At 72.7% G+C, this 224,844-nt stretch carries 204 protein-coding genes and 1 pseudogene (2 of these 205 only partly in view); 117 read left to right on the top strand and 88 right to left on the bottom strand.

The features are described 5' to 3' along the window. Nucleotides 1-1,225 carry the 5' portion of an ABC transporter substrate-binding protein gene (locus tag CP976_RS41115; RefSeq protein ID WP_150484927.1) on the bottom strand. It extends 92 nt beyond the left edge of the window, so the window shows 1,225 of its 1,317 coding nt (coding positions 1-1,225); the start codon lies at nucleotides 1,223-1,225; its stop codon lies off the left edge, out of view. Between the two features lie 244 nt (nucleotides 1,226-1,469). Between CP976_RS41115 and CP976_RS41110 the strand changes: the two genes are divergently transcribed. Then, nucleotides 1,470-2,498 carry a LacI family DNA-binding transcriptional regulator gene (locus CP976_RS41110; RefSeq protein WP_150484926.1) on the top strand — a complete coding sequence of 343 codons (1,029 nt, stop codon included), beginning with the start codon at nucleotides 1,470-1,472 and terminating at the stop codon, nucleotides 2,496-2,498. 12 nt (nucleotides 2,499-2,510) lie between these two features. On the opposite strand, the gene CP976_RS41105 is transcribed toward CP976_RS41110, so the two are convergent. The 3 genes from CP976_RS41105 to CP976_RS41095 all read right to left on the bottom strand — a co-directional run bounded on the left by CP976_RS41105 (nucleotide 2,511) and on the right by CP976_RS41095 (nucleotide 6,989). Continuing rightward, nucleotides 2,511-3,752: a glycosyltransferase gene (locus tag CP976_RS41105; RefSeq protein WP_150484925.1), complete on the bottom strand. Its 1,242-nt coding sequence runs from the start codon at nucleotides 3,750-3,752 to the stop codon at nucleotides 2,511-2,513. Nucleotides 3,753-3,869: 117 nt separating this feature from the next. Then, the gene (locus CP976_RS41100) at nucleotides 3,870-5,354 is read right to left on the bottom strand and encodes a HEAT repeat domain-containing protein (protein ID WP_150484924.1); all 1,485 of its coding nucleotides are present in this window, start codon (nucleotides 5,352-5,354) and stop codon (nucleotides 3,870-3,872) included. Nucleotides 5,355-5,447: 93 nt separating this feature from the next. Next, entirely contained in the window at nucleotides 5,448-6,989 is a 1,542-nt protein-coding gene (locus tag CP976_RS41095) for a cytochrome P450 (RefSeq protein ID WP_150484923.1), read from the bottom strand. A 150-nt stretch (nucleotides 6,990-7,139) separates the two neighbouring features. On the opposite strand from CP976_RS41095, the gene CP976_RS41090 reads away from it, so the two are divergent. Continuing rightward, nucleotides 7,140-8,003: an LLM class flavin-dependent oxidoreductase gene (locus tag CP976_RS41090; protein ID WP_150484922.1), complete on the top strand. Its 864-nt coding sequence runs from the start codon at nucleotides 7,140-7,142 to the stop codon at nucleotides 8,001-8,003. A 19-nt stretch (nucleotides 8,004-8,022) separates the two neighbouring features. On the opposite strand, the gene CP976_RS41085 is transcribed toward CP976_RS41090, so the two are convergent. The 3 genes from CP976_RS41085 to CP976_RS41075 all read right to left on the bottom strand — a co-directional run bounded on the left by CP976_RS41085 (nucleotide 8,023) and on the right by CP976_RS41075 (nucleotide 11,110). Continuing rightward, nucleotides 8,023-9,162: an NADAR family protein gene (locus CP976_RS41085; RefSeq protein WP_150484921.1), complete on the bottom strand. Its 1,140-nt coding sequence runs from the start codon at nucleotides 9,160-9,162 to the stop codon at nucleotides 8,023-8,025. 184 nt (nucleotides 9,163-9,346) lie between these two features. Beyond that, nucleotides 9,347-10,357, bottom strand: coding sequence for a trypsin-like serine peptidase (locus CP976_RS41080; RefSeq protein ID WP_150484920.1), 1,011 nt, complete (start codon nucleotides 10,355-10,357; stop codon nucleotides 9,347-9,349). A 270-nt stretch (nucleotides 10,358-10,627) separates the two neighbouring features. Beyond that, nucleotides 10,628-11,110 carry an SRPBCC family protein gene (locus CP976_RS41075; protein ID WP_150484919.1) on the bottom strand — a complete coding sequence of 161 codons (483 nt, stop codon included), beginning with the start codon at nucleotides 11,108-11,110 and terminating at the stop codon, nucleotides 10,628-10,630. 213 nt (nucleotides 11,111-11,323) lie between these two features. Here CP976_RS41075 and CP976_RS41070 point away from each other — a divergent pair, with 213 nt between their 5' ends. Continuing rightward, nucleotides 11,324-11,716 carry a hypothetical protein gene (locus CP976_RS41070; RefSeq protein ID WP_150485724.1) on the top strand — a complete coding sequence of 131 codons (393 nt, stop codon included), beginning with the start codon at nucleotides 11,324-11,326 and terminating at the stop codon, nucleotides 11,714-11,716. Between the two features lie 43 nt (nucleotides 11,717-11,759). On the opposite strand, the gene CP976_RS41065 is transcribed toward CP976_RS41070, so the two are convergent. Then, complete coding sequence (locus CP976_RS41065) at nucleotides 11,760-12,389, bottom strand: flavin reductase family protein (protein WP_150484918.1); 630 nt, start codon at nucleotides 12,387-12,389, stop codon at nucleotides 11,760-11,762. A gap of 66 nt (nucleotides 12,390-12,455) precedes the next feature. Between CP976_RS41065 and CP976_RS41060 the strand changes: the two genes are divergently transcribed. Continuing rightward, complete coding sequence (locus tag CP976_RS41060; protein ID WP_373304889.1) at nucleotides 12,456-13,181, top strand: ArsR/SmtB family transcription factor; 726 nt, start codon at nucleotides 12,456-12,458, stop codon at nucleotides 13,179-13,181. A gap of 31 nt (nucleotides 13,182-13,212) precedes the next feature. Here the strand turns inward: CP976_RS41060 and CP976_RS41055 are convergent, their stop codons facing one another. The 3 genes from CP976_RS41055 to CP976_RS41045 form a co-directional block, all read right to left on the bottom strand. Beyond that, on the bottom strand, nucleotides 13,213-13,500 hold the full coding sequence (locus CP976_RS41055; protein WP_150484916.1) for a zinc-ribbon domain-containing protein: 288 nt from the start codon (nucleotides 13,498-13,500) through the stop codon (nucleotides 13,213-13,215). Between the two features lie 223 nt (nucleotides 13,501-13,723). Then, nucleotides 13,724-15,364 (bottom strand): phosphoglucomutase (alpha-D-glucose-1,6-bisphosphate-dependent), encoded by a 1,641-nt coding sequence (gene pgm / locus CP976_RS41050; protein WP_150484915.1) that lies wholly within the window; start codon nucleotides 15,362-15,364, stop codon nucleotides 13,724-13,726. 274 nt (nucleotides 15,365-15,638) lie between these two features. Continuing rightward, nucleotides 15,639-16,067, bottom strand: a complete 429-nt coding sequence (locus CP976_RS41045) for a hypothetical protein (RefSeq protein WP_150484914.1) — start codon at nucleotides 16,065-16,067, stop codon at nucleotides 15,639-15,641. 138 nt (nucleotides 16,068-16,205) lie between these two features. Between CP976_RS41045 and CP976_RS43150 the strand changes: the two genes are divergently transcribed. Both CP976_RS43150 and CP976_RS41040 read left to right on the top strand, forming a co-directional pair. Beyond that, nucleotides 16,206-16,352 (top strand): hypothetical protein, encoded by a 147-nt coding sequence (locus tag CP976_RS43150; RefSeq protein WP_167537512.1) that lies wholly within the window; start codon nucleotides 16,206-16,208, stop codon nucleotides 16,350-16,352. Nucleotides 16,353-16,478: 126 nt separating this feature from the next. Further along, on the top strand, nucleotides 16,479-17,351 hold the full coding sequence (locus tag CP976_RS41040) for an SCO4651 family lipoprotein (RefSeq protein WP_150484913.1): 873 nt from the start codon (nucleotides 16,479-16,481) through the stop codon (nucleotides 17,349-17,351). A gap of 7 nt (nucleotides 17,352-17,358) precedes the next feature. Here CP976_RS41040 and CP976_RS41035 read toward each other — a convergent pair whose 3' ends face one another. Next, on the bottom strand, nucleotides 17,359-18,309 hold the full coding sequence (locus tag CP976_RS41035) for a TIGR01777 family oxidoreductase (protein ID WP_150484912.1): 951 nt from the start codon (nucleotides 18,307-18,309) through the stop codon (nucleotides 17,359-17,361). 114 nt (nucleotides 18,310-18,423) lie between these two features. Between CP976_RS41035 and CP976_RS41030 the strand changes: the two genes are divergently transcribed. Further along, entirely contained in the window at nucleotides 18,424-18,753 is a 330-nt protein-coding gene (locus CP976_RS41030) for an antibiotic biosynthesis monooxygenase family protein (RefSeq protein ID WP_150484911.1), read from the top strand. Nucleotides 18,754-18,769: 16 nt separating this feature from the next. Here CP976_RS41030 and CP976_RS41025 read toward each other — a convergent pair whose 3' ends face one another. Together CP976_RS41025 and CP976_RS41020 are read right to left on the bottom strand one after the other, a co-directional pair. After that, the gene (locus CP976_RS41025) at nucleotides 18,770-19,498 is read right to left on the bottom strand and encodes a response regulator transcription factor (protein ID WP_167537511.1); all 729 of its coding nucleotides are present in this window, start codon (nucleotides 19,496-19,498) and stop codon (nucleotides 18,770-18,772) included. Continuing rightward, nucleotides 19,495-20,838, bottom strand: coding sequence for a sensor histidine kinase (locus tag CP976_RS41020; RefSeq protein ID WP_150484910.1), 1,344 nt, complete (start codon nucleotides 20,836-20,838; stop codon nucleotides 19,495-19,497). Before CP976_RS41020 ends, CP976_RS41025 begins: the two co-directional genes overlap by 4 nt. Before the next feature lie 221 nt (nucleotides 20,839-21,059). Here CP976_RS41020 and CP976_RS41015 point away from each other — a divergent pair, with 221 nt between their 5' ends. Continuing rightward, the gene (locus tag CP976_RS41015; protein ID WP_150484909.1) at nucleotides 21,060-22,304 is read left to right on the top strand and encodes a serine hydrolase domain-containing protein; all 1,245 of its coding nucleotides are present in this window, start codon (nucleotides 21,060-21,062) and stop codon (nucleotides 22,302-22,304) included. Between the two features lie 47 nt (nucleotides 22,305-22,351). Here CP976_RS41015 and CP976_RS41010 read toward each other — a convergent pair whose 3' ends face one another. Further along, nucleotides 22,352-23,704, bottom strand: a complete 1,353-nt coding sequence (locus CP976_RS41010; protein WP_150484908.1) for a diacylglycerol/lipid kinase family protein — start codon at nucleotides 23,702-23,704, stop codon at nucleotides 22,352-22,354. A 321-nt stretch (nucleotides 23,705-24,025) separates the two neighbouring features. Here CP976_RS41010 and CP976_RS41005 point away from each other — a divergent pair, with 321 nt between their 5' ends. The 4 genes from CP976_RS41005 to CP976_RS40985 all read left to right on the top strand — a co-directional run bounded on the left by CP976_RS41005 (nucleotide 24,026) and on the right by CP976_RS40985 (nucleotide 28,214). After that, complete coding sequence (locus tag CP976_RS41005) at nucleotides 24,026-24,532, top strand: SRPBCC family protein (RefSeq protein WP_150484907.1); 507 nt, start codon at nucleotides 24,026-24,028, stop codon at nucleotides 24,530-24,532. Continuing rightward, nucleotides 24,532-25,599 carry an LLM class flavin-dependent oxidoreductase gene (locus tag CP976_RS41000; RefSeq protein WP_150484906.1) on the top strand — a complete coding sequence of 356 codons (1,068 nt, stop codon included), beginning with the start codon at nucleotides 24,532-24,534 and terminating at the stop codon, nucleotides 25,597-25,599. Before CP976_RS41005 ends, CP976_RS41000 begins: the two co-directional genes overlap by 1 nt. 78 nt (nucleotides 25,600-25,677) lie before the next feature. Beyond that, the gene (locus tag CP976_RS40995) at nucleotides 25,678-26,358 is read left to right on the top strand and encodes a hypothetical protein (RefSeq protein WP_229875945.1); all 681 of its coding nucleotides are present in this window, start codon (nucleotides 25,678-25,680) and stop codon (nucleotides 26,356-26,358) included. 752 nt (nucleotides 26,359-27,110) lie between these two features. After that, complete coding sequence (locus CP976_RS40985; protein ID WP_150485722.1) at nucleotides 27,111-28,214, top strand: GNAT family N-acetyltransferase; 1,104 nt, start codon at nucleotides 27,111-27,113, stop codon at nucleotides 28,212-28,214. Nucleotides 28,215-28,262: 48 nt separating this feature from the next. On the opposite strand, the gene CP976_RS40980 is transcribed toward CP976_RS40985, so the two are convergent. Further along, nucleotides 28,263-28,850 carry an AMIN-like domain-containing (lipo)protein gene (locus CP976_RS40980; protein WP_150484902.1) on the bottom strand — a complete coding sequence of 196 codons (588 nt, stop codon included), beginning with the start codon at nucleotides 28,848-28,850 and terminating at the stop codon, nucleotides 28,263-28,265. Nucleotides 28,851-28,998: 148 nt separating this feature from the next. Between CP976_RS40980 and CP976_RS40975 the strand changes: the two genes are divergently transcribed. Both CP976_RS40975 and CP976_RS40970 read left to right on the top strand, forming a co-directional pair. After that, entirely contained in the window at nucleotides 28,999-31,572 is a 2,574-nt protein-coding gene (locus CP976_RS40975) for a SpoIIE family protein phosphatase (RefSeq protein WP_150484901.1), read from the top strand. A 169-nt stretch (nucleotides 31,573-31,741) separates the two neighbouring features. Further along, on the top strand, nucleotides 31,742-32,407 hold the full coding sequence (locus CP976_RS40970; protein WP_229876021.1) for a GAF and ANTAR domain-containing protein: 666 nt from the start codon (nucleotides 31,742-31,744) through the stop codon (nucleotides 32,405-32,407). Nucleotides 32,408-32,430: 23 nt separating this feature from the next. Here the strand turns inward: CP976_RS40970 and CP976_RS40965 are convergent, their stop codons facing one another. Then, on the bottom strand, nucleotides 32,431-34,566 hold the full coding sequence (locus CP976_RS40965; protein ID WP_150484900.1) for a SpoIIE family protein phosphatase: 2,136 nt from the start codon (nucleotides 34,564-34,566) through the stop codon (nucleotides 32,431-32,433). 233 nt (nucleotides 34,567-34,799) lie between these two features. Between CP976_RS40965 and CP976_RS40960 the strand changes: the two genes are divergently transcribed. Further along, a complete protein-coding gene (locus CP976_RS40960) occupies nucleotides 34,800-35,528 on the top strand; it encodes an ankyrin repeat domain-containing protein (RefSeq protein ID WP_167537510.1) in 729 nt (242 codons plus the stop codon). Between the two features lie 13 nt (nucleotides 35,529-35,541). Here the strand turns inward: CP976_RS40960 and CP976_RS43145 are convergent, their stop codons facing one another. Next, nucleotides 35,542-35,715, bottom strand: coding sequence for a hypothetical protein (locus tag CP976_RS43145; RefSeq protein WP_167537509.1), 174 nt, complete (start codon nucleotides 35,713-35,715; stop codon nucleotides 35,542-35,544). Nucleotides 35,716-35,941: 226 nt separating this feature from the next. Between CP976_RS43145 and CP976_RS40955 the strand changes: the two genes are divergently transcribed. The 3 genes from CP976_RS40955 to CP976_RS40945 all read left to right on the top strand — a co-directional run bounded on the left by CP976_RS40955 (nucleotide 35,942) and on the right by CP976_RS40945 (nucleotide 40,139). Further along, nucleotides 35,942-36,763, top strand: a complete 822-nt coding sequence (locus tag CP976_RS40955) for a chitosanase (RefSeq protein ID WP_190146962.1) — start codon at nucleotides 35,942-35,944, stop codon at nucleotides 36,761-36,763. 89 nt (nucleotides 36,764-36,852) lie between these two features. After that, nucleotides 36,853-37,842 (top strand): DMT family transporter, encoded by a 990-nt coding sequence (locus tag CP976_RS40950; protein ID WP_150484897.1) that lies wholly within the window; start codon nucleotides 36,853-36,855, stop codon nucleotides 37,840-37,842. Nucleotides 37,843-37,901: 59 nt separating this feature from the next. Next, the gene (locus tag CP976_RS40945; protein ID WP_150484896.1) at nucleotides 37,902-40,139 is read left to right on the top strand and encodes an MMPL family transporter; all 2,238 of its coding nucleotides are present in this window, start codon (nucleotides 37,902-37,904) and stop codon (nucleotides 40,137-40,139) included. Between the two features lie 10 nt (nucleotides 40,140-40,149). On the opposite strand, the gene CP976_RS40940 is transcribed toward CP976_RS40945, so the two are convergent. From CP976_RS40940 to CP976_RS40930, 3 genes are all read right to left on the bottom strand, one after another. Further along, nucleotides 40,150-40,899 (bottom strand): sulfite exporter TauE/SafE family protein, encoded by a 750-nt coding sequence (locus CP976_RS40940; protein ID WP_373304892.1) that lies wholly within the window; start codon nucleotides 40,897-40,899, stop codon nucleotides 40,150-40,152. Nucleotides 40,900-41,094: 195 nt separating this feature from the next. Next, a complete protein-coding gene (locus CP976_RS40935) occupies nucleotides 41,095-43,137 on the bottom strand; it encodes a DUF1996 domain-containing protein (RefSeq protein WP_150484894.1) in 2,043 nt (680 codons plus the stop codon). Between the two features lie 252 nt (nucleotides 43,138-43,389). Then, nucleotides 43,390-44,076: a lytic polysaccharide monooxygenase auxiliary activity family 9 protein gene (locus CP976_RS40930; protein ID WP_150484893.1), complete on the bottom strand. Its 687-nt coding sequence runs from the start codon at nucleotides 44,074-44,076 to the stop codon at nucleotides 43,390-43,392. A 295-nt stretch (nucleotides 44,077-44,371) separates the two neighbouring features. Between CP976_RS40930 and CP976_RS40925 the strand changes: the two genes are divergently transcribed. Beyond that, on the top strand, nucleotides 44,372-45,166 hold the full coding sequence (locus CP976_RS40925; protein ID WP_150484892.1) for a DUF1868 domain-containing protein: 795 nt from the start codon (nucleotides 44,372-44,374) through the stop codon (nucleotides 45,164-45,166). 21 nt (nucleotides 45,167-45,187) lie between these two features. Here CP976_RS40925 and CP976_RS40920 read toward each other — a convergent pair whose 3' ends face one another. Further along, a complete protein-coding gene (locus CP976_RS40920) occupies nucleotides 45,188-46,363 on the bottom strand; it encodes a PP2C family protein-serine/threonine phosphatase (protein WP_150484891.1) in 1,176 nt (391 codons plus the stop codon). Between the two features lie 203 nt (nucleotides 46,364-46,566). Between CP976_RS40920 and CP976_RS40915 the strand changes: the two genes are divergently transcribed. Together CP976_RS40915 and CP976_RS44130 are read left to right on the top strand one after the other, a co-directional pair. Beyond that, nucleotides 46,567-47,040, top strand: coding sequence for an ATP-binding protein (locus tag CP976_RS40915; RefSeq protein ID WP_150484890.1), 474 nt, complete (start codon nucleotides 46,567-46,569; stop codon nucleotides 47,038-47,040). Between the two features lie 440 nt (nucleotides 47,041-47,480). Continuing rightward, nucleotides 47,481-47,618 (top strand): annotated as a pseudogene (locus CP976_RS44130) (IS5/IS1182 family transposase); the annotation flags it as partial. Nucleotides 47,619-47,646: 28 nt separating this feature from the next. On the opposite strand, the gene CP976_RS40910 reads toward CP976_RS44130, so the two are convergent. Beyond that, on the bottom strand, nucleotides 47,647-48,279 hold the full coding sequence (locus tag CP976_RS40910) for a GNAT family N-acetyltransferase (RefSeq protein WP_150484889.1): 633 nt from the start codon (nucleotides 48,277-48,279) through the stop codon (nucleotides 47,647-47,649). A gap of 98 nt (nucleotides 48,280-48,377) precedes the next feature. On the opposite strand from CP976_RS40910, the gene CP976_RS44125 reads away from it, so the two are divergent. Further along, complete coding sequence (locus tag CP976_RS44125) at nucleotides 48,378-48,920, top strand: hypothetical protein (protein ID WP_150484888.1); 543 nt, start codon at nucleotides 48,378-48,380, stop codon at nucleotides 48,918-48,920. Nucleotides 48,921-48,990: 70 nt separating this feature from the next. Further along, entirely contained in the window at nucleotides 48,991-50,115 is a 1,125-nt protein-coding gene (locus tag CP976_RS40900) for a YihY/virulence factor BrkB family protein (protein WP_373304891.1), read from the top strand. 5 nt (nucleotides 50,116-50,120) lie between these two features. Here CP976_RS40900 and CP976_RS40895 read toward each other — a convergent pair whose 3' ends face one another. Further along, nucleotides 50,121-50,573 carry a flavodoxin family protein gene (locus CP976_RS40895; protein ID WP_150484886.1) on the bottom strand — a complete coding sequence of 151 codons (453 nt, stop codon included), beginning with the start codon at nucleotides 50,571-50,573 and terminating at the stop codon, nucleotides 50,121-50,123. 96 nt (nucleotides 50,574-50,669) lie between these two features. On the opposite strand from CP976_RS40895, the gene CP976_RS40890 reads away from it, so the two are divergent. Next, complete coding sequence (locus CP976_RS40890) at nucleotides 50,670-51,119, top strand: SRPBCC family protein (protein WP_150484885.1); 450 nt, start codon at nucleotides 50,670-50,672, stop codon at nucleotides 51,117-51,119. 79 nt (nucleotides 51,120-51,198) lie between these two features. Here CP976_RS40890 and CP976_RS40885 read toward each other — a convergent pair whose 3' ends face one another. Beyond that, entirely contained in the window at nucleotides 51,199-55,539 is a 4,341-nt protein-coding gene (locus CP976_RS40885; RefSeq protein ID WP_150484884.1) for a cation-translocating P-type ATPase, read from the bottom strand. A 15-nt stretch (nucleotides 55,540-55,554) separates the two neighbouring features. Beyond that, the gene (locus tag CP976_RS43140) at nucleotides 55,555-56,139 is read right to left on the bottom strand and encodes a hypothetical protein (RefSeq protein ID WP_167537508.1); all 585 of its coding nucleotides are present in this window, start codon (nucleotides 56,137-56,139) and stop codon (nucleotides 55,555-55,557) included. Nucleotides 56,140-56,638: 499 nt separating this feature from the next. On the opposite strand from CP976_RS43140, the gene CP976_RS40880 reads away from it, so the two are divergent. The 5 genes from CP976_RS40880 to CP976_RS40860 all read left to right on the top strand — a co-directional run bounded on the left by CP976_RS40880 (nucleotide 56,639) and on the right by CP976_RS40860 (nucleotide 61,786). Then, nucleotides 56,639-57,316: a nucleotidyltransferase family protein gene (locus tag CP976_RS40880; RefSeq protein ID WP_150484883.1), complete on the top strand. Its 678-nt coding sequence runs from the start codon at nucleotides 56,639-56,641 to the stop codon at nucleotides 57,314-57,316. 16 nt (nucleotides 57,317-57,332) lie between these two features. Further along, on the top strand, nucleotides 57,333-57,620 hold the full coding sequence (locus CP976_RS40875; protein WP_086848408.1) for a BON domain-containing protein: 288 nt from the start codon (nucleotides 57,333-57,335) through the stop codon (nucleotides 57,618-57,620). After that, nucleotides 57,617-58,381, top strand: coding sequence for a metallophosphoesterase family protein (locus CP976_RS40870; RefSeq protein WP_150484882.1), 765 nt, complete (start codon nucleotides 57,617-57,619; stop codon nucleotides 58,379-58,381). Before CP976_RS40875 ends, CP976_RS40870 begins: the two co-directional genes overlap by 4 nt. Before the next feature lie 226 nt (nucleotides 58,382-58,607). Continuing rightward, nucleotides 58,608-60,272, top strand: coding sequence for an alkaline phosphatase D family protein (locus CP976_RS40865; protein WP_150484881.1), 1,665 nt, complete (start codon nucleotides 58,608-58,610; stop codon nucleotides 60,270-60,272). A 146-nt stretch (nucleotides 60,273-60,418) separates the two neighbouring features. Then, the gene (locus tag CP976_RS40860; protein WP_150484880.1) at nucleotides 60,419-61,786 is read left to right on the top strand and encodes a carbohydrate-binding protein; all 1,368 of its coding nucleotides are present in this window, start codon (nucleotides 60,419-60,421) and stop codon (nucleotides 61,784-61,786) included. 61 nt (nucleotides 61,787-61,847) lie between these two features. Here CP976_RS40860 and CP976_RS40855 read toward each other — a convergent pair whose 3' ends face one another. From CP976_RS40855 to CP976_RS40830, 6 genes are all read right to left on the bottom strand, one after another. Beyond that, nucleotides 61,848-62,870, bottom strand: a complete 1,023-nt coding sequence (locus CP976_RS40855; RefSeq protein WP_150484879.1) for a serine hydrolase domain-containing protein — start codon at nucleotides 62,868-62,870, stop codon at nucleotides 61,848-61,850. A 383-nt stretch (nucleotides 62,871-63,253) separates the two neighbouring features. Further along, entirely contained in the window at nucleotides 63,254-64,171 is a 918-nt protein-coding gene (locus tag CP976_RS40850) for a DUF6895 family protein (RefSeq protein ID WP_150484878.1), read from the bottom strand. Beyond that, entirely contained in the window at nucleotides 64,168-65,130 is a 963-nt protein-coding gene (locus CP976_RS40845) for a DUF6895 family protein (RefSeq protein WP_150484877.1), read from the bottom strand. The genes CP976_RS40850 and CP976_RS40845 overlap by 4 nt, the downstream gene beginning before the upstream one ends. Beyond that, the gene (locus CP976_RS40840) at nucleotides 65,127-65,822 is read right to left on the bottom strand and encodes a hypothetical protein (RefSeq protein WP_150484876.1); all 696 of its coding nucleotides are present in this window, start codon (nucleotides 65,820-65,822) and stop codon (nucleotides 65,127-65,129) included. The genes CP976_RS40845 and CP976_RS40840 overlap by 4 nt, the downstream gene beginning before the upstream one ends. Before the next feature lie 20 nt (nucleotides 65,823-65,842). Continuing rightward, nucleotides 65,843-66,031, bottom strand: a complete 189-nt coding sequence (locus CP976_RS40835; RefSeq protein ID WP_086561653.1) for a hypothetical protein — start codon at nucleotides 66,029-66,031, stop codon at nucleotides 65,843-65,845. Between the two features lie 252 nt (nucleotides 66,032-66,283). Continuing rightward, complete coding sequence (locus tag CP976_RS40830) at nucleotides 66,284-67,747, bottom strand: aminotransferase class I/II-fold pyridoxal phosphate-dependent enzyme (RefSeq protein WP_150484875.1); 1,464 nt, start codon at nucleotides 67,745-67,747, stop codon at nucleotides 66,284-66,286. Between the two features lie 559 nt (nucleotides 67,748-68,306). On the opposite strand from CP976_RS40830, the gene CP976_RS40825 reads away from it, so the two are divergent. The 4 genes from CP976_RS40825 to CP976_RS40810 all read left to right on the top strand — a co-directional run bounded on the left by CP976_RS40825 (nucleotide 68,307) and on the right by CP976_RS40810 (nucleotide 72,389). Then, nucleotides 68,307-69,491 (top strand): amidohydrolase, encoded by a 1,185-nt coding sequence (locus tag CP976_RS40825; protein WP_150484874.1) that lies wholly within the window; start codon nucleotides 68,307-68,309, stop codon nucleotides 69,489-69,491. A gap of 63 nt (nucleotides 69,492-69,554) precedes the next feature. After that, complete coding sequence (locus tag CP976_RS40820) at nucleotides 69,555-70,088, top strand: DoxX family protein (protein WP_150484873.1); 534 nt, start codon at nucleotides 69,555-69,557, stop codon at nucleotides 70,086-70,088. Nucleotides 70,089-70,166: 78 nt separating this feature from the next. Next, nucleotides 70,167-70,730 carry a hemerythrin domain-containing protein gene (locus CP976_RS40815; protein ID WP_086844803.1) on the top strand — a complete coding sequence of 188 codons (564 nt, stop codon included), beginning with the start codon at nucleotides 70,167-70,169 and terminating at the stop codon, nucleotides 70,728-70,730. A gap of 372 nt (nucleotides 70,731-71,102) precedes the next feature. Beyond that, nucleotides 71,103-72,389, top strand: coding sequence for an MFS transporter (locus tag CP976_RS40810; protein ID WP_268250152.1), 1,287 nt, complete (start codon nucleotides 71,103-71,105; stop codon nucleotides 72,387-72,389). A gap of 554 nt (nucleotides 72,390-72,943) precedes the next feature. Here the strand turns inward: CP976_RS40810 and rfaE2 are convergent. The 10 genes from rfaE2 to CP976_RS40760 form a co-directional block, all read right to left on the bottom strand. Beyond that, a complete protein-coding gene (gene rfaE2, locus CP976_RS40805; protein WP_150484871.1) occupies nucleotides 72,944-74,350 on the bottom strand; it encodes a D-glycero-beta-D-manno-heptose 1-phosphate adenylyltransferase in 1,407 nt (468 codons plus the stop codon). Continuing rightward, a complete protein-coding gene (locus tag CP976_RS40800; RefSeq protein ID WP_150484870.1) occupies nucleotides 74,347-74,982 on the bottom strand; it encodes a D-sedoheptulose-7-phosphate isomerase in 636 nt (211 codons plus the stop codon). The genes rfaE2 and CP976_RS40800 overlap by 4 nt, the downstream gene beginning before the upstream one ends. Before the next feature lie 99 nt (nucleotides 74,983-75,081). Beyond that, a complete protein-coding gene (locus tag CP976_RS40795) occupies nucleotides 75,082-76,359 on the bottom strand; it encodes a glycosyltransferase (RefSeq protein WP_190146961.1) in 1,278 nt (425 codons plus the stop codon). After that, complete coding sequence (locus CP976_RS40790; protein WP_150484869.1) at nucleotides 76,356-77,321, bottom strand: glycosyltransferase; 966 nt, start codon at nucleotides 77,319-77,321, stop codon at nucleotides 76,356-76,358. Before CP976_RS40790 ends, CP976_RS40795 begins: the two co-directional genes overlap by 4 nt. Continuing rightward, the gene (locus CP976_RS40785) at nucleotides 77,318-78,391 is read right to left on the bottom strand and encodes a glycosyltransferase family 9 protein (RefSeq protein WP_167537507.1); all 1,074 of its coding nucleotides are present in this window, start codon (nucleotides 78,389-78,391) and stop codon (nucleotides 77,318-77,320) included. The genes CP976_RS40790 and CP976_RS40785 overlap by 4 nt, the downstream gene beginning before the upstream one ends. Continuing rightward, the gene (locus tag CP976_RS40780) at nucleotides 78,388-79,158 is read right to left on the bottom strand and encodes a D-glycero-alpha-D-manno-heptose-1,7-bisphosphate 7-phosphatase (protein ID WP_150484867.1); all 771 of its coding nucleotides are present in this window, start codon (nucleotides 79,156-79,158) and stop codon (nucleotides 78,388-78,390) included. The genes CP976_RS40785 and CP976_RS40780 overlap by 4 nt, the downstream gene beginning before the upstream one ends. Then, entirely contained in the window at nucleotides 79,155-80,228 is a 1,074-nt protein-coding gene (locus CP976_RS40775; protein ID WP_150484866.1) for a glycosyltransferase family 2 protein, read from the bottom strand. Before CP976_RS40775 ends, CP976_RS40780 begins: the two co-directional genes overlap by 4 nt. Further along, entirely contained in the window at nucleotides 80,225-81,889 is a 1,665-nt protein-coding gene (locus CP976_RS40770; protein ID WP_150484865.1) for a carbamoyltransferase family protein, read from the bottom strand. The genes CP976_RS40775 and CP976_RS40770 overlap by 4 nt, the downstream gene beginning before the upstream one ends. A 75-nt stretch (nucleotides 81,890-81,964) precedes the next feature. After that, nucleotides 81,965-82,936, bottom strand: coding sequence for an NAD-dependent epimerase/dehydratase family protein (locus CP976_RS40765; RefSeq protein ID WP_150484864.1), 972 nt, complete (start codon nucleotides 82,934-82,936; stop codon nucleotides 81,965-81,967). A 339-nt stretch (nucleotides 82,937-83,275) separates the two neighbouring features. After that, the gene (locus CP976_RS40760) at nucleotides 83,276-83,803 is read right to left on the bottom strand and encodes a hypothetical protein (RefSeq protein WP_150484863.1); all 528 of its coding nucleotides are present in this window, start codon (nucleotides 83,801-83,803) and stop codon (nucleotides 83,276-83,278) included. Nucleotides 83,804-84,076: 273 nt separating this feature from the next. Between CP976_RS40760 and CP976_RS40755 the strand changes: the two genes are divergently transcribed. Then, the gene (locus CP976_RS40755; RefSeq protein ID WP_150484862.1) at nucleotides 84,077-84,610 is read left to right on the top strand and encodes a hypothetical protein; all 534 of its coding nucleotides are present in this window, start codon (nucleotides 84,077-84,079) and stop codon (nucleotides 84,608-84,610) included. 29 nt (nucleotides 84,611-84,639) lie between these two features. Here CP976_RS40755 and CP976_RS40750 read toward each other — a convergent pair whose 3' ends face one another. Further along, nucleotides 84,640-84,963, bottom strand: coding sequence for a hypothetical protein (locus CP976_RS40750; protein WP_150484861.1), 324 nt, complete (start codon nucleotides 84,961-84,963; stop codon nucleotides 84,640-84,642). A gap of 75 nt (nucleotides 84,964-85,038) precedes the next feature. On the opposite strand from CP976_RS40750, the gene CP976_RS40745 reads away from it, so the two are divergent. Beyond that, the gene (locus CP976_RS40745; RefSeq protein WP_150484860.1) at nucleotides 85,039-85,404 is read left to right on the top strand and encodes a hypothetical protein; all 366 of its coding nucleotides are present in this window, start codon (nucleotides 85,039-85,041) and stop codon (nucleotides 85,402-85,404) included. A gap of 71 nt (nucleotides 85,405-85,475) precedes the next feature. Next, on the top strand, nucleotides 85,476-86,330 hold the full coding sequence (locus tag CP976_RS40740) for a fructosamine kinase family protein (RefSeq protein WP_150484859.1): 855 nt from the start codon (nucleotides 85,476-85,478) through the stop codon (nucleotides 86,328-86,330). Between the two features lie 4 nt (nucleotides 86,331-86,334). Here CP976_RS40740 and CP976_RS40735 read toward each other — a convergent pair whose 3' ends face one another. Both CP976_RS40735 and CP976_RS40730 read right to left on the bottom strand, forming a co-directional pair. Continuing rightward, nucleotides 86,335-87,993 (bottom strand): catalase, encoded by a 1,659-nt coding sequence (locus CP976_RS40735; protein ID WP_150484858.1) that lies wholly within the window; start codon nucleotides 87,991-87,993, stop codon nucleotides 86,335-86,337. Between the two features lie 241 nt (nucleotides 87,994-88,234). Then, a complete protein-coding gene (locus CP976_RS40730; protein WP_208838956.1) occupies nucleotides 88,235-89,509 on the bottom strand; it encodes a hypothetical protein in 1,275 nt (424 codons plus the stop codon). Between the two features lie 96 nt (nucleotides 89,510-89,605). Here CP976_RS40730 and CP976_RS40725 point away from each other — a divergent pair, with 96 nt between their 5' ends. Further along, nucleotides 89,606-90,220: a hypothetical protein gene (locus tag CP976_RS40725; RefSeq protein WP_150484856.1), complete on the top strand. Its 615-nt coding sequence runs from the start codon at nucleotides 89,606-89,608 to the stop codon at nucleotides 90,218-90,220. 79 nt (nucleotides 90,221-90,299) lie between these two features. Here CP976_RS40725 and CP976_RS40720 read toward each other — a convergent pair whose 3' ends face one another. After that, nucleotides 90,300-90,536: a hypothetical protein gene (locus CP976_RS40720; RefSeq protein WP_150484855.1), complete on the bottom strand. Its 237-nt coding sequence runs from the start codon at nucleotides 90,534-90,536 to the stop codon at nucleotides 90,300-90,302. Between the two features lie 346 nt (nucleotides 90,537-90,882). On the opposite strand from CP976_RS40720, the gene CP976_RS40715 reads away from it, so the two are divergent. The 6 genes from CP976_RS40715 to CP976_RS40690 are packed head-to-tail and all read left to right on the top strand — an operon-like array spanning nucleotide 90,883 to nucleotide 96,360. Further along, nucleotides 90,883-92,529 carry an ATP-binding protein gene (locus CP976_RS40715; protein ID WP_150484854.1) on the top strand — a complete coding sequence of 549 codons (1,647 nt, stop codon included), beginning with the start codon at nucleotides 90,883-90,885 and terminating at the stop codon, nucleotides 92,527-92,529. Further along, nucleotides 92,526-92,948: a roadblock/LC7 domain-containing protein gene (locus tag CP976_RS40710; RefSeq protein WP_150484853.1), complete on the top strand. Its 423-nt coding sequence runs from the start codon at nucleotides 92,526-92,528 to the stop codon at nucleotides 92,946-92,948. Before CP976_RS40715 ends, CP976_RS40710 begins: the two co-directional genes overlap by 4 nt. Then, complete coding sequence (locus tag CP976_RS40705) at nucleotides 92,945-93,307, top strand: DUF742 domain-containing protein (protein WP_150484852.1); 363 nt, start codon at nucleotides 92,945-92,947, stop codon at nucleotides 93,305-93,307. Before CP976_RS40710 ends, CP976_RS40705 begins: the two co-directional genes overlap by 4 nt. Further along, a complete protein-coding gene (locus tag CP976_RS40700; RefSeq protein ID WP_150484851.1) occupies nucleotides 93,279-93,902 on the top strand; it encodes a GTP-binding protein in 624 nt (207 codons plus the stop codon). The genes CP976_RS40705 and CP976_RS40700 overlap by 29 nt, the downstream gene beginning before the upstream one ends. Continuing rightward, entirely contained in the window at nucleotides 93,899-95,137 is a 1,239-nt protein-coding gene (locus CP976_RS40695; protein WP_150484850.1) for a cytochrome P450 family protein, read from the top strand. Before CP976_RS40700 ends, CP976_RS40695 begins: the two co-directional genes overlap by 4 nt. After that, a complete protein-coding gene (locus CP976_RS40690) occupies nucleotides 95,134-96,360 on the top strand; it encodes a cytochrome P450 family protein (protein WP_150484849.1) in 1,227 nt (408 codons plus the stop codon). Before CP976_RS40695 ends, CP976_RS40690 begins: the two co-directional genes overlap by 4 nt. 230 nt (nucleotides 96,361-96,590) lie before the next feature. On the opposite strand, the gene CP976_RS40685 is transcribed toward CP976_RS40690, so the two are convergent. Continuing rightward, nucleotides 96,591-98,084: a helix-turn-helix domain-containing protein gene (locus CP976_RS40685; protein WP_150484848.1), complete on the bottom strand. Its 1,494-nt coding sequence runs from the start codon at nucleotides 98,082-98,084 to the stop codon at nucleotides 96,591-96,593. A gap of 166 nt (nucleotides 98,085-98,250) precedes the next feature. Here CP976_RS40685 and CP976_RS40680 point away from each other — a divergent pair, with 166 nt between their 5' ends. The 5 genes from CP976_RS40680 (at nucleotide 98,251) to CP976_RS40660 (ending at nucleotide 103,431) form a co-directional block, all read left to right on the top strand. Continuing rightward, on the top strand, nucleotides 98,251-98,871 hold the full coding sequence (locus tag CP976_RS40680; RefSeq protein ID WP_059416624.1) for an L-threonylcarbamoyladenylate synthase: 621 nt from the start codon (nucleotides 98,251-98,253) through the stop codon (nucleotides 98,869-98,871). A 151-nt stretch (nucleotides 98,872-99,022) separates the two neighbouring features. Then, nucleotides 99,023-99,778 carry a dienelactone hydrolase family protein gene (locus tag CP976_RS40675; RefSeq protein ID WP_150484847.1) on the top strand — a complete coding sequence of 252 codons (756 nt, stop codon included), beginning with the start codon at nucleotides 99,023-99,025 and terminating at the stop codon, nucleotides 99,776-99,778. Nucleotides 99,779-99,899: 121 nt separating this feature from the next. Continuing rightward, a complete protein-coding gene (locus tag CP976_RS40670; protein WP_150484846.1) occupies nucleotides 99,900-100,757 on the top strand; it encodes an MHYT domain-containing protein in 858 nt (285 codons plus the stop codon). Between the two features lie 46 nt (nucleotides 100,758-100,803). Further along, nucleotides 100,804-102,309: a metallophosphoesterase family protein gene (locus CP976_RS40665; protein WP_150484845.1), complete on the top strand. Its 1,506-nt coding sequence runs from the start codon at nucleotides 100,804-100,806 to the stop codon at nucleotides 102,307-102,309. A 93-nt stretch (nucleotides 102,310-102,402) separates the two neighbouring features. Beyond that, entirely contained in the window at nucleotides 102,403-103,431 is a 1,029-nt protein-coding gene (locus CP976_RS40660) for an LLM class flavin-dependent oxidoreductase (protein WP_150484844.1), read from the top strand. A gap of 330 nt (nucleotides 103,432-103,761) precedes the next feature. Here CP976_RS40660 and CP976_RS40655 read toward each other — a convergent pair whose 3' ends face one another. Both CP976_RS40655 and CP976_RS40650 read right to left on the bottom strand, forming a co-directional pair. Beyond that, on the bottom strand, nucleotides 103,762-104,736 hold the full coding sequence (locus tag CP976_RS40655) for a TauD/TfdA dioxygenase family protein (protein WP_150484843.1): 975 nt from the start codon (nucleotides 104,734-104,736) through the stop codon (nucleotides 103,762-103,764). A 94-nt stretch (nucleotides 104,737-104,830) separates the two neighbouring features. Beyond that, entirely contained in the window at nucleotides 104,831-106,375 is a 1,545-nt protein-coding gene (locus CP976_RS40650; RefSeq protein WP_150484842.1) for a glycoside hydrolase family 32 protein, read from the bottom strand. Nucleotides 106,376-106,531: 156 nt separating this feature from the next. On the opposite strand from CP976_RS40650, the gene CP976_RS40645 reads away from it, so the two are divergent. The 4 genes from CP976_RS40645 to CP976_RS40630 are packed head-to-tail and all read left to right on the top strand — an operon-like array spanning nucleotide 106,532 to nucleotide 111,139. Further along, nucleotides 106,532-107,941, top strand: coding sequence for an extracellular solute-binding protein (locus CP976_RS40645; RefSeq protein ID WP_150484841.1), 1,410 nt, complete (start codon nucleotides 106,532-106,534; stop codon nucleotides 107,939-107,941). Continuing rightward, the gene (locus CP976_RS40640; protein WP_150484840.1) at nucleotides 107,938-108,894 is read left to right on the top strand and encodes a carbohydrate ABC transporter permease; all 957 of its coding nucleotides are present in this window, start codon (nucleotides 107,938-107,940) and stop codon (nucleotides 108,892-108,894) included. The genes CP976_RS40645 and CP976_RS40640 overlap by 4 nt, the downstream gene beginning before the upstream one ends. 14 nt (nucleotides 108,895-108,908) lie before the next feature. Continuing rightward, a complete protein-coding gene (locus CP976_RS40635) occupies nucleotides 108,909-109,763 on the top strand; it encodes a carbohydrate ABC transporter permease (RefSeq protein WP_150484839.1) in 855 nt (284 codons plus the stop codon). Continuing rightward, nucleotides 109,760-111,139, top strand: coding sequence for a glycoside hydrolase family 32 protein (locus CP976_RS40630; RefSeq protein WP_150484838.1), 1,380 nt, complete (start codon nucleotides 109,760-109,762; stop codon nucleotides 111,137-111,139). The genes CP976_RS40635 and CP976_RS40630 overlap by 4 nt, the downstream gene beginning before the upstream one ends. Here the strand turns inward: CP976_RS40630 and CP976_RS40625 are convergent. Further along, entirely contained in the window at nucleotides 111,102-112,166 is a 1,065-nt protein-coding gene (locus CP976_RS40625) for a LacI family DNA-binding transcriptional regulator (protein ID WP_150485719.1), read from the bottom strand. The two genes, CP976_RS40630 and CP976_RS40625, sit on opposite strands and share 38 nt — an antisense overlap. A gap of 124 nt (nucleotides 112,167-112,290) precedes the next feature. Here CP976_RS40625 and CP976_RS40620 point away from each other — a divergent pair, with 124 nt between their 5' ends. The 3 genes from CP976_RS40620 to ligD (CP976_RS40610) are packed head-to-tail and all read left to right on the top strand — an operon-like array spanning nucleotide 112,291 to nucleotide 114,810. Next, nucleotides 112,291-113,121 carry an aldo/keto reductase gene (locus tag CP976_RS40620; RefSeq protein WP_150484837.1) on the top strand — a complete coding sequence of 277 codons (831 nt, stop codon included), beginning with the start codon at nucleotides 112,291-112,293 and terminating at the stop codon, nucleotides 113,119-113,121. Nucleotides 113,122-113,159: 38 nt separating this feature from the next. Continuing rightward, the gene (locus CP976_RS40615; protein WP_150484836.1) at nucleotides 113,160-113,771 is read left to right on the top strand and encodes a DNA polymerase ligase N-terminal domain-containing protein; all 612 of its coding nucleotides are present in this window, start codon (nucleotides 113,160-113,162) and stop codon (nucleotides 113,769-113,771) included. Between the two features lie 7 nt (nucleotides 113,772-113,778). Next, complete coding sequence (gene ligD / locus CP976_RS40610) at nucleotides 113,779-114,810, top strand: non-homologous end-joining DNA ligase (protein ID WP_150484835.1); 1,032 nt, start codon at nucleotides 113,779-113,781, stop codon at nucleotides 114,808-114,810. Between the two features lie 15 nt (nucleotides 114,811-114,825). Here ligD (CP976_RS40610) and CP976_RS40605 read toward each other — a convergent pair whose 3' ends face one another. The 4 genes from CP976_RS40605 to CP976_RS40590 all read right to left on the bottom strand — a co-directional run bounded on the left by CP976_RS40605 (nucleotide 114,826) and on the right by CP976_RS40590 (nucleotide 118,897). Further along, the gene (locus CP976_RS40605; protein WP_150484834.1) at nucleotides 114,826-117,168 is read right to left on the bottom strand and encodes a SpoIIE family protein phosphatase; all 2,343 of its coding nucleotides are present in this window, start codon (nucleotides 117,166-117,168) and stop codon (nucleotides 114,826-114,828) included. 61 nt (nucleotides 117,169-117,229) lie between these two features. After that, on the bottom strand, nucleotides 117,230-117,697 hold the full coding sequence (locus CP976_RS40600; protein ID WP_150484833.1) for a peroxiredoxin: 468 nt from the start codon (nucleotides 117,695-117,697) through the stop codon (nucleotides 117,230-117,232). After that, entirely contained in the window at nucleotides 117,694-118,074 is a 381-nt protein-coding gene (locus tag CP976_RS40595) for a DoxX family protein (RefSeq protein WP_150484832.1), read from the bottom strand. Before CP976_RS40595 ends, CP976_RS40600 begins: the two co-directional genes overlap by 4 nt. 76 nt (nucleotides 118,075-118,150) lie before the next feature. Further along, nucleotides 118,151-118,897, bottom strand: a complete 747-nt coding sequence (locus tag CP976_RS40590) for an AraC family transcriptional regulator (protein WP_150484831.1) — start codon at nucleotides 118,895-118,897, stop codon at nucleotides 118,151-118,153. A 54-nt stretch (nucleotides 118,898-118,951) separates the two neighbouring features. Here CP976_RS40590 and CP976_RS40585 point away from each other — a divergent pair, with 54 nt between their 5' ends. After that, the gene (locus CP976_RS40585; protein ID WP_150484830.1) at nucleotides 118,952-120,145 is read left to right on the top strand and encodes an MFS transporter; all 1,194 of its coding nucleotides are present in this window, start codon (nucleotides 118,952-118,954) and stop codon (nucleotides 120,143-120,145) included. 9 nt (nucleotides 120,146-120,154) lie between these two features. Here the strand turns inward: CP976_RS40585 and CP976_RS40580 are convergent, their stop codons facing one another. After that, on the bottom strand, nucleotides 120,155-120,670 hold the full coding sequence (locus tag CP976_RS40580) for a MarR family winged helix-turn-helix transcriptional regulator (RefSeq protein WP_150484829.1): 516 nt from the start codon (nucleotides 120,668-120,670) through the stop codon (nucleotides 120,155-120,157). 172 nt (nucleotides 120,671-120,842) lie between these two features. Between CP976_RS40580 and ligD (CP976_RS40575) the strand changes: the two genes are divergently transcribed. The 4 genes from ligD (CP976_RS40575) (at nucleotide 120,843) to hemC (ending at nucleotide 124,862) form a co-directional block, all read left to right on the top strand. After that, complete coding sequence (gene ligD / locus CP976_RS40575; protein WP_150485718.1) at nucleotides 120,843-121,823, top strand: non-homologous end-joining DNA ligase; 981 nt, start codon at nucleotides 120,843-120,845, stop codon at nucleotides 121,821-121,823. A gap of 139 nt (nucleotides 121,824-121,962) precedes the next feature. Continuing rightward, on the top strand, nucleotides 121,963-122,736 hold the full coding sequence (locus CP976_RS40570) for an NPP1 family protein (RefSeq protein ID WP_150484828.1): 774 nt from the start codon (nucleotides 121,963-121,965) through the stop codon (nucleotides 122,734-122,736). A 99-nt stretch (nucleotides 122,737-122,835) separates the two neighbouring features. Further along, entirely contained in the window at nucleotides 122,836-123,858 is a 1,023-nt protein-coding gene (locus tag CP976_RS40565; protein ID WP_150484827.1) for a questin oxidase family protein, read from the top strand. A 68-nt stretch (nucleotides 123,859-123,926) separates the two neighbouring features. Then, on the top strand, nucleotides 123,927-124,862 hold the full coding sequence (gene hemC / locus CP976_RS40560; protein ID WP_150484826.1) for a hydroxymethylbilane synthase: 936 nt from the start codon (nucleotides 123,927-123,929) through the stop codon (nucleotides 124,860-124,862). 24 nt (nucleotides 124,863-124,886) lie between these two features. On the opposite strand, the gene CP976_RS40555 is transcribed toward hemC, so the two are convergent. Together CP976_RS40555 and CP976_RS44120 are read right to left on the bottom strand one after the other, a co-directional pair. Beyond that, nucleotides 124,887-125,399: a hypothetical protein gene (locus tag CP976_RS40555; protein ID WP_150484825.1), complete on the bottom strand. Its 513-nt coding sequence runs from the start codon at nucleotides 125,397-125,399 to the stop codon at nucleotides 124,887-124,889. Nucleotides 125,400-125,590: 191 nt separating this feature from the next. Beyond that, entirely contained in the window at nucleotides 125,591-126,454 is an 864-nt protein-coding gene (locus CP976_RS44120) for an ABC transporter permease (protein ID WP_229875932.1), read from the bottom strand. A 338-nt stretch (nucleotides 126,455-126,792) separates the two neighbouring features. Between CP976_RS44120 and CP976_RS40535 the strand changes: the two genes are divergently transcribed. Beyond that, nucleotides 126,793-127,584 carry an RNA polymerase sigma factor SigF gene (locus CP976_RS40535; RefSeq protein WP_150484824.1) on the top strand — a complete coding sequence of 264 codons (792 nt, stop codon included), beginning with the start codon at nucleotides 126,793-126,795 and terminating at the stop codon, nucleotides 127,582-127,584. A gap of 33 nt (nucleotides 127,585-127,617) precedes the next feature. On the opposite strand, the gene CP976_RS40530 is transcribed toward CP976_RS40535, so the two are convergent. Then, nucleotides 127,618-127,938 carry an ANTAR domain-containing protein gene (locus tag CP976_RS40530; protein ID WP_190146960.1) on the bottom strand — a complete coding sequence of 107 codons (321 nt, stop codon included), beginning with the start codon at nucleotides 127,936-127,938 and terminating at the stop codon, nucleotides 127,618-127,620. A 252-nt stretch (nucleotides 127,939-128,190) separates the two neighbouring features. Between CP976_RS40530 and CP976_RS40525 the strand changes: the two genes are divergently transcribed. Continuing rightward, the gene (locus CP976_RS40525; RefSeq protein ID WP_086855090.1) at nucleotides 128,191-128,994 is read left to right on the top strand and encodes a VOC family protein; all 804 of its coding nucleotides are present in this window, start codon (nucleotides 128,191-128,193) and stop codon (nucleotides 128,992-128,994) included. A gap of 584 nt (nucleotides 128,995-129,578) precedes the next feature. On the opposite strand, the gene glgX is transcribed toward CP976_RS40525, so the two are convergent. Next, nucleotides 129,579-131,735, bottom strand: a complete 2,157-nt coding sequence (gene glgX, locus CP976_RS40520; RefSeq protein ID WP_150484822.1) for a glycogen debranching protein GlgX — start codon at nucleotides 131,733-131,735, stop codon at nucleotides 129,579-129,581. Further along, complete coding sequence (locus CP976_RS40515) at nucleotides 131,732-132,244, bottom strand: pep a2 (RefSeq protein WP_150484821.1); 513 nt, start codon at nucleotides 132,242-132,244, stop codon at nucleotides 131,732-131,734. The genes glgX and CP976_RS40515 overlap by 4 nt, the downstream gene beginning before the upstream one ends. 363 nt (nucleotides 132,245-132,607) lie before the next feature. On the opposite strand from CP976_RS40515, the gene CP976_RS40510 reads away from it, so the two are divergent. From CP976_RS40510 to CP976_RS40485, 6 genes are all read left to right on the top strand, one after another. Beyond that, nucleotides 132,608-132,955, top strand: a complete 348-nt coding sequence (locus CP976_RS40510) for a DUF5133 domain-containing protein (RefSeq protein ID WP_150484820.1) — start codon at nucleotides 132,608-132,610, stop codon at nucleotides 132,953-132,955. A gap of 71 nt (nucleotides 132,956-133,026) precedes the next feature. Beyond that, nucleotides 133,027-135,024 carry an alpha-1,4-glucan--maltose-1-phosphate maltosyltransferase gene (locus CP976_RS40505; RefSeq protein WP_150484819.1) on the top strand — a complete coding sequence of 666 codons (1,998 nt, stop codon included), beginning with the start codon at nucleotides 133,027-133,029 and terminating at the stop codon, nucleotides 135,022-135,024. After that, entirely contained in the window at nucleotides 135,021-136,739 is a 1,719-nt protein-coding gene (gene treS / locus CP976_RS40500; RefSeq protein WP_150484818.1) for a maltose alpha-D-glucosyltransferase, read from the top strand. The genes CP976_RS40505 and treS overlap by 4 nt, the downstream gene beginning before the upstream one ends. A gap of 28 nt (nucleotides 136,740-136,767) precedes the next feature. Further along, complete coding sequence (locus CP976_RS40495) at nucleotides 136,768-138,138, top strand: maltokinase N-terminal cap-like domain-containing protein (RefSeq protein ID WP_150484817.1); 1,371 nt, start codon at nucleotides 136,768-136,770, stop codon at nucleotides 138,136-138,138. 3 nt (nucleotides 138,139-138,141) lie between these two features. Next, complete coding sequence (glgB, locus tag CP976_RS40490; protein WP_150484816.1) at nucleotides 138,142-140,349, top strand: 1,4-alpha-glucan branching protein GlgB; 2,208 nt, start codon at nucleotides 138,142-138,144, stop codon at nucleotides 140,347-140,349. Between the two features lie 111 nt (nucleotides 140,350-140,460). After that, nucleotides 140,461-141,549 carry a glutamate--cysteine ligase 2 gene (locus tag CP976_RS40485; protein ID WP_086849157.1) on the top strand — a complete coding sequence of 363 codons (1,089 nt, stop codon included), beginning with the start codon at nucleotides 140,461-140,463 and terminating at the stop codon, nucleotides 141,547-141,549. Between the two features lie 43 nt (nucleotides 141,550-141,592). Here CP976_RS40485 and CP976_RS40480 read toward each other — a convergent pair whose 3' ends face one another. Further along, on the bottom strand, nucleotides 141,593-141,826 hold the full coding sequence (locus CP976_RS40480; protein ID WP_086849159.1) for a DUF6480 family protein: 234 nt from the start codon (nucleotides 141,824-141,826) through the stop codon (nucleotides 141,593-141,595). A 151-nt stretch (nucleotides 141,827-141,977) separates the two neighbouring features. Here CP976_RS40480 and CP976_RS40475 point away from each other — a divergent pair, with 151 nt between their 5' ends. Both CP976_RS40475 and CP976_RS40470 read left to right on the top strand, forming a co-directional pair. Next, nucleotides 141,978-143,876 carry an AMP-dependent synthetase/ligase gene (locus CP976_RS40475; RefSeq protein WP_150484815.1) on the top strand — a complete coding sequence of 633 codons (1,899 nt, stop codon included), beginning with the start codon at nucleotides 141,978-141,980 and terminating at the stop codon, nucleotides 143,874-143,876. A gap of 116 nt (nucleotides 143,877-143,992) precedes the next feature. Continuing rightward, entirely contained in the window at nucleotides 143,993-144,427 is a 435-nt protein-coding gene (locus CP976_RS40470) for an ATP-binding protein (protein WP_010033269.1), read from the top strand. 51 nt (nucleotides 144,428-144,478) lie between these two features. On the opposite strand, the gene CP976_RS40465 is transcribed toward CP976_RS40470, so the two are convergent. Continuing rightward, on the bottom strand, nucleotides 144,479-144,850 hold the full coding sequence (locus CP976_RS40465) for a PRC-barrel domain containing protein (protein WP_150484814.1): 372 nt from the start codon (nucleotides 144,848-144,850) through the stop codon (nucleotides 144,479-144,481). Nucleotides 144,851-145,189: 339 nt separating this feature from the next. Here CP976_RS40465 and CP976_RS40460 point away from each other — a divergent pair, with 339 nt between their 5' ends. The 8 genes from CP976_RS40460 (at nucleotide 145,190) to CP976_RS40420 (ending at nucleotide 154,651) form a co-directional block, all read left to right on the top strand. Further along, a complete protein-coding gene (locus CP976_RS40460; RefSeq protein WP_150484813.1) occupies nucleotides 145,190-145,591 on the top strand; it encodes an STAS domain-containing protein in 402 nt (133 codons plus the stop codon). 249 nt (nucleotides 145,592-145,840) lie between these two features. Beyond that, nucleotides 145,841-146,728 (top strand): STAS domain-containing protein, encoded by an 888-nt coding sequence (locus CP976_RS40455; RefSeq protein ID WP_086849168.1) that lies wholly within the window; start codon nucleotides 145,841-145,843, stop codon nucleotides 146,726-146,728. Then, a complete protein-coding gene (locus tag CP976_RS40450) occupies nucleotides 146,725-147,144 on the top strand; it encodes an STAS domain-containing protein (protein WP_150484812.1) in 420 nt (139 codons plus the stop codon). Before CP976_RS40455 ends, CP976_RS40450 begins: the two co-directional genes overlap by 4 nt. Next, the gene (locus CP976_RS40445) at nucleotides 147,144-147,584 is read left to right on the top strand and encodes an anti-sigma regulatory factor (protein ID WP_150484811.1); all 441 of its coding nucleotides are present in this window, start codon (nucleotides 147,144-147,146) and stop codon (nucleotides 147,582-147,584) included. The genes CP976_RS40450 and CP976_RS40445 overlap by 1 nt, the downstream gene beginning before the upstream one ends. Beyond that, the gene (locus tag CP976_RS40435; RefSeq protein ID WP_229876320.1) at nucleotides 147,584-149,008 is read left to right on the top strand and encodes an ATP-binding SpoIIE family protein phosphatase; all 1,425 of its coding nucleotides are present in this window, start codon (nucleotides 147,584-147,586) and stop codon (nucleotides 149,006-149,008) included. Before CP976_RS40445 ends, CP976_RS40435 begins: the two co-directional genes overlap by 1 nt. Then, entirely contained in the window at nucleotides 149,005-150,735 is a 1,731-nt protein-coding gene (locus CP976_RS40430) for a PP2C family protein-serine/threonine phosphatase (RefSeq protein WP_150484810.1), read from the top strand. Before CP976_RS40435 ends, CP976_RS40430 begins: the two co-directional genes overlap by 4 nt. Before the next feature lie 217 nt (nucleotides 150,736-150,952). Continuing rightward, on the top strand, nucleotides 150,953-152,326 hold the full coding sequence (locus tag CP976_RS40425; RefSeq protein ID WP_086849178.1) for an NAD(P)/FAD-dependent oxidoreductase: 1,374 nt from the start codon (nucleotides 150,953-150,955) through the stop codon (nucleotides 152,324-152,326). An 84-nt stretch (nucleotides 152,327-152,410) separates the two neighbouring features. Then, nucleotides 152,411-154,651 carry an FUSC family protein gene (locus CP976_RS40420; RefSeq protein ID WP_150484809.1) on the top strand — a complete coding sequence of 747 codons (2,241 nt, stop codon included), beginning with the start codon at nucleotides 152,411-152,413 and terminating at the stop codon, nucleotides 154,649-154,651. Nucleotides 154,652-154,666: 15 nt separating this feature from the next. Here CP976_RS40420 and CP976_RS40415 read toward each other — a convergent pair whose 3' ends face one another. The 6 genes from CP976_RS40415 to CP976_RS40390 form a co-directional block, all read right to left on the bottom strand. After that, nucleotides 154,667-155,101, bottom strand: a complete 435-nt coding sequence (locus CP976_RS40415; protein WP_086602370.1) for a hypothetical protein — start codon at nucleotides 155,099-155,101, stop codon at nucleotides 154,667-154,669. 28 nt (nucleotides 155,102-155,129) lie between these two features. Next, entirely contained in the window at nucleotides 155,130-155,969 is an 840-nt protein-coding gene (locus tag CP976_RS40410; protein WP_150484808.1) for a DUF1206 domain-containing protein, read from the bottom strand. Nucleotides 155,970-156,073: 104 nt separating this feature from the next. Beyond that, nucleotides 156,074-156,931 (bottom strand): ANTAR domain-containing protein, encoded by an 858-nt coding sequence (locus CP976_RS40405; RefSeq protein WP_150484807.1) that lies wholly within the window; start codon nucleotides 156,929-156,931, stop codon nucleotides 156,074-156,076. Between the two features lie 112 nt (nucleotides 156,932-157,043). Beyond that, entirely contained in the window at nucleotides 157,044-157,310 is a 267-nt protein-coding gene (locus tag CP976_RS40400) for a DUF5133 domain-containing protein (RefSeq protein ID WP_150484806.1), read from the bottom strand. A 29-nt stretch (nucleotides 157,311-157,339) separates the two neighbouring features. After that, the gene (locus CP976_RS40395) at nucleotides 157,340-158,194 is read right to left on the bottom strand and encodes a SigB/SigF/SigG family RNA polymerase sigma factor (RefSeq protein WP_150484805.1); all 855 of its coding nucleotides are present in this window, start codon (nucleotides 158,192-158,194) and stop codon (nucleotides 157,340-157,342) included. Nucleotides 158,195-158,400: 206 nt separating this feature from the next. Beyond that, entirely contained in the window at nucleotides 158,401-158,835 is a 435-nt protein-coding gene (locus tag CP976_RS40390) for an ATP-binding protein (protein WP_150484804.1), read from the bottom strand. A 336-nt stretch (nucleotides 158,836-159,171) separates the two neighbouring features. Here CP976_RS40390 and CP976_RS40385 point away from each other — a divergent pair, with 336 nt between their 5' ends. From CP976_RS40385 to CP976_RS40375, 3 genes are all read left to right on the top strand, one after another. Further along, nucleotides 159,172-159,393, top strand: a complete 222-nt coding sequence (locus CP976_RS40385; RefSeq protein ID WP_150484803.1) for a hypothetical protein — start codon at nucleotides 159,172-159,174, stop codon at nucleotides 159,391-159,393. A 69-nt stretch (nucleotides 159,394-159,462) separates the two neighbouring features. Next, nucleotides 159,463-160,941, top strand: a complete 1,479-nt coding sequence (locus tag CP976_RS40380; protein ID WP_150484802.1) for an aminotransferase class I/II-fold pyridoxal phosphate-dependent enzyme — start codon at nucleotides 159,463-159,465, stop codon at nucleotides 160,939-160,941. 257 nt (nucleotides 160,942-161,198) lie between these two features. Then, on the top strand, nucleotides 161,199-161,654 hold the full coding sequence (locus CP976_RS40375; protein WP_150484801.1) for a cyclic nucleotide-binding domain-containing protein: 456 nt from the start codon (nucleotides 161,199-161,201) through the stop codon (nucleotides 161,652-161,654). Between the two features lie 4 nt (nucleotides 161,655-161,658). Here the strand turns inward: CP976_RS40375 and CP976_RS40370 are convergent, their stop codons facing one another. Together CP976_RS40370 and CP976_RS40365 are read right to left on the bottom strand one after the other, a co-directional pair. Next, a complete protein-coding gene (locus tag CP976_RS40370; protein WP_150484800.1) occupies nucleotides 161,659-162,936 on the bottom strand; it encodes an MFS transporter in 1,278 nt (425 codons plus the stop codon). Between the two features lie 81 nt (nucleotides 162,937-163,017). After that, the gene (locus CP976_RS40365) at nucleotides 163,018-163,635 is read right to left on the bottom strand and encodes a LysE/ArgO family amino acid transporter (protein WP_150484799.1); all 618 of its coding nucleotides are present in this window, start codon (nucleotides 163,633-163,635) and stop codon (nucleotides 163,018-163,020) included. Between the two features lie 69 nt (nucleotides 163,636-163,704). Here CP976_RS40365 and CP976_RS40360 point away from each other — a divergent pair, with 69 nt between their 5' ends. Further along, nucleotides 163,705-164,604 carry a LysR family transcriptional regulator ArgP gene (locus CP976_RS40360; protein WP_150485716.1) on the top strand — a complete coding sequence of 300 codons (900 nt, stop codon included), beginning with the start codon at nucleotides 163,705-163,707 and terminating at the stop codon, nucleotides 164,602-164,604. 38 nt (nucleotides 164,605-164,642) lie between these two features. On the opposite strand, the gene CP976_RS40355 is transcribed toward CP976_RS40360, so the two are convergent. Further along, the gene (locus CP976_RS40355; protein ID WP_150484798.1) at nucleotides 164,643-165,350 is read right to left on the bottom strand and encodes a TetR/AcrR family transcriptional regulator; all 708 of its coding nucleotides are present in this window, start codon (nucleotides 165,348-165,350) and stop codon (nucleotides 164,643-164,645) included. 113 nt (nucleotides 165,351-165,463) lie between these two features. On the opposite strand from CP976_RS40355, the gene CP976_RS40350 reads away from it, so the two are divergent. Beyond that, entirely contained in the window at nucleotides 165,464-166,681 is a 1,218-nt protein-coding gene (locus CP976_RS40350) for a saccharopine dehydrogenase family protein (RefSeq protein ID WP_150484797.1), read from the top strand. Between the two features lie 101 nt (nucleotides 166,682-166,782). Next, nucleotides 166,783-167,034: a WhiB family transcriptional regulator gene (locus tag CP976_RS40345; protein WP_020282223.1), complete on the top strand. Its 252-nt coding sequence runs from the start codon at nucleotides 166,783-166,785 to the stop codon at nucleotides 167,032-167,034. Between the two features lie 57 nt (nucleotides 167,035-167,091). Here CP976_RS40345 and CP976_RS40340 read toward each other — a convergent pair whose 3' ends face one another. Then, entirely contained in the window at nucleotides 167,092-167,535 is a 444-nt protein-coding gene (locus tag CP976_RS40340) for a DUF6098 family protein (RefSeq protein WP_150484796.1), read from the bottom strand. 150 nt (nucleotides 167,536-167,685) lie between these two features. Here CP976_RS40340 and CP976_RS40335 point away from each other — a divergent pair, with 150 nt between their 5' ends. Next, a complete protein-coding gene (locus CP976_RS40335; RefSeq protein ID WP_150484795.1) occupies nucleotides 167,686-168,036 on the top strand; it encodes a DUF488 domain-containing protein in 351 nt (116 codons plus the stop codon). 23 nt (nucleotides 168,037-168,059) lie between these two features. On the opposite strand, the gene CP976_RS40330 is transcribed toward CP976_RS40335, so the two are convergent. Both CP976_RS40330 and CP976_RS40325 read right to left on the bottom strand, forming a co-directional pair. Continuing rightward, a complete protein-coding gene (locus CP976_RS40330) occupies nucleotides 168,060-169,733 on the bottom strand; it encodes an FAD-binding dehydrogenase (RefSeq protein WP_150484794.1) in 1,674 nt (557 codons plus the stop codon). A 16-nt stretch (nucleotides 169,734-169,749) separates the two neighbouring features. Further along, on the bottom strand, nucleotides 169,750-170,388 hold the full coding sequence (locus CP976_RS40325; protein WP_150484793.1) for a TetR/AcrR family transcriptional regulator: 639 nt from the start codon (nucleotides 170,386-170,388) through the stop codon (nucleotides 169,750-169,752). A 103-nt stretch (nucleotides 170,389-170,491) separates the two neighbouring features. On the opposite strand from CP976_RS40325, the gene CP976_RS40320 reads away from it, so the two are divergent. The 3 genes from CP976_RS40320 (at nucleotide 170,492) to CP976_RS40310 (ending at nucleotide 173,243) form a co-directional block, all read left to right on the top strand. Continuing rightward, nucleotides 170,492-171,115, top strand: a complete 624-nt coding sequence (locus CP976_RS40320) for an alpha-ketoglutarate-dependent dioxygenase AlkB family protein (RefSeq protein ID WP_150484792.1) — start codon at nucleotides 170,492-170,494, stop codon at nucleotides 171,113-171,115. 110 nt (nucleotides 171,116-171,225) lie between these two features. After that, complete coding sequence (locus CP976_RS40315) at nucleotides 171,226-171,969, top strand: MBL fold metallo-hydrolase (RefSeq protein ID WP_150484791.1); 744 nt, start codon at nucleotides 171,226-171,228, stop codon at nucleotides 171,967-171,969. A gap of 41 nt (nucleotides 171,970-172,010) precedes the next feature. Continuing rightward, nucleotides 172,011-173,243, top strand: a complete 1,233-nt coding sequence (locus CP976_RS40310) for a DUF4032 domain-containing protein (protein WP_150484790.1) — start codon at nucleotides 172,011-172,013, stop codon at nucleotides 173,241-173,243. A gap of 13 nt (nucleotides 173,244-173,256) precedes the next feature. Here CP976_RS40310 and CP976_RS40305 read toward each other — a convergent pair whose 3' ends face one another. Continuing rightward, nucleotides 173,257-174,138, bottom strand: coding sequence for a universal stress protein (locus CP976_RS40305; protein ID WP_150484789.1), 882 nt, complete (start codon nucleotides 174,136-174,138; stop codon nucleotides 173,257-173,259). Nucleotides 174,139-174,215: 77 nt separating this feature from the next. Here CP976_RS40305 and CP976_RS40300 point away from each other — a divergent pair, with 77 nt between their 5' ends. The 5 genes from CP976_RS40300 to CP976_RS40275 all read left to right on the top strand — a co-directional run bounded on the left by CP976_RS40300 (nucleotide 174,216) and on the right by CP976_RS40275 (nucleotide 181,370). Then, nucleotides 174,216-174,569: a VOC family protein gene (locus CP976_RS40300; protein WP_150484788.1), complete on the top strand. Its 354-nt coding sequence runs from the start codon at nucleotides 174,216-174,218 to the stop codon at nucleotides 174,567-174,569. 106 nt (nucleotides 174,570-174,675) lie between these two features. Beyond that, nucleotides 174,676-176,352, top strand: coding sequence for an NAD(P)/FAD-dependent oxidoreductase (locus tag CP976_RS40295; RefSeq protein WP_150484787.1), 1,677 nt, complete (start codon nucleotides 174,676-174,678; stop codon nucleotides 176,350-176,352). Further along, on the top strand, nucleotides 176,349-177,794 hold the full coding sequence (locus tag CP976_RS40290; RefSeq protein WP_150484786.1) for an ATP-binding protein: 1,446 nt from the start codon (nucleotides 176,349-176,351) through the stop codon (nucleotides 177,792-177,794). The genes CP976_RS40295 and CP976_RS40290 overlap by 4 nt, the downstream gene beginning before the upstream one ends. Further along, complete coding sequence (locus CP976_RS40285) at nucleotides 177,791-178,144, top strand: UBP-type zinc finger domain-containing protein (protein WP_150484785.1); 354 nt, start codon at nucleotides 177,791-177,793, stop codon at nucleotides 178,142-178,144. The genes CP976_RS40290 and CP976_RS40285 overlap by 4 nt, the downstream gene beginning before the upstream one ends. Before the next feature lie 292 nt (nucleotides 178,145-178,436). Then, nucleotides 178,437-181,370, top strand: coding sequence for a helix-turn-helix transcriptional regulator (locus CP976_RS40275; RefSeq protein ID WP_150484784.1), 2,934 nt, complete (start codon nucleotides 178,437-178,439; stop codon nucleotides 181,368-181,370). A 45-nt stretch (nucleotides 181,371-181,415) separates the two neighbouring features. On the opposite strand, the gene CP976_RS40270 is transcribed toward CP976_RS40275, so the two are convergent. Further along, nucleotides 181,416-182,660: an SGNH/GDSL hydrolase family protein gene (locus tag CP976_RS40270; RefSeq protein ID WP_150484783.1), complete on the bottom strand. Its 1,245-nt coding sequence runs from the start codon at nucleotides 182,658-182,660 to the stop codon at nucleotides 181,416-181,418. A 291-nt stretch (nucleotides 182,661-182,951) separates the two neighbouring features. Between CP976_RS40270 and CP976_RS40265 the strand changes: the two genes are divergently transcribed. Then, entirely contained in the window at nucleotides 182,952-184,406 is a 1,455-nt protein-coding gene (locus CP976_RS40265) for a CAP domain-containing protein (RefSeq protein WP_150484782.1), read from the top strand. A 75-nt stretch (nucleotides 184,407-184,481) separates the two neighbouring features. Next, nucleotides 184,482-185,159, top strand: coding sequence for an AIM24 family protein (locus CP976_RS40260; RefSeq protein ID WP_150484781.1), 678 nt, complete (start codon nucleotides 184,482-184,484; stop codon nucleotides 185,157-185,159). Between the two features lie 106 nt (nucleotides 185,160-185,265). On the opposite strand, the gene CP976_RS40255 is transcribed toward CP976_RS40260, so the two are convergent. Together CP976_RS40255 and CP976_RS40250 are read right to left on the bottom strand one after the other, a co-directional pair. Beyond that, on the bottom strand, nucleotides 185,266-185,748 hold the full coding sequence (locus tag CP976_RS40255) for a hypothetical protein (RefSeq protein ID WP_150484780.1): 483 nt from the start codon (nucleotides 185,746-185,748) through the stop codon (nucleotides 185,266-185,268). Nucleotides 185,749-185,821: 73 nt separating this feature from the next. After that, the gene (locus CP976_RS40250; protein WP_150484779.1) at nucleotides 185,822-186,727 is read right to left on the bottom strand and encodes a hypothetical protein; all 906 of its coding nucleotides are present in this window, start codon (nucleotides 186,725-186,727) and stop codon (nucleotides 185,822-185,824) included. A 345-nt stretch (nucleotides 186,728-187,072) separates the two neighbouring features. On the opposite strand from CP976_RS40250, the gene CP976_RS40245 reads away from it, so the two are divergent. The 3 genes from CP976_RS40245 (at nucleotide 187,073) to CP976_RS40235 (ending at nucleotide 191,342) form a co-directional block, all read left to right on the top strand. Then, the gene (locus tag CP976_RS40245; RefSeq protein ID WP_150484778.1) at nucleotides 187,073-188,143 is read left to right on the top strand and encodes a tetratricopeptide repeat protein; all 1,071 of its coding nucleotides are present in this window, start codon (nucleotides 187,073-187,075) and stop codon (nucleotides 188,141-188,143) included. Nucleotides 188,144-188,349: 206 nt separating this feature from the next. Then, nucleotides 188,350-189,333: a polyprenyl synthetase family protein gene (locus tag CP976_RS40240; RefSeq protein WP_150485715.1), complete on the top strand. Its 984-nt coding sequence runs from the start codon at nucleotides 188,350-188,352 to the stop codon at nucleotides 189,331-189,333. Between the two features lie 350 nt (nucleotides 189,334-189,683). Continuing rightward, the gene (locus CP976_RS40235) at nucleotides 189,684-191,342 is read left to right on the top strand and encodes a serine/threonine protein kinase (RefSeq protein ID WP_150484777.1); all 1,659 of its coding nucleotides are present in this window, start codon (nucleotides 189,684-189,686) and stop codon (nucleotides 191,340-191,342) included. Here CP976_RS40235 and CP976_RS40230 read toward each other — a convergent pair. Then, the gene (locus CP976_RS40230; protein WP_150484776.1) at nucleotides 191,334-192,767 is read right to left on the bottom strand and encodes a serine hydrolase domain-containing protein; all 1,434 of its coding nucleotides are present in this window, start codon (nucleotides 192,765-192,767) and stop codon (nucleotides 191,334-191,336) included. The two genes, CP976_RS40235 and CP976_RS40230, sit on opposite strands and share 9 nt — an antisense overlap. A 73-nt stretch (nucleotides 192,768-192,840) precedes the next feature. On the opposite strand from CP976_RS40230, the gene CP976_RS40225 reads away from it, so the two are divergent. From CP976_RS40225 to CP976_RS40215, 3 genes are all read left to right on the top strand, one after another. Then, complete coding sequence (locus CP976_RS40225; RefSeq protein WP_150484775.1) at nucleotides 192,841-193,812, top strand: LLM class F420-dependent oxidoreductase; 972 nt, start codon at nucleotides 192,841-192,843, stop codon at nucleotides 193,810-193,812. 95 nt (nucleotides 193,813-193,907) lie between these two features. Further along, nucleotides 193,908-194,939, top strand: a complete 1,032-nt coding sequence (locus tag CP976_RS40220) for a hypothetical protein (protein WP_150484774.1) — start codon at nucleotides 193,908-193,910, stop codon at nucleotides 194,937-194,939. Nucleotides 194,940-195,004: 65 nt separating this feature from the next. Further along, nucleotides 195,005-195,430: an SsgA family sporulation/cell division regulator gene (locus tag CP976_RS40215; RefSeq protein WP_150484773.1), complete on the top strand. Its 426-nt coding sequence runs from the start codon at nucleotides 195,005-195,007 to the stop codon at nucleotides 195,428-195,430. 87 nt (nucleotides 195,431-195,517) lie between these two features. On the opposite strand, the gene CP976_RS40210 is transcribed toward CP976_RS40215, so the two are convergent. Further along, nucleotides 195,518-196,015, bottom strand: coding sequence for a DUF6328 family protein (locus CP976_RS40210; protein WP_150484772.1), 498 nt, complete (start codon nucleotides 196,013-196,015; stop codon nucleotides 195,518-195,520). Between the two features lie 145 nt (nucleotides 196,016-196,160). Between CP976_RS40210 and CP976_RS40205 the strand changes: the two genes are divergently transcribed. Continuing rightward, complete coding sequence (locus CP976_RS40205; RefSeq protein ID WP_150484771.1) at nucleotides 196,161-196,508, top strand: hypothetical protein; 348 nt, start codon at nucleotides 196,161-196,163, stop codon at nucleotides 196,506-196,508. 44 nt (nucleotides 196,509-196,552) lie between these two features. Here the strand turns inward: CP976_RS40205 and CP976_RS40200 are convergent, their stop codons facing one another. Beyond that, nucleotides 196,553-197,536, bottom strand: coding sequence for an aldo/keto reductase (locus CP976_RS40200; RefSeq protein ID WP_150484770.1), 984 nt, complete (start codon nucleotides 197,534-197,536; stop codon nucleotides 196,553-196,555). 138 nt (nucleotides 197,537-197,674) lie between these two features. Between CP976_RS40200 and CP976_RS40195 the strand changes: the two genes are divergently transcribed. From CP976_RS40195 to CP976_RS40170, 6 genes are all read left to right on the top strand, one after another. Then, the gene (locus CP976_RS40195) at nucleotides 197,675-199,414 is read left to right on the top strand and encodes a cholesterol oxidase substrate-binding domain-containing protein (protein ID WP_229876324.1); all 1,740 of its coding nucleotides are present in this window, start codon (nucleotides 197,675-197,677) and stop codon (nucleotides 199,412-199,414) included. Between the two features lie 349 nt (nucleotides 199,415-199,763). Beyond that, on the top strand, nucleotides 199,764-200,129 hold the full coding sequence (gene melC1 / locus CP976_RS40190) for an apotyrosinase chaperone MelC1 (protein ID WP_150484769.1): 366 nt from the start codon (nucleotides 199,764-199,766) through the stop codon (nucleotides 200,127-200,129). Nucleotides 200,130-200,161: 32 nt separating this feature from the next. Next, a complete protein-coding gene (gene melC2, locus CP976_RS40185; protein WP_150484768.1) occupies nucleotides 200,162-200,983 on the top strand; it encodes a tyrosinase MelC2 in 822 nt (273 codons plus the stop codon). 57 nt (nucleotides 200,984-201,040) lie between these two features. After that, nucleotides 201,041-202,612 carry a hypothetical protein gene (locus tag CP976_RS40180; protein ID WP_150484767.1) on the top strand — a complete coding sequence of 524 codons (1,572 nt, stop codon included), beginning with the start codon at nucleotides 201,041-201,043 and terminating at the stop codon, nucleotides 202,610-202,612. Between the two features lie 52 nt (nucleotides 202,613-202,664). Continuing rightward, nucleotides 202,665-206,396, top strand: coding sequence for an nSTAND1 domain-containing NTPase (locus CP976_RS40175; protein WP_150484766.1), 3,732 nt, complete (start codon nucleotides 202,665-202,667; stop codon nucleotides 206,394-206,396). Between the two features lie 195 nt (nucleotides 206,397-206,591). Continuing rightward, a complete protein-coding gene (locus CP976_RS40170; RefSeq protein WP_150484765.1) occupies nucleotides 206,592-208,022 on the top strand; it encodes a polysaccharide deacetylase family protein in 1,431 nt (476 codons plus the stop codon). A 42-nt stretch (nucleotides 208,023-208,064) separates the two neighbouring features. On the opposite strand, the gene CP976_RS40165 is transcribed toward CP976_RS40170, so the two are convergent. Further along, complete coding sequence (locus CP976_RS40165; RefSeq protein ID WP_150484764.1) at nucleotides 208,065-208,547, bottom strand: ester cyclase; 483 nt, start codon at nucleotides 208,545-208,547, stop codon at nucleotides 208,065-208,067. A 75-nt stretch (nucleotides 208,548-208,622) separates the two neighbouring features. Between CP976_RS40165 and CP976_RS40160 the strand changes: the two genes are divergently transcribed. The 5 genes from CP976_RS40160 (at nucleotide 208,623) to CP976_RS40140 (ending at nucleotide 215,965) form a co-directional block, all read left to right on the top strand. Further along, complete coding sequence (locus CP976_RS40160; RefSeq protein ID WP_150484763.1) at nucleotides 208,623-209,093, top strand: MarR family winged helix-turn-helix transcriptional regulator; 471 nt, start codon at nucleotides 208,623-208,625, stop codon at nucleotides 209,091-209,093. Nucleotides 209,094-209,272: 179 nt separating this feature from the next. Continuing rightward, the gene (grpE, locus tag CP976_RS40155) at nucleotides 209,273-209,815 is read left to right on the top strand and encodes a nucleotide exchange factor GrpE (protein ID WP_150484762.1); all 543 of its coding nucleotides are present in this window, start codon (nucleotides 209,273-209,275) and stop codon (nucleotides 209,813-209,815) included. Between the two features lie 243 nt (nucleotides 209,816-210,058). After that, nucleotides 210,059-211,045, top strand: a complete 987-nt coding sequence (locus CP976_RS40150; protein ID WP_150484761.1) for a hypothetical protein — start codon at nucleotides 210,059-210,061, stop codon at nucleotides 211,043-211,045. A 121-nt stretch (nucleotides 211,046-211,166) separates the two neighbouring features. Then, nucleotides 211,167-213,023, top strand: a complete 1,857-nt coding sequence (locus CP976_RS40145) for an HSP90 family protein (RefSeq protein WP_150484760.1) — start codon at nucleotides 211,167-211,169, stop codon at nucleotides 213,021-213,023. Nucleotides 213,024-213,025: 2 nt separating this feature from the next. Then, a complete protein-coding gene (locus CP976_RS40140; RefSeq protein ID WP_150484759.1) occupies nucleotides 213,026-215,965 on the top strand; it encodes a hypothetical protein in 2,940 nt (979 codons plus the stop codon). A 312-nt stretch (nucleotides 215,966-216,277) separates the two neighbouring features. On the opposite strand, the gene CP976_RS40130 is transcribed toward CP976_RS40140, so the two are convergent. Continuing rightward, a complete protein-coding gene (locus tag CP976_RS40130; RefSeq protein ID WP_190147020.1) occupies nucleotides 216,278-216,631 on the bottom strand; it encodes a hypothetical protein in 354 nt (117 codons plus the stop codon). Nucleotides 216,632-216,805: 174 nt separating this feature from the next. Between CP976_RS40130 and CP976_RS40125 the strand changes: the two genes are divergently transcribed. After that, on the top strand, nucleotides 216,806-217,813 hold the full coding sequence (locus tag CP976_RS40125) for a phosphotransferase enzyme family protein (protein ID WP_373304921.1): 1,008 nt from the start codon (nucleotides 216,806-216,808) through the stop codon (nucleotides 217,811-217,813). A 16-nt stretch (nucleotides 217,814-217,829) separates the two neighbouring features. On the opposite strand, the gene CP976_RS40120 is transcribed toward CP976_RS40125, so the two are convergent. The 5 genes from CP976_RS40120 to CP976_RS40100 form a co-directional block, all read right to left on the bottom strand. Next, a complete protein-coding gene (locus CP976_RS40120) occupies nucleotides 217,830-218,699 on the bottom strand; it encodes an alpha/beta fold hydrolase (RefSeq protein WP_150484757.1) in 870 nt (289 codons plus the stop codon). A gap of 77 nt (nucleotides 218,700-218,776) precedes the next feature. After that, a complete protein-coding gene (gene tpg, locus CP976_RS40115; protein ID WP_150484756.1) occupies nucleotides 218,777-219,331 on the bottom strand; it encodes a telomere-protecting terminal protein Tpg in 555 nt (184 codons plus the stop codon). Between the two features lie 12 nt (nucleotides 219,332-219,343). Beyond that, the gene (tap, locus tag CP976_RS40110) at nucleotides 219,344-221,587 is read right to left on the bottom strand and encodes a telomere-associated protein Tap (protein WP_150484755.1); all 2,244 of its coding nucleotides are present in this window, start codon (nucleotides 221,585-221,587) and stop codon (nucleotides 219,344-219,346) included. 22 nt (nucleotides 221,588-221,609) lie between these two features. Beyond that, complete coding sequence (locus tag CP976_RS40105; protein WP_229876369.1) at nucleotides 221,610-222,200, bottom strand: P-loop NTPase family protein; 591 nt, start codon at nucleotides 222,198-222,200, stop codon at nucleotides 221,610-221,612. A gap of 47 nt (nucleotides 222,201-222,247) precedes the next feature. After that, the gene (locus CP976_RS40100) at nucleotides 222,248-222,847 is read right to left on the bottom strand and encodes a DUF998 domain-containing protein (RefSeq protein ID WP_150484754.1); all 600 of its coding nucleotides are present in this window, start codon (nucleotides 222,845-222,847) and stop codon (nucleotides 222,248-222,250) included. Nucleotides 222,848-222,998: 151 nt separating this feature from the next. Between CP976_RS40100 and CP976_RS40095 the strand changes: the two genes are divergently transcribed. The 3 genes in view from CP976_RS40095 to CP976_RS40085 are tightly spaced (at most 27 nt apart) and all read left to right on the top strand, a layout consistent with a single transcriptional unit that may run on beyond the window. Continuing rightward, nucleotides 222,999-223,997: an inorganic phosphate transporter gene (locus CP976_RS40095; RefSeq protein WP_150484753.1), complete on the top strand. Its 999-nt coding sequence runs from the start codon at nucleotides 222,999-223,001 to the stop codon at nucleotides 223,995-223,997. Nucleotides 223,998-224,016: 19 nt separating this feature from the next. After that, nucleotides 224,017-224,646, top strand: coding sequence for a hypothetical protein (locus CP976_RS40090; RefSeq protein ID WP_229876326.1), 630 nt, complete (start codon nucleotides 224,017-224,019; stop codon nucleotides 224,644-224,646). 27 nt (nucleotides 224,647-224,673) lie between these two features. Continuing rightward, on the top strand, nucleotides 224,674-224,844 hold the start of the coding sequence (locus tag CP976_RS40085) for a DUF817 domain-containing protein (RefSeq protein WP_190147021.1). It continues 615 nt past the right edge of the window; the window shows 171 of its 786 coding nt (coding positions 1-171); the start codon lies at nucleotides 224,674-224,676; its stop codon lies beyond the right edge, outside the window.

The following is a 224,844-nucleotide window of genomic DNA, read 5'->3' as shown; positions in this document are numbered from 1 at the left end:
GCCCGTTGGGGTCGTTGAAGGTCTGTCCGAACTTCAGGGCGTACGGAGTGCGGCCGTGGGCGACGAGTTCATTGATGGTGACCAGCCGCGGGTCGGCCTTCGAGTGCTTGTTGGACGCGAGGTCGGTGCGGGCCACCACATCCTTGTGCGCGGCGACCACATCGACCTGGGCCTTGTCGCCCAGGGACCAGGCGAGGAAGTTCCAGGCCTGGTCGGCCGATTCACTCGTGGCGGAGATGCCGATGGCGTCGCCGCCGACGAAGGTGGACTTGCCGCCGTCGGGTCCGGGGATGGGCGCGACACCGAGGTCCAGGTCCTCGGGCATGAGCCCGAGCGTGGTCGACGGCATGGGCATCACGCCGACCTTGCCCTTGGGGAAGACGCCGGTCCAGGTCGTGCCCGTCTCGTCGCGCGCGCCGGGGGCGACGATGTCGTCCCGCACCCAGCCGCGGTACGTGTCGTAGACCTTCTTCGCGGCGCCGGAGGCGAGGTTCGCCTCGGTGCCCTCCTCGTTCAGGACGTCCTCGCCGGCGGCCCAGACGGACGGCCACCAGGTGAAGACGCCGCAGCCGCCGCAGTTGCCGCCGAAGAAGGTGCCGTCGACGCCGCCGCCCAGCGCGTCCACGGCCCGGGCCTGCCGGTCCCACTCGCGCAGGGTGGCGGGCGGCTTCTCGGGATCGAGCTCGGCCTTCCGGTAGAGGTCCTTGTTGTAGAAGAGCACCGACAGGTCGAGGGTGTGCGGGACCACGTACTTCTTGTCCTCGTACGTGCCGGCCTTGATGTGCGACTGGGCGAGGTGCTCGGCGAAGGGCAGGGCGTCGACGCGCTCGGTCAGGTCGGCGAAGAGGCCGCTGGAGGTGTAGTTGGGCACGAACACGACGTCGGAGGCGAACAGGTCGGGCAGGTCCTTGGATCCGGCTGCCGCGCCGACCTTGGCCTGGTAGTCGTCGGTGGGGACGACCGTCAGCTCGATCTTGTTCTTGTGGCTCGCGTTGTACGCCGCGACCAGGGCCTCGCTCTGCGGCCGGGTCGCCGCACGCGTCCACATCGTCAGCTTCGTGCCGTCGTCGACACCCTTGGCATCCGCCGCTCCCCCTCCTCCCCCGCCGCCCGAGCCGCCGTCCCCCGACCCGCAGGCCGTCACCAGGCTCGCGGCGGCGAGCAGCGCGGTGATGCCGGTGACTAGGCGGCGCAGGTGTCCACGTGGTCCGGCCGTGCTCCCCATGGTCGATCCCCTCGTGTCGCGGCGGACCGTGCGCGGGCCTGCCGGTCGGGACGATGGCTGTGGTGGCACTGAACTGAGCGGCGAAAAGAAACAGAAAAGGCTTTCTGAGACGCTAGAACTCGACTCACCGCCCGTCAATCCCCCTGTAGCAGACGGCTCTTGGCCAATCACCGAAACCACTGAGAGCCGCTCGACCGAAACCCGTCGCGTAGTGTGTGACGCGAGACGAGACAGGAGAACTCTCATGGCAGAGGCCACCCGCCCCGCTCGTTCGCAGCCCGCCACGCTCAGCGATGTCGCCCGGCTGGCGGGCGTGTCGATCGCCACGGCGTCCAAGGCTCTCAACGGCCGCAGCCAGGTACGGGCGGAGACCAGGGAACGGGTCATCGAGGCGGCCGAGCGGCTGGCGTTCCGGCCCAACCAGGTGGCCCGGGGCCTGCTGGCCGGGCGGACGGGCACGGTGGGGCTGCTCACCAGCGACCTGGAGGGCCGGTTCGGGATCCCGATACTGATGGGTGCCGAGGACGCCTTCGGAGCGGGCGAGGTCGCGGTGTTCCTGTGTGACGCCCGGGGGGACGCGATCCGCGAGCAGCACCATGTCCGCGCGTTGCTGGGCCGCCGGGTCGACGGCCTCATCGTGGTCGGCAGCCGGACCGATCCGCGTCCGTCCCTGGGACGCGAGCTGCCCGTCCCCGTCGTCTACGCGTACGCGCCGTCGGAGGATCCGGAGGACCTGTCCATCGTCCCGGACAGCGTCGGCGCGGGCCGCATCGCGATCGACCATCTGCTGGCCTGCGGCCGTACTCGCATCGCGCACATCACCGGCGACCCCGGCTACGGCGCGGCGCGGGAGCGGGCCGAGGGCGCCCGGGCCGCGCTCGCCGACGCCGGCCTGGCGCTGGTCGGCGAGCCGCGGTTCGGGGCGTGGTCGGAGGGCTGGGGCCGGGCGGCCACGGCGATGCTGCTCGACCGGCACCCGGACGTGGACGCTGTGCTGTGCGGCAGCGACCAGATCGCCCGGGGCGTCATGGACGTGTTGCGCGAGCGCGGCCACCGGGTGCCGGAGGACGTGGCGGTGATGGGCTTCGACAACTGGCGTGTCCTGACGTCGGCGTCCCGACCGCCGCTGACCAGTGTCGACATGAACCTCGAACAGGTCGGTCGCGCGGCGGCGCACGCCCTGTTCACGGCGATCGCCGGCACGCGGCGGTCGGGAATCGAGACCCTGCCCTGCCGGGTGGTGATCAGGGGGTCGACGGTGCCGCTGTCGTGAGCCGGTCGCCGGTCACGGCGCGAGGCGGTCGAGCGCGGCCAGCACCGGTGCCACGCCGTCCTCCTGGGCCAGTCGGCGTGCCAGGGCCTGGGCGCGGTGGCGGTAGGCGGGGTCGCTCGTGGCGCGGCGCAGGGCGGGGGCGAGGACTTCGGCGGTGAGGCGGCGCAGCGGGACGGCGCGGGGTGCGGTGCCCAGCGCGACGAGACGGGACGCCCAGAAGCCGCCGTCGAACTGCACGGGCACCGGCACGGTGGGGACTCCCGCACGCAGCACGGCGGCGGTGGTGCCCGCCCCGGCGTGGTGGACCACGGCGGCCGTCCGGGGGAACAGCGACGCGTGCGGCACGTCGCCGACCGTGATCACGTCGTCGGCGTCGGCGGCGAGGCCCGCCCACCCCTGCTGGATCACGCCGCGCAGCCCCGCCGCACGCAGGGCGCGCACGATCTCGCCGCTGAGGTGTTCCGGGTCGGGCACGGTGGCGCTGCCCAGCCCGACGAAGACCGGGGCGGGCCCGGCGGCGAGGAACTCCTCCAGCTCCCCGGGCAGTGGGCGGGTGTCGTACGGCCACCAGTACCCGGCGATCTCCAGTCCGGGCCGCCAGTCCCGGGGGCGGAGCACCACCAGTTCGCTGAAGCCGTGCAGCACGGGCCACCGTGCCCGCTCATGGCTACGGCGGAGCACGGACGCGCCAGGCAGGGTCATCCCGTGCCGGGTGCGCAGCCGGCGCATGGCCTGCGTGAAGACCCGGTCGACGGCGGCGGTGACGGCCACTCCGCCCAGGCGGTTGCCCACGGGACCGAGCGAGCGGCCGCCGAGCATGGGCGCGCCGAACTCGCTTGTCGGATGCTGGGGTTGGAGGAACAGTCCCAGGCTGGGCAGGGTCAGGCCCGCGGCGATGGCGCGGCCCAACGGAGCCACGGCACCGGCGGCCAGGACGGCGTCCGCGCCGCGGGCCGCCTGTACCAGGGCGTCGGTCATCGCCTCGGCCGCGGACCGTGCCATCGACACCGCGCGCAGCAGCTTGCCGAGCCCTGTGGTGCTGGCGTGCAGGCTGCGGCCGCTGTCGGAGCGCGAGATGGCGTACGGATCGACCGGGGCCGGGCAGAACCGCACTCCGGAACCGGCGGTCAGCGGCTCGAACAGGCCGTGCGTGACGAGCGTGACCTCGTGCCCGCTTCGCGCCAGCCCCGCGCCCAGCCCGGTGTAGGGCGCGACGTCGCCGCGCGATCCCGCCGTCATGATCACCACGCGCATGGGTCCCAGTGTGGCCCGGCCGGGCGGGCGACACGCGGTGTACGGCGGCCGGTGTCCGGGAATCGCCGGTGCGGGTGATGCCTGTGTGTGAGCGAAGGGGCTTGTGTGCCGGAGGAGTCAGTCGGTGTCCAGTGCTTCGAGCAGGCCGGCGGCGGCGTGGCGCAGCCGATGGGAGGCGTCGGTGGTGAGGGCGGTCAGTCGGCTGTGGGCTTCCTCGCTTCCGGGTGGCAGCGTGCCGGTCGCCGCGACCCGGCGTCCGAGACCGAGCACGGCCTCGTAGCGGACCGGCTCATGCGGGTCGTCCAGGCCACGCAGGAAGCGCCGTACGTCGTCGTGGGTGTGCTCGTCGGTCTCGTCGTCCCCGTCGAGCAGCGACAGGGCGGCGGCCCGGACCTCGCCGGAGGCCGCGCCGTCCGCGAGGCGGCGTACGGCGGGCAGGGCCTGGGTGAGGCCGTCGAGGGCGTTGCGTCCGCGCCAGATGTGGGGTCCGCCGGCAGCGAGGCGGGCGACCAGGGCCCGGGCCACGGGGCGGCGTTCCCATGGGCGGAGCCCGTTCCAGACGAGTTCTCCGAGACCGTCGATCGCGCCGGCGCGCACCTCGTCGTCGGGGTCGTCCAGCAGGGGCAGCAGCAGCCAGACGGCGTCCCATCCTCCGCCGGCCCCGACGGCCGTGGCCGCGGCGGCCCGGGGGCGGGGGTGGACCGTGCGGTCGGCCATGACCGTGCGCAGGTGTGCGGCGGCCATCGACGGGGCCGCTTCCGCCAAGGCGCGTGCGGCCGGTGCTCCGGCTTCGGGATCGCGCAGCCACCGCACCGCCGGTACGGTCACCCGCTCGTCGCCCAGGCCTCCGAGGCAGCGCAGCAGGTACGCGGCCACCCCGGGATCCCGCTCGGTCCGCAGCGCCGCGGCCAGCGCGTCCCGCACCTCCGGCCGTGTCACGTCGAACAACCTCCGGGCCACGGCTTTCCGTACCTCGGCGGAAGGATCGCCCAGTCCCGTGAGCAGGGAGTCCAGGAGCTGCTCGGTGCAGCGGTCCGGCAGCAGGTCCAGGGCACGCACGCGGGCGGCACCCGGGCCCCGGCGGGCGGTGCGGATCACCTCCGCCCGTACTGCCGCGTCGTCCCCGAACCGGTGCACCAGACTCCGGGCCCGCCCCCACACGGTGAAGTCCGGGTCACCGAGCAGCCCGACGAGGGCCGTGACGTCCCCGGGTACGCCCAGGGCCCCCAAGCCGTCCAGGGCGTTGATCCGCAGGTGGTGGTCCGGGTCGGACAGCAGCCGTGCGAAGGACTGTGTGACCGCCGGTCCTCGGAGTCCCAGTCGGATGGCGGCGACCGAAGCCCTGCGCCGTACGCGGGGGTCCGCGTCCTCCATCAGCGGGACCAGCGCCTCGCCGCCCGCCTCGGGGTCCCCGAGCCGGCCGAGGGCCAGGGCGGCGGCCGCGCGCACGGTGGGCGCGGGGTCGCCGGCCGCCTCGGTGAGGACGCGGACGTACCCGGCCCCGCCCGTCCTCCCGAGCCCCTTCACCGCAGCCGCGCGCCGCTCCGGGTCGGGCGCCTCCGACTCGCGCAGGAGGAAAGCGATCTGATGGTCCGCCCCCATGGCCACCTCCGGGAAGGAAGACCTCCGAGCCGGGAGAAGGTTGCCCGGTGACCGGGGCGGGACCGGTTCCGGTCCCGCCGCCGCCCGGTGGCGTCAACTGCCGGACGGTGTGGGCCCGGTGTCCGGGCCGGCTTCCGGCACGATCACCGCCTGGGACGGGCTCTCGCTCGTCGGCTGCGTCGGTGCCGCCTTCCGGCGGAACTCCATGGTCAGGCGGTCCGGCTTGACCGTGACCACGGCCTGGGGCCGCGGCGCCGGGGAGGTGAGTTCGAAGGACTGCCAGGTCCGCAGGACGGTCGCCAGGATGATCTGGAGTTCGGCCCAGGCGAAGTTCTCGCCGATGCACTTGCGGCGGCCGTCGCCGAAGGCGAGGAACGAACCGCGGGTGGCCGACACGTTCTCGGGTGTCCAGCGGTCCGGGTCGAAGGCGTCGGGGTCGGCGAACACGTCGGGGTCGTGCTGGTGGAGGTAGGGGCTCCAGACCACGTCGGCGCCCCGGGGCACGAGGTGGCCGCCCAGGTCGATGTCACGAGTGGCGGTCCGGGTCACCAGCCAGGCCGGCCCGTACTTGCGGATGGCCTCCTGCAACACCCGGCGGGCGTACGGGAGGTGTTCGAGGTCGCCGTAGCGCAAGGGGCGGTCCCCGCAGACCTTGGCGAGTTCCTCGCGCAGTCGCCGCTCGATCCGCGGATGGCGGGAGATCTCGTAGAGCGTCCAGGCCAGCGTGGTTCCGGTGGTCTCGATCGCTCCGGTCAGCAGGGTGATGGCCTCGTCCTGGAGCTGCTGACGGGTCAGCGGGTCCTCGGCGGTCAGCAGAGTGTCGAAGAGGCCGGTCTGCTCCTCGGGGGCCGCCGCGTGCGGGCATCCAGCGGCGTTCGAGGCCGTTTCGGCGTCAGCAGCCGCTTCGGCACCGGGGGCCGTTACGGCGTCGGAGTCCGCTTCGGCGCCGGAGGAAGAGCGGGCTGCCCGGCTCGCACGGTGGTCGATGGCCTGGTCGATGAGGGCGCGCAGGCGGGCCACGCGCTGCGCGTGTGCCCGGTTGGCGGGCAGCGGCAGCCTGGTCACCCAGGGCGGGAGGATGGTCTGCCGGATCGTGCCCTTCATGATCTCCGGCATCAGCGCCGTGAACTCGCCCTCCAGGTGTTCGGGCAGGTCCGCGCCGAACAGGGCGACGAGGAAGGCCGCGAGCGTGACCTCGTTCATGTCCTCGTACACGTCGCGCGGCCGCGCCTCGGACCAAGCGCCGACCATCGCCGCGACCTGCTCGATCATGGCGTCGCCGCGGCCGGCGATGTGCGACTTGTTGAACATGGGCTGCATCAGACGCCGGTTGCGCAGATGGGCGTCGCCGTCCGCGATCGTGGCGAGCCCGTCGCCGAAGAAGACACGCAGAGCGTCGATGATCTTCCCGCCCTTGGCGTAGTGCGCGGCGTCGGTCACCAGGACCTTGCGAGTGAGGGCGGGATCGGTGACGACGTAGGCCGGGGTGGGGCCTATCCGGATGCGCACCACGGGTCCGTGCTCGCGCAGGGAGCTGATGAACGGCAGGGGACGGCGGGCGAGTTGGAGGCCGTGGCCGATCAGGGGGAGGCTTCCGGGGGCGGTGCGGGTGGGGGACGTCGCGGGAGCGTTCATGGCCGGTTTCACTCCTTGTGGGGGCGACAAACGATCGATGCATGCCCACGGCGTGGTGGTGGAACTCCCTGGCTCGGTGATCAGTGCGTCACATCCGGTTCGCGGAACAGCGGGTGGGTAGGCGCTCCCCCTCGCATTGCGGAGGTGGAGATGGACATCGGTATAGGCCTTCCCAACACGGTTCCGGGGACCGAGGGTTCGGTTCTCGTGGAGTGGGCCCGGCGGGCCGAGGAGGCGGGATTCAGTACGCTCGGGACGATCGGGCGGCTGGTCTACCCGGGGTACGAGGAGCTGGTCGCGCTGAGTGCGGCCGCCGCGGTCACCAGCCGGATCCGGCTGACGACGAGTGTGCTGCTGGGGCCGCTGTACACGAACAGCGCGCTGCTGGCGAAGCAGGCGGCCTCGGTCGACCGGCTCTCCGGGGGGCGATTCGTGCTCGGTGTGGGCCTGGGCGGGCGTGACGACGACTTCGCCGCGAGTGGTCTGCCCACCGAGGGCAGGGGGCGCCGGCTGGAGGAACAGCTGACGGAGATGAAACGCGTCTGGTCGGGCGAGGAGCGGGGGTTCGCCGGTGCGATCGGGCCGGCACCTGTGCGCGAGGGTGGTCCCGAAGTCGTCCTGGGCGGGTCGACGCCGGCCAGTTTCCGGCGGGTGGCCCGGCTGGCCGACGGCTGGATCATGGGCGGTGGCACGCCGGAGATGTTCGCGGAGGCGTCGGCCGGCGTCGATGCCGCGTGGAAGGAGGCGGGGCGTACCGGATCGCCGCGCAAGCTGGCGCTGGTGTACTTCGCGCTCGGCCCGGACGCCCGGGCGCTCGCGGACGGCTATCTCCAGGACTACTACGGCTTCCTCGGCGACGCCGCCGCGCAGGTCGCGGCGAGTGCCGCGGTGAGCGCGGAGATGGTGATGTCGTACGCCGACTCGTTCGCCGCGGCCGGCTGTGACGAGCTCATCTTCGTGCCCGCGGCGTCGGGACTCGAACAGGTGGGGCTGCTCGCCGAGGCGACCGCCTGAACGGCCGGCGCCCCGCCACTCACCCCTCGGTGGCGGCCGGTTCCGGGAGCGCGATTCCGGCCTGCTCTGCGCGGAGTTCGGAACGGACGAGTTCCAGGAGGCGGCCCGTCCAGTTCCGGCCGCGGCCGCCGTTGTCGCCCCAGAAGCCGGAGTCGGAGTCGTCGTAGACGAGTGTCGCGTCGTGCGTGTCCAGGAGGATCCGGGCGAGGGCCGGGTGCCTGGTGTACTTGGCCCTCAGCAGCGCGGTCATGACGGCGGTCCGGGCCTGTTCCCAACCGTCGCGCCGGGAAGCGCCTGCCGCGATGTCCCGGGCGGCGTACACGGTGTTCGCCTCCCTGATGGCGGCCCGGGCGTCGGGGTCCGTGGTGGACAGGGCCCAGTACGCGTGGGCGACGGAGGGGTAGGTGACGCCGTCGGCCGGGACGGGCGCGGGGAAGTCATTGCGCAGTGCAGTCGTGCCAGGGTCGTCCGGGACTGTGCGGAAATGGCTCTGGTACAGGTGGATGGCGGGGGCGAACGGTGTCGCGGGCCCGTCTGCCGGAACTCGGGCGGGCCGTTGCGCGATCCACCTCGCCCGCTCCTCGAAGTAGGCGATCGCGTCGTCGTATTCCTCCTGCGTGACCGGTTCGCCCGGGGCGCCGTCCAGGTGCTCGCCGGGTCCGGTCACCAGGACCTGGAGCGGCCAGTCCTTGCGGTCCATGTCGCCGAGCGCGTAGTGGCGTTGGGTCTCGGGAATGCCCAGGTAGGCGGCGCGGGCGGCGGTCCGGTTCTCCTCGGTCCGGTCGGCGAGGAACGCGTCGACGGCGGCCAGGCAGCGGTCCGTGGAGTCCGGGCGTCCATTGAGCTGGTCGATGGTGTCCCGGACCTCGGCCAGCAGCAGCTCGGGCGTGAGCCAGGTGCGCGGCTCGCTGAACCGCCACGCGGCCAGATCATGGGCGGACACCCTTGCGCCGTCCGGGAGTTCGGTGGCGACCCAGCCGCAGCGCAGCTTCTCCGCGAACTCCTCAAGGGTGACCAGGCCCCAGCAGTCGATCAGCCCGTCCGCGTAGATGAACAGGTCGGTCAGGAAGTAGTCGCCGTTGCGGATGAAGGCGTGTCGCCAGGTCCCGGGGACGCGGACGCCGTCCGCCGTGCGGTAGGTGATGCGGTTGCCGATCATCCCGGCATTCTGTCGGAACCGCTGGTCGGCGCAACGTGTTTGCCGCCTGGCGGCGACGCCCGGAGCCCTTCGCGGTGACGCCGAGGGTTCTTCGCTGCGACGCCGAGGGTTCTTCGCGGTGACGCCGGGAGCCGGGTCCTCCCCCACCGTCCGGAGGAGGGCCCGGCTCCCGGCCGCCGGTGGCTCAGGACGACTGGGCGCTCTGGTACAGGTTCTGTGCGTCCGCGCCGAAGTACGGGCCGTACATGGCGTTGGGCAGGAAGTTGTACTTGAAGCTGTTCACCGAGGACTGCAGCCCGGTCCCGGTGGCCGCGTTGAACTGGGTGAACCACGGGCCGCCGCTGGAGCCGCCGGTCATGTTGCAGGTCAGACCGTGGTCGCTGGAGAGCAGGAAGTCGCGGTAGGTGGTGCCGCTGCAGTAGATGAACTTCTCGCCGTCGTAGGGAGCGGCCGCCGGGAAGCCGAAGGCGTACATGGCCTTGCTGTAGCCGGTGTTGAAGGCCAGGCCCTGGCCGCCGACGACGTCGGTCAGCTTCTTGCCGTCCAGCGGGGCGACCACGGCGGCGCCGATGTCGTAGTTGATGTCCTCACTGGCCGTCCACTGCGGCGTGGAGAGGATCTTGGAGGCGGTCCAGGTGCCGTACGGGCGCTGCCCGTCGTGGTAGCCGGGCACGAACACCCAGTTGGTGTGCCAGGCGCCCTCCATCTTCACGCAGTGGCCCGCGGTGATCACGGTGCTCTTGTTGGCGCTGGTGACGGCGTTGCCGGAGCAGGAGGCGGTGCGCCCCTGGAAGGTGAAGAACACCCGCCCGGCGGTCTTGGTCACCGCTCCGCCCCCGCTCCAGGGCCCGCCGCCGTTGGGTATCGCCAGCAGACCGGCGTCGGAGGCGGGCGTGCTGGGTGCCACGACGGTCGCCTTGCCCTTGCGTATGTCCGATGTCCGCATGTCGGAGCGGTCGACGGACAGGACGTCGAGCGGGGTGGCGGCGCGCATCCGCTGGGGGGTCCAGAAGTCGAGGGCGCGTTCCTGCGCCGAAGGCGCCACCGTTCCCGGGTCGGGCGCGGCGCTCGCCGGTGCGGCGGTGACGCCGGTCGCCAGCAGTGCGGCGACGCCGGCGAGTGCGCCGAGGACGGTGCGACGAACGCGGCGGGTGCCGCTGCCGGAGGAGCGAAGGCTGCGAGGTGTGCCTGTCACGCGGTCTCCTTCTGCTGTGGGGGCCGGGTGGTGGGGCATCCACCCGGTCAGGCAGTGGTGTCGCTGCGAACCAGAGGGCAGCGTGCCACCAGGAGACTGATATGGACAGGTGCATGTCACCGAGATGACCGAAACACCACACATTCCCCGCGTCGGGGACACGGGCGCGTCAGGAACACGGGCTCGGGGAGAAGGGGCGGGCACAAAAGAACCCGGCCTCCACCGGGTCTGTGGTGGAGGCCGGGGCCGGAAGAGCCGGCGCCCTGGGTGTCAGAGGGGCGTGGGGCCGGCGTCGCCGCCCGGCTGGATGCGTCCGCGCCAGGCGCCGGACTCGCCGCCGCGCTTCTCGATGTACTGCTTGAAGCGCCTCATGTCGCCCTTGATCTGGCGGTCGATCGTGCCGAGCATGTCCCCGGCCTTCTCCACGGCCCCGCTGGGCTCGACCTCCATCACGAGCTCCACCCGGGTATGGGTGTCGTCCAGGCGCTGGAAGCGGACAGTGCCCTTCTGATGGGTGTCTCCGCTGGTCGTGCGCCAGGTGACCCGCTCGTCGGGCAGTTGGTCGACGATCTCGGTGTCGAACTCGCGCCGTACTCCGGCGACCTTGGTGGTCCAGTGGTTGTGACGGTCGTCCAGCTGCCTTACCTCCTCGACGCCCTCCATGAAGTTCGGGAACTCCTCGAACTGCGTCCACTGGTTGTAGGCAGTGTGGATGGGGACGTCGACTTCCACGGCTTCCTTGACGGTGCTCATCTGTCTGCCTCCGTTTTCCTGATCGACTGCTGGAGGCCCGTCGGCCCACACAGAGGTCCGGGCCCGGGGCGGGACGAGTACCCGGGATCTTGCGGTTGCCACACGGTTCGTGCCGTCCGGGAAAGGAAACGGAACCGGCCCGGCCGCCGATCGAACACGGATACGATCCCCGGCGTGCGTCTCCCACTCCCCCGCTCGGCCTCCGGCTGGACGATGGCTGTCTTCGGTGTGCTCGCCGCCGCCCTCGGCGCGGTGGGTTTGGTCTCACCGGCCACGCAGTTGTCGCTGCTGGGGCTGGCCGCCCCGGGCGAGCGTGCTGGCGGGGACTTCACGCCCGCGTTCCTGACGGCGTCGTCCATGGCGGCGCTCAACATGGGCGTGTACTACGTGCTGGCGGCGCTGGCCGACTGGCGGGCCTTCTTCCGGTGGACCGTTCCGTTCCGGCTGCTCACCTGCACGGTCTTCACCGCCGCGGCACTCAGCGGGAGAGCGCCGGGCGTCTTCGTCGGTGTCGGCCTGTGGGAGGGCGCCGGGGCGGTCGCCACGGGTGCGGCGTTGCTGCTGGAACGGCGCCGCCGGACGGACGGGCCGGCGCCCGCACCGTGACCGGACGGGACGGGACCCGCTGTTCGGTCACGGCGCGGGCGGGTCAGGCGGCGGAGGTGGTGGCCTTGGCCGTCTCGGAGCGGAAGCCGTGACCGAGCTCGCGGGTCAGGCCGTGGTAGTGGCGGAAGTTGTAGATGAGCGGGCTCCAGACGGCCGGGTCGATGTGGTGGGTGCCGGGTACGACGACGTGTTCGGCGGCGTGGACGCGCAGCACCTCGCACTCGACGCTGAGGAAGAGGCCCGCTCCGCCGGGTGTCAGCGCGCGTGCCCGGGCCTCCAGCTGGAGCGCGCACTCGGCCACGCGCGGCGGCTTCACGAGGTCGGCGGCCGCCGGAGTGAGCCCGGCCGCGGCGAACTTGTCGGGCTCGTAGCGGTACAGCGCCCGCTTGGCCTCCGGCACGGGGTGGGCCCCGGTGAGCGGTGCGAGGCGTTCCACGTGCTCCCACAGCTCCGGCGAGGCGATGTTGATCACGAGCTCAGGGCGCTCGGCGAGGTTGCGCACGGTCCTGCTCTCGCTGCCGATGCCCAGGACGACGTGCTGTCCCAGAGCCCAAGCGGAGGAGATCGGGGCGAGATTGCAGGAGCCGTCGTCGTTCTCGGTGGTCAGCAGCACGACGGGCGTGCCGAAGTAGAGGACGCTGGGCTGGATCACACGGTGGGTGTCGGTCGTCATGGCTCAGGACGCTACGGGCGGGACGTTTCGATGCGCGTCGAAGTGTCGGCCGGGGACAATCGGTCGGTGACCAGCCCCGACGTCCATGCCGAAGAACCGGATCTCGCCTCGCTGGCGGCGCTGCTCGCCGATCGCACGCGCGCCGCGATCTGTCTCGCCCTGCTCGACGGCCGGGCCTGGACGGCATCCGAGGTGGCCCGCCTCGCCGGTGTCGCGCCGTCCACGGCCACGAGCCATCTGAACCGGCTGGTGGACGGTGGTCTGCTGGCTCAGGAGCGCCGGGGCCGGCACCGTCACGTGCGCCTGGCGGACCCCGGCATCGCGGAGATGATCGAGGCGCTGGCGGCCAGGGCGCCCCGCCGGCTGGTCCCGGTCCGTTCGCTCACCGCTGCCCGCCGACACCGCGCCGTCGGATTCGCCCGCGTCTGCTACGACCATCTCGGCGGCTCTTTCGCCGTGGCGATGACCGATGCCATGACCGCTCGTGGGCTGTTGTCCTGGGAGTCCGGCCCGGCCCTCACCGCGTCCGGCGCGGCATGGCTGACGGACCTCGGGATCGCGGACGAGGCGGTGGGGGCGGCGGGCCGTCCGCATGTGCGTACCTGCCTGGACTGGACGGAGCGGCGCCCTCATCTGGCAGGCGCGGTGGCCGCAGCGGTGTTCCACCGCGCGCTGGAGGCGTCCTGGCTCGTGCACGGCGACGGCTCCCGCGTCGTGCGGCTGACGGATCAGGGGCGCGACGCCTTCCGACGGCACCTGGGCCTGGCGGACGAGGTGCTCACGACCGGCTGAGCACCTCCCCGCCCCGGGACGGCCGGCCGGCTCAGAACCGGTGCTGCTGCTGCGGCTGCCCGTACGCCTGGCCGCCGTCGCCGCTCGTGCTCTGGGCCTGCAACTGCTCCGCCTGTTCCTTGGTCACCTTCTGTTCCGCACCGCAGAAGGTGCACTGCGTGAGGTACTTCGTCGAGATCGGGAACAGCGGCACGAAGAACAGCGTGAACTTCGTGACGCGCTTCCTGAGCGTGTGCGCGGCGGGGTTGCCGCACTGACCGCAGACCAGCGTCAGTATCGCCAGCTGGTACAGATACCCCTTGGTGCCGAAGATGATCACGTGACGGTCCTTCCCGGGTCGGATCTTCCCCCAGTGTCCTGTATCGCGTTCCACCCCGGCGAACCGGTACCCGCGGGAGATGTGCCCTCGCTCGTGCGGGAGCCCGGCGGGGCGTGGTCCAGTCGGGTGAGAGCGTGCCGGGTGCCTCCCGGTGCGCCGATACCAGCTGAAGCCGTCCGGCCCGGGCCACCGTGAGGTGGCCCGGGCCGTGGCGTGCCGGTGTTCAGCTGGAAAGCGCCGTCAGCACCACGGTCTTGGCCTCCTCCTGGACCTGGCGGAGGTGGTCGGGGCCGCGGAAGGACTCGGCGTAGATCTTGTAGACGTCCTCGGTGCCCGAGGGGCGGGCCGCGAACCAGGCGTTGTCGGTGGTCACCTTGATGCCGCCGATGGGTGCGCCGTTACCGGGGGCCTCGGTGAGCACCGCGGTGACGGCGTCCCCGGCCAGGGTGTCCGCGCTGACCTGTGCCGGGGAGAGCTTGGCGAGCAGGGCCTTCTCCTCTCGGGACGCCGGGGCGTCGATCCGGGCGTACGCCGGTTCGCCGAAGCGGGCGGTCAGCGCGGCGTAGTGCTCCGACGGGGTCTTGCCGGTGACCGCCGTGATCTCGGAGGCGAGCAGCGCCAGGATGATGCCGTCCTTGTCGGTGGTCCACACGGAGCCGTCCCGGCGCAGGAAGGAGGCCCCGGCCGACTCCTCCCCGCCGAAGCCGATGGTGCCGTCGACCAGCCCGTCCACGAACCACTTGAATCCGACGGGCACCTCGGCCAGTTCGCGGCCGAGGTCGGCGGCGACCCGGTCGATCATGGCGGAGGACACCAGGGTCTTGCCGACACCGGCGGCGGCGGGCCAGCGGTCGCGGTGGGCGTACAGGTAGGAGATGGCGACGGCGAGGTAGTGGTTGGGGTTCATCAGGCCCGCGTCCGGGGTGACGATGCCGTGCCGGTCGGCGTCGGCGTCGTTGCCGGTGGCGACGTCGAAGCGGTCGCGCTGCTCGATGAGCGAGGCCATCGCGTACGGCGACGAGCAGTCCATCCGGATCTTGCCGTCCCAGTCCAGCGTCATGAACCGCCAGGTGGGGTCGGTGTGCGGGTTGACCACGGTGAGGTCGAGGCGGTGCTGTTCGGCGATCCGGCCCCAGTAGGCGACGGACGCCCCGCCCAGCGGGTCCGCCCCGATGCGCACCCCGGCCGCGCGGATGGCGTCCAGGTCGAGCACGCCGGGCAGGTCGGTGACGTAGGTGCCCAGGAAGTCGTAGCGGCCGGTGGTGGCCGCGGCGAGGGCCCGGGCGTGGGGGATGCGCCGGACGTCCTTGAGGCCGCCGCGGATGATCTCGTTCGCCCGGTCCTGGATCCAGGAGGTCGCGTCGGATGCGGCCGGGCCGCCGCTGGGCGGGTTGTACTTGAACCCCCCGTCGGCGGGCGGATTGTGGGACGGGGTGACCACGACGCCGTCCGCGAGGCCGGTGGTACGGCCGCGGTTGTGGGTGAGGATGGCGTGCGAGACGGCCGGGGTCGGCGTGTAGCCGTCCGCGTCGTCGATCAGCACCGTCACCTCGTTGGCGGCGAACACCTCGAGCGCGGTGACCCGCGCGGGCTCCGACAGGGCGTGGGTGTCGGCACCCAGGAACAGCGGGCCGTCGATGCCCTGGGCCGCGCGGTACTCGCAGATGGCCTGGCTGGTCGCGGCGATGTGGTCGTCGTTGAACGCGCCGGCCAGTGAGGTCCCGCGGTGTCCGGAGGTCCCGAACGTGACGCGCTGCCCCGGGTCGTCCAGGTCGGGGTGGAGCGCGTAGTACGCGGTGACCAGCCGAGCGACATCGACGAGATCTTCGGGACCGGCCGGACTGCCCGCTCGCTCGTGCTGCATGGGCCCGCTCCTCCACATGGATGTGATCCTTCGCTTGCGGTCTCATCCTTCCTCGTCACAGCCGTGACGCGCGAGAGGGGCACCACTGTGAGGGCCGGATGTGTGCCAAGCCACGCGGTGGACCGTCGGACCGCGCCACGCACCACAAGGAGGCGGCGCCGCTCACCACAAGGAGGCGGCGCGGCATGCCACCGGAACGCCCGGTGATGCGCCGCGCCGCCTTCCGGCCCTGTGGCGTCCTGCCGAGGGGATGCCCGTAAAGTCCCGCCTCGGGTCAGATCCGTCCGCCGGTGAGCCGGGTGAGCGGGCCATGCGTCTGGCGTCCCGCGCGGCGTCCCACGGCGTACGACGCGGCGCTCAGGGCGGTCAGGCCGGCCCCGACGCCCGCGGCGACGGCCTTGCGGTGGGCGATCACCGTCCAGGCCGTCTTCGCCGTGGCGGCGACCTGACCGGAGGCCGCGACGACGGCCTGACGGCCCGCCTCGACACTCCTGGCCGCGGTCTGCACGGCCGCCGTCGTCGTCTCCGCGGAGCGTTCGGCGCCTGCCTTGACGGCTGACGCCGCGTCATCGGCCTTGGCCGACGCGCGCTTCGCGGCCTGGGCCGTTGGCGCGGTCGCCTTGTCCGCGGCGCCCCGGGCCTTGGACTCCGTGGTCCGTATGGTGGTCGGCTTCTGATTCGTGCGCTTGTTCTCTTCAGTCATGGACTGCGACTTGCCTCTGACTCCGGCGGCAAACACGTTCGGTCGCGCACCGTCCGGGCGCGCGGAGGGCTGAGCCCCTCGTCGGAGGGGTAAGCGAGCTACAAGCAAGACGACGTCAGAACACGAAGGAAGTGCATCATGGCCGGCATCCTGAATCGCATCAAGCAGTTCGCCCGGAGCCCGCAGGGGCGGCAGGCCGTCGAGCAGGCACGGCGGGCCGCCGCCGATCCGCGCAAGCGGGCCCAGGCCCAGCGGCTGCTGGGCAAGCTCCGCGGGCGCCGCTGACCGGGCCCTCCCCGACCGGACCGGCCGGGGAGGGAATCCTCCCGGAAACCAACTCTTCGGGCACGCAAGTGTGTTCATGCCCGGCATGGGCACTTGTGTCGCATCACACTGAGAGGAGCTGGTTCGATGGACACGGCAGGCAACGGCCGGAAGGTCTGCGCGTTATGCGTCGCCGGTGTGCTGGCCGGCACGGTGCTGGTCGGCTGCGGCGACGAGGACGGCACGGGTGACGGCGCACGGGGTTCCTCGGCGCAGGGCAACACACAGGAGCAGGGCACGCAGGCGGTGCGCTCCGCCTACGACAGGACGGCCGAGGAGGACACCGCCAAGGTGAGGCTGCGGGTGCAGACCTCGGCCCAGGGCGCCTCGGAGTCCGCGAACGGCCAGGGCGCCGTGGACCTGGACGACGGCGACAGCGTCATGACGCTCACGGTGCAGGGGCAGCGGATCGAGCAGCGGGTGGTCGATCAGGTGCTGTACCAGAAGATGCCCAGGGGGCAGGCGCCGGGCGGCAAACCCTGGATCAAGATCGACCTGGGGAAGGTCTCCGCACAGCAGGGCACGGGCGACCGGTCCATGAGCGATCCGGCGCAGTCCGCGGCGTACGCGAAGGCGATCACCGACAAGGACGTGACCAAGAAGGGCACGGCCACGATCGACGGCGTCGAGACCACGCACTACCGCGTCTCGGTCGACGTCGCCGAGCTGCCCAACGGCGACGCGCTGCGGCAGCAGGTCGGCCCGACGCTGCCGATGGACGTGTGGCTCGACGAAGAGGGCCGCATGCGCCGTCAGCAGGTCGACATGACCCTCAAGTCCGCACCGGGGTCGACGCAACGGTCCTCAACCGATGCCTCGCCGTCGGCCCAGCGGGTGACGGTGCGCACGGTCATGGACTTCACCGACTTCGGCACCGAGGTGGAAGCGGACGCGCCCCCGGCCGGACAGGTCACCGACATGACCGGCAAGGCCCTGGAGCAGGGCAAGAAGCAGGGCTGACCCGCGCTCATCCCACGCCGCGGCTGCGGAACCGCCGTACGAGGTCGTCCGCGGCCGCCGCCCAGTCGGGGTGCCCGAACGTGAAGCCCGCGTCCAGGAGGCGGCCGGGGACGACGCGGCGGCTCTTGAGCAGCAGTTCGGTGTCCGAGCGCAGGACGAAGGCGCCGGCCTCGGCCATCAAGCGCGTCGCGGGCAGGCCCACCGGGACACCCCACGCCGTACGCAAGGCGCGCATGAAGTCGCGGTGCGGCAGGGGCGCGGGAGCGGCGAGATTGACCGGGCCCGCGATGTCGTCCCGGGCGACCAGGAACTCGACCGCCCGGACGAAGTCCTGTTCGTGGATCCACGACACATACTGCGCGCCGCCGGCGACAGGGCCGCCGAGGCCCAGGCGGGCCAGCCGCAGCAGGACGTCGAAGACGCCGCCGCGGTCCGGGCTCATGACCATGGCGGCACGCAGAGCCACCTTCCTGGTGTGCGGGGTGCCGGCCGTCCCCTGCTCCCGCTCCCAGGCCTTGGCGATGTCGACGCTGTAGGCCCAGTAGCCGGGGGCGCCGGGTTCGGTGCCGCCGATCACGCCGGTGGCCTCGTCGTTGGGCGCGTCGAAGCGGTGGGCGTAGACGGTCGCGGTGCTCATCTGGAGCCAGACCCGGGGCGGCCGCGCGGCTGCGGCGATCGCCTCGCCCACGACCCGGGCGGAGTGGACCCGTGAGTCCATCATCTCGCGGAGGTTGGCGGGGGTGTAGCGGCAGTTGACGCTCCGGCCGGCCAGGTTGACCACGACATCGCTGCCGTCGATCTCCCCCGCCCACGGGCCCAGGGTCGCGCCGTCCCAGTGCACGTCGCCCTGCTGCCGTGGCCGCCTGCTGAGCACCACGACGTCATGTCCGGCCGCGCTCAGCGCGCGCTTCAGGACCGTGCCGACCTGCCCGGTCCCGCCGGGTATCACGATCTTCATGTCACTCCCCCTCGACGTGTGAGAGTGACCCTAGCCCACATTTGAACGTGTTCAAAACTTCTGCCGGCGTAGGACTTAGCCTGCGCAGATGCACCATCGGGCAAGATGGGGGCCATGAGCGTAGTCAAGATCAATGTGCTGACCGTGCCCGCCGAGCAGCGGGAGACTCTGGAGAAGCGGTTCGCTTCCCGCGCGCACACCGTGGAGAGCTCGGACGGCTTCGAGTGGTTCGAGCTCCTGCGCCCGGTGGAGGGCACCGACACCTACCTCGTCTACACCCGGTGGCGCGACGAGGCGTCGTTCCAGGCCTGGATGGAAGGACCGATGAAGGCCGCGCACCAGGGCGGCGGCGAGGGCGGCGAGCGCCCCAAGCCCGCGGCGAGCGACTCGACGCTCTGGTCGTTCGAGGTGGTGCAGCAGGCGGGGCCGAAGGGCGCCTCGTGATGCGAAGGAGAACGCCTTAGTCGTCGCCTTGTTCCGTCGCCGGTTCGGCCGCGAGCACCAGGATCGCGATCTGCACCCGGTTCTCCAGTCCGAGCCTGGTCAAGATGCGGTTGACGGTGCTCTTCACGCCGGCTTCGCTGAGGCCGAGCGACCCGGCGATCCGCGCGTTCGAGAGCCCGCGGGCGACCAGTTCCGCGACGTCCCGTTCGCGCCGGGTGAGCGCCGCCAGCGGGTCGCCCGGGCCGCCGGGCGGCCCGTCGGCCGGTGACGGGCGGGGCCGCACGCCGGACAGCAGTGGCGGCGGCAGGTCGGAGAACGCCCGGATCAGCCGCCGCGTGACCGTCGGCGCGAGCATCGCCTCGCCCGCCGCGACCACTCCGATCGCCTCGGCCAGCAGCTCCGGCGTGGTGTTCTTCAGCAGGAACCCGCTGGCCCCGGCGCGCAGCGCGGCGTGCACGTACTCGTCCAGGTCGAACGTCGTCAACACCAGCACGCGCGGTCGCGGCCCGGGGTGCGGCCAGCCCCGGAGGATCCGCGCGGTCGCCTCCACCCCGGTCATGCCCGGCATCCGTACGTCCATCAGCACGACGTCCGGGCGGAGTTCGTACGCCGCCTCGACGGCCCGCGCGCCGTCCGCCGCCTCGCCCACCACCTCAACGTCCGTACGCCGCCGCAGCATCATCCGCAGCGCCGTCCTGACCAGCTCCTGGTCGTCCACGGTCAGCACCCGCACCGGCGGCGTCATCGGCCCTCCTCCGGCGCGTACGCGCCGTCGGTGAGCACGTACGGGCTGCCGTCCCGCGGCCGGAACGTGGCCACGACCCGCCAGCCGCCGTCCGGGACGGGTTCCGCGCGGAGCGTGCCGCCGAACAGCGCGGCGCGCTCGCGCATGCCGATCAGCCCGAGCCCGGAGCCGGGCATCGGGCGGCGGTCCGGGGCGGGCACGGCGTTCTCCACCGTGACGGTCAACCCGCCGTCCCGGCAGGCCAGTCCGACGCTTACGGGCACGGCACCGGCGTGCTTGCGCACGTTCGACAGCGCCTCCTGCACGACGCGGTACGCCGAGACCTGCACGGCGGGCGGCAGCTCCGCGACCGGCCCGGTCACCGTGAGCGTGACCGGGCAGCCCGCCGCCTCCGACTCCCCGGTCAGCCGGTCCAGGTGGCGCAGCGACGGCTGCGGGAGCGGCGCGGCGCCACTCTCCGGCGGCGGGTCCGCGAGCAACCGGACCAGGCCGCGCATCTCGTCCAGCGCGGTGTCCGCCGCCTCGCTGATCGCCGCCACCCCCTGACCGGCGGCGCGCGAGTCGTCCGGCAGAACGACGGTGACCGCGCGTGCCTGCAAGGCGATCGCGCTGACGTGGTGGGCCACGAGGTCGTGCAGATCGCGGGCGATCCGGGCGCGTTCGGCGGCCACCGCGCGCCGGGCGCTGACCCGCTGTTCGGCACGGAGCCGTTCGGCCAGGTCGCGCAGGCGCGCGGCGTCCGCGTACAGCCGGCGCCGTGACGCGCCCAGCAGCCATACGGCGGCGGCCATCGCGGCGGCCACCAGGTAGTCGGCGGGGCCGAGCGGGATGGCGGTGTCGGCCGAGGAGATCACGTTCAGCCGGCCGTCGACCCACTCCGGGACGAACAGCGTCGTGATGAGCGCGACGGGAGCCAGGAGGCTGCGCGGCGCGGGCGTGTGCCGTGCCACCGAGTAGCAGGCCAGGAACACGGACTGGGCGTTGTCGCCGAAGGGGTCGAGCAGTTCCCCCGTCAGATAGCAGACCGCTGTGGCGGCCAGCACGAGCCCCGGACGCGAACGCCGCCACACCAGCGGCAGGCCCGCCCCGACGAGCGGTGCCATGACGGCGGCGGTCGGGCCTGCGCCGTCGGGCAACGGCAGGCGCAGCCGGAGCAGCACGGCGATGCCGGTGAGGGCGGCGGCGACGAGCACGTCCGCGGGGCGCCCGGCGAGCCTGCGGCGCAGCGTGGCGGCGGACGCCCGTACGGAACCGGCCGACACCCGTGAGGAACCGCGCGGCGCCAGTGAGGACCGTACGGACCGGTCCGTTCCGTGTCGCCGCCACGAACCCCCCGTCATGCCAACCCCGTCCCTGTCCCCGTCCCCGGTCCCCGCTCGCCGAGCGGTCTTCACCCCCGCGGCCCTGCCGGCATCGTATGACCGGCGATCACAGGAGACGCAGGGCACGGAACGAAAGTTGCCCCGCCCGCCCCTCCCGGCGGACGACGCCCGCCCAAGGGCCTCGCTCCTAGCGTCGGTGGTGCTTTCCGCACACAGCGTCCGTACCTCTGGAGGATCCCGTGTCACCCAACCCGTCCCGACGGCCTTCCCGGTCGCGCCGCCGACACCTCACGCCGGCGATCGCCGCCGCCCTCGTCATGGCGGTCGCCGTGCCGACGGCCGTCACCGACGCCGTCGCGGGGGTGAACGACGACGCTTCCGCCTCCGCCGCCGCGCGGCACACGCCGTTCCAGCGGGATGCCGACGCCGTACGCGACACCGGCGCCATCGGCGTGCAGGCCCGGGTGAGCGGCGGCCGGCATGGTCCCGCCACCGTGACGAGCGGCACCGCCGACATCCGTACGGGCCGCCCGGTGCCCGACGGCGGCTACTTCCGGATCGCCAGCAACACCAAGACCTTCGTGGCCGCCGTCGTCCTCCAACTCGTCGGCGAGCGGAAGGTGGCGCTGGAGGACACCGTCGAGAAGTGGCTGCCGGGCGTGGTGCGCGGCAACGGCAACGACGGCCGGAAGATCACTGTCCGCCAGCTCCTCCAGCACACCAGCGGCATCCACGACGACTACCCCGCCATCGAGACGGCGAAGAAGTACTACGAGGTCCGCTTCCGCCCGTTCACCCCCGAGCAGCTGGTCGAACGGGCCATGCGGCACCGCCCGGACTTCCGGCCCGGCGAGGGCTGGGGCTACTCGAACGTCGGCTACATCCTGCTCGGCATGGTCATCGAGAAGGCCACCGGCCACACCTGGCACGACCAGGTACGGCAACGGCTGCTGAAGCCGCTCGGGCTGCGGCACACGTACTACCCGGGCGGCTCGCCCGCCGTCCGGAAGCCGCACGCTCGCGGCTACCAGCGGTTCGGCACGAAGCCGAAGCTCGTCGACGTGACCCTGTACGAGGACCCCAACGCGTCCGGCGGCCTCATCGGCACCACGGCCGATCTGAACCGCTTCTTCCGCGACCTCCTCGGCGGCAAGGTCCTCAAGCCCGCGCAGCTCAGGGAGATGAAGCGCACGGTCCCGTTGAACGACGAGTTCCAGGTGCCGTACCCGGGCGCGCGGTACGGGCTCGGGCTGATGAGGACCGGACTGCCGTGCGGCGGCTGGTCCTGGGGCCACGGCGGGGACGAGATCGGCTACATGAGCCGGAACGCGGTGAGCGACGACGGCCGGGTCGCCGTCACCGCCTCGATGTCCACCGGGTGGGCCACCTCCGTCGAGGACGTGCTGCGGCAGCACCGGGCGGGTGTGCGGCTGGTCGCGAACGCGTTGTGCCGGGAAGGGGGGCAGGCCGTACGGCCCAGGTGACGGGGCCCGGTGCTACCTCCCCGGGGGACGGCGGCCGGGGCTGGTGCTCAGGGTCGCCAGGAGCGTGACGGTGCGGCGGTACGGCCCACCGCCGCCGCCAGCTTGCGGAGTCGGCGCCAGTCCAGGCGGGGCGGCGCCTCGGGGACCCCGGGGCGGTTGCGGGGCACCCGGACGCGCAGGGCACGGCGGGCGATGCGGCAGTGGACGGGGGAGGGCAGGGTGAGGGCCTCGCCGTCGAGGCCGACCTCCAGGTGCGGTGCGTCGGCTTCGACGACCACGTGCTGGGCGGTGAGCACCGTGAGCCCCTCCGGGCGCGGGGCCAGCAGGAGTTCGGCCGCTTCCACGGCACTGTCGACGCGGACGGCGAGCACGCCCAGCTTCCCGGAGTCGAGCCGTTCGCGCCGGCCGAAGCCGAACGGGTCGTCCATGCGGTACGGGTTGTTGCTCACCAGCACGGCCTGAGGGTCGGCGATGGTGGTGCCGTCGGCGCCGGCCGTCAGCCGCGGGCCGCTCTGCCGGGTGAGCAGTTCGGGCAGCCGCTCCAGCGCCGCGCCCACCTTGTCCTCGCGATAGCCCGGGCTCTGGACGACGGCCCCGTACGCGCCGAACGACGCGTTGTTGACGAAGGGGCGGTCGTCGGCGAAGCCGAGGTCGACGCGGAGTTCCACCCCGTCGGTGAGGGCGTCGAGGCACGTGGACGGGTCGTCGCGGTCCAGGCCCAGGTCCATGGCGAAGTGGTTGCGCGTGCCTGCCGAGATGACGAGGAACGGCAGGCCGTGTTCCGCCGCGACGGCGGCGACCAGTGCCTGCGTGCCGTCACCGCCCGCGACGCCGAGCAGGTCGGCTCCCTCGGCCACGGCGGCCTTGGCCAAGGCGGTGACGTCCTGGTGCTGGTCCGGGTCGAGGAGGACGACCCGGGCACCCAGCGCCTCGGCCTTCTCCTTGATGCCGAACTTCCCGACCTTGCCGCCGCCGGAACGGGGGTTGAGCAGCAGGAAGGGGCGCTTCGGCGGTGGCGTGCGGTATTCCTTGACCCGTACCGGCCGCAGGCCCGTGCTGCGCAGGGCGTAGCGGCCGCTCCAGACCGCGAGGCACCACAGCAGCAGGGACGCGAAGACCACCCAGAGCAGATTCGCGACGGCGAAGAGGGTGATGACGGCGACGGGGGCGACGACGGCCAGCGCGGCCGCCGCCGTGCGGGCCGGTCCCCGGCGGGACAGGACCCACCAGACCGCGGCCGCGGTCAGGGCGAGCCCAGCCAGGCCGGCCGCGAGCAGCAGCAGTCCGTTCAGACCGCCGGTCACGAGGGGCAGCGACGCCGCCAGCGCCACCGAGGCCAGGGCTCCCCTGGCCGCCCATCTCTGCCGGCGGTGATTCCGCTCGATCATCGCCGATCCCATGTGGTTCCTCCGCTCGAAGGCGCGGGCGGACCTTCCGGACCGCGCCCGGCCGTGAAACATCGTGCCCGCCGACGGATCGGCATGGCTACCGCCATCCCTGATGGCTCCCCCGCCGTGAGTCATGTCAGACGTGACGATCTTCCGGGGTGGAGCCATCGGTAGCGTACGCGGCCCCGTGAGCGCGGTTCCGCGCACCGGGGCACGTCGGCGCACACCCGCGCCGCCGCTGCCGGCCGCGGACCCGCACTCCCCCTTGACCCAGTGAGTCTTATTACGCAACTCTGCTGGCACAGTCCCTGTCGACGAGGAGGCCGGCACGCGATGGAGTGGACGGGCGCGTACTACGCGGACAGACCGACGGTCGAGGTGACGACCTGGATCGCCGCTCCGCCGGAGCGGGTGTGGGCGCTGGTGTCGGACGTGACGCGGATGCCCGAGATGAGCGAGGAGGTGCAGTCGGTGCGGTGGGTCGACGGGTCCGCCGGTCCCGCGGTCGGGGCCCGGTTCGTCGGGCGGAACAGGCACGAGGCGTTCGGCGAGTGGGAGACGACCTCCACGGTCGTCGCGTACGAGCCGGGGCGGGTGTTCTCCTGGGCGGTCGGGGATCCGGACGAGCCCAGTGCCGTCTGGCGGTTCGGCCTCGCGCCCAGGAACGGCGGGACCGAGCTGTCGCAGTGGATGCGGATGGGGCCCGGGCGCTCCGGGCTCTCCTTCGCGATCGACGCCATGCCGGAGAAGGAGCAGAAGATCGTGTTCGTGAGGTTGCGGGAGTTCGAGCGCGGCATGACCGCCGCGCTGGAGCACGTCCGGCAGTGGGCGGAGGGGTGATGCGGACGGCGACGACCGTCGAGGCGTCGGGCCTCGGCTCCTGGTCCCGGCAGGCCGACTTCGTCGTCGAGGCCGAGAGACTGGGGCTCGACGTCTGCTGGGTGGCCGAGGCGTGGGGATCCGACGCCCCGTCCGCCCTGGGCTTCTACGCGGCCCGTACGGAACGGATGCTGCTGGGCTCCGCCGTCATGCAAGTCGGGACGCGCACGCCGGTGGCTCTCGCGCAGACGGCGATCACTCTGTCCAATCTCTCCGGCGGACGTTTCCTGCTCGGCCTCGGTCCCTCGGGTCCGCAGGTGATGGAGGGCCTGCACGGGGTGCCGTTCGCCCGTCCCCTGGCGCGTATGCGCGAGACGGTGGAGATCGTGCGGCAGGTGCTCGCGGGCGGCAAGATCTCCTACTCGGGCTCGGAGTTCAGGATTCCGCTGCCCGGCGGAGAGGCGGTGCCGATGCGCCTGTCCCTGCGGGCCGAGCACGCCGTGCCCGTCTATCTGGCCGCGCTGTCGCCCGCCATGCTGCGGCTGACCGGCCAGGTCGCCGACGGCTGGCTCGGCACCAGTTTCGTACCGGAGGGCGCGGCGGACGCCTACTTCGCTCCGCTGGACGAGGGGCTGGCCGCCGCCGGTCGCAGCCGCACCGGCTTCGACGTCTGCCAAGGGGCCGAGGTCGCCTTCGCCCGGGACGAGGAGGCGCTGGGCGCCATGGTCGCGGGCCGCAAGAAGGAACTCGCCTTCAGCCTGGGCGGCATGGGCTCCGCGTCGGCCAACTTCTACAACCGGGCCTACAGCCGGCAGGGCTGGGCCGAGGTCGCGGCGGAGGTACGGGAGCGCTGGCAGGCGGGCGACCGGGACGGTGCGGCCGGTCTGGTCACCGACGAGATGGTGCTGGCCACCACGCTCATCGGCACGGAGGAGATGGTGCGGCGGCGGCTGCGCGTCTGGCGGGACGCCGGGGTGGACACGGTCCGTCTCTACCCGGCCGGGGAGACCTTCGAGGACCGGCTCGACACCCTTGGCCGGGCGATCGAGTTGGTCCGTGAAACCGACGAGATCGGCGGCGCGGCCTGAACCCGGCGGCGGGTAAGCTCCGGTGCTGATCACCGGACGAACGACCAACGGGGGGACTCCGTGCGGGCCAGGGCCACCGTGACGACGACCGCACTCGCATGCCTGCTGGCGGGCGCCGCACTGACCGGGTGCGGCTCCGGCGGCACCGGCGAGGAGAAGTCCGCCGGCGACATCCTCGACGAGGCCAACGCGACGATGCGGAAGCTGAACTCCGTCACGGTCGACATCACCAACCGCACGACGAGCGGCGGTTCGGTCACCAACCGCCTCGTGACCGACCTCGACAGCCGGTGCAGATCCAGGACCACGTGGTCCGGGGGCAGCGCCCTGGAGCAGATCCGGCTCGGCGAGACCGACTACGTCCGGCCGAACCGGGCCTACTTGCAGAAGTGGAAGAACTACCCGGGCCTCACCGACGAGCAGAAGCTGTGGGTGAAGACGCCGGTGGACCCGGCCGGCGCCGGACGCGACGGTCTCGCCTCCTGCGAACGGCCCTTCGACTCGTTCGGCACGGCGCGCAAGGGCGGCTCCGCCCGCGTCGAGGGCACGGAGGCCGTCAAGTTGGTGGTGACCGACAAGGCGGACAAGGCGGGGACGTACACCTTCTACGTGGCGGCCGAGGGCAAGCCGTACCTGCTCAGGACGGTCTACAAGAGCGCCGCACAGCACACCACCACCTCCTTCAGCGCCTTCGACGAACCACTCGACATCCGGGCGCCGAAGGCGGGCGAGGTGCTGAGCGTGCCGGGCGGCAACTGACCCGCCGTCACGGGAGAGCGAGCGTCTGCCGACAGCGCTTTCCGTTGGAATTCGGCAGCAATTGGCCGAGCGGGGCGAATCGGCTCACAAGGGCTTGACGGGGCGGGATGTGCTCGGCCTACTGGAAGGCGCAGCGGGCCGTGTCGGGGGTCTGGTCCGGCGCCGGCCCGGCGGGCCGAACAGCTCCGTCCTCCCCCACCGATACGCGGGTCAGGGGTCTGATGGTGCGGCGAGGATGGGCAGCGGCGATGGGCCTGGTGGCGTGCCTGCTGTTGCTGCATCTCGTCGTCCCGGGGCTGGCGCGGGGCGGGCACCCGGCGGAGGCCGCGGCCACGGCGGCGGTGGATGCGGTAGATGCCGCGGATGCGCTGGAGCCGGGCGCGACTTCGGGCACCGAGGCCGAAGGAACCGGGGGCGAGAGGGCCGGGGCCGAAAGGGCCGGGGAGCCCTGCCCCTGCGGGGAGGAGCCGTCGGTCCGGCAGCCGGTGGCGCGGACGCCGAGGGCGGCGGGAGCGGCCCGGGCCGGTGCCGTGGTGGGCGGCGCGCCCCTGGTGGACCGGGGTGGTGCGGACGTCCGGGCTGCGGGAACGGCCCGGCGCCCGGGGACGGTCGCGCCCACCCCGAACGCCGTTGAGTTACAGACGTTTCGCTGCTGAGTGACGGCGGTACCGACAGGGCCTGCGCCGTGCGGCCCGAGTACTGCCTGGTGCCGGTACGCGGTGATGTGCAGGCCTTCGTGTGTCCCCATGCCGATGACACAGGAGGCGGAGTTGCCCGGAAAGCGTGTTCTGATTCTGAAGCCGGACGAACTGAGCCCGACCGACCAGAAGATGTGGCGGGAGATACGGACGGAGTCCGGAGCCCCGGCGAATCCTTTTCTCGACCCGGCGTTCACCACGGCGGTGGGGCGGGTCAGGCCCGCGGCCAGAGTGGCGGTGCTGCAGGACGACGGCTCCCCGGTCGGGTTCTTCCCGTACGAGAGGGGGCCGTTGGGGCAGGGCCGGGCCATCGGGCTCGGCGTGTCCGACAGTCAGGGTGCCGTGTTACGCCCCGGGATCCGGGTCGACGCCCGCAGGTTACTGCGGTCCTGCGCGCTGTCGTCCTGGGAGTTCGACAACCTCGAAGCCGGCCAGGGGGCCTTCGCGCCGCACGCGGTCGAGGAGCTCGCGTCCCCGGTCGTCGACATCGGCGAGGGGTTCGAGCGGTACGCCGAGCGGCTGCGCGCGAAGTCGCCGAGCTTCCTCAGACAGACCCTGGCCAAGGAGCGCAGGCTGGCCCGGCAGGTCGGCGAGGTGCGGTTCGCGTACGACGCCCGGGACCCGGATGCCTTGCGGGCGCTGATGGAATGGAAGTCGGCACAGTACCGGCGGACCGGCCGGCGCGACCGGTTCGCGCAGGAGTGGATCACGCGCCTGGTGCGGTTGCTCGGGGAGAGCGAGGAACCGGAGTGCCGTGGCGTGCTGTCCGTGCTGTACGCGGCGGACCGGCCCGTGGCCGCGCACTTCGGTCTGCGCTCGCGCACGGTGCTGTCCTGGTGGTTCCCGGCGTACGACCGCGACTACGCCAAGTACTCCCCCGGCCTCGTGCTCCAGCTGAAGATGCTTCAGGCCGCGGCGGCCGACGGCGTCGAGACGGTCGACCTGGGGAGCGGTCCGGCCCGCTACAAGGAGTCGCTCAAGACTCGTGACCTGCGGGTGTACGAGGGGGTGGTGGTACGGCCGGTGCCGGGTGGGGCCGTCCACTGGCTGGGCCGGGAGCCCGCGCGAGCCGCCCGTCGCTTCGTCCGCAACCGGCCCCGCCTGGCCGGCGCGGCGGCGCGGGCACTGGAGGAGGTGGGGCGGCTGCGCGGTCGCTGAGACCGGACAGCCCGGGCGCCCGGCTCCGGGGAACCGGGCGCACCGCGATCACCTCGTGGCGGTCCAGCTGTGGGCGACGTCCACGATGACGCGGCCGTCGAGCTGCAACACCCGGAAGGGCAGCCGGGCGCGGACGCCGAGCCCGATCTGGGTCTCGCCCTCGAAGCTGCCGGCGAACCGGGTGTCCCGGAAGGTGCGGTAGCCGGTGAGGTCCACGCCCGGCAGCGGGCGCGCCACCCGGCCGGGATACGTGGCGGCGCCGGTCTCCGGGTCGTAGGCGGGCGCGGCCACCCGTACCTCGAGGACCGCTCCGCCGGCCACGGGTACGTGCCGGCCCGATCCGTCCTGGTGGAGCTGGTCGACGTAGCGGACGGAGTAGCCGACGTCGCTGCCCGCGCCGGGCACGTCGACGACCATCCGGTCGAAGCAGGCGTGACGGCCGGTCCGGATGTCCTTCACCGGCGCGATGGTGCCACTGGTGTCGGTCTTGGGGAGGCTCCCCCAGCCGGTCGGGCAGGCCGTGGCCTGGGTGGCGGCCTGGGCGGCGACGGGTGCGGCACCGGCCGGGACCGCCGCCACGCCCACCGTGGCGCCCACGAGCGCGAGAGTCGCGCATGCTGTTCTGATTCGTACCATTTCGGCCCCCGAGGCTCGCTTGTTGCTGGTATCGGGTGAGACGACCGATGGGACCGAAAGGTTGCACCCGCCGCGCCGGACCGCCGACCATGGCACATCCTGGTGGGGAGCGATGGGGTCCGGTGCGTCCGTACCGGGAGGACGCGAGATGGATGAGTCAGCCGCCGTACCGGACGGGCCGCGGTCACCCGGGGGCCGGAGCCGGGGCGGTGGTGACGGCCGGGTCCGGACCGGGGACACCGGCCGGATCGAGGATGCCCTGACCGCTCCGCTCATCGAGGCCGTACGGGACCTCGGAGGCTACGGCGGGCTGGTCTACCTGCGTTCCCGCGACCGACGTTCGCTCGTGCTGGCGCTGGTGACCGGGGTGCCCCGGTCGCTCCTCAGAACGTGGTGGCGGGTGCCGGTGGGCGGTGCGCTGCCCATGGCCGAGGCCTACCGGCGCGACGAGACCCTGTGGCTGCCGGACGAGCGCGCCACCATGGTGCGCTTCCCGCACTTCACCGCCGGGCTGCCGTACTCCTTCGGCTCGGCCTACCGGCCCGTCCGGGCCGCCGGCGAGGTCGTGGGTGTCCTGGTCGTGCTGCGTTCGGCCGCCCGGTCGCCGCTGGACACCGACGCGGTCGAGCCGGCGCTGCGCCCCGCCGGGCAGGTCATGGAGGAGCGTCTCACCCGCCTCACCGCCGTCGCGCCGGGCACGGGCTCCGCCGCGTACCGGATCGAGTACGACGACGAACCGATCGGCGTGCGGCTGCCCACGCCCGCCGTCCAGCCCGTCCGGGTCGGGCTCATCGACTGGGACCTGGACACCGACCGGTGCACGGCGGACGACGAGGCCCTCGCTCTCCTGGGCATCGGCCGGGCGGACTTCGGCGGCACGATGGCGGACATCGAGGCCCGCGTCAGCCCCGACGACCTGCACGAACTGCGGGCGAGCCGGCACGACGCGCTCACGCTCGGCCGGGTCAGATGCCGTCACTTCCGGGTGCGGGACGACTCCGCGGGCGACGAGGAGGCCGGCTACCGGCCCGTCGAGCTGTGGGGGCATCTCGTGCGCGGCGGCACGGGTTCCGACCGGATCCTGGTGGGGGCCCTCGTCGACGCGGGCAGCGGGTTCACCGCGGCCGAGGCCGCCGAGCGGCTGCCCGACGGTCTCTTCTCGCTGGACCAGGACGGCCGTCTGACGTACGCCAACCGCCGCTGCGAGGAACTGCTGGGCGGCGGCCGGGAGGCGCTCCTGGGCCGCTATCCGTGGGAGGTGATCACCTGGCTCCGGGATCCCGCGTACGAGGACCGCTACCGGGCGGCGATGCTGTCGCAGGAGCAGGTGTCGTTCCTCGTGCGGCATCCCGCCGGGAAGTGGCTGAGCTTCGTGCTGTACCCGGACGTGCACGGGCTGACGGGCCGGGTCCATCCGACCGGCCCGCCCACCGGGGCCGAGGCGGGGCGCGAGGCCGGGTCCGCCGCCGGCGCCGTGCCGCAGGCCGCGGCCGCGGCGCCGCCGCCCGGGCCGGTGGCCGCGGCGCGTGCCGGGGCGCTCTACCACGTGGTGCAGATGGCGAGCGTGCTCACCCAGGCGGTCACCGTCGAGGACGTCTGCCGGGCCGTGTCCGAGCAGCTGCTGCCCGCGTTCGGCGTCCGGGAGCTCGCCCTGTACACGGTCCGCGAGGGCCGGATGTACCTGCTGTGGGAGTCGGGCTACCCGGAGGGGTTCCTCGCGCCGTTCGAGGGTGTCACCCTCGACACGCAGCTTCCCGGGGTGCACGCGCTGACCACGCGCCTGCCGCTCTTCTTCGAGTCGCCCGAGGACCTCTCCCTCGCCTACCCGGGCATCACCCTGGACCGTATGAGCGCCTGGTCGTTCCTGCCGCTGATCGCCTCCGGGCATCCCGTCGGCTCGTGCATCCTCGGCTGGGACACCCCGCACCGGTTCACCGCCGACGAGCGTTCCGCGCTCACCGCGCTGAGCGGTCTGGCCGCGCAGGCGCTGGAGCGGGCGCGGCTCTACGACGCCGAGTCCGCCGTCGCCCGCGGTCTCCAGGAGGGGCTGCTGCCGCACCGGCTGCCCGCCGTCGAGGGGCTGCGCACCACCGGCCGCTATCTGCCCGGCACCCAGGGCATGGCCATCGGCGGGGACTGGTACGACGTGATCACCACGGGGCGCGGGGTGGCCCTGGTCATCGGGGACGTCGAGGGCCACAGCGTGGGCGCCGCGGCGGTGATGGGCCAGCTGCGCAGTGCCGTGCACGCCTTCGCGGCGAGCGAGCGGCCGCCGCAGGAGGTCATCACGCACACCAACCGGCACCTGGCCGAGCTGGAGGCGGACGTCTGCGCCACCTGCTGCTACATCGAGCTGGACCCGCGTACGGGGCGGGCCTTCGCCGTACGGGCCGGGCATCCCCCGCCGCTGCTGCGCCACCCCGACGGGCACGCCGAGACGCTGGACCTCGTGGGCGGCGTGATGCTGGGCGTGCAGACGGACGCGGTCTACCCCGTCACGGCGCTCACGCTGGCTCCCGGCAGCGTCCTCGCCCTGTACACCGACGGGCTCGTGGAGCAGCCCGGCAGCGACATCGAGACCGGCATCGAGGAGGTCCGCCGCTGCCTTGCCGACACTCCGGCGGACTCGGTGGACCATCTCGCCGACCAGCTGGTGCGGACGGCACGCCGCGCCCGGGAGCGGCCGGACGACGTGGCGCTGCTGCTGACGGCGTATCGCTGAGCGAGCCGGCTGCCGGCCGACCACGCGCGGCCCCGGTTTCTCGCACGTCCCCGTCTCACAGGTCCGCCGTCTCGCGCGATCGGCGTAGACAGGGTGGTGCGGGGTACGGTGGGCGAGACCGGTGAGCGAGGCGGTGGTGGCGGTGGAATGGCAGCAGTACGCCGAGCAGATGGCGATGCTCGCCCGGGATCTGGTGGCGCAGGATTCGGTGCAGGCGACGCTGGACGAGATCTCGGCATCCGCTGTGAAGCTGGTCGAGGGCTGTGACGCGGCCGGGATCCTGGCGGTGTCCAAGGGCCGGGCCGTGACGCTCTCCGTGTGCGGTGACATGGTCGAGGAGTCCGACCGGTTGCAGGGCGAGCTGGGCGAGGGACCGTGCTTCGACGCGGCCCGGCGCGTGGACGGCGAGCGGCTGTTCCGCATCGCCGACATGACGAAGCCGCAGCCGTCCTGGCCGCGGTTCTCACAAGCTGCCCGCGACCTCGGGATCGGCAGCATGACCGGTGTGCTGCTCTACACCGGCCAGGAGGACTTCGGCGCGCTCAACCTCTACTCGCGCCGGCCGGGGGCCTTCGGCAAGGACATCGAGGCCGCGGGCTGGCTGCTCGCCTCCCACGCCGCCGTCGCGCTGGCCACCGCCCGCACCGTCGACCAGCTGGAGCACGCCCTGGAGACCCGGCATGCCATCGGGGAGGCCATGGGGATCCTCATGGAACGCCACCGGATGAGCGAGGACGAGGCCTTCGACGTGTTGCGGCGTATCTCTCAGCACCACAACGTCAAGCTGCGCGACGTCGCCCGGCACGTCCGCGTCGAAATCCCCGGCCAGGCCTGACCGGAGCGGCCGGGGTGTCGGCCTCAGGCCGGGCCGCCGTCGGGCCGGGCGGTGCGCAGGAGGAGCACCGTGATGTCGTCGGCGTGCTGTCCGGTGGGGGTCGTGTGGCGGACGAGCCTGTCGATGAGCCGTTCCAGGTCGTGGCCGTCGCCGGTGCCGAGCCGGCCGGCCAGGTCGGAGGTGGCCCGGGTCGCGTCGGTGCCGGGGAGCTCGACGAGTCCGTCGGTGTACAGGGCGAGGGTGCTGCCGGGGAGCAGGGGCGTGGTGGTGACCGGGTAGTGGGCGCCGGTATCGATGCCGAGCAGCGGGCCGGGTTCGACGTCGAGGACGCCTGCGGCGGCGTGGGCGGGGCGCAGCAGCGGGGGCACGTGGCCCGCGCTGGCGAAGGCCGCCTGGTGGCGTGCCAGGTCGAGGTGGGCGTAGAGGCAGGAGACGAGCAGTTCGGAGTCGAGGTCGGCCAGCAGCCGGTTGGTGCGGGCGAGGACCTGGCCGGGTGCGGCGCCCGCGGTGGCGTGGGCGTGGATGGCGGTGCGGACCTGGCCCATGAGGGCGGCGGCGGCGACGCTGTGGCCTTCCACGTCGCCGATGACGGCGGCCGCGGTCGTGTCGTCCAGGCGCAGGACGTCGAAGAAGTCGCCGCCGACCTCGACGCCGTGGCCGGCGGGCAGATAGCGGGCCGCGACGTCGAGGCCGGGCAGGCGCGGCAGGGCCCGGGGCAGCAGGGCGCGTTGCAGTTCGTGGACGAGTCGCTGCTTGGCGTCGTAGAGGCGGGCGCGGTCCAGGGCCTGGGCGATCAGGCCGGACAGTGAGGTGAGGACGGCGCGTTCGTCGGCGGTGAAGGCGTGCGGGCGGTCGTAGGACAGGATGCAGCAGCCGACCGGCCGGCCGGAGATGATCAGAGGGAGGAACGCCCAGGCCTGTTTGCCGCTGATCTGGGGGGCCCGGGGGTAGTTGCCGGCCATCTCGGCCGGGTCGGCGAAGAAGGCGGGGGCACCACTGGCGAGGACCTGGCCGGCGGGAGTGAGGCCGGTGTCGAGTGACAGGGTGTCGAGGCGCTCCATGACGTCGGCCGGGTAGCCGTGGTAGCCGATGATCTTCAGACGGCCGGCCTCGGCGGCGGACAGCACCAGGCCCTGGGCGCCGAAGGCGGGCAGGATCTGCTGGGCGATCAGCGTCACGAGGTCGCGGACGGTCACCGTCTCGGTGAGCGCGGCGGCGAGGTGCACGAGTTGGTAGAGCCGTCCCGTCGGCGCGGCCGCGGGGGGCCGTGCGGCGACGGGCGGCGGCGGGTCCTCGGTCTGCTCCCCTCCCGGGACGACGCGGACGCTGATGCCGCTGGTGTCGGGGTAGAGCTGGAAGGTCAGCCACTGGTCCGGCGGGCGGAGCACGGTGAAGGACACGGGGGCTCGGCTGACGACCGCCGTGCGGTAGTGGTCCTCGTGGACGGGGTCGTCCAGCCAGGCCAGGGACTGCCAGGGGCGGGTGCCCAGCAGCCGGTCGGCGCGGCGGCCGAGCAGGCGGGCGGCGGTGGCCGTGGCGAAGGTGATGCGGCCCTCCAGGTCGAGGGCGAGGGCGCCCTCGGGGAGGCGTTCGAGGTAGTCGGCGGCGGCCAGGCCGGTCTGCACGGGGTGGTGCGCGGCGTCGACGGGGACGACGCGCGGCTGCTCGGGCAGGGTGGGGGGCCGGGAGGCTTCGTCCAGCAGGCGGGCCACGCGGCGGGCGCTGGAGGTGATGTGGCCGTGTTCGCGGGGCGTGATCCTGCGGGGCCGCATGGCCGGCCACATCAGCACGATGCCGCCCCAGCAGCGCCGTACGCCGCTCAGCGGGACCGCGGCCAGGGCGAACGGGTAGGGCAGGACGGCGGCGGCCCGCGGGTAGCGGCGGGCCATCTCGTCCTGGCTGCCGACGCAGATCAGTGCGTCGTCGCGGATCGCGTCGGCGACCGGGACGGGTGCCGTCAGCGGCAGGCGCTGCCACGGGGCGCTGAACGCCACCGGCAGACCGCACAGCGCCACCAGGCGCAGCACCGGCTCCGCCTCCTCGATCAGGTAGAGGCCGCCGATCGAGGCGCCGGTGCCGCGCACGGTGTCGGCCAGGACCGCCCCCAGGGCGTCGTCCAGCGATCCGGCGCCCCCGGGCGGCTCGTTGCTCCCGGGCATGGTGTCCTCCCGCTCTTACCCGGACGCTACGCCTCACGGGGCGTGGGGGCACGTCATCGGGCCGGGCCGCGGAAGGACGCATGGTGCCGGAGGGCATGGCCGGGCGTTGTGCCGGAGGGCATGGCCGGGCGTTGTGCCCAATGGCATGGCCGGGCGTTGTGCCCAATGGCATGGCCGGGGCGGGTGCCGGGCTGGCAGAATCGGAGCCCTCGACGGCGACCGGGAGGCCGGCCTTGCAGACGCTCACATCGCAGGATCCACTGGCCGTCGCCGTCACCGAAGCGATCCGGGGCGGCGATCTGCCCGGGCTCCGGCGCCTGCTGGCCGAGCATCCCGGGCTGGCCACCGTCCGCGTCACCGAGCACGGCGAGGACGGCAAGGGCACGCGCAGTCTGCTGCACATCGCGACCGACTGGCCCGGGCACTATCCCCATGGTCCCGAGGTGGTCGCCGCCCTCGTCGCCGCCGGGGCGGACCCCGGCGCCCGGTTCGGCGGTGCGCACGAGGAGACGCCGCTGCACTGGGCGGCCAGCAGCAACGACGTGCCCGTCCTGGACGCGCTCATCGCCGCCGGGGCCGACATCGAGGCCCCTGGTGCGGTGATCGCCGGCGGCACACCGCTCGCCGACGCCCGCGCCTTCGGCCAGTGGCGTGCCGCACACCGGCTCGTCGAGCACGGCGCCCGCACCACCCTCCAGGACGCCGCCACGCTCGGCCTGCTGGACCGGGTGCAGGCATACGTCGAGGCCGGTGAGCCGCCCTCGCCCGACGAGATCACCAGCGCCTTCTGGGGTGCCTGCCACGGCGGTCAGCTGGCCACCGCGCAGTACCTCCACCGGCACGGCGCCGACATCGACTGGTGCGGCTACGACGACCGGACCCCGCTCGACATCGCCCGCGCCCAGGACGCCGACGACGTCGTGCGGTGGCTGCGCGGCCTGGGCGCGCGGAGCCGCTCGTAGCGTCCGCGAGGTCTCACAAGCAGTAGCGCACGAGCCACTCGTCCTGGTTGTACGCGGTGCGCGCGGGGTCGAGCGTGCTGGCCGCGCGCTCCTCGACCATGTCCTCCAGGCGCACCGGCTCCGGCAGCGTCCCGAAGCGGGCCTGGCGTGCTGCCGAGGCCTCCGTCTCGCTGCTCCGCTGCGACATCGCGTCCTCCACGGCGATTCCCCTCTCCGGTTGGTCTCCTGGACCGATCGGCCTCCCTGGGCAATGAGTTGACGTACCAGGGAGCCGCATGGTTCCCCGGGGGATCGCTTGTTCGACCCTACGAACTTTCCGCTCGGCTGTTTCCCTTGCGGCCCACGAGTGATAGTAAACCTTCCTATCAGTTCTGCACGGCCGGCTCTTCCAACCCCCACTGCTTGGAGGCACCGTGAGACGCCCCTCGACCCCGGCAGCGCGCCGCACCGTTCTGGCACTGTTCGGCGCCGCTCTCGCCACCGCCCCGTTGCTGAAGCCACCGCACGCCACGGCCTCCGTCCGTGCGGCCGGGCTCGACGACCCGGCAAAGAAGGAGATCGCCATGCAGCTCGTGTCGAGCGCGGAGAACTCCTCGCTCGACTGGAAGGCGCAGTACCAGTACATCGAGGACATCGGCGACGGCCGCGGCTACACCGCCGGCATCATCGGCTTCTGCTCCGGCACCGGCGACATGCTCGACCTCGTCGAGCTCTACACGGACCGCAAGCCCGGCAACGTCCTGATGAAGTACCTGCCTGCGTTGCGCCGGGTCGACGGCACCGACTCGCACGACGGCCTCGACCCCGGCTTCCCCGGCGATTGGCGCAGGGCGGCCCGCGACGCCGAGTTCCGGCGGGCACAGGACCACGAGCGCGACCGGGTGTACTTCGGCCCGGCGGTCCGGCAGGGGAAGGCGGACGGGCTGCGCGTGCTGGGCCAGTTCGCGTACTACGACGCCATCGTCATGCACGGCGACGGCAACGACCCCCTGAGCTTCCGCAACATCCGCAAGCGGGCACTGCGCACGGCGAACCCGCCGGCGTGGGGCGGTGACGAGGTGACGTACCTCGACGCCTTCCTGGACGCGCGCGTGTGGGCCATGAAGCAGGAGGAGGCACACAGCGACACCAGCAGGGTGGACACGGCGCAGCGTGTCTTCCTGCGCAAGCGCAACCTCGATCTCGACCCGCCGCTGGACTGGAAGGTCTACGGCGACAGCTACCACATCGGCTGACCCACCGCGGCCCGGGCGGGAATTGGTCCACCAAGCAGGCACAGAAGTGGACCCCTTCCCGGGCCGCTCGGCTGCCTAGCGTCGCTCGTATGAACGCCACCACCACGCGCGGAGCTCTTCTCGCCGCGCTCGCCTGCGTCCTCGTCGGAGGATCCTTCACGGCCAACAGCCTCCTGGGCGACTACCCGTACGCGGGCGGCCAGTTCCTGCGCTACGGGCTGGCCTGTCTGCTGCTCGTGCCGCTGGGCGGCAAGGGCGCGACCGCCCGGCTGCGGGCACTGACACCCCGTCAGTGGGTCCGGCTCGCCCTGCTCGCCGCCGTCGGCATGGTCGGATTCAACCTGGCCGTCATCGCCGCGGAACGCACGGCGGAGCCGGCGGTTCCGGGCGTGTTCGTGGGCTGTGCGCCGGTGGTGGTCGCCGTGCTCGTGCCCCTCCTGGACGGGCGCGGACCTCAACGGGAGGTGCTGTACGGGGCGTTGCTCGTCGCCGTCGGCGCCTGCACCGTCCAGGGCTGGGGGCGCACCGACGGGGCGGGCATCGCCTTCTCCGTGTGCGCCCTGGCGGGGGAGGTCGGGTTCGCCGTGCTCGCTGTACCCGTACTGCGGCCCCTCGGCCCCCGGCTGCTGTCCGCCACCGTGTGCGCGGTCGCCGCACTGGAGTCGGCGGCGGCCGGGCTGCTCGCCGACGGCGCCGGGTGGCTGCGGCGTCCGGACGCCGTCGAGACCTCCGCGCTGCTGTGGCAGGCCGTGGTGGTCACGGTGGTCGGCTTCGTGTGCTGGTACATGGGCATGCAGCGGATCGGCGCGGAACGCGCCACCCTCTTCTCCGGTCTCATCCCGGTCGCGGCGGCCGGCACCGCACCGCTCGTCGGTACGGGCTCCTACGGTCTCGCGCAGGCGGCGGGCAGCGCGCTGGTCGGCCTCGGCGTCGCCCTGGGGTCCGGGGCGCTGACGCGGACGGGCGGAGGCGGGCCGTCGGTGATCCGGGCGGACGGCCGCACTCCCCCGGCCGCCGCCTTCCGGGGGAACGGCAGCCCCGAGGGGCGTGGCGACGCCGCGTCCGGCATGCCGGAGTGATCCCGCGCGCATCTAATGGACGGCGTCGAACGTCCCGGCCCACGCAGGAGTCCAGGTCCATGCCGCACACCCGCACCGGTGAAGGGGACGAGAAGGCCGCGCGTGCGGGTCTGCTGCGGAGGCTGGGCGAGTGGTGCGCTCGCCACTTCGTGGTGGTCGTCATCGCCTGGCTCGTCGCGCTGGTGGCTCTCCAGGTCGTCAGCCGCTCGGTCGGGGGGACGTACTCCGACAACTTCACCCTGCCCCAGGCGCAGTCGCAGAAGGGTCTGGACGTGCTCGAGCAGCACGATCCGCAGGCCGGCGGTTACAGCAGCCAGATCGTGCTGCACGACGGCGGGCAGTCCCTGTCCTCGCTGAGTTCCCAGATGTCCACCACGGTCGCCGATCTGGAGAAGCTGCCGCACGTCCTGTCGGCCCAGAACCCGCTCTCCGGCTCCGGCTCGTCCTCGGGTCAGTCACAGCAGAACGTCGGGCCGTTGTCGGACGACGGGAAGACGGCTTACATCACCGTCCGCTTCGACGTGCAGCCGTCGACCCTCGGCGACGACTACCTGAACGGGGTCGACGACGCCGTACAGCCGCTGCGTTCGGCCGGAGCGGAGGTGGAGTACGGCGGGCCGCTCGGCGAGCTCGCCCGGCCGGCCGCCGACGACCGGGTGAGCGAGCTGATCGGCTTCGGCGTGGCCGTCGTCGTGCTGCTGGTCGGGTTCGGGAGCGTGCTCGCCGCCGGTGTCCCGCTGCTGACCGCGCTGATCAGCGTCGTCGGAGGCCTGGCCGTCCTCGGACTGCTGGCCGCCGCGTTCACCTTCGCGACCGTCTCACCGACCCTGGCCACGATGATCGGCCTCGGTGTCGGGATCGACTACGCCCTGTTCCTGATCACCCGTCACCGGCAGAACGTCCTCGACGGAGCGGACCCGGTGCGGGCCGCCGGGCAGGCGGCCGCCACCAGCGGGCGCGCCGTCCTCGTCTCCGGCTGCACCGTGATCATCGCGCTGGCGGGCCTGTCCGCGTCCGGGGTCTCCTTCATCGCCAAGCTCGGGTTCGCCGCCGCCGTCACCGTCGTCTCGGCCGTCGTGGGGGCGCTCACCCTGGTCCCGGCCCTGCTCGGGCTTCTCGGCCGGCACATCGACCGCTACCGGGTGCGCCGCCCCGTCGCCGAGACCGACCCCGAGGCGGGTGACGCGCCGCAGGGCACCTGGCACCGGTATGCGCAGCGGGTGGAGCGCAGACCGCTGTGGTTCCTGGCGGCGGGTGTCGCCGTGATCGTCGTCCTGGCGATCCCGGTGCTGTCCATCCGGCTCGGGCACATCGGTGACGGTGCCGACCCGACGTCCTTCACCGACCGGCGGGCGTACGACCTGATGACCGACGCGTTCGGGCCCGGGTCCAACGGTCCGCTGACGGTCGTCATCGACCAGACGGGAGTACCGGACTCGCAGCGCTCCGATCTGGCCTCGAAGGCCCAGCAGACGCTCGACTCGGTCGAAGGCGCCGCGGTCGTCACCCCCCTGACGTCCACCCAGGACGGGGACGTCCTGGTCGGCACGGTCTACTCGACCCAATCCCCGCAGAGCGCGACGACCACGGACCTGACCAACCGTCTGGTCGACGACACACTGCCGGACGTGGTCCAGGGCACGGACGCCAAGGGTTACGTCACCGGCACGACGGCGGCGCAGGTCGACTTCCGCGACATCGTCGCCTCCCGGCTGCCGTTGATCATCGCCGTCGTGGTCGCCCTGGCCTTCGTCATCATCCTGGCCGTGTTCCGGGGACTGCTCGTCGCCGTGAAGGCCGCCGTCCTCAACGTCCTCTCGATCACCGCCTCGTACGGCGTGGTCGTCGCGGTGTTCCAGTGGGGCTGGGGTGGCTCCGCCCTCGGCGTCAACGGCACGGTGCCCATCGAGAGTTACGTGCCGATGATGATGTTCGCCATCATCTTCGGCCTCAGCATGGACTACGAGATCTTCCTGCTGTCCCGGATCCACGAGGCGTGGCTGCGCACCGGGGACGCCAAGGCCTCGGTCGCGCACGCCCTGGAGATCACGGCCCGGGTCATCACGTGTGCCGCGCTGATCATGGTGAGCGTGTTCGCTGCGTTCATCGTCAGCGACAACATCGTGGTCAAGATGCTCGGACTGGGGCTGGCCGTCAGCGTGCTCATCGACGCCACCGTCGTGCGCCTGCTCATGGTGCCGGCCGTGATGACGTTGCTGGGACGGCACGCCTGGTGGGCTCCGCGGTGGCTGGAGAGGGTGCTGCCGCACATCGACGCCGAGGGGCGACGGGCCTAGGCGGCAGGTGTCAGCGGAGCACCAGGTGGACCAGGGCGACGGTGCCGACCGACACGATCAGGGTGCGCAGGACGGCCGGGCTGAAGCGGCGGCCCGTCCTGGCTCCGATCAGGCCGCCCAGGGCGGAACCCACGGCGATGAGCAGGACGGCCGTCCAGTCGAAATCGGCGAAGAAGACGAAGAGCACGGCGGCGACGGTGTTGACGACGGCGGCCAGCACGTTCTTGACGGCGTTGAGCCGCTGGAGCGTGTCGTCGAGCAGCATGCCCATCAGGGAGACGTAGATGATGCCCTGGGCGGCGGAGAAGTAGCCGCCGTAGACGCTGGCGAGCGTCAGGCCGGTGAACAGCAGCGGGCCGCCGTCACGGCGGGCGGGAGCGTCTGCCGGGCGACGGCGGCGGACCTGCTTGGCGATCAGCGGCTGACAGGCGACCAGGACGAGGGCGAGGCTCACGAGGACCGGCACGATCCGCTCGAAGGCCGATTCGGGCAGGGTCAGCAGCAGGACGGCGCCCGCGAGGCCGCCCAGTACGGCGCCGATGCCGAGCAGCAGGACGCGGCGCCGCTGCCCGCGGAGTTCCTCGCGGTAGCCGATGGCCGCGCTGATGGAGCCGGGGACCAGGCCGAGCCCGTTGGACACCGTCGCGGTGACCGGGGACAGGCCGGTGGCGAGCAGTACCGGGAAGGTGATCAGCGTTCCCGAGCCGACGACGGCGTTGACGGCGCCCGCGCCCGTACCGGCCGCGAACACGGCGGCCATCTCGCCCGGCGTCACAGTGCCGCTCCGCCTATGGCACCACCGCGTCCGGCGTTCCTGGTGAGGTTCATGGGATCACGCTAGAGGGTGGGCGGTTCGGCGGCCGTCGAAGGGTCGCGGATGACCGGGGACGGGGAACGGCGGCAGGATCCGGTGGGGATCCTGCCGCCGTTCGCCGGTCGTGGCGGTGCCGTCGTCTCAGCCTCGCCTGACGCGGCGCAGGACGACGAAGCCCGCGATGACCAGGACGGCGCCCGCCGCGGCCGGCCAGAGCTGGGCGCCGGTGTCGGCGAGGCCTCCGCTGCCGACCGCCTGGGGCTCCGTCCGGGACGGGAGCGACGGGGTCGGCGCGGCGCTGGTCGCCGTTCCGACGGCCTGGGACTGGCCGAGGCCGTCCGTGTCCTTGCCCGCGTCGTCCTTCGAGCCGCCCTGCTCACCGGCGTTCGCGGTGCCCTGTCCGGGGGTGGGCGTCGCGAAAACCTCCGGTTCGTCGGTGCGCGGCGCGGCCGTGGGCGAACCGACCTGCTCCGGCTGCTCCGGCTCGGGAGCCGGCTTGTTCGTCACCGGGGGCTTGGCGGCCTGGTCCTTCCCGCCGTCGCCCTTCCCGCCGTCGCCGTCACCCGTGTCGCCGGGCTTTCCGCCCGCGTTGCCGTCCTGCGGGGCGTCCGGGGTGCGCGTGGGCTGCTCCTGCGGGGCCTCGGGGGCCTTCGTCGGCTCCTCGGGGGCCTTCGTCGGCTGCTCGGGGGCCTTCGTCGGCTGCTCCTGCTGATCCTCTTCCGGCTTGTCGCCGGGCTCGGCGCCTGCTCCGGCGCCGCACTTGCGGCCGTCGTTGATGCAGTCGGCCATCTCCCGCATCAGGTCCTCGTCGAAGACGTTGATGAAGTCGCCGTGGTCCGTGACCGGCTTGTGCAGCTGCTCCGGGAAGGAGTCCACCGCGAACAGCGGTGTCGTACGGCCGCCGTCCTCCAGGCTCGGCGCGTCGACGTCGTAGACGATGCGCTGGACGAGCTGCGGAATGGGCCGGAAGCCGGACGGGCAGTTGCCGGCGGCGTCCGCGAAGGCCACGTGGGTGCGGTGGTTGGCGCTGTCGATGTTGCGGCCGTCCCAGCAGCTCTGGAACTTGAAGGTGCGCACCACGTCGCTGCCCTGCGGGCACAGCGGGTACTTGTCCTTCAGCTGCCGGTCCTCGAAGCCCGTGCAGCTCCAGGAGGCGTTGGCGTTGGCCGGGCCGTTGACGAACGACTTGGCGTCACCGGTGATGATGCGCAGCAGCCGCGGCATTTCGGTGACCTTGCCCTGCGGGTTCCCCACGAAGGTCAGCGTGACCTGCTTCGGCGTGACGATCTCGCCGGCGTTGCCCTCGATGCCGCCGCCGGGCGAGTTGGCGTCCTGCTCCTGGGTGCCGTTCTGGAGGCGCAGCACGGGCCAGTAGTAGGAGGACTTGTCGCCCTGGTCGGCGCAGCTCGTCTCGGCGTTCGCGAGGTCCTGGTCGCTGGCGAAGGCGTTGTTGGCCTGGTTGCCGATGTAGTCGTGGAAGTGGTGGGCGCCGTTGGTGACGCCCGGGGCGGCGATGATGTTGTCGGAGTTGAACAGGCCGTTCTCGTTCACGCCGCAGTCGGTGGTGAAGGAGCCCCGGGAGGCTTTCGTCCCCTGGCGGGGGCTGCCGGCACCGGGCTGGACGCTGGTGATGGGCGCGAAGTCGGCGGCGACGGGGCCGTTGCCCGCCTGTCCGCCGTTGGCGCCCTGGCCCTGGCCGTCGCCCTGCTCCTGGCCGTCCTGTCCCTGCTCCTGGCCGGGCTGCCGGCCGCCGTCGCCGTCCTGGCCTTCGCCCTGCGCGGGGGCCTGGTTGCCGGAGTCCCGTACGGTGCAGGCGGCGAGGGCTTCGAGCCCGTCGGGGCGGTCCCCCACGCGGTCGATGGCGATGGCGATGCGCTCCAGGGTCGCGGCCCGCTTGTCCTTCAGCGGGTTCATGATCGCGTTGTCGGCGAAGCCGGAGTCCTGCTGCACCTGCTGCGCGGACTCGCTCAGCCGCTGGTAGGCCTTGGCGATCTGCTCGTCCAGGAGGGCGAGTTCCTTGTCGACCTCCCCCCGTGCCTGCTCGGGGACGGAGGTCAGCTTGCTGCCGACGTCCGGGCAGTCGATCGTGGCGCCCGCGGTCCGGACCCCCGTACCGGACCGCGTCTGGGCGGAGTCACCGCCCGAACCGCCGTCGGTCGCGGAGGCGTAGACGTTGGCGGCCATCAGGCCGCCTCCGCCCAGGATCAGTGCGAATGCGGCGAAGGTCGCGCGTCGTGGTCCGGTAGGGCGTCTTCGCGTGTTGCGTCCCAAGGGTGCTCTCCTGCGCTTGTGGCGAACCGGGCATGAAAATCCCCTCGCCCCATACGTACGGGAGCACCGGTGTGTTCAAGTGTTTCGAAAATTTTCGGAGAACTCTCATGAAGCCGCGAAACACCCGAGCCCCGCCGGACACACGGTCCGGCGGGGCGGCGCAGGTCAGCGGAAGTTCACATCACTGCAGAGGAAGTAGGTCTGGTCCATGTGCGACGCCTGCCAGATCGTGTAGACGACGTGCCGGCCGCTCAGGCCCGAAGTGCTCACGGGGATCTCGTAGTTCTGGCTGGGCGCGTACTTGCCGGTGCGCGCGACGAGCCGGAGGTCGTTCCACGTCAGCGGCTGGGTGGCGGGATCGAAGCCCTGCCGCGTGACGTACACCTGGAAGTAGTCGGCGCCGTGGCTGGCCTGGTCGTACAGCTTCACCGTGAAGTTGGAGCCGATGTCCGTCGTCTTCCAGGCGCCCACCGTGTCCAGGGAGTTGTACCGGCCGCCCTCGGTCCGGCCGCCACTGCACAGCTGGCCGTCGGGGACCACGGCCTGGAAGTTGCCGCCCGAGCCGTTGCGGTACAGGCCGTTCCAGTTCCACATGGCGTTGGGGTCGTCCTGCCACGCCTGCCAGCACATCGGGTCCTGCTGCGCCATCGCGGGATTCAGGTGGTCGCTGCCCCAGCGCAGCCAGCAGCCGTAGTTGCGGGAAGCCGGGTCGACGACCGAGCCGTGCGCGACGGCGGTGCCGCTCCAGGGGATGAGGCTGAGCAGCGCGGCGACCAGGACGCTCAGGGCGAGCGTCAGACGCGACCGGACCCTCGGGGCGGGACCTCTAAGAACATGACCATGACAATCCATGATCTCCTTCTTCCGGATGTGGGGGTTGTCGTACTTTCGGTGTGTTTTTCGTGGGGAGTGCGGCAGCGCGTGGGAGCGCTCCCGCACTGCACAGGCTGCGCCCGACGACGCAAACGGGCAACGTTCGATTGCGCCACTTCCGCACCGCCTGGCGCGTTCGATGCGTTCGACGCCACAGCGTCCGCACCTGCGCCGGTCTTCGGGAAAACACCTGGGTGTACCCCTGGGTCCATCCGACCGTCAGGTCGCTCCGGCACTTTTCACCTGACTGAGCCCCCAACTCATCAGGAGTCACATGTCTGCCCCCAACCGCCGAGGCGTCCTCATCGGCGCTGTCGGCGCTGCTGCCGGTCTCACGATTGCCCCGGCCACGGCGCTTGCCGCCTCGCAGAGCCCCGAGCGGCGCGAGCCTCTGGCCGCCGGACCCGGCAAGAAGTGGGACCTCGACGGCAACGCGCAGCGCTTCCGTGGCAACACGTTCGTCTGCCCCGTGCCCCAGGACTCGGCCTTCTTCCACGCCGAGACCGAGGCGATGGAGATCATGAAGCGGTCCTCCCTCGCCGATCAGTACGTCTGCCTGCCGCACCAGAGCATGCACATGACCGTGTTCGATGCCACGACGCAGGACACCGTCATCGACAAGCAACTCCCGGCTTGGCTCGCTGACTGCGCGGACGTCTCCGAGGTCTCCCAGCGGATCCTCGCGCGCCTCCAGGAGTCGACGCTGACCCCGGTGGGCCCGATCACGATGAAGGTCAAGGGGTTCGGCCCCTTCGACGCCGGCTTCACGCTGGAGCTCACCCCGGCCGACGACGCCACCTTCACCGGACTCTGGACGATCCGACGGGAGCTGAGCGTCCTGCTGGAGCTCCGGGCGTCGGACTTCGAGACCTACCAGTTCCACTCGACCCTCGGTTATCGCCTGGTCAAGCCGTTGGCAGCCGACGTGCCGCCCATGAAGCGACTGGCCGCGAAGTGCTCCGCTCTCTTCACCGGCGAGGCGGCCACCGTGACCCTGGAGCACCCGGCGTTCAACCTCTTCGACGACATGCTCGCGTTCCCGCAGTTGTGGCGGCTGCCGAAGGCGTGATCCGCCGTTGCCGACCGGCTTTCAGCGGTGCGGAAGGGGGCCGTGCCAGTCCAGGCACAGGACGGTGGCGTCGTCTTCCGGGTGGCCGTTGCAGGCGTCGGTGACTGTGGTGGCCAGATTGCGCGCGACCTCGCGCGGGTGCTCGCCGGCGGTGTCACGGATGAGGCCGGGGAGGTCGACTTTTTGCGCTTGGCGCTCTTGCATGCCGTCGGTGTAGAGCACAAGGCGGTCACCGGGGCGCAGGTCGAGGTTCTGCACCTTGTAGGGGCCCTTGTGCTCGGCGACGCCGAAGGGCAGGTTCACTGCGAGGCGCAGTTCGTCGACCGTGCCGTCGCGCAGCCGCAGGGGCCAGGGGTGGCCCGCGTTGACGAGCTGGGCGCCGGTCCCGTCCAGGGCGATGCGCAGCAGCTGGCCGGTGGCGAAGGTCCGTCTGCCGTGGTCGAGGAGGGCCTGGTGGGTCTGGCGGGCCTGTTCGGCGAGGCCGGTCCCGGCGCGGCGGGCGCCGCGGGAGGCGTTGACCAGGAGGGTGGCCATGAGGGCGGCGTCGACGTCGTGGCCCATGGCGTCGGTGATGGAAAGGTGCAGGGTGTCGTGGTCGACGGCGTAGTCGTAGGTGTCACCGGCGATGTCGGCGGCCGGGACGAGGGCGCCGGCGAGGGCGAACTCGGCGGCCTCGCACGAAGGGGCCGAGGGCAGCAGCTGGCGCTGGATCTCCGCGGCCAGGCTGACCGAGGTGGTGCGGTTGCCCCAGTGGTAGAGGTCGGTGAACCGGCGGTCTGTGACGATGATGTACGCCAGCGCGTGCGCGGCCTCTTCCACTTGCTCCAGGACATCCTGTGTGACCTGGGGAAGGAGCAGCTCCAGGACCCCGACGGCGTCGCCGCGGTTGGTGACGGGGGCCAGCACCCGCTGCCCGTGCTCGCCCTCCGGAGCCTGCACCAGTTCCTGGGCGCGCAGGACCTCGTCGTAGATGCTGTCGTCGAAGGGAACCTGTTCGGCGCGGCGCTCCTGTCGCGTAGCCGCCTCCTCGCTGACCCGCAGCAGGCGCTGGCCGACGACGTCGACGCACAGGAATGACACGTGCCGCGCGCCGAACCGGTCGCGCAGGTCGCGCGCCACGACATCGAGGGAGCCCACCGGTGCGGCGTCCTCCGCCGTTGCCAGCACCTCAGCCAGTCCGATCCGATCGCGTGCCACGTCAGCCTCCTTTTGGGTTGCCAACTCGTTTTCCCGCGGACGCGACAGGCACAGCACGGCTGTGACACATGCCTCAGCCTGTAGACGCCGGAACACGAAGGCCCCCCGGAGACGTCACCCCCCTGACTGCCCCCGCACGCCTGATGCGAAGGTTCGGGGGTAAACGGGTCGCAGCACGTTCGGGTGACAGGGGGTGGGCCGGCATGGAACAGACGGCGGGCGGTGAGGGCGAGCAGTCTCTGGTGGAGAACGTCGTATCGGTGTCGGGGGCGTTCGAGAGCAGCGAGGACATCGCCGTCGCCCGCGATCTGGCCCGCAGCTTCCTCACCGACGTCCAGGCCGTGCACGGGCTGCCGGTGTCCGGGCGCGCGATGGGCATGGTGCAGCTCGTGGTCAGCGAGCTGGTGACCAACGCCCGCAAGTACGCACCCGGCCCGTGCCTGCTGACGCTGGAAGTCAACGGTGGCGCGGTGGAGGTGAGCGTGTGGGACAGCAACCCGACGCCGCCGGCGATCCTCGCGCCCGACCCGACGCGGATCGGCCAGCACGGGCTGGAGATCGTCATGGCGGTCGGCCGGAGTTTCGCGGTCCACCGCGAACCCGTGGGAAAACGGATCACCACGGCCATCGCGCTGGCCGACGATCCGGGCGGGGACGTCACCGGCCGACGGCTGTGACGGCTTTCGCCCTGCCTGGCCGCTTTCCGCGCCGCCTCCTGCGGCGGACGAAAAGGGCAGGCGAGGCGACCGGTCATCGACATGGCCGCGCGCGGTGGCCGACGCGGTGACGGCGGCGGTGACAGGACACCGAACCGGTGCGGCATGAGACCAGGGCGGGCGGGTAAACGTCCGGAGCCGGCTGGGGAAGGGCCATGAAGCCTGGGGAGGTCGAAGGGCCCTTCCCTACCGACAGAGTCCGGCGTCTCTGGGGGAACCTGCGCCCACAGCCGGTCACACACTGGGCTCCGGCCCGTCGCCCGGCACGCCGATCCCGTTCCCGTCGCGTTTCCGCCACCGTGTGCACGATGGAGCCGGCAGGCCCGCTACTGCGGCGTGCACCACCGTCCGCATCGCATCGCCGGCAGGCCCACGCTGATCGGCCGCCGGCGCGGTGAACCCGCGGGCCACCGAAGCGGCTGTTCGCCGACCGGGGCCACGACTATGACAAGCACCGCCGCCCGCCACGGAAGCGCGGGATCAAGCCCGTCATCACCCGCCGCGGCGTTGCGAACAGTTCCGGCCTCGGCCGCAGGCGTTGAGGGCGGATCATTGTGAGCCCAGCTGTCAGAGCCGGTCGAGTTCCTTCGTGGTGCGGCCGAGGTAGGTGGCCGAGCCGGGCTCGGGGACGTCGAGCTCGTGGAAGCCCATGCGGTCGTAGAAGGCCCTGGCTCGGGTGTTGGCGGTCGCCATGGCCAGGTGGACGGCCGGCACTCCCCTGTCCTGGAGGGTCGCGAGGAACGTCCGCATCAGGCGGCGGCCGTGGCCGCGCCCCTGCCACTCGGGCAGCAGGTCGATGTGCAGGTGGGCGGGGTAGGCCGCGAGTTCGGGCAGCACCATCCGCTCGGGGTCGTGCAGCAGTCCCGCCATCGCCTCGTCCGGCGTGCGGGGCGGCCGCGGCGGCTTCGGGTAGCGGTCGGCGACCAGCGGCAGCCAGGTGGCGCGGAACGCCTCGGCGAAGCGCGGGGTGTCGGCCGTGCCGAGGATGTAGCCGACCGCCCGCCCCCGCCCGTCGTCCAGCACGAAGGCCAGGTCCGGCTCCAGATGGACGTACGGAGCCGCGAAGGTGGCCGGGAAGATGCCCGGGTCCGTGTAGTGGGGGCGGCTGTCCTGGCCGTTGTGCGCGGTGCGGACGCAGATCTCGTCGAGGGCCGGACGGTCCTCGGGCTGGTACGGGCGGATGGCGGGGAGCTTGGTCATGGCGGCATCGTGCCCGTGCTGGGAGCGCTCCCTCAACCCGATTCGGGGAGCTTCCGAAGGCCCCTGAAACCGGCCGATGGCTGTGCGAAACTCCGGCCATGACCACCGTGACCCAGTTGCGCAAGGCCGCGCTCGCCCTCCCGGAGGCGGAGGAGGGGACGCACTTCGGCATGGTCGCCTTCACCGTGCGGGGCAGGGGTTTCGCCTCGGTGACGAAGGACGGCAGCGTGCGGCTGCATCTGCCGCAGGAGGAGACCGACGCCGCCCTGGCCGCGCATCCGGCCGGTGACCGCCTCGTGCGCCGGGGCACGCCGATCGGTTTCGCCGTGCCGCTCGCCGACATCGACGGCAAGGACCTCAACGCCCTGGTCAGGGCGGCCTGGTTCAGCCGCGCCCCGAAGCGGCTCGCCGCGGCGCTCGCCGCGGCGGAGGCGGGGACGGACAGCCCGGGTGGCGACCTGCCCACCGGAATCGGCAGGCCCGCCACGCAGGCCCTGCGCGGTGCCGGCGTGACGACGCTGGAGCAGGTGGCACAGCACTCGCGGGCGGAGCTTCTCGCGCTGCACGGGGTGGGGCCCAAGGCGGTGCGTGTGCTGTCGGAGGCGCTGGAGCAACGGGGGCTCGCCCTGCGCGGTGAATGACCCGCGGATGGCCAACGCCGTGGTCCGAGCGCGGCTTAACTGCCCAGCTCGGGGTTACCCGGCTCACATGGTGAAGCTGCATATTCCGGGACGAAAAGAACATCACGAGTCCGAGGCTCCGCCGCAGGACGCCGCTCCTGCGCGGGCTCCCGCTCCGGCGGGGAAAGAGCCCGGTCCGGCCGCGGAGAGGCCCGCTCCGAGGCCGGACGAGGAGCCCGGCCCGGGGCCCGAAGTGGAGCGGGCGGCACCGGACAGCCCGAGTGACCTCCCCCGGAAGTCGTGGGGGGCGGTGCTGAAGGGGAGCATCCGGGAGTTCAGGGACGACGAGCTGACCGACCGGGCGGCCGCGCTCACGTACTACGGGGTGCTGGCGCTGTTCCCGGCGCTGCTGGTGCTGGTGTCGCTGCTGGGCATCACCGGCAGGTCGACCACCGACAAGGTGCTCGACAACGTCCAGCAGCTCGCCCCCGGCTCGGCCCGCGACATCATCACCCGGGCCGTCGAGCAGTTGCAGGGCAACGCCGGTATCGGCTCGCTGATGGCGATCGTCGGTCTCGTCCTCGCGGTGTGGTCGGCGTCCGGCTACGTGGCGGCGTTCATGCGCTCGGCCAACGCCGTCTACGACATGCCCGAGGGCCGGCCGGTGTGGAAGCTGCTGCCGGTGCGGGTGGCCGTGACGGTCGTGCTGATGGTGCTGGCCGTGATCAGCGCGCTGATCGTGGTCTTCACGGGCGGACTGGCCCGGCAGGTCGGAACCACGCTCGGGATCGGGGACACCGCGCTGACCGTCTGGTCGATCGCGAAGTGGCCCGCCCTGGTGGTACTGGTCACGATCATGATCGCGATCCTGTACTGGGCGGCCCCGAACGCCAAGGTGAAGGGGTTCCGCTGGATCACGCCGGGCAGTCTGCTGGCGCTGCTGATCTGGATGATCGCGTCGGCCGGCTTCGCGGTCTACGTGGCCAACTTCGCCTCGTACAACAAGACCTACGGCACGATGGCCGGCGTCATCGTCTTCCTGGTGTGGCTGTGGATCACCAACCTGGCGATCCTGCTGGGCCTGGAGTTCGACGCGGAGACGGTCCGGCAGCGGGCCATCGCCGGGGGTCATCCGCCCGAGGCCGAGCCGTACACGCAGCCGCGTGACACCCGCGCGTGGGACGAACAGGACCGGCGCCGGATGGAAGAAACCTGATCCGTTCAGCCCATGAGTCCGGCGGCGACCGTCGCGCCCAGTTCCCAGCACTTCTCGACGTCGCCCTTGCCGGGCTCGCCGGTCACGGTCACGGCCTCGGCGGCGCGGCGCCAGCCGAGGCCCGTCGTGATCGACTCGATGCCCCGCACGGCTCCGGTGACGTCGTTCCCGCCGTGCACCCAGTAGCCGAACGGCCGGCCGCGGGTCGCGTCCAGGCAGGGGTAGTAGACCTGGTCGAAGAAGTGCTTCGAGGCGCCGGACATGTAGCCGAGGTTCGCGGGGGTGCCGAGCAGGTAGCCGTCGGCGGCGAGGACGTCGGAGGCCGTGGCGGACAGCGCGGGCACCCGGACGACCCGGACGTCCTCGATCTCGGGGTCCGTCGCCCCGGAGACAACGGCTTCGAACATCGCCTGGCAGTTGGGCGACGGCGTGTGATGGACGATCAGCAAGGTGGCCACGTCACCCGACCTTACAAGTCGTGACGAGCATGCGTGCCGGGCGCGAGATCTGGTACCCGTCCGTCGCTCTCCGTACGAGAAAGGGAGGTATTCGCCTTGTCACAGGTCGAGGAATCCATCGAGGTCCGGGTCCCGGTGCACACCGCGTACAACCAGTGGACGCAGTTCGAGGACTTTCCCCAGTTCATGGACGGCGTCGAGCGCATCGAGCAGCGCACCGACACCCTGACGCACTGGGTGACGAAGGTCGGCGGCCAGGAGCGGGAGTTCGACGCGGAGATCACCGAGCAGATCCCCGACGAGCGCGTCGCCTGGACCACCGTGAACGGCGAGGCCAGGCAGGCCGGGGTGGTCACGTTCCACCGCATCCAGGACGACACGACGAAGGTCATGCTCCAGATGGAGTTCGACCCCAGTGGCGTGGCCGAGACCGTGGGCGACAAGCTCGGGTTCGTCAAGCGGCAGGTCTCCGGTGACCTGCGGCGGTTCAAGCAGTTCATGGAGGCCCGTGGGACGGAGACGGGGGCCTGGCGCGGCGAGGTCTGACCCGGCGGACGGGAACGGCGGCCGCCACCACTGCACGTGGTGGCGGCCGCCTTCTGTCGTCGTCCTGTCTCGTCGCCCGCTACGCCCCCACCGGCCGGGCCACCCCGCTCTGGAGCCGCTCCCGGGCCTGCTGACCCAGGTCGTTGAGCCGCAGGGCGAGTCGTGCCGCGGCGTCGTAGAGGGCGTGGACCGCCTGGAGGTGTTCCAGGCGCGGGGCCAGGGCCGAGAGGGCGATGGCCAGGGCCACGCCGGCCCAGCCGACGGGACCCAGCGGGGTGCAGCCGAAGAAGTGGCTGACGCCGGGCGTCTGGACGAGGGCGGCGAGCACGGCGGCCGAGCCGAGGGCGGTCGCCCACACCAGCGGGCTGTGGCGCCGGCCGGAGAGGGTCTGCACGAGCTGGGCGCCGACCACGCCGCACAGGGCCATGGTGGTGGACCGGCGTTCGGTGCCGGGCGTGAGGCGGCCGATGAGGTACGCCGTGACCGCGCCGAGGCAGGTGGTGACGCCCCGGCGCCGGATGGAGCGCAGCAGCGGCGCGCCGAGGACGTTGAGGCCCATCGGGCCGGTCGCGGCGTGCTCCGCCGTCGAGGGGTCGTCGCTCGGCGTGACCGCCACCGCCATGGCCGGGAACATGTCGGTGAGCAGGTTGACCAGCAGGAGCTGACGCGTCGACAGGGGGGATGCGCCGGCCAGCAGGGTGCCGAGGACGCTGAAGCCGACCTCGCCGGCGTTGCCGCCGATGAGGATGCTCACCGCGTCGGCGACGCTGCGCCACAGGGCACGGCCCTCGACGACCGCGTCCACCAGGACGGACAGGTCTCCGGAGGTGAGCACGAGGTCGGCGGCGTTGCGGGCGGCCGCGGAGCCGCGGGACTCGATGCCGACCCCGACGTCGGCGGCGCGGATGGCGGCGGCGTCGTTGGCTCCGTCGCCGGCCATCGCCACGACCCGCCCGGCCTGTTGCAGGGCCTCCACGACGTGCAGCTTCTGCTCGGGTGCGACCCGGGCGATGACGCCCGCGCCGCGCAGCACCCGGACGCGTTCGCGGCGCTCCATGGCGACGAGTTCGTCGCCGGTCACCGCCTCTGTCTCCTCCGGCCAGCCCAGTTGCAGGGCGATGGCGCGGGCGGTCTCCGGGTGGTCGCCGGTGAGCATGACGGGCAGGATGCCGGAGCGGCGCAGTTCCGCGAGCAGGGCGTGCGAGGTCTCGCGCGGTACGTCGGCCAGGGCGACGAAACCGCTGAACTCCAGGTCCGCGAGCGGCGCGTCGAGTTCGGTGTCGGCGTCGTCGGCCCGGCAGCGGCGCCGGGCGACGGCGAGGACGCGCAGTCCCTGCCCCGCCAGCTCGTGGGCGGTGTCGGTCGTGCCGTCGGGGAGGTCCCGGCAGGCGGGCAGGATCGTCTCCGGGGCGCCCTTGACGACGAGGAGTTCGCCGAAGTCCGGGTCGCCGTCGCGGCCGGCCGCCGCGGCGTAGCCCCGCCGCGTCTCGAAGGGCAGCTCGCCGGTCGGTGTCCAGCCCTCGTCGGGCGGGGCGACGTCGAGGACGGCCTCGTCGGTGGCGTGCGCGACGCGGCGGCCCTGGCCCGTTTCTTCCTGCGGGCAGGCCCGCGCGGCCAGGCGCACGATCGGCTCGGCCTGTTCGGCCTCCACGGGCAGCACGGTGCCGTCGGCGGTGGCGACGCGGACCAGGCGCAGTTTGTTCTCGGTGAGGGTGCCGGTCTTGTCGAAGCAGACGGTGTCGACCCGACCGAGCGCCTCCAGGGTGCGCGGGGTGCGGACCAGGACGCCGCGCCGGGAGAGCCGGCGGGCGGCCGCCATCTGCGCGACCGTGGCGACGAGCGGCAGTCCCTCCGGTACGGCGGCGACCGCGACCGCGACACCGCCGCTGACGGCGCGTCGTACGGGGCTGCCGCGCAGCAGGGACAGCCCGGTCACGGCGGCGCCGCCCGTGAAGGTCACCGGCAGGGCCTTGCGGGTCAGTTCCTGGAGCCGGGCCTGTACGCCGGCGGGCGGCGGGGTGCGGGCCGCGAGCGTGACGGCGCGGCCCGCCTCGGTCTGGTCGCCGGTGTTCACGACGAGCGCGGTGGCGTGTCCGGCCACGACGGTCGTGCCCTCGAACACCATGCAGGCGCGCTGGGCCACCGGCAGACCGGGGGTGGCCTCGACCGCCTTGGTGACCGGCAGGGACTCGCCGGTGAGCGCCGACTCGTCGACCTCGAGACCGTCGGCGTCGAGCAGCCGGGCATCGGCCGGTACGACGTCGCCGGCGCCGAGGGTGATCTCGTCGCCGGGGCGCAGCCGGGCGGCGTCGACGGTGACGGTGCGCCTGCGCCCGTCCCGCCTGCGGGCCTTGGGCTGCTGCCGGGCGGCCAGCCGGGCCAGCGCCTGTTCGGCACGCATCCGCTGGAGTCCGCCGGTCACGGCGTTGAGGTCCATGGCGCCGACGACCAGCAGCGCGTCGACGAGCGAGCCGAGCAGTGCCGAGGCGACGGCGCCGGTGGCCAGGACGGGGGTGAGCGGGTCGTCGAGTTCGCGGCGTACGGCGCCGGCCGCCTGCCAGGTCCAGCGGACGGGGGCCGCGGCCGGGTGGTGGCCCAGGCGGGCGGCTTGTTGCCGCGAGCGGTCGGCGAGCAGGGTGAGTCCGGTGGGCTCGTCGTCGTCGCGGCGGGTGCGCCCCAGCCGGTCGCGGGCCTCGTCGGGTTCCAGGGCGTGCCAGGGGATGTGCAGCCGGGGCTCGGGCGGAGTGGCCCGGGCCACGCGGACGGCTTCGAGCCAGCCCGCGAGCAGGGCGTTCGCGGCGGCGATGTTGACGGGGGCGTGCCGGGTGAGGGGCCACAGGAGCCGGCGGCCCGGGGGCTGCCCGCCGCGCGCGACCAGGAGCCCCGACAGGGCGGCGCCCGCGCGGGCCAGGGTCTGCGAACGGCGTCCGACGCGCCGGGCCGCCGGGATCGCGGTCAGCAGCCGCCAGACGTCGGCGAGTCCGCCCGAGGCCAGCACGTCGGCGCCCCAGGAGACGGCCGCGCGGCCGTCGGTGAGGGCGATGGCCACGTCCCCGGCGGGCAGTCCGGCCGCCACGTGTCCGTCGCCGGACCCGTCCAGGCGAGCGACGGTCACCACCACGTGCCCGTCGTCCTGGAGGGCCCGTACGACGTCTCCGAACGGCTTCCCGCCCGGGGCGACCTCGTCGGCGAGCCGGACGATGTCCTTCAGGTCGGAGCCGCCCGCGATCACGACGTGCAGTCCTGCCCGGCGGGCGGCGTCGAGGACGGCCTCGGCGAAGGGATGGACCGGGTCGTCGGGCAGCCGGTCGAAGTCGCCTTCGGCGTCCTGCCGCCGGCTGCGCAGGGCGTCGGCGTGCAGGACGAGGGCGTCGGCGATCTCGAGCTGGCGCAGGCGCTCCCCGCTGCGCACGAGGATCCCGGCCTGCGCGAGGAAGGTGCCGAGGGTCGCGCCGAAGGCGGCCGGACCGTAGCGGGCCGCCTTCGGGGATCCGGCGAGGACGGCTTCGGCCGCTTCCCTCGCGGAGTGTGTGACGAGGAGGGTGGCGGCGGCGCCGGCAAGGCTGCCGGTGCTGGCGTGGGAGGCGTACTCCTGGGCGGGCGTCACCTTGAGCGGCGGCCGGGTGTCCGAGGGGTAGGGCAGGCTGGTGCGCTGTTCGTGGCAGATGTCGTCGTGCAGTGCCTCGAAGGCCGCGGCCCTGGCCACCGCCTCGGTCAGCTGGGTGCTGCGCAGCACACCGTCGAGCACGAGCGCCAGCGGGGTCTGGCCGACGCCGTGTGTGGCGGCGTTGGCGGCGGCGAGGACGAGTTCCATGCCGTGGGTGCCGAACCGCTGCCGGAGCAGGGCACGGAAGCGGGGGTTCTCCCGCAGCAGTGTGACGGTGGCGGTGACGATGCGTGACGTGGGTGGCAGGCGCAGGGACCGGCCGGCGAGGGCACCGGCGGCGCCGGCGGCGTCCAGCAGGATCGCCGCCGCGGTGGCGCGCACCTCGCCGGGGTCGCCGGGGTGAGTGGCCTCCTCGGCCTCCGGGTCGGCGCCCTCGGTCAGGCCGAGGCGGGCGGCGAGCGCGGTGGCCCGCTCGCTGACGCGGTCGGTGACGGCGTCCTCGACCACGGTGATCACCAGGCGGGACAGCCCCTCGTCCCAGTACGCCGCGAGCACGTCCGGGTGGTCGAGCAGTTCCCCGGCGACCTTGTGGGCGAGGCCGCCGATGTCGCCGTCGGGCCGCCGCAGGGCGAGGTGGACGCGCTGTCCCGCCCGCCAGTGCTGTCCACCGGCCAGGGCGTTGCGCGCGACGTTGCGGACGCGCCGCGTGGTGTCGTAGACGGACGTCACGCCCTGGGCGGTGCCGCGGGCGGCGCCTGCCGCCGCCCCAGCCATGGCCCCGACGAGCGGGGCGACGTCGAAACGTGTGAGCATCTCCTGTTTCCCGACTCAGCCGGTGGGCCGGCTGTCGTGTCCTTGCCGGCCGGCCTGCTCCCGGTCCGGCTCCTCCCCGTGCGGGTCGTGGTGCGCGGTGGCTTCGGCGACCTGCTTCAGCGCGGAGGCGGTGGCGGTGTCGCCCACTTTCGCGGGCTGTTCGTGGACGTGGTTCTCCGGCCGGTCCTGCCGGTAGTGGGACGAGGCGAGTTTGTCGCCGGGGCCGTACGAGGAGGTGTCCTGATCGTCCGGCCTGCCCTCGGCGCCGGCTCCGGAACGGCGTTCACCGGTCCCGGCGGTCTGCGTGCCGTCGTTCGCTGACGCGCCGTCGGGTCGCTGTCCGGGCTTCGGTTGCGTCAGCCAGGCCACGGCCGCGCCGGTCAGCGCCACCGGCCACTCCACCACTCCGGCCACGCCGAGCACTCCGGCACCGGCGTAGACCGCCATCCGGCGGCCGCGCGGCGACACCGCCCCGATCCTGTCCAGGGTGTCTCCGGCCACCTTGCCCACCTGCCCCGCACCCGGCAGATGCCTCAGACCGGACGCGACGGCCCGCAACGGCTGCGGAAGATCGGGCGAACGTGATGTCTCCTGGTTCATGGCGACCTCCACAAACGCGTTGTCCAGCGGCTTCAACCGGTTTCCCAGCTCCTTCCCCCATATTCCGACTTTGCTGGAGCTAGCGCTTGTCTTCTTCAGCCGGGGACTCGGCCGAGGTCTCAGCCGGGGTCCCGCAGGACGGTCTCGCCGTCGTGGACGCCGCCCACGCAGCGCTTGGTGTACGACTGCCATCCGTCGCCCACGGCGGAGATGACGATCGAGCCGCCCCCGGCGATTGTCGACGAGACGGTGCACGTGCGTGAGGCGAGTCCGGCCCCGGGGCGATGACAGGGCCGGGCGCGCCGGTCGGGCAGCCGTCCCGGTTCGTCGCGGTCGGCTCGACCTCGGCCTCGGCGGAAACCGGCCCTCGGTCGGGTGCTCTTCGCGGGCCTTTCGTGTCGGTGTGGCGGCTCCGGGTACTCAGAGCGGGCACGCAGCAGGCCGTCACGGGTCCGGCACCGCGCGGCGGCGGGGTGCCCTTTCCGCGAATGGAGTGGTCATGACGCAGAACGGTGATGACGCGACGCTCGTCCGGCGACCGGGAATCCCCGATTTCCGGCTGGCACCGGACCAGTCCGAGCCCGCGCCACCGCAGGACCCGCAGGCCGACGAGCCGCCGCAGGAGCTGCCCCTGGACCGCAACCAGGCGATTCTGGAGGCGGCCAAGCAGGTCGGCGCCCTGCTGAAGCGCAAGGGGCACCTCTTCGCGCTGGCCGGGAGCGTGGCCGCCTACGCCCACGGCGGCGAGAAGAACCTCCAGCACGACGTCGACTTCGCCATCCGCCCCGAGGACGCGGACGCGGTGGCGGCCACGCTGCGCGAGGCCGGGCTGACGGTCTACAGCCCGCCGGAGGACTGGCTGATCAAGGCCACGTGTTTCGGCCAGCCGGTGGACATCATCTTCGAGCTGGCGCACCGGCCGGTCGGCGCGGACATGCTGGAGCGGGCGGAGGAGGTCTCGGTCGACTCGGTGCGCATGCCCGTGCTGGCCCCGACCGACCTGCTGTGGAGCCTGATCGCCGCCTTCTCCGAGCACCACTGCGACTTCGGCGCGGCCCTGCCCATCGCGCGCGCCCTGCGCGAGAAGGTCGACTGGGAGCGGGTGCGGCGCGAGTGCGGGGACGAGCCCATGCCCGCCGCGTTCTTCTTCCTCCTGGAGCGCCTGAACGTCATCTGACGCGGAAGGAACACCCATGACTACCCACGGCTCACAGCCCCCGGGCGGCGGGGAGCCGGAGCAGAACCTGGAGTACCGGATCGCCCACCTCCAGGACCGCCTCGCCTCCGGTGAACTCGGTGAACTGGGCGTACGGGTCGAGGCCCGCGGCCGGACGGTGCTGCTCACCGGCACCGTCCCCTCGGCGCCCTGCCGCGACGAGATCGTCCGCACCGTGCAGGAGGAGCTCGCCGGGGTCCCGGTGCACAGCGACCTCGTGGTGACCGAGACGTCCTCCCCCGACCACGCGGAGGAACTCGCATGATCCGCATCGCAGCCGTCGGAGACATCCACATGGGGCCCGACAGCCAGGGCCTGCTCCGGCCCGCCTTCGAGACCCTGCCCGAGTGCGCCGACCTCCTGCTGCTGGCCGGGGACCTGACCCGGCACGGCACCCCCGAGGAGGCCCGGGTGGTGGCCCGGGAGGTCCGGGACCTCGGGGTTCCGGTGGTCGCCGTGCTGGGCAACCACGACCATCACGACGACCGGCCCGACGAGGTCACGGCCATCCTCCGGGACGCCGGTGCCCATGTCCTGGAGGGGCAGGGCACGGTCGTGACGAGCGGCGGGGCGCGGATCGGCGTGGCCGGCACCAAGGGGTTCGGCGGCGGTTTCGTCGGCCGCTGCGCCGGGGAGTTCGGCGAGCCGGTCATGAAGGAGTTCGTCAGGTACTCGCGCCGATGCGCCGACAGCCTGCGCGCGTCCCTGGAGCAGCTGGGCGAGGAGGGCTGCGACGCGCGGATCGCCCTGACCCACTTCTCCCCCGTCCCGGACACGCTGGCGGGCGAGCCGCTGGAGATCTATCCGTTCCTGGGCAGCTATCTGCTGGCCGAGGCGATCGACACCGCCGGCGCCGACCTCGCGGTGCACGGGCACGCGCACGCCGGCACGGAACACGGCATGACGAACGGCGGCGTGCGGGTGCGCAACGTCGCCCAGCCGGTCATCGGGCGGGCGTTCCACGTCTACCATCTGCCCGTCCACGACCACGTGACCACCGGGGCCGCAGCTCAAGCGGCCCGCTAGACAGCCCAGTCCCCCATCCGCCGCCGGCCCACGCCGGCGGCGTTCTCGTGTCCCACTCGTGTCCCGCGGCACGCGGCGCCTGCCAACGGCCCGCCGCTGACGGCTGCGTGACGTGACGAGCCGCTCGCGTACCGCCTCTGGTGTGAACGCCCCGCAAGTCGTGCCGCTATCAGGCATTTTGTCTGCTTAGCATGCTTGCTCCGCGCCCCGCACGAGAGGACACCAGATGGCGCTGACGGGTCGTCAAAGACCACCGTCCGAGCATGCCTTCTCCCCGCACGACGCCGTACTGCGCACCGCGGCACCGCACGTCGCCCGCCGTCGCTTCCTGACCGTCACCGCGGCGGCCGCGATGCTCGCCTTCTCCACCAACCGGCCGGCCCGCGGTGTCACCGCCGCTCCCGAGCTGGACGCGGCGCGGATCACCAACGACCCGTTCACCCTCGGCGTGGCGTCCGGGGACCCGCTGCCCGACTCGGTGCTGATCTGGACCCGGCTCGCTCCCGAGCCGTTCGCGGAGGACGGCGGCCTGGGCCGGCAGCGGGTCGTCGTCCAGTGGGAAGTGGCCATGGACGAGTGGTTCGCCCTCGTCGAGCACCAGGGGGTCGCCACGGCCCACCCCGAGTACGCCCACAGCGTGCACGTCGACGTCAAGGGCATGATGCCGGACAGCCACTACTACTACCGGTTCCGGGTGGGCACCTGGATCAGCCCCGTCGGGCGCACCCGGACGGCGCCGGCCGAGGGCAGTGCCGCGGACAGCCTGCGACTGGCCGCTGTCGCCTGCCAGGCCTACCAGGACGGCTACTACACCGCCCATCGTCATCTGGCGCAGGAGGACGTCGACGTGGTCTTCCACCTCGGCGACTACCTGTACGAGTACCCGGTGGACTCCGCCGGCGGGGACCGCCGCTACACCGACCGCAAGCTGCCCGACGTGTTCAACCGCGAGACCACCACGCTGGCGGACTACCGGCTGCGCTACGCGCTCTACAAGAGCGACCCGGATCTGCAGGCCGCGCACGCCCGGCACCCGTTCGTGGTCACCTGGGACGATCACGAGACCGAGAACAACTACGCGGGCGCCATCGACGAGAAGGGCGGTCCTGCTGAGCAGTTCCTGGTGCGGCGTGCCGCCGCCTACCGGGCGTACTGGGAGAATCAGCCGCTGCGTGCCGGGCAGCTGCCGCAGGGACCCGACGCCCGGTTGTACCGCCGGCTGGCCTGGGGCTCGCTCGCCCAGTTCGACATCCTCGACACCCGCCAGTACCGCTCCGACCAGGCCTACAACGACCGGCCGCACGCGCCGGGCCCCGAGTCCGACGATCCGGCCCGCACCCTCACCGGCGCCGCGCAGGAGCGCTGGCTGCTGGACGGCTGGCGGGACTCCGCCGCGCTGTGGCACGTGATGCCCCAGCAGGTGTGCTTCTCCCAGCGCAAGTTCGACCTGACCGCGCCGGCCCGGGTCTCCATGGACGCCTGGGACGGCTACCGCGCCTCCCGCAACCGCCTCATGGCGGGCGCGAAGGCCGCGGGCGTCGACAACTGGATGGTCCTCACCGGCGACGTCCACGTCGGGTACGCCTTCGACATCAAGGACGACTTCGACGACCCGGCGTCCAGGACGGTGGGCACGGAGTTCACCTGCACCTCCATCGCCAGCGGCGGGAACGGCGCCCGGAAGCCGACCGAGTGGGACACGTACATGAAGGCCAACCCTCACTTGAAGTTCTTCGACGGCCGGCGCGGCTACCTCCGGGTCGCACTGGGCCGCGAGAACGCCCAGGCCGACTTCCGGACCGTCTCGGCCATCACGACGCCCGGGGGCACCGTCTCGACGGCTGCGTCCTTCGTCACGGAGGTGGGTTCGCCCGGTCTGAAGCCCGCGTGACCCGCCTGGCGTCCGCAGTACTGCACTTGGCGCCCCTTCCCCGCGCCAAAGCGCGAAACGGGGCGGCCCGGGACATCACTCCGGGCCGTTCCGGCAAGGCCTTTGTCCTTGCGACAGTTCCAGCGTGAGCGAAGGAGACACACCGAATGGTCCACAGACATACCGTGACCGGACGCCGGGCGGCCCTGACCGCGCTCGGCGCACTCGTCGCCACCGGGATCCCCTCGGCCGTGGCGGCCGAGCCGGCGCCCCCCGCGGGATCTCTTCCCTCGTCCGCCCAGACCCTCGGCGCCGACCGGCCGTCGGCTCCGGTACTGCGTGCTCTGCAGCGCGACCTCGGGCTGACCCCGGCCCAGGCGTCCCGGCGGCTGGTCAACGAGGCGGAGGCGGGCACTCGGGCGGGGCGACTGCGCAACGCGCTGGGCAACCGTTTCGCGGGGGCCTGGTTGCGCGGCGCGACGTCACAGGAGCTGGTCGTGGCGACCACCCACGCAACGGATGTGCCCGTCATCAGGGCCCAGGGCGCCAAGGCGGCCGTCGTGAAGAAGACGCTCCGCGACCTCCAGGCCGCGAAGCGGAAACTGGACGCTGCGGCGGGTCGCGTCAGCACGCGTGACACACCCCTGTGGTACATCGACATCCCGGCGAACCGGGTCGCGCTGGAGGCCACGAACAAGGCCGCGGCCGCCGCCTTCGTCAAGGCCGCGGGCCTCGACGGCAAGAGCGTGGGCGTCAAGGTGACGGCGGACCGGCCGCGCCTTCTCGCGGAGATCACGGGCGGCGACGCCTACTACATCGACGGCTCCGCCCGCTGCTCCGTCGGCTTCTCCGTCACCAAGGGCGACCAGCAGGGCTTCGCCTCGGCGGGCCACTGCGGCAAGAGCGGCGCCAGGACGACCGGGTTCGACAACGCGGAGCAAGGCACGATCCAGGCTTCCACGTTCCCCGGCAAGGACATGTCCTGGGTGGCCGTCAACGACCAGTGGACGACCACCCCGAACGTGAAGGTCGAGGGCGAGCAGAAGGTGCAGATCACCGGCTCGGTGCAGGCGCTCGTCGGGGCCGCTGTCTGCCGCTCCGGCTCCACCACCGGGTGGCACTGCGGCCAGATCGAGCAGCACGACACCAGTGTCAGCTACGCCGAGGGCAGGGTGGACGGGCTGACCCGGACGACGGTGTGCGCCGAGCCGGGCGACTCCGGCGGGCCCTTCGTCGCGGGCGTCCAGGCGCAGGGCGTGACCTCCGGCGGCATGGGCGACTGCAAGAGCGGGGGGACCACCTTCTACCAGCCGATCAATCCCCTGCTCAGGGACTTCGGCCTCACGCTCAGGACCGCCGCCGCCCAGCCCTCGGCACCGGGGGACAACGGCACGCAGGCGTGGGCCGCCGGACGGGTCTATGAGGCCGGTGCAACGGTGAGCCACGCCGGTGTGCGCTACCGGTGCCTGCAGACCCACCAGGCCCAGGGCGCGTGGGCGCCCAGCCGCACTCCGGCCCTGTGGCAGCGGGTATGACGAAGGGTCAGGGCTGTCCGGCGCCTGGGCGGCAGGTGCCGTCGGTGCCGGACGGACCCCGCTACTCCTCCTCCGCCAGCAGCTCGTACGCGGTGGCCAGGAACGGGTCGTGGGCGCGGAAGCGGCGGGTGCACAGCGCGGCCAGGGCCGTGCCGGTGTCGGGGCGGAAGCCCAGGAACGCCTGCTGGCCGAGGGTCGCGCCGCTGTGGAAGTACATCGGTCCGCCGCCGGTCGGGTGACAGAACCAGGCGATGGTGTGGACGTGCCGGTGCCCGATGCCCCGGCGGAGCACGGGGCGGCGCACCGCGCGCAGGGCGGCGGCCAGCTGCGATGGCGCTCCGGTCGGGTCCAGGTGAGCCTCGATGAAGGTGAGCAGATCGTGCGGCGTGGCCCGCACGGCACCCGCCGCCTGGAAGCCCCCGGCGTCGAAGGGGGGCACGGGCGACTCGCCGTCCTTGCCGTGCCCGGGGGCGTCGAGCCCGGAGTCGTCCGCCCGCAGAGTCGTGCCGTTGAGGCCGAGCGGGCGCAGGACCTGGTCGGTGAGCAGGTCCTCCCATGGTGTGCGGGTCGCGGCGGCGAGTGCGTGTCCGAGTACGGCGACGCCGTAGTTGGAGTAGCGCCAGCGGGTGCCGGGGCGGTGGCGGGGCCGGTGACGCAGGAAGGCGTCGGCGACCCGGGCGGCGGGGAAGCGGGCGTAGGGGTTGGTGTGCCAGGCGGGCAGGCCCCGGAGGAAGAAGCCGGCCGGCAGGGCGGGCAGCCCGGAGGTATGGGTGATCAGGTGGGCGAGCGTCACCGGGTTCGCACCGGGCGGCTGTCCCCTCGCCAGGAGGGCGGCGGCCGGTTCACCGCCGGACAACTCGCCGCTGTGGATCAGCCGGGCCAGCAGCAGGCCGGTGAACGTCTTGGCGGCCGAGCCGGTCTCGTAGCGGAGGTCCTCGCGGGGAAGCGGCGGGGGCGGGGAGGTACCGCCGCTCGCGATGGTGCGACGGCCGTGCCGGGAGAGGGCGAAGACGACGTCCGGGGCGTCGGATGCGGCGACGGCGTCCGCGAGACGCTCGGCGAGCGGGCCGTCGACCGGGGACACAGCCGACCGAGGGACGCGCCGGGCAGGGGTCGCGGCCGCGGGCTCCGCACGGGGGGCCGGGGGCTCGTCCGCCGCCGTGTTACGCGTCGGCGGGGACTCGTCCGCCGACTGGGAACGCAGAGCCGGCGCCCGACCCGTCGGTGTGTCGCGCGGAGCCCCCGGGCCCCCGTCCGTCGCCGTGTCACGCGGTGGCAGGCCCTCGTCCGCCGGCCGGGAACGCAGAGCCGGCGCCCGACCCGTCGGTGTGTCGCGCGGAACCCCCGGGTCCCCGTCCGTCGCCGTGTCCCACAGGGGCGGAAAGTCGTCCGCCGGCCTGGCACGCGGAGCCGGAGTCTCGGCGCCGTCGAGCGGTTCGCCGGGCCACGGAGTATGCCGACGGGCCGTCATGATGCCTGGGCCAGCCGGGACAGGGACCGGGACGTGGCCAGGACGGAGGCGTAGGCGGCGACCAGGGTCGGGTGGTAGACGATGTCGAACACCTCGTCGGGGGCGCCTTGGGGCATCGTCCGCAGGGCGGGCATGGCCCCGTCGGGCTGCTGTGCGGCGGCGAAGCCCTCCCACGCCCGTTCGTCCAGGGTGGGGCGGGGCAGGCAGGCGTCGACCACCAGAAGTTCGCCGAGCAGGTCCCAGCGTTCCAGGTCCAGCCAGTCGTCGATCCAGACCGGCAGCCAGGTCGCGAGGTAGTCCGCGGTGCCGGGCGGCAGGCCGTCCGGCCTCTCCCCCCAGTCGGTCAGGTGGAAGACGTTGTGCGTGACGTCGTAGGCGATGTGTCCTTCCACGGTCCAGGGCTCGGGGGTGCGGGCCAGCCAGGTCGTGTCCCGCAGTTCGGCTTCCGGAGGCCGGGGCGGGAGGCCGAACCGGCGCTGGAACGCGGACAGGCCGAGCCGCCGGGTGGGGGTCGCCTCGAACGCCACCCAGCTCTCCAGCCGGTGGTTCAGGCGGGCCGCCCGCTCGATCTCCGGCTGGCTGTAGCCCAGTTCCTTGAAGGGCAGGTACACCTCGAACGGGATGGGGGAGAGCGGCTCCGTGAGCTGCCCCCGCACCAGCATGCGGCCGCCGTCCAGCGTCTCGCGCCAGGCGTGGTCGAGGAGTTGCCGGGCCAGCTGCGCCTGGCGCGATCCCGCGACACCCTCGCGGAACAGCACCTTGCAGATCATGGCGAGTTCGCCGATGGGTTTGAAGCGTTCCAGGAAGCCGACCTCCGGGTCGACGTCGGGTTCCAGCTGGAATCCGTCGCGGTGGGCCCACAGCCATTCCAGCGCGCCGGCTCCGACGTTGTGGATCAGGCGGGTGTCGGTCATCCCAGCACTCCTTGTCCGCCGGGCCGGTGGTGCGTTCCTGCCCGGGTTCCGTCGTCGAGCCGCCCGGTGGTCAGGGTTGCGGCGAAGGCGGCCATGAGGGTGGGGTGGTAGTGGGAGAGGAAGTCCGGGCCGCTGTCGTGGTCCGTGCCGCCCCCCTGCTCCGGGATCGCGCCGGAGGGGTGCTGTACGGCCGCGATCCGCGCCCAGGCGTCCTGGAGGATGTCGCGTTCGGGCAGCAGGGGCAGGCTCGCCGCCACGGCCAGCAGCTCGCAGCCGAGGTCCCACATCCCGGCGTCCAGACAGGTGTCGAGCCAGGGCGGCAGCCAGTCGGCGAGGTAGTCGGCCAGGTCCGGGGGTACGCCCCCGGGCCCGGCGCGTCCCCAGTCGGTCAGGTGGAAGACCACGTGGGTGAGGGAGTAGCCCGAGGACGCCTCGAAGGTCCAGGGCTCGGGCAGCCCGGCCAGCCAGGTGCGCCGCAGTGCCTGCGGCATCGCGTCGGATTCCCGGATGCCGCTGCGGATCTCGGCGTTCAGGACACCGAGCCGCCGCGTGGGCTCCTGCTCGGTCACCTGCCAGCCGCGGGTGCGGGCCACCGCGGCGGTGGCCGCCTCGTACCCGGGGTGCCGCAGGCCCGCCGCGGCCATGGCGGCGTACACCTCCAACGGGTAGGTGGCGAAGGGCTCCAGCCGTTGCAGGCGCAGGAACAGCTCTCCCTGGCCGGTCTGCTGCCACGCGAAGGCCATCAGGTCCGCGGCGCACGCGTGGAGCGGATCCGGCGGCGCGGTGTGCCGGGACACGGTGGCGCACACCTGGGCCAGTTCCCCCAGCGGCTTCCAGCTGCGGTTCACCTGTCCGTCGGCGGCCAGTGCGTCCTCGCCCAGCGCGAACTGCTCGCGATGGGCGGACACCCAGGCCAGGGCGTCCTCGGCCACCTGCCGTGTCCCCCGTGACTCCCTCACACGAACGCTCCCGCCCGTGTCAGCCGTGCCGCCCGTACCTGCAGCGCCACGAGCGGGTCCTGTCCGCCCATCAGCTCCACGAAGTCCAGGCCGTTCTCGAGTCCCAGCGTCTGCGGTACACCCTCCAGCAGGGTCAGCCAGCGTCCGGCGCCGGCCGCCTGCCGCCAGTCCCTGCGGCGTACCGCGCGCACGAAGCCACGGGCGACGTCGACCGGACGCTGACCGGCCGCGCGGGCGACCGCGCAGTCCTCGCCCGGCAGGGCGAGGGCGGCCAGCACCGCGAGCTGGTGCGTGAGGACTTGCCAGGTGGCGCCCTCCAGCCAGGCGGCGTCGGGATCGCCGTCCGGGCCGTCGGCGTGGCCCGGGTCGAGACGCCGCAGCGTACGCCGCATGGCCCAATGGCTCCACACCACGGCGGGGGCGGCGCCGGGGCCGGGCGGGTAGGCCTCCACGGCCTTCCGGAACACGGCGAGTTCGCCGGGCAGGGGCGGGGCGTGCAGAAGGGTGCTCGGCAGCAGCGCGTCGGCTCCCAGCACGCGTACGGCCGCAAGGGTGAGGCCCTCCGCTTCCACGTCGGCCAGCGCCGGGGCGGCCGCACGAGCGTGGTCTCCGCTCCGAAGAGCGGAGACCACGCCGGAAGCGAGTTCCTGCACCGCGCCCTGCAAGAGGGACGAAGTGCCTGACTGCTCCATGGTCACTCCTGTCGATCCACTCAACCCTTCTTGGGGCGCGGGGTGGGCGGCGACAGAAGCAGACCGAATCCGCCCTTGAACAGCGCGAGTGCGGCGCACTCACGGCTGTCGCGGTAGATGCCGTCGGTTTCTGCCGGGTCGAGTGCCGCCTCGATGTCGGCACTCTGGATGCCCGTCAGTTCCTCGGTGAACTTCTCGGTGGAAGTCATTGCACCATCTCCTTGGGGAAGCGGATGCTTTCTCCTCTAGTGCACCCGATACGGACATTTCATGCCAACTTACCCAGGAGTTTATTTTCATAACATATTCAACATCTGTCACATAAGTTACAGCAAGGCCGGTAATTGACGCCGGGACGACCCGTGTCGGCATCCAGCGCCCGCAGCCTGACAGAGTGTCGGGGGACGGCCGCGCCCGGTCCGGGCCAACTCCCCGTCGGCTACGCCGTGGAGACCACCGGCTCAGCCCCGCGCCACGACCCGCAGAGTGCGGACGGAGGAGTCCGCCGCGTCGGGGATGAGGACGCCGTGTTCGACGCCGCTGCGCAGGTAGTCCAGGACCTCGTCGGTGACGACCTCGCCGGGTGCCACCACGGGCACGCCCGGCGGGTAGGGGCTGATCATCTCCGCGGAGATCCGTCCGGCGGCCCGCTCGGCGGGCACGTGCTCGACCGGGGCGAAGAACGCCTCGCGGGGCAGCATCGCCTGCTCCAGCTCCAGCGCCGAGGGCTCGGGCAGACGGACCGGCGGCCGCCGCTCGATGGTGTCCGCTCGCTCGACGAGCGCGGCAAGGGCGTCCACCAGGACCGTCTCGGTCTCGTCGTCGTCCGCGTAGGTGATCGAGGCGCTGATGCGGCAGGTGTCCGAGCCACCGACGTCCACGTGGCGGTGGGTTCGCAGCCACTCCGCGGCCTGCATCCCGCTGATGCCGAGCTTGCGTACGTCGATGACGAGCTTGAGCGGATCGAGGTCGGCGGTGAGCCCCTCTTCCACGACCTCACGGCCCATGGGCCGCAGACCCGGCAGGTCGGCGACCACCGCCCGGATGCGCTCGGCCCGGCGGATGGCGGCTTCCAGGAGCTCGTGCCCCTGTTCGACCATCTGGCGGCGCCAGCCGTCGAGCGTGGCGTAGACGAGGGAGGAAGCGCTGGTCGTGCCGAGCAGGTCCTCCCGCTGCTTGAGGGCCTCGGGCGAGACGCGGTCGTACTGGAGGTGGAAGACGGAGCTCTGTTCCACGGCCCCGCCCATCTTGTGCACGCTGGTCACCACCAGGTCGGCCTCGGCGTCCATGCCCCAGGCGGGCAGGGCGGGGTGGAACGGCAGGTGTGCGCCCCATGCCTCGTCGACGATGACGGGGACGTCGAACTCGTGGCACACCCGGGCCACTCCCCCGATGTCCGCGCAGGAGCCCCAGTCGGTGGGTGTGATGAGCAGCATGCCCTTGGCGTCGGGGTGTTCACGGAGCCGCCGACGGACGTCGTCGGGCTCGGGCGGGTGGGCCAAGTGCCGTTCGGCGTCGAACTTCGGATGCACCCAGATCGGCTCGACGCCGTTCACGACGACGGCCGCGATGACGGACTTGTGGGCGTTGCGCGACAGCAGCAGCTTCTCGCCCGGGCCGGCCGCGGCGATCATGGCCGTCTTCACGGACAGGGAGCTGCCACAGGTGGAGAAGAACGCGTGCTCGGCACCGACCGCGTCCGCCATCAGCTCCTGGGCCCGGCTGAGGACTCCCTGCGACTGGCGGCGGTCGTCGAGGCCGTTGAGGGAGAGCACGTCGGAACGGAACACGTCGAGCCCGACGATCTCCGCGACCCGGGGGTCCACTCCCCTGCCCTGCTTGTGGCCCGGCGGGCCGTAGGCGATGTCGCCGCGGCGCCGGAAGTCCTCCAGCGCCTCCAGGACGGGCACGCGCGAGTGGTCCATGGTTCCTCCCGGATCCGGCCCGCCCGGCCGCCGCCGCGGCGTCCACGCTGTCGTGGCCCGGCGGGTACACCGACCGTGTTGCACTCGGGCAACGGTCGAAACGCGGTGGGTGCGGCGGCAACGGGCCGGGCCGGTTCGGGGCACAACCACCCAGGTCGCAGTGCGGCGGTGCCGCCCGCACCCGGTGTGAACCCGCCCAGATGCACAACCGCACCGGACGAAACGCGGCGAGTGCCGCGGGAGGGCGGAACCGGGCCGGGCACGGCGGTGCCGCCGCACCCGGCGGAGACCTGCCCGAAGGCACACCGCACCAGACGAAACACAGCGACCCTCACGGCAAGGCGAACCCCGATCGCTGTCGTCCGGTGCGGCCGTGTCCCCGATCGCACCCGGCAGGCAGGGAGAATCCCGCAGACCGGCTGCTCGGTCCACCGGTCGAGGTCGCGTCCCGCCAGGGGATCAAGGGGCACGGCCCCCGGTAGAAGCGCCGCGGGTGTCGCCGCACCGGGCGGTGAAACCCGGTCGGGGACGCACCGCAGCCGACGCCGGGGAGGCCCCTGTGGATCGCACGCGTGAGGACGTACACCAGGCCGTCCGGGAGGAGGTGGCGGTCCGGGCCGACGCGCTGTGGGATGTGGCCTCGCGGCTGCACGCCGATCCCGAGTACGCCTTCGCCGAGCACCGGGCGGCGGCCCTGCTGTCGGGTGAGCTGGAACGGGCCGGTTTCGCCGTGGAGCGGGGCGTGGCGGGGATGCCGACCGCGTTCACGGCGCGCTCGGGCCGGGGCCGGCCCGCGGTGGCGCTGCTGCTGGAGTACGACGCCCTGCCCGGCCTCGGCCACGCGTGCGGCCACAACCTCATCGCGGCGGCGGGTCTGGGAGCCGCGCTGGCGGTGGGGGCCGTGGCGGAGGAGTCCGCCGGGTCGGTGCTGGCGGTGGGCACACCCGCCGAGGAGGGCGGAGGCGGCAAGGCCCTGGAGGTGGAGGCGGGGGTGTTCGACGGCGTCGACGCGGCGCTGATGTTCCATCCGGGCGTCCACAGCTGGGCGCGGGCGCCACTGACCGCGCAGGTGCAGTACCGGGTGGCCTTCCACGGCCGGGCCGCGCACCCCACGGGGAACCCGACGGAGGGCATCGACGCGCTCGCGGCGCTGGTGGAGCTGTTCAACGTGCTGGCCGTGCTGGGGCGGCGGCTGCCGGAGGGCTCGCACGTGCAGGGCATCGTCACCCAGGGCGGCACCGCCACGAACATCGTCCCGGAGTACGCCGAAGGCCTGTTCGGTCTGCGCGCGGCCACGACGCCGGCCCTGGAGGACCTCACGCACCGGCTGCGGGAGTGTGCCGACGGCGTGGCCCGGGCCACGGGCACCACCGCCGAGGTGGAGCGGGCCACCGTGCGCTACGAGCACTTCCGGGACAGCGAGGCGCTGTCCGAGCGGTTCGCCGCGCATCTGTCCCGGGCCGGGATCCCGCTGTCCCCGCCCGTGCCCGGCGTGTACCTGGGGTCGTCCGACGTCGGGAACGTCAGCACGCGGGTGCCCGCCATCCACCCGTTCGTCGCGATCATGGACGGGGACGGTTCCGACCACACCCCGGAGTTCGCCGAGGCCGCCGCCTCTCCCCGCGCCCGCGAGGTGCTGGTCGCCGCGACGGAGGCCCTCGCGTGCACCGCCGTGGACGTCCTGCTGTCGGAGGAGCTGCGCGAGGAGGCCTGGGCCCGGCACCGGGCGGCGCGAACGGGGTGAGTGCTTCCGCTCCCGGTGGGGAACCCGGCGAACGCCGAACCCACCGACACCCAGGAGAGGGCCATGAGTCTGTTGCGCGTCCTCGGCCGTCCCATGCTGGCCTCGATGTTCCTCACGGGCGGCCTGAACTCCGTCCGCGACCCGAAGGAGGTCGCCCCGGTCGCCGAGCCCGTCGTACAACCGGTCACCGAACGCGTCTCGGCGCTGCCGGACCGCACCGAGCAGGTCGTACGGCTGAACGGCGCCGTGCAGGTCGTGGCCGGGCTGATGCTGGCCACCGGGCGCATGCCGCGTCCGGCCGCGCTGGCCATCGCGGCCACGCTGGTGCCGACGACGCTGGCGGGGCACCGCTTCTGGGAGGCGGAGGATCCTTCTGAGCGGGCCCAGCAGCGGATCCACTTCTTCAAGAACATGTCCATGCTCGGCGGGCTGCTGATCGCCGCGGACGACACCGGCGCCCGCCCCTCGGTGGTGTGGCGTGGCAGCCACGCCGCCCGTGGCCTGCGACGGGACGCCGGTCTGGTGCGGCGCTCCGTCCGCGCCACCACGGGCCCGGCCGCGGCCGCGGGGCGTGTCCGAGCCAAGCTCCCGGTCTGAGCACACCGAAGGGGGGTCTCCCGGACCGCGCGTTAGCCCCCTGGGGCCTTGGGGACCCGGGGGCTGGAGGTGAAGGACATGGGACACGGAGGAAACGTCATCGACGAGCTGGTGACCGATCACCGCGAAGTCGAGGAGATGTTCGGCAAGATCGAGGCGCTGCCGTCCGGCCACAAGGACCGCAAGACGTACGCGGACCAGGTCACGATCGAGCTGGTGCGGCACTCGGTGGCCGAGGAGGCCTACCTCTATCCGGCCGTACGCGAGCACGTGGCCAACGGTGACGCTCTCGCCGACCAGGAGCTCGAGGACCATGCCACGGCCGAGCGGATCATGAAGGACCTGGAGGGCTGTGACCCGGGCGACGCCGACTTCGACCGGCTGATGGGCATGCTGATGAGCGAGATCCGCTCGCACATCGCCGACGAGGAGGGCAACCTCTTCCCGGCCCTGCGGCAGGCCTGCCCGATGGACGCGCTCAACGAGCTGGGCGAGAAGGTCCGGAAGGCGAAGAAGACCGCCCCGACCCGGCCCCACCCGGCCGCCCCCGACAAGCCTCCGGCCAACAAGCTCCTGGCTCCGGGCACCGGGATGATCGACCGGCTGCGCGACGCGCTGACCGGTCGCGGCAAGTCCGAGTAGAGCGGCCGCTGCCGCACACCGCGGTACAGGAGAAGGGCCCGTCGCCCCGGCGACGGGCCCTTCTCTGTCCGCTGTGGCCGCCGTCACGTGACGCGGCCCGGGCAAGGTTCATGATCGACAACTGTGATCAACCACACTCGCGACGCCAAATCCCCGGACGCTGACGGCGGTTGGGACGCGTGGGGGCGGTGGAAGAGGTACGGATGGATCCGACTCGGGGGTCTGCTCTGCCACGATGGTCGGCGCCGTATCAGGCGAGGGGAACCACCGCGCAGCGCAGCCGGTGCTTCTCGTTCCCCCCGCCCTCCTCCTCCTGAGTCCTCCGACTCGTCTTGCGAGTACAGCACTGTGTCTTCGTCCCCCTCCCCTGCCCTGCCCGCCTCGCGCTCGCCCTGGCGGTCGCTGCGGTACCGCAGCATGCGCTGGTGGTCCGTCGCGAACTTCGTGTCGAACGCCGGTACGTGGATGCAGCTCACGGTGCAGAACCTGCTGGTCCTCGAGATCACCGGGTCCGCCGCCGCGACGGGGCTGTCCATGTCCGTGCAGGCAGCCCCTGCCCTGCTGATGAGCGTCCTCGGCGGCGCTGCCGTCGACCGGTGGCCCCGCAAGCTGACGGCGACCGTGAGCCAGGCGCTGCTCGGCGCGATCGCCTTCACGACGGCCGTGCTCGTGGCGCTGGACCGGCTCGACATGACCTCCCTGATGGTGCTGGCCGCCGTCACGGGTGTCGTCGCGACCGTCGACAACCCGGCGTGTGCGCTGCTGGGCAACGATCTCGTCCCACCGGAGGACGTGCCCTCGGCCATCGGGGTCGGGGCGCTGGTGCACCAGTCGGGCCGGCTCGTGGGAGCGGCCATGGCCGGTGTGGCGGTGGGGTTCCTCGGCACGTCCGCGGCGTACTTCGCGAACGGTGTGTCGTTCCTGTTCGTGGCCTCGGTCATTCCGTTCCTGCGGCCGGCCGCCGGAGCGGTGCGGGACGTCGCCGTGGGGCCGAAGCGCACCGGCTCGGACATGTCCGTGCGCGAGGGGCTGGCCTTCTTCGCGCGCCGGCCGCGTCTGATGGCGCTCGCCGGGGTGACCGGGATCAGCGCGGTGTTCGGCCGTAATTACGGGCTCACCCTGGCCGTGCTCGTCACCGGGCCGCTCGCGGGTGGTGCCGGTTCGTTCGGCACGGTGTCGACCGTGCTCGCCGTCGGCGGCATCCTCGGCGCGGTCCTCGGCGCCCGGCTGCGCCGGCCGTCCGTGCGGCTCGTGGGGGCGCTGGCGGCGGCCGGGGCACTGCTCCAGGTGGTCGCGGGGCTGTCGCCGTCCCTCGCGGTGCTGATCGTGCTCGTGCTGCCGATGGCCGTGGTGGAGTCCGTCTCCGACACCGCCGGCACGGCCGTCCTCCAGACCGACCCGCCCGCCCACCTGCGGGGTCGCGTGCTGGGCGTGTGGGGCAGCATCGGCACGGTGTGGAGCCTGGGCGGCCCGCCCGCGCTCGGCCTCCTCATGGAACTGGCCGGCGCCCGCGGCGCCCTCGTCACCGGCGGCCTGCTCATCGCCGGCTCGATCGGCGCGGGCTACCTGCTGCGACAGCGCCGTACCACGACGCCGGTGGTCATCCGGACGGAGGAGGGCGACGTCCAGGGGCGGCCGGCGCTGAGCACGGCGGCCTGAGCGAGCGCGTGGCGGGGGTGCGGGGGCTGGTGGCCGCGACCGACTGAGGCGGATCCCGGAGTCCGCACGGCGGTCGGCCGCGGCTGCCGGAGGGCCGGGGCAGCCTGAGCGGCCGGCGGCGCTGCCACCGACGGGCCAGGAGGGCCGCCTCACAGCTGATCGGCCGCGACAGCATGGAGAGACCCGGCCAGGCCGCAGAGATCGACCGACCGAGCTGCCGCCGAGCGGGGCGCCGCAGGGTCCGAGCAACTGATCGGCCGAGCTGCCCGGCAGGGCCGCACGGGCCCATGACCGATCGGCCGGACTGCCCTGATAGGGCCCTTGAGCCCCGCGACCGATCAGCCGGACTGCCCCGGCAGGTCCCCAGAGCCACACGCCCGATCGGCCCGACCGCCCCGGCAGGTCCCCAGAGCCACACGCCCGATCGGCCCGACCGCCCCGGCAGGGCCCCAGAACCCCCACAACCGATCAGCCCGACCGCCCCAGGCGGGGCGCCTCAGCGGTAGGTCAGTCGTTACGTCGTCATGTCTTCATGTCGTCAGGTCGTCAGGTCGTCAGGAACCCGACGGCCGCAGAGCCACCGTCGCCGCCTTCGCCGCCCGGCGGGTCAGCAAGGTCGTGGAGCGGCCGTCGAGGTAGGGCAGGACCACGGCCTGGCCGCCCCAGGTGCGGAGCGCCTCCGCCTCGGGCAGGTCCTGGACGGAGTAGTCGCCGCCCTTGACCCAGACGTCCGGGCGCAGGCGGGCCAGTACCGCCTCGGGGGTGTCCTCCTCGAAGACCACGACGGCGTCGACGCTGCCGAGCGCGGCGAGGACGCGGGCGCGGTCCGCCGCCGGGTTGAGCGGGCGGCCCGGGCCCTTGCGGCGGGTGACGGACGCGTCGGAGTTCAGGCACACGATGAGGCAGTCGCCGATGCGCCGGGCGCTCTCCAGCAGTCCGACGTGACCGGCGTGCACCAGGTCGAAGCAGCCGCCGGTGGCGACCACGGTGCCGCCCCGGGCCCGGACGCTCTCCGCGAGGGCGAACGCGTCGGTCGCGGCGTCGTCCGCGGGGCCGGGCGGCGGCTCGGTCCGCCACAGGTCGGGGTTGCCCGCGCCGCCGGCCGCGACGAACGCGGCGGCCTCGGCGACGGCCCGTTGCAGCGCCTCCTCGGGGAGCAGGCCGTCGGCGAGGGCCGCCGCCGTCGTCGCGGCGAAGCAGTCGCCCGCCCCGCACGGGTCCCCGGCGGCCCGGTAGGGCACGGGCACGAGCATCGGCGTACCGGAGCCGGGCCGGGCCAGCAGCACCCCGCGGTCACCGAGGGTGACAGCGACACCCGCGGCGCGCCACCGCTCCGCGAGCCGCGTCCCGCGCTCCGCGTACGCGCCCAGTGACGTCCCTCCGGAGCCGGGGTACAGGGCTCGCGCCTCCGCCGCGTTGGGGGTGACGAGCCGGGCTCCGGGCACGGGCGGGTCACCCTTGGGGTGCGGGTCCCACACCAGGGGTGTGCGGCGGGCGGCGGCCTCCAGGTGCGGCCGCAGGGCGCCCGCGGTGTGGCGCCCGTAGTCGGCGACGAGGATCGCGCGGGCGCTCGCCAGTGCCTCCCGGACCGCGTCGTCGGGTTCGCCGGGGGTGCCGCCGCCCCGGTCGATGCGGACGACGGGCCGGCCTCCCGCGAGGACACGGGTCTTGACCGGCAGGGTGCCCTTGAGCGGGAGCTCCAGCAGCCGGACCCGGCCGCGCAGGTCACGCCGTACGGCCTCGCTGGCGTCGTCGTCACCGAGCGCGGTCACCAGGACCACCTCCCGGCCGCCGCGCGCGGCGAGGGCGGCGGCCAGTCCGGCTCCTCCCGGGTGCCGCCGGTCGCCGGTGACGTCGACGACGGGGGCGGGGGCGTCCGGGGAGAGCCGGGTGGAGACGCCTTCGATGTCCTCGTCGAGGAGGACGTCCCCGACGACCGCGAGCGGTTCCGGTCCGGTCATGAGGTGCCTCCGTGAGTGAGGACCGTGCGCCGTGCGAGGGGTGTCGACACGGCCGTGTCGAAGCACTCGCAGAGCAGGTGGACGGCGACGAGGTGGATCTCCTGGACGTTCGCGGTGCTGCCGGCGTCGACGCACAGGGCGTCGTGGGCGGCTTCCGCGAGGGGGTTCGGGCCGCGCCCGGTGAGCGCCCAGACGCGCAGTCCGGCCTGGCGGGCGGTCACGGCCGCGGCGATGAGGTTGGCGCTGCGGCCGGAGGTGGACAGCAGCATCAGGATGTCGCCGGGGCGGCCGTGGGCGCTGACCTGGCGGGCGTAGACGTGGTCGAAGCCGTAGTCGTTGCCGATGGCGGTCACGCTGGACGTCTCGGCGTGCAGGGCGAGCGCGGAGTAGGCGCGGCGTTCCTGGCGGTAGCGGCCGACCAGTTCGGCGGTGAGGTGCTGGGCCTGGGCGGCGCTGCCGCCGTTGCCCGCGGCGAGCAGGCGGCCGCCGCCGGTGAGGACGTCGGCGAGCCGGCTGCCCCAGTCCGCGATCCGTTCGAGGCCGTCCCCGCGGAACCGGCCGAGTGCCTCGTCCAGTGACCGGCAGTGCAGGCGGGCGGCATCGAGCGCGGGGTGTGCAGAGTGTTCGCTCATGCTGTTCGGGTGTGCCGCCGCCCGGTGGACGGTGGCGGACCCGCACCTCCTTCGGTCTTCAGGCGTCGGCGACGGCCGGCGGGTCGGGGACGGATCGCTTCAGCCGGCGCCCGTCGCGGCGGGCTCGGCGTCGAGGACCTCGCAGTAGGCGGCCTCGGTGGCCGCGGCGACCTGGCCCCAGCCGTAGCGGCCCAGGACCCGGCGGCGGCCGGCCGCCCCGCACGCGGCGCGGGCCGCCGGGTCGGCGAGCAGGCCGGCGACGGCGCGGGCCAGGGCCTCGGGGTCGCGGGGCGGCACCAGCCGTCCGGTGCCGGGGTCGGCGACGGTGTCGAGCTGCCCGCCGACCGCGCTGGCCACGACGGGCACGCCGCAGGCCATGGCTTCCAGCGGGACGATGCCGAAGGGTTCGTAGTCGGCGGGGCACACCACGACGTCGGCGGAGCGCAGCAGCGGCGGCACCTGCTCGCTGGGCACGGCGCCGGTGAAACGGACCCGGTCGGCGACGCCGGCGTCCCGGGCGATGCCGCGCAGCCGCCGCACCTCCGGGTCGTCGTCGAGCCGGTCAGCGGGCGGCCCGCCGACCACGACGAGCTCGGTGCCGGGCAGCCGGGCCAGTGCGGCGACGGCCACCGCGGCGCCCTTGCGCGGCACCAGCCGGCCCAGCTGGAGCAGCCGGTGCGGGTACGGTCCGCGTGGCGCGGCCGGGCCCTTGGGGCTGAACCGGTCGGGGTCGACGCCGCACGGCACGATGCCGATCTTGTGCGGAGGTATGCCCATGCGGGTCAGTTCGGCGGCCTCGTCCCGGCAGGTGGCGACGATGCGGTCGCAGCCCAGCCCGATCTCGGTCTCGCCGGGGATCCGCTCCGGCGGGCTGGTGTCGGCCTGGCGCTGGTGCCGTCGCTTCACGGTGCCGAGGGCGTGGTACGTGTGCAGCAGGGGCAGCCCGTGCGCGCGGCTCGCCCGCAGCGCGGCCAGGCCCGACATCCAGTAGTGCGAGTGCACCAGGTCGGGGGCCCGGGTGCGCCAGCCGCGTGCCAGGTAACGGCCGAACTCACCCATGTACGGCAGGAGCTCGTCCTTGGGCAGCGGCTCGGCCGGCCCGGCGGGGACGTGGTGCACCTCGACGCCGTCGCGCAGTTCCACCCGGCAGGGCAGGTCGGGCGCGTCACGGCGGGTGTAGACGGTGACACGGTGACCGCGGTCGGCGAGCGCCCCGGCGAGGCAGGCGACGTGGACGTTCTGGCCGCCGGCGTCGACCCCGCCGAGCGCGGCGAGGGGACTCGCGTGCTCCGAGACGAGCGCGATCGCGAGGACGCCCGGGTCGAGGGGGTCGCCGCCGAGCGGTCCGGTGGGGAAGGGGCTGAGGGACGGGGTCATGAGCACACCTCCGTGATCAGGCGCTCCCAGTCGGCCAGGAAGCGCTTGAGCCCGTAGCGTTCGAGGGCCGCCTGCCGGGCCCGGGCTCCGTCCGCGGCCGCGGCCTCGGGTTCGTGGAGGTAGCGGCGGGCGACGCGGGCCAGGACGTCGGGGCGAGTGGAGAGGGTGCCCGCGCCGGGCGGGAGGGCCTCGACGGCGCCGGTGGTGGCGAGGGCCAGGACGGGCAGGCCGAGGTGCATCGCCTCCAGCAGGGACAGGCCGAGGGAGGTCCAGCGCACCGGGTGCAGGTACATGCGGCGTTCGGCCATGGCCGTGTGCAGCTCGCTCTGGGGCAGGTCGGCGGTGCGGCACCGGTCCGGTGGCAGGCCGAGGTGGCCGGCCAGGCCCTCGGTGCCCATGCCGAACACGTCGAGCGGTACCGCCTCGGCCAGGGCGGGCAGCAGGTCCGTGCCGGTGTACCGGGCGCGTCGCACGGGTTCGTTGACGACGACCGCGGCGCGCGCGAGCCGGCCGGTGTAGCGGTGGCCCGGGTCGACGATGCCGTGCTCGACGACCTCGGTCCGGGTGGTTCCGCAGTCCCAGAACAGCCGGTTGAAGTGCGTGACGTGCACGATCGTCAGATCGGAGCGGTCGGCGCACGGATGCCGGGTGTCGGGTACGTCGCCGTCGGGCGCGTTGTGCTCCAGGTACAGAGCGGGTACGTCCCGGCCGGGGCGGCGTCCGCCGAGCCAGCGTTCGGCCAGCTCCGGTTCGTGCGGCCGCTGCAGGACGACCAGGTCGACGGGCGTGTCGCGGAGTTCCCCGGGGGTGACCTCGCGCACCGAGGCGGGCCAGGAGAAGGTACGGGCCCGCCCGAGGCCGTCCGGGTCGCGGCCCGGGGTGACGGGGACGAGGTAGGTGTGCGGGCCCTGGACGAACGCGGTCGTCCAGGAGCCGTGCACGTGCCACAGCAGGATGTTCATACGGCCGCTCCTCGCTCCGTCTGTTCTTCCTGGTCCGCCGGGTCGTCCGTGAGGGCCGCCACGGCGGCGAGCACCTCGGCGTCGCCGATGCCGTCCAGGCAGGGGTGTCCCGGCACGGGGCAGTGCCGGGCCCGGGTGTCCGCGCAGGCGGCGTACCGGTCGCCGAGCAGAACGTGCGGTACGCCGTAGGGGGCCCACAGTTCGGCCGGCACGACCGGTGCGAAGAGGCTGACGACGGGTGTGCCGACGGCGGCGGCGAGATGGGCCGGGCCGGTGTTCCCGGCCACGACGACCCGCGCCCCGGCGAGGACTCCGGCCAGGTGCGGCAGGTCGGTGGCGCCGCCGAGGTCCAGTGCGTGCCGCCCGGCGACCCGCGCGGTCAGCTCCCGCTCGGCGCGGCCTCCGGTGACGACGACCCGGTATCCCTCGGCGGACAGGGCGGCGACGGCCCGTGCCGCCCGGCCGGGGGTCCAGGCGCGGGCGGGGACGGCGGCGCCGGGGTGGACGACGATGTACGGCTCGGGCCCGGTGAGGCGGGTGGTGGGGGGCGGCGGTGTGACGCGCAGTCCGCCGTCGTCGCCGGGCGGCAGGGCGTAGCCCGCGGCGCGGGCCAGGTCGAGGGCGGCGAGGGCCTCGGGGCGGTGCGGCGGTCTGCGGTGCCGCAGGTCGAGCAGCGCGCCCGGGTAGTCCTCGCTGTCGGCGGCGGTCCATCCGATCCCGGCGAGCCTGAGCAGCAGGGCGATCGGCAGCGGGCTCTGGTGGTACGACACGAGGACGAGCGCCCGGTCGAAGCGGCCCGCGGTGAGCGTGTCCATCAACCGCCGGGTGGCCGCCCGCGTGACCGGAGGCGGCTCCAGCCCGACCCAGGGGGCGTCGTAGGTCAGCACGTCGTCCGCCCCGGGCAGCATCCGCGCCGCCGCGGCGCCCTGCGGTCCGCACAGCAACGCGGTGTACGAGGACCCGGCCGCGACGGCCCGCACGGCGGGCCCGGCCAGGAGCACGTCTCCGGCGCTGTCGAGGCGGACGACGAGGGTCCGGGGCAGGCGGCTGCGGGAACGGAAGGGGGTCATCGCGCCTCCCCCGACGGCAGGGCGGGGTGACCGCGGGGTACCGCCGCCGACGCGGCCCGATGGCGGCGCGGTTCGCCGACCGGCCCGGCCGGGCTGTGCCGCCACTCCCCCGTCGCCGCACCGGCATCCCGTCGTGGCTGTCCCGCCGGCGCGGCGACGGGTGCCGGGTCGAGGACGATGCGAACCGCGGCGAGCAGGTCGGCCGCCGTGGTGTCGGCCGACACGGTCTCCTCGGGGCGGGTGGCGGCCGTGGGGACCAGGACGCCGCGGGCCCCGGCGGCGCGCGCGGCCTCCACGTCGGCCCCGATGTCGCCGATGACGACGGTGCGTTCGGGCGGAACGGCGAGCCTGCGGCACGCGGCCAGGACCAGGCCGGGTGCGGGTTTGCGGCAGCCGCAGCCCTCCCCCGGCCCGTGGGGGCACACGGCCCAGACGGAGAACGGCCCGAGCAGTTCCTCCACCCTCAGGCGTACGTCCTCGACCTGGCGGGGGGTCAGCAGGCCACGGGCCACGCCCGACTGGTTCGTCACGACGCCGACGGGAATCCCGGCGGCGCGCACGGCGTCGAGGGCCTCCCGGGCCCTCGGCATGGGCGCGACCCGCGCCGGGTCCCCGTTGTAGGGGACGTCGGCGACGAGGGTGCCGTCGCGGTCGAAGAGGACAGCCGCGGGGAGCGGGCCGCCGGGGTCGTGCGCGTGCGGGGGCTGCCGCACGCCGGTGGGCCCGTACGGCCCGGAGAGCAGCCATGGACCGGTGGGCCGGGTCATGACCGCAGCCGTTCCCTGACCGCCGGGCGGGCCGCGGGCTCCGGCCCGCCGGTCCCGAGCGGGCTGAGCGGCCGGGCCGTACGGTGGGCGAGTCGCCCGCGCAGCCAGTGCCAGGTGGCGGCCGGCGGGATGAGAGCGCTGGTCACGACCATGGTGAGCACCTCGTCGCGGGTGCGCGGCCCGGGCAGGATCCGGGCCAGGGCGAACTCGGTCGTGCCGGCCAGCCATGCGGCGGCACAGACCCCGGCCGGCCGGTGCCGGCCGAGCAGGGCGCAGCCCAGCGCGGTCACGCCCGCTCCGGTGACGGCCAGGTGGACAGGCAGCCGCCCGCGAGGCGCCTCGGCCCGGCGCCACCAGTGGCGGCCGTGCAGCCGGGTCATCAGCACGTCGTCGGCGTTGCCGGCCTGGAGACGGACGGAGGTCCAGCGCCCGGCCGGCCGCACGGGGTGGGTGGTGGTGCGCCGGCCCCCGGTGAGCGTCCAGCCGGCGTCGAGGATGCGCAGCGCGAGGTCGGCGTCCTCCCGGAAGGCCCGCCGGAAGCGCTCGTCGAATCCGCCGACGGCGGCCAGCGCGGCCCGGCGGTAGGCCATGTCCGCGGTGATCCAGCGGGCGGCGGCGAGTCCGGCCGTGTTGCGTTCCCAGTCGGTCGGGCGGCGGTCGGCGGGCAGCGGCACGTCGATCCGGGCGGTGATCCCGGCGGTCCGCTCCGTCGCCGCGGACAGGTCGAGGGTCAGGTCGTCGCCCCAGGTGGGCCCGGGTACGACGTCGTCGTCGAGGAAGACGATCCAGGGCACGTCACCGGCGGCCCGCCAGCCGAGGTTGCGTGCGGCGGCGGGTCCGCGCGCCCCGCCGGGTACGACGATGGTGCGCGAGCGCAGGGACGGCGGGACGTCGGCGGTCAGGGGCGGACGGGCCGCGCCGGGCCGGTCGTCGACGAGGACCACCCGGACCGGCCCCGGTCCGCCGGCCTCGGCCAGGGCGTGCAGGCACACGCGCAGACTGGGCCGTCCGAGGGTCGGGACGACGACGGCGTACTCGGCGTCCCGTGCACGGGCTTCGGGCTCGGTCATCGCAGGCCTCCGGCGTCCTCGGTGCGGAACAGGTCACCGCGGCGGATGGCGTACGGGCCGATGGCGAGCAGATCGACGGGCGAGGAGCCGAAGCACTCCAGGGCGTCGCGCGGGTCGTCGACCATGGGCCGCCCGGCGGTGTTGAGGCTGGTGTTGACGACCACGGGCAGCCCGGTGAGCCGCTCGAACTCGCCGAGCATGCGGGCCACCAGCGGCTCGCGGCCCGGGTCGACGGTCTGGATGCGGGCGGTGCCGTCGACGTGGACCACGGCGGGGATGCGGTCCCGCCACTCCTGGGCGACGTCGTGCACGAACAGCATGTACGGGCTGGGCAGCGGGCCGTCGAAGATCTCGGCGGCGCGGTCGGCGAGGACCATGGGGGCGACGGGCCGGAACTGCTCGCGGCCCTTGACGTCGTTGAGCCGTTCCAGGTTGCCCGCGTGCCCGGGATGGGCCAGCAGGGAGCGGTGGCCGAGCGCCCGGGGGCCGTACTCGGAGCGGCCCTGGAACCAGGCGACGATCGCGTTGTCCGCGAGGGCGCGGGCGACGGTGGCGGCGATGTCCGGGGGCCGCTCGAAGGGTACGGCGGCCGTCTTCAGCCAGGCTCCGAGCTCCGCGTCGGACCAGTCCCGGCCGAGGTCGGCGCCGGACATGGGCTCCGGCTCGTCGCCGGCGCCGGCGGACAGCAGCAGGGCGCCGCCCAGGGCGGTTCCGGCGTCTCCGGCGGCGGGCTGCACCCACACCCGGGAGAAGGGGCCCTCGCGTGCGATACGTGAGTTGGCGACGCAGTTGAGTGCGACGCCTCCGGCGAGGGTGAGCACCTGGTCGTGGGTACGGCCGTGCAGCCAGCGCACGAGGTCGAGCAGGGTCTCCTCCAGCACGGCCTGGGCGCTGGCGGCGACGTCGGCGTGTTCCTGCGTCCACGGCTCGCCGGCGCCGCGCGGAGCGCACAGCTCGTGCCAGGGCACGCCGGTGGCGTGGAAGCCGCCGTCGCCGGTCGGGTACACGTGGCGGCGCAGTTCGGTGAGCATGCGCGGGGTGCCGTGGGAGGCGAGCGCCATCACCTTGAACTCGTCGGAGGAGCGCAGGAATCCGAGGTGTTCGGTGAGTTCCTCGTAGACGAGGCCGAGCGAGTGCGGCAGGTCCTGCGCGTACAGCGCCTCCAGCCGGTCGCCCACGCGGCGTGCGGCCAGGTGGGAGGCGCGTTCGCCGCGGCCGTCCAGGACCAGTACGGAGGAGTCGCCGGCGTCCGGTGCGGCGAAGGCGCCGGAGGCGGCGTGGGCCATGTGGTGCGGCACGAAGCGGACGATGCCGGGGTCGAGGCCGGGCAGGGCCGTCCGCAGGAATCCGGGTGCCTCGCGGGCGTACGTCAGCCGCAGGTGGTCCCACGGGTCGTCCAGGCCCATGTCCTCGGCGGGCCGGGCCAGTGCCGGGTCGAAGGAGTAGGTGACCGCGTCGAGGTCCTGCGGGCGCAGCCCGGCCCGCTTCAGGCACCAGGCAGCGGCCTTCTCGGGCAGTTCCCAGGCGGCGAACGGCAGGGGTCGCTTCCCGTGCTTGCGCCGGGAGAACCGCTCCTCCTCAGCGGCGGCGACGGTCCGCCCGTCGATCACCAGGGCGGCGGCCGGGTCGTGGAAGAGGGCGTTGATTCCGAGGATGCGCATGGGGGGTGGCGGCCCTTTCGGCGGTCGGGAAGGAATCCGGACGCGGTGGTGCGGGGGGGGAGGTGCCCGAGCGGGTCAGTCGTGGTCAGTCGCCGGTTCCTCGCGGAACCATGCGATCGTGCGCCGCAGCCCCTCCTCGGCACGCACCTGCGGTTCCCAGCCGAGCTTGTCGCGGGCCAGGGTGATGTCCGGGCAGCGCACGGCCGGGTCGTCCACCGGGCGTTCGATGAAGCGGATCTCCGACGGGGAGCCGGCGAGTTCGACGACCAGCCGGGCCAGGTCGAGCATGGTGATCTCGGTCGGGTTTCCGATGTTGACGGGGCCGCGCATGCCGTGGGCGGCCGCCGCGAGGATGCCGCGGACGGTGTCGTCGACGTAGCACAGCGACCGGGTCTGCCGGCCGTCGCCGGTCACGGTGAGGGGCTCGCCGGCCAGGGCCTGCCGCACGAAGGTCGGCACCGCGCGTCCGTCGTGGCCGCGCATCCGCGGGCCGTAGGTGTTGAACAGCCGCACGATGCAGGTGTCGGTGCCGTGGGTGTCGGCGTGGGCGGTGGTCAGCGCCTCGCCGAAGCGTTTGGCCTCGTCGTAGACGCTGCGCGGGCCGACCGGGTTGACGTTGCCCCAGTAGCGCTCGTCCTGGGGGTTCTGCTGCGGGTCGCCGTAGACCTCGGAGGTCGAGGCGAGGACGAAGCGGGCTCGGGAGGACCGTGCGAGTTCCAGGGCGTTGCGGGTGCCGAGGCTGCCCGTCTCCATGGTGTGCAGCGGCAGTCGCAGATAGTCCGCCGGGGACGCCGGGGAGGCGAAGTGCAGGACGAGGTCGGGCCTTCGCTTGATCCGCAGGCCCTCGGCGACGTTGGCCTGCACGAGCGTGAAACCGGGCCGTTCGAGCAGCGGGGATATGTTCTCGGGCCGGCCGGTGCAGAAGTCGTCCACGCAGGTGACGGCCGCGCCCGCGTCCAGCAGGGCGGCGCACAGGTGGGAACCGACGAACCCGGCGCCGCCCGTGACGACGGCGTGTTCCCAGCTCCGTGAGAGGGCGGTGGTCATCTCGGTCTCTCCTCCGTCAGCGGCGTACGGCCCGGCACGACGGTGTGCGCCTCGGACCGCTGAGGGTGGCCGGAGGCCGTCGAGCCCACGATCAGCGTCCGCCGACGCAGCGAACACGGCACGGTCGCGTACGGCAAACCGGTGAGTCACGGAGGGTGACGGAGTGGGGTTACCGGCTGTTCGCGCAGGTGAGGAGGTGAGTGGAGGGCTGGGAGCGGGGTGGGCTCGTCCAGCCCGTGACGGGGCGTGCAGACCAGTGCCGTCGGGGACCGGCAGCCAGGCACCGCCGAATAGTCGGCGAGGCGAAACCGCCGTGAGCCGGTGGGGGCCTGCCCCCCGTCAGGCGATCAGTGTGCGGCCCGGGAGCAGGCGGTCGAGGAGTTGGGTGTGGTGCAGTTCGGCCACGGGGGCGAGCAGGTCGGGGTGGCGCAGCAGGGCGGCGGCGCGCTGGTCGCTGTCGTCGGGCGCGACGAGGCGGCGGAACTCGGCCGGTGCGCCGGTGCTGTGGCTGCCCTCGGCGAGCGCGGCCACCGCCAGGGCGGCCAGCTCCGGGTCGGTGAGCAGACTCGCCGCCCAACTGGCCACGACCTCGTCCACCCAGGTGCGCCAGGCGTGCGCGTCCACGTCGTCGTCCAGGGACGCGTCGGCGCCGGTGACCCAGTCCAGCCGCGCGGAGCCGCCCGGGCCCGCCACGTCGACCAGGGCGGCGTCCATCGCCGTCGGGTACCTGAGCCACGCCGCGACCGTCACGGCCTGCCGGGCCTGCACCTCGCACAGCGCGGAGGCGAGCGCTCCGCCGGAGGCGGGGAAGGCGCGGGTCAGCCACTGGGCGGTCGCCGCGATGACAGGAGAGAGGTCTGCTTGCACTGCCGGGCCGTCCGAAAGGGGTGGGGAAGCGGGGGATCTGCCCGTAGACGGTAGCCGCCGCCTCGCGTCCCCGGACGTGATCGGGACCTCGTCCGGGCTGTGGCCTCGGCCACAGCCCGGACGAGGCTCGTACGCAGGGAGCTGATCCCGTTTCGCCGGGAAGGTCCCGGGCACCCGCCCCGCGTAGCCTCCCGCAAGCCGGAAAAGTCCGGTGAATCCCCTGTTCCGGCCGCCGCCCCGGGACAGGGCCGGAGCAGGAACAGGAGCAGTGTCATGACGGAACAGCGAACGGATCCGCCGGGCGCCCACCGTGCTCCGGCCACCGACATGTCGCTGCTGGGCATCTACCTCAACGACCACCTCGCCGGCGCCACCGCCGGGACCGCGCGGATCCGCTATCTGCTGCGCTCGTGCCGGGGTACGGCGCTCGGCGACGCCCTGGAACCGATCACCGCCGAGATCGCCGAGGACCGGGCGAGCCTGCTCCACATCATGCGGCGGCTCGACGTGCCGGTGCGCCGCTACAAGGTCTACGCGGGCCGGGCGGCCGAGCAGATGGGCCGGCTGAAGAGCAACGGCAGCCTGGTGCGGCGGTCCCCGCTGAGCACGCTGTGGGAGCTGGAGGCGATGGGTCTGGGGGTGGAGGGCAAGACGGCCGGCTGGCAGACGCTCCGCGACCTGGCCGCCACGGACCCGCGCCTGGACGCGCGGCAGCTCGACGACCTCATCGAACGGGCCCGGCGGCAGCGCGCCACGCTGGAGGAACTGCGCCGCAAGCAGGTCGATGTCGCCTTCCGCGAGCACTGACGCACAGGCTCCCCGCCGCCAACCCCGCCTTACCAGAACCTGCTGCTGAGAGCCGGCTGGTGCGACAGCTCCACGGCGTCCCGCAGCCGCAGCGCGACGCTGATCGTGGCGCGCAGGGCGGAGGGACGTACGGTCTGGGCGGTCTCCGTGGCGAGGACCAGCAGGCAGGCAGCCGCCTGCTCGACGATCGGCGCGGGGAGGATGAAGTCGTTGTCGGCGGCCGCGCGGAACGCCTTCAGGGGGATCGCGGCCCCGTCGATGGCCCGGTGCGCGGCCTGCTCCAGGTGCTGTGCGGCCTGTTCGCACACAGGGGCGGGCAGGGCGATGGTGCGCTGGAACGATGAACTCGTCATGCTCCGACTGGTCCCCCGGCGGCGGCCGGTTCTGTCGGCGGGCGGCGGGATTTCACCGTCCCGCGTGACCGGGACGTGGCGAATGTGTCCACCGCCGCCACCGGCGACCGGTACACCGCCGAGGAGATCCACACCTTCCTCGAGGACTTCTACGGCGAGCACGGCCCGGGCGACTTCGCCCGCAAGTACGGGATCTCGCCGCACCTCGAGGAGAAGGTGGCGGCCAACCCGGAGTTCGACGTCCTGCTGTGCGCGCAGAACGTCCCGGCGTCCATCGACATCGGTCCGGTCACCACCGCCCAGTCCGCCGGGGTCGGCTGGGCGACCGTGAGCACGTACTGGAACGGCGGGTCCGACAAGGCTGACTTCACGGCGTACGTCGACCTGGACGCGACGCGGCCGATCCAGTTGCTGGATGTCGATTGCGGATCCGAAGGCTGAGTGCCGGGCCACCGGGGGCCCGGTCGTACGCTGGGTGTTCGATCAAGCTCGGACCCGAGGGAGGAGCGCGTATGACCGCCCCAGCGGATGTCGTGGCCCGGCTCACAGGGCGGGCGGTCACGGGTGAACGGCCGCTGTCCGGGACCCTCGCCGAGGTCACGCTCGACGACGGGCGGGTGGTGATCGCCAAGCGTGCCGACGATCCGGGGGCGGCGCGGGCCGAGGCGGCCGGGCTGCGCTGGCTGGTCGGCGCCGGCACGGTGCGGGTACCGGCCGTGCACGGCCACGACGGGAACTGGCTGGTCGTCGACCGGGTCGCGCAGGGGCGGCCGAGCCGGGAGGCGGCGGTCCGCTTCGGCCGTGACCTGGCCGCCCTGCACGCCGCCGGGGCGCCCGCGTTCGGCGCGCCGCCCCCGGACGGTCCGGCGGACGCGTACATCGGGCTCGCCCCGATGCGCAACGAGCCCGGCGCCGACTGGCCGGGCTGGTACGCCGAGCATCGCGTGCTGCCGTATCTGCGGCGCGCGGTCGACCAGGGCACGGTCCGGCCCGGTGAGGCGACCGACGTGGAACGACTGTGCGAGCGGCTGCCGGAGCTGGCGGGGCCCGCCGAACCGCCCGCGCGGCTGCACGGCGACCTGTGGAACGGCAACGTGCTGTGGGCGGCCGACGGGCATGTCCGGCTGATCGACCCGGCCGCGCACGGCGGACACCGCGAGACCGACCTGGCGATGCTGCGTCTGTTCGGCTGCCCGTACCTGGAGCAGGTGCTGGGCGGCTACCAGGAGGAGGCGCCGCTCGCCGACGGCTGGGCGGACCGCGTCGGCGTGCACCAGCTTTTCCCGCTGCTGGTGCACGCCGTGCTGTTCGGCCGTGGTTACGCGGACCAGGCCCTCGCGGTGGCCCGTGGCGCCCTGACGGGGTGACCGGTCACCGGGTCACGACGTGCCGCTCGTCCGGCACGCAGTGGGTCATGGTGAGGCCCTCGACGTCGCGCGGTGGGTTCTTGCCCAGGTTGGCCAGGCGCTCGCGGTCCTCGTCCGTGAGGTCCTGGCTCGCCAGCGGCTCCAGACCGGCCACGTCCTCGGGGCCGATGCCCAGCCCCTCGCCGACCCGCAGGCCCAGGTCGTTCTCGACCAGCAGGAAGTGCCAGACCATGCGCTCCTGCACGGGCCGGTCGCACTGGGACAGCAGGTCGGTGAAGTTCTTCACCAGGTCGTCGCGCTCCCAGTCCTCCAGGAGCAGGTAGCGCTGGCCCGCCTGCATGTAGTCGTTGGTGCGGGGGATGCGCTTGCGGGTGAGCCGCCCCTCGATCACGGGTCCCTGCTCGTCGTGGGTCGGGTAGCGGGCCTCGCGCAGGCCGCCGGTGATCGACGGCTCGTAGTTGACCTGCGGGTTCTCGCCGCCGCCGTCCACGTGGTACGCCATCTGGCCGTCACGCTGGTTGGTGCGGACGTCCGCGTTCTTGGCCTGGTTGACGGGCAGTTGCAGGTAGTTGGGGCCGACCCGGTAGCGCTGGGTGTCGCTGTAGGAGAAGGTCCGGCCGACGAGCATCTTGTCGTCGGAGAAGTCGAGGCCGTCGACGAGGACGCCGGTGCCGAAGGAGATCTGCTCGTTCTCGGCGAAGAAGTCCTTCGGCATCCGGTCGAGCACCATCCGGCCGACCGGCTTCGGCGGGAAGTCCTGCTCGGGCCAGGTCTTGGTGTCGTCCAGCGGGTCGAAGTCGAGGTCGGGGTGGTCGTGGTCGTCCATCATCTGGACGAGCAGTTCCCACTCCGGGTGGTCGCCGCGTCCGACGGCCTCGTACAGGTCCTTGGTGGCGTGGCCGAGGGAGTCGGCCTGGACGTTGGCCGCGTCCTCCTCGGTCATGCTGCGCACGCCCTGCTTGGGCATCCAGTGGTACTTGACCAGTTTGGTGTCGCCGTCGGCGTTGACCCACTTGTAGGTGTTGACGCCGAAGCCCTGCATGTGGCGGTAGTCGGCGGGGATGCCGCGCGGGCTGAACAGGTTGACGAGCATGTGCATGGACTCGGGCGTCTGCGACATGAAGTCAAAGATGCGGCGGGGCTGCTGCTCGAAGGTCACCGGGTCCGGCTTGAGGGCGTGGATGACGTCCGGGAACTTGATCGCGTCACGGATGAAGAAGACGCCGAGGTTGTTGCCGACCAGGTCCCAGTTGCCGTCCTCCGTGTAGAACTTGACCGCGAAACCACGCGGGTCGCGGGCGGCCTCGGAGGAGTCGCGTCCGCCGATGACGGTCGAGAAGCGGACGGCCACGTCCGTGCGTTTGCCGCGCTCCTGGAAGAGTTTGGCCCGGGTGTAGCGGCTGATCGGCTCGTCGCCCCAGGTGCCGTAGGCCTCGAAGTGACCGTAGGCGGTGACGCCGCGGGCGTGCACGACGCGCTCGGGGATGCGTTCCCGGTCGAAGTGGCTGATCTTCTCCAGGAACTGGTAGTTCTCCAGCGTGGCGGGGCCGCGGGGCCCGACGGTGCGCTGGTTCTGGTTGTCGTAGACCGGATGGCCCTGGCGGTTGGTGAGGACCCTGCGGTCGTCGCCCGGAGCGGGACCGGTACCGGATACGTCCGTCATATGCATGGGCTCCTTCGGCTCATGGCCGGCGGCCGACCGGGGCGGCGCCGCGAGCGGCCGCCCGGCCGGTCCTGGCGGAACGCCCGGGTACCCGGCGGAGCGGGGTCAGTCACGTGCCGCCCGTACGTGCCGCACTTGCGCACCGCGACCAGCTGTGCCCGGCACCGCCGCCGCGGTCCTCGTTCCCAGGGCGTTGCCGCCCTGGTCAGTGTGCGTGAACCGGGGCGCGGTCAGGCGCCGGCTACCCGTGCCGTCCCTCGCACACGGACCACACCTCCGCGAGGAGGGCCGGGTGGTTCTCGCCGTACGCGTCGACGGCCGCGGACACCGCGTCGAGGGCCGCCCGGAGCGGGTCGGGTTCGGCGGCACCGGTCACCGCGGGGAGGGCCATGTGCGGCTGCGACATCCGCAGGGACGGGTCCGGTCGGCCGATGGTGAACGCCCCGGCACACATGGCGGAGTCGGCGGCCGCCGCTTCCACCACGGCGGCCGCAGGGCCCACCACAGCCCGTGCCGCATCCTGGGGCTGCGGGATGGGATCGTCCGCAGACGCGGGCGGCCGGAAAGGGGGCCGCTCGGGTGGGACGGCCCGGCCGACGGTCCGGTCCGGGACACGCGGGTCGGTGGCAAGCCTCTGCCACATGCGGGCCTCGTCGTCGAACGGCGGCGGCAGTGGACGGCCTTCGCCCAGGGCCGTGAGCGCGTCCGCGACCCAGTCGAGGGCGGTGAGACCGGCCGCCTCACACGCCCGGCGGGCCACGAACACGGCCACCGCGCGCTGGGTGGCGGGGCCGGAGGCGTCGATCGCGTGAACCAGGGCGGGGTCGAATTCGAGCAGGCCGCGGACGCTGCCGCCGACGTCGCGCAGGGCCTGGCTCGGTGGCTGTCCGCCCCATTGCCATCGTTCGAAGGCGAGCCGGCGTTCCCGTTCCGCCGTCTCCTGCGCGAGGCGGGCCTGGCGTTCGGCTTCGGCGCGTTCGGCGGGTGTGGGAGGCGGCGGCAGTTCGCGGGCGTAGCGGTGCCAGTAGGCGGCGGCCTGCGAGCTCTGCTTCAGAACACGGTCCGGCTCGGGCGGGGCGGGCCAGAACTGGAGGAGGTAGCAGTCGAGCGGGGGCTCGCCGTCCGGGCGGATGTCCCGCTCGCTCGCCCGGTCCATGCCCTTGGCTGAGTACCGCACCCGGTAGTCGGTCTCGTCCAGGCCGAGCTGCCAGGAGGCTCCCCCTCCCCATTCCACCAGCGCGCCGTCCGCCGACACGGGACGGAAGGACACCTCCACCACGTCCTCCCAGGCCGGGTCCAGCGGCGGCGCCTGCTCGTGCACCTCCACCGTGAAGCCCACGTCGCCGGTGTGCAGCCCGGTGTTCAGCCACAGGGCGCCCGGTGTCGCCGCCCCGCACAGTCCCGCACGCTGCCCGGCGAAGGCCTCCGAGAGGCCCAGCTCGAAATTGTCCGGATCGGTCTCGACGTAGATCTGGCCGTAATGCACATGGACCTCTCCCTCGACCGGCCTGCGCACGATCAGCTCCTCCTCGTCCGGGGATGGGATGGTGAGCTGCCGGCATCGTGGCATCCGCCACTGACAATCAGAGCGCGTTCACGGGAGAGCAGAGGCATGCGGCACGTCTACTGGATCGGGGGCGGGAGCGGCGCGGGCAAGTCCACGATCGCCCGCGGACTCGCCGATCGGCAGGGCTGGCGTCTGTACTCGACCGACGATGTGATGGGGGATCACGCCCGCCGGACCACTCCCGACGAGGCCCCGTTCCTGCACGAGTTCATGGCCATGGACATGGACGAGCGCTGGGTGAACCGGCCTCCGGAGATCATGCTCGAGACGTTCCACTGGTACCGCGGTGAGGGCTTCGGGCTGATCGTCGAGGACCTGCTGCGCATGCCGCGGGAGACGTGTGTCGTCGTCGAGGGTTTCCGTCTGCTGCCGCACCTCGTACAGCCCCTGCTCACCGAGCCCGGACACGCGGTCTGGCTCCTGCCCACACCGGAGTTCCGGCAGGCCGCGCTCACGAGCCGGGCCCCGCCGGGAGAGGGCTTCACGGCGAGGACCAGTGACCCGGAGCGGGCGAACCGCAACATCGCCGCACGGGACCACATGTTCACGGAACGCCTCCGCGAGGAGACCGCACGCCTCCGGCTGCCCACGGTCACCGTCGACCTCACGCTGTCGGAGGACGAGCTCGCCGAGCGGGTGAGCCGGGTCCTCCGGCTCTGACCTCATCGAAGAGCCGGGCACCAAAAGGGCCCGGACCCGCCGACCGGCGATGTCCGGGCCCTGTGACCCCGGTGGGGCCTCAGCCGCCGTTGAGGCGTGCGCGCAGGAGGTTCTTGCCCAGTTCGGCACCCTTGCGGCTGTCCGCCTGGGCCTTGCGGAACAGGTCCGCGACCTCGGTGTCCTTGGCGCGCTCCGCGTCCTGGATGTAGCTCTCCAGGCGCAGGGCGTTGTTCAGGCACGCCTCGACGTACCAGATCAGGTTGTAGTCCTTGTCCTGCGTACCGGTCACGCCGCCGGTCTCCGTCTCGCTGGCCATTCGGACCTCCTTCTCGCGGAGCGGACCTCTCTTCAGGCGCCGGACGGGTACCCGTCCTCCGGCCGGGCACACAGCCCGTCCGCATCACTTTCGGTCACCATCCGATCACGCCCTCCCGGGACCGGCTGCCATCCGGGGAGCCGGATCCGTGTGCACCACCAACTCCCCTCCTCCGTACGGCAATCCCGACAGTTGCCACAGAAGCGAACAGACGCCGGTCACTTTCCGAAAGAAGTGCCGATCCACCGTGCGAGATCGGTCGATGACGGTGTGTACTGTGCTGCGGGTGGCTCGTCAGAGCACCTCGGACTCCGCCACATGCCCGACTCCCCCTGGACTCGACTCGATGATCGAAATACCGGACCTGGTCGTCGGCGGTCTCGCCGTCGGCACACTGTCCGCGTTCGCCCTCGGCGGCGGGTGGCTTCGCTCACGACGGCAACTGGCCGCGCAGCGTGCCAAGACGGCCGCACTGAGGGCGCAACTCGACGGCACCTCGCGGACGTTCACGGCCGAGGTCGAGCACCTGGCGGCGCGGCGTGTGCCCGCCGCGGCCCGGCAGGCGGCCCATCCGCACGTCACCGTGCCCGGTCCGCTCAACCCGCAGCTCGCCGGTTCGCCCCTGGGCCTGGCGCTGGAGCAGGTGCTGAAGGGGCTGCACGCCGAACTCGCCGCGCAGCGCACCAGGATCGACGCCGCCGCGCAGGCCGGGATGCGCGGCGCCACGCGGGAGATCCAGGCGGCGCTGTACCGGTTGCAGGACGCCCTGCGCGGTCTGCAACAGCGGTACGACGACCCCGAGTTGGCGCAGACCCTGTTCGAGCTGGACCACGAGAACGAGCAGTCGCTGCGGCGCGCGCAGATCGCCGCGGTGGTGTGCGGGGCCTGGGTGGGACTGGCCCGGGAGGAGTCCCACCTCGTGGACGCGGTGACGGGCGGTCAGGCCCGGCTCGCCGGCTACCGGCGCGTCCGGGTCCACAACCACCTGGCGGCGGGCACCGCCCTGGTGTCCCACGCGGTCGAGCCGGTCGCCATCATCGTCGCCGAGCTCCTCGACAACGCGCTGCGCCACTCGGCGCCCGACACCGACGTCGTGGTCAACCTGGAGGACGTCCACCACGGTGTCTGCGTCACCGTGGACGACGCCGGGCTGGGCATGACGCAGGACGAACGGGCCCGTGCCCAGTGGTTGGTGGCCGGCTCCGAACCGATCCTGCTCACCGAGCTCGGCGACCCGCCGCGCATGGGACTCGCTGCCATCGGCCGGCTCACCCGGCAGTTCGATCTGAGCGTGGACCTGTCCTCCCCGTCCCCGTACGGCGGTGTGCGGGCGGTGCTGCGGGTCGACAGCCACCTGCTGACCCGCATCGATCCCGCCGAACTGCCCCCGGCGGCCAGCGCCCCGCGTTCGACGCGCAGGGCGGAGCGAGAGACGGCGGGCGGTGCTGCCTCCTCCCCGAGTGGCGCCTCGTCGCACGGTGCCGAGCCGGACGCCTCCGCCCAAGCCACCCCTGCCGCCGCTTCCGCCCCTCCCGGCCCGGCCCATGAAGCCGAGCCGGCCGCGGACACCGCGTCCCGGAAGCCCGAGCAGCCGTCCACCACCACCGCCACCCGTCCCACCCCGTCCGACGATCACGGCTACGGCACGGACCAGGACGACCAGGCCTCCACCCCGGCCCCCGGCCACCACGGCCCCCGTGACAGCGGCGGCCTTCCCCAGCGGCGTCGCCGCAGCCGGGCCACGCCCCTGCCGAACACCCCGGCCTCCGAACCCGCACCCGCACCGCAGCGCCGGCCACGGCGCCCCGAGGAGTCCGCCGCCGCCCTCGGCGCCCTTCAGTCCGGCACGGCTGCCGCACGTTTCGCCGCCCGGCCGAACACCGGCGCCGTTCCAGCCGTACCTGATGATGCCCCGGCCGCGACCACGGCCGACGGAGCGACCGACGACACCGGCCGAGACCGGAACGACCACGAAGGGGGAACGGCTCGATGACCAGCCGCGCAACGGGGGACACGGCCTGGGTGCTCGAACCGGTCCTGGAGGTGCCGCACGTCGTGGCCGCCGTCCTGCTCACCCGGGACGGGTTCGTGACGGGCTACACCGACGCGCTGTCGCAGCCGTCGGCCGAGCGGGTCGCCGCCATCACCAGCACCGTGCAGGGCGCCTGCCGTACCGCGGCGGCGGCGTTCGCCGACACCGACCGAGCCGACATCCGGCAGGTCGTCATCGAGTCGGACCACGGCTACGTGCTCATCGTGCCGACGGACCACGGCACCTGTGTGGCCGCGTACGGCGATCCCGAGGTGCGCTTGGACCTGCTCGCGCACCGGGTGCACTCGCAGGTCGCGCGGCTGGGCGAGAAGGCGATGGCCGCCGGGCCCCGAGGTGCCGACGGCGACACGCCGGCATGACCGGCCGCCGAGGCGGCCGTCCCCTGGTTCCCGCGTATCTGTCGACCGGCGGGGTGGCCCGGCCCAGCCGTGCCCATCTGGAGCGGCTGTCGGTTCTCACCGGCAGCGGCGAGCCGGCTCCCGCCGATCTGCCCGCCGCGCAGGCGGCCCTGCTGGAGGAGCTGGAGTACGGGTCGCTGACGGTGGTGGAGGCCGCGGCCCTGCTGCGGCTGCCCGTCTCCGCCGTGCTGGTGCTGGCCGACGACCTCATCGACCGTGACCTGGTGCTGGCCCGCGCGCCGATCCCGCCCGCCCGGCGCTTCGACCCCGACCTGCTGAAGAGAGTGGCCGATGGCCTCCGCGACCTCAAGCACCGTTGACACCACCGCCGGCGGTGGTGGCATCCATCTCCCGGACACCGCCCACGACCTGGTGAAGATCCTGGTCACGGGGCCTTTCGGGGTGGGCAAGACCACCCTGATCGACTCCGTCTCGGAGATCCGCCCGCTGCACACGGAGGAGCAGCTCACCGAGCCGTCCGCGCAGGTCGACGATCTCGCCGGGGTCCGGGACAAGTCGACCACCACGGTCGCCATCGACTTCGGCCGGATCAGCCTGCCGGGCGGGATCGTGCTGTACCTGTTCGGCACGCCCGGGCAGGAGCGGTTCCGGTCGCTGTGGGACGACATCGCCCACGGGGCGCTCGGCGCGCTCGTGCTGGTCGACGCCCGCCGGATCGACGCCTCGTTCGACGTGCTCGGGCTGGTGGAGGAGACCGGGCTGCCGTACGCGGTCGCCTTCAACACCTTCCCGGACGCCCCCCGGCACCACACGCCCGAGCAGTTGCGCGCCGCCCTGGACCTGGAACCGACGACCCCGATGGTGACCTGCGACGCGCGCGAGGCGGACTCCTCGATCGACTCCCTGCTCGCCCTCGTCCAGCACCTGATCGACCGACCCGCGGAGCACCGGTGACCCACCCGTCCCCTGCCGAGCAGGCCTTCTCCCTCGCGGCGCCCGTCCGCCTGTGGGAGGACGGCTTCGCCCGCGATCCCCGTCCGTACTACGCCGCCCTGCGCGCCCAGGGCCCGGTCGGCTGGGCGGAACTCGCGCCCGGTGTGCCGGCGTACGTCGTCACGGACCGGCGGGCGGCGCTGGACCTGCTGCACGACACGAAGACGTTCTCGCACGATCCCCGGCCCTGGCAGGCCACCGTCCCCGACGACTCCCCCGTCCTCGGGATGATGCGCTGGCGGCCCAACACCCTGTTCGCCGACGGTGCCGCCCACATCCGCTACCGCACCACGCTGATCGACGCCTTCGACCTGGTGGAGCCGCACGACCTGCGGGCCCGGGTGCACCGGGCGGTGCACCTGCTGGTGAGCCGGATCGGACCGCGGGGCGAGGCCGACCTGGTCGGCGAGTTCACCCGGCCGCTGATGGCGCTGGTGTTCAACAGTTTGTTCGGGTTGCCGGACAGCGCGAGCGACCGGCTCGACGCCGCGCTCGGCAAGCTGATCGAGGGCGGCGCGCAGGCGGCGCAGGGCGAGGCGGAGTTCGGCGGGTACGTGCTGGAGCTGATCGCGGCCAAGACCGAGCGGCGCGGCGACGACCTGCCGAGCTGGCTGCTGGACCATCCGGCGGGGCTGACCCCCGAGGAGGTCACCTGGCAGGTGTTCCTCACGCTCGGCGCCGGCCACGAGCCGACGGCCAACCTGGTGTCCAACGCGCTGTCCAGGATCCTCGGCAACCCGGCGTTCTACTCGACGCTCACCAGCGGCGCCCGGCCGGTGACGGACGCGGTGCTGGAGGTGCTGCACCACGAGACGCCGCTCGCCAACTACGGCATCCACTACGCCCGCACGCCCGTCACCTTCCACGGAGTGTGGATCAGGGCCGCGGTGCCGGTGGTGATCTCGTACGGGGCGCTGGCGCAGGCCACCGAGCAGGAGCGCGGCGCGGACCGGCACCCGGGCGACGCCTCCCACCTGTCCTGGTCGGCGGGCCCGCACGCCTGCCCGGTCAAGCAGCACACCCTGCTCATCGCCACGGAGGCGATCGAACGGCTCACCCAGTGGCTGCCCGACCTGGAACCCGTGCTGCCCCGCGAGCGTCTCACCTGGCGGCCCGGCCCGTTCCACCGCTCGCTGACGGCGCTGCCCGTCCGTTTCACTCCCCGCTCCCCCGATCAGCCAGGAGGACGACCGTGACCGTGACCGACCGCATCGCACTCGACCCGTCCGGCGCGGACATCGCGGGCGAGATCGCCCGGCTGCGCACCCTCGGCCCGATCGTGCCCGTGGAGCTGCCCGGCGGCATCCCCGCCTGGGCGCCCACGCGCTACGACACGCTGAAGGAACTCATCCTCGACCCGCGGGTCAGCAAGGACCCGCGGCTGCACTGGCGGCTGTGGCCCGAGATCGGCGAGCACCCGTCCTGGGGCTGGATCGTGAGCTGGGTAGGCGTGGTCAACATGCTCTCCACCTACGGCGCGGACCACACGCGGCTGCGCAAGCTGGTGGCGCCCAGCTTCACGCACCGGCGCACCGAGGCGCTGCGGCCCCGGGTGGAGGCGATCACCGCGGAGCTGCTGGACTCGCTCGACGCGGCCGACGGCGAGGTCGTGGACATCAAGGAGGGGTTCGCCCATCCGCTGCCGATGCGGATCATCTGCGAACTGTTCGGTGTCCCCGACGAGTTACGCGGGGACACCGCCCGGATGATCGCGGCCCTCATGGACACCACCGACCCGAGCCCGGAGCACGCGGCGTCCGTGCAGCGGCAGATCGGCACGGTGCTGCCCGCGCTGATCGCGCACAAGACCGCGCACCCCGGTGACGACATGACCACCGAGCTCATCCGGGTCCGGGACGAGGACGGCGACCGGCTCAGCGACGAGGAGCTGCTGTACACGCTGCTGCTGGTCATCGGGGCCGGCTTCGAGACCACCGTCAACCTGATCGGCAACGCGGCCGTCGCCCTGCTCCGCCGCCCCGAGCAGCTCGCCGCCGTACGGTCCGGGGAGATCGGCTGGGACGCCGTCGTCGACGAGACGCTGCGCGCGCACCCGTCGATCGCCTCGCTGCCGCTCCGGTTCGCCGTCAGCGACCTCACCGTCGGCGGCATCACGATCCCGGCCGGTGACGCCATCCTCACGACGTACGCCGCCGCGGGGCTCGACCCCGAGCACTACGGGCCGGACGCCGGCGTCTTCGACGCCACCCGCGCCGCCGACGACCATCTGGCGTTCGGGATCGGGGTCCACCGCTGCATCGGGGCGCCCCTGGCCCGTCTGGAGGCGCTGACCGCGCTGCCGGCGCTGTTCGACCGGTTCCCCGGCCTGAGCCTGGCCACCGGTGACGAGGGCCTGCGGCAGGTGCCGTCCTTCATCGCCTTCGGCTGGCAGGAGATCCCGGTGCGGCTGCGGGGCTGAGGCCACCGGACAGACGCCGCCCCGCGGGGCAGCTCGCGGGAGCGCGACCGGTCCCCCGTTCCGGTCGAGCCCCCGCGGCTCGTTGAAGCTACGTGAACGGCGGAGGCGTTGTGAATCGCGTCGATGCCCGTTGCGTGCTCAACAGGGCTCACCCGTGCACAGCTGAGTCCGGATAGCCCTGTTTCGTCCCGCCCCGACCTGACCGGCCGGTTGCCTCCGAGGCAAACCGGTCAGTCGTGGCGGTGGAGAACCGGCAGGTCGAGGTCGCCGACGGCCAGGTGCGCCAGCACGACCTCGTACAGGTCGGTGCCCGCGGCGAGGAGCTGGCGTTCCAGGACGGGTTCGGCGCTGCGGACGTGCTCGCGCACGGTCTGCGCGTGCATGCCCAGGGCCTGCGCGGCCCGTTCGGCGTTGCCGCCGGCGGCGATCCAGGTGCGCAGCGTCCGCCGCGGGTTCCTGGCGTCCGCGTCCAGCCGGCCCAGCAGGTGCTGGGCCCAGGTGCGTACGGCGGGCCCGGACAGCAGGTCGGAGAGCCGGAGCGTGGAGTCCGCGGTGGCGTCGGTGAACTGGGCGTCGATCAGGCCGATCTGGGTGTTGAGCGCCAGGTGGACCACGGTCCGGACGGTGAGGTCGGCGAAGTCGGTGCCGAGCAGGGCCTCCACGCGTTCCATGCGGGCGCGGACGGTGTTGCGGCTGACGCCGAGGACCTTGGCGGCGTTGACAGCGGTGAATTCCAGGCCGAGGCGGGTGGTGGCGAGGAGTTCGGCGCGGGTGTGGTGCGGCAGGGTGTCGAGCGGGCGCAGCACCCGGGCGGTCCAGGCGCGCAGCGCCTGCGGGTCCATGAGGCGTTCGGGGTGGGTGCGCTCGGCGTAGACCGCGGTCTTGTCGGGCCGGAAGTGGGCGACGGCGAGGGCGCTGACGGCCTGTCCGTAGGCGGTGGCGGTCCGGGCGAGGCTCTGCCGGACGCTGCCGCCGAGGAAGATGTCCGGGTGCCGGCCGACCAGTGACCGCAGGGCCTCGCCGGCGGTTTCGCGGGGACTGACGACGATCACGTGGCCGTCCATGGCCGGGCAGCGCACGACCAGGGCGTCCTCCCTGGTGCTGTCCAGGCACTCCTCGGCGATCCGGTCGCGTACGGCGGGGTCGGACTCGACGACGTACACGCACGCCGTGTCGGCGTCGAGCAGTCCGGGCCAGAGTCCGGCGGCGACGCGGCGGGCGGCGATGGTGTCCTCGACCATCAGCAGTTGCAGGATCGCCAGGCGCAGGTCGGAGGTGGCCCGCCGGAGCCGGTGTCCGGCGGCCGTCGACTCGCGCGCGGTCAGCAGGAGCTCGATCACCTGGGCGGTGTGCGTGACGACGTCGGCGGCCCGGCGGTCGAAGGGGGTCTCGCGGGAGACGGCCAGGACGCAGGTGTGGGACGGGTGCTCCACCCTGACCAGGCGCAGATGACGTTCCCGGCTCTGCCAGGCGGCGGAGGCGATCCGGCCGGCCGTGATGTCCGTGACGAGGTCCTCGTCCAGCGGGATCCGGGTTCCGGCCATGAGGTTCCCGGCGGCGTCCTGAAGGGCCACGGACCCGCGCACGGCACCGGAGAGCCAGCCCACGACCCTGCGCACGTCCCGCCCCGCCGGGCGCAGGTGCTCGAGCAGTTCCTCCGCCCACGCCGGACCCTGCCCGGCCTGCGTCTCCCGCTGCCGGTTCCCGTCCTCTCGGCCAGCCACCTGGGCCTTCCCCTCGCTCCTCGCACCGCCTCCGGCGCACCGGTCGGGGACGTTACCTCACCCGTCCCGCGCTCTCACCCCGGGTGAACGCGCCCCGGCGCCCGCCCGCAGGCCCGACACCCCACCCTGCGCCGCCCGCACCCCGCGGGCGGCATAAGCTCGACGGATGGCGAAGTACTACGACGTGCACCCCGACAATCCCCAGCCCCGCACCATCGGCCAGATCGCCGACAGCATCCGTGCGGACGCTCTTGTCGCCTACCCCACGGACTCCTGTTACGCACTGGGCTGCCGCCTGGGCAGCCGGGACGGCATCGAGCGGATCCGGACGATCCGCAAGCTGGACGACCGGCACCACTTCACCCTGGTGTGCCAGGACTTCGCGCAGCTCGGCCAGTTCGTGCGGATCGACAACGACGTGTTCCGCGCGATCAAGGCGTCGACGCCCGGCAGCTACACGTTCATCCTGCCCGCGACGAAGGAGGTGCCGCGCATGCTCCAGCACCCCAAGAAGAAGACGGTCGGTGTGCGGATCCCCGACCACGTCGTCACCCAGGCCCTGCTCGCCGAGCTCGGTGAGCCGCTGCTGTCCAGCACCCTGCTGCTGCCCGGCGAGGAGGAGCCGATGACGCAGGGCTGGGAGATCAAGGACCTGCTCGACCATGTGCTGGACGGGGTGGTCGACTCCGGTGACTGCGGCACCGAGCCGACGACGGTGATCGACTTCTCCGGCGGTGAGGCCGAGATCGTGCGGCACGGCGCGGGCGACACGACACGGTTCGAGTAAAGGGCGCGCCAAGGGGCGTTCACGGTCGCACCGCCTGCGGGGGGTGGGCGAAATGCCCCGGGAAGCGGCGTGTCACGATGCCCGTGATCCGGATCCGCCCGGTCACGTGGACGGGTTCCTGGCCGAAACCCCGCAGAGAGGCAGCACAGCCATGACCGCCGTACAGGGAACCGCTGTCGACATCACCACCGAGGACGGCACCGCCGACGCGTATCTGACCCACCCCGCCGGCGGAGCCGCCCACCCGGCGGTCCTGCTCTACATGGACGCCTTCGGACTGCGTCCCCGGCTGCGGTCGATGGCCGACCGGCTGGCCGGCGAGGGCTACACGGTGCTGGTGCCCAACGTGTTCTACCGGCACGGCCGCGCCCCGCTGTTCGATCTGCCCGAGTTCATCGACCCGGGTGCGCGGCCGGAGATATTCGAGCGCATCATGCCGGTCATGCAGGCCCTGACGCCCGAACTGGCGATGCGGGACGCCGGTGCCTATCTGCGCCGGCTGGCCGAGTCGCCCGCGGTGGCCGACGGTCCGGTCGCTGTGACCGGCTACTGCATGGGGGCGCGGCTGTCGCTGCTCACGGCCGGGACCTACCCCGAGCGGGTCGCGGCCGCGGCCGGCTTCCACGGCGGGCGGCTGGCGACGGGCACGCCGGACAGCCCGCACCTGGTGGCCGGCCGGGTCACCGCCGAGCTGTACTTCGGTCACGCCGACCAGGACCCCTCGCTGCCCCAGGAGCAGATCGAGCGCCTGGAGGAGGCCCTGACCGCGGCGGGCGTCCGCCACCGGTGCGAGGTGTACACCGGCGCGCCCCACGGTTTCACGCAGGCCGACACCGCGTCGTACGACAAAGAGGCCGACGAGCGGCACTGGTCGGCTCTGCTCGACCTGCTGAAGCGCACATTCTGACCTCAATCGACTCCTGCTGAAGAGAAGTTGCCGTCCTACCGACGGTAAGGGCTTGCTTTCCCTCGATCACTGCGCGTAGACCTTGCTGGAAAATCAGCCATGACTCGGGGGGAGTTGGCTCATGGACGGCACGGTCGACGGGTTCCGCTACGGTGCGGTGACTCCGGTGGCGGCGTATCTGATGGCCTGTCTGGGAGGGGCGCTGGGGCTGCGGTGCATCGTGCGTTCGCTGCCCGGCGCGCGGTCGTTCAAGCCCGGCTGGCTTGCGTTAGGCGCCGCCTCCATCGGGTGCGGCATCTGGACGATGCACTTCATCGCCATGATCGGCTTCCACGTGGAGGAGACCCGGGTCCGTTATGACGCTGCCACGACGGTGCTCAGTCTCGTCGTGGCCGTCGCCGTTGTGGGCATCGGCGTGTTCATCGTCGGCTACCTCGGCACGGGCGGTGTCACCCTGGCGGTCGCGGGTGTCATCACCGGACTGGGAGTGGCGGCCATGCACTACCTGGGCATGGCCGCGATGCGGCTGCACGGCGACATCGGCTACGACCCGGTCGGCGTCGCCCTGTCCGTGCTGATCGCCATCGCCGCCGCGACCGCCGCGCTGTGGGCGGCCGTCACGATCCGCGGCTTCCTGACGAGCGTCGGGGCGAGCCTGGTGATGGGCGTGGCGGTGTCCGGGATGCACTACACGGGCATGGCAGCCGTCAGCGTCCATGTGCACGACACGACCGGCGGGACCTGGGAGGGCGACTCGCCCCTGTCGCTGCTGCTGCCGATGCTGCTGGGGCCGGTCGTCTTCCTGCTGCTGGCCGGGGTCGTGGTCATGTTCGACCCGATGCTGGTACACGGCGAGCGGGCCGGGAACCGGAAGCCCGCCCCGCACCCGGGCGCCTCCGCCGGGGTCACATCCGCCAACTCCATCCCCGCGCCGCGCACTTCGTGGCACGACACGGACTCACCCACGCGCGGCCGGTGAACGACCCGCCCGCGGACGGCGCGTAGATCATTGTTACGGTGCAGCGGTGTCCGACTCCTCACGCGATACCGCCGAGGGCGCCGGCTGGGGTACCGACGAACGCGGCGCGTACCAGCGGCTGATGCCTTCGAAGGCCGAGAAAATTTCCTGGCTGGACCCGAAGATGCTGTGGGCCGCCCGCAACGGCGTGCTGGCCTCCTGGTTCGGGGACCCGACCGGCCGCACCCGCGGCCGGTGGGTGGCGCAGCGCGCGGCCGCCGGCGCCCCGGCCGACAAGGTGATCCGGCGCGACGACCCGGACCGGTTCTCCTTCCTGGTCATCGGCGACACCGGCGAGGGCGACGATCCCCAGTACGCCGTCGTGCCGGGCTTTCTGAAGACCGGTCAGGACACCAGCTTCGCCGTGCTGGCCAGTGACGTGATCTACCCGGTGGGCAGCGCGGACGACTACGGCACGAAGTTCTTCCGCCCGTACCGGGACTACCGGGCGCCGATCTACGCGATACCCGGCAACCACGACTGGTACGAGGACCTCGGCGGCTTCATGCGCGTCTTCTGCGACGACGCCCCGCCACTGCCGCCCGAACCCCGGCCGCGCCCCCTGACCCGTGCCTGGCTGCGGTCCCTGCTGTGGCACCGGCCGCGCCCCGACGACGGCCGGCACCTCGCCGAGGCACGCAAGTCGCGCTCCGCACCCGCCCAGCAGGCCGTCCAGCCGGGCCCGTACTGGGCGATCGACGCCGGACCGGTACGGATCATAGGCGTCGACACGGGACTGCTGGGCACCCTCGACGCCGAGCAGGGCGCCTGGCTGCGCGAGGTCTCCCGGGGATCCCGCCCGAAGATCCTGGTCACCGGATCTCCCCTGTACGTGGACGGCAGACACGAACCGTGCGCCATCGAAGGGGGCGGCACCGTCGACGACATCGTCCGCGACCCGGCGCACCACTACGTGGCGGCGATCGGCGGCGACATCCACAACTACCAGCGGTACCCGGTCCGGCTGGACGACGGACGCACCCTCCAGTACGTGGTCGCGGGCGGCGGCGGGGCGTTCATGCACGCCACCCACACCATTCCCCGCGTCAACGTCGCGAACGTGACCGAGCGGGACTTCCGCTGCTATCCGCTGCGCGGCGACTCCCTCGCCTTCTACAGCCGGCTCTACGGCCGCCGGCTGCGCATGCCCCGCTTCTTCACGCTCACCGAGGCGGAGGCGACGGCCGTGATCGCCGAGCGCCTGGGCATCCCGCCGACCCGTGTGCCGGGCGCGGCCACCCGCGTCACCCGGCGCGTCCGGCTGGTCGCCGGGCTCCTCGGCACCGGCCGCCGGCCCGACCGGGCCAAGCGGTTCCGGCTGCCCGTGCGCAAGATCTACACGTCGCTGTTCTCGCCGAGCTCGGCGACGTACAGCCCGCCGTTCTTCAAGTGCTTCCTGCGCCTGGACGTCTCCCCGGAGGCGATCCGGCTGCGCTGCTACGCGGCCACCGGCAACCGGGCCCAGGAACTCGACCCGCCGGTCGAGGACGAGGTGACGATCCCGCTGCGCTGACCCGGTCCCCCGGGAACCCGCGCGGCGGGAACAGCGCGGTCCGCCGCGGGGTTGACACAGGTGCACCATTGAACTTTCAACGATGGAGGGCCCGTGCCACCGACCCCACGACCGCTGCGCAAACTGGGCTTCCTGACCATCGGGCTGTTCGACGAGGCGGATCCGCGGCGCGGCCACGAGTCGACGCTGGAGATCATCGAGCTGGGCGAGCGGCTCGGCTTCGACAGCGCGTGGGTACGCCACCGCCATCTCCAGTACGGCATCTCCTCCCCCGTCGCCGTCCTGTCCGCGGCCTCCCAGCGCACCCGCCGCATCGAACTCGGCACGGCTGTCATCCCGCTCGGCTGGGAGAACCCGCTGCGCCTCGCCGAGGACCTGGCCACCGTCGACCTGCTGTCCGGCGGCCGGCTCAACCCGGGCGTCAGCGTGGGCCCGCCGATGCACTTCGACCAGGTCAAGGGCGCGCTCTACCCGGACACGGCCGAAGCCGAGGACTTCGGCCACGGGCGGGTGGAGCGGCTGCTGGACTTCGTGCGGGGCAAGCCGGTGACGGACTTCAGCGGGACGGAAGGCTTCGAGACCTTCTCCGACCGGATACAGCCCCACTCCCCCGGCCTGGGCCGCCGCATGTGGTACGGCGGCGGCAGCCTGCGGTCGGCCCGGTGGGCCGGCGAGCACGGCATGAACCTCCTCACCAGCAGCGTCGTGAAGGCCGAAGACCCCGACGGACCCCACGACTTCGCACAGATCCAGCTCTCCCACATCCAGGCGTTCCGGGCCGCCCACCCCGACGGCGAGGCCGCCCGCGTCTCGCAGGGCCTCGTCGTCATCCCCACGGACTCCGCCTCGCCCGCACAGCGCGCCCGCTACGAGAAGTACGCCGCCGAGCGCACCCCCCGCACGGCCGGACCGCAGGGCCCGGCACGGCTGCTGTTCGCGCCGGACCTGGTGGGGACCTCGGAGGAGATCGCCGAACGACTGCACGCGCACGCCGCGTTCCGCGAGGTGGACGAGGTCGCGTTCGCGCTCCCGTTCACCTTCGAGCACGAGGACTACGTCCAGATCCTCACCGACATGGCGACCGGGCTCGGCCCGGCTCTGGGGTGGCGCCCGAGCGCGTAGGCCACCGGATCGACCCGGGGCGGGGCGTCTCCGGCCGGCAGACCGGCCTGGGGAGCGACGCGCCACCGGCGAACGGTCGCCCCGAAGGCGGCCTCTCCGGCGGACCAGAACAACCCCGGAGGCGCGGGGTGTCCCCAGCGGACCAGACCTACCCCGGAGCCGCCGCGTCCCGAACACCAGACCACCCCGGGGAGCAACTGCCACCGGCAAACGGTCGCCCCAAAGGTGGCGCGTCCGACGGACCAGACCGACCTCGGAGGCAGCGCCTCCCCAACGCACCAGACCCCCGCAGGCGACGCATCCCCGACCGGCCCGCCCGACCGGCGCGGGTCACCAGCGCCCGGGCGCAGTCCCGGTGATCGGCTCCGACGCCCTGCCGTCGACCCCGACAGGCACATCCCCGGCGAGCATCACCCGGTGCATGATCCGCGGGTGATCGAGGTGCGCGGTGTCGCCGGGAGCCAGATGCATCGTGGCGCGGTTGTCCCAGAACGCCACGCTGCCCGGCTCCCAGCGGAACCGGACCGTGTACTCGGGCCGGACCGCCTGCTCCAGCAGCATGTCCAGGATCGCGCCGCTCTCGGGCCGGGAGAGGCCGGCGATCTGCTCGACGTAGTAGCCGTTGACGTAGAGGATCCGCTCGCCCGTCTCCGGGTGGACGCGCACCAGAGGGTGCAGCGAGGCGACCTGGCGGTCCAGCAGGTGGCGGACGTACGCGTCGTCGCCGGGCCGGGGCTGGTAGCCCACACCGAGCCGGTGCTCGGCCCGCAGGCCGTCGACGAACTCCCGCAGCGGCGCGGAGAGTCCGGCGTAGGCCGCCGCGAGGTTCGACCAGGTGGTGTCGCCGCCGTAGGGCGGCACGGTCTCGGCGCGCAGGATCGTCGCGGCGGGCGGGTCGACGCGGGCGCCGTGGTCGCAGTGCCAGCCGCGCAGCAGGGTGTGGCGGCGGCGCCGCAGCCACTCGTCGTGCTCCATGCCGAACCGCCCGCCGAGTTCCAGCCGGTCGGCGGTCGTCTCGATCTCGGGGAAGTCCGGGGGCGAGGCCTTGCCGCGCCGCGGCAGCACCACCGTCTCACCGAACCGGCGCGCGAACGCCACGTGCCCGGCGTGGTCCAGCCGCTGCCCCCGGAAGAACACCACCTTCCACCGAAGTACCACCGCCCTGATCGCTGCGATCACGGTGTCGTCGAGGTCCCCGGCCAGGTCGACCCCGCCGATCTCGGCGCCGATGTGCCCCGCGACCGGCTTCACCTCCACCCCGGCGTCCCGCACCGCCTCGTCCGTCATCGGGCTGTCCGTCGTCATGCGCACTCCGCTGGTCGTGGGCGTGGTCGTGCCTACCGGAAGATCGTGACAGCGATCCCCGCCCGGGGCGACACCGCACCAGCGCCCGCGCCCCTCACACCTCGAACTCCCGGATCACGGTGTTCCGGAACACCGCCTTCCCGTCGACCGTGAACAGCGCGAGCCCGGTGTCGACCAGGTACGGGAAGACCGCCGACGCGTGTGCGTACCGGCCGTCGTCGAGGAACAGCTCCACGGAGGTGCGGTCGACCAGGATGCGCAGACTCACCGTCCGCCGGGCCGGGTCGAAGGGGCTCCGGCTCTCCTGCCATCTGCCCGACAGGTCGGGTGACACGCTGGGGCGGCGGTTGAGGTAGGCGTAGTCGCGGTGGACGCCGGCGTCGATGTGCCGGACGCCGTCCGGGGAGCGCCGCAGCTGCACTCCCGCGCCCGTGAGCTGGTCCCACGTGATCTCGCAGGTCAGTTCGTAGGCGGTGCCCCGGTAGTCGAGGACGCGGGTGCCCTCGACCTCCAGGTCGCCGAGCCGCACCGTGCGGGAGACGTACCGGTCGAGCGCGGCGACCGGCCGGGACGCCAGGTGGTACGTGCCGTCGGCCGCGCGCTTCAGCGTGATCTCGCGGACGATCGAGTCGGTGCCGTTGAAGCCGTCGCTGTCGATGGTGGGCGTGATGTGGGCGTAGTCCCAGTTGTTCAGCCAGCCGATCGCGTAGCGCGTCCGCTCGTCGAGGGCGCCGTCCGCCGTCCGCTTCTCGAAGGTGACGGCCCCGTACCAGTCCCAGCCGTGGTCGAGCCACTGCGGCTCGTCGGCGTCGGCCGTGAAGGCGCTGCCGTCGAAGGAGCCCGTCCAGTACGCGTACGTGTTGGGCAGCCCGGCTCCCTTGCCGTTGGCGCTCACCCCGAGCACCCACTTGGCCGTGCCGTCTTCGGCGCGGATCCGGAACAGGTCCGGGCACTCCAGCACGCCGATGCCGCTCCTGACGAAGCCGCCCACGTACGTCCAGGACTTGAGGTCGGCGGAGTGGTAGAAGCCCACCTTGTCGTTCTCGGCCAGGGTCATCACCCACCGGCCGCGTTGCTCGTCGCGGATCACCTTCGGGTCGCGGAAGTCGCGCACGCCCGGGTTGGGCAGCACCGGGTCGGTGCCGTGCGGGGTGAACGTCCGGCCTCCGTCGGTGGAGTAGTACAGGTACTGCGCCTGGTCGCTCGGGCCGTCGTGTGGCGACATCGTGGCCAGGACGACGACCGCCCCCGCCCCGAAGCCCGCCGTGTTCTCCGTGTCGACCACCGCGGAGCCCGACCAGACGTCGCCGTTGGGGGTGGTGTCCTTGGGCACGGCGATCCCCCGGTCGGTGAAGGAGACCAGGTCGGTGCTGGTGGCCAGTCGCCAGGCGGTGCCGATCGCGCCGGACAGGTAGTCGGCGTTGTGCAGGTAGTAGTAGTGATACGCGCCGTCGATCCAGACCGGGCGCTGCGGGTCGTTCTTCCACTGCTCGGGGACGGTGAAGTGGTAGGCCGCGCGGTAGCTCGCGCAGCCGTTCCGCGGCCTGGCCTCGGCCGTGCCCGCCGCGGCGGGCAGCAACGCGCCGGCCGCGCCCACGGCCGACCCGGCGAACAGGGCCCTCCTCGTGATCCCGCCCATCACACCTCGTTCCTCTCGTCTGAAACGGCTCATGTGCATCAGGACTTTGGGACCTAACTCGTTAAAGGTCAAGCCGTCGCGCGGTCTTGACACGTCTGGGCGGCGCTCACATCATCTGGGGCATCAGTCCTCAACTAACACGAGTTAGGCCCCACGATGACCGACTCGCACCTCACCCGCCGCAGGCTGTTGCGGTACGGCGCCTACGGCGCGGGTGCCGCCGCCCTGGGCGGCACCGCCGCGAGCTGGGAGCGGCTCACCGGAGCCGACATCCCCGGACGTGACGACGGTTCCCTCGTCGTCGCCACGCTCGGCCCCGCCTACGGGCCGGAGGCCATCCGCACGCTCCGCGAGGGCTTCCGCGAGCTGCACCCCGACATCAAGCTCCAGATCAACGCGGTGCAGGCCGTGGACTGGTCGGACTTCTTCGCGAAGATCCTCACGCAGGTGGCCGCGGGCACCGCACCGGATCTGGTGTACGTGGCCACCGAGGGCGTGCAGTTGTTCGCGCAGCGGCTCGGCGTGGCCCTGGACAAGTGGGTGAAGCGGGACGCGGCCGAGCTGAAGGAGTACTTCGCCGACGTCCACCCGTCGCTGGTCGAGTCGATGATGTACGAGGGCAGCCTCTACCAGCTGCCGGTGGAGTTCAACGCGGCCGACATGTACCTCAACCGCCAGGTGCTGCGGCGGGCCGGGGCGCAGTACCCGCCGGCCGACTGGACCCGCGACGACTTCACGACGCTGCTGCGGGACATGAAGCAGGCGAGCGGCGCCCGCTTCACGCCCTACTTCTGGACCAACCGGCTGTGGGGCGGTGTGGTGCCCTGGCTGTTCGCGAACGACACCAATCTGCTCGCGGAGTCCAAGGCGCCCGGCGGCGAGTGGCTGTGGGACTCCTTCTACTCGGCCGGCCAACGCGCGGGCCGCGGCGGCGGCTTCCGGTGGACGACGCCGCAGGCCACGCACGACCGGGTGGAGGAGGTCTACGACTATCTCGCCTCCCTCGTGCGGGACGGCCTGTGCACCCGCCCCGAGGGCGGCAACGGCCAGAACCTCATCGGCGTGTTCTCCACCGGCCGGGTCGGTGTCACTCCGGCGGGTGGCTTCTGGGCGGGCGGCCTGCACCTGGCGGGAATGGACCGGGACGGGTTCGACGTGCAGTACTTCCCGCGCTGGCGCACCCAGCGCATGCAGTACGGCGCGGCGGGCTACGCGCTGCTGCGCACCTCGAAGAGGCAGGAAGAGGCCTGGGAGTTCATCAAGTACGCGGCCCGCAAGGACACCCTGGCCCAGCTGTTCACGACGAACCAGACCACCCCGGCCCGCCGCTCGATGCTGACCGCCGGCCGCTACGAGGAGACCGGCCCGGCGCACTGGCAGGTCTTCTACGACACCCTCGACCGGTTCCCCGACACGGGACCGATCCCGGCGCCGCCGCAGGTCGCCGAGGTCGAGCAGCTACTGCTCAAGCACACCGGCACGGCCCTGGCCTCCTCGCGCTCGGTGCGTCCCGCGCTGCGCCGGTTGCAGGGCGACTTGGAGAAGGCGATGGAGCGTGACGCATGACGGACACCCGGATACCGCCCGCCCGAGCCGAACGGCCCGCGGCCCCGCCCGCCAAGGACGCACCGCGTCCCTCGGCCCGCGACCGCGGCACCCGACTGCTGGCCACACTGTTCCTGGCCCCGACGATCGTCGGCATCGTCGTCTTCACGGTCGTCCCCATCGTCGGCTCGGTGGTGCTGAGCCTCTTCCACTGGAATGTGATCGACGAACCGCGCTTCGCCGGCGGCTCCAACTACGGCGCGGTGTTCGGCGACGAGACCGTGCTGGTGTCCTTCCGCAACACCCTCGTCTTCATGGTGCTCGCGGTGGCGCTGCAACTGCTCGTCGCGCTGGCACTCGCCCTGACGCTGACCGGGCGGATGCCCGTGTGGCTGCGGTCGGTGTTCCGCTCGGCGTTCTTCTTCCCGCTGGTGCTGTCGGCCGCGTCGATCTCGGTGGTGATGAAGTACCTGTTCAACCAGGACTTCGGGGTGATCAACTGGCTGCTCGGCTTCGTCGGGATCGCGCCGGTGCCGTGGCTGACGTCGGAGAACGCGGCCATGGTCACCGTGGTGCTGGTCTACGTCTGGCAGCAGTTCGGCTTCTCGTTCCTGCTGTTCGTCGGCGGTCTGAACAACATCCCGAAGGAGATCCACGAGGCCGCCGCCCTGGACGGCGCGACCGGCCTGCGCAAGCACCTCTCCGTCACGCTGCCGCTGCTGTCACCGACGCTGCTGGTCGCCTCGGTGGTGGGCATCATCAACGCGCTCCAGGTCTTCGAGCAGCCGTACGTCCTGACCAACGGCGGTCCCGGTGACTCGACCCGCACGGTCGTGATGGTGATCTACGAGACCGCGTTCGAGCAGCTCCGCTTCGGTGAGGCGTCCGCGGTGGGTGTGCTGCTGTTCGTGCTGATCATGGCGGTCACGGCCCTCCAGTTCCGGCTCAGCCGGCGTTTCGTCCACTACCAGTGAGCCGGGTGAGTCCCTTGAGCCAAGCAACCCTGTCCTTCAGCCGTGCGCGCCACGGGCTGGCGCCGTGGGCGCGGATCGCCGGGCTGACGGTGTGCGCCCTGCTCACGCTCGGCCCGGTGGTGTGGACGGTGTCCACCTCGCTGCGCACGCCCGCCGAGGCGTTCGACCTGCCGCCGCAGCTCATCCCGTCCGACCCGTCGACCGAGGCGTACCGGGGGGTGTTCGGCCAGATCGACGTGTGGCTGCTCGCCCTCAACTCCACGCTGGTCACGGGTCTGATCGCGGTCGGCCAGATGATCACGGCGGGGCTGGCCGGATACGCCTTCGCCCGCCTGGAGTTCCGCTTCAAGAAGCCGCTGTTCGCCCTGGTCCTGGCGACGATGATGGTGCCCTTGCAGGTCACGATCGTGCCGGTGTTCCTGGTCCTGAAGTCGATGAGCCTCACCGACACCCTCCTCGGGCTGATCATCCCGGCCTTCCCGACGGCGTTCGGCACGTTCCTGATGCGGCAGTACTTCCTGGGCATGCCCAAGGATCTGGGCGAGGCGGCGATGCTGGACGGTGCCGGCCCCTGGCGGACGTTCCGGTCGGTGTACGCCCCGCTGGCCGCGCCCGGCCTCGCGATCGTCGGCGTCCTGGCCTTCAACTACCACTGGAACGAGTTCTTCCGGCCGCTGATCCTCGAAACGTCCGGCCAGAACTACACGTTGCCGCTGGGGCTGGTCTCCCTCCAGGGCAACCTCGGCACCGGTTCCGTCTCCGTGGTGCTCGCCGGTGTCGTCCTCTCCATGATTCCCGCCGTCGCCGTGTTCGTCGTCGGCCAGCGCCCTCTGCGTGAGGGCATCACGTCCGCAGGAGTCAACCGTTGAGCCTCGCCGCTCCCCCGCAGGACCCGCACGCCCCGCGCTTCCGGGTCCGCCCGCCCGCCAACTGGATGAACGACCCCAACGGTCCGTTCCGCTGGCGCGGCCGCTACCACCTCTTCTACCAGCACAACCCCGACGCCCCGGTGCACGCGAACGTCCACTGGGGCCACGCCTCCAGCCCCGACCTCGCCCACTGGGAGCACCACCCGATCGCCCTCACCCCGACCCCGGGCGGCCCGGACGAGGCGGGCTGCTGGTCCGGGTGCGTGGTCGACGACGGGGGCGTGCCGACGGCCGTCTACACCGGGGTCGACCGTGACCACAGCGGACTCGGCACGGTCTGCCTGGCCCGGGCGGCGGATCCGGACGACCCCGCGCTGACCGACTGGACTCCCCTGCCCACGCCGGTGGTGACAGGCCCGCCCGAGGGCCTGGACGTGGTGATGTTCCGCGACCCGTTCGTCTTCCGGCACGGCGGCCGGCGCCGGGCCCTGGTCGGCGCGGGGCACGCGGACGGTACGCCGTCGGTCCTGCTGTACGACTGCGACGACCTGACCGACTGGCGCTTCGCCGGTGTGCTCCTGGACGGCCGGGACCCGGCCGCCGCGGCGGCGTTCGGCGACCGGGCCACCGGCTGGGAGTGCCCGCAGCTGTACGCGACGCGGGGCGGCGAGTGGGTGCTGGTCGTCTCCCTCTGGGACGGCGACCCGTGGACCACCGGCTATCTGACGGGACGTCTGGATGCGGACCTGCGCTTCTCCGCCCGGGCGGGCGGTCTGCTCGACCACGGCCGCGACCTCTACGCGCCCGCCGTGCTCCAGGAGCCGGACCGGGCCCTGATGTGGGGCTGGTCGTGGGAGGCCCGCGAGCAGGGCGAGGCCGGCTGGGCCGGCGTTCTGACCGCGCCCCGGGTCGTCGACGTCCATCCGGACGGGGCGCTGCGGGTGACCCCGGCCCCGGAGCTGCACCGGCTGCGCGCCGCCGAACCGTTCGTCACCGCCCCGGGCCGGGCCGCGCTGCCTGCGGCCTACGACCTGACGGTCGGCGCCCGCGATCACACCACGGTGAGTCTGCTTCGGTCGGCCTCGGGCGCCGAGCTGACGGTCCGGCTGGACCCGGGCGAGGGCACCGTGACCCTGGACCGGGGCGACTGGCCGCGCAAGGAGGCCGAGGAGGCGGCGGTCGTGGTGCGGGTGCCGCCGCAGGAGGAACTCACGGTGCGTGTCCTCGCCGACGGCTCGCTGTACGAACTGTTCGTCGGCGACCGGGCCACGGTCACCGAGCGTGTCTACGTACGGCCTGACGACGTACGGGAGTTGAGGGTGCCGTGCGGCGCGACCGTCACCGGGTGGGAGCTGGTCCCACCGACGCACGGCTGATCACCGGGCAGGCCAGGCGCCGCACGGTGGCGGGCGGCGTCCGGCCGGTGACGATGGAGTCCAGCAGGAGCCGGGCGGCGGCCTCGCCCATCTCCCGGTGGGGCAGCGCGACGGTGGTGAGGGGCGGCGTGAGGTACGCGGCCATGTGCTCCTGGTCGTCGTAGCCCACCACCGACAGGTCGCCGGGTACGGCGATCCCGAGCCGGGTCGCGGCGTGCAGGACACCCGCCGCGACCCGGTCGTTGTAGGTGAAGATCCCCGTGGGCCGGAGGTCGGCCGGGGTGCCGTCGAGGAGGCGGACGGCACCCTCGTAGCCGCCGGAGATCTCGCCTCCGGTCCGGACGACCCAGTCCCTGGGCACGGTGATGCCCTCGGCGCGCAGCGCGTCGCGGAAGCCACGCAGCCGCTCCGCCGAGGCGATGTCGTCGTGCCCGCCGACGAGCGCGACCCGCCGGTGCCCCTGCTCCAGCAGCAGCCGGGCCGCCGTACGGCCGCCGGCGCGCTCGGCGGGGACGACGGCGGGCAGCGAACCGTCCTCGGGCAGGCAGTTGGCCAGCACGGAGTGGGTGCGGTGCAGGCCCTCGGGGACGCGGACGCGGCGCAGGGACATGGCCGCGTAGATGATGCCGTCGACGCGCCGGTCGAGGAGTTCGGCGACCGCCGCGTCCTCCTTGGCCGGGTCGCCGCCGGAGTCGACGGTGAGGACCAGGTGCTGGCCGGCCCAGGCGGTGTCCATGGCGCCGCGCAGCAGCCGCCCGGCGAACGGTGAGGAGGCGATCTCGTCGGTGACCAGGCCGATCACGGCCGTACGGCTGCGGCGCAGACCGCGGGCGACGGGGTCGGGCCGGTAGCCGAGCTGGATCGCGGCCTGCCGGATGCGTTCCTGCGTGGCGGGCGAGAGGTTGCCCTCGGCGCGGCCGTTGAACACGAAGGACACCGCGGTGTGCGACACGCCGGCGAGCCGGGCGACGTCCCGCGAGGTGGGACGCCCCGGTCGTGCCGCCGGCTTCTCCTCGGCGCTGCCCATGCCGTCCGCCGTCCTCATCCCCCACCCGTCCGGTTGATCATTGCTCACCCTATCCGTGACGCTGGAGGGACGACACAGGCAGACGACACGGGCAGACCACACAAGTCAACGGGAAGGTCCGACGGTGATCAGCATCCCGACGCACACGCTCAACGACGGCACGACGCTCCCCGCCCTGGGCCTGGGCACCTGGCCGCTCGGCGACGACGAGGCGCAGCAGGCGGTGCTCTCGGCCCTGGAAGCGGGCTACCGCCTGATCGACACGGCGACGAACTACCGCAACGAGACGGGGGTCGGCCGGGCCGTGGCCTCCGGCGTGGTGCCGCGCGAGGAGGTCGTCGTGACGACGAAGCTCCCGGGCCGGCACCACGGCTACGAGGAGACGCTCGCCTCCTTCGAGGAGTCCCGGACGCGTCTGGGGCTGGAGTACGTCGACCTGTACCTGATCCACTGGCCGCTGCCGCGGGTGGACCGGTACGTCGACTCGTGGAAGGCCATGATCAAGCTGCGCGAGGAGGGACTCGTACGGTCCGTTGGCGTCTCGAATTTCACGGCCGCGCACATCGAGCGGCTGGAGAAGGAGACCGGGGTGCTGCCCTCCGTCAACCAGATCGAGCTGCACCCGTTCCTGCCGCAGGAGGACCTGCGCGCCTTCCACGCGGACAAGGGCGTCCTCACCGAGAGCTGGAGCCCGCTGGGCCGGGGCACGACCCTGCTTCAGGACCCCGCCGTGGCGCGGATCGCCGGGGCGCACGGGGTGACGCCCGGGCAGGTCGTGCTGCGCTGGCACACGCAGCTCGGTGCGGTGCCCATCCCGAAGTCGGCGAACCCCGAGCGGCAGCGCGAGAACCTCGACGTGTTCGGCTTCGAGCTGAGCGAGGACGAGATGGCCGCCGTCGCGGACCGGACGCACCGGCGCGTCGGCGGGGACCCCGAGGTGCACGAGGAGTTCTGACGGGTACCCGGGGCCCGCGAGGCAGGAAGGAGCCGCAGGTGGCTGAGCGGGACCGGCTGCGGGACTACCGCGGCAAGCGCGACTTCGACCGGACCGCGGAGCCCCGGGGCAGCGGGGAGTCCGCCGGGGACCGGCCCCGGTTCGTGGTGCAGATCCATGACGCGAGCACGATGCACTTCGACTTCCGGTTGCAGGTGGACGACGTCCTGAAGTCCTGGTCGATCCCCAAGGGCCCCTCGGCGGACCCGAAGGACAAGCGGCTGGCCGTGCCCACGGAGGACCATCCGCTGGAGTACGAGGAGTTCGAGGGCGTGATCCCCGGCGGCGAGTACGGCGGCGGCACGGTGATCGTCTGGGACCACGGCACGTACGAGCCGCTGAGCCACGACCGCAAGGGGCGGCCCGTCGACTTCGCGGAGTCACTGGAGCGCGGGCACGCCACGTTCCGGCTGAGCGGGGCGAAACTGCGCGGCGAGTACGCCCTGACCCGGTTCCGCGGTGGTCAGGGCGGTGCCGGCGAGGAGGCCTGGCTGCTGGTGAAGCGGGCCGGAGGCGCCCGTACGCACGGGGCTCCCGATCCGCGCCGGGCGCGTTCGGCGATGTCCGGGCGGACCCTCGCCCAGGTCGCCTCCGACGCGGCCGGGGAGTGAGCCGGTGATGACCGGTCCCCTCGACGCGCTGCCCGACGGACAGCGGCGGCTGCTGGGCCGGGCACGTCCGGGGGCGGAACTGGCCGCTCGCCCGATGCTCGCCACGCTGAGCGACCGGCGGGACTTCTCGGACGCGGACGAGGAGTGGGTGTTCGAGCGGAAGCTGGACGGGATCCGGGTGCTGGCGGTCCGGGAGGGCGAGCGGGTGACGCTGCTGTCCCGGTCGGGCCGTCGGCTGAACGACACCTACCCGGAGATCGCGGAGGCGCTCGCGGCGCAGTCGTGTGCCGACTTCGTGCTCGACGGGGAGATCGTCGCCTTCTCGGGCGGGCGCACGGACTTCGCGCGGCTCCAGCAGCGCATGGTGCTGACCCGGCCTCAGGACGTGGCGGCGAGCGGGGTGGCCGTGACCTACTACGTGTTCGACCTGCTCCGGCTGGACGGGACCGACACCAGGGAACTGCCGCTGCGGGCCCGCAAGTCGCTGTTGCGCCGGGCGCTGGCGTACCGCTCCCCGCTCCGGCTGACCCCGCATCGCAACGCGGGCGGTGCCGAGTTGCTTGCGGACGTCTGTGCCCGGGGCTGGGAAGGTCTGATCGCCAAGCGTGCCGACGGTGCCTACGAGCCGCGCCGGTCGGCGGGCTGGCTGAAGCTGAAGTGCTCCTCGGGGCAGGAGTTCGTCGTCGGCGGTTTCACCGAACCGGCCGGGAGCCGCGTGGGACTGGGCGCGCTGCTGCTCGGCCACTACGAGGGCGGGCGGCTCAGGTACGCGGGCAAGGTCGGCACCGGTTTCGGCCGGCGCACGCTGCTCGACCTGCGCGAGCGGCTCGACGGGCTGCGGGAGTCCGGCTCGCCGTTCGACGGGCCGGTGCGGGAGGCGGGCGCGCGGTGGGTGCGGCCGGAGCTGGTGGCGCAGATCGCGTTCACCGAGTGGACCCGTGACGGCATGCTGCGCCACCCGCGGTACCTGGGGCTGCGGGACGACAAGGATCCGCGGGACGTGGTGCGGGAACGCCCGTCGGGGCGCGCTGCCGCGTGAGCGTGAGCGGTCGGGTCAGAACAGCGGCGTGAGCGGCTGTTCGCACCAGATGGTCTTGCCCCGGGTGGTCTGCCGGCTGCCCCAGCGCTGGGTGAGCTGGGCCACCAGCAGCAGTCCGCGTCCGCCTTCGTCGTCCTGGTGGGCCCGCCGCAGGTGCGGGGAGGTCGAACTGCCGTCGGACACCTCACAGATGAGGGTCTGGTCGCGGATCAGACGGAGCTGGATGGGCGTGGCGCCGTACCGGATGGCGTTGGTGACCAATTCGCTGACGACGAGTTCGGTGACGAAGGCCGTCTCGTCCAGCCCCCACGCGGTGAGCTGTTCGGTGGCGGCCTGGCGGGTGGCTGCCACCTGCGCGGGGTCCGGGTCCACGTCCCAGGTGGCGACCTGGTCGGCGCCCAGCGCCCGGGTGCGTGCGAGCAGCAGGGCCACGTCGTCGCTGGGTTCCTCCGGCAGTACGGCCTTCAGCACGATGTCGCACTGGGCGTCGAGCGATTCGGCGGGCACGGTCAGCGCGCGGCACAGCTCGTCGGTGGCGTGGTCGACGTCGCGGTCGCGGTCCTCGACGAGTCCGTCGGTGTAGAGGGCGACGACGGAGCCCTCGGGCAGCTGGAGCTCCGTCGCCTCGAACGGCAGCCCCCCGACGCCCAGCGGGGGCCCCGCGCTCATGGGGATCAGCCGCACGGACCCGTCGGGCAGCACCAGGGCGGGGGCGGGGTGCCCGGCGGCGGCCAGGTTCAGCCGGCGCGTGACGGGGTCGTAGACGGCGTACAGGCAGGTCGCGCCGAGTTCGGCGACCTCGTCGCCGTCGTCGTCCGACGCGAGATGGGTGACCAGGTCGTCGAGGTGGGTGAGGAGTTCGTCCGGTGGCAGGTCCACGTCGGCGAGGGTCCGTACGGCCGTGACCAGCCGGCCCATGGTCGCCGTGGAGGGGATGCCGTGGCCCACGACGTCACCGACGACGAGCGCGACCCGGCTGCCGGACAGCGGGATCACGTCGAACCAGTCGCCGCCGATGCCGGCCGCCGAGCCGGAGGGCAGATAGCGGTGGGCGACCTGGACGGCGGCCTGGCCGGGCAGTCCCCTCGGCAGCAGGCTGTGCTGGAGGGCCAGTGCGGTGGTGCGTTCGCGGGCGAAGCGGCGGGCGTTGTCGACGCAGACCGCGGCGCGGCTGGCGAGTTCCTCGGCGAACACGGCGTCGTCGGCGGCGTAGTCGTCCACCTGCCGGATACGCACGGCCACGGCGACCCCGAGGGTGGTGCCGCGGGCCCGGAGCGGCACCGCCATCATCGAGTGGACGCCCTGGCGGTAGGGGCGGCCTTGAGGAGCGCGTGTGTTGCGCTCCGCGACCCAGCGCATGAAGGACGGCTCCCCCGCCTGGCTGACGATCGCCCGGCCCTCCAGCATCGCCCGCGCGATGGGCGAGAACCCGGGGTAGACGTCCACTTCTCCCAGGTGGACGGCCGCTTCGGGGGTGCCCTCGCTGACGGATCCGTGGGCGACACGGCGCAACACGATCTCCTCGGTGGACACGGTCGGCGACTCCTCCGCGCCGAGGACCCAGTCGAACAGGTCCACGCTGGCGAAGTCGGCGAACCGGGGCACCACGACCTCGATCAGCTCCTCGGCCGTGCGCACCACGTCCAGGGTGGTGCCGATGGCCGCCGCGGCCTCGTTCAGCAGGGCCAGCCGCTGCCGCGCCCAGTACTGCTCGGTGCTGTCGATGGCGGCCAGGGCGGTGCCCAGGAGGTCGCCGGAGGGGTCGCGGACCGGCCACATCTCGGTGACCCAGGCGTGCTCCCGGTTCAGGGCCGGGGCACCCGTGTAGCTCTCGTAGCGCAGCGGGCGGCCGGTCTCGACGACGTGGCGGAGGTGCCAGTTGAAGCCGAGGCTGTGCTCGGCCTCCTCGACGGTCTCCGGGAAGTGCCGACCCAGCAGGGTCTCCTCCGGTACGCCCATCACATGGCAGGCCGCGTCGTTGAGCCGCAGGTAGCGCTGGTCGGTGTCGAACACGGACATCGATATGGACGCCTGCTGGAAGGCCTGTCCGGCCAGGGACGTCTCGGCGCTGCCGGGCGGCTCGGCGGTGATCACGTAGCCGTCCGGTGCCCCGTCCCGGCCGGTCACGGCGCAGGCTCTGACGCGAAGGCCGACCAGATAGCCGTCGTGGTGCCGCACCATGACGGTGCCCGACCGCGCGGACACCGCCGCGGACGGTACGTCCTCGGCGAGCAGTCCCCGTACGGACCGGCCCACGGCCTCCTCGGCCGGGTAGCCGGTCAGTCGCCGGGCACCCTCGCTCCACCCCGTCACGGTGCCGCGGGCGTCGATGATCACAGCAGCGGAGGCGTCCTCCATATCATCCAGGATTGTCCCTTTGCCGCCCTGTATCAACCGCGACAGAGCATTCGTGACAGTGTCAGGCCCGGTGCGCGCGCAGCGCGGCGAGCGCCCGGTCGGCGTGCGCGTTCATGCGCAGCTCGCTGCGTACGACGTCGAGGACGGTGTGGTCCCGCGCTATGACGAACGTGGTGCGCTTGGTCGGCGCCAGGGAGAAGCCGCGCTTCACACCGAACCGCTCGCGGACCGTGCCGTCGGCGTCGGACAGCAGGGGCATGCCGAGGGCGTGCTGTCCGGCGAACTCCTGCTGGCGCTCGACGGTGTCCCCGCTGATGCCGACGGGGCGTGCGCCGACGGCGGCGAACTCGGCGGCGAGATCGCGGAAGTGGCAGGCCTGTGCGGTGCAGCCGGGGGTCAGGGCGGCCGGGTAGAAGAACAGCACGACCGGCCCCTCGGCGAGCAGTCCGGACAGGCTGCGGACGGTGCCGGTCTCGTCGGGCAGGGAGAAGTCCTCGACCTTGTCCCCGGCCTCCACGCGCGCGGTCACGACCGGCCCTCGGCGTTCCGTGCGACGCCGCGGGCCCAGAGCACGAGGGGCACCTGGAGCGGCAGGCGCCCGAAGGCCGCGGCCTTCTGCGGGGCGGGGCGGTGGCGCCAGTCGGCCGCCATCTTCACGTTGGCGGGGAAGACCCCGACGAAGAAGGCCGCCGTGGCCAGCGCGGCCGCCTTGCGGGTACGCGGCAGCGTCAGGCCGGCGGCCAGCGCGAGCTCGGCGGCGCCGCTGGCGTAGGTCCAGGTCCTGGGCGTGCCCGGCAGGCCGCGCGGGATGGTCGCGTCGAATGGGCGGGGGGCGGCGAAGTGGGCGACGCCCGCGGCGGCCAGCAGGCCGGCGAGCAGCAGGGGCGAGCGTTCGGACCGGGACACGGTTTTCTCCTCTGATGGCCTGCCGCGCGATATTACTGGACGGTAAAGGGATGGCTCGGGCGGGGGCTTCGACGGGTCAGCCGCGGCGGTTGTGCGTGCCCGGGGTGTAGCCGAACGAGCGGCGGAAGACGTCGATGAAGGCGCTGGCGGAGGACCAGCCGCAGCGGTGGGCGACGGTCGTGACGGGCAGGCCGTCGGCCAGCATCCGCAGGGCGTGGTAGAGCCGCGACTGGGTGCGCCACTGCGGGAACGTCATGCCGAACTCGCCGCGGAAGAGCCGGCTGAGGGTGCGCTCCCCCACCCCGGTCGCGGCGCCGAGGGCGGCGAGGGTGCGCGCGTCGGCCGGGTCGGCGTGGACGAGCGCGCAGACGGCGGCCAGGCGCGGGTCGGCGGGCGTGGGCAGGCGCAGCGGCTGCTGAGGCGAGTGCCGCAGCTGGTCGCGGAGGACGGCGCGCAGCCTGCGGCGCTCGGGGCTGCCGTCGCCGGGGTCGCGGGTGTAGGCGAGGATCAGCTCGCGCAGCAGCGGGCCGACGGCCACGACGGCCGGGTGGTGCAGGCCGAGGGGATTGTCATCGGCGGGCAGGCCGACCAGGTGCAGGTCGAGCCGGCCGTGGGCGCGGTGGGCGTGCACGGTGCCGGCGGGGACCCAGATGGCGCGGGTACCGGGCGCGAACCAGGTGCCGGCGTCGGTGGTGACGGCGACGACGCCGGAGCCGGCGTAGACGAGCTGGTGGTCGTCGTGCCGGTGCGCGTCGATGCGGTCGCCCGCGGTCAGCCGCTGCGCCCGGGTCGGCGCCGTGGGGGCGTGGCGGATGTTCGGCACAGTCCGGCAGATTATCGGAAGCGGGCCGGCCGCCCCGGCGGCGACGATCGCCGGGTGACCGCTTCCCGCCGCAACCGGCCCGTCGCTCTGCTGTCCCTGGGACACGCCTGCGTGGACGTGTACCAGGGCGCCGTGGCCGCTCTGGTGCCGTACTTCGTCGCCGAGCGCGCCTACTCCTACGCCGCCGCCTCCGGCGTCGTGCTGGCCGCCTCCTTGCTCTCGTCGCTGGTGCAGCCGCTGTTCGGGGTGCTCACCGACCGGTGGGCGATGCCGTGGCTGCTGCCGCTCAGCGCGCTGACGGCCGGGGCGGGCGTCGCCCTGAGCGGCGTGACCGGCTCGTACACGTCGACGCTGGCGGTGGTCGCCGTGTCGGGGGTCGGGGTGGCCGCCTACCATCCGGAGGCCGCCCGGGTGGCGCGGGCCGTCGCGCGCGGCCGGCACTCGGCGATGGGCTGGTTCTCCTTCGGCGGCAACGCCGGTTTCGCCCTGGCACCGCTGCTGGTCTTCGCCGTGGTGGCGACGGGCGGGCTGCGTGCCTCTCCCCTGCTGGCCGTCCCGGCGGTGGCGGGAGCGGCGCTGTGTGCGGCGGCGGTGCGCGCGGCCGCGTCCGGGGCGGCGGGGGCCGGTGCGTCCGTCGCCGTGGGCCGGGACGACTGGGTGTCCTTTCTGCGGCTGTCCGGGGCCGTGGTCTGCCGCTCGGTCGTGTTCGTCGGCCTGAGCGCGTTCGTCTCGCTGTACGTGCGGGAGCGGACGGGTGGCGGTGAGGCGGCCGGTACGGCGGCTTTGTTCGTGCTCTACGCCGGTGGTGCGGTGGGCACGCTGGCCGGGGGGCGGCTGGCCGAGCGGCACGGGCGGCTGGCGGTGGTGCGCCGGTCGTACGCCCTGACGGTGCTCGCCGTGGCCGGTCTGGTCCTGGTGCCCGGACCGCCGGTGTACCTGTTCGTCGCGTTGACGTCGGCGGGCCTGTATGTGCCGTTCTCGCTGCACATCACGCTGGGCCAGGACTGTCTGCCCCGGCAGGTGGGCACCGCGAGCGGGGTCACGCTGGGGCTGACGGTGAGCGTCGGCGGCCTCGCCGCGCCCCTGCTCGGGGCGCTGGCCGACGCGACGTCCCTGCGGACGGCCCTGCTGCCGCTCATCGGCCTGCCCGCGGTGGGCCGGCTGCTGCTGTGCCGGCTGCGCGAGCCCGGACCGCCGGGCCCCGCTGTCGCCGAGCGGGCGGATCCGCGTGACCCGGCCGCACGGTGACCGGGGGGATCAGGCCCGGCCCGCCGGGGCGGACTGGGGCTCGGGCATCTCGTCGACGGAGTGGGCGAGGAAGTCGTCGACCATGCGGTGGAAGAGCGTGGCGAGCTGCCGCAGCTCCTCGGGGGACCAGTCGGCCAGGGCCATCTGCATGCCGCGGACGCCGACCTCGCGGATCTTGGTGATGGCCTGCCGGCCGGCGTCGGTGAGCTCGATGCGCTGGGCGCGCCGGTCGTCGGGGTCGGGGACGCGGGTGACGTAGCCCGACTTCTGCAACTGCTGCACCGTCCGCGTGACGTGCGAGGCCTCCACTCCCAGCCGGGCGGCGAGCTCCCCCGGCCGCAGCGGCTCCGAGTCGGCGACCTGCCGCAGCAGCGCGACGGCGGCACGGTCGAGCGGCACTCCCGCGAGGGCCATCAGCCGGTCGTGCTGGCGGGCGCGCGTGCTCAGGTAGGTGATGCGGGTGAGCGCACGCTCGATCTCGATGACTTCCGGGGAGGGGACGTCGGGGAGCGGTGGTGTGGACATACGAGCCACTTTACCATCTCGTTGCCTAACTCAAGCAATATAGCGCCGGGAGTCAGTCCGGGCACCCGCCCGCCGCGGTGCGCCGGTGAGACCGGCGCCCGGATCGACGCCGTTCAGGGGAAAGACCCGCGGAACGCGCGTGACCGGACCCCGGGACGTCCACAACTCACCCGTGGACCTGCCCCTGATCCCGCCCATGCTCGCCACGCCCGGCACCCTGCCGCCCGCCGCGCAGGACGCGCGCTGGGCCTATGAGACCAAGCAGGACGGCCAGCGCGTGGTGGTCTACCTCCCCGGGGACGGCAGCGTGCTGCTGCGCGCCCGGTCCGGGGAGGACATCACGGCCGCGTATCCCGAACTGCGGCCGCTGGGCGCCGCCTTGGGGCCCGTGCCGGCCGTGCTGGACGGGGAGGTCCTGGTCCTGGACGAACAGGGCCGGGCGAGCTTCCAGTTGCTCCAGTCGCGCATGGGCCTGGCGCACGCGCCCGCGAGGGCGGCCCGGCGGGCGGCGGAGGTGCCGGTCCATCTCGTGCTGTTCGACCTGATGCATCTGGAGGGCCGGTCACTGACCCGGCTCCCCTACGCACGACGCCGCGCGGCGCTGGAGGACCTCGGCCTCGCCGGGCCCTCCTGGTCGACCCCGGCCGCGATCGTCGGCCACGGCGCCGAGGCCCTGGCCGCCACGCGCGAGCACGGACTGGAGGGCCTGGTGTGCAAGCGGCTGGACTCGGTGTACGAACCGGGGGTGCGCTCCCGGGCCTGGATCAAGATCCGCAACATGCGCACCGAGGACGTCCTGGTCGGCGGCTGGCAGCCCGGCAAGGGACGGCTCACCGGCCTGCCCGGAGCGGTGCTGGTGGGGCAGCGTGCCGCGGGGCGGCTGCGCTACGTCGGGAGTGTGGGCACGGGCTGGAGCGAGGCCGAGCGGACGGAACTCGCAGGGCTGCTGCGGGCCGCCGCGACCGACGTCTGCCCCTTCGACCCCGCCCCGCGCGCCCCGGGTGCGCACTGGGTCGTCCCCCGGCTGGTCGGCGAGGTCCGCTACAGCACCCGCACCCGGGAGGGCCTGCTGCGGCAGCCGTCCTGGCTGCGGCTCCGGCCGGATCTCGCGCCCGAGGAGGCGGCGGCCGACATCCCGGACGACACGGTCTGAAACGGCGCCCGACGCCGGTTGTTGGACCGCGATTCACCTCTGAGATCACTCCTCCCTCTTGGCATGGACGCGTTCAGCCAGGAAGCTGAACCTCCCTTTCCCCCCACAGCCGTTGGGCTGCGCCCAAGAGGAGGACGCAGTGTCGTCACGCCCGTTCGCACCCCGCAGGAGATGGCTCACCGGACTGGCCGGTGCCACCGCCCTCGTCCTCGCCTTCCCCGCCACGGCCTTCGCCGCCCCGCCGCGGGCGCTGCCCGCCAACGCCGAGTCGCTGGAGCAGACGTTCCAGCCCGCCTACGACTACGACACCGACGGCTGTTACTCCACTCCCGCCGTCGGCGCGGACGGCACCGTCAACGGCGGGCTCAACCCGACCGGCGCCCTCAACGGCGACTGCCGCGACGCCTCGGACCTGGACAACACCAACGGCTACTCGCGTTACAAGTGCAACAACGGCTGGTGCGCCATCCTGTACGCCCTCTACTTCGAGAAGGACCAGGCGGTGGCCGGCAGCGGCATCGGCGGCCACCGGCACGACTTCGAGCACGTCGCGGTGTTCGTACAGGACAACCAGGTCAAGTACGTGTCGGCGTCCGCCCACGGTTCGTTCAGCGTGCACGCGGCGTCGCAGGTCCGCTTCGACGGCACGCACCCGAAGATCGTCTACCACAAGGACGGCGTGAGCACCCACTGCTTCCGTCTCGCCAACTCGAACGACGAGCCGCCGGAGAACCACAAGCGCACCTGGCAGTACCCGCCGCTGGTCGGCTGGAACGGCTACCCCGCCGGAGTGCGCGACAAGCTCACGTCCTACGACTTCGGCAGCGCCAACTTCGGCCTGAAGGACGGCAACTTCGCGAACCACCTCGCGTCGGCGAAGCCCTCCGGCATCGCCTTCGATCCCTACGCCTGATCCTGGCTCACTCCTGCCGAGGGCTTAGGTCCCCGGCAGGGTCCGGTCTCCGCCCCGCGTCCGATCCGTCGGCGCGGGGCGGCCGCATAGCGTCCCCTCATGGACGCGCACGACACGACAGGGACACTCGAAGAAGCCCTCCAACGGCTCCACGCCTCGGGGCCGGAGCGGCTCGGCCGGCTCACCAACCACGCCCCCATGGTCGTGGAGGCGCTCGCCGCGCACGGGCAGGCGGGTGCCGTGCACCGCTGGCTGGATCTGTACCGGCCCAAGCTGGAGGACTTCCCCACGCCCGTCGCACCCGTGACCGACGCCAACTGGCGTGAGGCGCTGGGAGATCCACGCCGGGCCGCCGACTGGATCGGGTATGTCGGCCGGGCACTCGCCGAACAGCCGTGGCGGGACGTCCTCGCGACATGGTGGCCACGGCTGCTGCCCGGGCTGTACGGCGGCTCCACGCACCCCGTCATCCGCGTCGGCCACGCCGTACGGGCCCTGGAAGCCGGCGAGAGCGCCCCACGGCTCGCCGAACTCGCCCACGGGCTGGGCTACTGGGCCGCCCGGCACCGCCCCGTGTCCGGCATCACCGAGCTGCCCGCCGCGCCGAGTGCGGCGCGGTCCCTGGACGCCGTGCCGCCGATCGCCGATCCCCGAGGCGGATTTCCCGACCGGCTGGCGGCCGTACGGCGGTTGCCCCTGTGGGCGGGCGACGTGACCGACCCGGACACGGCACGGGCACGCCTGACCGAGCTGGTCCGGGCCGCGACCCATCGGTACGCCACCCACGGCCACGGGGAGGAGACCATGCTGGTGCACGCGGCGACGGCGCCCAACGCCGTGCTGCGCGCCCTCGGTTCCCTGCCCCGCGAGCTGTGGGCACCGAGCCTGCACGCGGCGTGGACCGCGTCCGCCGCGGTCACCGCCATGTACGCCCCCGCCGGGCCCGTCGCCCACGTCCCCGCACCCGGCTGCAGCCCGCAGGAGGTGCTGGAACAAGCCCTCGCCCACGGCGACGAACACGTCATCAAGCTCACCGACACCGCCCTCGACGTCGGCGACGAACGGGCCTTGGCCGCGGCCCTGCGCGCGGTCGAACTCAGCGAGCCCCTCGTCCCGAACTGACGTACGCCGACGGGTGGTCGGGGGAGGAACGGCACGGACGGGCCCCGGGGAGGGACTATCGTGTCCGCATGTCCGTCCCCGAACTGATCCGCATCGTCTCCCGCGACTCCCCCATGGCGCTCGCCCAGGTGGAGCGAGTCCGGGGCGAGCTGGCCGCCGCCCATCCCGGAGTGCGCACCGAGGTCGTCCCGGTGAAGACCACCGGCGACAAGTGGATGGGCGACCTGTCCAAGGTCGAGGGCAAGGGCGCGTTCACCAAGGAGGTCGACGCGGCGCTGCTGGCCGGTGAGGCCGATCTCGCCGTGCACTGCGTGAAGGACGTGCCCGCCGACCGGCCGCTGCCGGCGGGGACGGTGTTCGCCGCGTTCCTCAAGCGGGACGACGTCCGGGACGCCCTCATCCACCCGGGCGGCCTCACCCTGGACGAGCTGCCGGCCGGGACCCGGATCGGCACCTCCTCGGTCCGCCGGGTCGCCCAACTGGCCGCCACCCATCCGCATCTGGAGTGCGTGCCGTTCCGGGGCAACGCCAACCGGCGCCTGGCGAAGCTGGCCGCCGGAGAGGCCGACGCGCTGCTGCTCGCGGTCTCCGGCCTGGAGCGCATCGGCCGGCAGGACGTGATCAGCGAGATCCTCTCCACCGAGACGATGATGCCGCCCATCGGCGCGGGCGTGCTGGCGCTGCAATGCCGTGAGGACGACGCCGACCTGATCGACGCGGTGAGCGGTCTCGGCGACCCGGACACCCACCGGGAGACCACCGCCGAGCGCATGTTCCTGCACGTGCTCCAGGGGCACTGCAACAGCCCGATCGCCGGGTTCGCGCAGGTGGACCGCAGCGGTGAACTGTCCCTCCGGGCCTGTGTGTTCACCCCGGACGGCAAGACCCGGCTGAACGCCCACGAGTGGGCGGGCCGGCTCGACCCGGCCACGCTCGGCACGTCGGTGGCCGTGGCGCTGCTGCGCCAGGGTGCCCGCGAGATCATCGACGGCATCCCGCACTGACCGGCCGGGCGCCCTGACGCGGGATCAGGCGGTGCCTTCCCCCGCCTGATCCTGGAGGAAGACGCTCACCTGGTGGGCGAGGCTGTCGCGCACCGCGCCCTGCTGGGCCCCCGCGTGCGCGCCGATGCCGCCCGACCACAGCCGGCGGTCGGCCCACTCCTCCTCGACGCGCAGCTGGACCTGGACGTCCACGAGGCTCAGGGACGCCTCGGCGCCGGCCGCGTACAGCACGGCGGTGGCCCGGCGCAGCGGGTAGACGTCGAAGCCCTCGATGAACTGCGAGTTGCGCCAGTCGAGGAAGGCACTCTCCCCCTCCGGCCCGATCCGCACATCGATCTGGCCGTCCTCGAGGTGGATGCCGAGATGCCGGCTGCCGCGGTTCTCGACGGTCACGCGGAGGCTGAAGTACGTCAGCCCCTCCGCGGCGTCGTCGCGGCCGCGGGGCGGCTCGGCCAGTTCCAGACGGTGGACGCGGACGCGCAGACCGGCATGCTCGTCGTACTCCTGCCAGTCCCCGACCACGTTCGGCTCGTACACTCTGCACCTCTCGACCTCTGGAAGCTGCTTCCTATCTGTGGTCTCAGCGCACTGTCAAATGAGCAGAATGCGCTGTGGCCAGGCAGTTCATCCCTTTTGATCGGTGATCAAGCCGTGCCCAGCGGTTATCCGGGAACAGTTCGCGAAAGCGCTTGCCCCGGCGTGCCGCACATCACTTCCACGAGTGAAGATCAACGGGCCAGACGGCCCAGCAGGGCCGAGGCCGCGGTGACGCCGAGGGCGGCGGCCACCAACAGCACCGCGAAGTCGGAGGCCAGGTGGTGGGGCGTGCCGAGCAGGAGCCCGCGCAGGGCGTCCACCTCGTAGCTGAGCGGGGTGGCCTTGCTGACCGCCTGGAGCCAGCCCGGCATCACGGAGACCGGGTACAGGGCGCTGGAGCCGAAGAACAGCGGCATGGTGATCGCCTGTCCGATGCCCATGAGGCGGTCGCGGCTGAGGACGATGCCGGCGATGGTCATCGACAGGCAGGAGAAGAAGGCCGAGCCGAGGACGACGATCGCGGCGACGGCGAGCAGCTTGAGCGGGTTCCAGGTCAGTGCCACGCCGAGCAGGGCCCGTCCACGGCCCGGGTCTCGCCGAAGGCGTGGACGAGCCCGGCGCAGGCGACGGCGTCGGCCTGTGGTCGGTCGGTGTCCGGGGTCATGTATCCTCGGCCTCCTCGTGCAGGGTGCCGGCCAGCTTGCGCAGGCCGGGATCGCCGCGTGCAGTGCCTGGCGGTCCGCCTCGTCGAGCCGCGACACATGGCGTCGTACGAGATCGGCGCGGCGGCGGCGCCACTCGCGCAGCCGTGTCCCGGCGGCGGGCGTGGGCAGCAGCCGGGCGGCCCGCCGGTCGGCCGGGTCGGTCTCGCGGACCAGATAGCCCGCCCCTACGAGCTGGTTGACCAGGGTCGACACCGAGTTGGCCGCCAGCCCGAGGTCCTTGGCCGCGTCGGAGACGCCGATGCCGGGTCGCGTCACGACCAGGCGCAGCAACTCCACCTCGGCGCCGCGCAGCCGGGGGTCGGGCATCTCACGGCGCAGGCGACGCCGCATCAGCCTCTGGACCCCGACGAGCGCGTCGGCCAGCTCTTCGGGGAAAGGTCTCCGGCTCCATGCGGCGAGATCAGCTCTGCTAAAGAGATAAATGCTCCGAGGCGGGGTCAAGAGATCTACTCGAAACGGCAGCCGCTCTCCGGGACGCCTGGGGTCACAAATGAGCGTATTGTCTGAAATGTTTCGTAGTCTCCCCGCCCGGGAATGGGCGATGAAGTGCTTCGGACAGGAGGCACGTCCGTGGGAGCCGCCCGGGCCCGCGGTGCCCTCCGTGAGGTTCGAGTCCGCGCTTCCCACGGTGTCTGTCCTTTCGGCACCTGCTCAGGGAGGTGCGCACCATGCGTATCGCCGGCAGCACCAGAACGCACCCCCACGACGACGCCCCCGACACCGCCGAGGCGTTCGAACGTCTCGCGCGGCTGCCCGAGGGGCCCGAGCGCAAGGCCCTGCGCGACGAACTGGTCGAGGCCTGGCTGCCCATGGCCGAGCGGATCGCCGTCCGCTTCCGGGGCCGTGGCGAGGCCCTGGAGGACCTCTACCAGGTGGCGGCCCTCGGTCTCGTCAAGGCCGTCGACCACTACGACCCGGCGCGCGGCAACGCCTTCGAGGCCTACGCCGTGCCGACGGTCACCGGCGAGATCAAACGCCACTTCCGCGACCACATGTGGACGCTGCACGTCCCCCGCCGGGTCCAGGACCTGCGCAACCGGGTGCGGCACGCCGCGAAGGAGCTGTCGCAGACCACCTCCGGCCGCTCCCCCACGATCGCCGAGATCGCCGAGTACGCCCACCTCACCGAGGGCGAGGTGCGCACCGGCATGGAGGCCCTGGAGTGCTTCTCCGCCCTGTCGCTGGAGGCGGAGATGCCCGGCACGGACGGCTACGCCCTCGGGGACGCGATCGGCGGGCCGGACCCGGCCTTCGACACCGTGGTCAACCGCGTGGCCGTCAAGCCCTGCCTGGAGGCGCTGCCGGAACGCGAGCGGATCATCCTCTACCTGCGGTTCTTCAAGGGCATGACGCAGAGCCGCATCGCGGACCAGCTCGGGATCTCGCAGATGCACGTCTCCCGGCTGCTCAGCAGCTGCTTCGCCCATCTGCGTGAGGAGCTGCTGACCGAGGCCAGGTGAACCCACAACCCCAGGGCGGCGCCGCCGGGCAGATCACTGCTCCGGCGGCGCTTCGGGGATCTGGGTCGGTCCGGCGCGGTCGAGGGCGTCCTCCAGCTCGGCCCTTATCTCCCGGGGCATGGCACCGGTGCGTCCCCAGACGAGGATCATTTCGGCGACGTTGCGCAGCTTGATGTTGGTGTGCTGGGAGACCTCCTTGAGCACGGCCCAGCCCTGGTCCGGCGAGATCCGGCCGAGCACGACGACCATCCCGATCGCCTGGTCCACGACCGCGTGAGAGACGACCGCCTCCTTCAGCTGCCGGACCTCTTCCTGCAACTCGAAGATCCGCTCCGAGCCCCCGTCCGTGGGCATGGTCACCTCCGGGTCCGGTGCGCCGCTGTCCCCATGGCCTCGTGGAGTGCTTGAGTGCCTTGACGCAGTGTCCGACGCCTCCATCGTCGTCACTCGGCCCGCCCGGTGCCACCGGGGCGGTCCAGGCCGGTCCACCACTCCGTTTCGCTGCCGTCGCCGGGGTACTCGGCAGGCGCCCACAGCGGTTCCGGTTGGACACTGGTGTCATTCCTCCGGTGGCTGCCAGGCCGACGAGATCAGGACGCGACTGCCATGAACCACGACACCCCCATCCCCTCCGGCACAAAGGACGTCGTCTCATCACACTCCGTATTCGGCGCACCCTGTTGGGTGAGTCTGACCAGCAGGGACGTCAAGGCGACCGAGGAGTTCTACGGCGCCGTGCTGGGCTGGCAATGGCGGCCGGCCAAGCTCGGCGACCGGTTCCGGATCGCGCTGGCGGACGGCTCGCCGGTGGCCGGGATCGCGGGGGTGGCCACCATGTGGCAGATGGCGGTGGCGTGGACGCCGTACTTCGCCGTGCGGAGCGCGGACGACGCGGTGGCGCGGGTGCAGGAGCGCATGGGCACGGTCGCGGTCGGGCCGATCTCGCTGCCGCCGGGGCGGGCGGCGCTGCTGGCCGACCGGGACGGGGCGACCTTCGGGATCTGGGAGGGCGACCTGTTCACCGACTGGGAGACCTGGCGCAACGCGCAGCCGGCCTTCATCACGCTGCACACGCGTGACGCCTTCGACGCCGCCATCTTCTACGGCGAGGTCCTCGACTGGGCGTCGGAGAGCCCCGGCTGCTGCGAGGTCCACTACGAGGGCGGGGAGGTCGTCCTGCGCAGCCGCGGCGACGTGGTGGCGCGCATCGAGTCGGGAGCGCTGGAAGCGGCCCCCGACCCGACGATCCGGCCGCACTGGCAGGTCCACTTCACCGTCGACGACGTCGAGGCCTGCACCCGGGCCGCGGAACTGCACGGCGGCAGCGTGCTGTCCAAGGGCAGCGACGAGGCGGTGCTGCGCGACCACGACGGCGCACAGTTCACGGTGACGAGCCGCCGGGAACGGTGACGGCCCGCCGGGAGCGGTGACGCGCGCGCCGGGACGGCGGCTCGCCCACCGGGAGCAGTGACGAGCCGCCGGGAACGGTGACTCGCCCGCCGGGGATGGTGACGCGCGCGCTGGACGGCGGCTCGCCCACCGGGAGCAGTGACGGCCCGCCGTGACCGCCCGCCGGAACGGCGACTCCCCCACCGGGGACGGTGACGGGCCGCCGGGGACGGCGACTCGCCCACCAGGAACGGTGACGGCCCGCCGTGACCGCCCGCCCACCGCGAAGGGTGACTCGCCCACCAGGAACGCGGTGACGCGCCCGCCGGGAGCGGTGACGGCCCGCCGTGACCGCCCACCGCGAACGGCGACCCGCCGGGGACGGTGACGGGCCGCCGGGGACGGTGACTCGCCCACCGGGGACGGTGACGGGCCGCCTGGGACGGTGACGCGCCCACCGGGAGCGGTGACACGCCCGCCGGTGACCGCCCGCCAGGAACGGCGACTCCCCGACCAGGAACAGTGACGCGCCCGCCGGGAACGGCGACTCGCCCACCAGGACGGTGACTCATGCGTCGGCGTGCGTACCGGGTCGGTTGCCGCTGTTACTCCGCCTCGTCGCGGGCGCGTCGGGACGGGCGGGACAGCAGGACCATGGTGCGGGGCCCGACCGTCAGGGCCGTGCCCGCCTTGTGTTCCGATTCGTCGGGGGTGCCCTCCGGCTCGGCGGTGTCGATCAGGGCCGTCCAGCGTTCGCCGTAGGTGGCGTCCGGGAGGCGGAAGGCGACCGGCTCCCAGTGGCTGTTGAACAGCAGGAGGAACGAGTCGTCGACCACGGGGCGGCCGCGCGGGTCGGGCTCGGCGATGGCGTCGCCGTTGAGGAAGACGCCGACGCAGTGCGCGTCGCCGCGCTGCCAGTCCTCGTCGGTCATCTCCTGGGCGTCCGGCGCCAGCCACACCAGGTCGGGCAGCGGCTGGTCCGCACGGGTCAGGGTCTCGCCGAGGAAGAAACGGCGCCGGCGGAGCACGGGGTGACCGGTGCGCAGCCGGATGACGTACCGGGTGAACTCCAGCAGGTCGCGCTGTTCCTCGGTGAGCCGCCAGTCGATCCAGGAGATCTCGTTGTCCTGGCAGTAGGCGTTGTTGTTGCCTCGCTGGGTGCGCCCCAGTTCGTCGCCGTGGCAGAGCATCGGGATGCCCTGGGAGAGCAGCAGCGTGGCGAGGAAGTTGCGCTGCTGGCGGGCGCGCAGCTCCAGCACGGCCGGGTCCCGGGTCGCGCCCTCGGCGCCGCAGTTCCAGGACCGGTTGGTGCTCTCGCCGTCCTGGTTGTCCTCGCCGTTGGCGTCGTTGTGCTTGTCGTTGTAGGAGACGAGGTCGCGCAGCGTGAAGCCGTCGTGCGCGGTGACGAAGTTGACGCTGGCCCGGGGGCGGCGCCTGCTGTGCTGGTACAGGTCCGAGGAGCCGGTCAGCCGGGAGGCGAACTCGCCGAGCGTGTGGTCCTCCCCGCGCCAGAAGTCGCGCACCGCGTCGCGGTACATGCCGTTCCACTCCGACCACAGCGGCGGGAAGTTGCCCACCTGGTAGCCGCCTTCACCGACGTCCCACGGCTCCGCGATCAGCTTCACGCGGCTGATCACCGGGTCCTGCTGGATGAGGTCGAAGAACGCCGACAGCCGGTCCACCTCGTGGAACTGCCTGGCCAGGGTGGCCGCGAGGTCGAAGCGGAAGCCGTCGATGTGCATCTCGGTGACCCAGTACCGCAGCGAGTCCATGATCAGCTGGAGCACGTAGGGGTGGCGCATCAGCAGGCTGTTGCCGGTGCCGGTGGTGTCGTAGTAATGCTCCCAGTCGCCGTCGACCAGGCGGTAGTACGAGGAGTTGTCGATGCCGCGGAAGGACAGCGTGGGGCCCTTCTCGTTGCCCTCGGCGGTGTGGTTGTAGACCACGTCGAGGATCACCTCGAGCCCGGCCGCGTGCAGGGTCTTCACCATCGACTTGAACTCGGCGACCTGCTGGCCGCGGGTGCCGTGGGCGGCGTAGCCGTTGTGCGGCGCGAAGAAGCCGATCGTGTTGTAGCCCCAGTAGTTGGCCAGGCCGCGGTCGTGCAGCACGCCGTCGTGGACGAACTGGTGCACCGGCATCAGCTCCACCGCGGTGATGCCCAGCGAGGTGAGGTGCTCGACGGCCGCCGGGTGCGCGAGTCCGGCGTAGGTGCCGCGGAGTTCGGCGGGGACGTCGGGGTGGGTGCGGGTCAGGCCCTTGACGTGTGCCTCGTAGATCACCGTGTCGGCGTAGGGCCGGCAGGGCCGGGTGTCGTCGCCCCAGTCGAAGGCCGGGTCGGTCACCACACCGAGCATGGTGTGCCCGGCGCTGTCGGCCGGGTCGGGACCGTCCGGGTTCCGTTCGTAGAGCGAGGGGTGGTTGTCGATCTGCCCGTCGACCGCGCGTGCGTAGGGGTCGAGGAGCAGCTTCGCCGGGTTGCAGCGGTGGCCGGCGGCCGGGGCCCACGGCCCGTGCACGCGGTAGCCGTAGCGCTGGCCGGGGCCGACGCCGGGGAGGTAGCCGTGCCAGACGAAGCCGTCGACTTCGGTCAGCGGCACCTGGGTGTGGGTGCCGTCCTCGTCGACGAGGACCAGCTCGACACGTTCGGCCACCTCGCTGAAGAGGGCGAAGTTCGTGCCCTCCCCGTCGTACTCCGCGCCCAGCGGGTAGGGGCGTCCGCTCCACGCGGACGCCCCTTTCCGGGTCTGCCGCCGGGTCACCGGGCGTCCTCCAGGACCTCGTCCGCGGTACTGGCCGGACCGGCCAGCTGGGCGATCCGCACCTCGCGGGGCACGTCGAGACCCTCGCGCAGGTGCGGGGCGGGCGCGGTCGGCACCAGCGGGACGCGTTCGCCGGCGCGGGCGCGCTGGGAGAACCAGATGACCTTGCTGCCGGTCTCGGTGGCGCAGCAGCCCCAGCCGTCGCTCATCGCCGCGAGGTGCTCCAGGCAGCCACGCAGTTCCTGGTCCGGGCGCAGGGCGCGGTCGTTGTCCCCGATGGCGGTGATCAGGTGCTGGCCGTTCCACCACATCTCGATCGACGTGTTCTTGTCCGTGGCGTGTTCGTCTATGGCCTTGAGCAGCATCTCGGCACCGCCGCAGACGGGCTGGACCAGGTTGTCCAGGTCCCAGAACTTCAGGTGAGCGGCCAGAATGCGGCTGACCTGTCCCACCCGTTCCGGGCTGACTTCCACGTCGAGGTGGTAGTAGCAGGGCACTGCGGTCTTCATCGGTCGGCTCCTCACCGCGAAGCTCAGCTCCTCCTCGCTCCCGCGGTCCTGCGGGACGAGCCCCGAACACGGAACGTGAGCGTGTATCGCTTCTGAGTCACCCTCAGCCTGAGGGTGCTAGCCCGTTCGTGCAACACGAGCGCACAGTTGAGCCGCTCGACCACCCAAGTGAGCACTCCCGGATGACCTCAACGGCTCAGTCGAGCCGCCATTGGTTGAAGATCCAACAAGACGCTGCGTTGTCACACGTGCACCATGTGTGAAGAACTCGATCGCCGTTACGGGTCCGTGCCGCTGTGGGCAGCGGCCGCCGTCCGACCGTCGGGAGACCGTGCCCCTCGAGCCCGAAAGGTGATCGGCGCCATGCTGCTACCCGCCAAAGCCGAAGTCGCCCGGCAGTTGCGGCGTTACCGGGCCTGGGAACGCGTGATGCTCGCGGCACCGAACGACCGCACGGTGCGGGCCACCTTCGAGGACTCCGGCTACACGCTCTGCGTGCTGATGGGCAAGCGCTGCGCTCGGGAGGCGGCGGACGCGGCCGAGCGGTACCTGCGCACGAACCAGGTCACCTATCTGGAGGAACAGCAGGTCACCTGTCTCCAGGAACAGCCGGTCACCTGTCTGCAGGACCAGAACGAACGGCCCCGTCCGGCCGCCGCGGTCTGGCGAAGACCGCCGGCGGCGGAGCGGCGCTCCCCCGCGGGACGGTAGCCGCCCCGCACATCTCGTCCCCTGAACCGGGCCCGTGGGCCCGGCTTCCGAGCACGGTGGAGGTGAGGACCATGAGTAGGACCCGGGCCATCGGCCGTATCCCGGTACGGGACGTCCGCCCGGCCGTGGAGTGCGGCAACCGGCCGGCCAAGGCGGTCGTGGGAGAGACGTTCGAGGTCACCGCCACCGTGTTCCGGGAGGGGCACGACGTGGTCGCCGCCAATGTCGTCCTGAAGGATCCCGAGGGCCGCCCCGGCCCGTGGACGCCGATGCGTGAACTGGCCCCGGGAAGCGACCGCTGGGGCGCCGAGGTCACCGCGGACGCCGTCGGCCGCTGGACGTACCGGGTGGAGGCCTGGAGCGATCCGGTGGCCACCTGGCGCCACACGGCGGGCATAAAGGTACCGGCCGGCATCGACCCCGGTCTGGTCCTCGAAGAGGGCGCCGATCTCTACGAGCGAGCGGCGGCCGGCGTTCCCAGGGAAGCCGGCCGCGGCGTGCTGCTCGACGCGGCGAAGGCGCTGCGCGACGACTCGCTGCCCCCGGTGGCGCGGCTGGCGGCGGCGCTGACGCCTCAGGTGGACGGGGTGCTGGCCCGGCATCCGCTGCGGGACCTGGTCACCACCTCCGAGCCGCTGCCCCTGCTCGTCGAGCGGGAGCGGGCCCTGTACGGCTCCTGGTACGAGTTCTTCCCGCGCTCGGAGGGCACCCGGCAGCAACCGCACGGCACCTTCCGCACCGCCGCCCGACGGCTGCCGGCGATCGCGGCGATGGGCTTCGACGTGGTCTACCTGCCCCCCATCCACCCGATCGGCACCACCTTCCGCAAGGGCAGGAACAACACCCTCTCCCCCGGCCCCGACGACGTCGGCGTGCCCTGGGCGATCGGCTCGCCGGAGGGCGGCCACGACGCCGTCCACCCCGATCTGGGCACCCTGGACGACTTCGTCTGGTTCGTGGCCCAGGCCCGGGAGCTGGGCATGGAAGTCGCGCTGGACTTCGCGCTGCAGTGCTCCCCGGACCACCCCTGGGTGCAAAAACACCCCGAGTGGTTCCACCACCGCCCTGACGGCACCATCGCCTACGCGGAGAACCCGCCGAAGAAGTACCAGGACATCTACCCCATCGCCTTCGACGCCGACATGGACGGCCTGATCGCCGAGACCTGCCGGGTGCTGCGGCACTGGATGGACTGCGGGGTGCGGATCTTCCGGGTGGACAACCCGCACACCAAGCCGGTCGTCTTCTGGGAGCGGGTCATCGCGGACATCAACCGCACCGACCCCGATGTGATCTTCCTGGCGGAGGCGTTCACCCGCCCGGCGATGATGCACACCCTGGCCCAGATCGGCTTCCAGCAGTCCTACACGTACTTCACCTGGCGCAACACCAAGGAAGAGCTGACCGAGTACCTCACGGAGCTGTCGGGCGAGGCCGCCTCGTACATGCGGCCGAACTTCTTCGCCAACACCCCCGACATCCTGCACGCCTACCTCCAGCACGGCGGCCGCCCCGCCTTCGAGGTCCGCGCCGTCCTCGCCGCCACGCTGTCGCCGGCCTGGGGCATCTACTCCGGCTACGAACTGTGCGAGAACACCCCGCTCAGGGAAGGCAGCGAGGAGTACCTCGACTCGGAGAAGTACCAGCTCAGGCACCGCGACTGGGAGGCCGCCGAACGCGAGGGACGCACCATCACCCCGCTGCTCACCAGGCTCAACACCATCCGCCGGGAACACCCCGCGCTGCACCGGCTCAGGAACCTCCGCTTCCACCACACCGACAACGACGCGCTCCTCGCGTACAGCAAGCGCACCGGGTCCGATGTCCTCCTGGTGGTCGCCAACCTCGACCCCCACCACACCCAGGAGGCCACGGTCTCGCTGGACATGCCCCAACTCGGCCTGGACTGGCACGAGTCGGTGCCGGTACGCGACGAGCTCACCGGCGAGACCTACCACTGGAGCAGGAACAACTACGTGCGTCTCGAGCCGGGGCGGGCTCCCGCGCACGTCTTCCACGTCCTGTCGCCGCCCGCCGCGCAAGGGAACGGAGGGGCAGGAACGTCATGACCGTGAACGAACCCGTGCCGGACACCTTCGAGGACACCCCCGTCAGGGACCGGGACCCGGAGTGGTTCAAGCGCGCCGTCTTCTACGAGGTGCTCGTCCGCTCGTTCCAGGACAGCGACGGCGACGGCGTCGGTGACCTGAAGGGCCTGACCTCGAAACTCGACTACCTCCAGTGGCTCGGCGTCGACTGCCTGTGGCTGCCGCCGTTCTTCAAGTCGCCCCTGCGCGACGGCGGCTACGACGTCTCCGACTACACCGCCGTACTCCCGGAGTTCGGTGACCTGGCCGACTTCGTGGAGTTCGTCGACGCCGCCCACCAGCGCGGCATGCGCGTGATCATCGACTTCGTCATGAACCACACCAGCGACCAGCACCCGTGGTTCCAGGAGTCGCGCAAGGACCCCGACGGCCCCTACGGCGACTACTACGTGTGGGCCGACGACGACAAGGGCTACCCGGACGCGCGGATCATCTTCGTCGACACCGAGACGTCGAACTGGACGTTCGACCCGGTGCGCGGCCAGTACTTCTTCCACCGCTTCTTCTCGCACCAACCGGACCTCAACTACGAGAACGCGCGCGTCCAGGAGGAGATCCTGGCCGCGCTGAAATTTTGGCTGGACCTGGGCATCGACGGCTTCCGGCTGGACGCGGTGCCGTACCTGTACGCGGCCGAGGACACCAACTGCGAGAACCTCCCCGCCACCCACGCGTTCCTCAAGCGCGTCCGCCGCGAGATCGACACGCAGTACCCGGACACCGTGCTGCTCGCCGAGGCCAACCAGTGGCCCGAGGACGTCGTCGACTACTTCGGCGACTACGCGGCCGGCGGCGACGAGTGCCACATGGCCTTCCACTTCCCGGTCATGCCGCGCATCTTCATGGCCGTGCGGCGCGAGTCCCGCTACCCCGTCTCCGAGATCCTGGCCAAGACCCCGGCCATCCCCTCGGGCTGCCAGTGGGGCATGTTCCTGCGCAACCACGACGAGCTGACGCTCGAGATGGTCACCGACGAAGAGCGCGACTACATGTGGGCCGAGTACGCCAAGGACCCGCGGATGCGCGCCAACATCGGCATTCGCAGGCGGCTCGCTCCCCTGCTGGACAACGACCGGCACACCATCGAGCTGTTCACCGCGCTGCTGCTGGCCCTGCCCGGCTCGCCGATCCTCTACTACGGCGACGAGATCGGCATGGGCGACAACATCTGGCTCGGCGACCGCGACGCGGTGCGCACGCCGATGCAGTGGACCCCGGACCGCAACGCCGGGTTCTCCACCTGCGACCCCGGCCGCCTCTACCTGCCGGCGATCATGGACCCGGTCTACGGCCACCAGGTCACCAACGTCGAGGCGTCCATGGCCTCGCCGTCGTCGCTGCTGCACTGGACCCGCCGCATGATCGAGATCCGCAAGCAGAACCCGGCCTTCGGCCTCGGTTCGTACACCGAGCTGTCCTCCTCCAACCCCGCGGTGCTGGCGTTCCTGCGGGAGTACGAGGACGACCTGGTGCTGTGCGTGAACAACTTCGCGCGGTTCGCCCAGCCCACCGAACTCGATCTGCGCGAGTTCGCCGGGCGCCATCCGGTCGAGCTGTTCGGCGGGGTCCGCTTCCCCGCGATCGGCGAACTGCCGTACCTGCTGACCCTCGGGGGCCACGGCTTCTACTGGTTCCGGCTCACTCGAGTCGCATCCCGCATCGGCAGGCGGCTGTGAGCACGCGCCGACGAAAGGAGGCGTGACCATGCCGAAGACCGCATCCCTCCGCCCGAGCCTCACGCGCCTGGCCGAGCCCATGGAGTCGCTCGGCGGGCTGCTGCGCGACTGGCTGCCGCGGCAGCGCTGGTTCGCGGGCAAGGACCGGCCCGTCACGGAGCTCGGCCTGCTGTCGATGACCGAGCTGTTCCCGGGCTGTCTGCACCTGCTGATCCACGCCGGTCACGCCGGCCACACAGGCGTGCCGTCCCCGGGCGGCGCTCCCCCGTCCGGCGACTGCTACCAGCTCCTGCTCGGCGTACGGGAGCATCCGTCGCCGCGCCTGGGACGGGCGCTCATCGGGCAGGTGCAGGACGGGCCGCTGGCCGGTCTGACGGTCTACGACGCCCTGCACGACCCCCGTTCGGCCCAGCTCCTCCTGGACCGGCTGCGGCACCCCGGCACCGCCGGCCCCCTGCGGTTCGACTGCGACCCGGACCAGCCGGTGCCCGGCGGACTGGTGCCGCGGCTGCTGGACGCCGAGCAGTCCAACTCCTCGCTGGTCTACGGCGACGAGTACATCCTGAAGGTCTTCCGGCGCATCCAGCCGGGCGTCAACCCCGACCTGGAGGTGCCGGGGGCGCTGGCCAGGCAGGGCTGTCACCGCGTGCCCGCGCCCGTGGCCTGGTTCCAGACGAAGCATCCGTTCAAGGCCACCCTCGGCGTGCTCCAGCCGTATCTGCGGGACGCCTCCGACGGCTGGACGCTGGCGCTGCACGCCCTGGCCGCCGGGGACGACTTCACGGCCCAGGCGCGGGCGCTGGGCGCGGCCACGGCGGAGGTGCACCTCGCGCTCGCCTCGGCCTTCCCGGTCGGCGAGCCCGGGGAGAACGGGCACACGGCGACCGCGATGTCCGAGCGGCTGGCCGCCGCCGCGCACTGCGTGCCCGCGCTCCAGCCGTACGTGCCGGGCCTGCGGACCGCGTTCGCCGCCCTCGCCACCTGCGACGCCGGTCCGCCGGCCCAGCGCATCCACGGCGATCTGCACCTGGGTCAGGTGCTGCGGGCCGGACGCGAGTGGTTCGTCATCGACTTCGAGGGCGAGCCGTCCCGGCCGCTCTCCGAACGGCGCAGCGCCCACTCCCCCGTGCGGGACATCGCCGGGATGCTGCGCTCCTTCGACTACGCCGCCCGGCAGCGCCGCCCCTGGCGCCCGGAGTGGGCGCGACGCTGTCGCGAGACCTATTGCGCGGGCTATGCCGCCCGCGCGGGCTGGGACCCGCGCAAGAAACACGGACTGCTCCGGGCCTACGAGACGGACCGGGCCGTGTACGAGGTGCTGTACGAGGCACGGCACCGCCCCGACTGGCTGCCTGTACCGATGGCGGCGATCGAGCGCCTCGCTGTGAGAGGAGACTGAGCCGTGGCCCTGCGCGACACCTCAATCCCGGAGCCGTCCGGCCCGGTCCCGGGCGCGACCGCGCCCGCCCTGAGCCCGGAGGACCGCGGGCGCCTGCTGGCGGGCGCCCACCACGACCCGCACGCGCTGCTGGGCGCCCACCCGGTCCCCGGCGGGATCGCGTTCCGGGCGCTGCGCCCCTTCGCCCGCTCGGTGAGCGTGGTGACCGGCGGCGAGCGCACGCCGCTCGTCTCGGAGGGCGACGGCCTGTTCTCCGGTGTGCTGCCGCTGGCGGAGATCCCCGCGTACACCCTGCACGTGGCGTACGAGGGCGGTGAGCAGGAGGTGCACGACCCGTACCGGTTCCTGCCCGCGCTCGGCGAACTCGACCTGCACCTGATCCGGGAGGGCCGGCACGAGCAGCTGTGGCAGGCGCTCGGCGCGCAGCCCATGACCCACGAGGGCGTGACCGGCACCCGGTTCACGGTGTGGGCGCCCAACGCGCAGGGCGTGCGGGTCGCCACGGATTTCACCTACTGGGACGGGACGCAGTTCCCGATGCGCTCCCTCGGCGCGTCCGGCGTGTGGGAGCTGTTCCTGCCGGGCGTGGGCGAGGGCACGGCGTACAAGTTCGAGATCACCTCCCGGTACGGCCACCGGTTCCTGAAGGCGGACCCGATGGCACGCCGCACCGAGGAGCCGCCCAACACGGCGTCGATCGTGACGGCCTCGCACTACGAGTGGGGCGACGCTCAGTGGATGGCCCACCGGGCGGACACGCCGGTGCACGAGGCGCCGTTCTCGGTGTACGAGGTGCACCTGCCGTCCTGGCGGCCGGGTCTTGACTACCGGCAGCTCGCCGAGGAACTCCCGGCGTACGTCAAGGACCTCGGCTTCACGCACGTGGAGCTGATGCCGGTCGCCGAGCATCCCTTCCACGGCTCCTGGGGCTACCAGGTCACCGGCTTCTACGCGCCGACCGCACGGCTCGGGACCCCGGACGACTTCCGGTTCTTCGTCGACGCCTGCCACCGGGCGGGCATCGGCGTGATCATGGACTGGGTGCCGGCGCACTTCCCGAAGGACGACTGGGCGCTGGCCCGGTTCGACGGGGACCCGCTGTACGAGCCCGGGGACGGGCGGCGCGCCGAGCACCCGGACTGGGGCACGTACGAGTTCGACTTCGCCCGCACCGAGGTGCGCAACTTCCTCGTGGCGAACGCGGTGTACTGGTGCGAGGAGTTCCACATCGACGGGCTGCGCGTGGACGCGGTCGCCTCGATGCTCTACCTGGACTACTCGCGCGAGGACGGCCAGTGGGAGCCCAACGCCTACGGCGGCCGGGAGGACCTGGCGGCCATGGCGTTCCTCCAGGAGATGAACGCGACCGTGTACCGGCGCGCCCCGGGCGTGGTGACGATCGCGGAGGAGTCCACCGCCTGGGGCGGCGTCACCAAGCCCACCGACACCGGCGGGCTCGGTTTCGGGCTGAAGTGGAACATGGGCTGGATGCACGACTCGCTGGAGTACCTCTCCCACGAGCCGGTGCACCGCAAGTACCACCACCACGAGATGACTTTCTCGATGGTGTACGCCTACAGCGAGAACTACGTCCTGCCGATCTCCCACGACGAGGTCGTGCACGGCAAGCAGGCGCTGGTGTCGAAGGCGCCGGGCGACTGGTGGCAGCGGCGGGCGAACGTCCGCGCCTACCTCGGCTTCATGTGGAGCCACCCCGGCAAGCAGTTGCTGTTCATGGGGCAGGAGTTCGCGCAGGGAGCCGAATGGTCGGTGGAGCACGGGCCGGAGTGGTGGCTGCTCGACGACGGCTACCACTCGGCGGGCGACCACCGGGGCGTGCGTGATCTGGTCCGTGACCTGAACACGGCGTACCGGGCGACGCCGGCACTGTGGCAGTGCGACACCCGCCCGGAGGGCTTCCGCTGGGTGGCGGTGGACTCGGCCGACGACAACGTCTTCGCGTTCCTGAGGTACGACGCGGAGGGCAGACCGCTGCTGGCGGTGGCGAACTTCTCCCCAGTAGTCCGGCCCGACTACGGCCTCTGGGTCCCGGGCGACGCGGTCGCCTGGCAGGAGATCCTCAACACCGACGACCCGCGCTACGGCGGCAGCGGCGTCACCAACCCGGATCCGGTCAAACCGGAGGACGGCTGTGTCCGGATCACGCTGCCGCCGCTGGCCACGGTGTGGCTGACGCCGTTCGCTCCGTGAAGTCCCGCGGCCGCACCAGGTGTCCGACCCGCCTGTGAGGGGCACTGGGTGTCTACCACCGGGAACACCCGGTGGCGGACGCCGCAGGGTCACAGAAGGGCGGGCATCAGGGTGCGCACCGTCGGAGTGGAGGAGGAACTCCTCCTGGTCGACCCGGAGACCGGGGAACCGCAGGCGAGGTCCGCGGCGGTGCTCGCCCGGGCCGAGCAGGACGACGCGGATCAGGACGTCTTCGAGAAGGAACTCCACGAGCAGATGCTGGAGTTCGCCACCCATCCGCAGTCGTCCATGGAGAGCCTGCGCGCGGAGATCGTCCGCTGCCGCAAGGAGGCGGCCCGGCACGCCGGGGAGATCGGCTGCACGGTCGCGGCGCTCGCCACGTCCCCGCTGCCGGTCAGCCCCGCGGTCGGCGTCAACCGCCGATACCAGTGGATGGCCGAGCAGTACGGCATCGCCACCCGGGAGCAGCTCGTCCTGGGCTGCCACGTGCACGTGTCCGTCGAGTCCGACGAGGAGGGCGTCGCGGTCATCGACCGGGTGCGGCCCTGGCTCCAGGTCCTGACGGCGCTCAGTGCGAACTCGCCGTTCTGGCAGGGCAAGGACACGGGGTACAGCAGCTACCGCAGCCGGGTGTGGCTGCGCTGGCCGTCGGCCGGCCCGACGGAGATCTTCGGCTCGGCCGAGCGGTATCACCGGCTGATCGCGGACATGGTGGCCACCGGCGCTCTCCTCGACGACGGGATGATCTACTTCGACGCGCGGCTGTCCCAGCGGTATCCGACGGTTGAGGTCCGGGTGTCGGACGTCTGTCTGCACTCCGGCACGGCCGCGCTGGTCGCCACGCTCGTCCGCGGGCTGGTCGAGACCGCCGCGCGCGAGTGGCGGGCCGGCCGGGAACCGCTCGACCACAGCGTCAGCCTGCTGCGGCTGGCCGACTGGCTGGCCGCCCGGTCCGGGCTTTCGGGCGAGCTGCTGCACCCCGCGACCATGCGGCGCCTGCCCGCCGAGGCGGTCGTCCGTGCCCTGCTGGACCATGTAGAGGAGGCCCTCGCGGACACCGGGGACCTCGATCGGGCCCGGGCCGCCTGCGAGGAGCTGCTGCGGGAGGGCAACGGCGCACAGGTGCAGCGCGCGCTGATGGAGCGCACGGGGAGCCTGCGGGACGTCGTCACCGAGTGCGTCCGCCACACGCAGGCGTGAGCGTCCCGTCTGCTTCCGCGGACGGGTTCGGAGGATTCCGGCCTCAGAGGATCAGAACCAGGGCGTAGGCCAGGAAGAACGCCGCGATCAGCACCACGAGGACGATGATCACGGCCATCGGTGCCTTGGCCCAGCCCTTGGGCGGGTTGTGCGTCTCCCGGGGCCCCGCCTCGGGCATGCTGCTCTCCGCGGGCGGGGTCTCGCCGGGCGGTACGCCGCCGCCCGGTTCCAGGCCGGAGCTGCGTTCGGGTTCGGGATCGGGACTGATGTGACTCATGCCGTCCGGGTCCCCCGATCACGCCGAGATCATCAGCGGGACGACTTCCGTATTTCCCGACCCCTGAGGGCCGCGGCTCGACTACATTCGAGCCCCGCCGATGACGCTACCCGTCGGCAATGTGACACCCCGTACACGTCAGGAGCAGTGCATGCGCGACCTCGCCCTCGCTCCACCGGCCGTCTCGCCCTTGACCGGCGGGCTCGCCGACAGCGTCTTCGAGACGGCGGACCGCGAACCCACCCGGCCGGTGCTCGCGCGCCGCGCCGACCCGGCCTCCGCCTCCTGGGAGGAGGTGACGGCGATCGAGCTGCGCGACGAGGTGGTGGACGTGGCCAAGGGGCTGATCGCCTCCGGGTTAGCGCCGGGGCACCGCGTGGCGATCATGGCGCGCACCCGGTACGAGTGGACGGTCCTGTGCTACGCGCTGTGGGCCGTGGGTGCCGAGGTCGTCCCGGTCTATCCGACGTCGTCGCGCGACCAGGTCGAGTGGATCCTGCGGGACGCCGGCTGTGTGGCGGTGGTGGTGGAGGACGAGCAGGGCGTCATGACCGTCGGCTCGGTGTGCGCCTCGCTGCCGCTGCTGCGCCACGTCTGGCAGCTGGACGCGGGCGCCCTGGAGGAACTGGCCGCGCGCGGGCAGTACGTCCCGCACGCCACGGTCGATTCGATGCGCCGCATCGTGCTGCCGGACTCCACGGCCGTCATCGCCTATACCTCCGGCACGTCCGGCCATGCCATGGGCTGCGCCCTGAGCCACCGCAACCTGGCCGCCCCCTGCGATACGCTGCTGACGGGCTGGGGGCACACGGCGGCACCGCGCGGGGAGCAGGGCTCCGTGCTGGCGTTCCTGCCCTTCTCCCATGTGTACGGGCTGATGATCCAGGGCCTGTGCCTGCGCGGCGGCCTGGTGATGGGACACCAGGCCGAGCTGGGCGGGGAGGCACTGTCGTCGGCGCTGCGCTCCTTCAGGCCCACGTACTTCTACGCGGTTCCGTCGGTCTTCGAGAAGATCTACAAGAACTTCCTGCGCACGGCCCAGCAGGGGGGCCACGGTGGTCTGTTCGAGCGGGCCGCCGAGACGGCGCGCGACTTCGCCGGGGCCCTGGAACGCCAGCGGCTGGGCCGGGGGCGCGGGCCCGGCTTCGACCTGCGGTTCCAGCACGCCCTGTACGAGCGCACGGTGTACCGCAGGCTGCGGGACGCGCTGGGCGGCCGGGTGCGGCGGGCGACGTCCGGCGGCTCTCCCCTCAGCCGCGACCTGTCGCTCTTCTACGAGGGCATCGGCATCTACGTGCACGACGGCTACGGCCTGACGGAGACCGGCGGCGGGGTGACGATGCAGCCGCTGGGCCGGGAGAAGTCCGGGACCGTCGGGCAGGCTCTGCCGGGCACGGAGATCCGCGTGGCCGAGGACGGGGAGATCCTGGTGCGCGGCCCGTCGGTGTTCCAGGGATACGTCGGTGACGAGGCCGCCACCCGGGCCGCGCTGCGCGGCGGCTGGCTGGCCACCGGGGACCTCGGGGAGCTGGACGCCGAGGGCTATCTGACGATCACCGGCCGCAAGAAGGACATCATCATCACCAGCAGCGGCAAGAGCGTCGCCCCGGCCGCCCTGGAGCAGCGGCTGCGGATGCACCCGCTCATCCACCAGGCCGTGGTCGTGGGCGACAACCGGCCCTGTGTCGGTGCCCTGATCACGCTGGACCCGGAGTTCCTGGCGCACTGGCGGGCGGCGCTGGCGCTCCAGGGAGAGATGCGGGAGGCGCGGGAGGAGAACGCGCTGCGGGAGGAGGTGGCGCGTGCCGTGGCCGCGGCCAACAGCGCCGTGTCGCGGTCGGAGTCGATCCGGGTGTTCCGGGTCCTGCCGGAGCCGTTCGACGTGACCAACGGGCTGCTGACGCCCTCGATGAAGCTGCGCCGGGACGAGATCGTGCGGCACTACGCGTCCGAGATCGACGCGATGTACGAGTCGCGCAGGCGCCCCGGCCGTCCGAGTCCCAGGGACGAGCCATCGAACTGGGACGACGCGGACAACGTGTTCCGCTGAGCACGGAACTGGACGAGTAGGCCTCGGCCCCTCGGGAACACGCAACAGTGGCGACGCAAGAGAAAGGACGACAGCCCTGACGACAGCCCTTGCTGACGCCGGGCCGGAAAGGCGATATGTCAACCGAGCCGCGTGGGGATGACGCACTGACCTCCGAGGAGATCCCGAGCCGCACGAACAGCTTCGTGGGCGAGCCGCACGACGTGACGGGAGCGCGGCTGGCCGCGGAGGAGTTCCTGCGTGATCTGTCACGCTCCTCCCCGCCCTCTGCCCCCGAGTACTGGGACGACATCCTGTTGGTGGTGACGGAACTGGCCGCCAACGCGGTCCAGTACGCCCCGGGTCCGTTCGCGCTGCGGATGCGCCGGACCTTCGACGGCGTGCATGTGGTCCTGCACGACACCAGCTCCACGGAGCCGGCTCCGCGCCCGTTCGATCCGCGCAGCGGGGGCGGCGGCATCGGCTGGCACCTGATCCACACCTTGTGCGACCAGGTCAGCGTGGTGAGCGACGAGCGCGGCAAGGACGTACACGTGTTCCTGCCCTGGTGAGCCCTGAGCCGGTCACGAGCGCCGCACGCCCGTGACCGGCTCAGGGCTCAGTCATGCCGAAGTCGTCGCGCGCGGTGGCAGCCGGTCGTAGTAGTCGCCCACGGCCGTGAGGTATCCCCGGTCCCGGGTCTCGCTGTCGGTCTGGAAACGGGGGGCCGCCTTGGCGTCTCCCCTGGTGCAGCCCAGTGTGATCTTCCGGCCCTGCGTGTCGATGCCGGTGACGACTCCGGCCGGCACCAGGACGCTGCGGCCGAACACCCAGACGCCGGTGTCGACGACCAGGTGCCGCATGCCGTGCGGGGCGTCCTCGCGGTCCACGTGCCCGATCGTGCCGTCGGTCGCGGCGACGGCGAAACCGGTCAGGTCCTGTCCCTCGATGTGACCGCTGCCCGGCGCGTACGACCAGATTCTGTCGATGGCCACGCTGCTCCATCCTCCCTGACGGTGTGCGGATCGTGGAGCCCGGCGGGAGGTTCCCGCCCACCCTGCTCCACAGGCCAATTACCCTCCTGCCGCAAGCGCATTCGGCGCACACACGTGCCACCGTACGTCGCCGGCGGCGGGCTCCGGCAGGTTTCTCCCCGGGGGCATGGAGGACGGTTTCCGGGGTAATCGCGGGGGCGCGGTGGAATTCGGAGCCCGGTAGCGGAGGGAGGAACGTGAGAAACAGCAGCAGAGCCCGCGTCACGACCGGCATCGCCCCGCACCGCGGTCATCCACAGAGGTGACCTGCCCAGGCCGTAGCACTTGATGGAGGTACCCGTGCCCCTCGCCCAGAACCCGCTGTCCGTGGAAGTCGAACTGCCCCGGGAGGACGTGGCCCTGATCACGGTCGACGGCTACCTGGACGTCGACACCGCGACCGAGTTCCAGGCCCACCTGGCCAACCAACTCCACCACGGCCGACGGCACTTCCTGCTCGACCTCTCGTCCGTCCCCTTCATGGACTCGTCCGGGATGAACATCATCTTGCGGGTGTACCAGGAGACCCGCAGGACCGCCGGCAGCGTGCACGTCATCAGCCCGACGCCGGCCGTGCGGCGCGTCCTCGACCTGACGGGCGTCAGCATCACGGTGCCGATATCGGAGAGCGTCGACGAGGCTCTGGCCCGCGCCGACGAGGCGCCGGACACCCCCGAGGAGCCGGGGGTACAGAGCGCCTGACGGGTCGGCGGGCCGCCGGCGCAACCGGCGTTCCGGTGCCCTCGCTCCACCCCGCCCGGACGGCGGTCCGTCTTTCACGCGCCGGTGACGGCGGTGGCCAACCCCCGTTCCCGCCAGCCGGATCGGTTGCGCCGGATCCGGTGTCGTACGAGGTCGGCGCATGGTTAGAGTTGTCGCCCGGCAAGTGTCACAGCACCGTCCCGTTGCCTGAGGCGGGCTCGGTCGACGCAACGCGGATGAGGAGAGAACGTGCCGGAGCACGAAGCGGACGGACAGCTCGCCACGCCGACGCACGAGGTCAGGGACTTCCTGCACCGCAGGCGTGAGCAGATCGCCCAGCGATGGGCGGACGAGCCCCTGTTCCGCACGGTGTTCACCGTCTCGCGCGACGAGGCGGTGGAGGCGAGCAAGGTCGTCGTGGACGCGCTGGCCCAGGTGGCCGACTCGGAGCAGGTGGAGGACCCGGACGCGGCGGGATTCAGCGGGGTGCGCGAGCAGCTGGCCCGGATGGGCGCGGCCCGCTCGCGGGCCGGGCTGTCGAACACCCAGGTCGCCAGCGAGCTGGCCGCCCTGCGGCCGCCCGTGGAGAACCTGCTGGCCTCGGATCTGGAGGAGGCGCCGCCCGAGCATCTGCGGGCGTGTTCGACCACGCTCACCGTGCTGATGGGAACCCTGCGGCTGGTCGCCATGCAGACGGCGCTGAGCGAGTGGCAGGCGCTGAGCGACCGGCAGCGGCTCCAGCTGATGGAGGTGGCGACGCCCGTCATCCGGCTGTGGGACGGCGTCGTTGCCGTGCCGCTGATCGGGACGCTGGACAGTGCCCGCAGCCAGGTGGTGATGGAGACGCTGCTGAACGCCGTCGTCGACCAGCACGCCCGGTTCGCGATCCTCGACATCACCGGGGTGCCGACGGTGGACTCGCTGGTGGCACAGCACCTGATGAAGACGGTCGCCGCGGCGCGGCTGATGGGCGCCCAGTGCATCGTCTCGGGTATCCGCCCCGCCATCGCGCAGACCATCGTCCACCTCGGTCTGGACCTCGACGTGATCACCCGTGCGAGCCTCGCCGACGCGCTGGGTTACGCGCTGCACGAGCTCGGCGCCGACATCGTGAACCCGGGTGCGGGTCAGCGGTGAGCGACGCGTACTCCCGTCCCGTCACGGGCCACGTGCCGGTTCTCCGGCTCGGTGACGTCCTGCTGGTCACGCTCCAGGGGGACCTGCACGACAGCACGGCGCAGCAGCTCCAGCAGGATCTCGCGGAGACCACCTCCCGTACCGGGGTGCGCGGTGTCCTCATCGACATCTCCGGTGTGGAGATCGTCGATTCGTTCCTGGGCCGGGTGCTGGCCGAGATCGCCGCGCAGGCCAAGCTGCTGGCCGCGCGGACCGTGGTGGCCGGCATGCGCCCGGCGGTCGCCATCACCCTGGCGGAACTGGGCCTGACGCTGCCCGGGCTGACCACGGCGCTCAGCACGGAGGCGGGCATGGAGCTCCTCTCGCAGCAGTCCCCGGCGTACCGCCCGGGCGGGCGGCGTCAGGAGAGTCCGTGATGCACACTGCCGCGGGCGTGGAGGCCTGCCTGCCCATCCGGTCGGACATGGACCTGGTGTGGGTACGACAACACGTGCGGCAGGCCGCGGCCCGGCTCGGCTTCGGCCTGGTGGAGCAGACCAAGCTGGTCACGGCGGCCAGCGAGCTGGCCCGCAACACCCTGGTGCACGGCGGTGGCGGACAGATGGAGGCCACGCACCTCAGCAGCGCGGGTGCGCAGGGGCTCCGGCTGGCCTTCACCGACGAGGGGCCGGGCATCGCCGACCTGGACCAGGCGCTCAGCGACGGCTACACCTCCGGCGACGGGCTGGGGATGGGGCTGAGCGGCGCCCGGCGCCTGGTGCACGACTTCGACATCGAGAGCACGCCGGGCGACGGCACCACCGTGCGGGTGACCTGCTGGGTGGGCCGGCCGCCGCGACCCCGCGAGGAGGCCTGATGCCGCGCGTGTGGGACGTCCCGGTGCGCGACTCGACGCGGGTGCGCGACGCGCGGGTCGCCGCGGAGGGCGCGGCCGCGCTGGCCGGTCTCGACGAGCGGCGCACCGCGGCCGCCGCGCTGGTCGCGACCGAGCTCGCGACGAATCTGCTCAAGCACGCCGAGGGCGGTCAGGTGCTCATCGAGGTGGTGGCGCCGCCCGCGCCGCGGGAGGGCCGTGCGGAGTCCCGGGTCGTGCAGATCGCCACGATCGACCACGGCCCGGGCATCGCGGACGTACCGGCGGCGCTGCGCGACGGTTTCTCCACGACCAGCTCGCTCGGCGCGGGCCTCGGCACGTGTCAGCGTCTCGCCGACGACTTCGCCCTGCACAGCACGGCCGGCCGCGGCACGGTCGCGGTGGCCCGCGTGGGCACCACGCCCCGCGGTCGCGGCGGTCCGGCCGCGCGGGCGGAGGCCGACGTGGCGGCGGGCGGCCGAGGTCCGGCGGACGGCATGGCTGTTCCCGGCGCCCCGGCGTGGTCCGAGGGCGGGGCCTCCACCGGCGGCTGGTGGCCGGGCGGGGCCGCACGGGGCGGCGACGCGCCCGTGGGAGCCGTGGCGTGCGGCGCCCTGACGGGGCACGCGGCGGTGCCCGGCGGCTCGCCGGGGTTCGCCGGACCGACCGGGAGCGTGCCCGGCCACAGTGGTGCTGTCGACAACGAGCCCGGTTCCCAGCAGGTCTCCGGTGTTCCGGGCGGCGACGTGCGGGGCCCAGGCGCACCGGGCCGTGACGAGCGGCCCGGTCCTCCCGGTGACCGGTCCCTGCCCGTCGCCGGCGTGCGCGCCGGAGGCGTGAACATCCCCTACGGCGGAGCCGAGTACTCGGGTGACGCCTGGGCGTGGGTGCGTTCCGGGGACCGGCTGACACTGATGCTGGCGGACGGTCTGGGGCACGGCCCCGAGGCGGCCCGGGCCTCGTCCGCGGCGGTGGCGGCGCTGCACCGCTGGGCCCACCTCTCCCCCGCCGAGTCGCTGCAACGGCTCCATGACGCGCTGAAGGGCACCCGGGGCGCGGCCGTCGCCCTGGCCCAGCTCGACGTGCGGGCCGGGCGGCTGCGGTTCGCCGGCATAGGAAACGTGGGGGCGCGGCTGCGCACGGACGGCACCTGGCGTCCGCTGCTGTCGCGGCCCGGCATCGTCGGCGTGCACCGGCCCACCACCCTCCGCGAGGAGGAGGCCGACTGGGCCGCCGACCGGCTGCTCGTCCTGCACACCGACGGCCTGCCCAGCCGCTGGACGCCGCCGTCCGATGCCGGTCTTTCCGCGGCCGACCCGGCCGTGACGGCCGCCTTGGCGATACGTGACGCGAGCAGTCCCGCCCGTCCGGTGCGGGACGACACCGCCGTGGCCGTGCTGACTCCGACCCCGCCGGAACACCCATGATGCGTACTTGGCAGATCACCACCGTCACCGATGCGGCGCGCGCCCGCATCGCCCTCGCGCGCCTGGCCGCCGCGTACGGTGTGCCCACCGTCGAACGGACGAGGCTGGCCGCCGCTCTCAGCGCCCACCTGCGGCAGTGCCTCACCAAGGGCGGCACCTGGCTGCTCACCCTGGACATGGCCGGGTCCCCGGCCGAGGAGGGGCTGCTGCACGCCGTGGTGACGCCGTCGCCGGACGCGTCCGCTGCCGCCGGGGAACCGCCGTGGGAGGTCACGGTCCCCTGCCCCGAGGTGGCCCGGGCCACGGAGGGCGGCTCCGTCGAGGACGATCCCGCCGCCCTCGCGGAGGCGCTGCTCGGCGCCGACGAGGACACGGCCGTGGTGCTGGACAAGCTCGGCGAGCAGGAGGATCTGGTCGCCTTCCACCGCGAGGAGCTGCACCAGACGAACCAGGGCGTCCTGGCGCTGCACGCCGAACTGGACGCGGCGGGCCGGGCCCAGCGCGAGGCCTTCGCCGCCGAGCGCAGGGCCCGCAACGAGGCGGAGAGCGCCCGCCGCAGACTGACCTTCCTCGCGGACGCGAGCGCCGTGCTGACGGCCTCGCTCAACCACGAGGAGATCGTGCGCCGGCTGCCGGACCTGCTGGTGCCGGAGTACGCCAGCAGTGTCGACGTCTGGCTGTTCGACAACGAGGAGGACAAGCACCGGTCGGCGCCGCATCCGGCCGCCGCCGTGGTGGCGGCCCGGACCGGGCGGCCCCAGTACGCGGCCGACCATCCCGGCGGCCTGCCCGGCGTCGACGACCAGCCGCCGTCCGCGCTGGATCCCGCGCGGCCGCTGCTGTGCGTGCCGCTGCCGACGCGGCGGGCTCCGCTCGGGGTGCTGACCCTGTCGCCGCCCGGTGCGCGGTGGGACCCGGACGACGCGGTGATGCTGATCGAGCTCACCCGGCGGGCGAGCATCGCGATCGACAACGCCCGGCGCTTCGAGCACAACCGCGACATCGCCGAGACGCTGCAACGTGCCCTGCTCACGGATCTGCCGGCCACGCCGGGTCTCAGCCTGGCCGCGCGCTATCTGCCCGCCACCCACGGGCTGAACATCGGCGGTGACTGGTACGACGCGTTCCCCCAGCGGGACGGCGGTCTCATCACCGTCGTAGGCGACGTCACCGGGCACGGTCTGCACGCGGCCGTCATGATGAGCCAGCTGCGCACCGCGCTGCGGGCGTACGCGGTCGACGGTGACAGCCCGGGCCGGCTGCTGACCCGGCTGCACCGGTTCCTGCACCATCTCCAGCCGGACCTGTACGCCACCGCCGTCATCGCCCGGCTCCACCCGGACGAGCCCACGCTGACCTGGGCCGCCGCGGGTCATCCGCCGCCGGTGCTGCGGCTGCCCGACGGCACCGTGCGCACCCTCGACGCCAAACCCGGCGCCATGCTGGGCATCCCCCTGACCCAGGAGATCGGCGACCACACGGTCCGTCTGTCGCCCGGCTCGACACTCGCGCTCTATACGGACGGGCTGGTCGAACGGCGCGCGCAGGGCATAGACCCGGGCATCGAGCGGCTGGCCTCGGCGCTCGGCGGGTTCCGTTCGGCGGAGCTGGACGCGGACCTGGAGGGCTCGGCGGACCGGATCCTGCATCCGCTGCTGAGTGATTCGGAGCGCGACGACGACGTGTGTCTGCTGCTGTGTCATCTCCAAGGGGACGCCGGGTCCTGACGGCGGGCCCGGCCGACCGTGTGTGCACGCGTTCTTCACTCCCGCCTGGTGCTTTTCGGCCACGGGGCGGGCATGGTGGTGATCGACGCGTTCGTCTGCCTGCCGCGTCCGACTGGCGTGCCGGTCGGAGACGCGGTGGGATCAATGGGGTGCGAACCAGCGATCCAGGGGCAGTCGATAGGCGTTCGAGGCAGACCGCCTGGAGCCGCAGAAAGGGATGAACACCGTGACACGACCCAGGATCCTGGTGGTTGGCGCAGGCTTCGCCGGCGTGGAGTGCGTCCGCCGTCTGGAACGGAAACTCTCCCCGGACGAGGCCGACGTCACGCTGGTGACGCCGTTCGCCTACCAGCTCTACCTGCCGCTGCTCCCCCAGGTCGCCTCCGGCGTGCTGACGCCGCAGTCGATCGCCGTCTCGCTGCGCCGCAGCAAGAAGTACCGCACGAGGATCATTCCGGGCGGGGCCATCGGCGTCGATCTGAAGTCCAAGGTCTGCGTCATCCGCACGATCACCGACCAGATCGTCAACGAGCCGTACGACTACATCGTGCTGGCCCCCGGCAGCATCACCCGCACTTTCGACATCCCGGGGCTGACGGAGCACGCGTTCGGGATGAAGACGCTCGCCGAGGCGGCGTACGTCCGTGACCACGTCATCTCGCAGCTGGACCTGGCCGACGCCAGCCAGGACCCGGCCGAACGGGCCTCGCGGCTCCAGTTCGTGGTGGTCGGCGGCGGCTACGCGGGCACCGAGACCGCGGCGTGCCTCCAGCGGCTGACGCACGCGGCCGTGAAGCGCTACCCGCGGCTGGACCCGGGCCTGATCAAGTGGCATCTCATCGACATCGCGCCGAAGCTGATGCCTGAGCTCGGCGAGAAGCTCGGCAGCAGCGCCCAGGAGATCCTGCGCCGGCGGGGCATCGAGATCTCCCTCGGTGTCTCCATCGCGAAGGCGGGCCCGGAGGAGGTCACCTTCACCGACGGGCGGGTGATCCCGACCCGCACGCTCATCTGGACGGCCGGGGTCGTCGCCAGCCCGCTCATCGCCACGCTGGGCGCGGAGACCGTCAAGGGGCGGCTCGTGGTCGCCCCCGAGATGAACCTGCCGGGCGACGACGGGGTGTTCGCGCTCGGCGACTCGGCCGCCGTGCCCGACCTGGCCAAGGGCGACGACAGCGCCATGTGCCCGCCCACCGCGCAGCACGCCCTGCGGCAGGGCAAGCACGTCGCGGACAACGTCATCGCGACGCTGCGGGGGCAGGCCAGGAAGCCTTACGTCCACAAGGACCTGGGGCTCGTCGTCGACCTCGGCGGCACCGACGCGGTCTCCAAGCCTCTGGGCATCGAACTGCGCGGCCTGCCCGCCCAGGCCGTGGCACGCGGCTACCACTGGTCGGCGCTGCGCACCAACGTCGCCAAGACCCGGGTGATGACGAACTGGCTCCTCAACGCGGTCGCCGGCGACGACTTCGTACGGACCGGGTTCCAGGCCCGCAAGGCCGCCCGGCTGAAGGACTTCGAGTACACCGACGCCTATCTGACGCCGGAGCAGGTGCGGGCTCACGTCGAGGGGACCGCCCGCCAGGAGTAGGCCCGGGCCGGAGGGAGGCTTCCGCTCGTGGCATGTCATGCTGAGGTGCGGATCTTGGTGTGAGTCGGGAGAGAGTGCGGCGGCGTGAGGGCAGCGGGACGGTCGGTGCGGGCACGGCTGCGGGACCGGATCGCGGCGTCCGACCCGGGGCTGCTGCGCCTGACGGCCGGGCTGCGGACGGTCGGCGCCATCGCCCTCACGCTGGCCGTGCTCGCCCCGCTCGGGGCCGATGTGCATCTCCTGGTGGCGGGGGCCATGGCGGCGATGGTCGCCACCTTCGCCATCCGGGAGAAGCAGCTCGGCGCCCAGGCCGTGACACTGGCGCTGGGTCTTCCGGTGGCGCTGGTCTCCGTGACGCTGGGCGCGGTGCTCAACGCGCGTCTGTACGTCGGTGACGTCTTCTTCGTCGTCCTGATCTTCTGCGCGGTCTACGGCCGCCGGTTCGGCGACCGCGGCACGGCGCTCGGGCTGATCGGGTTCCAGATCTACTTCCTGTCCCTGTTCGTCGGCGCCGAGGTGTCCGCGCTGCCTGCGCTGTGCGGCGCCATCGCCGTGGCGTTCTGCTCCAGTGCCCTGCTGCGCTTCGCGGTCGTGCCCGCGACCCCCACGGGCGTGCTGCTGCGGCTGCGCCTGGCCTTCCGCGCCCGGCTGGCCCAGCTGGTGTCCGCGCAGCTCGACCTTCTCGACGCCGCCCCGGACGAGATGGACAAGGCCCTGGAGGCCGTGCGCGAGGGCACGGCGCGGCTGCACGAGACGGCGATGATGATCCAGGCGCAGCTCGAGGAGGGCACCCCGGACGAGTCGGCGGCCCGTCTCGTGCAGCGGCGTATCGCGGACGCCGAGATCGCCGCCGAGCGGCTCGGTCTGCTGCTGCTGACCTCCCGCAGCGCCGAACGGGCCGACACGCTGACCCTGCACCTGCCGGGCGCTCCCGCGCCGTCGGTGGGGCAGCCGGCCGTGCCGGACGAGACCACCGCCACGCTCCGCCGTGATCTCCAGGCGCTGCGCGCTCTCGTGCTGCGGGCCGGGAGCGGCGATGCGGGGACCGGGCTGGCGCACGTGCGCAACCGTCTCCTCGGCTACCGGGACGAGGAGAACCTGCCGCCCGCGCCCGCGGCCGTGCAGGACGTGTTCCGTGGCATCGGTGAGGCGGCCCGCTCGGTGCTGGGGCTGCGGATCGCGCTGGACGGCCCGCAGGACGAGTCGGACGACACCCCCGCGACGGCCCGCTCCCGTGAGGAGCTGGACGCGGAGGACGCCGCGATCGACGGCGGTGAGGAGCCGGCGGAGGAGCAGGAGACGGGGCTGCGGCGGCCGACCACGCGTGCGGCCGTGCAGGTCGCCGTCGGGTCAGCGCTGGCGATCGTGGGCGGCGAGCTGTTGTCCACGCAGCGCTGGTACTGGGCGGTGCTGACGTGCTGGATCGTTTTCCTGAACACCGCCTCGACGGGCGAGATCCTCGTCAAGGGCTACCGCCGGCTGCTGGGCACGGTGTTCGGCGTGGTGGCGGGCATCGTCCTGGCGGGTCTGGTCGGACAGCACACCTGGACGGCGTTCGGCCTGGTCCTGGTGCTGATCTTCGCGATGTTCTACGTGGCCCCGCTGTCGTACACGCTGATGTCGTTCTTCGTGACGGCGATGCTGGGGCTGCTGTACACGCTGCTGCACACCTACAGCCTCGACGTGCTCCTGCTGCGGGTGGAGGAGACGGCGCTCGGTGCGGCCTGCGGGGTGGTCGCGGCGGCGCTGGTGCTGCCGGTGCGGACCGACCGCCGTACGAACGAGCTGCTCGGGACCGTCCTGGACCGGCTGGCCGAGGTCACCGAGGCCGCGGTCGGCCAGCTGAGCGGGGGGCCGGCGGACGAGCTGCTGGACAAGGCGCGTGACCTGGACCAGGCACTGGCCGACCTGCGGGCCGCCACGCAGCCGCTGACCCATCCGGTCACGCCGCTGCGGGCCCGGCGCCACACGGCCCGTTACGTGGTGGCGCTGCTGGAGACGTGCGCGTACCACGCGCGGACGCTGGCGGCCACGGCCGAGCTGCTGCCCACGCATCCCTCGATCGCTGCGGATCCACGCCTGCGCGGGGCCGCGGGGCGCACCGTGCGCAACATCGAGACCATCGCGGCCCGGGTCGCGGACGAGCACGCCGCCGCCCGGGTCGAGACCGGGCCGAGCATCGCCTCGCTGCTGGGCTCCGACGCCGGCACACCGCGCTACGGCCGGATCACCGACCGCGTGCTGCGGCATCTGGAGCGGCTGGACGAGGCCGTGGTGGGTCTCGCGCGTCCCCTGGGCGTGCCGATGGCGGAGCCCCGGGCCTGAGAGATCCGGGGCCGCTCAGAAGTCGGTGGGCAGTCCGCTCACCTCGGCGATGCCCCGCAGCTCCTCCGTCTGCCGGTGCCGTTCCTTGATGTAGTCGGCGATCTCGCCGAGGCGGACCGGGTCGGACGCGGTGGACGCGTCCGTGACGATCCTGACCGGGCCGGTCTCGTCGACGTCGAGTTCGATCACTTCGTTGTCCAGGCGGCCGGTGACGGCGGTGGCGATGACGAGGGCCACCTCGTCACGGACCTCCTGGGGCAGTTCGTCGTTGGCCCCTGAGTCGAGTGCGAAGTCGAGGCTGGACAGGCGCTCCTCGTCGATCGCCTCGAGGACCGGTTCCACCACACGCATCAGGAGGCGGTAGTCCTCCGTGTCCATCCGGATGCGCAGGAGGTCCAGGTACATGTCCACGGGCCGGCCGTCGCCATGCGGAATCTCGGAATCGCTCATTGGCCTCGTGTTCCCCGGATGACGCGGCTCAGACGCGGCGCCAGCGGGCCATGGCGAAGGAGAACACTCCGAACAGCACCAGCCCGGCGGCGACGCAGACCAGCAGCCAGGGGCCGAGGGGGGTGTCGGCGAAGCTGCGCAGGGTGTCGTCCAGGCCCTTGGCCCGGTCGGGTTCGTAGTCGACCGCGGCGCGGACGGCGAAGACGCCGGCCACCGCGAACACCAGTCCGCGGGCGGCGCCTCCGGCCACGCCGGTGACGTCCACCAGCCGCCGTGTCCGGGGGCTCATCTGCCCGAGCCGGAGCTTGTCGTGGTACTTGCGGAGCACCGCCCGTACGCCGATCCACCCGCCGGCCGCGATGATCGCAAGGCCGGCCGCGCCGACCAGCCACTGGCCCGCGGGCATCTCCAGCGCCCTGGCGGTGGCGTCCTGGGACTGCCGGTCGCTGGATCCGCCGCCGCTCTGGCCGCGGTTCGCCGCGAACGACAGCACGGAGTAGGCGACGAAGACGTAGAACGCGAAGCGGGCCGTCGCCAGCAGCCGCTTGCGGGCGCTGCGGCCGTCCTTTCCGACGGAGCCGAACAGCATCTCGGACAGCCGCCACAGGGCCATGCCGACGAGGCCGATGCCCAGGGCCCACAGCAGCACCGCGCCGAACGGCTTCTGTGACAGTTCGGCCAGGGCTCCCCCGCGGTCGGCCTGCTCGCCCGTGTCGCCGAAGGCGATCTGCAGGGCGAGGGCCCCGACGAGCAGATAGATCACACCCCGGGCGGCCAGGCCCGCCCGTGCCGCCCCCTCGGTCACCGAACCCCGCGCCGCTCGCCGGGCCCGGATCTGACCGCCTTGTGCCATCGCACTCGTGTTCATGTCGACCTCCCGGCACTCCGGATGCCCCGGCCGGGCCACCCCACACCCGGCACGGCCGCCGGACCAGGGGATTCCGGTCACAGCGGGGGCCTGCCGCGTGCGATTCAGGACCGCCGGAACCTCGACCCGCGGCCGGCACGGCCGAGGGCGTGCAGGTGCTCCAGGGCGTCCAGGACCACCGTGTGGTCGTGCCAGGCGAGCCACCGGCCCGCCTGGCCGCCCACGATGTCGAGGGCCTTGGCCTGGGCCGTCGTCAGTCCTTGGACGGGCCGGTCCAGGTGGGCCGAGACCATGCCGACGCACAGTCCGGACGCGGTGGTCAGGGGGACGCTGTGACAGGCTCTGCTGCCCGCCGCGAGGATGGCCCGGCGGGCCGGTTCACTGAACAGCGGGTCGCTCTCCACGTCCCGCACGGTGACCGGGGCGACGTCGCGGGCGGCCCGCGCGCAGGCGGTTCCGTCGTCGCCGACGTGGGCGAAGAAGTCGACGAACTCGGGGGTGTGTCCGGTGTGCTCCTCGATGCGCAGACCGCCGCGGGCCTGGTCGGTGAGCTGGACATTGCCCATGCCGGCGCCGGTCACCGCCAGGGTGTGGCTCAGCACGGCCTTCAGGACGGCACCGCGGCTGCCGGACCCGGACCGGTGGGCCGAGGTGAAGGTCAGGGCGGGTTCCGGCTGGCGGACGCGGCGCGGGAACCACAGCTGCTCCCGGCCGTCGGGGCGCGGTGCGGTCACCAGGAAACCCGCCAGGGTCCGCAGCTTGACGTTGTACCGCTGGGACGCCCGTTGCATCAGCGCGAAGGCGCTCTCCCCGTCGGGCAGCGCGTACCGCTCCTGGAGCAGGCCCTGGGCCTGGGAGATGAGCGGGTACACGCGGGCCCTGGCACGAAGGTCGCGCACCTCGGAGCGCAGGCGCTCCAGTTCGCTGTCGTCGTCGGCGGCTGCCGGTCCCGCTGCGGACATGGAACTCCCCGGTCTCGGTGGCGTGACATGAAGGGGCCCGGCCGCGGTTGCCGCCGTCGGCCGGGCCCCTGCGTTGCCACGCCTTCCCCGTCACGTCACGCGCACACTCCGATCACGCGGGCTCCGGGGCCGCCATGCGCCTCTCGGTGACGGTCAGCGGGGTGGTCTCGCGGGCCGGTGGGGGTACGGTCTCGAGCCACTGGTGGGCGACCTCCAGGGCGCGCTCGACGTCCCGGGTGCCGGTGGACACGCACAGCGTGTACGCCAGGTCGTGGACCCGTGTGCTCAGGTCGGCCTGTTCGCTCGCTGCCACGGCGGCCGACAGTGCCTCGTACTCGTCGACGAGGTGGCGCAGCACGGCGGGGTGGGGCCTCAGCATCGATTCCTCGCTCTTCTGGGGTCGGGTGGTCAGGCCGTCGTGGAGGTGCCGCGGGTGCCCGTCCGCTGTCCCAGGACCTCGTCGCGCACGCGGGCGCAGCTGCGGCTGATGAGGCGGGAGACGTGCATCTGGGAGATCCCCAGGTGGTCGGCGATGCGGCTTTGTGTCATGTCCTCGAAGAAGCGCATGTAGAGGATGGCCCGTTCGCGTTCCGGCAGGCGGCGCAGGCCCTCCTTGGCGGACTCGCGGTCGACGACGACGTCGTAGGACGAGTCGGCCGCGCCGAGGGTGTCCGCGAGGCTGTAGCCGTCGTCGTCGGCCGAGAGCTCGGCGTCCAGCGACAGGGTGCTGAAGCTCTCCAGGGCCTCGAGCCCGGCGTTGACCTCTTCCTCGGTCAGGCCCGTGTGGGCGGCGATGTCCGCCACGGAGGGCTCGGGGCTGCCCGGGTTCTGGGTGAGTTCACGGCGTGCCACCCGCACCTTGTTGCGCAGTTCCTGCACTCGGCGGGGGACCCGCAGGGCCCACATGCGGTCCCGGAAGTGCCGCTTGACCTCGCCGGTGATGGTGGGGACGGCGTAGCTCTCGAAGGCTCCCCGGCTCGGGTCGAACCGGTCGATGGCCTTGACCAGCCCCAGGGCGGCGACCTGCCGGAGGTCCTCGATCGACTCTCCGCGGTCGCGGAAGCGGCCGGCGATGCGGTGGGCCATGGGCAGCCACAGCGTGACGAGCTCGTCGCGGACGGCTTCCCGGTCGGGCCCTTCCTCCATCTCCGCCAGCCGGGCGAAGAGGGCCGCGGTGTCCGGAGCGTCGTCGTGCCGCCGCCGGGTGGCGGGGGCCGTCGTTTCGGGCGTGCCGGGACGGTTGGTGGGCGTATCGATGAGCATGCGGATTCGCTCCTGAACAACGATGGTCTCAGGGGTTACCGCGGGACGGTCGCTGCCCGGATCGCCTGGAGGGCCTCCGGGGCAGTCATGCATACCGCTCCCGCTGGCGCGCCTCCGGTCCGAAGCACGAGATTGCGTCTGCCCTGCCCCCGGTGGAGCAAACTCCACTTTGCTGTGCAATCTGGAGGGAACAGGTCCACGGGCGTTCAGGAAAGGGGCACGACGGCGGTGATGCACTTGCCGCCGGCGGGCAGGTCGGACACACGGACGTCGCGGGAGAGCCGGCAGACGATGGGCCAGCCGTGACCGCCGTGCCGCAGCCGTCCGTGCGGATCGGTGGGCGGCGCGGTCACCGGCAGTTCGTCGCTGCGGTCGCTCACCGAGAGCCGTACGCCGGGGCCGTCTATGTCGACGCGGAAGTCGGTGACTCCGCCGCCGTGCAGGATCGCGTTGGTCGTCAGCTCCGAAGCGACGAGCAGCGCGTCGGACAGGGCGTTCGCGTCACACGCGGTGTGGGTGGTGCGGCAGCGTTCGGCCACGGCGCGTTCCACGGCCCGGCGCGCTTCGGCGGGTTTGCACGGCCGGGCCCGGTTCACACCGGGCTGTTCGAATAGCGATTCGATCATGTGCTCCTCGCACATCCTCAAGCTCCCTGCTCGGTCAGGCATGAGCCGGGTCCGGCCGCGTACCGGGGCCGCCCGCCCGGGCACGCCGTGGGCTCACGGACCCGCTGTCGGTGTTCCCTTCCACCGCCCGCGGCTTCGGGGGCGCGTATCGCGCGAGCGCCGCGGGTCTCCCAGTTCGGCTGACCTCTCCCCGCACCTGCAAACCTCGGTTCGCCCCACTGCCGGAAAAAGAGCCCGAAAAGACCCCTGGGAGCCCCGGGACGGCCGTGAATCGATGCCGACGGCCGTGAACCCGAGCCAACGGCCGTGAATGGGTGCCATCACCACGCGTCGTCGGGGTACGCGGTGTCCATGACCGATGTGGTGGATTCGGACGAACTGCTGCGGCGCATCCAGCGCGCGAGGGCCTGCGCGGTGCACGAGGAGCGGGCTTGGCGGAGCAGGAGCGAGGAGCTGGGCGCGACCGACCCGCAGGGAGCCCGGGACGCGACCGTGCGGCAGATGTCCTACGAGGCGGTGCTCAGGGTGCTGGACGAGATCGTGACTCCGGGCAAACACGCCGAGGAGACCTGACCAGGAGGGCCGTTGCCCGGTGACGGGCACGGGCGGATTGCGGGGTCACCTGCCGGGAACCCGGTGCGCATGACAGTCGACCACACCAGAGCACCGGTCCTGGAAGCCCTGGACGCGTACCGCCGCAAGGGGCACCTGTCGTTCACGCCGCCCGGGCACAAGCAGGCCCGCGGCGCCGACCCGGCGGTCCGGGAGGTCCTGGGCGACGCGGTCTTCCACGGCGACGTACTGGCCTCGGGCGGTCTGGACGACCGGCTCACCCGGGGACGGGTGCTGCAACGCGCCCAGGAGCTGATGGCCGACGCGGTGCACGCCGAGCACACGTTCTTCAGCACGTGCGGCAGCTCCCTGTCGGTGAAGGCCGCGATGCTGTCGGTCGCCGGGCCGCACGAGAAGCTGCTGATCGGGCGTGACGCCCACAAGTCGGTGGTGGCGGGTCTGATCATCTCCGGTATCGAGCCCGTCTGGATCGAGCCGCGCTGGGACGCCGAACGGCACCTGGCCCATCCCCCGTCCGCCGAGGACTTCGACCGGGGCTTCGACGCCCACCCGGACGCGCGGGGTGCGCTGGTCACGAGCCCCACGCCGTACGGCGGCTGCGCGGATCTGCGGGCGGTCGCCGAGGTGTGCCACCGGCGCTCGCGGCCGCTGATCGTGGACGAGGCCTGGGGGGCGCACCTGCCGTTCCACCCCGAGCTGCCGTCCTGGGCGATGGACGCGGGCGCGGACATCTGCGTGACCAGCATCCACAAGATGGGCAGCGGCCTGGAGCAGGGCTCCGTCTTCCATCTCCAGGGCGATCTGGTCCCGCCGGCGCTGCTGGGGATGCGCGCGGACCTGCTGGGCACCACGAGCCCGTCGGTGCTGATCTTCGCGGGTCTGGACGGCTGGCGCCGTCAGATGGCGCTGCACGGCGAGGAGCTGATGGGCGGCGCGCTGGCGCTGGCGGCCGAGGTCCGGTCCGCCATCGAGGAGATCGACGGGCTGCACGTCAACGACCGCGACGACTTCTGCGGCCCGGGCCTGTCCGACGACCTCGACCCGCTGCCCGGCGTCATCGACCTCGACGGGCTCGGGATCACGGGCTTCCAGGCGGCGGACTGGCTGCGCGAGCACCGGCAGATCGACGCGCATCTGGTGGACCACCGCCGCATCGGCGGGCAGATCACCCACGGCGACGACCGGGAGACGACCGGGCAGCTGCTGGAGGCACTGCGGGACCTGGCGCGGGCCGCCCGGGACCTGCCCCGGGCGCCGCAGGTGGAGGTGCCGTCGCCGGCGGGGCTGCGGATGGAACAGGCGGCGCTGCCCCGCGACGCGTTCTTCGGCCCGGCCGAGGACGTGCCGGTGGCGCGGGCGGCCGGACGGGTCGCGGCCGAGATGATCACGCCGTATCCCCCCGGCATCCCGGCCGTCCTGCCGGGCGAGCGCCTCACCGAGCCGGTGCTGGCGTACCTGCGGACCGGACTGGCCGCGGGCATGCACCTGCCCGACCCCACGAACCCGGAGCTGGAGACGGTCCGGGTCCTCGCCGAGGACGCGGACTGAAGTGAAACGGGTCACGCAACCCGGTCCCGGGTGCCCGCACGCCCCCTGGATGGTTTACCGTTCACTCATACGTGGTGCCGGAGTCGACCCACCGTCCTCCGCACCACCGCTTACGGCCCTGGCTGGTCTCCCCCGTCCAGCCAGGGCTTTTTCATGCCCCGGGAAAGTTGCGCACGCCGAGGTGCCCTGGGACCCGCCAGCGGCTGAAATGGGCGTAGGGAAAGCACCGAAGTCGACCGCCCGGCGAGGAGCTCCGCATGACCAAAGCGATCAAACTCCTGACCGCCCTGCCGCCGCCCCAGCGGCAGCGTCTGATGACGCTCGCCCGGGAGGTGTCCTTCCCCGAGGACGCCCGGATCTTCGAGGCGGGCGCCACGGCCGACCGCTTCTGGGTCATCCGCTCCGGCGCGGTCTCCCTGGACCAGCAGGTGAACTCGCTCCAGCGGGTGACCGTGGCCAGCCTCGGCGCGGGCGACCTGCTCGGCTGGTCCTGGCTGTTCCCGCCCTACACCTGGGACTTCGGCGCGGTGGCGTTCAGCCCCGTGCGGGCCTACGAGTTCGACGCGAGGGCCGTGCTGGCGCGGTGCGAGGAGGACACGGAGCTCGGGCTGATGCTGGTGCGGAATGTCGCCGAGGTGCTCGCACACCGGCTGGAGATGACCCGGGGCAAGCTGATGGAGCAGTACACGCTGCACCGGCGAGGCGCCCTGTGAGCCGTCAGACGCGGTAGCGCCGCAGCGCCGGTACGGCAGCGGCCAGGACCAGCATCACGGCGACGACGAGCAGCCCGCCGCCCGCGACGGCGGTACGGGGGCCGAAGGCCGAGCCCGCTGTGCCGTGCAGCATGTCGGCGAGGCGCGGGCCGCCCGCCACGACGACGGTGAAGACGCCCTGCATGCGCCCGCGCATCTCGTCGGTCGCGGCGGACAGCAGGATCGCCCCGCGGAAGACCATCGACACCATGTCGGCCACCCCGGCCACGGCGAGGAACGCCACCCCCACCCACAGGTTGCCGCTCAGCCCGAAGCCCGTGATGGCCGCGCCCCAGACGACCACCGACCCGATGACCATCCAGCCGTGCCGGCGGGCCCGGGAGAAGGTGCCGGAGAACAGTCCGCCGAGCACGGCACCGATGGGAATCGCCGCGAACAGCAGACCCAGCGCCAGCCCCTCGCCGTACGGGGCGTAGGTCTGGGCGGCGAGCTGCGGGAACAGGGCCCGGGGCATGCCGAGGACCATGGCGATGATGTCGGCGAGGAAGGACAGCAGCAGCACGGTGTGCCCGGAGATGTAGCGGAATCCGGCGGCTATCTCCCTCACGCCCGCGCGGCGGACCGCCGTGCCGAGGGGCGGCAGCGACGGCAGCCGGTACACCGCCCACACGGTCACGCACAGGGCCAGCGCGTCGATGAGGTACAGCTCGGGCAGCCCGATGACGGGGATGAGGGCGCCGGCCAGCAGCGGGCCCGCCACCTGACCGGTCTGCATCACGGTCGAGCCGAGGGCGTTCGCCGCGGGCAGTTCGTCCTCGGGGACCAGGCGGGCGATGGAGGCGTTGCGGGCCGGTGCGTTCAGGCCCCAGAAGGCCTGCTGCACGGCGAGCAGCACCATGAGCGCGGCCACCGACTCCAGGCCGGTGAAGGCCTGGAGCCAGAAGAGCAGCGAGGTCACGGCGATGCCGATGTTGGTGATCAGCAGCAGCTTGCGCCGGTCCATGGTGTCGGCGATCGCGCCGCCCCACAGCGCGAACACGATCAGCGGCACCAGGCCGGCCAGGCTCGCGGCGCCGACCCATGCCGAGGAGCCGGTGATGTCGTAGATCTGCTTGGGCACGGCGACGGCGGTGAGCTGGCTGCCGACGGCCGTGACGATGGTCGAGCCCCACAGCCGCCGGTAGGCGGGGCGGCGCAGGGGGCGGGTGTCCATGGCCCAGCGCCGCCGGGGCGCGTGCGGCTCCGGGTCCTGCTCTGCCGTCTTGCTCTCGCTCGCGTCCACTCGCCGCTTCCTCGATGTCCGCTACATCTTTCTGGGCGGGGATCACTATCGCACCGGTCGCCGAGCGCGCGGCGGCCGGTCTCAGCTTCCGGCGATCAGCACGGCACCGAGCACGATCATGGTGGCGGCGACCAGGCCGTCCAGGATCCGCCAGGCGGACGGCTTGGCGAGGAAGCGGCCGAGCATCCGGGCGCCGAAGCCGAGGGCGGTGAACCAGCAAAGGCTGGCCAGCACGGCGCCGAGACCGAAGGTCCAGCGCAGCGGGCCGTGGTCGGCGGCGACGGAGCCGAGCAGGAACACGGTGTCGAGGTAGACGTGCGGATTGAGCCAGGTCATCGCCAGGCAGGTGAGCACCGCCCGGCGCATCGATCCGGCCGCCTCCCCCTCCGTCTTCAGTGCGCCACCGTCGGGCCGGAACACCCGGCGGGCGGCCAGGGCGCCGTAGCCCAGCAGGAACGCGCCGCCGATCCAGCCGACCGCCTTCAGTGCGCCCGGCCAGGTCACCACCACCGCACCGACCCCGCCGACGCCGAGGGCGATGAGCGCTGCGTCGGACAGGGCGCAGATGGCGACGACGGCGAGGACGGCCTGGCGGCGGATGCCCTGGCGCAGGACGAAGGCGTTCTGGGCGCCGATGGCGACGATGAGGGACAGTCCGGTGCCGAAACCGGCGGCGCCGGCCGTGAAGGTGCTGGTCATGGCGTCGACGCTACGGACGGGCCCGATCCGGGTCCAGCTAAAGATTCTTACGTATCATTAGCAGCCGTGATGGTGACCGATCTCCCGCTGGACCAGGTACGGACCCTGCTCGCGGTCGTGGACGAGGGGACGTTCGACGCGGCGGCGGCCGCGCTGCATGTGACGCCGTCGGCGATCAGTCAGCGTGTGAAGGCGCTGGAGCAGCGCACGGGACGGGTGCTGCTGCTGCGGACCAAGCCGGTGCGGCCGACCGAGTCGGGCGAGGTGCTGGTGCGGCTGGCCCGGCAGGTGGCGCGGTTGGAACGGGACGCGTACACGGAGCTCGGGCTGAGCGGGACCGGGGAGCCGACCCGGGTGTCGGTGGCGGTGAACGCGGACTCGCTGGCCACCTGGTTCCTCCGGGTGCTCACGCGCGTGCCGGAGGAACTGCGGCTCTGCTTCGAGCTGCGCCGGGAAGACGAGGATCACACGGCGGCGCTGCTCAGGGAGGGGGTGGTGATGGCGGCGGTGACCTCCTCGCCGGATCCCGTGCCGGGGTGTTCCGTCCGGTCGCTGGGGCGGATGCGCTACATCCCCGTGGCCGCGCCGGACTTCGCCGCGCGCCACCTCGACGGACCGCTGGACCAGGTGCTCCCCGACCTGCCCGTGGTGGCCTTCGACCGGCGGGACGACTTCCAGGACGGCTTCGTGCGCCGGCTCACCCGGGGGCGGAGCAGCGCGAGCGCGCTGCGGCACTACGTGCCGACCTCGGAGGGTTTCGTCGAGGCCGTGGCCGCCGGGCTGGGCTGGGGCCTGGTGCCCGAGGCCCAGGCGGACCCGCTGCTGCGCACCGGGCGGCTGGTCGAATTCGCCCCGGGCCGGACGGTGGACGTGCCGCTGTACTGGCAGCAGTGGAAGCTCGACTCGCCCGCGCTGGTGCAGGTGGCCGAGACGGTGACGGCAACTGCCGGGGAGGCACTGCGGGCGTGACGCCCAGGGGGTGTGACGCCCAGGGGGTGTGACACCCCCTAGTCCCGGACGTCCTCCAGTTGGGCCCCCGCGCTGTCCAGCAGCATGTCCAGGGCGGTCGGATAGGCGCTGGTGAGCATCCGCGTGGCGAGCAGGGGTGCGGCCTCCGCGATGCGGGGGTGGGTGGTGGCCGGCAGGCGTGCGTACGTCGAGCGCCACATCTCCTCGTCGGCCCGCAGCGCGGCGCTGGGCAGGGCCAGGGAGGCGGCGTCGAGCGCGGCGAAGGCCAGTGTGGTGTCGACGAAGGCGTGGTAGACGCGCACGGCGTCCGGCACCGGGAAGCCCGCCGTGCGCAGGATGTCCAGGACGGCCTCGTCGGCCGCGAGTTCGTGGGCCCGGCCCGAGACGCGGCTCGCGGTGAGCACGGCCGCCTGCGGATGCTCCATGTACGCGGCGTGGATGCGCAGCCCGACGGCCCGCAGATCCGCCCGCCACTCCCCCGTCGGCACCCAGCCGCGGAGCGCCTGCCCGATCAGCGCGTCGCCGATGGCGAGCGTCAGATCGTCCATGCCCCGGAAATACCGGTAGAGCGTGCTCGGGTCGGCATCCAGGGCCAGACCGAGCCTGCGGGCGGTCAGCCCGGCGCTGCCGTGTTCGCGCAGCATGCGCAGCGCCGTGTCGACGATCAGCTGTTCGGACAGCACGGTGCCGCTCTTGGTGGGCCTGCGCCTGCGGCGTTTCTCCTCCGGCACCACGGGCTTCGGCACGACGGACTCCCTCCATGCTGCTCCTTATGCCAACGCCATTGACCTTAAGTCACGGGGCGGCGTTGTATCTCCCCGAGGGCGCGCCACGTTCTTCGCAAAAGGGAGTTTCTGTCATGCGTGTACTGCTCGTGGGTGCCGGAGGTGTGGGCGGCGCGATCACCCGGATCGCGGCCCGGCGGCCGTTCTTCGAGGCGATGGTGGTGGCCGACTACGACCGGGGCAGGGCCGAGGCGGCGGTCGCGGCGCTCGGCGGTGATGCACGGTTCACCGCCGGACAGGTGGACGCGGGCGACGAGGCGGCGGTGGCCGGGCTGCTGGCGCGGCACCGCTGCGACCTCCTGCTCAACGCCACCGATCCCCGGTTCGTGATGCCGCTCTTCCGCGCGGCCCGCGCCGCGGGCGCCACGTATGTCGACATGGCGATGTCGCTGTCCCGGCCGCACGCCGAGCGGCCGTACGAGGAGTGCGGGGTCAAGCTCGGCGACGAGCAGTTCGCGCAGGCGGCCGACTGGGAGAAGGAGGGTGTGCTGGCCCTCGTCGGCATGGGCGTGGAGCCGGGCCTGTCGGACGTCTTCGCGCGGTACGCCGCGGACGAACTCTTCGACGAGATCGAGGAGATCGGCGTCCGCGACGGCGCGAACCTGACGGTCGACGGCTACCGCTTCGCGCCCTCGTTCAACATCTGGACCACCATCGAGGAGTGCCTCAACCCTCCGGTCGTCTACGAGGCCGACCGGGGCTGGTTCACCACCGAACCCTTCAGCGAGCCCGAGGTCTTCGACTTCCCCGAGGGCATCGGCCCGGTCGAGTGCGTGAACGTCGAGCACGAGGAGGTACTGCTCGTCCCGCGCTGGGTCGACGCGCGCCGCGTCACCTTCAAATACGGCCTGGGCGGCGAGTTCGTCGAGACGCTGAAGACGCTGCACCTGCTGGGCCTGGACCGCACCGATCCGGTGGCCGTGCCGGGTCCGGACAGTTCGGTGGCGGTCTCGCCCCGGGACGTGGTCGCCGCGTGCCTGCCCGACCCGGCGACGCTCGGCGAACGCATGCACGGGAAGACGTGCGCGGGCACGTGGGTGCGGGGCGTGCGGGACGGCAAGCCGCGCGAGGTGTACCTCTACCACGTGGTCGACAACCAGTGGTCCATGGCGGAGTACGGCTCTCAGGCCGTGGTGTGGCAGACCGCCGTCAACCCCGTCGTGGCACTCGAACTCCTCGCCACGGGCGCCTGGTCCGGCGCCGGTGTGCTCGGCCCGGAGGCCTTCCCGGCCCGCCCGTTCCTGGACCTGCTGACCGCCTACGGCTCACCCTGGGGCATGCGCGAGGAGTGAGCGTGTCCGGGCGGCGCTGTTTCACCACGCGTCGACAGGTGACCCGAAAAGGAGCAATCATCCGAACGGGCACGTTTCTACTGCGATCGCAGGTGACTTCGATGGACAACTGGCGAGACCACGCTGCCTGCCGGCACGAGGACCCCGAGCTCTTCTTCCCGATCGGCACCTCCGGCCCGGCCCTGATGCAGACGGAGCAGGCCAAGGCGGTGTGCCGGCGCTGCCCCGTCCAGGAGCCGTGCCTGCAGTGGGCGCTGGACACGGGGCAGTCCATCGGCGTGTGGGGCGGAACCAGCGAGACGGAACGGCGCGCGCTGAAGCGGCGGGCGGCGGCCCGGCGGCGCTCCGGCTGACGCCACTTTGGCCCGGGGCGCCACTCCGGTCGGCGCCCCCTACTCCCCCTGGGGGCCTCAGCTGCGGCGCAGCGGCCCCCAGGGGTTCTCCTGCCGGGACACCTCCGCCTTCGCCTCGTCGATCACCTGCTGGTCGATCCAGCACATCGGCCGGGCGTCGGTGACCAGCGGTTCGTTGTCCGGCCCGCGGGAGGTCTCCTGGCCCGCGAGCACCCAGGCCCGCACACCGGGACCCTTCTCGTGCGGCAGATGGGCGTAGTCGTGCAGGCGACGCGCCACCCACACCCGGACGGGCCGGTCCTCCCACCAGTCCTCGACGTCGAGCGGATTGGCGGACAGGCCCGGCATGGGCACGCCCGTCAGATCGTCGGTGCTGGACACGTCGCGGAGATCGGTCGCGGGGCCGCGCGACCAGCGGACGTACAGGCCCTGATGCTCTTCGACCAGCTCGGTGAGCTCGGCGAGTGTGCGCACGACCGGCAGGTCGTCCGATCCACTCATGTCGTGTCCTCCTCCCTCGACGCCGTCAGGCGGACGGAGTACCCGCTCGGCGCGAGCGGAATCGGTCCTTCGGCGCGGACGGGTGCCGGCGCCCGGCCGGGGTTACGCTCGCGGCACATCCGTCCGCCGCAGCAGCAGAAGGGGCCGAGCATGAGCGTCCGCGTACGCCGCGTCTATGATCCTCCCGAGCCGGAGGACGGGGTGCGTGTCCTGGTCGACCGGCTGTGGCCGCGGGGGCTGGCGAAGGACGCGGCGCGGGTGGACGAGTGGCCGAAGGCGATCACCCCGTCGACGGAGCTGCGCCGCTGGTACCACGCCGGCGAGGGCTCGTACGAGGAGTTCGCCGGGCGGTACGAGGCGGAGCTGGCCGCCGACGAGGCGGCCGAGCTCCTCGACCACGTCCGCGACCTGGCCCGCAAGGGGGATGTGACGCTGCTGACCGCGTCGAAGACGCCGGAAGAGAGCCACGCCACGGTGCTGGCCCGCCTCGTGCGGAGCTGAGGAGGCGGGCCGTCCGGGCACGGTCAGGCGGTCTGCTTCGCCGCCGCCCGCCCCGCCGCCCGCCCCGAGAAGAGGCAGCCGCCGAGGAAGGTGCCCTCCAGCGCGTTGTAGCCGTGGACACCGCCGCCGCCGAATCCGGCGACCTCGCCGGCCGCGTACAGCCCCTCCACCGGCTTGCCGTCGGCTCCGAGCGCGCGGGAGTCGAGGTCCGTCTGGATGCCGCCGAGCGTCTTGCGGGTGAGGATGTGCAGCTTGACGCCGATCAGGGGGCCGGCCGCCGGATCGAGGATGCGGTGCGGGGTGGCGACCCGGCCGAGGCGGTCGCCGATGTAGCGGCGGGCGTTGCGGATGCCCTGCACCTGGGCGTCCTTGGCGTAGGGGTTGGCGATCTGGAGGTCGCGGGCCTCGATCTGGCGCTTGATCCCGGCCGCGTCGAGGAGCGGCTTGTCGGTGAGCTCGTTCATCTTCTCGACGAGCTGTTCGACGCTGGGGGCGGTCACGAAGTCGGCGCCCTTGCGCAGGAACGCGTCGACCGGCCCGGGCGCGCCCTTGCCGAGGATGCGTTCCTTCAGGAACCCGGCGCGGTCCTTGGCGGTGATGTCGGGGTTCTGCTCGGAGCCCGACAGGGCGAACTCCTTCTCGATGATCTTCTGCGTGAGGATGAACCAGGAGTGGTCGTACCCGGCGATGTCCTCGGTGGTCCGCAGGTGCTTCAGGGTGCCGAGGGTGTCGTAGCCGGGCAGGTAGGGCCCGGGCAGGCGGCGGCCGAGGGCGTCGAACCACATCGAGGAAGGGCCGGGCAGGATGCGGATGCCGTGGCCGGGCCAGATCGGGTCCCAGTTCTGCAGGCCCTCGGTGTAGTGCCACATGCGGTCGCGGTTGACCAGCCGTACGCCGGCCTCGGCGCTGATGTCGAGCATCCGTCCGTCGACGTGGGCCGGTACGCCGGTGACCATCTCCCGCGGCGGGGTGCCGAGGCGCTCGGGCCAGTAGCGGCGGATGATGTCGTGGTTGGCGCCGATGCCGCCGCTGGTGACGACGACGGCCTGGGCGGTGAGTTCGAACTCGCCGACGGCGTCGCGGCTCGAGGCGACGCCCCGGGGTGAGGAGTCCTCGGCCAGGACCGTGCCGCGCACGCTCCGGGCGCTGCCGTCCTGCATGACCAGTTCGTCGACGCGGTGGCGGTGGTGGAAGGTGAGCAGTCCGTCGCGCGCGGCCTGCTTGGCGTAGCGGACGAAGGGTTCCACCACACCGGTGCCGGTGCCCCAGGCGATGTGGAAGCGGGGCACCGTGTTGCCGTGCCCGTGCGCCGTGAGGTCGCCGCGCTCGGCCCAGCCGACGGTGGGCAGGAACGTGATGCCGTGCCCGTTCAGCCAGGACCGCTTCTCCCCCGCGGCGAACTCGACGTAGGCGCGCGCCCAGCGCACGGCCCAGGTGTCCTCGTCGTCCAGCCGGTCGAAGCCCGCGCTGCCCCGCCAGTCGCTCCAGGCGAGGTCGAAGGAGTCCTTGATGCCCAGCCGCCGCTGCTCCGGCGAGTCGACGAGGAACAGCCCGCCGAAGGACCAGAAGGCCTGTCCCCCGAGGTTGGCGGCGTTCTCCTGGTCGACGAGGGCGACCCTCCTGCCCCTGCTGGTCAGTTCGTGTGCCGCGACCAGGCCTGCGAGGCCCGCTCCGACGACGATGACGTCGGCGTCCATGGCGACGTTCCCTTCTTCAGTTCTGCCTGTGGTCGGGGGTGCCGCTGCCGTCGGTCAGCAGGGCCGTGAGCAGTTGCTTCAGCCAGGCGCGGGCGTGTTCGACGTCCCGGTCCAGCAGCAGTTGCGTGGTGACGCCGTCGTAGGCCGCGACCACGGCGTGGGCGGCGCCGTCGGTGTCGCCCAGGACGGCGGGCAGTGCGGTGTGGCCGCGGGCGCGGGCGAGCCGGTCTGCGATCGCCTGCCGCAGCCGCGCCCGGTGCTCCAGCAGGCTCCGGGCCACCTCCGGGTCGCGGGCGGCGTGCACCAGGAAGTCCGTCTTCACCAGGAGCCAGTCCCGGTCGAGGAGCAGCACGTCGGTGACGCGGTCCACGGCGGCCGGCACGTCGAGGCCGGGCCCGTCGAGGGCGAGGGCCCCGGACACCTGCTCCGCGATCAGGTCGGCCCGCTCGCGGTAGAGGGCGAAGAACAGCTCGTCGAGGCTGGAGAAGTTGGAGTAGAAGGCGCCCCTGCTGTAGCCGGCGGCCTCGCAGACCTCCTCGATCGAGACGTGCCCGAAGCCCTTGGCCGCGAACACGGAGAACGCCGCGTCCAGGAGGTTGGCCCGGGTGCGGACACGGCGCCTGGTCACACGCCCGGTCGTTCGCTCCACGGCCATGCCCGGCCTCCTTTCGATACGTCACTGTATTCGATACACCGATGTATCGAAAGGCTCGGAATTCCCATGGAACAAGTTTTCGATTACGGGGTACGCTGGGGCCATGCACCTCCAGGGCTCCCTCTTCGACCAGACGGACGAGCTGCGGCTCGCGCCTCTCGACGGGATCAGCCGTACCGACCTCGGTTTCGGCGCCTGGCTCGACGTCCTGCCCGGGTGGCTCAGCGGTTCCGACGCGCTGTTCGAACAGCTGGCAGCCGAGGTGCCGTGGCGGGCGGAGCGGCGCACGATGTACGACCACGTCGTCGACGTCCCCCGGCTGCTCGCCTTCTACGGCGCCGAGGACCCGCTGCCGCACCCGGTCCTGACCGAGGCGCGCGACGCGCTGAGCGCCCACTACGGCGAGGAACTGGGCGAGCCGTTCACCACGGCCGGGCTGTGCTACTACCGCGACGGCCGGGACAGCGTGGCCTGGCACGGCGACCGGATCGGGCGGGGTGCGCGCGAGGACACGATGGTCGCCATCCTGTCGGTGGGAGCGCCCCGTGACCTGCTGCTGCGTCCGATGCGGGGCGGTCGCGACACCGTGCGCCGGCCACTGGGCCACGGCGACCTGATCGTGATGGGCGGCTCCTGCCAGCGCACCTGGGAGCACTCCGTCCCCAAGAGCACCCGCGCGACGGAGCCGCGGATCAGCATCCAGTTCCGCCCGCACGGCGTGCACTGAGCCCGAACGGCCACGCCCCGCCGGTCCGTTGAGGACCTGGCCGTTCCGCCTGCCGTGGCGTCTGCTTTCCTTCTCTCGTCGGGCTGGGACCACACCAACGCGGGGCGATCATGCGGGCAGACGTACACCAAGTCGCGGACGGCACCTACCTGGTGCACGGCTCCGACACCAACTGGGTGATCCTCGCGGAGGGGGACGCCGTCACGCTCGTCGACACCGGCTACCCCGGCGACCGGGAGCGTCTCCTCGCCTCGCTCGCGGAGGTGGGAAGCTCCCCGGAGGCGGTCGCGGCGGTGCTGATCACGCACGCGCACAACGACCACCTGGGTTCCGCCGAGTACCTGCGCGCGACGTACGGCACGCCCGTGTACCTGCACGCGGCCGAAGCACCGCACGCGCGCCGGGAGTTCCTGCACCAGGTGTCTATCGGGACGGTACTGAAAAACGGCTGGCGGCCGGGTGTGCTGCCATGGGCCGTACACGCGCTGCGCTCCGGCGGCACGACGCACAACCCGGTCACGGCCCCCGAGCCCTTCCCGGCGGGGCCCCTGGACCTGCCCGGGCGGCCCGTGCCGGTGCACACGCCGGGCCACACCGACGGGCACTGCGCCTACCACCTGCCGGGCACCGGTGTGCTCGTCTCCGGCGACGCCCTGGTCAGCGGGCACCCCACCTCGCCGGTCGAGGGGCCGCAGCTGCTGCCGGACATGTTCCACCACGAGCGCCCGCGTGCCGTGGCGTCCCTGGACGTCCTCGCGGAACTGGAGGGCGAGCTGCTGCTGCCCGGGCACGGTCCCGTCCACCGCGGCTCGTTGAAGGACGCCGCACACCGGGCCCGGGAGCGCGCCCTCTAATCTGAGGTGACGATCAGCGGCGAGACAAGGACACCCGGCTCATGGCACTTCAGATCAGCGCGACCAACCCGGAGCATCCCGCGCTTCTGCTGGAGCTGCCGTGGGACCTGCCCCTGGAGGAGTGGCCGGAGGAGTACCTCGTGCCGCTGCCCCGCGGCATCTCCCGGCACGTGGTGCGTTACTCCCGGGCCGGCGACGAGGTGATCGCCGTCAAGGAACTGGCCGAGCGGCCCGCGCAGCGCGAGTACGGGCTGCTGCGCGACCTGGACCGGATCGGCATCCCGGCGGTGGACCCGCTGGCCGTGGTCACCGGCCGTACCGGCGCCGACGGCGCCCCGCTGGAGAGCGTGCTGATCACCCGGCACCTGGGCGGCTCGATGCCGTACCGCTCGATGTTCGAGACGACCATGCGCCCCGCCACCATGCACCGGCTGATGGACGCGCTCGCCGTGCTGCTGGTGCGGCTGCACCTGGCCGGGTTCGCCTGGGGCGACTGCTCGCTGTCCAACACGCTCTTCCGGCGCGACGCGGGCGCCTACGCCGCGTATCTGGTGGACGCCGAGACCGGTGACCTGCATCCGCAGCTCAGCTCCGGGCAGCGTGAGTACGACCTGGACCTCGCCCGCGTGAACATCAGCGGGGAGCTGCTGGACCTGGAGGCGTCCGGGGCGCTGCACCCGTCCGTGGACCCGATCGAGTTCGGGATGGAGATCTGCGCCCGCTACCGCGGCCTGTGGGACGAACTCACCCGCACGTCCGTCTACCCGGCCGGGAAGTACCACTACATCGAGCGCCGGATCCGCCGCCTGAACGAACTCGGGTTCGACGTCGCCGAGATGCAGATCGAGCACGCCTCGAACGGCGACACGGTCACCTTCGTGCCCAAGGTCGTCGACGCGGGCCACCACCAGCGCCAGCTGCTGCGCCTGACCGGGCTGGACACCGAGGAGAACCAGGCCCGGCGGCTGCTCAACGACCTGGAGAGCTGGATGGCGACCCAGGACGACTACGCCCCGGGCGACCCCCTCGGCGCCCGCCCGGAGGTGCTGGCCCACCGCTGGGTGCGGGAGGTGTTCCGGCCGACCGTGCGGGCGGTGCCGCCCGAACTGCGCGGTTCCATGGACCCGGCGGAGATCTACCACCAGCTCCTCGAACACCGCTGGTACATGTCCGAGCGGGCCCAGCACGACATCGGCATCGAAACGGCGGTCGAGGACTACATCCAGAACATCCTCCCCAAGGCCCGCAAGACGCTCCAGCCGACGGCGGACTGAGCCACAGCCACCGTCAGGCGTGCGGGACCACGGCCACCGGGCAGTCCGCGTGGTGCAGCACGCCGTGCGCCACCGAGCCGATCCGGGCACCGACGGCCGTACGGTGGGCCCGCCGTCCCACGATCATCACCTGGGCCGTCCCGGCCACCGACAGCAGCACCTGCCCGGCGCTGCCCATTTCGACGTGCTCCTCCACCGGCACGTCGGGGAAACGCTCCCGCCACGGCAGGACCGCGGCGGCCAGGGCCTTCTTCTCGTAGGGCTCCAGCCCCCCGGCCTCGTCGAGGAGCTTCAGCGAGCCGGGGCTGTAGGCGAACACCGGCGGCAGGGTCCAGGCCCGTACGACCCGCACCGTCGCCCCGCGCGCGGCAGCCGTCTCGAACGCGAACCGCAGCGCGTCGGCGCTGTCCTCCGGGTCGCCCTGCTGGCCCACGACGATCTCCCGTCCGGCGGCCTCGACGGAGGGCTGGTCACCGGCCCGGACGAGCACGACGGGCCGGGTGGCCTCGGCGATGACCTGCTGGCCGACCGAGCCGAGCAGGAAACCGACGATCGGCCCGTGGCCGCGCGAGCCGAGCACCAGCAGCTCGGCGCCGGCAGCCGCGGCGACCAGGGTGTCGACGACCGGGCCCTCCACGACGTCGGTGGTCACCTTTAGGTCAGGGTGCCGTTCGGTGATGGTCCCGACCGCCTCGGTCACAGCGCTGTGCACCCACTCCGCCTGGCTGTCCGCGTCCCCGGCGATCCCGGCTTCGAGCGCCTCCTGCGGCTGGAACCGCCAGGCGTGCACCACGCGCAGCGGCCGGTCGCGCCGCACCGCCTCGCGGGCCGCCCAGGCGAGGGCCGCGAGGCTCTCCTGCGTTCCGTCGACCCCTGCGGTGATCGGGCGTGTCATCCGGCTGCCTCCTTGTGTGAATGCCACTGCATGCAAAAGCCACTGCGACGATGATCAGTTTTCACTATTCTTCCCGCATGTCTCTGGAGTGGGAGCAGGTAATGGTGGACTCGGCCGATCCCGTGGCGCTGGGCCGCTGGTGGGCCGAGGCGCTGGGCTGGACGGTGGTGAACGACGCACCCGACGAGTTCGAGATCCGGCCCGCCCCGGACCGGCTGCCGGGGCTGCTCTTCACGACCGTGCCGGAGAGCAAGACCGTCAAGAACCGCCTCCACCTCGATTTCCGGCCCGACGACCAAGAGGCCGAAGTGGCCCGGCTGCTGGCGCTCGGCGCGCTCCACGCCGACGTGGGGCAGGGCGAGCAGCCGTGGGTGACGCTGGCCGACCCGGAGGGCAACGAGTTCTGCGTGCTGGGGGCCCGCCGGAGCTGATCTCCGTATCGGAGCGCCCCCCGGCGATCGAACATACGATGGGCGAAGGTCGGTGCGGTGCCCCGGGGCGCCGTGCCGTGAGTCGACCGCCCGGTGTGGGGGACGTATGGCACAGGCCGCCGATGCGGCGCGGACCGTCGTCATGACCGTGGACGACGACCCGGGGGTCTCCCGGGCCGTGGCCCGGGACCTGAGGCGGCGGTACGGCGCGTCGTACCGGATCGTGCGCGCGGAGTCCGGCGAGTCCGCGCTCGACGCGCTGCGGGAGCTGAAGCTGCGCGGCGATCTCGTGGCCGTGATCCTGGCCGACTACCGGATGCCGCAGATGAACGGCATCGAGTTCCTCGAACAGGCCCTGGACGTCTACCCGGGCGCCCGGCGGGTGCTGCTGACGGCGTACGCGGACACGAACGCGGCGATCGACGCGATCAACGTCGTCGACCTCGACCACTACCTGCTCAAGCCGTGGGACCCGCCCGAGGAGAAGCTCTACCCGGTCGTCGACGATCTGCTCCGGGCATGGCGGGCCGGCGACCACCGGCCCGTCCCCAGCACGAAGGTCGTCGGGCACCGCTGGTCGGCGCGCTCCTCGGACGTCCGGGAGTTCCTGGCCCGCAACCAGGTGCCGTACCGCTGGTACTCCTCCGACGAGCCGGAGGGGCGGCGGCTGCTGGCCGCGGCCGGTGAGGACGGGATGCGGCTGCCGGTGGTGATCACGCCGGACGGGACACCGCTGGTGGAGCCGGAGGCAGTCGACCTCGCCGCCCGGGTCGGGCTGGCGACGACCCCGACGGCCGAGTTCTACGACCTGGTCGTGATCGGCGGCGGTCCGGCCGGGCTCGGCGCGGCGGTCTACGGCGCCTCCGAAGGGCTGCGGACGGTGCTCGTGGAGCGGTCCGCGACCGGCGGGCAGGCCGGGCAGAGCTCACGCATCGAGAACTACCTGGGCTTCCCCGACGGCGTGTCGGGGGCCCAGCTCACCGACCGGGCACGGCGGCAGGCGACGAAGTTCGGCGCCGAGATCCTCTCCGCGCGCGAGGTGACGGCGCTGGAGGCCAACGGCGCCGCCCGGATCGTCCGGTTCTCGGACGGCTCGGCGGTCGCCGCGCACAGCGTGATCCTGGCGACCGGCGTGTCCTACCGGCAGCTGGCGGCGCCCGGCTGCGAGGACCTGACCGGGTGCGGAGTGTTCTACGGCTCGGCCCTGACGGAGGCTCCCTCCTGCCAGGGACAGGACGTGTACATCGTCGGCGGCGCCAACTCCGCCGGGCAGGCGGCGATGTACCTCTCACGGGGCGCCAAGTCGGTGACGCTGCTGGTGCGCGGCGAGTCGCTGGCGGCGTCGATGTCGCACTACCTCATCCAGCAGATCGAGGAGTCCCCGAACATCCAGGTGCGCGCCCGCACGGTCGTCGAGGAAGCGCACGGCGACGGTCACCTGGAGCGGCTGACGCTGCGGGACGTGGACACCGGCGAGACCGAACAGGTCGACGCGCAGTGGGTGTTCGTGTTCATCGGCGCTGCCCCGCGGACCGACTGGCTCGACGGCACGGTGCTGCGGGACGAACGCGGGTTCATCCTCGCCGGACCCGACCTGACGCCCGACGGCCGCCCGCCGGAGGGCTGGGAGCTGGACCGGCCGCCGTACCACCTGGAGACCAATGTGCCCGGCGTGTTCGTGGCGGGCGACGCCCGCTCCGAGTCCGCCAAGCGGGTCGCGTCCGCCGTCGGAGAGGGAGCCATGGCCGTGATGCTCGTCCACCGGTATCTGGAGCAGTCGTGAGCGGGCAGCCCCTGCCTTGCGCCCCGCAGGAGATCGGCTCCCTGTTCCTGTTCGAGAAGCTGACCCCCGAGCAGCTGGGACGGCTGTGCGCCGAGGGGCGCGTGGAGCAGTTCGAACCCGGCCCCGTGTACACCGAGGGTGAACCCGCCACCTGCTTCTACGTGATGCTGGAGGGCACGGTCGTGCTGTACCGCCGGGTCGGCGGGGACGACGTGGAGGTGACCCGGACCTCCCAGCGCGGGGTGTACGCGGGGTCCATGCAGGCGTATCTGGGCGACCGGGTGCGGCAGGTCTACAACAACTCCATGCGCGTCACCGAGCCGACGCGGTTCTTCGTGCTGCCCGCCGACACGTTCGCAGGCATCATGCAGGAGTGGTTCCCGATGGCGGTGCATCTGCTGGAGGGGCTGTTCTTCGGTTCGAAGAACACCCAGCGGGCCATCGGGCAGCGCGAGCGGCTGCTGGCGCTCGGCTCGTTGTCCGCCGGCCTCACCCACGAGCTCAACAACCCCGCGGCGGCTGCCGTACGGGCGACCGCGACGCTGCGGGAGCGGGTGGGCAAGATGCGGCACAAGCTGGCGGTCATCGCGCAGGGCTCGTACTCCCCCGAGGTCATGGCGAACCTCATCGACCTCCAGGAACGCACCGCCGAGCGGGTCGCCAAGGCACCGACGCTGAGTCCGCTGGAGGCCTCCGACCGCGAGGACGCGCTCACCGACTGGCTCGACGACCACGGCATCCCGGACGGCTGGCGGATCGCCCCCGCCTTCGTCCAGGCCGGTCTCGACGAGGACTGGCTGGACCAGGTCGCGGCGGCGGTGGACGAGGAACTCCTGCCGAGCGCCGTCGGATGGCTCAACTACACCGTCGAGACCGAGCTGTTGATGGACGAGATCAACGACTCCACCGCGCGCATCTCGCATCTCGTCGACGCCGCCAAACAGTACTCCCAGCTCGACCGGGCGCCCTTCCAGAACGCCGATGTGCACGAACTGCTCGACAGCACGCTGCTGATGCTGTCGGGCAAGATCGGCCGGCGGATCAAGGTCGTCAAGGACTACGACCGGACGCTGCCGAGGATCCCGGCGTACCCGGCGGAACTCAACCAGGTGTGGACGAACCTGATCGACAACGCGGTCTCGGCGATGAACAGCGCGGGCGGGGAAGGGACGCTGACCGTACGGACGGCCCGGGACCACGACCGGCTGCTGGTGGAGTTCCGGGACACGGGCGTCGGTATCCCGGCGGAGGACCGGGGGCGGATCTTCGACCCGTTCTTCACGACGAAGCCGGTGGGTGAGGGGACCGGGCTCGGGCTCGACATCTCCTGGCGGATCGTGGTCAACAAGCATCACGGGAGCATTCAGGCGGAGTCGGAGCCCGGGGACACGCGGTTCCAGGTGCTGCTTCCGCTGACAGCGGTCGAGGAGGAGTCGGCATGAGTGGTGAGAACGGGATCGACCCGAGTGCTGCGCCCAGCGGGAGCGGGTGTGCGGAGTGCGAGGCCGCCGGGGGGTGGTGGTTCCACCTTCGGCGGTGTGCGCAGTGCGGGCATGTGGGGTGCTGTGACAGTTCGCCCGCGAAGCATGCGACGGCTCATTTCAGGGAGTCGGGGCATCCGTTGGTGCAGAGCTTCGAGCCGGGTGAGGTCTGGTACTGGGACTACTCGACGAACGAGTTGTACGAGTCGGGGCCGGAGCTGGCCGCGCCGGTGAGTCATCCCGCGGATCAGCCGGTGCCGGGGCCTGCGGGGCGGGTGCCGGATGATTGGGCGAGGGTTTTGCGGGCCTAGGGCGTGTCCGTAAAGTCCCGTCGTCCGCCGGAGGGCGGGCCCCGCGGCGTTCGGTGCGTGCTCTCGGCGTGCCGGGCGGACGCCCGCGTACTGGTTGTACGCGGGTGTTCGGCCGGTGCGGCGAGAGTGCGTGCCGGGCGTCGCGGGGCAGGCGGGACTTTGCGGACACGTCCTAGGAGCTCGGGGGTTGTTGTTTGGTGGCGGCTGCGGGTTGTTGTGGGTTGATCGCGCCCACGCGGCGGAGCCGCATAGTGTCACAGCCCCGCGCCCCCAAGAGAAGAAGGTTGGTTCTGTGCCGCAGGCTTCATACGTCACGCCGGTTGTCGGGCGGGGATCCGAACTTGCCTGGCTGACCGGCGTGCTGGAGCGAGCCCGGCGTGGGGAGGCTCGTGCGGTACTGGTCGCCGGGGACGCCGGGGTCGGTAAGACTCGGCTCCTGGACGAGGTCGGGGGGCGGGCCGCCGAAGCGGGCATGACCGTGGTCACCGGGCACTGCGTGGATCTCGGTGATGTGGGGCTGCCGTATCTGCCGTTCACCGAGATCCTGGGCGTGCTCGCCGCCGACGAGCGGTTCGCTTCCGCCCTGGCCGCTCATCCCGCGGTCGGGCGGATGCTCGGAGGCGGGAGCGATTCCGCTCGGGACGTAGACGGGCGGCTGCGGCTGTTCGAGGGGATGGCGGGGCTGCTGGCCGATGTGGCGGATGTCGCGCCGCTGTTGCTCGTGCTGGAGGATCTGCACTGGGCCGACCAGTCGTCGCGGGATCTGCTGCGGTTCCTGCTCGGCCGGGGTGTTCTGCGGCACCGGCTGGCGGTGTTCGCCTCGTACCGGGCGGACGACCTGCACCGTCGCCATCCGCTGCGGCCGCTGCTCGCGGAGCTGATACGGCTGCCCGCCGTCGAGCGGCTGGAGCTGCGGCCGCTGGGCGATTCCGATGTGGCCCGGCTGGTGCGGCAGCTCGAACGGCGTCCGCTGGCGGAGGCGACGGTGCGGCGGATCGTGGAGCGGGCCGAGGGGAACGCCTTCTACGCGGAGGAGTTGCTCGCGGCGACGGACACGGAGTCCGGCGGGGTGCCCAGCGGGCTCGCCGACGTGCTGCTGATCCGCTTCGAGCAGTTGTCCGACACCGCGCAGCAGGTGCTGCGGACCGCGGCCGTCGCCGGGCGCCGGGTGGAGCACGAGCTGCTGCGGGAGGCGGTCGGGCTTCCCGAGGAGGAGCTGGAGTCGGCGCTGCGCGAGGCGGTGGGACGGCAGTTGCTCGTCGCCGGGGGCGACGACACGTACTCCTTCCGGCACGCCCTCGCCCGTGAGGCCGTCTACGCGGATCTGCTCCCCGGGGAGCGGGCGCGGCTGCACGGCGCGTTCGCCCGGCTGCTCGCCGGGCAGGGCCGGGCCGCGGAGAGCGCTGCCGAGCGTGCCCACCACTACCGGGAGAGCCACGACCTCGCCGAGGCGCTGACCGCCTCCCTGGAAGCCGCCGACCACGCCCAGCGGGTGGGCGCGCCGGCCGAGGAGCAGCGGCATCTCGAAGCGGCCCTCGACCTGTGGCCGGCGGTGGGTGCCGAGGCGCGGCCCTCGAGCGGAGGCGTCGGCCGTGTGACGCTGACCTTGCGGGCCTCGGCGGCCGCCGCGCACGCCGGGGAGCTGCACCGGGCGGTCTCCCTCGCACGGTCCGCGCTGGCGGAGCTCGGCCAGGACGCCGACTCCGAACTCGCCGCCCGGGTCCGCTACACCCTCGCCGGGAACCTGTTGAGCGTGGACAGCCTGACGGCGGCGTTCGCCTACAGCAGCGAGGCCCTGGCGATGATCCCCGAGGATCCGCCGTCGCGTACGTGGGTGTGGGCGGCGGCCACGCATGCCATGGCCGCACGCCACGTCGGGGGGAACGAGACCGCGCTGCGGGTCGCCCGGCGGGCACTGAGCGTGGCCGAGGGACTGCGGATGACCGACGCCCAGGCGGACCTGCTGGTCTCCCTGGCCGTCTTCGACGGAGGCGGGCGGCGCGGCCCCGAGGGCCGTGAGCGGCTGCTGCGGGCCCGGGAGCTGGCCCGGAGTTCGGGCAACGCGGCCGTGGAACTGCGTGCCCTGTTCAACCTCGCCATGGGCTACTACGAGTCCGGTGCGCTGGCGGAGTGCGTGCCCTGGCTGACGGAAGGCCTGGACCGGGCCCGGCGCGCCGGGCTGCTGTCGTCCCCGTATCCGCTGGAGATGCGGTACCTGCGGCTGGTGGTGCTGCATGTGCTGGGCCGCTGGGACGAGTGTGTGCGGGCGGCGGCGGCCGATGCCGAGCCGCTGCCGGCCGCCGGCGCGTACACGGTCGGTCCCGCGCTGTACGTCGCCCTGGCGCGGGGCGACATGGCGGCCGCCGACCGGGCGCGTGCCCTGCTGGAGGGGCCCTTCGACTGGATGGCCACCCTGGTCGCGGGCATCGTGCTCACCGACGCGGCGGCGCTGCGCCGTGATCCCGGGGACGCGGTGCGGTGGACGCGGTCCACGGTCGCGGCCCTCACCGACGAGGCGGGGGCCCGCCCGGAGGTCGCGGTCCGGCTCGCCGCCCTGGCGTTGTCAGCGGTGGCCGACGCGGCCACCGAGCCCCGGTCGGCCGGTGACGAGGCGACGACCCGCCGCTGGACGGACACCGCGGCCGAACTGGTGGAACTGGCGCGAGCCACCGCCACCCACGCCGAGCACGGCACTCCACAGGGCCCGGAGGGGCAGGCGTGGCTGGCCCGTGCCGAGGCGGAGTGGATCCGAGTCGTCTCGGGGCCGGACGCCGCGGCCTGGTCTCGGGCGCTGACGGCGTTCGGCTTCGGCGACGTCTACGAGCAGGCACGCTGCCGGCTGCGGTACGCCGAGGCCCTGGTCGCGGCCGGGCGTCGCGAGGAGGCGGCGGCCGAGGCCCGCGAGGTCCGGGAGACCGCCGACCGTCTCGGCGCCACGCCGCTGCGGGAGCAGGTGGACGTCCTGGTCCGGCGCGGTCGCCTGGCGGACACGCCGGACACCGACGAACGCGTGGTGCTCACCGCACGCGAGCAGGAGGTGCTGCGGCTGCTGGCGCTCGGCCGCAGCAACCGGCAGATCGGCGAGGAGCTGTTCATCACCGGCAAGACGGCGAGCGTCCACGTCTCCAACATCCTCGCCAAGCTGGGCGCGGCGAGCCGCGGCGAGGCGGTGGCCATCGCCTACCGGGAGGGTCTGATCACCCCGGAGCGGTCGGCGTCCGGCTGACCTGCGGACCGCCGCCGGCCGGCGGGGGCGTGTCCCTGATGCGGGCTAGCGGGTCCCGCAGTCGAGGCTCTCCGGATCGACGGCGTCGGCCATCGCCTGCATCCCCTTGTCGTTGGGGTGCAGGTGGTCGCCGCCGTCGAAGGCGGGGAGGAGACGCTCGTGGTCATAGGGGCTGCGCAGGATGCGGTCGAAGTCGGTGACCGCGTCGAACTCCCCGCTGCTGCGGAGGAAGGTGTTGACCTCCTGGCGCACGGCTTCTCCCTCGGGGTCCCATTCCCGCCATCCCTTGTAGGGGGCGACCGTGGCGGCGACGACGCACTTCCCGGCCGCGTGCACCCGGTCGGCCAGCGTGCGGTACCCGGCGATGAGCTCGTCGGCCGTGGCGCCGGGCTCAACCTTGATGTCGTTGACGCCCTGGAAGACGAACACCGTGCGCAGGCCGGGCAGCGAGAGGACGTCCCGCGACAGGCGGTTCAGGGCGCTCTGTCCGGGGCCGTCGGTGAGGACCTTGTTGCCCGCGATACCCGCGTTGGCCACTCCCTCGACGGACGTCGTGGGGGACGTGCGCAGCCGGCGGGCCAGGTAGTCGGGCCAGCGGCGGTCGAGGCCGGTCGTGGACTGCCAGCCGTCGGTGATCGAGTCGCCGAGGGCGGCCACGGCGCCCGCCGCGGGCCTGGGCCGCACGGTGACGGCGTCGAGGTAGAACCAGGAGCCGGTCCGCTGCGCCCAGTTGGCACCGCTCTCCTCCGCCGTGTGGTCGCCGGCGGTGGTGTACGACGTCTGCATCGCCATCCAGTGCCCGGTGAGCACTCCTCCCGCCCGGGGGACGTAGAGGCTGACCACGAGCTTGCTCGCGGCGGGGACGTGGCCGGGCAGCGGGTCGCTGTAGACGATGCCGCCGGCGGGGACCGTGACGGAGCGCGCGCCGTCGAAGGTCAGGCGCCGGTTGCTGCCGGGGACGAGTGCGGCTCCGTCGCGCTGTAGCCCCGCGTGGACGTTGCCGAACGTCACCGGCTGGTCCCCGAAGGCGTTGGACAGCCGCACCCTGAGGCCGGTGCCGCCGACGCTGGTGTGCACGACCAGCCGGTAGCCGCGGCCGTCGACCGCCTCGCCGATGCGGTCGGCGGAGGAGGCCCAGGTGACCACGCCGTACTCGGTCCCTGTCGGCGCGCCGGCCGGCGGGTCCGGCTCGTCCCCCTGGGGTGCGCCGCCGGAACCGCAGCCCAGCAACAGGCAGCAGCAGACGGCGGCCAGGGCGGTGCGGCCGCGAGGGCGTGCGGTGCGTGGCATCGGGGGGCGCTCCTTCGGCCGGTGTGCACGGTCGGGCGGTGTAGGGGGCGAGATCCCGCAGCGTCGCGGAGCCACCGGGACCGAGTCGGACAGTGCCTGCCGTCCCGGCGTACGACACGTTAGTGGTGCGGCCTCGAGGAACGGGCATCGCTCTTCGAGGTGGTCGCAGGCGGGAGCCGGCTTTCTGGTCGTGGACGGGGGCTGACGTGGGAACCCCCGCGCCGCCACGGCCGTTGTCCGGGCATCCGCGTCCCCACGGGGAGGCCGGTACGACGACAGCAGGGGGGCGTGATGAACGAGTTGGTCCCCGGTGGCAATCTGCCGCTTCCGGGCGGGGCGGTGACCGTCCGGGTGCCCGGCCCGTTCGACGTGTCCGCGCTCGTCACGGACGACGGCGGAAAGGTGCGGGACGACGGCGACTTCGTCTTCTACAACCAGCCGGCCGCGCCGGGAGCGACGCTCCGGGGCGACGCGCTCACCGTGGACCCGGCGAGGCTGCGCAGCGGGGCCACCCGGGTCACCGTCGCCGTCAGCCCCGCCGAACCCGGAACCCCCCTCGGTCGCCTGCCGTCCCCCACGCTGCACGTCACCGACGCCGGAGGCCGCCCGCTCGCCCGGTTCACCCCACCGCACCCCCGCCAGGAGACGGTCCTGCTGCTCGCGGAGCTCTACCGGCGCGGCGACCGCTGGAAGCTGCGGGCCCTGGGCCAGGGGTATGCCGACGGACTGGCGGGACTCGCCAGGGACTTCGGTGTCGACGTCGTGGACGACACGCCCGCGACCGGGCCGGACTCGCCGGCAGTCGGTGCGTCGGGCGCGCGGCCGGGCTCCCCCGGCGGCGGCGCGCAGCGAGCGGCCCACGCCCCCACCCACGCGCCGACACCGCCGACGGCCGCGCGGCGCCCGACCGGGAGCGCAACCGGCGTCGGCCCCTCCCCCGGCCCTTCCGCCTCCGTACCGTCCGCCCCCGACCCGGACGGCTTCACCGCCCTGGTCAACTCCGCCCGAACCGCCATCGGTTCACCACCGGTCTCGCTCGACCCGCGGCTCGTGTCCGCGGCGCGGGCCCACGCCGCCGCCATGGCCGCGTCCGGACGCCTCGGTGTCGAGAGCCGGGACGGCGTCTCCGTCTACCAGCGGGTCGTCGGCGCCGGGTACGCGTACCTCACCGTCGGCGAGCACCTGGTGTCCGGCCCGCGCGCCACAGCCGAGTTCGTCGCGTACTGCCTGCGCACGGACGGGGCCCGCCGCATCCTGCACGAACCGGCGTTCACCCACGCCGGAGTGGCCCACGTCCACGACGGTCCCACCGACGACACGTACTGGACCGCGCTCTGGGCCAGGCCCCTCACACCGGACGGGCTGACGGGCGCGGCGGCGGCCGTCACCGACCTCACCAACCGGGAGCGCGCCCGGGCCGGGCTCCCGCCGCTGGCCGCCGATCCCCTGCTCACCGCCGCCGCCCAGGCACACAGCGCGGACATGGTGGCCCGCGCCTTCTACTCGCACACCGCGCCCGACGGCAGCCGGCCCTGGGACAGGGCAGCGGCCGCGGGCTCCACCCGGCGTTCCATCGGCGAGAACATAGCCTGCGGCCAGCGCTCCCCCGCCGAAGTGGTCGAGGGCTGGATGAACAGCCCGGGCCACCGGGCCAACATCCTCAAGCCCGGCTTCACGCACATCGGGGTCGGCTTCGCGGGCGGCGGCCGGGCGGGAACGTACTGGACGCAACTCTTCGGCGGCTGACACCGCACGACCGCGCGCCCTGCCGTCACTCGCCCGATCTTGGCGGAGGGGAATGCTCCGGGTGAGGATGCGTGTATGAAGGGTGACCTCTTTTCCAGCAGGCACATGGCGCAGCCGGCCGTCGCACCGGGTATGACGGCCGAGAACGCCAAGTGCCTCCGCTACACGGTGAACGGCGAGATGCTCGCCCGACAGGGCGTGATGATCGCCTACCGCGGCAACCTCCAGTTCGAGCGCAAGGGCCAGGGCGTGGGCGGCATGCTCAAGCGCGCGGTCACCGGGGAGGGACTTCCGCTGATGGCCGTGCGCGGACAGGGCGAGGCATGGTTCGCCCACGAAGCGCAGAACTGCTTCATCGTCGAAGTCGAACCCGGCGACGAGTTCACGGTCAACGGCCGTAACGTCCTGTGCTTCGACGCCACGTTGTCCTACCGCATCGCGACCGTGAAGGGCGCCGGCATCACCGGGGGCGGCCTGTTCAACAGCGTCTTCACGGGGCACGGCCGACTGGGCTTGGTGTGCGAGGGCAATCCGCTGGTCATCCCGGTCTCGCCGCAGTATCCGGTGTACGTCGACACCGACGCGGTCGTCGGCTGGACGGCGGGCCTCCAGACCTCTCTGCACCGCTCCCAGTCCGTCGGCTCGATGCTGCGCGGCGGCTCCGGCGAGGCCGTGCAACTGGCGCTCCAGGGCGAGGGATACGTCGTCGTGCGGCCGAGCGAGGCGACACCGCAGAAGGCCGGTCAGCACTGAACTTCGAAGCCGACGAGGCTGTGGTCGAGGGCCCGCCGGAAACCCGCGGGCCCTCGTGCGAACTGAACTCTCCTCCCACTGCGCCGGGATCAGGCACCGCTCCCTGTCAGGTGAGCCAGCTGCCCGCCGCGCACTCGGAGGCGGTGACCCACCGGTGAGACCCGATGCGGTCGTTCACCACCTGCCCGGGCCTGTTGTGGAAGTAGTTGTCCGTGAGGTTGTCGGCCCACTTCTCTCCCGGAGCGAGGCAGACATATCCGTTCTGATACTGGTAGTCCTTGTCGTAGTAGAAGGCGACGACGTCCCTTCCCCCGACGAACCCGCTGTTCATCACGGAGGACGCCACTATGTTGGCGGGCCTCTGAAACGCGCCGGCGTCATCGCCCCAGCTGCGATCATCTCCCGGCGTCACGCCGAGAGGCCGGTCCCCGTTACAGCCCCAGTCCACCCAAGCCCGCACATTGCCGTCACGGCCCGGCCATCTCGCCGCGCAGAGGTTGTCGTCTGCCGCCGCGGCAGAGGTGGTCGGTGCCATGAGCCCGAGGGATGCCAGGGCGATGACGATGGCGGCTGTGCCTGATCTGCGCATGACGTACTCCTTGCTGTCTCCGCCTCTGGTGAGGCATGCGGTTACACGAACGGGTCGTGGAGGTGATGGGTGGTCAGGCCCGAGGGCCGACGATCTTCTTGGCACGGTCGAGCGCTTGGTGCTGCAGCCGGAGGTACGTGTCCAGGGCTTCCCCGTAGCGGTCGCGCAGCTGAGCGACGTAGTGACTCTCGCGCTCCTCGCCGACGGCGCGAAGGTCGGTGTCCTTGGCGCAGGTGGCGTCGGCCACGGCGAGCTTCCGCTCGGCCTCGAAGACCTTGGGCTCGGCCGCCCGGTCGGACTGTGCGACCGCCGACTGGCGGGAGGCACCCGGGTCCTCGTAGTCGTAGCCAAACCGCTTCATACACCGCGACCAGGCGTTCTGCGCTGCCGAGAACCGCTGGTCGGCCAGCACCCGGGGCACGTAGAGCGCGCGGAGATGCCCGGCGGTCTTCTCCGCGCGGAACCACTCCCGGGGATCCCCGTACAGCTTCTTCTCGGATTCGGCCACGCAGCCCCCCATCTGTTTGCGCACGCTCCCGCCACCGGGGATCTCGACGGCCATGACCGGCACGTCGACCCCGCCGTCCAGAGCCTCGTCGTAGGCCTGGCGCCGCTGCTCGGAGAGCCGCTTGCGGTAGGCGAGGTTGGGGTTGGCGGCCCGGGCGGCGGCATCCTTGGCCTGGAGGCGGCTGCCGTACCCGTACTTGCGGGCCCAGGCGACATCGTCCAGCACATAGCCGAGCGTGCGGCTTTCCTCCAGGCTGAGCCGCGCGGCCTCCCAGAACTCGAAACCCTGGCGTCTCATGCACGCGCCGATCAGCCGTTGCTGTGCGTCCGAGATGCGCAACTGCTCGGCATCGGTCAGTTGCCGGGCTCCTCCGGTCGACGGCGGCCCCGCTTTCACCGGAGGGTGCTTGGCGCTGTCACAGCCGGTGATGACGGCCGACACAAGGAGCAGGCTGATCACTGCCTTGCGCATGACGTCCTCTCGCGTGGGGTGTGAACGAGGAAGCGGGGAGGGGGAGAGACAGGAACAGCGGGGAGCGCGTGCGGAGGGATCGTCTGCGAGATCGGGCTGTTCCTTGTTGACAGATGTGGTGCGCACAGGAACCTAGAGGGCCGCCGGCCCCGACCGGCCCTGACAGGTGTCAGGGGCCCGCACGGTGATCTGCGCCTCACAGGCAACCCCGTCCGTGCGGTCGACGTCTTGATCCACAACAGGTGATGCCCTGGCCCTGGCGGCCAGGGCAGGTTTCCACGTTTCTATACACGCTATGTATACGCACTGTGTATACATCGTGCGCATACGGACCGAAAGGCATCGATGTACGGCAAGGCATTCGCCCCGGAGTACCAGGGCGCGCTCACCAATCTGTCCGTCAACTCCTCCCTGACCGACGTCCTGGCCGCCGGAACCGAGCAGTTGAGGGCGGCCGAGCGTGCGGGGAAGCCCGGGGAGGCGGCGCGTTCCGGACTGGCGGTGGCAGAGGCGCACCGCCGGCTGGGCCGGGTCGAGGACGCGGACCGGGCGTGGAAGGCGAGTTACCGGGCCGCCCGCCGGGCCGGGGACGTCGCGGCGATGGCCTGGGCGCTGTGGAGCGGCGGCACGCTGGCCCGGCAGCGTGGGGCGTTCCGGCTGGCCCGCAGGCTGCTCCAGCTCGCGGCGGACCTGGGCGAACGGGGCGGGGACATCGTCGTACGCGGCTACTCGCTGGCGGGTCTGGCCGAGACCGGCCGCATCCAGGGCGACTACGAGGCCGTCGGCCGGCTGCACGAGCAGCTGCTCGCCGAGGCCCGGCGGCGCGGGGAGGCGCGGCACACGGTGTGGGCGCTGGAGGGCATCGCACAGATGCACCGCAACACCGGGGACTACGACACCGCGTACGCCCTGTTCGAGGAGTCCGCCGAGATCGCCGCGCGCGCCGACGACCGGCGCGGTCACGCCTGGGCGTTGCGCGGTCTGGCCGACGTCGTGTCCGTGCGCGACGGGGACACCGAGCGGGCACTGGAGCTGCTGAGCGAGGCGGAGACGACGTGCCGCGCGATGCGGCTGTCCAGCGCGCTGGCCTACAACCACAAGATGCGCGGCAACGTCCTGTACCGGGCCGGGCGTTACGCCGAGGCGCGCGCCCTGTACGAGCAGGCCCTCGCGGAGTTCCGTGAGATGAGCGAGCCACGCGGGGAGGCGCTGTCGCGGCTGGGCCTCGCCAAGTCCCTGGCCCGGCTGGGCCGCGACCGCGCCGAGACGGCGGCCGAACTGTCCGAGCTCGCCGGCACACTGGAGCGGATCGGGCTCCAGCACGCCCGCAAGATGGTGGCTCGCGCGTACGACGAACTGGGTATACCGGACGCCGGGCTCGTCGAGGCGAGGCCGACGGCGGAGGTGGCACGGTGACGGCCTCCTCCACGGCGGTAGAGGCGGCGCGGCGGGGCGGGGCCGTGCATGAGGAGGAGCGGGAGCACGGGGACGGCCGCCGGGCGGCCGGGCTTCATGCGGGCAGTCCCGACCACCCGGGCGCCCCCGACCATGCACCCGGCTCCCACCCCTCACGCGGCCCCGGCCACTCGGCTCCGTCCGACCCCCTCGCCGACCCCCACCAGATCCTCCACCGCTGCCGCACCCTCGTACGCCCCGCCCTCGCCGAAGCCGTCGGGCGGCTGCACCCCTGGGTCGGTGAGATGGCCGCCTACTCCTTCGGCTGGTGCGAGGTGGGCGGTGCCCCGGCCGTCGCCTCGGGCGGCAAGGGCGTACGGCAGGCGCTCGCGGTGCTCGGCGCCGAGGCCGCCGGTGCGTCCGGGCGGGACGGGGTGGCGGCGGCGGTCGCGGTGGAGCTGGTGCACGCCTTCTCCCTGCTGCACGACGACATCATGGACGGCGACGCGGACCGGCGCCGTCGCCCGGCCGTGTGGAAGGCCTACGGCACGGGCCCCGCGGTCCTCGCGGGCGACGCCCTGTTCGCGCTGGCCGTCGAGACGCTCGCCGCGCAGCCGGGCGGTGCCGCGGCCGTGCGGACGCTGTCCGTCGCGCTGGGCGACCTGGTGCGCGGGCAGGCGGACGACCTGCTGTTCGCCGAGCGCCCCTGGACGGGACCGGAGCGGGTCCGGCCGGACGAGTACCGGGCGATGGCGGAGCACAAGACGGGCTCGCTGCTGGGCTGCGCGGCCGCGCTGGGTGCCGTGCTCGGCGGTGCCGCTCCCGAGACGGCCGCCGCACTCGACCGGGTGGGCCGGCACCTTGGGATCGCCTTTCAGATCGTCGACGACGTGCTGGGCATCTGGGGCGATCCGCAGGTCACCGGCAAGCCGGTCCACGGTGATCTGCGGGAGCGGAAGAAGACGTTCCCCGTGCTGGTCGCGCTCGGCTCAGCGCGTGGCGACCGGCTCGCCGCGCTCCTGGAGGCAGGCGACGATCCCGGTGCGGCGGCGGAGCTGATCGAGCGGGCGGGCGCCCGTGCGGCGGCCATGACGGAGGCCCGGCGTCACCTCGCCGCCGTCGAGACGGAGCTCGCCGGGGTGCCGCTGGAAGCGAGAGCCCTCGGTGAACTGCGGTCAATGCTGGGCTTCCTGGTACGGCGCGACGTCTGAGCCGACCGCGCTCGGGAATCCGTCGGCGAATTCATCGGAGGGGTGTCGAGTTCAGCCGGTGGACACCTTCGCATTTACCGTCGGTTACCAGCAGGCCAGCCGGGGATTGGGGAATCCGCGGGCCGCGGAGAAGAATTCTCCGCACCCGCGGCGACGCCCTCCGCGACCCCGGGCGACCGAGGTGAGCCGCTCCCGAGCCCGCGAAAGACCGTTTTCTCTCGCACACTTGACCCCCTCTCTTGAATAAAAGACAAGAATGAACCCGGAGTTGTGATCCGGTTGAACGCAACACGGTCCATGCCCCGTACCTCTGGAAAAGGTGAGAGCCGGATTTCCAGCGAGGGATGGCCATGGGCAGGGCGCACGTCTCCACACACCAGTTGGTGGCCGGCCGGTACCGGCTGCTCGAGATCATCCAGCGCGAGACCAACCGCATCTGCTGGTACGCCGAGGACATCGGTGCCGGCGAGGTCTCCCGCCCGTGTCTCGTCACGCAGATCGGGCTCCCGGACGACACGTACGAGACCGAGCGCCGGACCGCCGGCCGCCTGCTGCGCACGTCCGAACGCATGGTGCTGCTGTGCCCCGGCCGGATCGCCACGGTCGTCGACGCCATCGAGGAGGCCGGCACCCTGTGGACGGTCACCGAGTGGATCGACGGCACCCCGCTCGGCGAACTCCTCTCGGAGCAGGGCACGTTCAACTACGTGCGGGCCGCCCGTATCGGCCTGGAGGTGCTCGACGTGCTGGACGCCGCGCACGCCGAGGGCGTCACGCACGGCGAGCTCAGCCCCGGCCAGGTGTTCGTACGCGAGGACCAATCAGTCGTCGTCACCGGCTACGGTCTGGTCGGCGCGACCCTCGCGCCCCGGCTCACGGCACCCGCGTTCGCCTCCCCGGAGCAGGCCCGCGACCAGCACATCGGGCCCATGGCCGATCTGTGGGCGCTCGGCGCGATCCTCTACACGATGGTCGAGGGCCGCCCGCCCTTCCGGGACCGGGGCCGGCCGGAGAACACCCTGAAGGCCGTGGACCGGCTGCCGCTGCGCACGCCGATGCGCGCCGGGCCGCTCACTCAGGTCGTGCAGGGGCTGCTCCGCAAGGACGCGCGGGAACGGCTGACCCGCCCGGTGGTCCGTGAGGCGCTGACCCGCGCGCTCAGCGAGGACCCGGAAGCCGCCATGGGGGCGGTACCCGCGCCGAGGCTGCGCGGCGCGTACGCCGCGATGCGGCCGGGGGGGCCGGCGTGGAGCAGACGGACCATGGTCGCCGGCACCACCCTGGCCGTGGTCACCGTCGCGGTCGCCGTACTCGCCGCGACCCAGGGGCTGCCCGGCGGCGACTCGGGCAGCGACGCGGCGGAGTCCCCGGCCCGGCCACCGGCCTCCGCCGCCACACCGGGCGAGGGCACCGGCGGCGGCAGCCCCGAGCCGTCCGAGCCACCCGGCCGGACCGGCTCCCCCTCCCCCACGCCGTCTCCGTCGTCCCCCGACCCCAAAACCCCCACCCCGACGCCCACGCCGTCGGCCCCGGCCACGGGCCTGCCGGCCGGCTTCCGGACCTACCGCGCACCGGAGGGCTTCTCCGTCGCGCTCCCCGCGGGCTGGAAGCCGCTGGACACCGATCGCCAGGGCGATCTGCGGTACCGCGTGACCTTCGGTGCCGCCGGTGACGACCGCACGCTGGCCGTCACCTACAGCAAACGCGTGGGCCCGGATCCCGTGGCCGTGTGGCGGGACGAAGTCGAACCCAACCTGGAGCGGTCCGGCGACTACCGGCGCATCGGCGAGATCCGCGCCACGACGTACCAGGGACGCGAGGCCGCCGACTTGGAGTGGACGGCGGACGTCGACGGCACCCGGATGCACACCTTCGGCCGGGGCTTCCTGCTGGGCGAGGGCCGGAGCTTCTCGCTGCGCTGGACGACCCCGGACGACGACTGGGAGGACAAGGCGAACCAGGAGGCTCTGCGGACCTTCCTCAAGACGTTCCGGCCGGGCTCAGACTGAGCCGCGCGGGGCGCGCAGGCGGGTGAGCGGCCTGGGGTCGAAGGGCTGCGTGCGCCAGCTCGCGGTGAGCGTACGGTCCGTGAGGGAGCAGGTCAGCGCCAGGCGGTGCGGGGTCTCCAGGAACACCACCTCCACGGCCAGCGCGCCGGAGTCCGTCCAGCCGCCGCTCACGGCGGTCGGGAGCGGTTTCTCCGCCACCGTCCAGCCCGCCCCTCCGATCCGCACGTCCAGCCTGTGCTCGCCCTCGGTGAGCCGGAGCGTCCAGCCGTCCGCGCCCGGTACGAGCCCCGCCGACAGAGCGGGACCGTCCCCCTTGGAGGACCTGAACTCGGCGGCCGCCCATTCCTCCGCCCGGTCGGGCGGTGCCGGCCTGCCCGGTGCGGACGGCAGCGCGAGGTGGGCGAGGCGCTCCCGCAGGGCCTCGTCGGCGGCATCCCGCCCGGGCAGCGGCTCGGGCCCGAAGGCGGGCAGCAGGTGCCGCCAGACGAGGTTCAGGTAGTCCTGCATCCGTTCGGTCGCCGAGGTCGCCGCGATCACCGCGTCGTGCTCGGGCAGCACCAGGCAGAACTGGCCGTACGCGCCGTCGCCGCGGTAGCCGTGCCGGGAGATCCAGAACTGGTAGCCGTAGCCCTGGTCCCAGTCCTGCCGCTCCACGTCTCCCATGGCTCCGGCGGTCGGTATCCGCGGACGCGTGGCCCGGGCGACCCACCCTTCGGGCAGCAGCCGCTCGCCCTCCCAGACCCCGTCGCGCAGATAGAGCTCGCCGAGCCGGGCGACGGCGTCGGTGGTGGCGTGCAGACCGCTGTAGCCGATCTCGCGGCCGGCGCGGTCCCGCTGCCAGAACGCCTCGCCGATGCCCAGCGGATCCAGCAGCCGCGGGCGCAGATACGCGGTGAGCGGCTGCCCGGTCACCCGCTGGACGATCGCGGCGAGGGTGTAGGTGGCCGGCTGGTTGTAGGCGAAGACGGTGCCCGGATCGCGGTCCGGCGGCAGCAGCAGGAACCCGCGCACGGGCTCCTCCTTGTCCAGCCCGTAGACCTCGTCGACGGTCTCCCGCTCGTGGCCGCTCGACATGGACGCCACGTGCCGTACCAGCATGGCCCGGCTGCGCGGGTCGGTGATCTCGGCCTCGAGCTCCGGGAAGTACGAGATCACCGGCGCGTCGAAGTCGAGCAGTCCCTCCGCCTCGGCCAGGGCGGCGGCTGTTCCGGTGAAGCTCTTGCTGAGCGAATACAGCAGGTGCGGGCGGTCGGGGGTGTACGGCGCCCACCATCCGGAGGCGACCAGCCGGCCGTGCCGCATGATCATCAAACTGTGCGGCTCGATCTCGGGGGCCGCTTCGAGGGCGTCGAGGAAGGCGTGGACGCCGGACGCGTCGACGCCCTGGGCGGCGGGGCTGTCCGCGGGCAGAGAGGAGGCACTCATGGGGGCATCCTGCCCCCGCCGGGGGACCTTGATCGAGCAGTTTTCACGCCCGTTGTCAGGGGACTCGCCGGTTATGGTGCAAATCGGATACACGATGATGACCGAGCAGGCCGGCCCCCGAGAGCTCGTCGACCATGTGGTGCGGGCCGAGGAGGCGGGCTTTGACTTCTCGGTGACCTCCGACCACTACTTTCCGTGGCTGCGCTCGCAGGGACATTCGCCCTACGCGTGGGCGGTGCTCGGTGCGGCCGCCCAGGCCACGTCACGTATCCCGCTGATGACGTACGTGACGTGCCCGACGTTCCGCTACCACCCGGCGGTGGTGGCGCAGAAGGCGGCGACGGTCCAGTTGCTGTCCGAGGGCCGGTTCCGGCTGGGGCTCGGCTCCGGCGAGAACCTCAACGAGCACGTGGTGGGCGGCGGCTGGCCGTCCGTCGACGTACGGCACGAGATGTTCGAGGAGGCCGTGGAGATCATCCGCGCCCTCTTCAAGGGCGGCCACGTCAACCATCGCGGCACGCACTTCGACGTGGAGTCGGCCCGGCTGTGGGACCTGCCGGACGAGGCGCCGCCCATCGGCATCGCCGTCTCCGGGGAGCGGTCGTGCGAACTCGCGGGCCGGCTGGCTGATCTGGTGATCGCCACGGAGCCCAAGGCGGGGCTGCTGGAGGCGTTCGACCGGCACGGCGGCGAGGGCAAGCCCCGCGTGGGCCAGTTGCCCGTCTGCTACGACCCCGACCGCGACACGGCGATCAAGCGCGCCCACTCCCAGTTCCGCTGGTTCGGCAGCGGCTGGAAGGTCAACTCGGAGCTGCCGCATCCGGATTCCTTCGAGGCGGCGACCCAGTTCGTCACCCCCGACGACGTCGCCGACTCCATCCCGTGCGGCGACGACCCGGACGCGTTCGTCGAGGCCGTCCGCCCGTACGCCGAGGCCGGTTTCACCGAGATCGCCCTGGTCCAGATCGGAGGCGAGTCGCAGCCGGCGTATCTGGACTGGTCGGAGAAGACCCTGCTGCCGGCCCTGCGCGACGCCTTCGGCTGAGGTCCTCCCCCGTCCGGGCCGACCCGGGCCATGGGCACGTATAGGCTGCCGACCTGCACATACTCAACCGGCCAGCCTATTCAGGAGAGTCGTCCGTGACCCTAGCGACCACCCCGCCCGTCAGCTCCCCGGCGCCCGTGTCCGAACCGATCGCGCGGGACGCGCGGGAGTTCGGGGCGTACGCCCGGACCGGAGGGTGGGCCTTCGGGCTGAAGGTGGCACGCAGCGTGCGGCCCGGCGGACAGGGACCGGACGAGACGCCGAAGGTGTCGGCGAGGGAGTTCGCGGAGCTCGCCGGGTGCTCCCCCGAGCGGGTCATGCGCTACTACAAGGCGTGGGACCGGGCGGCCGACGACGGGCTGGTCCCGCACTTCGAGGCCCTGGCGCCGGGGCAGGAGGTGGACCTTCCGGACGCCGACGTGTGGCTGAGCTACTACGTCTCCCGCTCCGGCGCCACCTCCGAGCGCGGCACCGCCATCGCCGAGGCCGCCGAGGCGGAGGGCATCCGGCCCACGAAGGCGCTGGAGGTCGCGGAGAACCCCACCGCTCTGCGCGCCGCGATCCTCGCCGACCCCGCCACCGCCCGCGCGGCACGCCAGGCCCTGCTGGACCGTGTCCGGGAGGACCCGGAACTCCAGTCCGAGCTGGCCCGTGACGTCGTGCGCACGGACGAGCTGAAGAAGGCCGTCGCCGGCGAGAGCAGGGCGGCCGACCGAATCGGGTACGTGCGCCAGATCGCCGAGTCGGGGCAGATCAAGACGCCCGCCGGGCAGACCGTGGACGCGCCGGCCGACCTCCGTCAGGAGGCCGAGCGGCACCTGTCGCTCATCGACGAACTGGACGAGGACGAGGACGCCGGCGAGTGGGCCGCCGAGGCGTACGACACCATGAAGTCCCTCGTCGTCGAGACGGTCGAGACCGACCCGGCGCTGCGGGTGCGGGAGCGGCGCACGAAGTTCTACAGCAGCCTCCAGAAGGCGACCAAGGTGTTCGAGGAGCTGACCTTCGACGACGCCGGGGAGTTCTACGAGGACGACATGGTCCAGCGCCTGGAGGAACTCCAGCGGGCCGTGGCCGTGTGCATCGAGTCCCTGCGCGGTGCCCGCGGGAATCACCCGGAGGGCTGAGCATCTTGTGCGTATGGGGGGTACTAGAGGGCTCTACGTCGGTTGGTTCTTCCGGAGGCCCTCTCGTGAACTCCTTCGTGCACAAGACCCTGGTGGTGCAGCTCCAGGCGGGTGACACGGACCGTTTCTCCGTGCTCGCCCACCTGAGCTACGACGCCGCGGACCCGTTCGCCGTCACCGTGGTCTTCAGCCACGACGGCCGGGTCCTCGCCCGCTGGCAGCTGGACCGCGAGATGCTCGGCGAGGGGCTGCGGCGTCCGGTCGGGGTGGGGGACGTGCGGATGCGTCCCGAGTCGCTGGGCATGTGGCGGGAGTTGCGCATGGAGTTCCTCGGTGACGCCCGCCCCGACGGCGGCCGTCACCACGCGGTGGTGTTCGCGTGGGCCCCGGCGTTCGCGGCGTTCCTGCGCGAGACCCACGAGGTGGTCCCGCCGGGCCGCGAGGAAGTCAGCGTCGACGACTTCCTGGCGAACGTGATTGCCGGGGGCTGACCCGGGGCGTTTCCCGCTGACGAACCTGCCGTGCTGTCCGCCGCCACCCACGCAGTGGTGCTGATGGCGGAGAGCACGGCAGGTTCGTCACTTCGCCGTGTGGCGGTGCCGGGTCCACAGAGGCAGGACGAACCAGCACAGCAGGTACCAGCCGACCACGCCGGCGACGAGGTAGGGCACGAAGCCGTCGTGCGTCGCCACGCGCAGGATCAGCAGCAGCGAGGCGGTCGTCGTGGCGAGCAGCAGCACGAGGCCGAGCAGTGTGAGCCGGGAGGCCAGCCGCACCGCCTGGGGCTTGACGCGCCGCCCGGAGACCAGGCGGTGCAGGGACACCGGCCCGATGAGCGCCCCGGTCGCACACGCGCCGAGGACGACCGTCACGAGGTAGATCGTCTGGTCCGTGTCGGTCAGGTCGTCGTACTTCTCGGTGAACACCACGGTGAGCAGGAAGCCGAACAGGATCTGCACGCCCATCTGGGCCACGCGGACCTCCTGGATGAGCTCCTGCCACATCCGGTCCGCTCTCTCCTCCTCCGTCTCGTTGCGCCCCCGGCGCCTCGGCGCGCCCTCTGCCGTGTCCGCCACTGTTCCTCCCCGGGTAAGACGTGAGTGCTTCTCTCACGCGTGTTCCCCGTAAGCGGCCGTCGTCCCGGCCTGCGGGCGGTTTGACCGATCAGCGGACGGTTACACGGACGGCGACTGAAGCACAGCCCGAGGAGGTCGTGGACGCATGTCCGGTACGCAGCTCACCGTCACGCTCAGCGGCGGGGGCGCCGACGACGCACGAGCGGTCGTCCGGGCCCTGGAAGGCACCTTCGGGGCGCCGGACGAGGTTCCCGCCGACGAGAACGCGACGGTGCACATGGCGACCTTCGACGGCGGCAGGGACGCGAGTCCCGCGAGTGATGCCGGGGCGGGGGCCGAGCGCCTGTCCGCCCCGGTGACCGTCACCGTGCAGGGCGCCCCGGAGGCGGTGCGGCGCGCGAGCGACACGCTCACCCGGGCCTTCACGGCCCGCGACGACGGTGCCGCCTCCGGCGACCAGGAGCAGGAGAGGCAGCTGCTCCTGGTGCCGTGAGCTCTTGGTGCCGTGAGTTCTTGATGCCGTGACGGGGGGCTCGCCTACCAGCGGAATTCGACCTGGTCCTTGATCCTCCGGTCGTAGAGGTCGCGGATCGCCGTCAGCGTCTCGCCGGACAGCTCCGGCAGGCGGGCGGCGGCCGCGTTGGCACGGGCCTGCTCGGGTGAGCGGGCGCCGGGGATCACGGTCGTGACGCCGGGCTGGTCGATGATCCAGCGCAGGGCGAGCTGGGCCGGGGTGCAGCCCTCGGGAGCGAGCGCCGCGAACTCGGCTGCCGCCTCGACGCCGGTGACGTAGTCGACGCCGGAGAAGGTCTCGCCCACGTCGAAGGACTCGCCGTGCCGGTTGTAGGTGCGGTGGTCGTTCTCGGGGAAGACCGTGTCCCGCGTGTACTTGCCCGACAGCAGGCCGGAGGCCAGCGGGACGCGGGCGATGATGCCGACGCCCGCCTCGCGGGCGGCCGGGAGCACCTCGCGCAGGGGCTTCATGCGGAACGGGTTGAGGATGATCTGCACGCTCGCCACGTTCGGGCGGGCGATCGCGGTCAGCGCCTCCGCGCAGGTCTCGACGCTGACGCCGTACGCGGCGATCCGCTCCTCCTCGACCAGGGTGTCGAGAGCGTCGAACACCTCGTCCGTGGAGTAGACGGGTGTCGGCGGGCAGTGCAGCTGCACGAGGTCGATACGGTCGACGCCGAGGTTGCGCCGGGAGCGGTCGTTCCAGGCGCGGAAGTTGTCGAGCACGTAGTTCCCGGGGATCTGGTCGACCCGGCGGCCCATCTTGGTGGCGACCAGGACGTGCAGGTCCGGCCTGCCACTGAGGAACGCGGCGATGGTCTGCTCGCTGCGGCCGTCACCGTACACGTCGGCGGTGTCGAAGAAGGTCACCCCGGCCTCGGCCGCCGCCTCCAGTACCGCGAGGGCTTCCTTGTCGTCGACGTCCCCCCAGTCGGCACCCAGCTGCCACGTGCCGAGACCGACGACGGAAGCGTGCTGACCCGACCTGTCGAATGTGCGCTCGTCCATGGCGTCAGTCTGTCATCCGTCACGGCCGCGCGCGGACCGTCCGGATCCGGGCCGCCGACCCCGCCGGATTCACTCACACGAGTGAATAGAGTCGACAGGAACGCGTCACGTGTCAACGGGCCCCTAGCGTGGCTCGACGTGGCAACCGGTTCAGTGAGCAACATTCCGTCGGACGGGGCGCGTTGGTCGCGCCGCAGTTTCCTCCTCACCGCGGCCGCGCTGGCCGCGGTGCCGGGTCTCCCGGCGGATCCGGCCGCCGCCGCGGCGGAGTTGCCGGACTTCCCGGCGGGCGTCGCGCTGTACCGCTCGGCGTACCGGAACTGGGTCGGCGAGATCACCGCCGACGGGATGTGGGCCTGTGCGCCGGGAAGCCCCGGCCAGGTGGTCGAGGTCGTCAACTGGGCCTGGCGGCAGGGCTGGCGGGTGCGCGCCCGGGGCGCCTCGCACGGCTGGTCGCCCCTGACCGTGACGGAGGGGACGCCGTCCGGTGCGCCCGTCCTCCTCGTCGACACCGCGCCCCACCTCACCGGCCTCGCCCTGGACTCGCCGGCCGCAGTGCGCGCCGGCACCGGCGTGACCATGGAGGCACTGCTCACCTTCCTGGAGGAGCACGGCCTCGGTGTCACAGCGGCTCCCGCCCCGGGCGTCCTCACGCTGGGCGGCGCCCTGGCGATCGACGCGCACGGCACCGCCGTCCCCGCGCGGGGCGAGCGACGCCTGCCGGGGCACACGTACGGCTCGCTGAGCAATCTGATCCTGTCGCTCACGGCCGTGGTGTGGGACTCCCGGGCCGGCGCGTACGCGCTGCGCACCTTCCACCGTGACGAAGGGGACTGTGCCGCGCTGCTGACCCATCTCGGGCGGTCCCTGGTGACCGAGGTGGTGCTGCGGGTGGGCGCGAACACCGACCTGCGGTGCGTGAGCCGTACGGACATCCCGGCCGGCGAACTGTTCGCCCCGCCCGGCTCCGGGAACGGACGCACGTTCGCGAGCTTCCTGGAGGAGGCCGGGCGGGTCGAGGCCATCTGGTTCGCCTTCACCGAGCATCCCTGGCTGAAGGTGTGGAGCGTCTCCCCCACCCGGCCGCTGGCCTCCCGGCGCGTGACACGGCCGTACAACTACCCGTTCTCCGACAACGTCCCGGCCCCGGTGGCGGAGCTGGTGGGCCGTATGACGTCTCAGGCGGCCTGGTACCTGGCGCCGGTGCTCGGCACCGCGCAGTACGACGCGGCCGCGCTCGGGCTGGTGGCGACACTGTCCGGCGACATCTGGGGACCTTCCAAGAACACTCTGCTGTATCTGAAGCCGACCACCCTGCGGGTCCACGCGAACGGCTATGCCGTGCTCACCTCCAGGGACCGGGTGCAGAAGGTCGTCTCCGAGTTCGCCGCGTTCTACCGGGAGCGGCTGACGGCGTACGCGGCGCGGGGCAGCTTCCCGGTCAACGGCTCGGTGGAGATCCGGGTGACCGGCCTCGACGACCCGGACGACTCCGGAGTGGCCGGGGCCCGTCCGCCGCTGCTGTCCGCGCTCCGGCCGCGCGCGGACCACCCCGAGTGGGACACGGCCGTGTGGCTGGACATCCTGACACTGCCGGGCACGCCGGACGCGGAGGCGTTCCTGCGCGAGATCGAGCGGTTCCTGCTGCGCACGTACGACGGCGGGTCCGCCCTGACCCGGGTGGAGTGGTCCAAGGGGTGGGCGTACACGGACGACGGGGTGTGGAGCGACGAGGAGGTACTGGGCTCGGTGGTGCCGGCCGCGGTCGGTCCGGCCGAGTGGGCCGAGGCGGACGCGGTGCTGGACCGGCTGGACCCGCACCGCGTCTACGGCAACGCCTTCCTGGACCGGCTGTTCGGGCAGGGCGCCGAGGAGTGAGCGCCTCACCCCGGCGCGCGGGAGGTTCTCGTACCACTGGGCGCTGAAGCGGGCCGCGCTCAGCATCACCGGACGGACGGCCGAATCGCGTCACCTTCTGTGCGTGACGCGCACCACGGGCAGCGGGCCGCACGGGGAGAAACATCCGTCACAGCACGCCTCGCGGGCGGAACTTCCCCTTCCGCCCCGCCGGAACACCCCCTCGCGGCAAGATCATCTTCGTTCAACCTTGCACGACATAAGGGGAATTGCCCGATTCGCAGCCAACCGGCTCGCGTGGATTTCTCCCGGTACCGGGCGGACCGATAGGCATGTGTGGTCATCAGCCGAACGAACTCAGGAGATCCGCATGCCGGAACTCAGCCGTCGCCGTGCGCTCACCGCCGCGGCCGTCGTCGCCGCGACCGCGGGGGCATGGCCGGCAAGCGCCCCGGCCACGGCCGCCGGGCACCACGACTCCCCCGGGACCTTCGACGAGGTCTACAAGGGCCGCCGGATACAGGGCCGCCCGGCCGCCGGAGCCGGTCATCACCACCACGGCGCGGGATACGCGGTGTTCGTCGACGGTGTGGAACTGCACGTGATGCGCAACGCCGACGGCACCTGGATCAGCGTCGTCAGTCACTACGACCCGGTGCCCACCCCGCGCGCCGCCGCCCGGGCCGCCGTGGACGAGCTCCAGGGCGCGCCACTGCTGCCCTTCCCCGCCAACTGACCCCTTCCGTAAGGCATCTGGAGCGCCCGCACATGACCGTCCGCAAGAACCAGTCCGCCCTGACCGCCGACGAGAAGCGGCGCTTCGTCGCCGCGCTCCTGGAGTTGAAGCGCAGCGGCCGCTACGACGAATTCGTCACGACGCACAACGCGTTCATCGTCTCGGACACCGACGACGGCGAGCGGACGGGGCACCGCTCACCGTCCTTCCTGCCCTGGCACCGAAGATTCCTCCTGGAGTTCGAGCGGGCGTTGCAGTCGGTGGACGCGTCGGTGGCGCTGCCGTACTGGGACTGGAGCGTCGACCGTTCGCCGCGCGCATCGCTGTGGGCGCCCGACTTCCTCGGGGGCACCGGGCGCGAGCGGGACGGCCGGGTGACGGACGGGCCGTTCTCGGCGTCCTCAGGGAACTGGCCGATCAACGTGCGGGTCGACGGCCGTACGTTCCTGCGACGGTCCCTCGGTGGCGGCGGGCGTCAGTTGCCGACGCCGGCCGAGGTCGAGTCGGTGCTGTCGATACCCACATACGACATGGCGCCCTGGAACAGTGCCTCGGACGGTTTCCGCAATCACCTCGAAGGGTGGCGGGGCGTCAACCTGCACAACCGCGTCCATGTGTGGGTCGGCGGGCAGATGGCCACCGGGGTGTCCCCCAACGACCCGGTGTTCTGGCTGCACCACGCGTTCATCGACAAGCTGTGGGCCGAGTGGCAACGGCGGCACCCGGGCTCCGGCTATCTGCCGGCCGCGGGCACGCCGAACGTGATCGACCTGCGCGAGACGATGAGGCCCTGGCACGACACGAGCCCGGCGGATCTGCTGGACCACACGGCGCACTACACGTTCGACGCCTGACGCCCAGGGGGTCGAAAATGCCGGACTCGTCGTTCCCGCTCCAGGCAGGATGTCGCTGTGCATCCCATCCTGTGCGGGCTCGCCGCCAACCCGGCCCTGTCGCCCGAGCTGGTCGACCGCCTGATAGCCATGGCGGACGACGACATCGCCACACACCTCGCCTATCGCGCGGACCTCAGCCGCGCACAGGCGGTCGCGTTGGCCGGGCGCGTCGAGGAGAGGGCAGTGCATCTCGCGTACGAGGGCCGGCTGACCGCCGCCGACATCGATCCCTCTGTCCGGCCGGACGCCGCCCTCGCCCTGCTCGACCAAGGCGCCGGCCGGCCGGAGTGGGCGCGTCTCCTCGCGGCGGACCCGGTCCTTGAACGCCGGGAGAAGCTCGCGGCCTGCCCCGGTCTCCCGTCCGACGTGGTGGACACGCTCGCGGTGGACCGGGACGTACGTGTCGTCGCCGAGCTCGCGGCGGCGGCCACCTCGGACGTGGCCGCGAGGCTCGCGGCCCATCCGCACGCCGAGGTCCGCCGCGCGGTGGCGGGCAACGAGGCGACACCCCCGGCCGTACTGGCAGCGCTGGTGACCGGGGAAGGGCTGCCCGCGGCACGACGCTGCCTGGTCTGCGACCGCCACGAGCCCCCCTTCGTTCACGATCCGCAGTGTCCGCGGCTCGACTGCGATCTGCCGCCGGGTGCCTCCTGTGACGGCACCCACGAGTCCGCCGTTCACGGCGTGCGGGAAGCGGCACTCCGCAACCCCGCCACCCCCGTCGAAGCCGTCGTCGGCTTCGTGGACCATCCTTCGACGCTGCTGCGCTGGGCGCTCGCCACCCGCGAGGACCTACCCGGACCGGCGTGCGCGCAGCTCGCCTCGGAACCCATTGCGGGCATCCGCGCCGACCTTGCCGCGCATCCCGGGCTCGACGATGCCCTGCTCCGTGCGCTGGCCGGCGACCGCGACCCCGACGTGCGCCGTACGCTCGCACACCACCCACGCGTACCGCTCGACGTACTCACCGACCTGGCCCGGACTGCCAAGATCGGCTCCAGCCTGCTGCCCCGTATCGCCGCCGCGTCTCCCGCCGAGGTCGAAGAGCTGGCCATGTCACCCGAGCCGGCCGCCCGCATGCTCGTGGCCCAGCGACGCGATCTGCCGCCCGAGATTCGCAACCGGCTGGCCGACGACCCCGACGCGAAGGTGGTCAAGGCCCTCGCTCCGCACCCTGGCCTCAGCGAAGCGCAGTTGCGTGCCATGGCCGACCGACACGGCGTCCGTGTCCTGGCCAAGGTGGCGACCAACCCGGACGCGTCCCCGGCGCTGCTGGAGGACCTGGTCCAGCACAAACCAGTGGTGCAGAAGATGTTCCGCGAGGTTGCCCGGCATCGCAGCGCCACGGCCTCGGCACTGCTGGTCTGTCTGACGGACAGGCAGGCCAGACCCGTGGCCGCCGGCCACCCGGCAGTCCCGCCACCGGTCCTCGTGGAGCTGCTCGCCGACCCGGAGTGGCAGGTAGTGGAAGCAGCAGCGGCCAATCCGTCCCTGCCTCCTGCCGTGATGTGGGACCTGCTACGCCACCGCGAGGGAATGTCCCGGGGCGGAGCCGACTCACCACCGGGATTGCCTGCGGGCGGGTGAAAACGTAGGTTGAGCTCCGTTTTCTTGTTCGAGGGTCGAAAGGTGCCACCCGGTGGGTCGACGCGAGAAGCCGGTGGACCCCAGCGCCGGTCCGGTGCAGCGCCTCGCTCACGACCTGCGCCTGCTGAGGGAGAAGGCCGGGAAGCCGCCGTACCGGGAGATGGCCGAACGGGCGGGGTACTCCACGACCGCCCTGTCGCAGGCCGCGGCCGGCGATCAGCTGCCGACTCTGGCGGTGGCGCGCGCCTACGCGGAGGCGCTCGACGCCGACCCGGACGAGTGGGAGGCCCGCTGGCGGGAGGCGGACGCCGAGCTCCGCGCTCCCGCGGCCGACGAGCGGGCTCCGTACCGGGGGCTGGCCCGCTTCGAACCGGACGACAGTGACCTGTTCTTCGGCCGGGAGGCGCTGGCCCGCGACCTGCTGCGCCTGGCCCGCGCGCACCGGTTCGCTGCGGTGTTCGGGCCCTCCGGCAGCGGCAAGTCCTCGCTGCTGCGGGCCGGCCTCATCCCGCTGCTGCGGGAGGGCCCGGGCGCCGGCCGACCGGCGGTGGTCCGGGTCCTCACCCCCGGCGAGCGGCCCGCCCACACGCATGGGCGGGCGCTCGTTCCCCAGGACGGTGAGCAGGACACCTGGGTGATCATCGACCAGTTCGAGGAGCTGTTCACCCTCTGCCACGACCGCGAGGAGCGGGACCGTTTCCTGGGCCTGCTGCTCGGCGCGCGGGAGCCGGAGAGCCGCCTGCGGGTCGTGGTCGCGGTGCGCGGCGACTTCTACGGCCACTGTGCCGAGCACCGGGAGCTGGCGGAGGCGGTCAGTCACGCGAACCTGCTGGTCGGGCCGATGAGCGGGGACGAGCTGCGGGAGGCCGTCACCGGCCCGGCCAGCACGGCGGGGCTCAACGTGGAGCGCGTGCTGACCGGGCGGATCATCGAGGAGGCCGGCGACCAGCCGGGCGCGCTGCCGATGCTCTCGCACGCCCTGCTGGAGACATGGCGCCGCCGCCGGGGCCGCACGCTGATGCTGGCCGCGTACGAGGAGGCGGGAGGCGTGCGCGGGGCGATCGCCGCCACGGCCGAGCAGGTCTACGGCGATCTGGACGAGGGTCAGGCCCGTACGGCCCGGCGCATCCTGCTGCGGCTGATCGCCCCGGGGGACCGTACGGCCGACACGCGCCGCCCGGCGTCACGGTCCGAGCTGGGAACGGGTGAGCTCGACGTCCTGGAGCGTCTGGCCGCCGCCCGCCTGGTCACCCTGGACGGCGACACCGTCGAACTCGCCCACGAGGCCCTGATCACCGGGTGGCCGCGCCTGGCCGGCTGGATCGAGGAGAGCCGGGGCCGGCTGCGCGCCCAGCGGATCCTCGGCGAGGCCGCCCGCGCCTGGGAGGAGCTGGACCGTGACCCCGGCGCGCTGTTCCGGGGGTCCCGGCTGGAGCGCGCCGAGGAGCTGTTCGGCAGGCAGCGGGAGAAGGACGACACCGACGACCTCACCCGGGTGGAGCGGGCCTTCCTGACCGCCTCGGCCGCCGCCCGTGACGCCGAGCGGGACGCCGGAACGCGCGCCGCCCGCCGCACACGGGCCCTCGCCGTCGGTCTCTGCGTGTTCCTCGTCCTCGCGCTGACCGCGGGGCTCGTCGCCTGGCAGCGCGACCGGGTGGGCGAGGAGGAGGCCGCCAAGGCCACCGCCCGCCGTCTGGCCACCGTCGCCGAGAGCCTGCGCGCCACCGACCCCCGTACCGCGTCCCTGCTCGGTGCCGCCGCGTGGCGGATCGCCCCGCTCACCGAGTCCCGCTCGGCCCTGCTGGGCGCGCTCGCCCAGCCGGAACGGGACGCCTTCACCGACCCCCAGACCGGCCAGGACGTCCGGCGCTTCCTCACCGACCAGGGCCGCACCCTGCTCAGGGCCGACGGAGCCCGCGTCACCGCATGGAACGTGGCCGAGCACCGCCGTACCGCCGCCTACCACCTGCCGGACGACGCGGAGGCGACCGGCGTCGGCCCGGACGGCCGCTCCCTCGTCCTGACCGGGGCGGACAGCGACACGTTGTGGAACCTCCCCGAGGGGAGATCCGTCGCCGATCTGGGCGACGCCGAGCTCGGGGCGACCGCGCCCGACGGGGACGCCTACCTCATCCAGCCGTTCGACGGGCCCGGCCGGGCGCAGGTCCGCCGGACGGAGAACGGCAAGGTCCTCTTCACCACCGGGGTCTCCCGCACTATCACCACGGCAGCCCTCGGCCAGGGCGGGCGTGTGGCCGCTCTCTGCCCGGCCGAGGGCCCGCCCCAGGTGTGGGACACCGTGCGCGGCAGGCAGTTGCCCGGCGCCTGGCAGAAGGCGGACAACACCGTGTGCGGCACCGGCTCGGGAGCCGACGGCGGGGACCGGCTGCTGCGCCTCAGCGCGGACGGCAGGCGGCTGGCCTCGATCCACGGGACGGCGGCCACCGTCTGGGACGTCGGCAGCGGGCGTGTCGTCGCCGACTTCGCCAGCGGCGGCACGACCGGGTTCGCCCAGGCGGACCTCTCGCCCGACGGGGAGTTCCTCGCCACGGCCGACGACCAGGAGATCGCCGTATGGCAGCTGGCGTCGGGGGGCGGGCAGGTCTTCCACCGGCCGCTGGCCGGGGCGGAGGTCACAGGGCTGACGTGGACCCCGGACCACGGCCGCCGCGTCCTGCGCTACCTCGACCGCGCCACCGTCCACACCTTCGACCTCACCGACCGCCTCGCCGCACACTGGCAGAGCACCCCGGCCGACGCCACCCTCCTCGGCCCGGACGGAACCACCCTCGCCACCGCCACCCGGTCCGGGCACGGCTACCGCTTCGAGCTGCTCTCCACCAGCACCGGCGCCGTCCTCGCGCGAAGCACGCTCGGCCCCCTGCCGAGCGACACCGGCGACGAAACCCCGCGGCTGGCCTTCAGCCCGGACGGCCGCACGCTCGCCGTCGCCGACACCACGTCCTCGGGCGGCTCCCTGCGGCTGCGCTTCACCGTGTGGGACGTACGGACCCACATGGTCCGTACGAGCTTCACCACCTCCGGAGCGGCCGACCGCCCCGTGTCCGCGCTCGCCCTGGGCACCGACGGGCACACACTGCTGGCCGTGCGCTCCGCGGGTGACGGCGAGGCGGCGGAGGTCTGGGACACCCGGACCCACCGCGTCTCCCGAACCCTGCGCGGCCTCTTCGGGCAGGGCATGGCCGTGCGGCCGGACGGACGGCTGCTCGTCGGCTCCGCCGACCAGTACGCCGACGTCCCCTCCGGCAAGGTCACCGGGTGGGCGCTGGCCGACGGCCGGGAGGTCACCGCGCTCGCCTTCAGCCCCGACGGCGCCCGGCTCGCCGTCGGCGACACCACCGGGCACGTGACCCTCTGGGACGGCGACCTGCGGCACACCACGGGTGTCCTGACCGGCACCGCCGACACGGCCCCGAGCAGCCGGACCGAGGCCGTGGGCGCTCTGGCCTTCTCCTCCGACGGCGGCACTCTCGCCGTGGGGGGAGCCGGCGGGACCCTCCGGCTGTGGGACACCGCCGGGCAGCGACTGCTCGGCGGCGATCTGCCCACGTCCGGGGACGAGGTCCGCTCGCTCGCCTTCGGAGGGAACGACGGCATGCTCTACGCCACCGGCCCGAACGTGCTGCTGCAACGCCGCCCCATCGCCCCCGACGCGGCCGTCCGCGCCATCTGCGAACACGCCGGGGGTGGACTCACCCGGGCGCAGTGGCGGCGGTACGTCCCCGACGCGCCGTACCGGCAGGTCTGCCCAGCAGCGCGCTGAATGCACACAAAAGTGGGCAGAGTGCCGCAGGACCCGGCCCTCAAATTGTTCACGGTGACCCCGGGGCTCGCTGAAAAACGCCCCTGACCAGAACGATCGGAGATCACAACGGCCGTCGGCGTCCTCGAACGCGGCGGCCGCCCGGCGTCCGGTCCGCGACGCCCGGAAGGTCTCCTCTCCTCAGGTTCTGGTCACATGCGCTCTCACACCCTGCTCCCCGCCCTCCTGCTGCTCGGCTCGCTCACCGCAGCCTGTGCGCACGGCTCCTCCGAACCCCCGGTCACGGCAGCCGACGGCGCACGGCCCGGCTCGTCGCCGTCCCCGGCCCGGACGGTCGACCCGTCGAAGATCAAGGGTCTGGAGATCGTCAGCGACAGCAGCGAGAACGGCTCCTGCCCCTTCGCGACCAGCTACCCGGACGTGCCGGGCGCGGAGGCGATGACGGCCGCGATGAAGAAGGACGTGGAGCGGCGCCTGGCAACCTTCCGCTCGGGGGTGTGCACGGGTTCGGGCGGCGCGGACGGCCGCGAGCTCAACATCAGCCACCAGTTCCTGGTCGCCTCCGGCGACGTGCTCGGCGTCCGTCTCACCACCCAGGACCAGAGTGCGGCGGGCGACGGGCTGTCCGCCAGGACGTACTGGTACGACGGCAAGGCCGGCGCCTACCCCACGGCACTCGGACTCGTCGCCGACGGCTCCCGGGACGCCTTCGTCGCCGCCTTGAAGGATCAGCTCAAAGACCGGGAGGGCGTGGATGCAGCCGCCCTGGACGACAAGTTCTCCGACCCGGACACCCGCGACGCCGCCCTGTACGACATGGCCTTCACCGCCGACGGCGGACTGCGGGTGCACTTCGACCGCGGCGACGTGGGCGTTCCGGCCGCCGGGGCCCAGACGGTGACCATCCCCAAGAAGACGATCACGCCATGGCTGTCCGCGTTCGGCAAGCGCGCCCAGCGGCAGACCGTGAGCCCGAGCCGTTCACTCGACCTGGGCGCGCCGCACGTCCCCGCCCCCGCCGTCCCCACCCACACCGCCTCCGGTGACGACGACACCGATTGCAAGAAGGTCAAGTGCATCGCCCTGACCTTCGACGACGGACCCGCCGTCCCCGAGACCTCGGCCCTGCTGACGCACCTCGCCCGGTACAGGGCGCGCGTCACCTTCTTCACCGTCGGCCAGAACGTCGCCGCCCACCCCGACCTCGTCCGCGCCGAGGCGAAGGCCGGCCACGAGATCGGCAACCACTCGTGGAACCACCCCGACCTCACCCGGCTCAGCTCCCGGCAGGTCGCCTCCCAGCTCAACCGCACCAGCGCCGCCATCAAGGCCGCCACCGGCAGGACCCCCACCCTCTTCCGTCCGCCCTACGGCGCCGTCAACCGCACCGTCAGGGCCGCCACCGCCCTCTCGCCGGTGCTGTGGGACGTCGACACCGAGGACTGGAAGTACCGCGACCCCGCCAAGGTCGCCCGGACCGTCATCACCAAGGCCCAGCCCAACGACGTGGTCCTCATGCACGACATCCACGCCACCTCGGTCGCCGCCGTCCCCGAGATCCTGCGCACCCTCACCGCCCGCGGCTACCACTTCGTCACCGTCAGCCACCTTCGCGCCACGCTGTGACGCCGGGGGCCGGGCCAACAAGCCGGTGCCGGGGGTGCCCGCTCAGTGCCGAGCCGGTCCGTTGGGGCCGGAGACGGCGCCGAGCTGGGCCAGGCCGTCGAGGATGTCGGTGCAGGTCCAGTACTCGACGAACCTGCCGTCGGCGACCCGCAGGATGTCGTGGCCGCTGAAGGAGATCTCCGTGCCGACGGGGGCGGTGGCGTGCGGGATGCCGCCGGCGTAGGTGGCGCGCATGGTCCACCGCGCGGCGATCACGTCTCCGTCGATGATCGGTCCGAGGTCGACGGTGATGGCGATGCCGCCGAAGGCGGCCATGGTCTGCTCGATCTCGGGCAGCAGCCGCGCCGGGCCGGTGACCGCCTCGGAGTCGCTGCCGTCGGGACGCGCCTGGTGGACGAGGAAACCGGGGGCGAGGATGTCCTCGGCATGGCGGAAGTCGCCACGCCACATCCGGCTCCAGCGGTCGTAGAGGGCGCGCATCTGCTCGCGGCTGTGTGGAGCTGTGGGTTCTTCTCGAATGGTCATGATAGAAAGATGCTGCATCACACAACATCTGCGCAACACAGTTATTCACGGATAAGGAGTCAGGGGGGTTACTTCATGCCGGAACGGACGACCCGCGCGGCGGCGGTCGCGGCGGTCACCGCGGCAGCCCGGCGCCACCACGCCGCCTACACCCTCTTCAACCAGGCCCTGGCCGAAGAGCTCGGCCTGCATCCCACAGACCTTCAGTGCGTGAGCCTGCTCGGCCTGGAGCCCGGCCCGCACACCACCGGCGAGATCGCGAAACTGACCGGGCTGACCTCCGGGGCAGCCACCCGCCTCGTGGACCGGCTGGAGAAGGCCGGCCTGGTGGAACGCCGGCCCGACACACACGACCGGCGCAAGACACTCGTCTCCCTCACCACCGCGCGCACCCCACACATCGAGGCCGCCTGGGAGGCACCCGGCAGGGCCTTCGGCCAAGCCCTGGACGACTTCACCGACGATGAACTCGCCGTGATCGAACGCTATCTGCAACGCGTCACCGACGTCGGCACCGAACAGACCGCGCGCATCCGGGAAGGCTGACCAAGAACGGTGCAGGGCGCGCGGAGGGTCGGCACGGCGCTGTACGAAAAGTCGCGGGCCGGGCAGCCCGCGGGTGACACTGGTACCGCCGCCGGCGGCGGTACGGCCGGCGGCTCGTCCGAGGACGACCGTGATGGACGCCGAGATCGTCAAGATGACAAGCGGGAGGCCGGCTGACGATGACCGGGAGCGGGCCGCGGACGACCGAATTGGCGGAGCTGCGGCGCCTGGTGGAGGAGCGGACCGCCGATCTTCAGCGGGTGAAGGCCGACTACGACAACTACCGCAAACGGGTCCGGCGGGATCGCCTGGCCGTACGCGAGATCGCGGTGGTCAACGTGCTCCGGGCGCTGCTGCCCGTGCTGGACGCGGTGGACCGGGCGTGCGCGCACGAGCCGCTCACGCCCGGCCTGGAGGACATCGCCGACAGCCTGAGGGAGCAGCTCGGCGCGCTGGGCGTCACGTCGTTCGGTGAGGTGGGTGATCCGTTCGATCCCGCCTGCCACGACGCCCTGGCGCACCACGCCTCCCCGGACAGCGACCACCTGGTCTGCTCGGCCGTCCTCCGTCCCGGCTACCGCCTCGGCGACCACCTGCTGCGACCGGCCCACGTGGAGGTCGCGGGGCCGGCTCCACCCGCGAGGAACGCGCACGAGGGCGACCGCGGCGTACGGCCTTCCACCGACGGCGGTGCGCCGCCCTTCCCCATCGCGCGCGGCTGACCGGACCAGGGAGCCGGCCGGCGTGGGCCGAGCGCGGCGTACACCCGGCCGGATGCCGGCCTCATCACGCCTGGCACACCGTCCCCCGACGCCCTTCCCTTCGAAGGAAGTCGGCATCGATGCCCGCAGACACCCGTGGCCGCCCTCGCCGGTGAAGCATCGGTGAAAACCCTGCGGAAGCGGTGTCATGGGGGCCGCATATGCTGCACCGAACGATCACGTGGGATCAGGGGAGGGCGCGGCATGTTCGGCAAGCTGTTCGGCAGGGGTGCGGAGAGACCGGTGGCGGATCCCCACGCCCTGCCCGTCCCGCGCAGGCAGAAGCACGGGGTGTACACACTGCGTGCGCTCGGGGACGCGCGGGTGCTCGCGCTGGTGGAGGCCGCCGACGCAGGTGACTGGGAGGCGGTGAAGGCGGCGCTGGTCCCCTTCGATCTCGGCCGCGACCACCAAGTCCTCGGTGAACTGGCCGACCTGGACGGTGTGCAGGACTGGATCGGCCGCGCGGTCGAGGAGGACAAGGAGCACCGGGCGACGGCCCTGCTGATATCCGGGACGCGCCACATCAGCTGGGGCTGGGAGGCGCGCACCGCCGCGCGTGCCGTGAACGTCACGCAGGAGCAGTGGCGGGTTTTCCACGATCGGCTCCAGATCGCCGAGGAGCAGCTGCTCGAGGCCGCCGAACTGCGGCCGGACTGGGTCACTCCGTGGCGCCGCCTCCTCACCTCCGGCCGGGGCATGTCGCTGGGCCCCGCCGTCAACGAGACCCGGCGCGACGCCGCCCTGCGCCGCGACCCGCTGGACCTGGAGACGCACCTGGAGTGGGTGTCGCAGTTGCAGCCGCGCTGGGGCGGCGAGCCGGGCCAGGCCCTGGCGTTCGCCCAGGAGGCGCTCGCCCGCGCCCCGCAGGGGCACCGGCTCGGCTGCGTGATCGCCATGGCGTACATCGAGGAGTGGGTCGAGGCGGAGCGCGGGGACTACCTCGAAACTGCCGAGATCCAGGCGCAGTTGCGGGAAGCGGCGGACCACAGCATCCTCCACCCCGCCTACGTGTACCGCCCGGGCTGGCAGCAGGACTTCAACATGTTCGCCATGGCCCTGTCGCTGGCCGGTGAGCGCCACACGGTCCGCCGCGTCTTCCAGACGCTCGACGGTGCCTACACCAACTGGCCCTGGACCTACTTCGCGGAGCCCGAGAAGCAGTTCGCCCGCCACCACCGCCGCGCCTGAGCGCACGCCGGCCCACCATCACCGCCGCGCCTGAGCACGCGCTCCGGCTCACCATCACCGCCGCGCCCGAGTCGCGCCGGCCCCGATCCCGCCCGCCACCTCTCCCACTCCGGACTGCCCGATGACTCTGCCCGACACCGCCGCGAACCCGGCCGGCGCCGACCGCACCTTCCAGGTGGATCTGCGCGGCCTCGTCGATCTCCTCTCCCACCACCTCTACTCCAGCCCCAAGGTCTACCTGCGCGAGCTGATGCAGAACGCGGTGGACGCGCTGACCGCCCGGCACGGCCTCGAACCGACCGCCCCCGCCGGCGCCCTCGGCATCCGCCTGTACGCCGACGGTTCGGTGGTACGCGTCGAGGACGACGGCGTCGGTCTCACCGAGGCCGACGTGCACACCTTCCTCGCCACGATCGGCCGCAGCAGCAAGCGCGCCGAGAAGATCGCCGAGCAACGCGGCGACTTCATCGGCCAGTTCGGCATCGGCCTGCTCTCCTGCTTCCTGGTCGCGGACGAGATCCACGTCCTGAGCCGCTCCGCCCGCACCCCCGACGCACCGGCCGTGGAGTGGCGGGGGCGCGGCGACGGCAGCTACACCGTCCGCACCCTGCCCGCCTCCGCACGCCCCCGGCCCGGCACCACCGTCACGCTGACGCCGCGCGCCGACGCGGGCGAGTGGACCCGGCCGGCGCAGGTGCACGCGCTGGCCCGGCACTTCGGCTCCCTGCTGCGCCACCCGGTGACCTTCGACGACGGCACGGGCGGGCCGGGTGAGCCGGGGGCGCCCGTCAACCCCGAGCCCGCGCCCTGGGCGCGTACGTACCCCACACCGGGAGCCCGTTCCCGCGCGCTGGCCGCGTACGGCGAGGAGGTCTTCGGGTTCAAGCCGCTGGACACCATCGAGCTGGACCTGCCGGCCGTGGGCCTCAGGGGCATCGCGTGCGTGCTGCCCGAGGCGGTGCCGGCCGGGCGGCGCCACGGCCACCGGGTACACGTCAAGGGCATGCTGCTGTCCGAGCAGGCAGAGGAGATCCTGCCCGAGTGGGCGTTTTTCGTCCGGTGTGTCGTCGACGCCGAGAGTCTGCGCCCGACGGCGTCCCGCGAGTCCCTGTACGAGGACGACACCCTCGCCGCCGTCCGCGACGCCCTCGCCGAGCGGCTGCGCGCGTGGATCGCCCGGGCCGCCGCCAGCGACCCCGACCTGCTCGCCCGCTTCCTCCAGGCCCACCACCTGGCCGTGAAGTCGCTCGCCGTGCACGACGACGAGATCCTGCGGATGCTGTTGCCCTGGCTGCCGTTCGAGACCACCGACGGGCACACCACCCTCGACGAGTTCGCGCGCACCCACCGCACCGTGCTCGTGACGTCGAGCGTGGAGGAGTTCCGGCAGGTCGCCGCGATCGCCTCGGCCGCCGGGCTCGGCGTCGTCAACGGCGGCTACACCTACGACCGCGACCTGGTCCACCGGCTGCCCGAGATCAGGCCCGAGGCCAGCGTCGCCGACCTCGACCCGGCGACCCTCACCGCCCACCTCGACCCCGTCGACCGGGAGACGGAACTGGCCGCCGCGGCCTACCTCGCCCTGGCCCGCGACGCCCTCGCCGTCTTCGACTGCGACGTCGCGCTGCGCACCTTCCAGCCCGCCAACGCCCCCGCCCTCCTCGTCGACAGCCGCGAGGCCCGGCACGAGCGCACCCGCTCCCAGCTCGCCCGCGAGCAGGAAGGCGGCCTGTGGGGCGACATCCTCGGTGCGCTGCGCCAGGAGGCCCCGCGGGCCCAGCTGATCCTCAACCAGCTCAACCCGCTGGTCCGCGCCGCCGTCGCCATCGACGAGCCCGAGCTGGCCCGCACCAGCGCCGAGGCCCTCTACGGACAGGCCGCGATGCTGTCCCGGCGCCCGCTCAGGCCCGCCGAGTCGAGCCTCATCAACCGCTCCTTCCTCGACCTTCTCGCCCACGCCCTCCGCAAGGACAGCTGACGATGCCCACCGCACCCCATCCCCAGAGCACGGACGAGCTGTACCAGGCGCTCCAGGAGAACGACCGGCGCCCCTACGGCCGCACCCGCACCGTCACCGCCGAGGAACTGGTCGACGCCGCCGAGCAGTTCGCGGAGCCCGTCCCGCTCGTCCACGCGCTCCTCGAACTCCAGGAGGCGTACACCTACGGCGCCGAACCCCGCAAGTCGCCCGTCGCCTTCGCCCGTCTGCTCACCCTCTTCGACGAGCAGCCCGACGTCTTCGACGAGCGTCTGCGCCACATGCTGTTCTGGCGGTTCAAGTGGGTGGCCCACGCCCTGCGCCAGCTGCCCGAGGTGCCGCTGGCCAGTCTGCGCCAGTGGCTCACGGAGATGCGTGACCGGTACGAGAAGGCCGGCCTCGGCCTCCAGCCCTACTACGGGCAGGCGTACCAGCTCGCCGCCCACGTCGGCGAGGACACCACCCTCGCCTACGAGCTGTGGGCGGCCCGTACCCGCACCCGCCTCAGCGACTGCGAGGCCTGCGAGATCTGCGAGCGCGCCCTGTACCACCTGACGGCGGGCGACGACGAGCGGGCGCTGCGCACCTGGGAGCCCGTCCTGGCCGGGAAGGAGTCCTGCCGGGAGGAGCCGACCCGCTCCGTGTCGTACGCGCTGCTGCCCCTGCTGCGCACCGGCCGCACCGACCGGGCCCGCGAACTGCACCTCGCCGGCTACCGCGGCTGCCGCCGCGACCCCTCGATGGCCCAGGAGGTGGGCCGGCACCTGGAGTTCTGCGCGCTGACCGGCAACGAGGCACGCGGCCTGGAGCTGCTCGCCGAGAACCGGAGCCTGTTCGGGGAGGTCGACTCGCCGCTGGACCTGCTCGGCTTCCTCACCGGCGTGGAGGTCCTCCTCCAGCGCGTCGAGCTCCTCGGCCACGGCGAACTGCCGGCCGCGGGGTTCGCGGGCCGCACCTGGACGGTGGCCGGACTGCGCGCCGAGGTGCGCGGCCGCGCCGACGACCTCGCCGCCCGCTTCGACGCCCGCAACGGCACCACGGCCCACACCGACCGCCGCACGGCCCGCCTGGACCGTGCCCCGCTCCTGGACGCGCTGGAGCTGACCCTGCGCCCCCGCAGCCTCGACGACGTGGCCCCGGCCGCCCCGGTTGCCGCGCCGGTCGCCCGTACGGCCGCCGCCGTTGCGGAGTCGGTGCCCGAACTCATCGCCCGGGCACGGGTGTTGGACGAGCAGGGCTATCCGGACGCATCGGCCTGCTGGGCGCGGCTGCGCACGCTCGTCGCCGCCCGCGACTACACCCACCCCGACGACCCGGCCGTCGGCCCGCTCGTACGGCTGCGCGCGGACCTGCTGGCCGACGAGGCGAGCCGGGCCGGCGACAAGGACGAGTTCGCCGTCGCCGCCGGCCTCTACGAGGAGGCAGCGGGCCTGTACGACGACGCCGGACTGCCGGGTCAGGCGGCGCTCGCCCGCGCCAGTGCCCTGCTCGCCGCCGCCGAGGTCCCGGTGGAGGGCGCCGGCGCGACCGAGGCGAAGGCCGCCGCGCTCACCGCCGCCCACGCCTCCATCGTCCGTCTGCACGAGGAGACGCCCGGCCTCGCCCCGCACCTGGAGGCCCGCCTGCTGCGGATGCGGGCGACCGCGCTCGGCCTGCGCCTGCAGACCTCGGGGAGCCGGGAGCACGTCGCGCCGGTCCTCGCCGAAGTGGAGCTGCTGCACGCGTTCGCCACCCGTCACGATGTCGTCGGGCAGGTCTCCGGCGCCCTGCTCCTGCGAGCCAGCACGTACGCCCTCTCCGGCGACCTGCCCGCCGCGGTCACCGAGATCGACACCCTCCTCGACCGGCTGAAGGCGCACGGCCCCGCCTGGCACCTGCCCCGTACGCTCGGGCTGCGGGGCCGGCTCCAGCTCGGTCTCCAGGACGTGCAGGCCGCGCACGCGGACCTGACCGAAGGCCTGCGGCTGGCCGCCGACTGGCCGGCCGACGCGGTCGACGCCGCCCGTCTCCACGGTGATCTGGCCCAGGCCTGCATGTTCCTGGGGCGTCCCGACGAGGCCTTGCGGCACCTGACGCGCTCGGCGGAGCTGGACCTTCGCCACGGCAGCCGGACCGACGCGTTCTGCACCTACAGCAACGCGGCCCAGCTGAGCCTCGATCTCGGCCGCGTCGAGGACTGCATCGCCCTGCTCGACTCCCTCCTGGCCGAACCGGACGTCACCGCGGGAGAACTGGACGACCGGCTCGTCGCCCAACTGCGCCTGACCCGCGCCCGCGCGCTCCACGCGGGGGACGACCTCAAGGCCGCCACGGCGGAGTTCGTCGCCCTCGCGGCCGAGTCGGCCGGCTGGGACGACGACCCGGGAAGCCACGCCATGATCGCCGCGGAGACCGCCGTACTCCTCGGCGAGTCCGGCGAGTTCGGCCGGGCCCGCGAAGCCGCGGAGCAGGCACTCGCCGCCCATGCCCGGGACCCGCGCTACGAGCAGCTCAGCAACTGTTTGCGCGAACTCGCCCGGCTTCAGGGCCAGCAGCAGGGCCCCGACGGGCTGGCCGACGCGCTCGCCTTCCTCGCCGACGCCGGCCGCGTCGCCGATGAGGCCCGCGCCGCCGGGTACGAGGCCCGCGGCCGTTCCCTGGACTCGGCCCTGGCCTACGAGCACGGGCGGGTCAACGCCTACGCCGGTGCGTACGAGGACGCCCTGGCCGCCCTGGAGAAGGCCCTCGCCCTGCTCGGCGAGCCGGGAGCGGACCAGGACCACGCCGGGGAGTGGGCCGAGTGCGTCCGGCTCGCGGGTGCCGTGGAGGGCATCTATCTGGAGCGCCCCTCCCCCGCCCTCACCCGCCTGGACGCGGCGGTCGCCCGCCTCACGGCCCTGGGGCACACCGACGAGACCGAGCCGCTGACCTCCTTGACGGCCCGGCTGCGCGACGAGGAGTGAACACGGCGTCCCGGTGCCGGGGTGGGCTGCCGCCTCGGTACCGGGGCCGCCGCCTGCCCCTGAACCGGCCACTGCAGGTACCGGACGTCGCTCCGGGCCTGCGGACAACTCCTCGTCGTCGACCCGTCCCTCGCCCCGGCAGCTTTCCCGCCGGTCCTCCTCGGCGACGCCGGCACCCCAGCCCAGGGTGTGCTGGTCCCCTTGGCCGGCCCGGCACTCCTCGCCACCGCGGTGGCGAACACCGCCACCCGGCTACGACGTCTCCTCGACGAGGCACTGCGACGGGCGCTCAGCACGAGCCCGCGTCATGGATCAGGCCCGGTTGAGCCGGGCGGCGATTCCGTGGCCGATCAGCAAATAGATGACCGCCGGGAGGCCGTAATTAAGGACAACGCGTAGACCCTCTGTGTCCATGGTGAAAATGTCCTGCGCCCATCCGGACAGCCAGTCCGCCATTCCGTGGACGAACTCGACGAAGGGATTCGCCTGGTTCGCGTCGAGCAGGTAGAGCACGATCCACAGGCCCAGCAGTCCGGCCGCGATATCGGCGATCGTGCAGGTGGCGAGGCCTATCCGCCGCGCGGTGTCCTGGTTGCGCTCGGGGCGGCCAGGGCCCGGGGCCTGGTCGTACGCCTGATATCCGGAAACCGGGTCGGTGCCGTTCACGAAATATTCCCATCTCGCGTGTGCGATGTCGACAAGGGTCGCCCGAGGCAGTGAGATTCAGCCGCGGACTGGCCTGTTTCTGCTTACCTCTGCGCCGTGCGAGCACCGCCGTGTTACACCTCCGGGAAATCGGCTTGTGGCTGCCGGCTGCGTGGTCAAAGCTGACTCGCGATGATGCCCTTGACCGAGATCGACCGACTGAAGCAGACCGTGTCCGCAGCATGGGACAGCCCGATCGCCGACCAGGTCGCCGCGCAGTGGGGTTACCCCGCCGGCACCGCCAGGTGGTGGCGCTCCAGTGCCTCACATGTTTTCGTGCTCCCGGACGACGGCCGACGGCGGTATCTGCGGTTCGTGCCCGGCTCCTGCCGCGGACCTGAGTCCCTGGCCGTGGTGGCCGAGCTGATGGCACGGCTCAGCGACGGCGGCTCGGCGGTGGTGCGGCCGGTCGCCGCCGAGTCCGCAGCGCTGACCGTGACCGTGGCGACCGGTCTCGGTGCCATGCACGCCATGGTGGTGGAACCGGCTCCCGGCGCGGAGGTCGACGTCAGCGAACTCACCGAATCGCGAGCGCGGCAGTGGGGGCAGGCACTGGCCCGGTTGCACCGCGATGCCGCCGGGCTCGGTGCCGGGCTGCCCGAATCGTTCGGCGAACTTCCGGATATCAATGAACTATTCGCCGATGACGCCGAGTTGGTCGAGGCGACGGCGCGGCTCACCGACGTGATGCGCGAGTTGCCGCGTTGCGAGGACCGCTGGGGTGTGGTGCACGGCGACTTCGAGCTGGACAACATGGCCTGGGAGGAGGGCGGCCCGACCGCCTACGACTTCGACGAGGCCGCCCTCTCCTGGTACGCCGCCGATATCGCCTTCGCCGTGCGCGACCTGACCGACCGCACCGGCCGGCCCGCGGCCGGGCACCGGGCACGGTTCGACGCCTTCCTCGACGGCTACCGCGGCGTGCGCCCGTTCGACGATGAGGAGCTGGGGCGCCTGCCGCTGTTCGCCGGCCTGCACGCCGCGGCTTCTCTCGTGCGCATCACCCGCGCGCTGGGCGAACCCGCCCGGCAGGAACCGGATTGGCTGTCCGAGCTGCGCGCCGATCTGACCGGCATGGCCCGCACCCACCGGCAACTCGTGATCGACATCGGCCGGGAAGTGGGCCGAGAGATCCACGAGTGAGGTTCGACGGCCGCTGTCACGACGGTTGAAGCAGCCCTCGAACGAAGTCGGAGACCAGCGCCGCCACCACTTCCGGAGCCTCCAGGTTCATGGCATGAGTGGCGTCGATCCGGCTGACGGTGATCGTCGGCCGGGCGCGGCAGAGCACGGCCAGTTCGTCGGAGACCTCTTGCCCGAACCGGGTGCTGAATTCGTCGAACCACTCCATACCGGGCACCGGCGGCAGCCGTCGGCCGGCCTGTACCAGCAGCAGCGGGCAGTCGGCCCCCTCCAGCCATGCGGCGACACCGAGCGCGCCGAGCTTGTGGAGTTCGTCCCGGATCTCCAGCGCCGTCGCCCGTTCCGGAAGCGTCTGCCACGTGCCGTCGGGCAAGAGGCGTGCGGCCGCGCGGGCAGCGGCCTCCGCACGGCCGGCGGGAATCCCGAGCCGGGCAGAGTCGTTGACGGCCTTCTCTGCGATGTACTCGGGTGGCGCGACGGCCCCGGACGACGCCAGCAGCGCCTCACCCACCCGGTCGGCTCCGGGGTACTCGCGTCCCCACCAGAAGCCGTCGAGATTCACGGCGGCACGGGCACGGGCACGGTTCGGGTTCGCCCGGGCGTACTCGACCGCGACCATTCCGCCGAGGGAATGGCCCACCAGGACGGCCTCCGGCACGCCGTGCGCGTCGAGCGCGTCCGCGAGGTGCCGCACGACGGTGGGCATGGTCCAGGGCGAGATGCCGGGAGAGCGACCGTGGCCGGGGAGGTCGACGGAGAGGACGCGGTGCCCGGCGGTGAGGAGGGTGGCGGCGGCGTCCCAGTCGGCGAGCGACCGTGAGAAGCCGTGCAGCAGAACCAGTTGAGGGCCATCGCCCCCATAGTCATGGACATGTAGGAGTGTCATCGGGTTGCACTGTAGGGGGCACACAGCGAGTCGAGCACCGGATTAAAGATCGCCGGGAGCGCGGAGGCCATCGACGGTCAGAGGTCGAACTCGAGGTGCTCCACGTCGGTGAACTCGACTTCGAGGCCGTGGGCGCGGCGGCCGTTGTCGCGGAAGTACACCTCGCCCAGTGCCTCGGCCGCGATGTCCCGCAGTTGCTGTTCCGTGCCGCCGGCCTCCTTGGCCTCGAAGAGGCGGGCGGCGTACTGCGGGGGCAGGGCGACGGTGAGATGGCGCAGCCGGGCGTCGTCGGTGGTGCCTGGGGCGGCGGTGTAGCCGAAGCGGGCGCGGGTGTCGATGACGATGCCGTCGGTGGTGGCCGCCGTCTGCTTGGCCCTGGCCCGGATCTGGGGCTGCCACCGCGCCGTGACCTCGCGCTCCATGCGCTGCGCCAGGTCGGCACGGGGCTTTTTGATCTGGTCCTTCACATACCGTTCGACGGTGCGCTGGGTGATGCCGAGCAACTCGGCCACCGGCCTGGTGCCCTTGAGCTGCCTGACCAGGTAGCGCATCTGTGCACCCGCGCTCCTGGGGATCGGGCGTGTGAACGCCTTCCGCAGCGCGGCGTCGAGACCGTCCCCGACCGTGTCCATCGGCTCGCTCCCCTATTCCCCGTCGTCCTTGGCCGTGACCTCACCGGTCTTGATGTAGCGGGCGAGGTTGAGGACCTGTCCGTGTTTCTCCCGCACCGCTTCGGCCCACAGAGTGGTCTGGGTGCCCTCGTGCTTGACCATCCCCGGCGACACTCCGAGCCGGAAGCTGCCGGGCACGGTCTTGCCGTCGGCGTCGTACGGCAGGACGTGGAGCGGGCTGGGACCGTCGGCGGCGTAGACGGCGCAGTCCGACAGGACCGCCACCGGGTACTGGCCGGTCGCGACGGCCAGGTTGAGCATCTTGCGGTGCATGTTGATCCGGGCCCGGGAGATGACGACGGCGCGGATGTCGGGCCGCCATGTCGGGCGGGAGAGGGCGGGCCAGGGCTGCCCGGGCTTCCAGCCGCCGCCACGCGCCCGTTCGCGCAGCTTGCCGATGCCGCCCTTCACCGTGGACTTGATCGCGTCCAGGACGATCGCCATCTCGGGATCGCGTTGCCTGTAGCCGTCCATCGCCGTCAGGAACTCCGGGGTGCGGAGCTTCTCGCCCACGCCCAGGTCCGCCATGGTGTCGACGTACGCGTTGCGCAGCCGCTTGTACCAGCCGTCCAGGAACCTGCCCCGGTCCTCCCTCACCCAGGCCTCGGCCGGGGCGACGTCGTAGCCGAGCTCCACCGCGTACGCCACCGTCGGAGTCGCGTACCAGGCCGGGCCCTGCGGGCGCTCGCCGGTCGGCGTGAACGGGCTGGGCAGCAGCGCGCCCTCCAGCCGGCGCCACTGCTTGCCGACCAGGACGCGGGAGAGGTCGACGTGGGAGAGGTCGACCAGCCATGACCCGGGCAGCGTCGGGTCGAAGGCGGGGCGGGTGAGGTGCACGGGCGGCGTCGCCAGGCCGACGACGGCTCCGTTGGCGGCGGCGCCGAAGGCGAGGTTGACGTCGATGCCGACCAGGTACCGCCGCATGCACTCGGCGTCGGTGAGCTCGCGCGCCCAGTCGTACGCCTCCTCGAACAGCATCTCGTCCGGGCCCCGCTGGTGGAAGCGGGGCAGACCGGCGAGCAGTGGATGCCCGTCCGGGGCCTCGCACGGGGCGCAGTCGATCGGGTGCTCGCCCAGCGAGCCGGGCCGGTGTTCCTTGTGCCGCTTCCCCGTCTCGTCCGCCTCGCTCGCCCGGGTCGGCGGATTGAGGGCGGTCATCAGCTCCAGGCCGGTGACGGCCGTCGAGCCGCGCGGCGTCATCACGCGGGCCGCGTAGGTGCCCAGCACGCGGGCGAGTTCCGCCGGTTCGAGCTGCGCGGCGTGGCCCCAGGTGCGGGCGTCGAGCGCGTTCCACGAGGGGATGCACAGTTGCACGCACTGGCGCTGCCGGCCCTGGGCGGGGCGGTAGATCCGCGCCCACGGCCCGAAGCCCCGCTTGGTCAGCCGCCAGTCGGCCCGGTCCAGTTGCCTGAGGATCTTGTGGCCGTCCGGGAGGCGTCCGGCGAGCCGCTCGGCGTCCGACAGCTCCACCGGGAGCCCGTACCGTTCGCACGCGGCCTCGGTGAGGACGAGCAGCGGGTCGGCGTCCTTGCCGGAGCCGTGCAGCCTGCCGGCCCCGAGCCGGGCCTCCTTCAGCGTCCACTCCACCAGCGCGGGAAGTGACTTGGCGGGCACGTCGAGGACCAGGCCGCCGATGCCGTAGCCGGTCACCTGGGAGCCGTCGTCGGCGTCGACGACGAGCAGCGGACCGTTCGCGAACCGCGGGTCGGTGTCGGTGGTCGGGGGGTTCGCCGGGGCAGCCTTCCGGGTGCCGGGGCGGCGCGACGTCGACGACGGCCTGGTCGTGTCCCCGGCCGCCGGACGCGGCACGGCGGCCGGACCGGTGGGGCGAGGTGCGGCGTTCCCGGGAGGAGCCGCCGGGGTCGGGTCCGTTGATCCTGTGCGCGGTTCGGCTGCCGATGGTGTCGGCACGGCGGGGGCAGGGGCGGCAGGCGTCTCGGGAACCGACGTGTCCTTCGGGGGCACAGCGGCGTCGGTGGCGGGGTAGAGCTGGGCGAGCTGCTTGAGCAGGCGGGCGTACGCGTCGCGCTCCGGCGGGCGCGGTTCGGTCTTGCCGGCCTCCCAGCCGCTGACCGTCGCGCGCCGTACTTGCAGAGCGGCGGCCACCTCGTCCAGCGTCAGGCCGTGGGCCTGGCGCAGCCGCTTGCGTTCCGCCGGGGGCGGCAGCGGGGAGCGGGACGCGACCAGGGCGTCGACCGCGTCGAACAGCTCGGACATCGAGCACCTCCGACTCGCCACCCTAGCGTGGAGCGTCGCTTTCGCGTACGAAGCGCGTACGTACGGCGTTCGTGTGGCCGCCTCGCGCGGTCTCTGCCTGACGGCACAGGCCGGTGTCACGCATGACGCGGTCGATGGTCGCTGCGAGGGTGCTGTCGGCGCCGATGACCGTCTCGACTCCGCCGGGCAGCAGGTCGAGCGGCCGGTACCAGTCGCGCAGCCGCGTCTCGTCCACTTCGTCGGCGATCGGCTTGGTGGCGTGCCGGGCGAGGGTTTCACCGAACGGTACGTCCAGGTAGTAGTGGTGGGTCGTGCCGCGGTGGTCGGCACGCAGCCGGCCCAGCATGTCGCCGTAGCGGTCGGCGTAGAGGATGCCTTCGACGACGACATGGAACCCGGCGTCCAGGGCGTAGCGCGCCACGGTGTCGATCAGGCCGATGTTCGCGGCACCGGGCACGTCGTGTTCGCGCAGTACGACGCGGCGGAGGTTGTCCTGGGCGACCAGGGCCAGGCCGCGGCCGAACTCCTTGCGCAGACCGGTTGCGACGGACGACTTGCCCGAGGCGCTGTTGCCGCGCAGAACGACCAGCCGGGTTTCCTCGCTGCCCACCATCACGGCGGTCACCCTATCGACGGCCGCTCCGTATGGGACCCGGGCCGTCATCCCGGGGGCGCCGCGCGTGCGGAGTGGCGCAGGCAGGAGAGGGCCACCACGAAGGGCCAGACCGACTGGAGAGTCGTGACCGCGCGTTCCGCCACACCGGCGACGCCGCGCAGGTGCAGTTCGAGCAGGAACCATGCGGCGCCGACCGCCATCACCGCGGTGGCTCCCAGGGAGGGTAAGGGCCGCAGGGCCCAGGGGACGCTGTCGCCGGTTCGGACGGCCAGGACCGGCCAGGCCGCAAGGACGATGAAGGCGATGACGGCGACCGAGCCGTGGCTCAGGGAGCCGCCGCTGCTCGGCGCCGGGACCAGGGCCACCACCAGGGCGGCCACTCCCCCGGCCGCCAGCGCCACCCGGCCGGGGGCCGCAGCCGGGCGCAGCCCCCAGGCGGTGAGCAGGTGGCAGGTGCCCAGGGCGATGAACGCGCCTGTCATCACCCAGTAGCCGGAACCCCCGGGGGCCGCCAGGACGCTGATCGTCTGAGCGGCCGGGTCGTAGGCGGGGCCTTGCAGTGCCGCCGCCACCATCCAGCCGATGATCAGCACGGCAGGAGCGCACGCCGACGACACCAGGGCCCATTTCGTGACACATCGCACCAGGACACCGTAAACGGATCATCCGCTCCCCCCGTCCCACTACCGCCGCTCCGGGCGGGTCCGACCGAGGGTTTCGCGGCACGATGGACTCCGTGCGCCGACGGCGCCTGTGGCGCGGTCCGGCGCTCTGCCCGCGGAAAGGTGATCGGTCATGGAGCTCACTCTGGTGGTGCTCATCATCATTGTGGGGCTGACGTTCGACTTCACCAACGGCTTCCACGACGCCGCGAACGCGATCGCCACCTCGATCTCCACCAGGGCCCTGACCCCGCGCGTGGCGCTCATGATGGCCGCGGTGATGAACTTCTGCGGCGCCTTCCTCGGGACCGAGGTCGCCCAGACCGTCGGCAGCGGCATCATCGCCGCGCCCGAGGACGACTCGGGTCTGCTGCTGGTCCTGTGCGCCCTCATCGGGGCCATCGGGTGGAACGTGTTCACCTGGTGGCGGGGGCTGCCGACCTCGTCCTCGCACGCTCTGATCGGCGGGCTGGTCGGTGCCGCGCTCGCCGCGTCCGCGACCGTGCACTGGTCAGGGATCGTGGACAAGGTCGTCCTGCCGATGCTGTTCTCCCCTCTGGTCGGCGTGGCTCTCGGCTACACGCTGCACGTGGCCATCCTGTGGCTGTTCCGTCGTTCGGCGCCCCGGCGGATCATGCGCCGGTTCCGTATGGCACAGACCGTGTCCGCCGCCGCGATGGGGCTGGGGCACGGCTTGCAGGACGCGCAGAAGACCATGGGCGTCATCGTGCTCGCCCTGGTCACGGCGGGCTGGCAGGACGACTTCTCGGTTCCGATCTGGGTGATCGCCGCCGTGGCGGCCGCCATGGCCGCCGGCACCTACAGCGGCGGTCGTCGCATCATCACCACCCTCGGCCGGCGCATCGTCCACCTCGACCCGCCGCGCGGGTTCGCCGCCGAGACCGCCGCCGCGGCCGTCCTCTATACCACCGCGTTCCTGCTGAAGGCGCCGATCTCCACCACGCAGACGATCACCGCGGCCATCCTGGGTGCCGGTGCCACCCGGCGTGCCTCGGACGTACGCTGGCAAGTGGCCCGTTCCATCGTCACGGCCTGGGTGCTCACCTTCTTCGGCGCCGGGATTCCCGCCGCCGCGATCTACCTCGTTCTGCACGCCGTCACCGGTCTGTGATCCCAGCCCGGAGGCCCACATGATCGCCTTTTCGCCGCACACGCCGGACCCGCCGCCCCGCGAGGCTCCTGGCGGACCTACGGGCGGCCTCCCGGCGCCTGGGCGTTTCGCGCATCTGCACCCCGACGACGGTGCCTGTCTGATGGAGAGCGCCGCCTTGCTGGCCGGTGACCGGTTCACCGACAGCCCGGCCGGTACGCATCCGGCGCTCGCGGCTCTGGCCCGCATGGTCAACGACAGCGTCGGCGACGCCACCCGGCATGCCCTGTGGCCCCTGGCCGCCGAGCTCGCCGACGCCCGTCCCGCGGACCGGGCCTATGCGCCGCGGCTCGTCGGCCGGGTCGTGGACGAGGCGCGCGTGCTGCGTCCCGCATCCCGGCGTCTGGCGCGGCGCGGCCGTGCCTGCCGCCGGCGAGCCGAGAGGCTTGCTCACGTCCGCGCGGGCGGGCTGCCGGACCGTATCGCCGATCTGTTGTGGTGGCGTGGGCCGGGGCGGCGGCACCTCGAACACGCTCTCAGGGTGCTGTGCGCCGCGCCGGACGCGGATCAACGTCTCGCCCGCCTGCTGCGCGAAGCCGTGGCCGAAGCCCGGGACGGCGTGGCCCCGGGCGAGCGGGTGCCGACGGCGGAAGAGCACTGCAACCGGTAGGGGCACGGGCCCGTCCTACAGGGCACCATGATCCCTACAACAAGCTCCCCCGGTCCCTGGACCGCGCCGGTTCGGCAGGTGCTCGACTTCGCCTGGACGCAGACCCGGGCGTGCGCGTTCGCGATCGCGCTGCTGTCCGGCGTGGCCGTGTCCGCCCTGCTGCCCGGCCTTCCCGTGGCGCGCTACGACCTGCTGGTG

Source organism: Streptomyces coeruleorubidus (assembly GCF_008705135.1).
In the GTDB taxonomy this organism is placed as follows: Bacteria; Actinomycetota; Actinomycetes; order Streptomycetales; family Streptomycetaceae; genus Streptomyces; species Streptomyces coeruleofuscus.
This window is presented reverse-complemented; position numbering and strand designations above follow the sequence as displayed.

What these genes read in the sequence shown, in the direction of transcription:
- CP976_RS41110 (WP_150484926.1), top strand. Translation starts at nt 1,470, where the DNA reads ATGGCAGAGGCCACCCGCCCCGCTCGTTCGCAGCCCGCCACGCTCAGC.
- CP976_RS41105 (WP_150484925.1), bottom strand. Translation starts at nt 3,752, where the DNA reads ATGCGCGTGGTGATCATGACGGCGGGATCGCGCGGCGACGTCGCGCCC.
- CP976_RS41100 (WP_150484924.1), bottom strand. Translation starts at nt 5,354, where the DNA reads ATGGGGGCGGACCATCAGATCGCTTTCCTCCTGCGCGAGTCGGAGGCG.
- CP976_RS41095 (WP_150484923.1), bottom strand. Translation starts at nt 6,989, where the DNA reads ATGAACGCTCCCGCGACGTCCCCCACCCGCACCGCCCCCGGAAGCCTC.
- CP976_RS41090 (WP_150484922.1), top strand. Translation starts at nt 7,140, where the DNA reads ATGGACATCGGTATAGGCCTTCCCAACACGGTTCCGGGGACCGAGGGT.
- CP976_RS41085 (WP_150484921.1), bottom strand. Translation starts at nt 9,162, where the DNA reads ATGATCGGCAACCGCATCACCTACCGCACGGCGGACGGCGTCCGCGTC.
- CP976_RS41075 (WP_150484919.1), bottom strand. Translation starts at nt 11,110, where the DNA reads ATGAGCACCGTCAAGGAAGCCGTGGAAGTCGACGTCCCCATCCACACT.
- CP976_RS41070 (WP_150485724.1), top strand. Translation starts at nt 11,324, where the DNA reads ATGGCTGTCTTCGGTGTGCTCGCCGCCGCCCTCGGCGCGGTGGGTTTG.
- CP976_RS41065 (WP_150484918.1), bottom strand. Translation starts at nt 12,389, where the DNA reads ATGACGACCGACACCCACCGTGTGATCCAGCCCAGCGTCCTCTACTTC.
- pgm (WP_150484915.1), bottom strand. Translation starts at nt 15,364, where the DNA reads ATGCAGCACGAGCGAGCGGGCAGTCCGGCCGGTCCCGAAGATCTCGTC.
- CP976_RS41045 (WP_150484914.1), bottom strand. Translation starts at nt 16,067, where the DNA reads ATGACTGAAGAGAACAAGCGCACGAATCAGAAGCCGACCACCATACGG.
- CP976_RS43150 (WP_167537512.1), top strand. Translation starts at nt 16,206, where the DNA reads ATGGCCGGCATCCTGAATCGCATCAAGCAGTTCGCCCGGAGCCCGCAG.
- CP976_RS41040 (WP_150484913.1), top strand. Translation starts at nt 16,479, where the DNA reads ATGGACACGGCAGGCAACGGCCGGAAGGTCTGCGCGTTATGCGTCGCC.
- CP976_RS41035 (WP_150484912.1), bottom strand. Translation starts at nt 18,309, where the DNA reads ATGAAGATCGTGATACCCGGCGGGACCGGGCAGGTCGGCACGGTCCTG.
- CP976_RS41030 (WP_150484911.1), top strand. Translation starts at nt 18,424, where the DNA reads ATGAGCGTAGTCAAGATCAATGTGCTGACCGTGCCCGCCGAGCAGCGG.
- CP976_RS41025 (WP_167537511.1), bottom strand. Translation starts at nt 19,498, where the DNA reads ATGACGCCGCCGGTGCGGGTGCTGACCGTGGACGACCAGGAGCTGGTC.
- CP976_RS41020 (WP_150484910.1), bottom strand. Translation starts at nt 20,838, where the DNA reads ATGACGGGGGGTTCGTGGCGGCGACACGGAACGGACCGGTCCGTACGG.
- CP976_RS41010 (WP_150484908.1), bottom strand. Translation starts at nt 23,704, where the DNA reads ATGGGATCGGCGATGATCGAGCGGAATCACCGCCGGCAGAGATGGGCG.
- CP976_RS41005 (WP_150484907.1), top strand. Translation starts at nt 24,026, where the DNA reads ATGGAGTGGACGGGCGCGTACTACGCGGACAGACCGACGGTCGAGGTG.
- CP976_RS41000 (WP_150484906.1), top strand. Translation starts at nt 24,532, where the DNA reads ATGCGGACGGCGACGACCGTCGAGGCGTCGGGCCTCGGCTCCTGGTCC.
- CP976_RS40985 (WP_150485722.1), top strand. Translation starts at nt 27,111, where the DNA reads ATGACACAGGAGGCGGAGTTGCCCGGAAAGCGTGTTCTGATTCTGAAG.
- CP976_RS40980 (WP_150484902.1), bottom strand. Translation starts at nt 28,850, where the DNA reads ATGGTACGAATCAGAACAGCATGCGCGACTCTCGCGCTCGTGGGCGCC.
- CP976_RS40975 (WP_150484901.1), top strand. Translation starts at nt 28,999, where the DNA reads ATGGATGAGTCAGCCGCCGTACCGGACGGGCCGCGGTCACCCGGGGGC.
- CP976_RS40970 (WP_229876021.1), top strand. Translation starts at nt 31,742, where the DNA reads ATGGCGATGCTCGCCCGGGATCTGGTGGCGCAGGATTCGGTGCAGGCG.
- CP976_RS40965 (WP_150484900.1), bottom strand. Translation starts at nt 34,566, where the DNA reads ATGCCCGGGAGCAACGAGCCGCCCGGGGGCGCCGGATCGCTGGACGAC.
- CP976_RS43145 (WP_167537509.1), bottom strand. Translation starts at nt 35,715, where the DNA reads ATGTCGCAGCGGAGCAGCGAGACGGAGGCCTCGGCAGCACGCCAGGCC.
- CP976_RS40950 (WP_150484897.1), top strand. Translation starts at nt 36,853, where the DNA reads ATGAACGCCACCACCACGCGCGGAGCTCTTCTCGCCGCGCTCGCCTGC.
- CP976_RS40945 (WP_150484896.1), top strand. Translation starts at nt 37,902, where the DNA reads ATGCCGCACACCCGCACCGGTGAAGGGGACGAGAAGGCCGCGCGTGCG.
- CP976_RS40940 (WP_373304892.1), bottom strand. Translation starts at nt 40,899, where the DNA reads ATGGCCGCCGTGTTCGCGGCCGGTACGGGCGCGGGCGCCGTCAACGCC.
- CP976_RS40935 (WP_150484894.1), bottom strand. Translation starts at nt 43,137, where the DNA reads ATGGCCGCCAACGTCTACGCCTCCGCGACCGACGGCGGTTCGGGCGGT.
- CP976_RS40930 (WP_150484893.1), bottom strand. Translation starts at nt 44,076, where the DNA reads ATGGATTGTCATGGTCATGTTCTTAGAGGTCCCGCCCCGAGGGTCCGG.
- CP976_RS40925 (WP_150484892.1), top strand. Translation starts at nt 44,372, where the DNA reads ATGTCTGCCCCCAACCGCCGAGGCGTCCTCATCGGCGCTGTCGGCGCT.
- CP976_RS40915 (WP_150484890.1), top strand. Translation starts at nt 46,567, where the DNA reads ATGGAACAGACGGCGGGCGGTGAGGGCGAGCAGTCTCTGGTGGAGAAC.
- CP976_RS40910 (WP_150484889.1), bottom strand. Translation starts at nt 48,279, where the DNA reads ATGACCAAGCTCCCCGCCATCCGCCCGTACCAGCCCGAGGACCGTCCG.
- CP976_RS44125 (WP_150484888.1), top strand. Translation starts at nt 48,378, where the DNA reads ATGACCACCGTGACCCAGTTGCGCAAGGCCGCGCTCGCCCTCCCGGAG.
- CP976_RS40885 (WP_150484884.1), bottom strand. Translation starts at nt 55,539, where the DNA reads ATGCTCACACGTTTCGACGTCGCCCCGCTCGTCGGGGCCATGGCTGGG.
- CP976_RS43140 (WP_167537508.1), bottom strand. Translation starts at nt 56,139, where the DNA reads ATGAACCAGGAGACATCACGTTCGCCCGATCTTCCGCAGCCGTTGCGG.
- CP976_RS40880 (WP_150484883.1), top strand. Translation starts at nt 56,639, where the DNA reads ATGACGCAGAACGGTGATGACGCGACGCTCGTCCGGCGACCGGGAATC.
- CP976_RS40875 (WP_086848408.1), top strand. Translation starts at nt 57,333, where the DNA reads ATGACTACCCACGGCTCACAGCCCCCGGGCGGCGGGGAGCCGGAGCAG.
- CP976_RS40870 (WP_150484882.1), top strand. Translation starts at nt 57,617, where the DNA reads ATGATCCGCATCGCAGCCGTCGGAGACATCCACATGGGGCCCGACAGC.
- CP976_RS40865 (WP_150484881.1), top strand. Translation starts at nt 58,608, where the DNA reads ATGGCGCTGACGGGTCGTCAAAGACCACCGTCCGAGCATGCCTTCTCC.
- CP976_RS40860 (WP_150484880.1), top strand. Translation starts at nt 60,419, where the DNA reads ATGGTCCACAGACATACCGTGACCGGACGCCGGGCGGCCCTGACCGCG.
- CP976_RS40850 (WP_150484878.1), bottom strand. Translation starts at nt 64,171, where the DNA reads ATGACCGACACCCGCCTGATCCACAACGTCGGAGCCGGCGCGCTGGAA.
- CP976_RS40840 (WP_150484876.1), bottom strand. Translation starts at nt 65,822, where the DNA reads ATGGAGCAGTCAGGCACTTCGTCCCTCTTGCAGGGCGCGGTGCAGGAA.
- CP976_RS40835 (WP_086561653.1), bottom strand. Translation starts at nt 66,031, where the DNA reads ATGACTTCCACCGAGAAGTTCACCGAGGAACTGACGGGCATCCAGAGT.
- CP976_RS40830 (WP_150484875.1), bottom strand. Translation starts at nt 67,747, where the DNA reads ATGGACCACTCGCGCGTGCCCGTCCTGGAGGCGCTGGAGGACTTCCGG.
- CP976_RS40820 (WP_150484873.1), top strand. Translation starts at nt 69,555, where the DNA reads ATGAGTCTGTTGCGCGTCCTCGGCCGTCCCATGCTGGCCTCGATGTTC.
- CP976_RS40815 (WP_086844803.1), top strand. Translation starts at nt 70,167, where the DNA reads ATGGGACACGGAGGAAACGTCATCGACGAGCTGGTGACCGATCACCGC.
- rfaE2 (WP_150484871.1), bottom strand. Translation starts at nt 74,350, where the DNA reads ATGACCGGACCGGAACCGCTCGCGGTCGTCGGGGACGTCCTCCTCGAC.
- CP976_RS40800 (WP_150484870.1), bottom strand. Translation starts at nt 74,982, where the DNA reads ATGAGCGAACACTCTGCACACCCCGCGCTCGATGCCGCCCGCCTGCAC.
- CP976_RS40795 (WP_190146961.1), bottom strand. Translation starts at nt 76,359, where the DNA reads ATGACCCCGTCCCTCAGCCCCTTCCCCACCGGACCGCTCGGCGGCGAC.
- CP976_RS40790 (WP_150484869.1), bottom strand. Translation starts at nt 77,321, where the DNA reads ATGAACATCCTGCTGTGGCACGTGCACGGCTCCTGGACGACCGCGTTC.
- CP976_RS40785 (WP_167537507.1), bottom strand. Translation starts at nt 78,391, where the DNA reads ATGACCCCCTTCCGTTCCCGCAGCCGCCTGCCCCGGACCCTCGTCGTC.
- CP976_RS40780 (WP_150484867.1), bottom strand. Translation starts at nt 79,158, where the DNA reads ATGACCCGGCCCACCGGTCCATGGCTGCTCTCCGGGCCGTACGGGCCC.
- CP976_RS40775 (WP_150484866.1), bottom strand. Translation starts at nt 80,228, where the DNA reads ATGACCGAGCCCGAAGCCCGTGCACGGGACGCCGAGTACGCCGTCGTC.
- CP976_RS40770 (WP_150484865.1), bottom strand. Translation starts at nt 81,889, where the DNA reads ATGCGCATCCTCGGAATCAACGCCCTCTTCCACGACCCGGCCGCCGCC.
- CP976_RS40765 (WP_150484864.1), bottom strand. Translation starts at nt 82,936, where the DNA reads ATGACCACCGCCCTCTCACGGAGCTGGGAACACGCCGTCGTCACGGGC.
- CP976_RS40755 (WP_150484862.1), top strand. Translation starts at nt 84,077, where the DNA reads ATGACGGAACAGCGAACGGATCCGCCGGGCGCCCACCGTGCTCCGGCC.
- CP976_RS40750 (WP_150484861.1), bottom strand. Translation starts at nt 84,963, where the DNA reads ATGACGAGTTCATCGTTCCAGCGCACCATCGCCCTGCCCGCCCCTGTG.
- CP976_RS40740 (WP_150484859.1), top strand. Translation starts at nt 85,476, where the DNA reads ATGACCGCCCCAGCGGATGTCGTGGCCCGGCTCACAGGGCGGGCGGTC.
- CP976_RS40735 (WP_150484858.1), bottom strand. Translation starts at nt 87,993, where the DNA reads ATGACGGACGTATCCGGTACCGGTCCCGCTCCGGGCGACGACCGCAGG.
- CP976_RS40725 (WP_150484856.1), top strand. Translation starts at nt 89,606, where the DNA reads ATGCGGCACGTCTACTGGATCGGGGGCGGGAGCGGCGCGGGCAAGTCC.
- CP976_RS40720 (WP_150484855.1), bottom strand. Translation starts at nt 90,536, where the DNA reads ATGGCCAGCGAGACGGAGACCGGCGGCGTGACCGGTACGCAGGACAAG.
- CP976_RS40715 (WP_150484854.1), top strand. Translation starts at nt 90,883, where the DNA reads ATGATCGAAATACCGGACCTGGTCGTCGGCGGTCTCGCCGTCGGCACA.
- CP976_RS40710 (WP_150484853.1), top strand. Translation starts at nt 92,526, where the DNA reads ATGACCAGCCGCGCAACGGGGGACACGGCCTGGGTGCTCGAACCGGTC.
- CP976_RS40705 (WP_150484852.1), top strand. Translation starts at nt 92,945, where the DNA reads ATGACCGGCCGCCGAGGCGGCCGTCCCCTGGTTCCCGCGTATCTGTCG.
- CP976_RS40700 (WP_150484851.1), top strand. Translation starts at nt 93,279, where the DNA reads ATGGCCTCCGCGACCTCAAGCACCGTTGACACCACCGCCGGCGGTGGT.
- CP976_RS40680 (WP_059416624.1), top strand. Translation starts at nt 98,251, where the DNA reads ATGGCGAAGTACTACGACGTGCACCCCGACAATCCCCAGCCCCGCACC.
- CP976_RS40675 (WP_150484847.1), top strand. Translation starts at nt 99,023, where the DNA reads ATGACCGCCGTACAGGGAACCGCTGTCGACATCACCACCGAGGACGGC.
- CP976_RS40670 (WP_150484846.1), top strand. Translation starts at nt 99,900, where the DNA reads ATGGACGGCACGGTCGACGGGTTCCGCTACGGTGCGGTGACTCCGGTG.
- CP976_RS40655 (WP_150484843.1), bottom strand. Translation starts at nt 104,736, where the DNA reads ATGACGACGGACAGCCCGATGACGGACGAGGCGGTGCGGGACGCCGGG.
- CP976_RS40650 (WP_150484842.1), bottom strand. Translation starts at nt 106,375, where the DNA reads ATGGGCGGGATCACGAGGAGGGCCCTGTTCGCCGGGTCGGCCGTGGGC.
- CP976_RS40645 (WP_150484841.1), top strand. Translation starts at nt 106,532, where the DNA reads ATGACCGACTCGCACCTCACCCGCCGCAGGCTGTTGCGGTACGGCGCC.
- CP976_RS40640 (WP_150484840.1), top strand. Translation starts at nt 107,938, where the DNA reads ATGACGGACACCCGGATACCGCCCGCCCGAGCCGAACGGCCCGCGGCC.
- CP976_RS40625 (WP_150485719.1), bottom strand. Translation starts at nt 112,166, where the DNA reads ATGGGCAGCGCCGAGGAGAAGCCGGCGGCACGACCGGGGCGTCCCACC.
- ligD (WP_150484835.1), top strand. Translation starts at nt 113,779, where the DNA reads ATGACCGGTCCCCTCGACGCGCTGCCCGACGGACAGCGGCGGCTGCTG.
- CP976_RS40605 (WP_150484834.1), bottom strand. Translation starts at nt 117,168, where the DNA reads ATGGAGGACGCCTCCGCTGCTGTGATCATCGACGCCCGCGGCACCGTG.
- CP976_RS40580 (WP_150484829.1), bottom strand. Translation starts at nt 120,670, where the DNA reads ATGTCCACACCACCGCTCCCCGACGTCCCCTCCCCGGAAGTCATCGAG.
- CP976_RS40565 (WP_150484827.1), top strand. Translation starts at nt 122,836, where the DNA reads ATGGACGCGCACGACACGACAGGGACACTCGAAGAAGCCCTCCAACGG.
- hemC (WP_150484826.1), top strand. Translation starts at nt 123,927, where the DNA reads ATGTCCGTCCCCGAACTGATCCGCATCGTCTCCCGCGACTCCCCCATG.
- CP976_RS44120 (WP_229875932.1), bottom strand. Translation starts at nt 126,454, where the DNA reads ATGCGGCGTCGCCTGCGCCGTGAGATGCCCGACCCCCGGCTGCGCGGC.
- CP976_RS40535 (WP_150484824.1), top strand. Translation starts at nt 126,793, where the DNA reads ATGCGTATCGCCGGCAGCACCAGAACGCACCCCCACGACGACGCCCCC.
- CP976_RS40530 (WP_190146960.1), bottom strand. Translation starts at nt 127,938, where the DNA reads ATGCCCACGGACGGGGGCTCGGAGCGGATCTTCGAGTTGCAGGAAGAG.
- CP976_RS40525 (WP_086855090.1), top strand. Translation starts at nt 128,191, where the DNA reads ATGAACCACGACACCCCCATCCCCTCCGGCACAAAGGACGTCGTCTCA.
- CP976_RS40515 (WP_150484821.1), bottom strand. Translation starts at nt 132,244, where the DNA reads ATGAAGACCGCAGTGCCCTGCTACTACCACCTCGACGTGGAAGTCAGC.
- CP976_RS40510 (WP_150484820.1), top strand. Translation starts at nt 132,608, where the DNA reads ATGCTGCTACCCGCCAAAGCCGAAGTCGCCCGGCAGTTGCGGCGTTAC.
- CP976_RS40505 (WP_150484819.1), top strand. Translation starts at nt 133,027, where the DNA reads ATGAGTAGGACCCGGGCCATCGGCCGTATCCCGGTACGGGACGTCCGC.
- treS (WP_150484818.1), top strand. Translation starts at nt 135,021, where the DNA reads ATGACCGTGAACGAACCCGTGCCGGACACCTTCGAGGACACCCCCGTC.
- CP976_RS40495 (WP_150484817.1), top strand. Translation starts at nt 136,768, where the DNA reads ATGCCGAAGACCGCATCCCTCCGCCCGAGCCTCACGCGCCTGGCCGAG.
- CP976_RS40480 (WP_086849159.1), bottom strand. Translation starts at nt 141,826, where the DNA reads ATGAGTCACATCAGTCCCGATCCCGAACCCGAACGCAGCTCCGGCCTG.
- CP976_RS40475 (WP_150484815.1), top strand. Translation starts at nt 141,978, where the DNA reads ATGCGCGACCTCGCCCTCGCTCCACCGGCCGTCTCGCCCTTGACCGGC.
- CP976_RS40470 (WP_010033269.1), top strand. Translation starts at nt 143,993, where the DNA reads ATGTCAACCGAGCCGCGTGGGGATGACGCACTGACCTCCGAGGAGATC.
- CP976_RS40445 (WP_150484811.1), top strand. Translation starts at nt 147,144, where the DNA reads ATGCACACTGCCGCGGGCGTGGAGGCCTGCCTGCCCATCCGGTCGGAC.
- CP976_RS40435 (WP_229876320.1), top strand. Translation starts at nt 147,584, where the DNA reads ATGCCGCGCGTGTGGGACGTCCCGGTGCGCGACTCGACGCGGGTGCGC.
- CP976_RS40430 (WP_150484810.1), top strand. Translation starts at nt 149,005, where the DNA reads ATGATGCGTACTTGGCAGATCACCACCGTCACCGATGCGGCGCGCGCC.
- CP976_RS40425 (WP_086849178.1), top strand. Translation starts at nt 150,953, where the DNA reads ATGAACACCGTGACACGACCCAGGATCCTGGTGGTTGGCGCAGGCTTC.
- CP976_RS40415 (WP_086602370.1), bottom strand. Translation starts at nt 155,101, where the DNA reads ATGAGCGATTCCGAGATTCCGCATGGCGACGGCCGGCCCGTGGACATG.
- CP976_RS40410 (WP_150484808.1), bottom strand. Translation starts at nt 155,969, where the DNA reads ATGAACACGAGTGCGATGGCACAAGGCGGTCAGATCCGGGCCCGGCGA.
- CP976_RS40405 (WP_150484807.1), bottom strand. Translation starts at nt 156,931, where the DNA reads ATGTCCGCAGCGGGACCGGCAGCCGCCGACGACGACAGCGAACTGGAG.
- CP976_RS40400 (WP_150484806.1), bottom strand. Translation starts at nt 157,310, where the DNA reads ATGCTGAGGCCCCACCCCGCCGTGCTGCGCCACCTCGTCGACGAGTAC.
- CP976_RS40395 (WP_150484805.1), bottom strand. Translation starts at nt 158,194, where the DNA reads ATGCTCATCGATACGCCCACCAACCGTCCCGGCACGCCCGAAACGACG.
- CP976_RS40390 (WP_150484804.1), bottom strand. Translation starts at nt 158,835, where the DNA reads ATGTGCGAGGAGCACATGATCGAATCGCTATTCGAACAGCCCGGTGTG.
- CP976_RS40385 (WP_150484803.1), top strand. Translation starts at nt 159,172, where the DNA reads ATGACCGATGTGGTGGATTCGGACGAACTGCTGCGGCGCATCCAGCGC.
- CP976_RS40380 (WP_150484802.1), top strand. Translation starts at nt 159,463, where the DNA reads ATGACAGTCGACCACACCAGAGCACCGGTCCTGGAAGCCCTGGACGCG.
- CP976_RS40375 (WP_150484801.1), top strand. Translation starts at nt 161,199, where the DNA reads ATGACCAAAGCGATCAAACTCCTGACCGCCCTGCCGCCGCCCCAGCGG.
- CP976_RS40365 (WP_150484799.1), bottom strand. Translation starts at nt 163,635, where the DNA reads ATGACCAGCACCTTCACGGCCGGCGCCGCCGGTTTCGGCACCGGACTG.
- CP976_RS40360 (WP_150485716.1), top strand. Translation starts at nt 163,705, where the DNA reads ATGGTGACCGATCTCCCGCTGGACCAGGTACGGACCCTGCTCGCGGTC.
- CP976_RS40350 (WP_150484797.1), top strand. Translation starts at nt 165,464, where the DNA reads ATGCGTGTACTGCTCGTGGGTGCCGGAGGTGTGGGCGGCGCGATCACC.
- CP976_RS40345 (WP_020282223.1), top strand. Translation starts at nt 166,783, where the DNA reads ATGGACAACTGGCGAGACCACGCTGCCTGCCGGCACGAGGACCCCGAG.
- CP976_RS40340 (WP_150484796.1), bottom strand. Translation starts at nt 167,535, where the DNA reads ATGAGTGGATCGGACGACCTGCCGGTCGTGCGCACACTCGCCGAGCTC.
- CP976_RS40335 (WP_150484795.1), top strand. Translation starts at nt 167,686, where the DNA reads ATGAGCGTCCGCGTACGCCGCGTCTATGATCCTCCCGAGCCGGAGGAC.
- CP976_RS40330 (WP_150484794.1), bottom strand. Translation starts at nt 169,733, where the DNA reads ATGGACGCCGACGTCATCGTCGTCGGAGCGGGCCTCGCAGGCCTGGTC.
- CP976_RS40325 (WP_150484793.1), bottom strand. Translation starts at nt 170,388, where the DNA reads ATGGCCGTGGAGCGAACGACCGGGCGTGTGACCAGGCGCCGTGTCCGC.
- CP976_RS40320 (WP_150484792.1), top strand. Translation starts at nt 170,492, where the DNA reads ATGCACCTCCAGGGCTCCCTCTTCGACCAGACGGACGAGCTGCGGCTC.
- CP976_RS40315 (WP_150484791.1), top strand. Translation starts at nt 171,226, where the DNA reads ATGCGGGCAGACGTACACCAAGTCGCGGACGGCACCTACCTGGTGCAC.
- CP976_RS40310 (WP_150484790.1), top strand. Translation starts at nt 172,011, where the DNA reads ATGGCACTTCAGATCAGCGCGACCAACCCGGAGCATCCCGCGCTTCTG.
- CP976_RS40305 (WP_150484789.1), bottom strand. Translation starts at nt 174,138, where the DNA reads ATGACACGCCCGATCACCGCAGGGGTCGACGGAACGCAGGAGAGCCTC.
- CP976_RS40300 (WP_150484788.1), top strand. Translation starts at nt 174,216, where the DNA reads ATGTCTCTGGAGTGGGAGCAGGTAATGGTGGACTCGGCCGATCCCGTG.
- CP976_RS40295 (WP_150484787.1), top strand. Translation starts at nt 174,676, where the DNA reads ATGGCACAGGCCGCCGATGCGGCGCGGACCGTCGTCATGACCGTGGAC.
- CP976_RS40285 (WP_150484785.1), top strand. Translation starts at nt 177,791, where the DNA reads ATGAGTGGTGAGAACGGGATCGACCCGAGTGCTGCGCCCAGCGGGAGC.
- CP976_RS40270 (WP_150484783.1), bottom strand. Translation starts at nt 182,660, where the DNA reads ATGCCACGCACCGCACGCCCTCGCGGCCGCACCGCCCTGGCCGCCGTC.
- CP976_RS40265 (WP_150484782.1), top strand. Translation starts at nt 182,952, where the DNA reads ATGAACGAGTTGGTCCCCGGTGGCAATCTGCCGCTTCCGGGCGGGGCG.
- CP976_RS40260 (WP_150484781.1), top strand. Translation starts at nt 184,482, where the DNA reads ATGAAGGGTGACCTCTTTTCCAGCAGGCACATGGCGCAGCCGGCCGTC.
- CP976_RS40255 (WP_150484780.1), bottom strand. Translation starts at nt 185,748, where the DNA reads ATGCGCAGATCAGGCACAGCCGCCATCGTCATCGCCCTGGCATCCCTC.
- CP976_RS40250 (WP_150484779.1), bottom strand. Translation starts at nt 186,727, where the DNA reads ATGCGCAAGGCAGTGATCAGCCTGCTCCTTGTGTCGGCCGTCATCACC.
- CP976_RS40245 (WP_150484778.1), top strand. Translation starts at nt 187,073, where the DNA reads ATGTACGGCAAGGCATTCGCCCCGGAGTACCAGGGCGCGCTCACCAAT.
- CP976_RS40235 (WP_150484777.1), top strand. Translation starts at nt 189,684, where the DNA reads ATGGGCAGGGCGCACGTCTCCACACACCAGTTGGTGGCCGGCCGGTAC.
- CP976_RS40230 (WP_150484776.1), bottom strand. Translation starts at nt 192,767, where the DNA reads ATGAGTGCCTCCTCTCTGCCCGCGGACAGCCCCGCCGCCCAGGGCGTC.
- CP976_RS40225 (WP_150484775.1), top strand. Translation starts at nt 192,841, where the DNA reads ATGGTGCAAATCGGATACACGATGATGACCGAGCAGGCCGGCCCCCGA.
- CP976_RS40205 (WP_150484771.1), top strand. Translation starts at nt 196,161, where the DNA reads ATGTCCGGTACGCAGCTCACCGTCACGCTCAGCGGCGGGGGCGCCGAC.
- CP976_RS40200 (WP_150484770.1), bottom strand. Translation starts at nt 197,536, where the DNA reads ATGGACGAGCGCACATTCGACAGGTCGGGTCAGCACGCTTCCGTCGTC.
- melC1 (WP_150484769.1), top strand. Translation starts at nt 199,764, where the DNA reads ATGCCGGAACTCAGCCGTCGCCGTGCGCTCACCGCCGCGGCCGTCGTC.
- melC2 (WP_150484768.1), top strand. Translation starts at nt 200,162, where the DNA reads ATGACCGTCCGCAAGAACCAGTCCGCCCTGACCGCCGACGAGAAGCGG.
- CP976_RS40170 (WP_150484765.1), top strand. Translation starts at nt 206,592, where the DNA reads ATGCGCTCTCACACCCTGCTCCCCGCCCTCCTGCTGCTCGGCTCGCTC.
- CP976_RS40165 (WP_150484764.1), bottom strand. Translation starts at nt 208,547, where the DNA reads ATGACCATTCGAGAAGAACCCACAGCTCCACACAGCCGCGAGCAGATG.
- CP976_RS40160 (WP_150484763.1), top strand. Translation starts at nt 208,623, where the DNA reads ATGCCGGAACGGACGACCCGCGCGGCGGCGGTCGCGGCGGTCACCGCG.
- grpE (WP_150484762.1), top strand. Translation starts at nt 209,273, where the DNA reads ATGACCGGGAGCGGGCCGCGGACGACCGAATTGGCGGAGCTGCGGCGC.
- CP976_RS40150 (WP_150484761.1), top strand. Translation starts at nt 210,059, where the DNA reads ATGTTCGGCAAGCTGTTCGGCAGGGGTGCGGAGAGACCGGTGGCGGAT.
- CP976_RS40145 (WP_150484760.1), top strand. Translation starts at nt 211,167, where the DNA reads ATGACTCTGCCCGACACCGCCGCGAACCCGGCCGGCGCCGACCGCACC.
- CP976_RS40140 (WP_150484759.1), top strand. Translation starts at nt 213,026, where the DNA reads ATGCCCACCGCACCCCATCCCCAGAGCACGGACGAGCTGTACCAGGCG.
- CP976_RS40125 (WP_373304921.1), top strand. Translation starts at nt 216,806, where the DNA reads ATGCCCTTGACCGAGATCGACCGACTGAAGCAGACCGTGTCCGCAGCA.
- CP976_RS40120 (WP_150484757.1), bottom strand. Translation starts at nt 218,699, where the DNA reads ATGACACTCCTACATGTCCATGACTATGGGGGCGATGGCCCTCAACTG.
- tpg (WP_150484756.1), bottom strand. Translation starts at nt 219,331, where the DNA reads ATGGACACGGTCGGGGACGGTCTCGACGCCGCGCTGCGGAAGGCGTTC.
- tap (WP_150484755.1), bottom strand. Translation starts at nt 221,587, where the DNA reads ATGTCCGAGCTGTTCGACGCGGTCGACGCCCTGGTCGCGTCCCGCTCC.
- CP976_RS40105 (WP_229876369.1), bottom strand. Translation starts at nt 222,200, where the DNA reads ATGGTGGGCAGCGAGGAAACCCGGCTGGTCGTTCTGCGCGGCAACAGC.
- CP976_RS40095 (WP_150484753.1), top strand. Translation starts at nt 222,999, where the DNA reads ATGGAGCTCACTCTGGTGGTGCTCATCATCATTGTGGGGCTGACGTTC.
- CP976_RS40090 (WP_229876326.1), top strand. Translation starts at nt 224,017, where the DNA reads ATGATCGCCTTTTCGCCGCACACGCCGGACCCGCCGCCCCGCGAGGCT.